Raw genomic sequence first — 178,442 nt, 5'->3', positions numbered from 1 at the left:
AGGCTGTGCGGGGTGAGTTCGGGCCGGAGTTGCCGTTGTTGCATGACGGGCATCATCGGATGACGCCGATCCAGGCCGCACGGCTGGGTAAGGACGTGGAGCCGTATGACCTGTTCTGGTTGGAGGATTGCACGCCGGCGGAGAATCAGGAGGCGCTGCGTCTGGTGCGTCAGCACACGACGACGCCGTTGGCGATCGGGGAGGTCTTCAACACGGTGTGGGACTTCAAGGACCTGATCCGTGAGCAGCTGATCGACTATGTGCGTGGCGCTGTCACTCACATGGGTGGGATCACGGCGCTGAAGAAGACGATCGATTATGCGGCGCAGTATCAGATCAAGTCGGGCTTCCACGGGCCGACGGACATCTCGCCGGTCGGCATGGCCGCGCAGATGCATCTCGGGCTCAGCATCCACAACTTCGGCATCCAGGAGTACATGCCGCACGGTGATAGGACGAACCAGGTCTTCCAGCAGTCCTTCACCTGGGAGAACGGCCTTCTTCACCCGGGCGACCAGCCGGGGCTCGGCGTCACACTCGACGTCGACGAGGCGGGCAAGTACCCGTATGAACAGGCCTACCTGCCCTACAACCGCCTCGCCGACGGCACCATCCATGACTGGTGATCCACCTGTCGTCGTGATGGGCGTCTCCGCCTCGGGCAAGTCCACTCTGGCGGAGGCGCTCGCGACGGAGAGGGGTGCCGAGTATGTGGATGCCGATGATCTGCATCCGGAAGCGAATGTGCGCAAGATGTCGGCGGGAATGCCGCTCGACGACGCCGATCGGATGCCATGGCTCGACGTCGTCGGAGCACGATTGGCGAGGCCCGGTGGCAACGTGGTCATCGCGTGCTCTGCGCTGAAGCGCAGCTACCGTGACCGGTTGCGCGCCGAGGCACCGGATGCTGTCTTCGTGCACCTGCACGGAGACAGGGAGGCGCTGCTGCTGCGTGCGGCACAGAGACCTGGCCATTTCATGCCGGCCGCTCTGCTCGATTCTCAGATCGCAACGCTCGAGGCGCTGCAGCCGGACGAGGGCGGCCTGGTCGTGGATATCGGAATGCCGGTTGCGGATGCTGTCGAGCGGATCGAGTCCTGGTTGGGTGCCCGGTACGCGCGCAGCAGCCTCCATGCTTCATCGCTGCCGGTCAACGGACGCCTGGTTCGTTCCGGTTCCGCTGACCCGTTATGATGGAAGCACGCGTTCGTGCTCTTCGAGTCGGATGCATGGAGACGTCGCATAGTCCGGCCTAGTGCACCACCCTGCTAAGGTGGAGACCTCGCAAGGGGTCCAGGGGTTCAAATCCCCTCGTCTCCGCCGAAAAACCCCCGGTAAAACGGGGGTTTCTGCGTTGATCCTATTAGGGGCATGGCTGCGGAATTGCATTCCAATTGAGCCAAGTGTCCCCCCAGGTGTCCCCCGAAATGTCAGGGTGGTGCACCTTCTTTTGTTGAGGGGTGCAACACCCTTGCTGATTTCACCCTTGTACGGTGGCGCACTCTTATCGATGCTGGAGTAGTTTCCGATGCCATCGGGCTGGTGCCTCGATATGCCCGTCCCGTAAACAGTGGCTATGTGGAGGACCCCATTGAGACCCTCGCGAACATGATGCAGGCGTCCCTCATCGGCCACCTGCGGAAGAACCCCGGCCTCACGCGGGCAGAGATCGCCGAGGCTCTCGAAGTCCCCAAGATGACCGTCGCGAACGGCATCGAGAGGCTGATGGATGCTGGGCTCAGCATCGCTGACCCCAGCGTGACGTTGCGATCCGCGGCCACCGGATTCGATACATGGTCGACGACGCGCAGGTCACCGAAATGGTGATGCGACTGCATCAGGTGCTGGGGGAGATTTAGGCCTGTGTGACCGCGCCTGTAGCCTGCGTTGGGCGCACCAACTCATTCATCTCCTGCCGTGATTTGCACAGATGTGCGACCAATGCTTCAGCTTGCAGTATCAGGTTGCGCGATCGCGGCGGGCGACCACAATTGCTTGCGCCCCGAAGATTGCCGCGGCGACGCAGGCGGCGACGATGACCGTTGGGAGGCTTGAGTGGGCCTTGAGCACCGTAAAGGGCACCAGGATGGCTATGTCGGATGCGATGGTCAACGCGGGTAGTAGCCATTTCGCGTGGATTTTTTCGCGTAGACGAGCGATAACTCCCCACTGCACGGCGATGTCCATGGTGAGGTAGAGGATCACGCCCATGGAGGCAATCTGGCTCAAGTCCAGCAGTGCGGTGACCATGATGGCGAGACCGGCCGTGATGAGCAGCGGTTGATGTGTGACTTTCTTCGGCAGTGATGGGGCCTGGCCCATGTCTTGCAGCATCCCGTACAACCGCGACACCGAAAACAGGCTCGCGAGCAATCCCGAGAGTGTTGCGACGACGACGATGACCACGGTGAGCCCCACACCCCATGCACCGAAGAGAGGTTCGGCTGCTTCGGCGAGGGCGTAGTCGCGGGCGTTGGCGGCGCCTTCAGCGCCGATGCTCGCGGCGACGGACAGGGTGATGAGCAGGTAGAGCGCTGCGCATATGGCGAGCGAGATGATGATCGAGCGGGCGATGTTCTGCTTGGCATCACGGATATCGTCACCCTGATTGGTGATGGTCGTGAACCCTTTGTATGCCAGCACACACAAGGCGATACCAGCAAGGAATCCGAACGGATCTACTGGATTGCCAGAGGACTTCGCGAAGATGCCGTCGCCCGCCACAGCGGCCGCGGCCAGGCCCGCGATGGCGAGGACTGCAATGCCGATGATCTTGACGATGGCCGTGCTCATTGCCGATTTCTCGACAAGGGAGTTTCCGACGAGGTTCACGATAGCCGCCGCGGCGATCGCAACGACGCCGAGAATCGGTACCAGCGCAACTGAGTCTTGCAATCCGAATGGTCGCAAAAGATACGTGCCGAACGTGCGAGCCAACAAACTCTCCGCGGTCACCATCGAGACGTACATAAAGAGTGTGAAGGAACCCGCGACAACACCTGAGCCGTATGCATCCTTCAATAACATCGCTATTCCGCCCGCAGACGGATTGACGCTCGAATAGCGCGCATACGCGTACGAGCTCGCCGCTGCCACGCCGGCGCCGGCCAGAAATGCCATCGGGAACCAGTCGCCTGCGAACCCCGCGACCTGCCCGACGAGGGCGAAGATCCCGGCGCCGATCATCACTCCCGTGCCGAGTGAGATTGATCCCGCCAATGAGATCTTCTCGTCGTTGTCGGCCACGCTGTGCTCCTTCACTAGTTATCAAGTAGTTTCCGCTAGGCCGCTACTAGGTACCGTAGGGGGGTATCCCATTGTGCGGGACAGGTGCCACTGCCGCAAGGCCCTCGCTAGCTATCGATTCGCGTCGCGCCTGAGTCCGCTCCGCTTGCGGAATACCTGGAAGGCGGAATGGCTCTGTGTGTTCTGGTCTTGGTTCCGGGCTGCGGTAGTATCTCGTTCATGAACTTCAACCGTTCCGCTTGGTGGTGGCTGCGATAGCAGCCGGTTGAAGTATGTCCACGGGCTGCACGGCAGCTCGTGGAACGGCCCGAGTACTCCGTGTAGCTCCCAATCATCGGGAGACACAAATGGAGTCCTTCATCGCAACTGCGCAACGCTCGGCAGAGGTCGCGGCACTCGTGGCCGAGCACCCCGAACAGTTTCGAGTCCTCACGGGTGAACGGCCGACCGGGCCGCTGCATCTGGGCCACTACTTTGGCACCATCAGGGAACGGGTGCGTCTGCAGCAGGCCGGTGTCGAGATGTTCCTCGTGCTCGCTGACTATCAGGTCATCACCGACCGAGACACGATGATTCACGTTCGCGAGAACGTCTATAGTGCTGTGCTCGACTATCTCGCCGCAGGCATCGACCCAGAACGGACGACCATTTTTACCCACTCGTCAGTGCCGGCGCTGAATCAGTTGATGCTGCCGTTCCTGAGCTTGGTCTCCGAGGCCGAACTGCATCGCAATCCGACCGTCAAAGTGGAACTCGCGGCGTCCGGGCGCGCGTTGAGCGGGTTGCTCTTGACCTATCCGGTACACCAGGCGGCCGACATTCTGTTCTGCAAAGGCAATCTCGTGCCCGTCGGCAAGGACAACCTCCCGCATGTGGAGATGACTCGCGTGATCGCCCGACGGTTCAACGAGCGGTATGGGGATGTCTTCCCCGTTCCGGATGCGTTGCTCACGTCGACGCCCGAGGTTCCAGGCTTGGACGGTCGGAAGATGTCGAAGAGCTACGGGAACGCGATCGCGTTATCGATGACACCGGACGAGACAGTTGCGGTGATTCGTCAGACTCGGACCGATCAGGACCGGCGGATCAGTTTCGATCCCGAGGGCAGGCCTGGCGTCTCCGCGCTGTTGTCGACGGCCGCGCTGTGCCTCGGTGTCGAGCCCACCGAGTTAGCCGACGAGATCGGTGATGGCGGCAGTAACGCCCTGAAAGCCATGACAGCGACAGCCGTGAACGACTTCTTGGAACCGTTGCGCGTGAGGCGCAAGCCTTCGCCGCGGACGAGGATCTCGTGCGTGCGATTCTTCGCCACGGCAATGCGGCTGCGAACACTTCGGCGGAGGCAACCCTGGCACAGGTGCGCGAAGCGATGGGGACGATCTACTAAGTTTCGGGTCAGACCGGGTCGGTGAGTCGTCGGGTGTGGGTGAGGCGATAGGTGTCCCCGACCGGCCGGAAATCTCGACCATTGCCCAAGAGCACATAGTTGCCGGCATAGACCCCGGCTGCGTTTCGCGTTTTCCGATGTGCGCCAGGGTGACGATGCGGTCACTGGGTGCGCGGCTATAAGCCCGCGCCCTGAGTTGACGCGTGGCTGCCCCACTGGCGAATTCGCTGTTCAACAGTTGGTGAATCCGCAAGGAAACGATCGACGATGGGCGGCCTGTGCCAGCGGCGATACGCGAGCCAGAGTGTCGCATCGAGATCGGCGGCAAGAGGGATGCAGCGCACTCCGGCACGAATGATTGAGCTGTTGCTCTCGGCCTGCAGTGTGACACCAATTCCGGCGGCAACGAGAGCCAACTGTGACTCAAGCGAGGTTCCGTAGCCGGTGATGCGGGGGGTAAAGCCAGCCCGCTGGCACCCCGAGATGATGAGGTCGTAATAAGAGGGGCCGTGGTAGCGCGGCCAGAGAATGAAGTCTTCCGCTGCCAATTCGTGAAGACGAACGCGCTCTCGGGCCGCGAGCGGATGGGAGTCAGGCAGGTAGACGACGAACTGTTCGTCCAACAACCTGCGAGAGGCGACGAGTTGCTCATTGCTTATTGACCGAACAACTCCGAGGTCTAGGGAGCCGGCGAGAATCTCTCGCTCAAGGGTGGCGCTGTTGGAGTGATGGTGCAGTTCCACGACGAGTCCCTGGGTTGTTGCGCGGAAACCTGAGATCATCTCGGGCAACGGGCCGTTGGCCCCTGCGCCCAGCGTGCCGATGACCAGATGAGCGTTGATTCCGAGGGGTGCGTCACGCACGATCTCTTCAGCGCGTAGAGCCTCTGAGAGTGTCCGACGACAACCTTCCAAGAACAGCTCTCCGACGGGGGAAAGGCTCACCTCGCGGCTCGTGCGCACGACAAGTTCGGCACCCATCTCGGCCTCGAGCTTCGACAGCAACTGGCTCAGAGCGGGTTGCGAAACACCTAGAGACTCGGCCGCTCTACCGAAGTGCAGATTGTCGGCGAGTGCCACGAAGGCGCGCATCTGTCGAAGGTCCATAAGTACACTTTATCGAATTAGAAGTTGAGTGGGATTGATCTATCGGTTTAGATTGGGCAACCTACTGAAGACAAAGATTGTCGCAATCAACCCGGCAGGCGCGATGCCGCTCGCTGCGAGAGGACTGATCCTGATGCCCAACGGTGCGAAGCAGCCGAGCGTGCGCAGGCCCAACGTTGTCTTGATATTCATGGATGATCAAGCGTTCCGAACGATCGGATCGCTCAATAATCCAGAAATCCACACGCCGAATCTCGATGCCCTCATCAGTCGTGGAACCACCTTCACGCACGCGTTCAATCAGGGCTCATGGGTGCCCGCGGTGTGCGTGGCATCGCGGGCAATGCTTATCACCGGGATGAGCCTCTTTCACGCGCACGACCGGCTCGAAGAGTCTTCGCTGCTCGGTCAGCATCTCAGTCAGTGCGGCTACCGGACGTTCTTCACCGGTAAATGGCACAACGGTCGGAACTCACTCGATCGAAGCTACGACCAAGTGGGACCGTGGGCCGGAGGCATTAACGCCGACGGGTTCAGCCCGGATAACCCCGTTTACAGAAGGCCTTCAGAGGGAAACCCGTGGCGACCTGACGACACTAGTCAAGGGCGCCATTGGATGCAGGCCGACGGCGTGGTCGTGCACAGCAGTGAACTATGGACGAACGCAGCTGTCGATTTCATCGAGCATGCGGCAACGGAAGACCAGCCATTCTTCTTGCACCTGGCGTATCACGCGCCGCACGACCCTCGGCAGACCTATCCCGAGTTCCTTGACCTCTATCCCATCGACGACATCGAAGTTCCGCCGAACTTTCAGCCGCAGCATCCATTTGATCAGGGCGACGCGCTGATTCGGGACGAGCAACTTGCGCCCTTCCCGCGCACTGAAGAGGCAGTCCGGTTGCACCGCTCCGAGTATTACGCGATTCTCACCCACGCCGACCAGCAGATCGGTCGCGTCCTCGAAGCGGTGGATGCGCGGGGACTCACAGAAGACACCATCATCGTGTTCTCAAGCGACCACGGCCTCGCGGTCGGCGAGCACGGACTAATGGGAAAGCAGAATCAGTACGACCATTCCGTCAGGGTGCCGCTCATTTTCGCGGGTGCGGGCGTTCCAACGGGTGAGACCCTCGATGCTCTCGTGTATCAGAGCAGCATATTTCCGACGGTCTGCGATTTGCTTGAGGTTCCCTCGCCGCAATCGGTGGAGTTTCCGTCGCTAGTCCCACTCATGTCCCGTGCGGCTGACTCGGTACATACCAGCATCTTCGGTGCGTATCGACACCTCCAGCGGATGGTGCGAACGCGCTCGCACAAGCTAATTGCCTACCCCGAGCAGTCTCGCTTTCAGCTGTTTGACCTGACAGCTGACCCGTGGGAAACCGACGACCTCAGCGGCGATGTTGCGCACAAAGAACTGATAGACGAGCTACGGCATGAGATCGAACGTTGGCAACTCAGCATCGACGACGACCTTGACATCACGCGCGCGTTTGCCGTCAACGACGCGTGCACTTCGGAGGTGAGCTGATCATGTCGAGACCGAATGTGGTTGTGATCATGGCCGATCAGCTCAAGGCGACAGCATTGCCTCAGTATGGCAACCCGTATGTGCTCGCGCCGTCTCTCGATCGTCTTGCTGATCAAGGAGTTCGGTATGACCTGGCGTTCACGCCGCACCCCCTCTGCACCCCCTCCCGAGTATCGCTATGGACGGGCGCGTATCCGCACAATCACGGTGTGCGAACGAACGAACTGACAGCTCCGCGCGACCGAGACAACTACTTGCGTGCGTTCCATCGCGCTGGCTACAACCTTGCGCTACTGGGCAAGAATCACTGTTTCGGCGCAGACGACCTTCGACTATTCGATGTCTACAAAGACTTCAGTCATACCGGCCGCACGGACGGCGGCGATGAACGCGACACGAGGTTCCGGCGGTGGATGAGTGACGCGAACTATTCCCAGCTCTGGGAAGCGCGGACAGCTCCCCTCGCAGCCGGAGACTGCCCAGCGGCGCGTGTGACCGAAGAGTCCTGCCGATTCATTGAGTCCACGACGGAGCCGTTCTTGCTTTGGATGTCGTTGCCTGAGCCGCATGAGCCGTATCATGCTCCCGAACCGTTCGCCTCGATGTATGACCCGGACGAGATTCAGATCCCCGCCTGGGAAGCGACAGAAGCAGCCGACGAGCCAGTGCGTCGACGGCTCTATCGTGAGTTGTGCGGCTTCGCTGGTATCGATGACCGCGCGTTGCGCGAGGCAGTCGCGATGTACTACGCCATGATCAGCTTCGTTGATTCTTGTGTGGGGCGTGTTCTCGACACTCTCGAGCGGTTCGGGCGGCATCGCGACACGATCGTCGTCTTCGTATCGGACCACGGTGATTTCGGTGGTGAGCGAGGACTGATGGTCAAATGCAATTCGCTTGTCGATGCGCTCACGCGGATTCCATTGTTGATCAGCGTTCCAGGCGCTGCTGGCGCCGGAACCGTAGTGGATGACCCCGTGAGCTTGATCGACGTGATGCCGACGCTTGCGCGTTTGGCAGGAATGGAGACGATCGAAGAGAGCAGAGGGCGGAATCTGCCAGGACTTGAGCTCGCAACGCAGCCGAGGAGCGCGGTCTTTGCCGAGTACGGTGCCGGGGCCACACCGATGACTTACCACACCGGCGTTGATGCGGCAGGCGCTCTGCCCGTCACGCTTCGGCCACTTTTGCGCGCGGCAGAGGCTGAAGGTCGCCCAAAGATGGTGCGCACGAGTCGGTGGAAGTACATCTACGACCCGCTCGATCCGATCGACGAGCTATACGACCTGGCAGTGGACCCGTTTGAGCTGCACAATCTGGCTGCCGATCCCGACTTCTCAGAAGTTATCGCAGACATGCGGCACCAGCTGCTGGATTGGTCGATCAACACAGAAGATGCTCGTCCGGTGCCGCTGTACTTTTCCGCGTCTGACCTGGCGCCCACCAGCGACGCACACTTTGCGCCGTTTGGAGGGTGAATCCGTGAATGCCGAAATTTTGACCAAGACTAATCGCCCCCAAAGTGAGGACACCCCTATGACCGAGATCCCAGATGTTGGACAGATCACCTTCGCGCAGGACCCGCAATCACAGGGCAATCCCGCCCTGGGGTGGTTCCGCGAGGCCCGGTTCGGGATGTTCGTGCACTGGGGCGTCTACGCGATTCCCGCCGGGCACTGGAACGGAAAACCCACACCCCACATGGGGGAGTGGATCATGCACGACATGAAGATTCCCGCCGAAGAATACAAGCAACTGGCCGCTTCTTTCGACCCGAACGACTTCGACGCAACGGAGCTCGTCGACCTGGCCGTGCGTGCGGGGCAGCGCTACTTGGTTCTCACTGCGAAGCATCACGACGGCTTTTGCTTGTGGAACACCGAACTGACAACTTTCAGTTCAACGGTTGAAGCGCCCCTCGGGCGTGACATCGTCGGGGAGATCTCACAGGCGTGTCGTGAGCGCGGCGTCAAGTTCGGTCTGTACTACTCACAAACCCAGGATTGGACGCATCCGGATGCCGCGGGCAACGACTGGGATTTCGATCCCGAAACAAAAGACTTCGAGGGTTATCTGCAGGAGTACGTGAAGCCCCAACTGACGGAGCTACTCACTGGCTACGGTGAGATCGCGCTGATCTGGTTCGATACGCCCCAAGGGATCACCGCGCAGCAGAGCCGCGATCTCGTCGAGCACGTACACAAGCTGCAGCCCTACTGTCTCGTCAACGGACGCGTCGGCAACGGACTGGGGGACTACGGTCAAACGCGAGACAACGAGATGCCCGACGAACCAGCGGGTGACTGGGAAACCCCAGTCACCGGCAACGGCACGTGGGGGTTCACCGACAATACCGAGTGGAAGAGCGCGCAAGAGATTGCCGTGACGATCGCGAAGGCCGTCTCGCGTGGCGGAAACGTGCTTCTGAACGTGGGGCCCGATAGCCACGGTGCCGTACCTTCGGCTCAGGTCGCTGAGCTCGAGGCGATCGGAGGCTGGTTGCAGCGCTGTGGTGCGTCCATCTATGAAACACGTCGCGGTCCATTCCGTGCACTCGAGTGGGGTTGGAGCACTGCTTCGAGCGATCACGTTTACCTACTCGTGGAGAATTGGCCCGTGCAGGGCGATCTGGTGCTGCCGGCGGGTGTCTCGGTCGACTCTGCCCGGCTGCTGACAGATGCGGGCGCCACCTCGCTCGGGGTGCATGATGCTCCAGGCGGCGCCGTTTTGAGCCTGACCGGGGTCGAGCCCGATGCGGTTCTGTCAGTAATCGAGCTCACGGGTGCACGAGAGGTAGCGCCGCTATGAGTCGTCCAAACATCCTGCAGATCGTGGCCGATGACCTTGGTTTTGGCGACATCGGCTGCTTCAACTTCGGAATGACAGAGACTCCCGGATTGGACAGCTTGTTCCGGGAGGGTGTCGAACTGAGCCAGCACTATTCAGCATCGCCGGTCTGCGCACCGGCTCGGGCTGCGTTGCTCACCGGACGATACTCGCATCGAACCGGTGCCATTGACACTCTTGACGGTCGCGGACTGGACAGAATCGCCCTAGATGAGGACACTCTCGCAGACTGCCTTCGAACGTCCGGTTACGCGACTGGGCTCATCGGAAAGTGGCATAGCGGTGCTCTCGATGATCAATACCACCCGACGAATCGAGGATTCAGTGAGTTCGTTGGTTTCCAAGGCGGCTGGATGGACTACTGGGACTGGACCATTCAGAAGAATGGCACAGCGGTGCGCACTGACGGCCGCTACCTCACGGATGTGTGGACAGATGAGGCAGTCGACTTTCTTCAGGCGCACAGCGACGAACCGTTTTACTTGCATTTGGCCTACAACGCACCGCACGCACCGTTTCAGGCCCCCGAAGGTACAGATAAAAAGCACCTAGAACGTGGCAACAATCCTGCCGTCGCCACGTTGTACGCGATGGTCGAGGCGATGGATGCTGGAATCGTTCGCGTTCTGGCGGAGCTTGATCGACTCGGCCTGCGCGACAACACGCTGGTCATGTTCACGAGCGACAACGGGCCGCAAATGCGGGGGCACGGGCCACAAGCAACCGACCGCTTCAACTGCGGATTTCGCGGCTCGAAAGGACATACCTACGAAGGTGGGATTCGTGTGCCCGGTATTGTTCGTTGGCCCAACGGAATCGAAGGTGGGCGCCGTGTCGATGACATGGTGCACTTCACAGACTGGTACCCGACGATCCTTGCGGCTACGGAGACGTCGACCGTGAATGCCGACCTCGCTCGTGACGGTGAGAACGTGTTGCCCATTCTGCGTGGCGACGCGGGTGCAGTTGCTGAACAACGTTTCTGGCAATGGAATCGATATCGACCAGTTGGAGTGTGCAACGCGGCGATGCGTGACGGGCACTGGAAGCTCGTGCTGCCCGAGATCACGGCGGCAATGCATGTGACACCGGACGACCTTGAGATGGATCGTGCTCTGAGGTACGAGCCCGAGCAGTTTTCCCAGATCCGCACCGGCCCGTTGCCACCGATGCCGCGGGTGCAGCCTGGTGAGGTGTGCCCCGAGCTTTACAACCTGGCGATAGATCCTTTAGAACTCAACGATCTCGCTCAGGAGGAGCCGGGTCGCGTTGAAGCGATGCGTGCGCAACTTGAAACGTGGTTTCTCGAGGTCAATAGGCCGGAGGTCGAAGCGATTTTCATGCCGACTTAAACGTTTCCACCAATCCTGACCAGACTCTCAACACCCACGACAACACATCACACCGATCCCAGCGTTGGGGTCATCCCTGCAGATATCAACGAAGAGGAACTGCCATGAAGAAACTGCAATCCAACAAGTCCTGGCGAAAGGTCGCTATCGCAACGCTGAGCGCAACTGCGATCGGCGCGCTACTGAGCGGGTGCGCAGTCGGCGGCACGACGACCGAAGCCGTTGACCAGGCTGAAGGAGACGCCACACTCGTCGTCTGGACCGATGCGATCCGCCTTCCCTTATTCGAGGCGTATCAAGAGGCACACCCCGAGGTGACTCTGGAGATTGAGACCCTCGATAGCTCTCCCGACGAATTGGCATCGAAAATCTTGCTCGCCAACACTTCTGGCCAGGGATGGCCCGATGTTCTTGCCACTGCTGCATCTGCAGCGAGTTCACTTGCAGGTGACCCGTACGACTTCGCGCTTGACCTCACGTCGCTCGTCGACCCAGAAATCGTTGGGGACTTCTCGCAAGGAACACTTGATCCGTGCACGGTGGGAGACGAACTCATCTGTCTGCGAGGTGACTTCGCGCCGGGCGTGCTCTGGTACAACCCGAACCTGATGAAAGAGTTCGGATACTCGGTCCCCACGACCTGGGAAGAGTTCCAAGCCACTGGCGAGAAGCTGGCTGAAGAGCACCCTGGTTACGTCGTCGGCAGCGCCAGCAACCCTTGGGACGACTTGACATACTACTCAGCAGCGGAGTGCCCTGGTCCGGAGTTCACCGGTGTGGACACCGTGACGGTCGATCTGAACGATCCGAACTGCACGCGAGTGACTGAAATGATCGACAGCATGCTCGAGGTCGATGCGTTTGCCCGAACGGCCGTCGTTGATCCCCAGTTCGCACAGGACTACGGCACCCCTGAAAAGGTCCTCATGATGATGGGGCCCATCTGGTACGGACAGAACGTTTACGCCAACTCATTCGACGCTGCTCCTGGCACGCTTTCGTTCGCAGCTCCTCCCAAGTGGGAGGCCGATGCCGAGGCGCACACCGGTGACATCGGCGGCCGCGCGTATGTCGTGTCGAGCCACAGCGAGTACCAGCAGGCGGCGGCTGACTTGGTGACGTGGGTCACAACAGGACCTTTCCTCGCCACAGAGGCTTCCACGACGTTGCCTTCGTACGAGCCGATGCAGGGCGCCTGGCTTGACCGCAACATCGAGGATGGCACGTTCACCGCGGTGGATACTCCGCTCGACGAGGTGCTGGCGACTGCGGTCGATGGCATCTGGACAGGCTTGACCTACAAGCAGGCCAACTCTGAGACTTACCGTTCGGTCGTTTCGGCAGCCCTCGGAACAGGAAAGTCGATGACCGAGACTGTTCCGGAATGGGAGACGCGACTGGTTCAGAACCTTGAGGCTGCTGGTTGGGAAGTCGAATGATGTCGACCTCGCAGAGCCCCGCGCTCGCCGTAGCGCCGAGCGCGGGGCCGGAGACACATGGCCCCGCGCTCGCGCGTTCCACACGTGGCGGAAGGAGGGCACCGGGCGGCGCTTCGCGAGGGATAACCCTCTCGTCCTACCTTTTTCTCGCGCCGTATCTCCTGCTGGTGATCGGTTTCGGCCTTGTGCCAGCGATCTATGCCGTCGTCATCTCGTTCAGCGGACCGGATGGGGGATTCGCGGGATTCGACGCCTACGTGCAGACATTTCAGGACTTCCGCTATGCCGATGCGTTCGTGAATATCGGCATCTACGCGTTTTTCTTCATTGCGCCTTCGATGATCATTTCGATCGGCATCGCGCTACTCCTGCAAGGGCGATCTGCGCGCGCTGGCTCCGGATTCCGGTTCGCGTATTACCTGCCACAGGCGCTCGTCGGCGCGGCCGGAGTCGTGGTGTGGATCTTCATGCTGAACCCGGCGACGAGTCCCGTTGGCGGGCTCATGAACGCCTTCGGACTTGAGAACATCTTCCAGGTGCTCACACCAGCGACCGTCCCCCCGGTGCTGGCGATGATCGCCGTATGGACCTCCGCGAATGCGATTCTGCTGATGTATGCGGCGCTCACATCCATCCCTGCGGAAATTCTGGAAGCTGCACGAATCGACGGCGCCGGCTCGTGGACCACGGCCATGCAGATCAAGCTTCCGATGCTGAGAAAGTGGATCGGCTACACACTGATCCTCAATATCGCCGCGGCGACACAGCTCTTCGTTGAGCCGCAGATCCTCGCCAGCGCGACGGGTGGAGCCATCGGTGATGACTTCTCTCCGCTGCAGTTGACCTACACGTTCGCCTATACCTACGGAAACTTTCCCGCAGCCGCGGCGCTGTCCGTCCAGCTGCTTGCCATCGCCGGAATTCTTGCCGCTGTCGTCCTGCGAAAGACCGACATGTTCCGGGTGGAGATCTGACATGACATATGCAATGAAAACGGAGTCCATCCGGACTCCTCCCCCTGAGATAAACACGGGGAAGAAGTCACCGTTCGGACCGGCGACAGCTCGCGCCGTCGCATGGTTCGTGCTGCTCGCATGGGCAGCCTTCTCGTTGATTCCGATCATCTGGTTGCTGCTGGCGGTCACCAAGTCCAACGCGCAACTGCAGAACGATTTCCCGTTCTCGTTCGGCAGTTTCGGGAATATCTCGACCGCGTGGGCAAACCTGCAAGGCTACGACGGCGGCGTCGTCGCGGATTGGATCGGAAACTCGGTCCTGCTCACGGTCGGCGGTATCTTCCTGGCGGTCATCACGACGGTACCAGCGGGCTATGCACTCGGAACGCGAGAGTTTCCCGGGCGCAAAGCAATACTGATGGTCAGCTTACTGCTTATGCTTGTGCCGGCGTCGGCGCTCGTGCTGCCGCTGTTCCTCGAGATGACGACGCTCGGACTTGTCGGGCATCCACTTTCGGTCATCTTGCCTCTGGGTGTCTTCCCCTTCGGTATCTACATGTCGTTCATCTACTTCAGCACGACGGTAGACAAAGACATCTATTCGGCCGCGCGACTTGACGGGTGCAGCGAGTTTCAGGTGTTCCTGAGAGTCGCGGTGCCACTGGCCAAGCCCATCGTCGTCCTGATCGCCTTCTTCGCCTTCATGCGCAACTGGACTGAGTATTTCCTTCCGTTCGTCATGCTGGGAGGTCCACAGCAGCCGCTGCCCGTCGGGCTTGCGACACTGGCGAGCAACGTCCCGCAGCTCAACCCGTTGTCCGCCCAGGCCGCCGATGTCGGCTTGCCCGAACTGATTCTCGCAACCATCATTTCGATGGCCCCCGTCATGATCGTCTTGATCGTGGCTCAGCGGACCGTGCTCCGCAGCGCAGATCTAATGGGGGGAGGGCTTCGTGGTTGAAGCTGCAGAAGAAAGCTCGTCAGCCGATCGCATCGCTTCGGTAGAGGTTGTGATGGTGCAGTCTCCTGGCGTTTCACCGTCATTCCTCTGGCGGGACGGGCTGCCCGGTTCGGATCCAGCGGGGGTCGGTGCCTGGCTTGTGCTTACCACTGAGTCAGGGCTACGCGGGTATGCCTTCGCCCAGCGAGGGGTGATCTTGAACGACATCGTTGATCGGCGTTTGCGTGCGGAGCTGATCGGCCATGATGCGCTGGCGCGAGAGTACCTATGGCGGCGGGTGTGGGAAATCGACCGCATCGAACACATCCCGCTGCACCTGATGGGAACGGTTGACATCGCCCTATGGGATATCGGGGCGAAAGCGGCGGGAGTACCGCTTTACAAACTTCTGGGATCGTTTCGAGAAGCGATACCGGCGTACGCGTCAACAGCAACGTTTGGCGACATTGCGGAGTACATGGACGTCGCAGACCAATGCCGCGAGCTCGGGTACTCCGCGATCAAGCTCCATGCTTGGGGGCACGCTCGAAAGGATGCTGCGCTCGCGGCGGCGCTTCGGTCGCGCATGGGAGACGAACTGGATCTCATGTATGACGGCTCCGCTGGATTCGACCTGGCTGATGCCGTCTATCTAGGACGTGCGCTAGCTGATGAAGGCTACCTCTGGTACGAGGAGCCGATGCGCGAGTTCAGCGTTTCGGCCTACGCCGCGCTTGCGCGCCGTGTCGAGATTCCTCTGCTCATCGCAGAAACCAGCCCCGGTGCACATATGAACACGGCCGACTTCATCGCGTCCGGATGTGCAACAGCTGTTCGTACGAGTTCGGCGCTCAAAGGAGGAGTGACTGGGGCGATGCGCATCGCGCACCTCGCGGATTCGTTCTTGCTTCGTGCAGAGGTTCATGGCGGCGGCTTGGTGAACACGCATTTGTGCATGGCGATCCCCAACACGACCTACTACGAGTCGCTCGTTCCGCATCGCCAGGTTGCGCGAGAAAGCGTTGTAGGCTCGGACGGATTTGTGCGCGCGAGTGGCACCATCGGTGTCGGATGGGAGTCGGCCTGGCAAGAGTTCGGCCCGCCGAAGGGAATCACTCTGTGAAGAATGAGACGGCTGTCGATGGATCAGTTGCGGTGACGCGAATTGGGCTGCTAGGCGCTTCAGGTATCGCACCGCGCGCGATCATCACCCCGTCCAAGCGACGCACCGATGCATTGATCGTGGCGGTAGCCTCTCGGAGCGAAGCTTCAGATTACGCGCAGCGCCACGGCATCGCCCGGGTGCATGCGGACTACCAGGCCTTGATCGACGACGCTGAAGTCGATCTGGTTTATATCGCGCTGCCACCCTCGGAACATGCGCGTTGGACGATCGCTGCGTTAGAAGCGGGCAAGGACGTGCTGTGCGAAAAGCCCTTCGCGATGAATGCCATTGAGGCAGGTGCGGTCGCTCAGGCGGTGGAGCGCACCGGGCGCCGCGTCGTAGAAGCGTTTCACGACTACTACCACCCGCTGTTTCAGTGGGTGCGCGAGTTCGTTGCGTCCGGCGAGCTCGGCTCCATCGATGCCGTCACCGCGGAGTTCAACGCGGAGATTCCGTTTGATCGCTCATCGATCCGTCATGTGCCAGAACTAGGCGGTGGCGCGCTGATGGATCTCGGGTGCTATCCCCTTCATTGGCTTCGTTCGCTGTTCGGCGAGCCAGCAGTGTTGGAGGCGAGCGCAGAATTGAACCCATTGGGCGCGGACCTGTCGATAGTCGCCCGGCTGGACTTCGGCGATGGGATTGAAGCAAGCCTGGGTGCAAGCATGGCCCCAGGCATCGAGTTCGGCGCGTTCCTGCATATTGTGGGCTCGAAGGCGACATTGCATGTCGACAATCTTGTGTTCCCTTCTGGAGGTCATTCCATTGTTGTCACGAGCGACGGTCTCGACTACACGTCGACTGTCGCCGGACAGGAAACGTACGATCACCAACTAGCCGCGGTGCTCGATGCGTTTCGCACGGGTGAGTCGCTCGCGACAGAAATCGAAGACTCTGTGCGGACAATGCGAGTGATCGACGACATTTATCGCGTTGCAGGGGTTCGCTGACAATGAGCCTTTCGAGCAGGTTGATGGGCCAGGTAGAGGTGGCACGCTCGGGGGTGTGGTTGTGATGGGACGAAGCGAACGACGCCAGGTACGTGCGAAGAATTTGCGAACACTTGAGTACCTCTCGACGTCGCTGAACGTAGTCGAACGGACACCCGGCCGTCGCTGAATCCGCGTGGCCCGCCTTCTTTTTCCTTTTGTCATGCTTGCAGATGATCGAACCTTCACTCTGCAGATCGGACTGAAGAACTTGCTGGAGTCGACCGGTGTGATCAATGTGTCACCGGGACAATCCACTTTGCCGATCCACGCCCCCGAGGCGGCGCTGGCGGGGCTAATCACTGTCGGACCGATTCTGCTCGTCTTTCTCTTCGCTCAGAGCTTTCTGACGTCGGGTCAGTTGGCCGACGCGGAGAAAGGATGAGCGACGGACTGAGCCGAACAACTAGCGGCTCGTCGCGGATACCTTTCCGATTGTCGCCCACGGACGCCCCGGCTAGCGCCCACAGATCGATCGAATAGGAAGTTGAATGAATCGCATGACCACGGACCGCCATGCGCGACGAAATGCGCAGCCCAATATCGTTCTGATTCTCGCCGACGATATGGGCTGGGGGGACCTCGGTTGCTATGGCGCGAGTGCGATCTCGACGCCGCGTATGGACGCGGTGGCAAGCGCGGGGGTGCGATTTACTGACGCGCACTCGTCCTCTGCGGTTTGCTCCCCTAGCCGCTATTCGATCCTGACCGGGCGCTACGCGTGGCGCAGTCCGATGAAACAGCACGTGCTGCATAGCTACGCGCCGGCGATCATCGAAACCAGTCGTCCCACCATCGCTTCTGAACTGCAGGCGAGCGGCTATTCGACCGGGGTCTTCGGGAAGTGGCACCTGGGTCTGGATTGGACGCGCACCGACGGCACGCGGGTGACCGCGTTCGGCGAGCACGCCGATCTCGATATACTCGACCGTCCTGATCAGTATCCCGTCGAGGACATCGATCATGCGCAACCCTTCGCAGGTGGTCCGTGCGACCTCGGCTTCGATCGGTTCTTCGGTATCGCGGGGTCGTTGAACATGCCACCCTCGGCCTTCTTGTCGCAGGACCGCACGGTCGGTGTGCCCACCTTGCCGCGGGACATCTACATGGCCGGCCAGAACCCTGGGTTGAAGGTGGAGGGGTGGCGTGATGACGAGGCGGACCTCCGATTCACGTCGGAGGCAGTGGATTGGATGAAAGAGTGTGCTGGCGAGGAGGAGCCGTTCTTCCTGTTCCTCTCCACAGCTGCGCCGCACCGTCCGTGCGTTCCACCGGCACGTTTTCATGGACTGTCACAGGCGGGGATGCGCGGAGACGCGGTCTGTCTCGTGGACTGGATGGTAGGGGAGATCGACGACACGCTCGCCGAGCTCGGCATCGCCGACGACACGATCGTGATCATCACCAGCGACAACGGTGCGCCGATGATCTTCCCCGAGGATGGGGACACGGAGCATCATCGACCAAATGGCCCGTACCGCGGGCAGAAGGGCGACATCTGGGACGGTGGACATCGTGAGCCGCTCATTGTGCGCTGGCCAGCCGGCTTGGAGGCGGGACTCGTGCGCGACGATCTCATTTGCCTGTCCGACCTGTATCCGACGATTCTGGCGGCGGCCGGCCTGTCGCCTTCGAGCGGCGCGGCAGAAGATGCCGTTGACATCTTCGCGCGACTAGACAGTTCCGATCCGCGGCCACGAGGTCTGCCCGTCGTACACCACAGCATGGGAGGTGCGTTCGCGCTGCGGATAGATCAGTACAAGGTGAATTTCTGCACGGAGTCCGGTCGCGGCTTCTCGGCACGGATCAGGGACGACGGCGGAGCGAACCGTGCCATCTTCTCTGCCAGTAGCCGGGAAGACGGCACTGTCTACAACGCCAAGCACCCCATTGGCCGCATCTACGACATCGACGCCGACCCGCAGGAGACCACCGACCTGTGGGACCAGCGCCCCGACCTGGCGGCTCAAGCACACCGAATGCTCTGCGAGATCACCGCAGGCGCCGACAGCGGCTTTACCTGTGGCATCGGTCCGAGTGTCGCACGGTAACGAGGAGCCTAACGGGTTGAAACCAAAGACCCTACCGTGGGTCAAGATCTGTCGGAGCGTACCGTCCAGTGGCAGGGGACTCCTGCGCAGTTCAGCATGGGTAAGTCGTTCGAGAATTTTGCCCCAATCGGACCCGTGATTGTTTCACTTGACGAGTTCGCTGATCCTAATGCGCTTGCGATTTCGACGACGATCATCGGTGCCGACGGCACCGTGAGTCGTGTGCAAGATAGCTCAACAGCACAACTGATCTTTCCGGTTGCTGAGCTCGTGAGCCGACTTTCGCAGACGGTCGAGTTGCTTCCGGGTGACGTCATTTTCACCGGGACACCGCCGGGGGTGGGCGCAGGTATGAAGCCGAACCGATTCCTCGTCTCCGGTGAGACGCTTTTCACCCAGATCGGAACGATCACGCAGCGATTCTCTAGCTGAGTAGTGACATTTTGGGGCCCGCGCGTGCATCGTGCGCGGGCTCCTTTTCATACTCTTGGCGTAATATTTGCCGTTCTTATCCTTGAAAACCTATGAATAAACCGAACTAGTTCTCCTAGCGTTGAGTCAGGTAGTGACTCAAGGAGTGGAGAACGACATCGAGACTTCAGCTCGAACGACCAGTTCAGACCTGCGCGGCAAGCGCGGGCTTCAGGCGGCCTACTTCGTCTCTGACAGCACCGGCATTACCGCAGAGACGCTCGGTAGCGCCCTGCTGGCGAACTTTCCTGGAGTCGAGTTTCGACGGCACACGATTCCGTTCGTCGACACCATCGCGGGCGCCCACAACGTGGCGCAAGATGTGCGAAAAGCCACAGTTGTTGGTGCCGAACCACTGGTCTTTGCAACAGTCAAGTCAGCTGAGATCCTCCGCGAACTCGGCGAGTCCGGCGCGGTGGTGATTGACCTACTAGGCGGTCACCTTCGTGAGCTGGAAGATGCGCTGGGTAGTCCCGCGTCAGAGCAACTTGGTCAGTACCACGGTGTGGGAAACATTGAGCGGTACTTCGCGCGGATGCGCGCCGTGGAGTACGCGATCGAGCACGATGACGGTCAGAGCATGCGTGCTCTTGACATTGCGGACGTCATTATCGTCGCGCCCTCTCGTTGCGGCAAGACGCCGACGACCATGTATCTCGCGCTTCAGTACGGGCTCTTGGTGGCGAACTACCCGCTTACCGATGACGACTATCCGGCCGACGGATTGCCCGCCGCAGTCTCTCGTTACGTCGACAAGTGCTTCGGCCTGACGACTACGCCATTGCGGCTGAGTCAGGTGCGTCACGAGCGTCGGCCGAGCTCGACGTATTCGAGTCTGGCGCAGTGCACGCTCGAGTTGCGCCGAGCTGAAGATCTTTATCGCCGCAATCGCGTGCCGTTTCTCAACTCGTCGACGAAATCTGTCGAAGAGATGTCGGCCGTCATCATGCAGTCCATGCGACTACGAAGTTGATCCATCGCTTCGTCAGCGAACCACCCATGCACACAATGCACAACACTTTAGGAGTCCTCATGACGAACATCCTCTGGTTCACCGAGATCGGTATGGGCGATGTTGCCCAGGTTGGTGGGAAGAACGCCTCACTCGGAGAGATGGTGTCAAATCTCTCGGATGCTGGGGTACGGGTGCCGGGAGGTTTTGCCACCACCGCAGGTGCGTACCGCGAGTTTCTCGCCGCAGATGGTCTGTATGACCGTATTCGCACGACTGTAGAAGCTCTAGACGTCAGTGACGTCGCAGAACTTGCTCGCGTCGGTGCAAACGTGCGCGAATGGATCGAGCAGCAGCCGCTACCGGCGCAGTTCGAAGGCGAGCTGCGTGCCGCCTATGCCGAACTCGTACAGGGCGACCCGGAGCCCGGCACAGTGTCATGGGCAGTGCGTTCAAGCGCAACGGCCGAAGACCTTCCAGACGCATCATTCGCAGGTCAGCAAGAGACCTTCCTGAACATCAATGGGATAGAGAACATCCTCACAGCGGTGCGCAGCGTGTTCGCTTCCCTCTACAACGACCGTGCCATCGCATACCGGGTGCACCACGGCTTTGACCACCATGACGTTGCGCTGTCTGCCGGCATCCAGCGCATGGTGCGTTCCGATGTCGGAGCATCCGGAGTCTTGTTCACTGTCGACACCGAGTCGGGGTTCGACCGCGCTGTCTTTGTTACTAGCTCTTACGGCCTGGGCGAAGCGGTCGTGCAGGGCGCGGTCAATCCTGACGAGTTCTACGCGTACAAGCCGGCACTCCGCGCGGGGCGTCCCGCGATTTTGAAGCGCTCGGTCGGTGAGAAGGCCATCAAGATGGTCTACGCCGACGGCACGCAGGCCGGCGCGAGCACCGTGTTCACCGATGTCGCGCTGGCCGAACGAGCACAGTTCAGCATTTCGGATGCTGAAGTTGAAGAGCTGGGACGCCAGGCGCTGGTGATCGAAAATCACTACGCCCGCCCGATGGACATCGAGTGGGGCAAAGACGGCATTGACGGACAGCTCTACATTCTGCAGGCGCGCCCCGAAACGGTGGTGTCGCGCACCGATGGCAACGTCATGCGCAGATCTGTACTCGCAGAACCGGGCACCGCAATCAGCATCGGTCGAGCGATTGGCCAGAAAATCGGTGCGGGCCCCGTGCGTGTGATGACATCGCTCGCACAGATGAGCGAGTTTCAGAAGGGGGATGTGCTCGTTGCAGACATGACCGACCCCGACTGGGAACCAATCATGAAGCAGGCTTCCGCCATCATCACCAACCGCGGTGGCCGCACGTGTCACGCGGCGATCATCGCTCGGGAACTCGGCATTCCTGCCGTCGTCGGCACCGGCGACGCCACCACGTTATTACACGATGGTCAGAGCGTGACCGTGTCATGCGCGGAGGGCGACAACGGCTTTATCTACGAGGGGATTCTTACCTTCGAAGAAGTCATCACGCGTCTTGACGAAATGCCCGAAAGCCCAACCAAGATCATGCTCAACGTGGGCACGCCTGACCAAGCCTTCGCCTTCTCGAAGCTCCCCAACAAGGGCGTCGGGCTTGCTCGACTCGAGTTCGTTATCAACCGTCAGATTGGGATTCACCCGCGGGCGCTTCTTGAGTTCGACACATTGCCGGTCGCGCTGCAGGCAGAGATCTCAGAGCGCATCGCACCGTACGAATCGCCCCGCGACTACTTCGTGAAGCGGGTCGCCGAAGGCATATCCATGATCGCTGCGGCATTCGCTCCGGAACCGGTGATCGTTCGCCTCTCGGACTTCAAATCAAACGAGTACGCAAACCTCATCGGCGGAGAGCTGTACGAACCCCACGAAGAGAACCCGATGCTCGGTTACCGCGGCGCATCTCGTTACATCTCGGCTGACTTCCGTGAATGTTTCGACATGGAATGCGAGGCAATTCGCTTCGTTCGCGATGAAATGGGTCTCACAAATGTCGAGATCATGGTGCCCTTTGTGCGCACAGTGGGAGAAGCCCATGCGGTCATCGAACTTCTCGGTCAGAACGGGCTGAGTCGTGGCGAGAACGGGCTCCGCGTCATCATGATGTGTGAACTCCCATCGAATGCAGTTCTCGCCGACGAGTTTCTCGAGTACTTCGACGGCTTCTCGATCGGATCGAACGATATGACACAGCTCACCCTCGGCCTCGACCGTGACTCCGGACTTGTCGCCGCGACGTTCGACGAACGTGATCCAGCGGTGTTGAAGATGCTGTCGATGGCGATCGAAGCATGCCGCCGTGCAGGGAAGTACGTCGGTATCTGTGGTCAAGGACCAAGTGATCATCCCGATCTAGCCGAATGGCTCGTTGCCCAGGGCATCGAATCGATGTCACTCAACCCCGACACTGTAGTAGAAACCTGGTTGCGGCTGTCCAAGCAGACTCAGGTTGCCGTGAGCTCCTAGTTCCTAAGCGGCATCACTCAGGTGCAGGCGCGGCACCTCGGAGTGTCAAAATTTGGGCAATCTGGTGAACTCGATGACACCTACCACCACCACCAGATCGACACTGACAGCATTATTCGCGCAGCTCTCGACGTCGCTCAATGACGAGCTTAGGCGGGCCGTCGCAACAGACAGAAGGCTCTTCGCCCACGGCGTACAGCGAGGACTCGCGGCGTTCAGACGCGTCCATGCCCGCGCGCTGTCAGGTGACCCCCAGGTGTCCCCGAGCATCCCGAGGGTGTTGATTCTCAGCGAGTCTGGAGTGTGTGGAGTGCCTCGCGAGCGGGAAATGGGCCCGTGTAAAAGACCTGATTAGGTGTACTAATTAGCGTGATTCTGCGGTAGAATTGGCAGCAGTTGATTGATCGGGCAAGAGTGCAATTTCACCCTGCGAAGGTGGAGACCTCGCAAGGGGTCCAGGGGTTCAAATCCCCTCGTCTCCGCCATAAATGGCTGTTCAGAGTTCCTTTCCGGAACAGGCCGAACTACGATGGCCCCGCTGTACCGACAGCCTCTGTCGCAGCACCCTGGTCGGGTTCGCGGCGTTTCTGATCCGGCCGCCGCAGTACTGCACGCCGCCTCGGGCTCGAAGCCCGACAGCGAGCCGGGTCGCAATGCTGCGCTCGGCGATCCAGAGCGGAATCCAGAACACGCTCGACCGCGGGAACACCGTCGATCCGTGATCGCGCTGGCTGCCGTACTCGGCGACAGCCATCGACAGCACCACCAGCATCACGATCGCGCCGGGCCGACGCCGCAGGCAGATCAGGATCGGGAGGACTGATGCTTCGAGCAGCAGCCTGCCGGGTTGCGCGAAGCTGTCGTAGGCCTGACGCACACGCTGCGACAGAAAGTGCTCCACGCTCGGTGGACGGCGCGCGATGAGCAGGTCGCGCGGGTGCGCACCGTGCCGCCGATCGCCTGCACCGTGCGCTCCAACTCGAGGTTCTCGAACAGGGACATCGGCGTCGTATCCTCCCGCCGCCGTTATCGTCGACCGGCGCCGCGCATAGGTGCCCGGATATTCAGACCCCAACGCGCGATTGAGCAGGCTGCGAGCTGTGTCCCACCTGGCGCGCCATGGAGCTGGGGCGAAGTAGTTCTGCGGTTTCACCAGGTCGGCTGACGTGAGATCAGCGACGATCGATGCCAGCGCATCGCCCTCATAACGGACGTCGTCGTCGGCGATCACGATCGCTTCGTGCCGAGACAGCTTGGTGTCGATCAGCACACCTCGTACCTTCCCATTCGAACCGTGTCCGACGGTCACGGGCCGGTGCCGAACCAACCCCAGCCGCGCTCGGCTTCGAGGCGCACGCCGATCAGTCCTCGGTGCGGAACCCGGCGGCCTTGTGCGTGCCGTCGCAGAACGGCTTGATCGTCGACAACCCGCATCGGCACAGCGCGACGGTGCGACGATGGCGTTCGATCGTCTCGCCGTCTGCCGCGACGAGGTCTATGTCTCCGCGTACGAGCAGCGGCCCGTCCGGATACGGAGTGATCGTCGCTCTGTCCCGGCTCATCCCCGCACCTCCGTGCGCAGGGACGACTCGCCGTTGCTCCATGCATCCAGAATGTGGGTGCCCACCCATCCGTCCACAGCAAGGCACGCTGCCGCTCCGAACATGATGTCCGGCAGCAGATCGGGGCGATCCTCGGCGAGCGTACCCGCCAGGTCGCGCCCAGCGATCTGCTCATGCACGGCATCTGCTTCGACGTGCTCGTCGAAGTAGTCAGTGACGTCTTCTCCGAAGCCGAGGCGGCGCATCCCGTCGCCGTAGAGGCGGTTCGGGATCGACGAGGTCATCTCGAACGCTGCGAGATGCCCGACGATCGCTCCGAGGAGGTTTCTGTTGATGCCGAACATCGACATCATGTTGTGCGAGGCGAGCGTGAGCGCCGGCACCGCGTCGACGTAGGCCCCGTACGTGTCGTCGAGGCCGGCGCCGCGCATGGTGGCCGCGAAGATCGCGGCATGCATGCGATCAGGGCGTCCGCCGCCGTATTCGTCGGACTGGATCTCCACGAGCGCAGCCTTGGCCCGCCCGTGCAGGCGGGGGATGGCCCAGGAATGCGGGTCGGCTTCGTGAAGGGTGTAGATCGAACGCTGCATCAGGAACTCCCGCGCCTGTTCCAGCGTCGCCTTCTTCGCGACGTAGCGCGAGAGGCTCGGGCCGGCATCAGCGCCCGTGAGTGCGAAGAGCGCTCGGCTGACGGCATCCGCAGTCGGCGTCGGCAGTTCCGGCACCGCGACGGCGCTTCGGATGCTGCTTTCGAATCGCGCTTCCAGAATGCGCCGCGTCTCGATCAGCTGCGGGTCCCATTCCAGATCCGGCGAGAATGCGTCGATCGCGCCGTAGGACGACGCGTAGAGGGTGAACAGGGCGACCTGGATGTCATCGTCGCGGGCGATGTCGGGCGTCTCGTCTGCGACCCGACGTGCGAGTGCACAGTGATCCGTATCCTCTCCGCCAGTGAGCCTGCGCAGCACGGCATCGCTGAGAGGCCCGCGTGCTGTGTATCCGGCATCAGAAATGCCGATCGCGACGGGCTCAGCGGACGAGGGGTAGGTGAGTGACACGGACGGCTCCGATCCTGAAGGGAGATCAAGCATGCTGCCGCGGGAGAAGAAAGAGTGAGGGGCTTGACGTCCGTGCGTCCCACGTCTAGCGGCCGCTTCGCCTGCATAACGCGCAGTTCGTCCGTCGGTCAACCCCCTGGCATCTCACGTGGCTCGCTCGTCATGATGGGTCGACCGATGGAAGGAGCACATGATGTCCGATCAGAGGGACCCGCTCGAGGAACAGCAGATCACCGACGTGCCACTCGAAGAGACCAGGGAAGATGACTCGGGGTTCGACCCGATCACACCCGACGGCGTCGACGAGGGTAAGCCGGCAGTGCCGGACCCCAAAGAATCTCAGAACCCACCTCCGCGCCGGGCGTGAGCGCTGCCGGATGCCGCGGAACCGCACGAGATCTCGCCCATGACTGAGGCGGAGCAGTCCCTCGACCGGATCGACCGCTGGTGGAGGGCAGCGAACTACCTGAGCGTCGGGCAGATCTACCTGCAGGATGACGCGACTCTTTCCCGCCCTCTGTCTGTGGATGACATCAAGCCTCGGCTACTGGGCCACTTCGGAACAGTGCCAGGGCTCAACCTTGTCTATGCGCATGTGAATCGGGTGATCGTCGAACGCGACGAGCCCGTGCTGTTCATCGCCGGACCAGGGCATGGCGGGCCGGCGATGAATGCGAACGCCTGGCTCGACGGCACGTACTCGGAGCTGTACACCGACGTGACACGGGATGCTGCCGGCATGCGTGAGCTGTTCCACCAGTTCTCCTACCCGGGCGGCGTCCCGAGCCATACCGCCCCGGAGACCCCAGGCTCCATCCAGGAAGGCGGAGAGCTGGGCTATTCACTCGCCCACGCCTTCGGTGCAGCCCTGGACGATCCCGACCTCACCGTGGTGTGCGTGGTCGGGGACGGCGAAGCGGAGACTGGGCCATTGGCGACGGCATGGCACGGCAGCAGATTTCTGGATCCGCGTCGCGACGGCATGGTGCTGCCGGTCCTGCACCTCAACGGCTGGAAGATCGCCAACCCCACGCTCCTCGCGCGGATACCGGAACACGAGCTGGCCGCGCTCATGACCGGATACGGTTACGACCCGATCTTCGTCACGATCTCCGCGACGGAGCCGACGGCCGATGTGCACGCACGATTCGCCGAGGCGCTGGATCGTGCATTCAGCGGTATCGAACAAGTGCGCGCTGCTGCCTTCACCGGCGATCGCCGACCATGGCCGATGATCGTGCTCCGCTCTCCCAAGGGATGGAGCGGGCCGGAAGAGGTCGACGGCACACCCATCGAAGGAACATGGCGCTCGCACCAGGTGCCGCTCAGCGACGTACGCAATGACGACGGGCACCGACGGATGCTGGAGGAATGGCTGCGCTCGTATCGACCGACGGAGCTGTTCGACGACTCCGGTGCGCCGCGCGAGGCGACGGCGGGTTGGGGGCCGAAGGGCGCCCGACGGATGAGCGCGATCCCGCAGGCGAACGGCGGGAGGATCAGCAGAAGGCTGGATCTGCCGGGTATCTCCGACCACGCGGTTCCGGTCGAATCTCCTGGCGGCGCCGAAGCCGGGGCGACCCAGATCCTCGGAGCGTGGTTGGCCGACGTCATCGGGCGCAACCCGGAGACGTTCCGCATCTTCAGCCCGGACGAACTCGAGTCCAACCGTCTGGCTGCGGTGTTCGACGTGACCGCGAAGCAGTGGAACGCCGACACGGAAGCGGTGGATGAGCACCTCGCTCCGCACGGACGCGTGATGGAGGTTCTCAGCGAGCACCTATGCCAGGGCTGGCTCGAGGGGTACACGCTCACGGGCCGCCACGGTGTGTTCACGTCATATGAGGCATTCATCCACATCGTCGACTCGATGTTCAATCAGCACGCGAAGTGGCTGGAGGCCAGCGCGGGCGTTCCATGGCGCGAGCCGCTGCCCGCGTTCACATATCTGCTGTCGAGCCATGTCTGGCAGCAGGATCACAACGGCTTCACACATCAGGATCCGGGATTCATCGACCTCGTCCTCAACAAGAGCGTCGAAGTCGTGCGCGTGTATCTGCCGTTCGACGCGAACACTCTGCTGGTGACGATGACGCAATGCCTCGAGGCCACCGACCGCATCAACGTCGTCGTCGCAGGCAAGAAGCCAGCGCCGCAATGGCTGAACCTGGACCAGGCCCGTGACCACGTTCTACGTGGGATCGGCGAGCTGGGGTGGGCCGGGACGACACGACCGGCAGCGACTCCCGACGTCGTGCTCGCCGCCGCGGGCGATGTGCCCACCCAGGAGGTCATCGCCGCCGCAGAGCTGCTGCGTGACAGCATCCCGGAGCTGAAGGTGCGCGTCGTCAACGTCGTCGACCTCGCGACGCTCCAGTCGCCGGACCAACATCCGGCAGGGCTGGAGGACGCAGCCTTCGATGCGCTGTTCACGACGCACCGGCCGGTCATCTTCGCGTACCACGGCTATCCCGCACTCATCCATCGCCTCACTTACAGGCGGAACGGTCATGAGAACCTGCACGTGCACGGCTACCGCGAGCGCGGCACCACGACGACGCCGTTCGACATGGTCATGCTCAACGACATCGACCGATATCGGCTCGCCATCGACGTGATCGACCGCGTACCCGGGCTCGCCGAAAGCGCCTCGGAGGCTCGCGCCACGTTCGCGACCGCGCGCGAGGATGCTCGTCGTCACACCCGCGAGCATGGCGTCGACATCCCCGCCGTCGCCGACTGGAACTTCACACCGTCGCCGACTGGACCTCCACAGAGGCGATCGACCGCACGACCGCGCGACGAGTGAGTCGGGTGCGGAGACCGACTGATCAGGAGATGACGGTCGGCTCCGGTTCCCGAATCCCCTCGGGCAGGGGGTTCAGTCAGGGGTTCAATACGACCTTGATGCAGCCGTCCTCTTTGCGCTGGAACGTTCCGTACAGATCCGGTGCCGAGCCGAGTGACGCGTGGTGCGTGGCGAGGTCGAGCACGCCGAGCGGATCCGCGGGGTCCTCGACAAGCGGGATGATCTCATCCACCCAGCGTTTGACGTTGCACTGACCCATGCGCAGGTTCAGCTGCTTGTCGAACATCGTCTTCATCGGCAGGATGTCGGCGTCCCCGGCATAGACGCCGCTGAGTGACACCGTCCCGCCTCTGCGCACGAGATCGATCGATGTGGTTGTAGTCGGCGAGGGGCACCCAGAGATACTCCGCCTGCCCGCCGGGAATCTGGCCGTACAGCTTCGCATAACCGAAAAGTGCCGCACCGCTACCGTATTCGCGGACCTGCGTGGTCTCGCACTGCGATTGCAGGCCGCCACGGCACATGAAGCAGTGCCCGCAGGCGATGTTGAACGCGATCACGACGCGGTCGCCGACAGCCAGCTCCGCCACCTCTGCCCCGACGTCCACCACCGTCCCCATCGGTTCGTGGCCGAGGATGTCTCCACGGTCGATGAACGGACCCAGCAACTCGTACTGATGAAGGTCGGAGCCGCAGATGGCAGAAGACGTCACCGTGATGATGGCATCCGTCGGCTGCTCGATCACCGGATCGTCCACCCGTTCGACCGTCACGTTGCGTTTGCCCTGCCAGGTGAGTGCCTTCATGTCTTCCTCCGTCTCGTGCCGCGACACTCGCAGACGGCGGGGCCGACGCCAAACGGGTTGACAAGCAGGCGAAGTTGTCGGAACCTTCATCGTCTCGGTGTCAAGGGCCTCGATGGCTCGTGTACGACGTCTTAGCGTTGCGGCAGGTCAGGACCGAGCACGACGTCATGCCGGGAGGTTTGGATTTTGTCACATCTGGATGTGGTCACCAGGGACAAGCAGGGCCAATGGGTCAACGAGGTGGAGGGAGCGAACGAGCTCTCCCTCAGCTTCAGCAGCCGGGAAGAGGCCGTCGCCGCAGGCCTTGAGTTCGCCCGGCAGCACGGTTCTCGGCACACCGTGGAGGAGGCGATTCCGAGCGGTGTGATCACAGACGGCGGCGGGCCGGGTGATGGCGTGGCCGTCGTCGGTGAACGCCCGGCGCGGTCGGACGGACTGCCCGAGACGACGGATGAGAACGGCATGCCGCTGGAGAACCCGTCAGGATGATCCGTTGTCGTGCGGGTGGGACTGGTCGGTCGGCTCGGTCATCTCGTCGACGAGGAAGATCCCGCCCGTCGAGCTCACCGAGTTCATGAGATCTTCGATCCATCGGCCGTTGATCGCGGGCGGCCGCGGATCGTCGAACACGAATCGCAACGGTATCGAGGGGTGCAACCAGATCGTGGACCGACCGCGGGGCTCGCCGTCGGGATGCTTCCAGGACAGCGTGAAGCTCTCGTGTCGGCGGAGCCGGGTGGCGATGACGACTTTTAGATGCGCGAGGGTTCGATCCTCGATATGGATCGGGCTCCCGGAACCGTCGTAGAAGAGAGTGCCCATGACTGAACGGTAGACCTGTTGAGCCCCGATGTCAGAGGCAATCGGACGAGCCCCCTCAACGGATGATCGCGCGATGTCAACCCCCGATGGTGAATCAGGGCGCCGGGAAGAGACTAGTGCCGACGAGCAACGAGCAACGAGCAAGGAGGAGACGAACATGTCCGAATCTCAGCGGAGCGACGATGAGTGACCTCGGCCTGGTGGAATTGCTCGGCCGTCCCGGTCCCTGGACCAGTGCCTACGTCGACGGTCCGGGTGCACTTCCGCAGGTCGAAGAGGAGGCTCTTCGACGCTCCGTGCGCGAAAGACTCGAAGCGGCCGGCGCACCTGCTGAGGATGCATCGGCGATCGAGTCGGCGCTCGCCACACGCAACGAGCTGCCGAGTCCCTCCGCCCGTGTCGTTCTGGCATCCGCCGGGCGCATCGAACTCGATCGGGGTTTCGTCGGCGCGAGAATGGGGCCGGAACGCCTCGGGCACGGACCTGTGCCGACGATGCTTCCGCTGCTCCGGCATCTCAGCGCTGCCACACGCTACCTCGTCGTCGAGACGAGCCGTGATGGCGCCGACATCCGCCTGGAGACATCGGGTCGAGGACGAACCGACGCGGATGCTGAGATCGAAGGCGAAACGGACGGCATGACGAAGGTCCAGGCAGGAGGGTGGTCGCACGCTGCCTACCAGCGGTACGCCGAGAACCTTTGGAAGCACAACCAAGAGGAAGTCGCGGCCGCCGTCAGCGACCTCATCAGAGAACAGCACCCGGCGTTCGTCGCTCTCTCCGGCGACGTGCGCGCACGACAGCTGCTGATCGAGGCACTGACCGCGACGGAACGCGAACTCGTCGTGGAAGTCGACGCGCACACGCGCGCTGACGGCGCGGATTCGACGGAACTCGACTCGGCGATCGCTCGATCCATCGCGGAGCATGCGCGCTCCACGATCCGGGAAGTTCGCGATCGTGCCGCGACCGACAGCGGCAGCGGCGGGGCGGAGGGCCTCGCCGAGGTCACCGCGGCACTGCAGCAGGCGCGTGTGCAGACGCTGCTGCTCGATGGGCGGATGCTCGACGACGACCGGTCGTTGCTCGCGCTCGACGCGCCGCCGTGGGTGGCGACCGACGCATCGGAGAGCCTCGGTGCCAGTGTCCTGGCCAGCGTGACCGCAGCCGAGGCCTTGGCGCGAGCGGCGGTTCTTACAGACGCGCGGATCCTGATCGAGGATGACGAACCCACTGCGGACGATGCACCGAGACAGAGCCGACCCGTTCGGGATCCGGTGGCGGTGCTGCGATGGGCGGATGACGCGGACGCGAACGATGGAAGCTGAACACGAACCGCGTCGTGCGATCGTCACAGGCTCGGACTCCGGCATCGGCCGCGCGACGGCAGTCGCACTCGCCGCCGCAGGCCTCGACGTCGCAGTGACCTGGCACACCGACCAGGAAGGAGCGGAGCAGACCGCGGCAGAGGTGCGCAGCCATGGCTCCAGAGCCGTCGTCGCTCAGCTCGATGTCACCGACATCCCGGCGTGCGGCGACGTCATCGACGAGATGATCGACGAACTCGGTGGCGTCGACGTCTTCGTCAACAACGCCGGCATCGGCTCGCACACACCGTTCCTCGACCTCTCACTCGAAGAGTGGAACCTCGTCTTCGACACTGACCTGACGGGTGCCTTCGTGTGTCTGCAGCGCGCCGCGCGTTCGATGGTCGCCGCGGGGCGAGGCGGCAGGCTCATCGCCGTGACGAGCGTGCACGCGCATCAGCCCATGGTGGGATACTGCGCGTACGACGCAGCCAAGCACGGCCTCGACGGACTCATGAAGAACCTGGCTCTCGAGCTCGGCGCCCACGGCATCAGTGCAGTGAGCGTCGCACCCGGCGCGATTGCGATATCCACGTCCGCTGAGACGGAGACCGACCCCAGGCGGATCGATCGCCCCGGGATTCCTCTGGGGCGCCCGGGCGACGCCCGCGAGGTCGCCGCGCTCATCGCGTTCCTGGCGTCGCCGGAGGCCGCGTACATCTCCGGCACATCACTGGTGATCGACGGCGGCATGCTCCAGATGGGTCCGCAGGCCGGCGCAGCCATCACAGAGCACGATTGGCGAACGGTCTGAGCCGCGTGCCCCGGTGGCTGCTCAGCTCTCCTGCACGCGTCGGGTCGCCCACAGACTGAGCTGCTGGATAAGACTCCGGTGGCCAGCGGAGTCGTATGACCGTTCGTCGTGTCCGAGCACGTCCACCGCGACGCGTGACGTGCCGACCTCGCGGACCCATACGGCAGGTTCTGCTGATCCGTCACCGGCGTGCGTGGCGACTATCAGGCTCGATCCGACGCGCTGCAGGCGGCAGTAGCGCTCGTCAGCCAGGGTGAAATCCCGGACCTGCCGACCATCGGGCATCACAGCGCCGGTGATCTCCATCTGCCCGAACGGAGGATGGTGGGAGAGCCCAGGCAACCAGATCGCGCCTACAGATGCTCCCCACTCGGGGTAATCACGCAGCGATGCGACTGCACAATGAAACGCCAGCACACCTATACCCCGCTCGAGAGCCGCCGCAAGTCCGTGAATCGAGTCTTCCGCCGGTGCGGCACTCGGCTGCTCGGCACGCCACGGGTCACCGGCGTTCACGACGAGAAGGTCTATCCCCGACAGCGAGCGCATGGCGCGATCCACGTCGTCATCGATCGCCACGTCGAAACCCGAATCTGACAGGACATCCGCGATGCGGGGGCTCGTACGGGGGAACGGATGCCAGGGATCGGCATATCTGCCCGTCCCGCTGGCGATCAGAGCACGCATCCGGTTCCTCTCGTCGACGGCTCCCGGGGTGGTCGAGTTCGACATTACCCATAGTGCTCGCCACGGATGGATTCGGCGATGTCAACCCCCGGTCCTCATCGACCGTTGACGTCGAGACTAAAGGTCGACAACGAGAAGAGGAGCCCCCTCATGTCCGATCCGCGCGCGATTCCCGATGAGGAGCGACCGTTCATCCCCGAGGAGCAGATTCCGGCGAAGGAGAGCACCGACTTCGACGCCGACACCGCCGACGATCTCGACGTCGAAAGCGGTCCCGAGCCCGCCGACTCCCATGAATGGTGATCCACGACCGAAAAGAGCGGTGGGCGGACGCCGATGTCGTCTGGCGAGACCCGGTTGGTGTCGCTGAGGAACGCGTTCCGCTCCGCACGGCTGCTGCTGGCGGCGAAGGCCGCCCTCGCAGTGGGATCGCCTGGGCGCTCGCCCCGCACATGCCCGGCGTGACGGATGAGTATCCGTACTACGCGCCGCTCGGCGCGCTGCTGAGCATGTACCCGACCTTGATGGAGTCGGCCAAGTCGGGTGTGCAGACCCTGCTCGGGCCAGGACTCCGATGACTACTCGCTGGGATATCTCACCCAGATGGCGGTCGGAGCATGAGATCGGCGACGCGGTGTCCGATTCATGGCCACCTGAACGCGATGGATGGGCGCGGGATACCGCGGCCCTGGCCGACACCTCCCGTGAGGTGCGCCAGGCATTGGACGAGGCCGACGCCAGTCGTAAGGGAAATCCCAGGGCGATGCGCGGTCGGCACGACACCTCCGAGGTGCACGACCGCCTGGAGTCGCTCGAGCGGATCGCCGTGCGCATCCGTGACATCTCGGAGACGCTCGCCGACGCCATCTGGGAACGACCAGGGGGACTGGGCCTTGACCCGAAGCTCGCCGGGCCGCTGAGCGAGGCATGCAGGCGCGTCGCCGACTGCATCGAACAGGAGGAGGACGACAGCGCGGACGCGCATCGATCGCGCGAAAGCGCAGCACGGGCGGTTCGCGTCCTGCTGGACGCGGTGGATCAGGTGAGTGTCAGCTCAGGTCAGACGGTCGGTCCTGGAGCGCTCATCTGCATGCATCTGCGGCGGATACTGCTGCTGTTGCGCGCGCGCGAATGATCACGGCGATCGCGGCATCGATGTGCACGATCGCGCATCTCGGAGCCCGCGTCAAGCCCCCTGACACAACGCGACGGCGCGCGCTGAATGGGGGAAGGACAACCGATCAGTGAGGAGAATCTCATGGCGCAGATCATCGAGACCATCGACGTGGACGTACCCGTCAGCGTGGCGTACAACCAGTGGACCCAGTTCGAGAGCTTTCCGGAGTTCCTCGACGAGGTCGTGTCGCTGACGCAGGTGACGGACACGCTCACCCGGTGGAAGGTCAACGTCGGGGGAGTAGAGCGAGAGTTCGACGCGGAGATCACCGAGCAGCACCCGGATGAGCGCGTCGCCTGGACGAGCATCGGCGCAGAGACGGCGCATGGGGGAGCAGTGACCTTCCACAGGCTCACCGACACCTCGACCCGCGTGAGCGTGCAGCTCGATTGGGAGCCGAGCGGGCTCGTGGAGAGTGTGGGGGCGGCTCTCGGGGCAGGTTCTCATGCGGTGAAGAAGGACCTCAAGAACTTCAAGGAATTCATCGAGAGCCGAGGCGCGGAGACCGGTGCATGGAGAGGCGACGTCGACACCTGAGGAGGGTGTTCGGAGCAGCTTCCGCCATGCGCTACGGTCAGCATATGGGCTCCATTCAGTACGGCGGGTCGGAGGACCCCATTCACATCGAGGATCGCGCGCTGGCGCACCTCAAAGTCGTCATCGCCACGAAGCTGCGTCGCCAGGAGTCCTTCACTCTTTCGTGGAAGCACGCCGACGGCGACCCGGCGGGCCGCTCCACGATCTGGGTTCACCCGTCGATCCCGTTGCGCTTCGTCTTCGATGAGCCGGAGGCCGGATCGCTGAACGCGCGGTGGATCGAGAAGCTGATGCACTCGGCGAACTCGACGGGTGGCATCTCCCTGGTCGATGAGGTGCTCGAGACGCAGGACTGACCCGGGGCTGCGCGCGGCCGCGGTGTCAAGGGGCATCGTGCGGCGGCAGCGGTGCGCGAGAGTGTGGGGATGGCCACGCGCTCATGGACCTTCGCCCTCAGGCGGATCTTCCGTGCTTTCGCCGCAGACGGCTGCGCCGACATCGCCGCAAGTCTCGCCTTCTACGCGATCCTCGCACTGCTGCCGGCGACGATGGTCGGATTCTCGATCCTCAGTGTGCTCGGGCGTGACGACGAGACCGCACGCATCCTGCTCGATGTCGTGCGTGCGATCGCGCCGGGCGAAGCGGCGAGCGGGGTCGGTGACTTTCTGCAGGAGCTCGCCGATCTGAGGATGTCGGGCTTTCTGCTCGTGTTCGGCGTACTGCTGTCGATCTGGTCGATGGGGCGTTACGTCGCCGTGCTCGGGCGGGGGATGAACCGCATCTACGGCGTACAGGAAGGGCGACCCCTCCTGACGCTCAAGCCGACCCAGCTCGCCATCGCCGTGGTCGCGATCCTCTGCGCAGTGATCGCCGTTCTGCTCATCGTCGGTTCAGGTCCCGTCGCACAGGCTGTCGGAGACGCTTTCGGGATCGGCGAGGTCGTGCTCTTCGTCTGGCGCATCGCGAGGTGGCCGCTGCTCGTCGTACTGGTGGTGTTCGTCGTCGCATTCCTCTACTACTTCACCCCGAACGTCCGACCGCCGCGCTTTCGCTGGATGAGCCTCGGCGCTGCTGCGGCGATCGCGGTGCTGGCGATAGCCTCCGCGGGATTCGGCGCCTACATCGCAGGATTCTCGAACTACGACCGCATCTATGGATCGTTCGCCGGAGTCATCGTGTTCGCGCTGTGGATGTGGATCGCGAACATGGCCCTGCTCGTCGGAGTGGAGTTCGATGCAGAAGTCGAGCGCATTCGCGAACTCCACGCCGGAGTGCACGCGGAGAGGCAAGTGCAGTTGCCGCTGCGTGATGCCAGCCGAATCGCCAAGGCGGTGCGCAAGGACAGGGCCGACGAGGCCAAGGCGCGCCGGATCCGTGCAGAGAGCACGGATGACGAGCACACCTCAGGAACACCGCCCACTTGTCAAGGGCTATGAACGCATCGTGAACCGACTCTAGGTTTGGGCGATGACGAAACAGACAGAGGCGCCCTCGCGACTGCGTCGTGCGATCACCGGACCGATGCTCTTCGCCTTCATTCTGGGAGATGTGTTGGGCGCCGGGATATACGCCCTCATGGGCGTGCTGTCGGCACAGGTGGGCGGGATGCTGTGGGCACCGCTTCTGCTCGCATTGCTGCTCGCGCTGCTGACGGCCGGCTCGTACGCCGAGCTCGTCACGAAGTATCCGCGCGCCGGAGGCGCGGCGGTCTTCGCCGAGCGCGCGTTCCGCAGCCGCATCGTGTCGTTCCTGGTCGGCTTCAGCATGCTCGCAGCCGGGATCGTGAGCGCAGCCGGACTCGCGATCGCATTCGCCGGGGACTATCTCCAGACCTTCCTCCCTGTTCCCTCGATTCCCGCCGCGATGGTCTTCCTCGTCATCGTCGCCGCTCTCAACGCACGCGGCATCCGCGAGTCGATGGGCGCGAATCTCGTGATGACGGCGATCGAACTCAGTGGTCTCGTGATCGTCATCGCCGTCGTCGGGTTCTTCGTGGCCGGTGGCGGGGGAGATGCGTCACGCGTGATGGAGGCGCCGGAGGGCACCGGTGTCGGGGTGGCGGTACTCGGAGGTGCGATCATCGCCTACTACTCCTTCGTCGGCTTCGAGACATCGGCGAATGTGATCGAAGAGGTCAGGGAGCCGTCGAAGACATACCCGAAGGCGCTGTTCGCCTCCCTCCTCACCGCGGGCGCCGTGTATGTGCTTGTGGGGCTGGCAAGTTCCGTGGCGCTTCCCGCCGACGAGCTTCAGCAGTCCAGTGGGCCTCTTCTCGCCGTCGTGGAGGCGACCGGCGCGGGGGTGCCGTCCTGGCTGTTCAGCCTGATCGCCCTGATCGCTGTCGCCAACGGCGCGCTGCTCACGATGATCATGGCGAGCCGGCTCACCTACGGGATGGCGCAGCAGGGTCTCTTGCCCGAAGGGCTCGGACGTGTGCTTCCACGCAGGAGGACTCCGTGGGTGGCGATCATGGCGACGACCTTGGTGGCGATGCTGTTGACATTGATCGGCGATCTCGCGACGCTGGCGGAGACAGTCGTGCTTCTGCTGCTGTTCGTCTTCCTCAGCGCCAATGTCTCGGTGCTCGTGCTGCGCCGCGACCCGGTCGAGCACGACCATTTCCGGGTGTGGACGTTCGTCCCTGTGCTCGGCATCGCATCCTGCATCCTGCTCCTGACTCAGCAGCGCGGCATCGTGTGGCTCTTCGGCGCCGGACTCCTTCTGGTGGGCCTCGGGCTCTTCGCACTCGCGCAGTGGGCGCGCCGGCGCAGTGGAGTGCGTGATGCCGAGTGACCTTGAGATCGCTCTGTCGCGGATCTCACCTGACGACGCCGGCGAGGTTCTCACCGTCCAGCGCGCTGCCTTCGCCTCGGAGGCGTTGATCTACGGCACGGCCGATATGCCGCCGCTCACGCAGACGCTCGACGAGCTGCGCGCCGAGCTGGCGGACGCGAACGGCTGGGTCGCTCGTGTGGGTCCGCGGCTGGTCGGTGCGATCCGGTACCGCGAGACCGACGACCTGCTGCTCATCGGGCGGATCGCCATCGCTCCGGATCTGCAGGGCTTCGGAATCGGCAGGGCGCTGCTCGGGGCTGCCGAGCGCGACTCGCGGGCACCGGAAGCGGAGCTGTTCACCGGCAGCCTGAGTGAGGCCAACGTGCGACTGTACGAGAGCTGCGGCTATCGGATCGCCGATCGCGTGGATCAGGGCGACGGGACGACACAGCTCTTCATGCGCAAGCAGCTCGATACCACGTCACGCTGACCCTTATACCTCCGCGGCGTGCGCCGGTCAACCCGATCGGATCGGCGCCGCTGTCGGCTCTAACGTGAGCGCATCAGACGAAAGGATGCATCATGTCGAACCCGAACATCACCCCACTGCCGCTGCCGGATGATGACCGTCAAGAGCGGGCCACGATGGAGGTCGACGGAGACGCTGTGCTCGACCCGGACGTCGATGAACGTCTCATCGACAGCGCGAGCGCCGACCGCCTCGCGAGCGAAGAAGAGACATCGCTGTCCGAGCCGGCGGTGGAGGACCAACCGGATGTGCTCGGCGCCGACGTGCCGGCTGGCGGAGCGGGAGCGGACTCAGGTTCGGTGGACGCCGTCCAGGTCGATCCCGACGATGAGGCCGCAATCGCGAACAGCTCGCCGATGAACGACGAGCCAGGCGTGGGTACTCGAGGCGCTGATCGATCGGGCGAGTGAGCGGGGTCGATTACCACCGCTGGAATTGGGCGTCAACCCCCACGACGACGCACGCGTCTGATGCCACGCTCAATAGTCATACGGAGGACGGCTCCCGCTGCCCTCCACCTCAACGGGCAGGAGTCCCAGCATGAACATCGCACTCATCATCATCATCGTCGTCGCGATCATCTTGGCCATCGTCGGAGGACTCAACACGGCACTCAACTGGTTGCTGTGGGTCGCCATCGTCGTGGCGGTGATCGCTCTGATCGCGTTCCTCTTCCGGGTGATCAGCGGCCGCAACCGTGTCTGACACCCACCAGGACGTCTTGAGCGTGCAGGTGAGAGCACTCCTCATCACCTGCACGCTCAAGCCGTCTCCGGCTGAGTCGAGTTCAGAACTCCTCAGCAGCCAGATGTCGACGTTCCTCACCCAGCACGGCGTGGAGTGCGAGAGCGTTCGAGCCGTGGATCACGTCATTCTTCCCGGCGTGCAGAAGGACATGGGAGAGGGCGACGAGTGGCCTGCGCTACGAGAGAAGGTGCTGAACTCGGACATCGTGGTGTTCATCACACCGACCTGGCTCGGACAGCACTCGAGCGTCGCACAGCGCGTGCTCGAGCGCCTCGACGCCGAGTTGAGTGAGACGGATGCCGGCGGGCGCCCGATCCTGTTCGACAAGGTCGCCGTCGCCGCCGTCCTGGGAAACGAGGATGGTGCCCACCACATCATCGCGGTGCTCTTCCAGGCACTGAACGACGTGGGCTTCACGGTTCCCGCGCAGGGATCGGTGTACTGGAACGGCGAGGCGATGCACACCACCGACTACAAAGACCTGGAGCAGACGCCCGAGAAGGTCACCTCGTCGATCACGACCTCCCTGACCAACGCGATGCACCTGGCGGGGCTGCTGCGCGGATCGGCGTATCCGAGGTCGTAGCAGGCGCAGTCTGCTCTGCGGTAACGTCTCGGACATGGCCACCGCTACGACGCAGACCCGCAAACGCGAGGCATTCGGCTCACGGAATGTCTTCATCCTCTCGGCGATCGGCTCCGCCGTCGGACTCGGCAACATCTGGCGCTTCCCCTACGTCGCCTACGAGGGCGGTGGCGGGGCGTTCCTCATCCCCTACCTGTGCGCGCTGCTGACCGCCGGCATCCCGCTGCTCTTCTTCGACTACGCGATCGGACACCGCTTCCGCGGTTCCGCTCCGCTCGCGTTCCGACGTATGCACCGGGCCGCTGAACCGCTCGGCTGGTGGCAGGTGCTCATCTGCGTCGTGATCGCCGTGTATTACGCGGTCATCGTCGCGTGGGCGGCGATGTACACGTGGTTCTCCGCGCAGCTCACCTGGGGAGCGGGAAACGAGAACGACTTCTTCTTCACCGATTTCCTGCAGTCAGCTGACGTCGCGGAGGGCGGAATCTCGACGGACTTCGTGCCCCAGGTCGGTATCCCGCTGGTCGTCGTCTGGCTTGTCGTCATCGTGATCATGGCCCTCGGCGTCAAGCGCGGCATCGGCAGGGCGAACATGATACTCATGCCGCTGCTCACCGTCATGTTCGCGATCCTCGTCGTGCAGTCGCTGTTCCTGCCCGGAGCGATGGACGGTCTCAACGCCTTCTTCACCCCGAACTGGGAGGCGCTGGCCAACCCAGGCGTGTGGGCATCGGCGTACGGGCACATCTTCTTCTCGCTGTCGGTCGCCTTCGGCATCATGGTGACCTATTCGTCCTACCTCAAGCGCAAGACCGACCTGACCGGGTCCGGTCTCGTGGTGGCGTTCGCCAACTCCGGGTTCGAGATCCTCGCGGGCATCGGCGTGTTCGCCGCGCTCGGATTCATGGCTCAGGTGCAGGCGACGGACGTCTCCGGCGTCGCATCGTCGGGAATCGGACTGGCCTTCATCGCCTTCCCGACCATCGTCTCCCAGGCGACGGGCGGCTCGATCATCGGCGTCCTGTTCTTCGGTGCACTGGTGTTCGCCGGCATCACGTCGCTCATCTCCATCCTCGAGGTGATCGTCGCAGCCCTTCAGGACAAGCTCGGCTGGCGACGTGTTCGCACAACCCTCACCGTGTCGATCCCGCTCGCGGTGATCTCGATGGCGCTCTTCTCGACGACGACGGCGCTCACGGTGCTCGACACGGCCGACGCCTTCGTCAACGCCTTCGGCATCATGGCGGTCGCCCTTGTCGCGGTCATCGTCGTCGCCTGGGTGTTCCACAAGCTGCCGGTGCTGAAGGAACACCTCAACCGACGCTCCAGCTTCCGCATCGGGCGAGTCTGGATACTGCTGGTCGGCGTGCTCGCGCCCGTCGTGCTCGGCTATCTGCTCGTCAGCGAGCTCATCACGAAGATCTCGGAACCCTACGGCGGCTACCCCACCTGGTTCCTGGGCGTATTCGGCTGGGGATTGGTCATTGCACTGGTCGTGATCGGGATCCTGCTCTCGCTCATGCCGTGGAGCGGACGTTCGCAGGCCAAGGACGATCCGGACTACGACGACTTCCTCGTCGATGAACATTACGACGCCGATCCCGAGACCGGCGCGATCCACACCACGACGTCGCAGGAGAAGGGACTGGGCGCATGACCACGACAGCCATCATCATGATGATCATCGCGATCGTCACGGTCTGGGGCGGTCTGATCGCCGCGATCGTGAACCTCGCACGCCACCCCGAGGTCGCAGAGTCCGAGCCGGAGACGCTGCGCGTCGAACTCTGAGCATCACCACGAGACGGCTGCGCTGATCACTCACGCATCCGCTGTGTCGGCATCCCGCCGGTCACCGCTGTCGGCCTCATACGGGAGCGTGCTGCACGTGATTACGACGACGTCCTGAACTTCCCAGTCCATCTGAGCGAGGTGCTCGACGACCTCGCGCGCGAGAGGATGCGCATCGCCGTAAGTGCGGGCGCGCTGATCCATGAGGTCGATGACGGCGCCCTTGGAGGAGAAGCGATCAGCGCGAGTGATGCGATCCTCTGCGTCACGCCAGCCGAGTGCAACCGGTCCTTCCCCGGCACACTCAAGAATGCGATCGACTGGGCTTCACGGCCCTGGGCGCAGAAGCCCTTCGACCGCATGCCGACCGCCGTGATCGGCGCATACACCGGCGTGTGCTGACGGTGCTGCCGAGGCAGTGACGCGCGAGGCCATTCGTCCACCGGCGGGCTTCAGCCACGGCATGATGGTCGAATGGCACTCAGCAGTCAGAACGCGATCACCAACTGGGCGGGCAACGTCATCTTCACGCCGTCGGAGGTGCTGCGCCCCACCGATGTGGCTGAGGCGCAGCAAATCGTCGCGGACGCCCCTCGGATCAGGGCGCTGGGTACCGGCCACTCGTTCAACGACATCGCTGATGCGCCGCAGCTCATCTCGCTCCGTGATGTCGTATCGCCCTTCGAGCTGGATGAGGCGGCGCGCACGGTCACCGTGCCGGGGGCGGCACCGTATGGGGCGGTGGCCGCGTTCCTGCAGGAACACGGTTGGGCACTGCATAATCTCGGTTCGCTGCCGCACATCTCTGTGGCGGGCGCCACAGCCACCGGCACCCATGGTTCCGGTGACGGCAACGGCGTGCTGTCGACCGCCGTGCGCGGCATCGAACGCATCGGCGCGGATGGCGAACTGACCTGGGTGCGTGCCGGCGAGCCGGACTTCGACGGCAGCGTCGTCGCTCTGGGAGCTCTCGGCGTGATCACCCGCATACGGTTCGCGATCGAGCCCACGTACGACGTGACCCAGCAGGTGTACACCGGCATGAGCTGGGACGTCTTCCTCGAGGAGTTCGACGAGATCATGGGTGCTGCGTACAGCGTGAGCGTGCTCGGACGCTGGAGCGTGCCGACTCTTTCGACGCTCTGGCTCAAGCAGCGCGCGCTCCGGGATCAGGTCGGTTCAGTGGATGCTGCGCAGCACCTGTTCGGCGCAGAGCGCGTCACCGAGGAAGTGCACGCCATCATCGACGGCGACGCGCCCGACGACAACATGACGCCGCTCGGAACGAGCGGAGCGTGGTCGGGAAGGCTCGCGCACTTCCGCTTCGACCGCGCACCCAGCGCGGGAGGGGACGAGATCCAGTCCGAGTTCTTCGTTCCGCGCGCGGCGGCGGTCGATGCGCTGCGGGCGATCCGGCCGCTCGGCGACCGGATCGACCCGCTGCTGCACGTGAGCGAGTTCCGCACGTTCGCGGGCGACGACCTCTGGCTCAGCGGCGGCGAAGGCGGCGGGCGCCTCGCCATCCACTTCACCTGGCGGCAGCGTCCGGCCGAAGTAGCCGCCATCCTGCCTGACATCGAGGCGGCGCTCAGGCCGTTCACGCCGCGCGCGCACTGGGGCAAGGTGTACTCGACAGCATTCGATCAGGCCGCGGGCTTCCGCCGCCTCGGTGATTTCGCAGCCCTCGCCGCGCGGGTAGACCCGACAGCAAAGTTCCGCAACGACCACCTCGACCGCGTGCTGGCGGTCAGTGGTTCCGCAGCGCAGTGATCAGTTCAGACTTGCGCTTCTTCGAGTAGCCGGTGAGGCCGAGCTCCTTCGCACGGCCGCGCAGGTCCTCGACCGTCCAGTCGTCGTAGTCGGCGGCCTTGCCGCCGCGGCGACCGACCTCCGATCGCCCGCGTTTCGTGCCACCGGTGGCGTTCGAGATGCGTGCCGCCTTCTCCTTGGATGCGCCATCGTCTCGAAGCTCCTCGTAGAGCTCCGGATCCTTCAGCCCTGAGTTCGCGCCGCGTGGCATGTTCTTCTCCTTCGGTTGACGTCGGGTGATGTTCAGGCGCGGTGGTGGGTCTGTGGCTCGAGGTGCCCGGCGTGCGGGCTGAACTCCTCCGCGCGCGCTCGCAGCATACGAACGGCAGTATCGACGGTCGCTGCCATGACGGCATCCGGGCCACCCTCGAACTGGAGGTGCTCGTGCCCATGCCGGTCATGCACCGCCCACCCCAGGTATACGGTTCCGGCAGGGTGACCGTCCTCGGAATCCGGACCGCCCACGCCGGTCGTGGCGACGCAGATGTCGGCCGCGAACAGCTCGAGACCGCCGATGGCGAGCTGCTCGGCGCACTCAGCGGAGCACGGGTCGACTCCGTCCGGGAGGTGAAGCAGATGCTGCTTCACGTCGGTCATGTACGCGACGATGCCGCCGGCGAACCAGTCGCTGGCGGCTTCGCCGGCGCCGATCGCATGGGCGAGGCCTCCGGAGGTGAGCGATTCGACGACGGCGATTCGCAGGCCGTCCGCCCGGGCGAGCGCACTGAGACGATCGATGTCCTCGGTGGTTTGAGTGTGAGGCAATTTGCGTCCTAGCGAGAGATGCCTTCGACCGTCACACCGGTGGCCTCAGGTGCCAGTGAGAGTGCGATATCGGCCTGGCTGATGATTCCTACGAGAATGTGATCGTCGATAACTGGGAGCCTGCGGATCTGATGCTCCTGCATCTTGTCCAGGGCGATGCGGATGTCATCCGCGGCATCCACCGTCACGGGCTTTCCCTGCGCGAGAGCGCGCGCGGGTGTGCTTTCGGGATCGAGGCCTTCGGCGACGGCCCTGACCACGATGTCGCGATCTGTGAGCATTCCCTTCAGCTTCCGGTCCTCGCCGCAGATCGGCAGTGCTCCTACGTCCAGTTCGGACATCAAGGCTGCCGCAATGCTGAGCGAATCGTTCTCACCGATGCACCGCGGTGCAGCGGTCATGATGTCGCGTGTCAGAGTCATGATCCTTTTCCTCTCGTGTCTCATTCGTCTCGTCGTGTTCGTTCGCTCCGCGTGACGATAGACCCGCCCGTTGCCGACCCAGAGGGGGTTGACAGCGCCGCGTCGTGTCGGCTCGTACACGGACGAGACATCGTCAGCCGTCCTTCACCTCGAGCCCGCCATCATCCGACTCGCGGGGCTCTCCCTGGGCATAATCAGGCCGTGCCGGCTGCGGCGGCTGGTCGTCGAACTCACCGCCTTCACGCCCCCCGAAGGGGCGGCCGTGGTCAGCGAATTCGTCTCTGTTGAACACCAGCGTCCAAGGACCTGCCGTGAAGCGGGCGCCGGTGCGCAGGATCTCCGACCGGTCGCCGCCGTCCGTTTCGGCGGACAAGGGATTCGCGTTCATCTCTCCCTCGCCATGGAGGGTGAGCACGTACTCGTCCCGCTCGTCATGCGTGATCGTCGCATGTACCGGGTCGGTGTCGGAAAGACGCAACTCATTGCCCTCTGCGAGGCCGATGCGCACGGCGTCTGTGGTGATGTGGTGAATAGAACGATCATCCTCACGCGAGATGAGCAGGCGCGGGTCGCCCGCGCCCCAGTCGGCGTGTGTCGTGGTCGGCTCGTATCCTGGCGCAGTCTGATCGGTCATATCCGGTCCCTTCGATCTCACTGGAACCGCCACGCTATGCCGGCGGACGCGCAGACGACGAGGGCCTTGACCTCGGGCGTCAGCGCGGCTATCCGGCTGAGTTCTGAACGTCCTCCGGCACCAGCGTTATGCCTCCGCTCGAGTTCGCCGAGTTCGCCATCGCCGTTATCCACTCGGCGCTGAGCGGCGGTGGCTCCGGGGTATCGAACACGAAACGCAAAGGGATCGACGGATGCAGCCAGATGGTGGAACGGCCGGGCCGATCGCCTTCCGGATGCCTCCACGACAGCGTGAAGCTCTCGTTGCGTCGCAACTTCGTGGCGATGACGACCTTGAGGTGCGCGAGTGCGCGATCCTCCACGGAAATCGGTTCGGCGGCGCCGCCGTAGTAGATCATTCCCATCGCATTAGGCTACTCAGAGACGGCCGGGCAGTGCACAAGTGCTGACGGGCGGAGAATCTCACGGAGGTTGAGCGCATATGGGCAAGTTCATTTATGAGGGCGGCGTCAAGGTCGAGATCGAAGACCGCGCGTTGTTGCACATGCAGCTCGTGATCAGCGCGAAGCTGCGGCGGGGCGAGCCCTTCGCGTTCAGCTGGCGCGAGGATGCCAGTGTGGGCGGCGGCCGGACGACGGTGTGGGTGCACCCGGGCAGCTCGATCGTCTACAAGTACTACGGCGGCCGGCAGCCGTCGGTGAATCGGGCATGGGTCGACGCACTCGCCTTCACCGCGAACTCCCCGGCCGGCCTCTACCTCGTCCCCGAGCCGGCAGACAGCGGCGACGCCCCCGGAACCGCGGAGATGTCGACTGTTCCGCCGATCAGCTGATCCGCATCGACCTCGATGTGCCGCTCGGTGACTGAATCGACACCGGTCATGGTCACCGAGCCCTGCGCAAGACACGCGGCATCGCTGTCCTCTGTGGGGATGTTGGGAAGCTCCTCGACGGCGAGACGCACGTAGCTCTCCTCGCTCTCCGCTATCGTCGTCTGCACGATTCCGAACGGCGCCAGCGTGCACTGGCGGACGCCGCGGGGGTCGGGTCGGTTGGGCACATTCACGTTCATGGCGGTGCCGCGCGGCTGCCCGTTCAGAATCGGCAGCAGCCCGATGGCCGATCGGGCGGCGGTGTCCCAATGGAACACGGTCGGATTCATGCCGACATCGAGCGACACGGCCATCGCCCACGCACCGTTCAGCGCGCCGGTCCACGGCGATGTGTCCGTGGGACTCTCCCGCCATGATCGATGCGTTGGAACCGCTCGACTGCGTCGCGGGTGCGGCGATCGTCACCTCGTGGCCGGCCTGTGCCGCGGCATCCGCCAGCGCCACCAGTCCCGGTGCATCGATGCCGTCATCGTTGGTGATCAACGCGCGCTGCATCATGAATCCTCCGTCTCTGCCAGCGCCGCCGAACCGTCCGGGCTGACTCTGCCCTGCGGTACCACCGCATCCGTATCGAACCGTGGAAGGTCGTGCACCTGAACGCCCTCTCGCAGCTGCGCGATCGTTTCCGCGTCGCCGGTGCCGAGGCCGTGGCGGGTGACGTTGAGAGCACCGGCGGCCGCGCCGAGGGTGACGGCATCGCGCAGGCTCTCACCGCGTGTGAGAGCGGCGACGACTCCTGCGGTGAGGGAGTCGCCGGCGCCTCGGGCCTCGTTCTCCTCAAGACGAGGAAGCGACACTTCGGTCATCCCGTGATCATCGAGAAGCGGCCCGCAGACGCTCTCCGGAGAGATCGGCGATGACCAGACGCTGCTCGGTGCGCAGATCGATCGTCAGCCGACGGTAGATGTCCGCCGGCACCGTCGCCTCGCCGGCGGGGCCGCTGAGCAGCACGACCTTGGATTCGGCGCTGCTGTGCAGCACAGCCCCGTAGAGGTCATCACGCGCATGACGATCGATCGGGTCGCCTTCCTCCTCGGCGATCACGATGCGCTGGCCCTGTCGGCGGTCGTGCAGGTACGCAGAGCCGCGTCCCTCGCGTTCGACGGCCACGACGGTGATCCCTTCGTCCTCCAGGAGGTGCTGAAGCGTGCGGCCGATCCCCCCGCTGAGGACGCAGCACATGGTCACCGAGACATCGAGTCTGCGTAGCATGCGAGCCTGCCACACGCCCTGGCCGCCGGCGTGCACATGGATCTCGGATCCCTGAGGGTGGTCTTCCACGGTCACGGTCAGGGTCGGAGAGGGGGCGAGGATCGTCACGTCACTCAGGTCGTCTCCCTTCTTTCGCCGTTGTCGCATCCTCTCAACGAGTGCGCCGCGCTGCCTACCCGTTGACGTGTGCGCGTGATCTCACTAGCCCGCCGAAGTGTCAACCCCCTTGGCCTTGCCGGGTAAGCGAACGAGGGTATGAACACACTCACATCGCGAGAGGAGATCAGAATGCCCACCGAAGATCCCCGCTATGCACACCCGAACGAGGGCTTCCCCGCGCAGCAGCAGGAGGAGCAGCCCGGTCAGACCGATCAGATGCGGCCCACACCGGACCACGGCGAAGACACGTACGAAGGTCACGGACGGCTGGCCGGAAGGCGCGCGCTGATCACCGGAGGAGACTCCGGAATCGGACGAGCGGTCGCCATCGCATTCGCTCGTGAAGGAGCAGATGTCGCCATCGTGCACCTTCCTGAAGAGCAGAAGGATGCTGACGACACCCTGCGCCTGGTGCGAGAGGCCGGTCGCACAGGACTCAGCCTCGCCGGTGACGTACGCCATGAGGAGTTCGCCACCGAGTGCGTGCTGGAGGCTCGACGAGCGCTCGGCGATCTCGACATCCTCGTGCTGAACGCCGCCTATCAGCATGATGTGCCCGGCTTCGCCCATCTGGACACCGAGGCGATGCGCCGGGTGTTCGACACGAACCTCGTCGGCATGCTGTTCTCGGCCAGGGCCGCGTTCCCGAATCTCCAGCCCGGTTCGAGCATCATCGTGACGGCATCCATCCAGTCGTTCGAACCCTCGTCTGGGCTGATCGACTACGCGATGACGAAGGCGGCTCAGGTCGCCTTCGTGAGGGCGCTCGCCGAAGAGGCAGGGCCACGCGGCGTGCGCGTGAATGCGGTGGCACCAGGACCGATCTGGACGCCGCTGATCCCCGCCACCGGATGGGACGACGACAAGGTCCGCAATTTCGGCGCCGACACCCCGCTGGGACGAGCGGGACAGCCCGCAGAGCTCGCCGGCGCCTATGTCTACCTCGCCTCTGGCGAAGCATCATACGTATCCGGCGCAATTCTGCCGGTGACTGGAGGAAAACCATTATGACCATGACAGCCCCGGAGCCCCCGAGGTCCGACGCGACGAAGTGGGAGGTCATTCCGCTCGGACACGGCGCCTGGCGGATCAGCGACGGCTCCAGAAAGCAGAACGATCCAGGACGCCTCGTGGCGTACGTCGACCGCAATGACATGGGCACGCTCGAAGTGCTCTGGTTGCGGAGCCCCTGCCCGACGCGCTCCCGATATCGGGATATTGATGAGCTTCTCGCAAATCTCGACGACGCCGTTGCAGCGGGCCTGAACACGGTGTCCAGCGCGACCCGACCGAACGAGATCCCGCACTTCCCACCGTCGTGACCGTCAGCCGGTGAGCACCACGAGCTCGCGTGTCGAACGGGTCATCGCGACGTAGCGATCGACGGCACCCTCGATGCCATCGCCGAAGGTCTCGGGTTCGGCCAGCACGACGAGGTCGAACTCGAGGCCCTTCGACAGCGCCGGGGTCAGCGATCGCACACGTTCCGTGGTCGCGAAGGTCTCATCGCCGACGATGCAGGCCGTGCCCTCCTCTTTCTCGGCGAGCCACGCCGCAATGATGGCGTCGCGCTCGCTCAACGCCGCATGACGAACGGGGACGCCACTCGAGCGGACCGACGTCGGGACGTTCGCGTCGGGGATGGCGGTGCGGATCACCGGCTCGGCTTCGACCATGATCTCCTCTGGAGTGCGGTAGTTGACCGTGAGTGATGCGATGCGGACGTCCTTCACTCCGGCGTGCGACAGGCGCTCCTCCCAGGATTCGGTGAACCCGTGCCGCGCCTGGGCGCGGTCGCCGACGATGGTGAAGCTGCGTGAGGGGCACCGGCTGAGCAGCATCCGCCATTCGGCATCCGTCAGCTCCTGCGCTTCGTCGACGATGATGTGCGCGAAGGGTCCGCCGAGCAGATCGGTGCTCGTGCGTGGGAGGGCGTCGTCATCATCGAGGCTGTTCTGGACGTCGTCTCCTCGCAGCATCGACATGAGCCCGAGATCGTCGTCGGAGGACTGCATCAGATAGTCGGCGACGTTCGCCCGATACTCCCGCTCCGCCGCCTTCATACGCTCCCGTTCGCGGCGCATGCGTCCGGCATCAGGGTCTCCCACGTGGCGTTTCGCGGCGTCGAGCAGTGGAAGATCGGATGCTGTCCACGCTCGCGCGTCGTCGCGCTGCAGCAGTCTCACCTCGGCGTCGGTCAACCATGGCGCGCATCGCTTCAGGAATCCAGGGCTGGTCCACAGCGCCGCCACCAGGCTCAGCGGCTCGAGCAGCGGCCAGGCGCGGTTGAACGTCTGGGTGAGCGCATCGTCCTGCGCGAGCACACGTCTCAGCTGCGCGCGTGGGATCTGCTCCTCGAAGCGATCGAGCACGATGTCCAGCAGCGTGTTCCACCTCTTCGCGGGCATCGTTGTGCGGGGCATCCGTGTCGATGTCGAACGCCTCCTCCCAATCGTGCGCCTGAATCCGCAGGTCTGCCCAGGGTGTCTCGGCCAGCGTCGCCCGAGCGGGCGGCTGCTCGTACAGGCGCACCGCCGCCCCGACGGCATCGATGAGACGGCCGTCGTCCTTCACGCTCGCCACGGCGGGATCGGTTTCGAGCGGAGCGCCGGCCGCCTCGGGCACCAGGTCACGCAGCGTGCACGTCTGCACCCGGTCCTCGCCCAGGCTCGGCAGCACGTCATCGACGTAGGCGAGGTACGGCTGATGCGGCCCCACCACGAGCACGCCGCCGCCGCTGCCGCGCGAGATGCGAGTGTCCGAATAGAGCAGGTACGCGGCGCGGTGCAGGGCGACGACGGTCTTTCCGGTGCCCGGACCGCCGTCCACGACGAGCGCACCGGCGGACTCTGCGCGGATGATGGCGTCCTGGTCGGCCTGGATCGTCGCCAGCACATCCCGCATCCGCGGGGACCTCGAGCTGCCGAGGCTCGCGATGAACGCGGACTGGTCATCGAGTGCCCCGCCGGCGGCCAGAGCCTCGGCGGTGAAGGCCTCATCCCAGTAGTCGCTGATGCGTCCACCGGTCCAGCGATAGCGGCGGCGGCTGATCAAGCCCATCGGTTCTGCGAGCGTGGCACCGAAGAACGGTTCCGCGGCCGGCGCGCGCCAGTCGACCAGCAGTTGATGACCGTCGGCGCCGATGAGTCCGAGACGGCCGATGTAGGTGCGAGCGCCATCGGCTGTCACTATCCGGCCTAGGCACATCTCGATGCCGTAGCGGCGGAACATCGCGAGGCGCGCGTTCAGTCGATGGATCTTCAGATCGCGTTCGACAGCAGATCCGCCGACACCGCTGGGTGCGCTCAGCGCCCGATCGAGGCGGGCGGATGCGTCAGCGACGCTGTCGCGGACGGTACGGGCGATCGCGGCGAAGTGCTCTTCGTCGGAGGAGATGAGGGCAGGGGTGGCTTTGGCAGCAAGGCGGTCGGGGAGGTGGAAAGCACTGGTCGCGGCAACATTCATGGCGGCTCCGAATCGATCGTGCGCAGCGGGATGCGCGCGCACGATCGACAAGTATGCGCCCGTGAGGGGCCCTTGCCGCAAGCCCCCGCCTCAGCGGTAAACTGGAAGTGCGGGAAGATGGAGGACATGACCTCCTCCGCCCCGCAGATGCAGCGCAACGCACTCGCACCCGGCCTGCTCGCGGCGATCGCCCTCTTCCTGTCGCCTCTGTTTCCGGATGGCACGGTCGCTACCGTGATCCTGTACCTCGTCGCGATCCTCGCTTTCATCGTCGCGTGGTTCGCGTTCCAGGCAGGGCAGTGGTGGTGGAGCATCGTCTTGATCGCGATCGCGGTGCTGTGGAACCCGATTTTTCCGTTCGGCTTCACCGGCTGGGTGTGGGTCGTCGCGCACTTCGTCGCTGCGCTCGTGTTCATCACCGCCGGCGCACTGGTGAAGAACGAGCGCACGGCGCCGTAGCGTGGTGCCGCCGTCCACACAGGCGTAGCGTGCACGTATGGATGATCACCGACCCGACCCCGCTGAAGAACGCCACCCCGACAAACCCGCCGCGCAGGATGAAGGTGCGTCCCTGGGTGGCGATGAGACCACCGAGGAGCAGCTCGATGCTGACAATCAAGTCGAGGAGGACGCGCTGCAGGCGCTGAACCCGGACGATTCACCCGCCTGACTCTGGCCTGGGCCCCAGGGGCCGCGTACGGGTGAGAAACTTGAAGGATGAGCGCTTCCCTCGATGTCACCTCGCTGGCGGATGCTGAGATCCACCGCCTGCGCGAGGATTTTCCGATCTTGCAGACGCAGGTGAACGGGCATCCGCTCGTCTATCTCGATTCCGGCGCGACCTCGCAGCGTCCGCAGGCGGTCCTGGATGCTGAACGCGGGTTCCTGACGACGCTCAACTCCGCCGTGCACCGCGGGGCGCATACTCTCGCTGCCGAGGCGACGGAGCTGTTCGAAGACGCCCGCGCCACGGTGGCACGGTTCGTCGGCGCTCACGACGACGAGATCGTCTGGACGTCGAACGCCACCGAGGCGATCAACCTCGTCGCGTATGCGTTCTCGAACGCATCCGTCGGACGCGGAGGCGCGGCTGCCGAGAAGTTCAGGCTCGGTGAGGGCGACGAGATCGTCACGACCGAGATGGAGCACCACGCGAATCTCATCCCGTGGCAGGAGCTCGCCGCTCGCACCGGCGCGTCGTTGCGGGTCATCCCCGTCGACGACGACGGTGCTCTGCGCCTCGACGAAGCGGTCCGACTCATCGGCCCTCGCACGAGGCTGGTCGCCGTCACGCACGTCTCCAACGTGCTCGGTGTCATCAACCCGGTCGAGCAGCTGATCGCCGCAGCTCACGAGGCCGGTGCGCTCGTCCTGCTCGACGCCTGCCAGTCGGTGCCGCACCTCCCGATCGACGTGAAGGCGCTCGACGTCGACTTCGCCGTGTTCTCCGGCCACAAGATGCTCGGGCCGACGGGTGTCGGTGCGCTCTACGGCCGTCGCGAACTGCTCGAGGCGATGCCTCCGTTCCTGACCGGCGGTTCGATGATCACCACGGTGACCACGACCTCCGCCGAGTATCTGCCCCCGCCGCAACGCTTCGAGGCAGGCACCCAGCGCGTGTCGCAGGCCATCGCGCTCGCCGCGGCGGTCGACTACCTGTCGGCGGTCGGCATGACACGGATCGCCGACCATGAGGCCGCTCTCGGCCACCGCCTCGTCGAGGGGCTCTCCGCAATCGACGGTGTGCGCGTGCTCGGCGCAGGCATCGACCTGCCGCGGGTGGGCCTTGCGAGCTTCGACATCCCCGGCATCCACTCGCACGACGTCGGACAGTTCCTCGACGACCAGGGGATCGCCGTGCGGGTGGGGCACCACTGCGCGCAGCCGCTGCACCGCCGTCTCGGCGTGACCTCGTCGACGCGCGCCAGCACGTACCTGTATTCGACCGAGTCCGAGGTCGATGCCTTCCTCGAGGGCGTCGCGGCGACGATCGAGTTCTTCGGGGTGCGCTCATGACCTCCAGCGATCTGCAGAATCTGTATCAGGAACTGATCCTCGATCACTCCCGCACCCCGCACGGCTTCGGTCTGCGTGGCGACGTGGAGGCGCAGTCGCATCAGCTGAACCCGACGTGCGGCGATGAGATCACGCTGCAGGTGCATGCGGCATCCGACGGCACGATCGAGGCGATCGCGTGGGAAGGTCATGGCTGTGCGATCTCGCAGGCATCCGCGTCGCTGTTCGCCGAATTGGTCGAGGGCATGACCGTGACGGAGGTCACCACACGCATCGATGCGTTCCGCGAAGCCATGCGATCGAGGGGCAAGATCGAACCGGACGAAGAGCTGCTCGGCGACGCCGCGGCCCTCGGCAGCGTCTCGCGCTATGTCGCTCGCGTGAAGTGCGCGATGCTCGCGTGGGTGGCGGCCGAGGACGCCATCCGCAAGCTCCGCTGATCAGCCGAGGCCCATTGCGTCCGCGGCGCATGTGACGCCGTGTGTCGCTTCGTGAACGAGCATGTCGCCATCGCGTGACCTGCGGGTCGCCGGTGCGGATGCTGGGGACATGAGCCACATCGTCAGCGTGGCGCAGCTGATCCATCTGCAGCGCGCCGCAGAGCACGGCACCGGCCCCGCCGTGCGACTGCTCGACGTGCGCTGGCGACTCGATCGTCCGGAGGGGCGGCTGGAATATCTGCAGGCCCATCTGCCGGGAGCGGTGTACGTCGACCTGGAGCATGAGCTTGCTCGCCGCGGTGAGCCGGCTGAGGGGCGGCATCCGCTCCCTGAGGCCGACGATCTGCAGCGCGCGGCCCGCGGATGGGGGCTCGACGACGGGGACATCGTCGTCGCATACGACGACAATCGCAGCGTGCCGGCGGCGCGACTGTGGTGGCTGCTGCGCCGGGCGGGAGTCGACGTGAGAGTGCTCGACGGCGGCATCCGCGCCTGGACGGCAGAAGGGCTGCCGATCGAACGCGGTGACGTGCTTCCCGCGCCTGGCGGGATCACGCTCAAGGGCGGCGCCGGGGGAGTGCTCGCGCTCGATCAGGTCGAGGAGTTCCGCGACAGCGGTGTGCTGCTCGACGTGCGCACGCCGGAACAGTACAGTGGCGCGCGCACGGCCACTGACCCTGTCGGCGGCCATATCCCGGGCGCGGTGAATCTCCCGGCCATGGTGGCCGTCTCCAGCGACGGCCGGCTGCAACAGCCGGATGTGCTGCGACGCATCTTCGCGACCGCGGGCGTTGATGCCGGTACCGAGGTCGCCGTGTACTGCGGGTCGGGAGTGGCGGCGATGCACACGGCGCTCGCGCTGGAGCTCTCCGGCATCCGTGCGCTCGTCTACCCTGGATCGTGGAGTCAATGGTCGAACACGCGCGGCCAGCCCGTCGCCGTCGGCATCCTCCCTGATGGCAGACTGACCCAGGTGTGATGTGCGGCGCGTCATATGCGGACCCACGGGAATAGCACTGGACCGTGCCGGTTGCCTCTGACATGACAACTCTTGGAATCATCGGTGCAGGACACATCGGCAGCCAGGTCGCACGCGCGGCGATCACAGCCGGATACGACGTCGTGATCTCGAACTCGCGCGGACCTGAGACGCTCTCGGATCTGGTCGCAGAACTCGGGCCGAAGGCGAAGGCCGCGACGGCGGAAGAGGCCGGCGCTGCAGGCGATGTCGTCGTCGTGACGGTGCCGCTTCACGCGCTCGCGCAGGTGCCGGTGGAGCCGCTCGCCGGCAAGATCGTTCTCGACACCAACAACTACTACTTCGAACGCGACGGTCGCATCGAGGCTCTGGACAAGGGCGAGACCACGACCGCTCAGCTGCTGCAAGAGCACCTGCCCACCTCGAAGGTCGCCAAGGCCTTCAACCACATCGGCTCGCGAGACATCACGGTCGACGTGGCACCCGCGGGCGCGCCGAACCGCCGCGCGCTCGCGACCTCGAGTGACTTCCCTGAGGCGGTCGACTTCGTGACGAGGCTCTATGACCAGATCGGGTTCGACACGGTGGATGTCGGACCCTTGAGTGAGTCGTGGCGTGTCGAGCGCGACCGCCCTGCCTACGTCGTGCGTCAGAGCGCCGCAGAGCTTCGGGCGAACCTCGAGAAGGCGAATCGGCTGCCCTGACGCACGGCCCGCCGAGAGAACTGATTTCGGGATACCAAAAGTGGCGCAAACCCCGCGTGAGTGCAACAATGCGCAAATGGGGGCGGAACACGGGGAACTCGAGTCAACACGCGTGACGCGGATGCTGCGCGACGACATCCTGCTCGGTCGACGGCTGCCTGGTTCTCGGTTGGTGGAACGCGATCTCGCGGCAGAGTTGCATGTGTCTCGTCTGCCCGTGCGCGAGGCCATCCGCGCTCTTGTGAGCGAGGGCATCGTCGTTGCGCGGCCGCGCAGTTGGGCGACCGTGCGCGAGTTCACGCTGCGCGACGTGCGGGACTTCGCCGAGGTTCGTGCGGCGATCGAGTCGCAGGTGTTCGTGCTCGCGGCCGAACGCCACGACATTGAGGGAATCGAGCAGTTGCGCCGACTCGTGGAGCGCGAAGAGCATGCCGCGAGTGCAGGCCGTATGGACGAGGCCAGGTTGCTGTCCGGTGCATTCCACGAGCACATGGCGGTGCTGGCGGGCAACGAGATGCTCCTCGAACTCGTCGGCATCTTCGCCACCCGCCTGAAATGGGTGTTCGGTCAGCATACTGACCTCGAGGCGATGGCGGCGGAGCATCGAGGCCTGTACGACGCGATCCTGGCGCGAGACGTGGAGGTCGTGAGACGCCTGGTCGCCCGGCATCTCGAGCAGGGCACTGCCACCGCCGTGAAGAAGTTCGGTGGATCCGCTGCGCGGTGATCGAGGTTCAGTGGCGGGTGAAGAAGTCTCCCAGCCTCAGGCGACCGGCGTCGTCGTATCGGTCGCCTGTCGCAGCGTTCCGCGCATCACGCGCCAGTAGCCGCCGGGTGCCACGCGCGTCAGCACATCGATCAGGCGCGCTTCGCGCCCCACCATCGTGCGGATGCGACGCCGCTCCGTCGCCCGGATGATGCGCGCCGCGGCATCCGCCGGCTCGGTGTGGTACATCGCCGCCTGCGCCGATGCCGCACGTGCCGCTACGGCAGGATCGATCGTGGCGGCATATCGGCCGTGCAGGATTATGCCGGTGCGCACGCCCGCCGGGTAGACCGCCCCCACCGTGACCGTGCTGCCTTCCAGCTCATGACGCAGCGCTTCGGAGAATCCCCGTACGGCGAACTTGCTCATCGAATAGGGAATGCGCCCTGCGGGAGCAGCGAGCGCGTAGACGCTGGCGAGGTGTGTGATGTGCGCCGCCGGCTGGGAGCGCAGAGCAGGCAGCAACGCCTTCGTGATCGAGACCGTGCCCCAGAGATTGACGTCGACCAGCCAGCGCATCTCCTCCATCGTGAGCTGCTCGAGGCTGCCGAGCATCGACGAGCCGGCGCAGGTGATCAGCGCGTTGATCCGAGGGTGCGCGGCGATCACGTCCGCCGCGGTGGAGGCGACGGCGTCGTCATCACGAAGGTCGACGACGTGGGTGGTCACAGCGCCTGCGTCAGTGGTGCCAGGCAGATCCGCCGCGACGGACGCCAGTGCCTGCGCATTGTGATCGAGGAGGGCGAGGCGCACGCCGGAGGCGGCGAGCCCGCGGGCGAGTTCCGCACCCATGCCGCTGGCGGCGCCTGTGATCACAGTGGTGTTCCCAGCAAGGGTCAGCCGTCTCATGCATCCTCCTCCTGGCACGCTTCGGGTGCATGCCAGTTCGCTTCATCGCAGGTGGGGAGAACCTGTCGGTTTCTATTCTGGCCCCCTCTGGCGTCGGTGGGTGACGGTACGATTTCGGGAGGAGGTTGTGGTGGGACGAACTGCGGATGCTGTGGCTGAGGGCGTCGCCATCGGTACGGCTGCCGCGCGCCTGACGGTGAAGAACCGCATCCTCGTCGGCACGATCGCTCAAGGCGGGGTGTTCGATGCGGCTCGGTACCTGTCCGATGCCCGTGAGGCGCTGCTGGCGATGGCCGCCGAGTCCGAGCAGGCGGCCGAGCGGGTGACCACGTGGCGCAAGCGCGCGCGGGGGCGGCACTCCGACCCGGCGAGCACGCACGACTACCGCGACCGCGACGTACGCAACCTCCGCCGCAGGGCCAAGCAGTCGGCGGGCGTCGCCGAGAAGCTGAGAGCGATAGCCGACGACCCCGAGCAGCTCGGCGCACTCGTCGAAGGTGCACGCAAAGCGGCGTGGGCGGATGTGCGCGGCAATCTGGATCGCCGGCTCCATGTCGAGGGCATGCGTCCAGATCAGGATCCCGACTACGAGGTCATGCGGGAGGCGCGGATGCAGGCGCTGCGCCTCGTCGATCTGCAGGCGCTCTCATCCGAGCGGCGAGCGCGGCGCAAGCGCGAGCAGGAGGCATGACGCCCGGTTTCGCGTTGGGGTGCTTCGTCATGTATTCTTGCTGAGGCCCACTTCGAGAGATGTGGGCCGAGATATGCGCCCGTAGCTCAATGGATAGAGCATCTGACTACGGATCAGAAGGTTAGGGGTTCGAGTCCCTTCGGGCGCACATTGTGTGAATCCCCCGTCGCGAAAGCGGTGGGGGATTCGTCGTTCCCGGCCGCTTCTCTGCAAAGCGGAAGACGGAAGTCCAGCAGCCCCCGCCCGCGCAGCGTCGGCCAGATCGCATCGGCGATCCCATCGGCGAGCGGCACGTCGTGCGGTACGCCGATCGCGACTGCGCCGGCGGCTCTGGCGGCAGCGAGGCCGACTGGGGAATCCTCGACCGCGATGCACTCGGCCGGATCCACGCCGAGCAGCTCCGCGGCGCGCAGGTAGGCGTCGGGAGACGGCTTGCCCCGTGCGACCTCGTCGCCGGTGACCGTGACGTCGAACGTTCCCGGCGGCAGCGCCGCGAGGATCTCGTCCGCATAGTCGCGGTATGACATCGTGACCAGCGCAAGCGGCACCCGTGCGGCGCTGAGCGTGCGCAGCAGGCTCCGTGCGCCCGGACGCCATGTGATTCCCTCCGACCGTGTGTGCGCCGTCGCCAGCTCGATCCAACGCTCGAGGAGTGCGTCAGGGGAGCCCGTTCCTCCGAGTTCGTGAATCACCCGCGCCCCGTCGGGCAGGGCGATCCCGACCAGGCTGTCGAGGCCGCCCACCGATGGCGTCGCCCCGGCCTCCGCCAGCATCCCCTGTGCCGCAGCGATCCAGTGCCCTTCCGTGTCGACGATCGTGCCGTCCATGTCCCACAGGACTGCGGCGGGCAGGCGACGTGCAGATGCGTGCGGGTCAAGCATTCGGTCTCCTCAGGCGGTACAGCTGTGCCCCGCCCTCGAGGAGGGCGGGGCACAGCGAAGGTATCAATCGATGCGGATCGGTTCGGAGTCGACGCTCGCCGGGGCGAGCCCCTCGACGCTACCCGTCACCCGCACGGTGATGTCGTGGCCCTTCCATGCGCCGGTCAGGTGGAAGCGCTCGGCACTGGCGCCCTTGATCGGCTCGCCGTCGGCCAACCACTGGTAGGAGAACTCGGTGCCCTCGGTCCACTCTCCCTCTTCGACCGTGAGCTTCGCGCCCGGCTTGATGCCGAGGTGGTGCGTCGACACGATCTGCGGAGTGCCGGCGACGATCCCCTCCACTGTCGCACTCGCGACGAGCGGGTTCGGGATCACGACCTCGCGCAGCCAGGTGTCACCGGCGAAGTCATAGGCCTTCACCACGACCCTGTCCTCGTACGCATCGAGAGTCAGACCCTGGTTGATGTCGCGCGTAGTGATCTCATTGATCCCGTCGGTGTTCTCGCCGCGCGCATCCCACTCGACGTGCATCGCGACCGTGTTCACGGCCCAGAATCCGTCCGGGTGGCCGCCTGTCGTACGGCGCTGCACGGCCCAGTCGCCGAGCTCAGCGGGGTAGTGCGTGTGACCCGAGAACACGATCGCGTTCGGGTAGTTGCCCAGGATGCTGGTCAGGCGGTCGTTCATCTGGTGGTGACCGTGGTACCAGGGGATCCAGGAGGCGGAGACCGTGTCGCCGAGGGGGAAGTGCGTCATCACGAGGACCTGCTTGTCGAGTGCGGTCCAGTGCGCGAGACGTTCTTCGAGGAACTCGACCTGCGCGTCGCTCATGGCCACATCCGTCGGCCCCGAGAACTCCTGGCCGAGCACGATCACGGGCAGATCGCCCGAAGGCCCTTCGAGCACGTACTCGTCCCACACCTTGTCGCGCTCTGCGAAGGTGAGGAATCGGTCACGGTTGGCGTCGAAGCCGCCGGAGGCGTAGCGCTCATGATTGCCCATCGACGCGATGGTCTGCCGAGGACGGATGTCGGCCGTGGCATCCATCACGTCGTAGATCTCGGCCCACTCGGTTTCGCTGCCACTGTTCACGATGTCGCCGACCATCAACATGCCATCTGCGCCGGGGTGGAGCTCCGCATAGTCGCCGAGGGCGTGCTGGAGGTCGTGCGGATGGCCCTGGATGTCGCTCATGACCCACGCGCGGGTGGGGTCGCCGGCCGGAGCGGCGAGGGCTTCGTGCACGGTGACCGAGTCGATCGCCCAATAGCGGGCGTCGGCATCACCGGAGAGATTCCAGCTGAACACGGCGTTCTCGGCCCCGGCGGGAACGTCCACCGTGACATCCTGCGCGTAGTTCATCTGCCGGGCGTCGTAGTCGTCGGAGACGGACTCCGAGTCGAGTCGCAGGATCTCCGTCGGCTCACTGCCGTCGAAGCTCACGCCGACCGTACCGGCTTGACCGGCTGCGCCGCGGTAGTGGCTGTCGAACGTCAGGCGCACTGCGCCGAGACCCTCGACGGGCACGGGGGCACCGGTGAGCGTCGAATCGAACGGCTGATCGGCGAACTGCTGGGCGTCGGCCACGACGATCGTGTCGTGCGCGCGGCCGAAGCGCTTGCGCATCTGGTCGACCTCGCCGGTCCATTCGTCGCGTGTGGTGAACTGCCAGCCGCGGTAGTCGTCTGACCCGTGGTCGGTCATCGTCTCATCGAAGCTGACGGCCCATCCCTCGGCGCCCTCGGCGTCGAACGCTTCGCGGGCGATGATCTCGTCGGTGTCGTTGCTCGTCACGATCGGGTCGATCTCGACGGCAGCATCCGGGTTCCCCGGCTGAGGCTGCTGAGGGTCTCCTGCGATCGTCACAGTGACCGGGCCGGACAGCACGTCATAGCCGTCCTGCGCGAGCAGATAGATCTCCCACACGCCGGCGTGGAGTCCGGCGAAGCTGACCGTGCCCGACGCGGCGGCGGTGTACGCCCACTGGGTCGACGAGGTCGAGCCGGGGGTGACGCCCTGCGGGTAGACGCCGACCCAGTTCGTGGCGTGCGGTGCATCGGTCGTCCATGAGAGCGCGACGGTGTCGCCTTCGAGGAGTTCAGGACTCTTTGCGGTCAGGGTGGACCCGGCGTGAGCGGTGACGGCTGACGCGCCTGTCATGCCGAAGCTGTCGGATGCGATCGCGGGGGCGGACGGGATGGCGATGAGGCCGACCGTCGCGGCGGCGACGATCGCGCGCCGCAGGCGTGGTCGAGAGCGGTGAAGGGAAGACATCGTGATCCTTTCGGTGTGCGCCGGGATGACGCTGCCTCGAGTCTCGGCACCGTTCTCGAACGCTCGATGAACACCTCGCCAACGGGATGCGAACCGGGTAGCCGAGCGCCCGGATAACGGGTACGACTGTGCACAGCTGTCCACTCCTCGCGGTCAGGAGAGGGTGCGCGTCCATCCTCCGGGACGAGCGTCCGAGGTCGACGACGCCTCGAACGACACGGAGTCGGGCAGATAGCGGTCTTCCGTGAGATCGATCGGACGACCGTCGCGGGCGAAGGCCTGTCGCCGTACCCGAAGCAGGGGACTGGAACGGCGCACGTCGAGCAGGTGCGCGTCTTCGCTCGACGCGGCGACGGCGTCGATCCGGTGCGATCCGAATGACTCGCCGTAGCCGGCCGCATCGAGCACCTCGGCATGCGAAGGAGTGTCGGCGGGCAGTCCGCGAAGCACGTGTGCCAACCAGCCCGGATAGACGGGCCGCTCTATCATCACCACGTGACCGTCGAGACTGCGCAATCGCGTGAACCGCAGCACGGGCGAATCCTGAGCGACCTGCAGCAGGCGGGCCTCGTCCGCTGTCGCTTTCGCCTCCACCTCTCGGACGACGTGACCGCCGGGGGTGAGGCCACGGTTCTTCGCCCACTGGGCGAACGATCCGAACGCCGCAAGGCCCTGCGTATGCGTCCGCGATTGCACGATCCAGCCGGCACCGGGCCGCGAGGTGACGACGCCGCGTCTGGCGAGTAGAGCCAGAGCACTGCGTACGGTTCCGCGCGCGACACGATGTTCAGAGGCCAGGGCCTGTTCGCCTGGCAGCAGGGCCCCGACGGGAAACTCCCCGTCGGCGATGCGCCGTGCAAGACGATCGGCGACGTGGCGATAGAGCGGCGCGTCGGTGGTCACGCCATCAGTCTGGCGCAAACGCGGCGCGGGTCGGCTCGCGCGGCGTAGCCTGGTCAAGTGACTGCGTACGTCTCGGCTTTCGACTTCTTCTCCATCGGAGTGGGGCCGTCGAGCTCGCACACCGTCGGTCCGATGCGTGCGGCGCTGGACTTCGCCCATCGGTTGAGCGCCGGAGGCGTGATCGGCGACGTGGCACGGGTCACCTGCACGCTCTACGGCTCGCTCGGAGCGACCGGGATCGGGCATGGCACGCCGGATGCCGTCGTCGCGGGCCTGCGTGGGCTCGCCCCCGAGACCTGTGATCCGGCCGCAGTGCGTTCGGCGTGGACCGACTTCTCTGCAGGCGAAGCCCTGTTCGTCGACGGGACGCATGGGGTCCCGTTCGAGAAGGACGACATCCAGTTCGCCCCGCGTACACGGCTGCCGGGGCATCCGAATGCCATGACGCTCACCGCCCTCGATCCCGAAGGTCAGGCGCTCGCCGAGGAGACGTACTACTCGGTCGGCGGAGGATTCATCCGCCGCGAAGGGGAGGACGCGCAGATCAGCGCCGCAGCCCTTCCGTTCGGCTACTCCGACGCCGCCTCCCTCCTCGCGCTGTGCGACGAGCACGGGCTTTCGATCGCCGATGTCGCGCGCCACAACGAGCTGGCGCTGCGCTCGGAGGACGAGGTGGCGGCCGGACTCGACGCCATCTGGGATGCGATGGCCGAATGCGTGGACGCCGGGTTGCACGCGGACGGCGTGCTGCCCGGCATGCTCAGGGTCAAGCGACGTGCCGGCGTCATCCGTGCGCAGCTGGAGAGCGTCGAAGCCGAGGGCGGACGGGAGATCCCCGGGGAATGGCTCGGTGCGTTCGCGCTCGCGGTCAACGAGGAGAACGCCGCCGGTGGACGGGTCGTCACCGCGCCGACCAACGGCGCCGCCGGCATCCTCCCCGCCGTCGCGATGTACTGGTGGCGGTTCCTCGCCGATTCCGGCCTGGGCTCAGGCAATGCCGTCACGCCCTACGGCGAGCTGGTCGGCAGTGCTCTGCTCGGGTTCGGTGGCGAGCCGACGAGCATCGCGGTTGCTGGCGACGACGTCCGCGCCGAGGCGAACCGCCGCCGCGGCATCCGCCGTTTCCTGCTCACCGCGACTGCCCTCGGATCTCTGTTCAAGGCGAACGCGTCGATCTCCGGCGCCGAGGGTGGATGCCAGGCGGAAGTCGGTTCCGCCTGTGCGATGGCGGCTGGTGGCCTCACCGCGGTGATGGGCGGCACCAATCGGCAGATCGAGAACGCCGCCGAGATCGCCATGGAGCACCACCTCGGTCTCACGTGCGATCCGATCGGCGGTCTCGTGCAGATTCCCTGTATCGAGCGGAACGCGATCGCGGCATCCACCGCGGTCACCGCCGCACGACTCGCGCTGCGCGGAGACGGACAGCACTATGTGTCGCTGGATGCCGTCGTCGAGACCATGCGGCAGACCGGCGCCGACATGTCGACGAAGTACAAGGAGACCAGCGAGGGCGGCCTCGCGGTCAACGTCATCGAGTGCTGACGGCCTATTTCCCCGCGGCGCGACGCTTCGTGTGACGCGTGGGCGCGGCGGACCAGGGGTCCTCGGGCCACGGATGCTTCGGGTACCGGCCGCGCATCTCGGCGCGCACCTGTGAGTAGGGGCCGGCCCAGAACGATGCGAGATCGTCGGTCACCGCGACGGGGCGCCCGCCCGGGGAGAGCAGGTGGAACAGCACTGGCACTCGCCCTCCGACCAGACGCGGGGTCTCCGCCCAGCCGAAGCACTCCTGCAGCTTCACGGCGACGACGGGGCGCGCTGAGGGATCATCGACAGGCGGATACGTGAGGCGGATCCGTGATCCGCTGGGTACCTCGAGTCGTTCGGGGACCAGGGCATCGAGGTCTGCTGCCGCCGGCCATGGCAGCAGTCGCCGGAGAGCCGAGGTCAGGTCGATGCGCGCGGCCGGAGTGCCGGTGGCGAGTGCTGACAGCTCCGGACCGAGCCAGGAGTCGAGGGCGACGAGGAGCGCGGCATCCGAGACATCCGGCCACGGAGACCCGATCTCGCGGTGCAGCAGGGCGAGGCGGCGCCGCAGGCCATCTGCCGTCTCCGACCAGGTGAACACCCCGAGCCCTTGGTCCTCGAGAGCGCGACGGATGGCGTCCCGTCCGCCGTCGTCGGCCTGCACGCGCACGGGGACGGACGACCGGACGATCGCGCCGATCCGCCGTTCACGGCGGGCGACGACGCGCCCGTCCGCGAACTGCGCTTCGACACGGTCGGTGACCAGGTGCGTCGCCGCCTGCTCGGCCTGACTCTCCGAGATGACGGCGGCCGAGCGGATGACCGCACCGGTTCTCGCTGCCGCTCGGCCCTGAGCGCGAGTGACATCTGCCACCGCCAGCCATTCGGCGCCTGAGAGCGGACCGGTGATCCCGGCGCGGGTGCCAGAGGCGAGGAGGAAGCTCGCACCGTTCGCCGATCGGTCGACGCGACGGGCGATCCGCTCGGGGAAGGCGAGTGCGATGAGGAGTCCGGTCTGATCGGGGCCGCCGCGGTCCGCGGCTGTCGCGGAAGTGAATCGCTCGAGACGGCGCACCTCCTGCTCCCATCGGCGGGCGTCCGGGCTTCGTCCATTTCGCAGCGTGGCGAGGGTGGTCGCGACGTCTCCGTCTGTCACACGGAGTTCTCCGCCGATCAGAGCGACGACCTCAGCAGCCGCACGCGCCCCGACCAGCGTGCCTCCGTCGCGAAGCGCGCGGGCGAGGCGAGGATCAGTAGGGATTCGGGCGAGCTGTCGCCCTTCATCGGTCGCCCGCCCACCGGCATCGATCGCCCCGAGCCCGTGCAGCACGCCGACCGCGTCGTTCAGGCTGTCGGCGGGAAGGGGATCGACCAGCCGAAGACCCGTTCCGCCTGGTGCTCCCCAGCACGCGAGCAGCAGGGCGGCGTCGGTGAGATCGGTCGTCATGATCTCAGGGGCGGGACGCGCAGGCGCTGCGGCGAAGGTGCGTTCGTCGACGCACCGGACCACCACGCCCGGTCCTTCGCGGGTGGCACGCCCTGCGCGCTGGACGGCAGAGGCGCGAGAGGTCGGACCGGTGACCAGACCGCTCATGCCCCGCGCCGCATCGCGCTGTGGTGCACGCGACAGGCAGGTGTCGATGACGAGTCGGACGCCGGGGACGGTCAGCGACGACTCGGCGAGAGAAGTCGTGACGATGATGCGCGCCCGCTGATTCGGACTGCGCCCGCCGATCACGGCATCCTGCTCTGCGGCGGGGATCTGGCCGTGCAGTTCGCGGACGTCGGCATCGTCGGTAAGGCCGCGGATGCGTCTTGCGATCTCGGAGACCTCGCGCGCACCAGGCGCGAAGACGAGAGCGTCGGCGCTCGGATCGGTGCGTGCCAGGCCGCGATGAGCCTCGACTGCTGTGCTTGCGACATGGTCGAGGAAGGCCCAGGTCACGCCTCGCTCGTCCAGCCGAGGAGAAGGACTCGGCGCCCAGCGCACATCGAGCGGGTGCGCGGGAACCGTCTGCGTCACGATCGGGGTGGGGACGGCATCCGTGCCGAGGACGGTCGCGAACCGATCGGCATCGAGCGTCGCAGACATGGCGACAACGACGAGGTCATCGCGCAGCTCGCGCACCTCACCGAGCAGGCCGATGAGCAGATCCGTCTCCAGAGCGCGTTCGTGAACCTCGTCGATTATGACCGCGCCGATCCTCTCGAGGCCGGGATCGTCGAGCAGTCGGCGCAGCAGCACTCCGGCGGTGACGAATTCGATCAGTGCGGAGCGCTCCACCTGGCGCTCGCCGCGGACGGTGAAGCCGACGCGGGAGCCGAGGGGCGATCCGTCGAGCTGTGCGAGTCGTCGGGCGGCGGCGCGGGCCGCGACTCGGCGCGGCTGCGTCACGATCACGCGGCCGGAAACACGGCAGGCGATGATCGGCGGGACGAGCGTGGTCTTGCCCGTGCCTGGTGGAGAGCTGACGACGACGGAGGTGCTGCGGTCGAGTGCCGTACGCAGATCATCGACGGCAGATGCGAACGCGAGCCCGCGACCGATCCTCGACAGGTCGAACGGCGCACTGGTCACCCCTCCAGTCTCTCGCGTTCGGCGTATGCATCGGCGCGTAGGCTGAGCGACATGGCGACGGTGAGGCGACGCGGGCGTCCGCGCGGAGAGACGGGATCCCGCGAACGGATCATCTCCGCGGCGGTCGACGAATTCGGCGAGCACGGCTACGACGGGTCGACGATCCGGGCGATCGCGACCAGGGCCGGGGTCGACGGCGCGCTCGTGCACCACTACTTCGGCACCAAGGCCGATCTGTTCGCCGCGGCCATGGGCATGCCGATCCGGCCGGACGTCGCGATTCCGGAGATTCTGGCCGGGCCCCGTGACGAGGTCGGCGAGCGTGTGGTGCGCTTCGTTCTGGAGGCGTTCGAGCAGCCCGAGGTGCGCCGCCGAGGCGTCGCGCTGATGCGCGCGGCGATCGGCAGTAAGCTCACGACTCCTGTGCTGGCGGGGTTCCTGTCGCGCGAACTGCTCGGACGCATCGCACGCGCCCTTGATACCGAGGACGCGGCGCTGCGTTCGACGCTCGCAGCGTCGCAGATCGCGGGTCTTCTGATGGCGCGTTACGTGCTGAAGCTGGCGCCGATCGCGGACGCCGAGGTCGATGAACTCGTGGCGCGGATCGGCCCCACGGTGCAGAGGTACCTGTTCGACTGATCCCTGTTGATCGGGGACGGGGCTTGACGCCACTGCATCCGAAGCACACAATTCATCACATGGTGAATAACTCGAGCGTGGAGGTGGCCGGGCTGCATGTGCGACGAGGGAAGGTGCAGGTCTTCGAAGGCGTCGACGTGTCGATCCCCCGCGGACAGATCACCGGCCTCCTCGGTCCGTCGGGCTGTGGCAAGACAACGCTGATGCGCTCGATCGTCGGAGTGCAGCGTGTCGAGTCCGGCACCGTCACGGTCCTCGGCGAACCGGCGGGCTCGCGCGTGCTGCGTCACCGTGTCGCCTATGGCACGCAGGATGCATCGGCGTACGACGACCTGACCATCCGACAGAATCTGCGCTATGTCGCCACACTTCTCGGTGCACCGCGTGATGTTGTCGACCGGGTGATCGACGATGTCGGGCTCACAGCGCAGGCCGATCAGCTGGTCTCATCGCTCAGCGGCGGAGAGGGCAGTCGCGTCTCGCTGGCGATGGCACTGGTCGGATCGCCAGAGCTCGTCGTGCTCGACGAGCCGACAGTGGGCCTCGACCCGGTGCTGCGCGCGGAGTTGTGGGGGCAGTTCCGCGGCCTGGCAGAGCGTGGTGTGACTCTGCTCGTCTCGAGTCACGTCATGGATGAGGCGCTGCGCTGCGACCGCCTGCTGCTCATGCGCGCGGGCCGCATCATCGCCGACACGACACCGGACGGACTGCTCGCCGACACCGGAGCAGCGGATCCGGATGCCGCGTTCCTCGCCCTCATCGAACGGGATCAGCAGCAGCATCCGACCTCACGCCGAGCACGCCGAGAGGAGGCGGGAGAATGAACGGTCGTCGCCTCTTCGCCACTGCGGGGCGCGTGCTCAACCAGTTGCGTCACGATCCGCGTTCGATCGCGCTCATGCTCATCGCGCCGAGCCTGCTGGTCGGGCTGTTCGCGTGGTTGTTCAGCGATCAGGAAGGCGTGTTCGATCAGTTCGGCGGACCGATTCTCGCGCTGTTCCCGTTCATCGTGATGTTCCTGATCACCTCGATCACAACCCTGCGCGAGCGCCGTTCCGGAACCCTGGAACGGTTGATGACGACGCCGCTCGCCAAGTCGGACTTCATCCTCGGATACGCCGTGGCGTTCGGGCTGATGGCGCTGCTGCAGGCCGTGATCACCGTCTCGTTCGCGGTGTGGGTCTGCGGGCTGTCGGTGGAGGGGCCGCTGTGGCAGCTGGGGCTCGTCGCCATCGTCGATGCGCTGCTCGGAACCGCGCTCGGTCTGCTGGCCAGCGCGTTCGCGCAGACCGAGTTCCAGGCGGTGCAGTTCATGCCGCTGCTCGTGTTCCCGCAGATCATCCTCGGCGGGCTCTTCATGCCACGCGAACAGATGCCCGACGTGCTGCACGCGATCTCGGACTGGCTGCCGCTCAGCTACGCGATCGACACGATCAACGCCGTCTCCGCCGGGAACGAAGGATGGGACGTGTTCGGACCGCTGCTGATCGTGGTCGCATTCATGCTCGGCGCGCTGGTGCTGGCTTCGCTGACGCTGCGCCGGCGGACACCGTAGTCGCGCCGTCGCGTTCACATCTCCTCAAGAACGTGGCGGAATCGCGCCGGGCATCGTGCTATTGGCGCTCTGCTGACGATCTGTGCGGAGTTGTGAACCGAAAGAGCGGATGCCGCGGCCGATGTGGCACGCGGCATCCGCTCTTCGTGGTCTGGCTACTCGGCCGACGCGGGCGGGGGCGGGGGAGCGGCAGCTGACTCGGCCGCCTTCGCCCGCGCGCGTGTGGCGGGGGCTTCAGCCGGTGCCTGGGCGTTCGCGATGCTCTCTCCGATACCGCGGCCGACGGCCTGGCCCTGGATGATCGCGGCGAGATCGAGGCCGGTGGCGGAACTCACGCTGTCGAACACCGACTTCAGTGCCTTCGCGCTGTCGGCGCCGACGACGCCCGAGGCGCCGTCCTCGCCGGAGCTGCCGATGATCGACACGTTTCCGATAGTGGCGTAGCCCTTCGAGAATTCCGCCATGATCGTCGGCAGCACATCGAGGAGTCGCTGCGAGAGGAACGCCTCCTGGTTGGATGCGATGGCCTTCGCCTCTGCCTCGAGTGCGGCGGCGCGGGCTTCACCCTCGGCGCGGATGGCGTCCGCCTCGGCGTTGGCACGCAGGCGGCGGGCTTCGGACTCGGCCTCGGCGAGAGCGCGGAGGGCGTTGGCCTCACCGGTGGCCTTGGCCTCGGTGGCGTTGGCCTCACCGGCCGCGCGGGCCTTGTCCGCCTCGGCCTGCTGCTCGGCGATGCGGGTGCTGGCCTCCGCCTGCTTGACCTGCTCGATCGCGCCGGCCTCTGCGGCACGTTCGCGGGTGTAGAGCTCGGCCTGGGCGCGCGTCTCAGCTTCGTAGCGCTGGGCATCGGCCACTCGCTTGACGTCGGCATCCAGCTGCGCCTGGCGGTTCTCGGCCTGCTGCTGCAGCACGGCCTGCTCGGCCTGCGCCCTGGCGAGGTGTTCTGCCTGCTCCGCCTCGGCGCGCGCGCGTCCGATGCCGGCGCTCGAGTTGGCGGTGTTCGTGTCGAGAGCGGTCTGCTCAATCAGGTTGGCTTCCTGGTTGGCGATGTTCTTCTGGTTGATCGCGCGGTCGGCATTGGTCTGCGAGATCTCGGCAGACTGACGCTTGGCGTGGATCTCGGGGGCGCCGAGCGACTGGATGTAGCCGACCTTGTCGGTGATGCCCTTGATCTGGAAGGAATCGAGGATCAGGCCCTGTTCGGCGAGCTCCTGCGAGACGTCGGCGGCGATCTGGTCGGAGAACTTCTTCCGTTCGCGCATGAGCTCGACGACCGAGAGGGTCGCGACGATTCCGCGGAGCGCGCCCTCGAGCTGCTCGGTGGTGAACTGCTCGATCGCGGCATCCTGCGAGGCGAAGCGCTCAGCGGCACGGCGCACGTAGAGCGGGTCGGAGCCGATCTTCACGATCGCGACGCCGTCGACGTTCAGCGTGACACTGTCGAGCGACTGCGCCTCGGCGTTCAGCGAGACCTGACGCGAGCGCAGCGAGATGATCTCGTGACGCTGTGTGATCGGATTGACGAGCGACTTGCCGTTCACGATCACCGTGACGGGCGAGTCGACGCTCTCTGAGCTGCTCGTGCCGTCGGCGGCCAGGATGGCGCGCTGCACCTTCTGCTTTCGGCCCGAGATGACGAGCGCCTCATCCGCGCGGGCGACCTTGATCCAGCTGCGGGCGAACAGCAGCACGATCAAGCCGACCACGATCAGGACGACGACGCCGATGCCGACGAGAATCAGAATTCCGGCGATTCCGGCGATCTCCATGAAGTACCCTCCTTGCCTCCGCGCTCGCGGAAGCTGCACGCAACCGACTATGCCAGAGATCGGCGCGTGGCCGATGGGGAGGAGTACCTGTCAGAGCCCGCGCAGCTTCTGCGTGAGCTCGCGCAGCGCATGCAGTTCTTCATCGTCGAGTCTCGACATCCGCTCTGCGATCGAACGACCGTGAACTGTCGCGACAGCGCGGAACGCGCGGGCGCCTTCCTCCGTCGCTCTGATCAGCGCACCGCGGCCGTCCTGAGGATCGGGGCACTTCTCGATCAGTCCGCGCGCGACCATGCGGTCGACGAGTCGCGAGACGCTCGGCTGGCTGATGAGCATGTTCGTCGTGACGTCGCGCAGACGTGCCGTCATCTCCGGGGCGCGGACGACGGTGAGCAGCACGTCGTATTCCGCCTGGGTGATCGCGGTGTCGTCGAAGTCAGCGGCCATTGCCGCGAAGAGCTCGTGCTGGGCGCGAAACAGGCTCTCCCAGGTTTCGAGGGCGAGCTTCCGATCCGTCATGAATACAGATTAGTAGGAACGGTGAAGGGCCGGTCGGAGAGGCTCCCGACCGGCCCTTGTCCCTTGCACCAAGAGTGTCCTGCAATCACATGCGGTGGATGCCACAGCAAACATTCACCGTGTGATCACTGTATAACGGGGCGGTAACGAATGCAACGGTTTGGTCACGGAAAGTTTGGATCGCAACCGGGGTCACGACCGATAACGATCAGTTTCGGGCGTCTGCGCGAATCTCCGAGTGCTTGCGGGGTCGTTCACTAAGCTGGCGCGATGGCTGCCGCTTCCGAAGAGATCACTTCTTCGTTGGTTCACTCCCTTGTGTCGGAGCAGTTCCCTCAGTGGTCGGAGTTGCCGATCCGCCCGGTGGAAGTTCAGGGGTGGGACAACCGCACCTTCCGGCTTGGCGACCGAATGACTGTCCGCCTCCCGAGCGCTGACGGCTACGTCGCCGGCCTAGTCCGGGAGGAGCAAACCCTCGCGATCCTTGGCTCCAGCTTTCGCGTCGCGATCCCCCGCGTAGTAGCGACCGGGGCTCCCTCGGCGGCATTCAACCGACCTTGGTCCGTTCGCGAGTGGATTGAGGGGGACACTTTAATCGCGGTTGGAACGCGCGAGCGAGAGAGCGCCATCAGTAGCTTGGGCGACGCCCTGAGGGAGCTGCAGGCCTGCGACACGGTCGGAGACCCATGGGCGGGAAGCGCATCTGCTTACCGCGGCTGTCACATCAGCGCGGTTGGCGAGGAGATACAGGACCGGCTCTCCCTCCTGGCCAGACGGCACGCTGAGGGATGTCGGGCACTCTGGAATGCGGCCGTGGCCACAGTGTGGACCGAGCCGCCAGTGTGGGTCCATGGCGATGTCGCGCCAGGCAACATGTTGTTCGACAGCAGCGGCCAATTGGCGGCGCTTATCGACTTCGGACAGACGTGCGTTGGTGATCCCGCCTGCGACCTGGCCTTCGCATGGTTGAGTTGCAGTTCTCTCGAACGTGATCGACTGCACGACCGGCTGGAGCTACCGGAGGATGCATGGTTACGAGGAGCTGCCTGGGCGCTGTGGAAGGCCCTCATCAGTTCCCCCGAAGAGATGATTACCAAATACGGGCGCTCACGTGATGCCGTGCTGAGCGACGTGGCCGACGGACAGTGGGCGTCGGTGAACAGCTGATCGTCCATACTCGCCATGCCAGCGTCCCGTTGGATCAGAAGATGGCTGCCTAGCGTGGAGATATGAGTGCCTCGACTTCCCCTGCCCCCCGTTTTGTCCGGATCGTTGAACCGACTCCCGTAGGTCTGGCCCCGCTGGACATGGGTGATTGCTCGTTTCCCGGCTCGATCAGGCTTACAACGCGATATGTCGAAAGGGATGGCAGGCCGTGGTTCCCGATCATGGCCGAGTACCACTTCAGCCGAGATCTGCCCGAGTCGTGGGAGACGGAACTACGGAAGATCAAGTCGGGAGGCGTCAACATCGTCGCCACCTACCTTCTCTGGATTCTTCACGAAGAGGTCCGGGGACAGGTGCGCTGGGACGGTGCACGCGATCTGCGTCGCTTCATCGAGACGGCGCATCGGGTCGGTCTGAAGGTGGTGATCCGTATCGGTCCGTGGGCCCACGGTGAGACACGCAACGGGGGCTTCCCTGACTGGTTGCAGGAGCTCCCGATCGCGCACCGTACGAACGATCCCGCCTACCTCGCACTCGCCGGAGAGTGGTACCGAGCCATCGCCGAACAGGTGTCGGGTCTCTTCCACGACGAGGCGAATCCCGACGGGCCGATCGTCGGCGTCCAGATCGACAACGAGCTCTACGACCAGCCGGAGCACCTCATCACTCTGCGCGAGCTCGCCGAGGAGCACGGTATCCGTGCTTCTCTCTGGACGGTGACCGGCTGGGGTGGCGCGCAGATCCCAGCCGGGCGGTTCCTTCTGGTGTACGCGGGCTACTCCGACGCCTTCTGGGAGGAGTCGAGCACGGGGTGGCCGTCGTTCGGAAAGATGCACTTCACCTTCAACACCGTCAGGGACGACCTGTCGGTCGGCGCTGATCTGCGCGACGCCCCGGCAGAAGGAGAGGCCGTGGATGCGGTCGACGATCCGTGGCCCTTCGCCACGTGCGAGCTCGGAGGAGGCATGCAGGTGGCGTATCACCGACGTCCCCACGTCGCACCGGCGGATGTTGCGGCGCTGGCGTTGGTCAAGCTGGGGAGCGGATCGGCCTGGCAGGGCTATTACCTGTATCACGGTGCGACCCAGGTGATCGGTGGCCTCTCCACGACCCAGGAGTCGCATGCGACCGGGTACCCCAACGATCTTCCGCTGCGTGATTACGACTTCTACGCGCCGATCGGTCGAAACGGCGAGGAACGGGAGCACTTCCATTCGCTGCGCCGTCAGCATCTCCTGCTCGAGACCTACGGGCACCGACTCGCGACGTATCCCACTGTCCTGCCCGAGGGATCGGATGACGTGCGCTGGGCGGTCCGTGGCGATGAGAACGGCGGATATCTGTTCATCAACAACCATCAGCCCGCGATCGCGCCTCTCGCCGGCGTCGAGGATGTGCAGTTCGAAGTCGAGTTCTCCGAGCGCACTCTGCGAGTGCCAGAGCATCCGTTCGCTCTCCGTTCGGGTGTGTTCGCTGCATGGCCGTTGCGTCAGCCGTTCGGTTCCGTGCGCGCCGTCACGGCCACGGCTCAGCCGGTCACCGAGATCACCGTCGAATCCGGCACGGTCGTCCTTCTCGCGGCGACGGCAGGGGTACCGGTGGAGATCCGCTTCGAGGAGGTGGATGCCGGCGAGGTTCGCGGGGGGCACGTGCGGGAACGCGATGGCGTCGTGATCGTGACCCCGACGCATGAGCCGGGTCTCGACTGTGAGGTCGTGGTGGGGGACACGACATTCGTGATTCTGGACAGCGAGACCGCTGATGCCGTGTGGAAGGGCGACATCGACGGCCGTTCGAGCATCGTCATCTGGCGAGGAGAAGGCTGGTTCGACGAAGGCGGCTTCCGCCTGATCGAGCGCGCCGACTCCGCGGTGATCGCTGTCCTGCCCGCGCTTCATGACACGGACATGTCGTCCCTCGAATCGGTGGGATCGCACTTCTCTCGGTACGAGGTCGTCGGTCGAGACGTCCTGCGCTCCCTGAAGGCGCCGGTGTTCGACATCCCCGCGATCGCCCCCGTGGTCGTCGGTGGGACGGCCGACCGGTTCTCCGCACCCACCGATGAGGACTTCGCCGCCCTCGCTCCGGTGCTCCTGCACCTCGAGGACGCATGGTTCGACGATGGGGATCGCCTTCTCCTCGAACTCGACTGGGTCGGGGACGCGATCCGCCTCTCCTCGGGCGATGAGCTTCTCGCTGACCAGTTCTGGTCGGGCCGTCTTCTCGTCATAGACCTCGCACCACACCGTGAGCAGATCCGTCGACACGGTCTCACCGCTCGCGCGTTCGCCTGGTCTCCTGACACCGGGGTCTACGTGGACCCCCACTTCCGGCCGGATGCCAGCGAGCCGACCCTGTTCGTCCGGTCTGCTGAGCTCCGCGCCGTGCGATCGCGCGCCATCCGTTGACCCCGGGGAAGGAGGCGGCGATCACGTGGACCATTCGTAGATGAGGACGAGGGAGACTGTGACGAAGCAAGACAAACCGGCTGGGTGCCGAACTACCTTAGTCGACGCGACGACTTTCCGAACACCGTCGAGCTCTGGTAATTCGTCGGGCGTGGGGGAGCGTTGCGCGGATCGAGAAGGCCACCACTGACACGTTCATGCGTCGTCCTGGTCTTCTGCAGGGAGAAGCGTCTTCAGTATCGTTGCGTGGCGGATGAGGAACGTTCGCTCGTGCATCTTCTTTCTGCGAAGCCACGCCGTGACCTCGCCATTGTGTTTGCTCGCGTTGCACGACGCGCAGGCCGGAACCACGTTCGCGAGGGTGTAACGGCCACCACGCGAAATCGGCATGATGCAATCGCGCTGCATCGCAACATCCGCTGCTTGGCAGTATGCGCAGCCGCCCCACGCCTCGCGGATACCGGCCCATTGCTCGGGGGTGAGGTCGTTGTCCACCCGAGCAAGCCGCAGTTTTCTGCGTGTGGCATACCTTGTGCGAGCCGCAGTCGATCTCGCAGCGGCAGGAAACTTGCGACCGGGCGGCATATGGTCACCGTACTGCGCAACCGCCCCAATCAGATCGACGCTGCAGCGTGGCGAGTCCTAGGGCGTGTCTGACAAAGGTTGAGCGGTTGGGCTGGGAGTCTGGATCCATATCGCGGTTTCAGATGCCTTCGGATGCGCAGTGGTCGTTGATCGAGGAGATGTTGCCGCGCCCGACCGGTCGGCCGGGGCGAAATTTCTCCGATGCCAGCACGATGGTCGAGGCGATCATCTTCCGGTATCGGACCGGGATCGCGTGGCGGGATCTGCCCGAGGTGTTCGGCCCCTGGCAGACGGTGTGGACCTGGCATCACCGGATGGCCACGGAGGGCACGTGGGATCGCGTGTTGGCGAAGATCACGGCCGCAGCGGACGCGGCCGGGCTGGTCGACTCGTCACTGTCGGCGGACTCGACGATCGCCCGTGCGCATCAGCACGCGACGAACACCACCCGCCTCACAGGGGGCTGGATCGAGTTACAAGAATCTGCAGGAAGAGCCCCCTGATCACGGTATCGGCCGTTCCCGGGGCGGACTCTCCACGAAGATTCATCAGCTCGTCGATGGCAACGGGCTGCCGCTGGTCACACTGATCACTCCGGGGCAGGCCGGGGACTCACCGATGTTCCTGCCACTCATGCAGCAGTGGCGGGCCGGACGAGATCATGGGCGGCCGCGCACCCGACCGGACGCGGTCCGCGCCGACAAGGCGTACTCCTCTCGCGCAATCCGCGGGCACCTCCGCTCCCGCGGAATCAAGACCGTCATCCCGGAGCCCGACGACCAGAAGGGACACCGGAAGCGACGCGGCGCGCGGGGCGGCAGGCCAGTCGGGCTCGACGCCCTCGACGACAAGAACCGGAACGTGATCGAACGCCAGTACTGCCACCTCAAGCAATGGAGAAGCATCGCTACCCGCTACGACAAGCCCGCCACTGTCTACCGCGCTGCCGTGCTCCTCAACGCCGTCCTCGCCTGGACAAAGACATTGTCAGACACACCTAGTCGTTGCCGCACAACGGCGGGCCGCCACGCGTCCCCGGCAATCAGGCCGGCGTCAGTAGCGCGAGCAGGGCAGGTGAGGCCGCGTGCGATTGCAACGCCGGGTTCGCGAGCCGTCCGCACCCGTCGAGTTCAACGGTGAAGCTGACCGCGTCCTACTCACCGAGATCCAGATGCACGACGACGAATCGTGTCGCGATATCGGCGTAAGGGACGAGGTATTCCTCGCCGAAGGCGTGATCACCGTCCGGGACGGTAGATTCAGCATTCAGCCCATTGGCCTCGTCCAGCCCGGCGAGCACGAGCATTCCCGCCTGTGTCGCGCAGCGAGCACGGGTTCCAGCTCGCCTTCCAAGCGTTCCAGGAGCACGCCGGACCAGAGCTCGGGGCACGTCGCCCTCGACACGGGCACCGCATCGACGCGTGGATCGGGACCCGAACCCGGCGAGGATCGCGCATCCGGCGAGCTCGATGACAAGGCCGAGCAATACGATCGCCCCAATTGCCATCAGAGCACGGTCATCGATCTCAGCGCAGCTTCTGCGCGAGCCCGATGAGAATTCCCTCGACACCGCGGATATAACAGAGCCGATATGCGTCCTGATACTGAACGACTTCGTCGCCGACCAACTCCGCACCTCGTTGATAGACGCGCTGGAGAGTGTCGTCGAGGTCCTCCACCTCGAACATCACCCGGAGGTAGCCCAGTGCGTTCACCGGTGCCCTGCGGTTGTCGGCGATGACGTCCGGCTTCAGGAAGCGCGAGAGCTCGAGACGGCCGTGGCCATCCGGCGTGCGCATCATCGCCACCTCGACGCTCTGATCACCGAGGCCGGTGACGCGTCCCGCCCATTCGCCGTCGGCCATGGCCCGACCCTCGAGTTCGAGACCGAGCTCGGTGAAGAACTCGATCGCGGAGGTGAGATTTTCGACGATGACGCCGATGTTGTCCATCTTGATCGTCATGAGCTCAACCCTTCAGCTCACCGGCGAGATGCCGTCCGAAGTTAGTGAGCGCCTCGTCCCAGCCGTCGTAGATGAAGCCGTCTCCTGGCTTCCCCTCGTGTCCGCGCATGTGGAAGACCAGTTCGGTCTGATCGCCTCGTTCGACGAAGGTCAACGTGATGACCGGTGCCACGTCGACGGGTGCATCGGGTTCACCCCAGGTGAAGACGAGCCGGTCGACCGGCGCTACCTCGATGTACTCGCCGCCGGTCGGGAACTCCTCGCCCGTCTCGTCGTTCGTCATCGTGTATCGGTACCGTCCGCCCACACGGACATCGAACGACACGCTGTCGGTCGTGACCCCGAACGGGTGCAGCCATTGCGCCAGTTCGGCTTCGTCGGTCCACGCCTTCCAGACGAGTTCACGAGGAGCGTCGAAGGTGCGGGTGATCGAGAACTGCGGTGTTGCGTCGGTCGTGCTCATGATTCTTCCTCCTGGCTTTTCGATGTGGTCTTCATGGTTCTGAGGTGGGCGTCGAGAACGTCCAGTCGCGCGTTCCATTCGCGGCGATGCTTCTCGACCCAGGCCGACGCCTGGTCCAGCGGCTCCGTCTGCATCGAGAGCGTGCGCCATTGCGCGTGCGCCGTCCGCGTCACGAGGCCCGCCCGCTCGAGCACCTTCAGATGCTGCGAGATCGCAGGGGCGCTCATCGCGAACGGTGCGGCGACCTCGCCGACCGTCGCCGACCCCCGGGATAGGCGGGACAGGATTTCGCGCCGGGTCGGATCCGCGAGCGCGGCGAACACGAGGCTCAGCGGGTCGGCAACGGTCATTAGGTGTTTCCTTAATTAAGAGATGCCTTATTTATACGCCGCGATTGCCGCAGAGTCAAGGACCACGCCTACTGCGAGGTGAGTCCGAAGAAGCTCTCGATCTCCTCGCCCAGGTCGACGTCGTGGTGTGAGGGGCCGACGACGGCCAGCGGGCCGGGCGAGGTCAGGCGGTTCGGGATCACATGGCCCGTGCCGAACTGAGTGATGAATCGCACGCCGTCCCAGTCGGCACGCTCCACGTCCCCGTCACGCGCAGTCGCGGGTTCGCCGGTCGGTGCGTAGCCGCGGGCGGTCTCGCGGGCAGATTGCATCATCCCGCGGGTGGGGCGGCCGAGCATCCTGGGCCTGCCTCCGCCGTATGGCACGATCGGGTCGGCCGTGCCGTGCAGAAGCAGGATCGGGATCGCGCCCGGTCGGACACCGACGAGCATGAAATCGTCATCCACGGGCAGCCCCGCTGCGATGATCGCTGCCCCGGCGAGCAATGCGGGCCTCTCCCTCAGGATGCGGTGCACGAGTTGCCCACCATTCGAGAATCCGACGGCGATCGCAGGCCGACCGAAGCGATCGATGACAGCGCTCACGAACGAGACGTCGTCGATGCCGGCCTTCTGCGCACGTGACGTCTTCTGCTTACGGGCATCGTTCCAGGCCCTCCCGTACCCGTTCAGATAGACGAGATCGGCGCCGATGCGCTCTGCCAGAGAGTCGAGAGTGCGGCCACTGAAGCGTTGCATCGTCCTGCCCCGTTGCGAAGTCCCGTGCAGGGCGATCAGCAGGGGAGCGTCGGGTTGGGGTGAAGCGGGGGCGACGTGGATATAACTGCGTCGTCGCCCGCCTGCATCGATGAACTCTTTGCTCTGGTGGCTCATGCAGGCCAGGTTACTCCTAGAACGGATAGGGTATCCGTTCGTTGTGACGAGTGATCGGACGCGAGATTCAGTGCCGGTTGTAACGCCGTCATCCATGGACACTCCGAACACAACTCGCCCTGGGGAATCGCAGACTTACGCGGCGACAGCGATTCAGAAGGTTGCGCTCGTCGTCGGGATCGTGTTCCTGCTGGTGGGCATCGCCGGGTTCATCCCCGGTCTCACCCACTCGACCGAGCATCTGGCGGGCGCGGGGGCCCACTCGGAGGCGCAGCTCCTCGGCGTGTTCCAGGTCTCCGTGCTGCACAATCTGGTGCACCTCGCATTCGGTGTCGCCGGCGTCATCGTCGCCGCCCGTGCCACAGCATCCCGCATGTATCTGATCTGGGGTGGCGCGATCTACTTCGTCGTGTGGCTGTACGGTCTTTTCGCGGTGGGCAACGATCAGATCAACATCCTTCCGGTGAACGACGCGGACAACTGGCTGCATCTCGGGCTGGCGCTCGGCATGGTCCTTCTCGGGATCTTCGTCAACCGTGCACCGCGGCTGCCGAGAACCGCTGACGGCCGCCGCTGAACCTCGGGAGAGGATCCGGGCGAAGCCCTTTGATCCCGCCAGCGAGATCGATACCGTGCGTCTTAGCTGAGATCAGACAGGTGCGTCCAGTCCGGCTGCCCGTGCGTGCAGGGCCTTCCGGTCGATCTTGCCTACGTCGTTGCGGGGAAGGTCTGTGACCAAGGTCCATCGATCAGGAACCGTGTAGGCGGCGAGGCGATCCGACGCGTAGGTGACGAGTTCGTGCTCCGACGGGAGAGACGCCGACCCCGGCGTCGGCTGGACGAACGCGTGCACGATTGCGCCGAGACGCGGATCGGACGCTTCGACCACGCCGCTCAGATCGACGGGGGGATGCGAGTTCAGCACGTCCTCGACCTCACCGTGCGAGATGTTCGAGCCGCCCTTGATGATGACTTCCTTGATACTGCCCTCGAAGAAGTAATAGCCATCGTGATCGCGACGTCCGAGGTCGCCGGTCCTGAGCCAGTCGTCGACGAACACCGCCTCGGTGTTCTCCGGATCATCCCAGTAGCCGGCCATCACGGATGCGCTCCTGATGAGGATCTCGCCGATCTCGCCGTCCGCGACATCCTGACCATCACGAACCAGGCGGATCTCCACACCCTCCCGAGGCTGCCCGATCGATCCTCGTTCGATGATCCCGAACGGCGGGCTCATGCTGCATCCTTCGCACTCCGTCATGCCGTACGCCTGATTGAGCTCGAGATCTGTGACCTTGGCGAACTGCGCGTAGAGGTCGGGTGAGATCTGATCCCCGCCGCACTGCACTTCCCGAAGGCATCCGAAATCCGCGCCCTCGGCGTGCGGTGATTCGACCGCGTCGAGAGGCTGCGCGGGAAGGAGCAGCGTGCGGGTCGGGCGATGCCGAGCGAGGGCATCGAGGAACAGCACAGGGTCGCTCTCCTCCAGGATGACCACACTGCCGCCGGCGTACAGAGTCGGGAAGGTCACGCCGATCGACCCGCCGCCATGGCAGATCGCGGTCGCTGCGAGCGATACATCGTCGGGGGTGAGCTGCTGCGTCGCGGCGCGGCCCATGGCCGTATCGAGGATCGCCGGCACGTCGCCGTAGACGTAGATCGCCTCGAGCGTGGGTATGTCCGCCTTCACGTCCTGGATGCGCGGGTACAGCCGCCCATCCGTGATCAGCAGCTTCGCTCCGCAGTGGTTGCACGCGAACGTGACCTCGTCGGTCTGAAAGCGATGGTTGAGCGGAACGGCGACCGCGCCGATGCGGAAGCATGCGAGATACAGCTCGATGAACTCTGTACGGCTGCGCATGAAGACCGCGACGCGATCGCCGGAAGTGACACCGGCCGCAAGAAGCCGGCGTGCTGACAGATCGACATCGGCGGCGAGCGTGCGATATGACGTCACCGTGTCCTTGAAGATGATCGCGGCCTTGTCGGGCGTGTCGTTGAGTGCTTTCGCGTACAGCGCGCTGAGCGACATGGTCCAGGTATATACCACTGGACGGTGTCGCGACAGAGGAACGTTCGATGAGACGGATGACATCCTGATCCCTGCGCGCCAGACTCGTGTCATGGCTGCATGGGTGCTGCACGTCGACATGGATCAGTTCATCGCCGCGGTGGAGGTGCTGCGCCGTCCCGAGCTCGCCGGCCTCCCGGTGATCGTCGGCGGACGGGGCGACCCGACCGAGCGGGCGGTGGTGTCCACGGCATCCTATGAGGCGCGCGCGTTCGGCATCGGATCGGGGATGCCGCTGAAGATCGCCGCGCGGAAAGCCCCACCGCATGCCGTGTTCCTGCCGGTTGACCACGCCGCGTATGAGCAGGCATCGGACGAGGTCATGACGGCACTGCGTGCGCTGCCGGGCGTCGTACTCGAGATCATCGGCTGGGACGAGTGCTTCCTCGGTGTGGACACCGAGGATCCGGAGGCCGTCGCGCGCGCTGCTCAGGCGGCTGTCCTGGCGGCTACCGGCCTGCACTGTTCTGTCGGCGTCGGCGACAATAAGATCCGTGCCAAGATCGCGACAGAGTTCGGCAAGCCCCGGGGAGTCTTCCGGCTCACCGAGGCGGACTGGTTCGACGTGATGGGCGAGAAATCGACGCGCGATCTGTGGGGCGTCGGGCCGAAGGTGCATAAGCGCCTCGCTGCGCACGGGATCACGACAGTGCGTGAGCTGGCGGATGCCGACGCCGAGGAGCTGATCCGCGAGTTCGGCCCGAAGATGGGCGTCTGGTATCACGGACTCGGCTCCGGGATCGGGCCGAGCGTCGTCGATGACACGCCCTGGGCGGCCCGCAGCCACAGCCGAGAGACGACGTACCAGCAGAACCTCACGACTTCGGCCGAGGTGGAAGCGGCAGTGCGGGAACTCGCCGCCCATGCGTTCGACGACTGCGCGGCCGAGGGGCGGCCGGTCATCCGCGTGCACCTCAAGGTGCGATACGCCCCGTTCGAGACGAAGACGTTCGGACGCAAGCTGCCGGAAGCGACGACGGATCGGGAGACCGTGGTCTCAGCCGCCGCAGCGCTGGCAACCACGCTGGATGCCGATCGCGAAGTGCGCCTGCTGGGTGTCAGAGCCGAGATGCCGATGTCCGAGTCAGGTGATGCGGTCGAACGGACGCCGGTCCGCGGGAGGATCTGAGGAGCTGCGACTCAGTACCAGTTCACCGACTGCGAGTGGCCCCAGGCCGCGCAAGGGCTCCCGTATGCACGCTGGATGTAGTCCAGGCCCCAGCGGATCTGCGTGGTCGCATTGGTCGCCCAGTCCGCGCCGAAACTGGCCATCTTGTCGCCGGGCAGCGACTGCGGGATGCCGGTGGCACCGCCGTCTTCGTTGTAGGCCTCGTAGTTCCAGCCCGATTCCTTCTCCCACAGGGAGTTCAGGCACTCGAACTCGCCGCTGCCCCAGCCGTACTGGTCCGCGGCGATGGCGGCGGCGGTCGCCTTCGCGCCATCAGGGGTGTTCGCATTCGCGAGGGCCGCGGCAGCAGCCTCCACAGCGGCCGCCTCAGCCTCGGCCGCCTGCTTCGCCGCAGCTGCAGCATCTTGACGCTCGCGCAGGGCTGCGGTCTGCGTGGTCACCGAGGCGATCTCGGCGGACGCCTCAACGCGCACGATGGGCAGCTCCAGTGCGGTGAGGGAATCGACATCGCTGAGTTCTTCCATCGCGTCGAGCAGTCCCGACGTGTCGACTGCGGTGCTCGCGTCGCCGAGGTCGAGTCCGCTGCTCTGAGCCGCCACGACAGCCGATGCGGCGTCCGTCAACGCAGCACGGCCGGCGGTGACCGCCTCGGCTGCCGCTGCGCTCTCGATCTTCGAGGGTGGTGCGTCGAGCCTGGACTGCTCGGCAGCCATAGCCGCGGCGGTCGGTACAGTGACGGCGATTCCCGTGGCGACGAGAACGCCGATGGCGAGCGTGATGCCGAATCTGCGCCGGCGAGCAGGGGAGTGCAACTGGTTCTTGAGCATGACGAACGTAACGATCCTTAGGGTATCTGCGCCGCTTCGGGGCGGCGCGCGCACCTCGGGTCCGGCGCGCAAAGTAACGATTCTGCATCACTCGTTCTGTGCAGAACCTTCGCGTCCCCTGGATGCGAGGTGTGAGCCCGGCCGTCGTCAGTCGGTCGAGCGACCTGCGGTTCGGCGTTGCCTGGTCGCCTCATAGAGGATCGCCGCGGTCGCGTTCGCGGCGTTCAGCGAGGACGCGTGACCGGTCATCGGGATTCGCGTCAGCACATCGCACGCGTCCTTCCACGCTGCCGACATCCCGGAGTGCTCGTTGCCAGTCACCAGCACGGTCGGCTTGGTGAGATCGACATCCCACACGTCGAGCGCGGCGTCCTCATCCGTTCCCACGATCTGGATGTCGACGCCATCGGCGCGCAGCTGCTCGATCCAGTCCAGGGCAGGACGAATGCTGGGAAGTCGAACCGTCGGCGTCATGATCGCCGATCCGGTCGATGCACGAAGAGCCCTCGGGTCATAAGGATCAGCGGCGTGCCCGGTCACGATCACGCCGTGGCCGCCGAGCGCGTCGACCGACCGCACGATCGACCCGATGTTGCCGGGCGAGGCCGGGCGATCGAGGGCGACGAAGAGCGCGTCTGCGCGAACCGGCAGGCGATCCAGATCGTCAGCGGGGATGGCGACGATGAGCAGGAGCTCTGGCGGCTCCTCCTCCTTCTCGCCGAGTTCGGCCATCAACTCGGGCGCGACCAGCCATGATGCGGCGCCTGTCGCCTGGGCGGCAGCGATCGACTCGGAAGCCCAACGCGAGCGCCCGTTCACGTGCGTGATCAGCACTGCCCGCACCTCGAGGTCGGACTCGAGCACGAGGTTGATGGGACGAACCCCCTGCACGATCATCTCGCCCGCGCGATTGCGCTTCGTACGGTTGCCGAGAAGCGTCTCCCAGTACTGGAATGTCGCGTTGCGGGTGGAGACCGCCTTGGTGTTCGAGGCCGGCCTGGGGTTCGAGACCGGCTTCGTGCGCTGCTGGCGGCGTTCGTGTGGCATGGATTCGAGCGTACCCGGCACGGGCCCGAACAATCGGTGGGATCTGTTCAGTACTCACTGTTGCTAACTACCAGTACTTAGTGTTACCGTCTACTGGTAGTCAACATCACTGAGTAGAGGAAGGAAGTGATCCGATGGGCAACCAGATGACCGAGATGCTCAAGGGCACACTCGAGGGCATCGTGCTCGCGATCCTGTCCGTCCAGCCGGCGTACGGGTACGAGATCACCGCGCGGCTGCGCGACGAGGGCTTCGCCGAGATCGCCGAGGGCACCGTGTACGCGCTGCTCGTCAGGATCGAGCAGAGAGGCCTCGTCGACGTGGAGAAGGTCCCGTCCGAGAAGGGTCCGCCCCGCAAGGTCTACTCCATCAACCCGCAGGGACGAGAACAGCTCGTCGAGTTCTGGGGGACATGGAGCTTCCTCGCAGAACGCATCGAACACCTCCGTCACACCGACGACATCACCGACAGCACGACCATCGAAGGGAACTGATCATGGCAGCCAAGTGGATCGAAGTGGTCACCGGATCGCTCGAGCAGAAGAAGCAGTACAAACAGGACAAGGCACGCATGGAGGCGCTCTCCGAGCCCTATCGCACCGTCTGCGCCGCGATGCACCGGTACTTCATGTACTACGGCGGCATCACCAATGGCGACACCATCACCCAGATGTTCACGGACCTCGTGGACCTCTGGGAGCGGGCAGCAGTCGACGGCACCCCGGTGCGGGACATCGTCGGCGATGACCCTGTGGACTTCACCGAGACGTTCGCCAAGTCCTACCAGGGCAAGGAATGGATCGACAAGGAACGCGCCCGCCTCACCAAGACGATCGACGGCGCCATCGGAAAGGAGTCCCGCTGATGAGCACCTCAGCCATCCAGGTACGCGGCATCCGCAAGTCCTTCAAAGACCTCGACGTGCTGCCGGGCGTCGACTTCGACGTCCGGGCGGGGAGCATCTTCGCGCTCCTCGGCTCCAACGGCGCAGGCAAGACCACGCTCGTGCGGATCCTGTCGACGTTGCTGAAAGCAGACGCCGGCACTGCATCCGTCCATGGGTTCGATGTTGCCGCGGCGCCGAACGACGTCCGTCAGTCGATCAGCCTCACCGGCCAGTTCGCCGCCGTGGACGAGGTGCTCACCGGGCGTGAGAACCTCATTCTGGTCGCGAAACTGCGTCACCTGAAGAACCCGGGTGCGATCGCCGACGACATGCTCGCTCGGTTCTCGCTCACGGATGCCGGTGGCCGAAGGGCCGCCACGTATTCCGGCGGCATGCGACGCCGGCTCGACATCGGGATGAGCCTGATCGGCAATCCGCCGATCATCTTCCTCGACGAGCCGACCACAGGTCTTGACCCGCAGGCACGGCTCGAGGTCTGGCAGACCGTGAAGGACCTCGCCAAGTCCGGCACAACTGTGCTCCTCACCACCCAGTACCTCGATGAGGCGGAGCAACTGGCCGACCGGATCGCGATCCTGCACAAGGGCACCATCATCCAGAACGGCACACTCGCCGAACTCAAGCAGCTCCTCCCCTCGGCGAAGGTCGAGTACATCGAGAAGCAGCCGTCCCTCGAGGACGTGTTCCTCGCGCTCGTCGGCCCGGGAAATGAGACGCCGTCGGTCGAGACCGAAACCGCAACCACAGGAAAGGATCTCTGATGACCTCCCATGTTCTCAGCGACATGCGTGTCCTCACGGGCCGGTCGTTGACCCACATCCTCCGCAGCCCAGACACGATCATCACCACCGCGATCACCCCGATCGCGCTGATGCTGCTGTTCGTGTACGTGCTCGGCGGAGCCATCAACACCGGCTCCGATGAGTCGTACATCAACTACATGCTCCCCGGCATCCTGCTGATCACCATCGCATCCGGTATCGCGTACACGGCGTACCGGCTGTTCCTCGACATGCAGGGCGGCATCTTCGAACGGTTCCAGTCGATGCCCATCGCTCGGTCGAGCGTGCTGTGGGGGCATGTGCTCACGTCGCTGGTGTCGAACCTGATCTCGGTCGCGATCGTGGTCGGCGTCGCGGCGATCATGGGATTCCGCACCGGAGCCTCCTTCGGCGCGTGGCTGGCGGTAGCCGGCATCCTGATCCTGTTCATCCTCGCCCTCACCTGGCTGGCCGTGATCGCGGGATTGTCGGCGAAGACGGTCGACGGGGCGAGTGCGTTCAGCTACCCGCTGATCTTCCTCCCGTTCATCAGCTCCGCCTTCGTGCCGACCGACTCCATGCCGGGGCCCGTCGCGTGGTTCGCAGAGCACCAGCCGGTGACGTCGATCGTGAACAGCATCCGCTCGCTGTTCGCCGAGCAACCGGTGGGTGCGGAGATCTGGATCGCTCTCGCGTGGCTCGTCGGCATCCTCGCGGTCGCCTACGGCTTCGCGGTCGGGATCTATCGCAAGAAGATCAGTTGATCGTGGACACGCGCCATCGGAGGGTCGCGTCCGTCTGGATGCGGCCCTCCGATTCTGTGTACCCGTGGACAGGTCGGGTCTGTGGTGGAAGTGTTGGCCACACGGACAGCGGCGATGACTCGCAGAGGGAGCAGAGATGTTCGAGAATTCCGATGCATTCAGTGGCATGTCGTCCGACGACATCGAGGCCTCGCGCAGCTTCTACGAGGGCGTGCTCGGCCTCGTCGTCAAGGACGAAGGCATGGGTGGTCTGATCTCCGTTCGACTGCCGAAGGGCGGCGCCGTGCTGATCTATCCGAAGGAGGATCATCAGCCCGCGACGTTCACGATTCTCAACTTCCCCGTCGACGACATCGACGCGGTCGTGGATGAGCTCGCTGCCAAGGGCGTGACGATGGATCGATATGAGGGCATGGACCAGGACGAGAAGGGGATACTGCGTGGCAAGGCCGCCGGGGAGGGCCCTGACATCGCGTGGTTCAAGGACCCTGCCGGCAACATCCTCTCCGTCCTGTCGAGCTGACGCGGCGGGCAGCTGCTCGGTCTCAATCGGACAGTGACGAGAACGAGTCCTCGATCGCGACCATCCATGTGATGCCGAAACGATCGACGAGCATGCCGAACTCGCCGCCCCAGGGAGCTTCGCCCAGCGGCATGACGGCGGTTCCGCCATCGACGAGGCCGTCCCATGCGCGGTGCAGGTAGTCGGTGTCCACTGAGCCGCCGCTCAGTGACACCGAGATCCCCTGAGGCTTCTCGTAGTTCATGCCGGTGGGCGTGTCGGATGCCATCAGCACGAGTCCGCCGGGAGCGTTCAGCTGCGCGTGCATCACGAGGGTCTCCTCGCCCTCGGAGGCCCCGCTGTCGGGCATGTCGCCGAAGGTGCTGATGGTGAGGTCTCCACCGAGGACGCCTTGGTAGAACTCCATCGCCTCACGGGCCGCGTCACGGAAGGACAGATAGGGGTTGAGGTTCGGCATGATCGCTCCTTCGTCTGGCTGCACGGATGCAACCAGTGTGCGCCGCGCGCCGGCGATCCTCAATGGTGTTCAGCGACTCGTCACTCCACGAGTTTGCCCTCGGACGACACCTCGCGCATGAGCGCCTGGATCTCGTCGGACACTGCGGGGATCTCCTCGCGCGTCACGCCCGTTACCGGCGACCAGACGAGGTTCACCCGCAGTGTCGGATCCTCATCGGGGAAGTCGCTGCGGTTGTGGCATCCGCGGGTCTCGCGGCGTTCCAGCGCGGCCTCGAGGGTCGCACGTGCGGCCAGCGCCGATGCCTTCAGATCGAAGGCGTGCGCAAGATCCTGGAAGCCGGCGATGTCGGGGTGGATGCCGATGTCCTCCATCCGACCCTCGATCAGATCGATGTCCGCGAGGCCGGCGCGCAGCCCTTCTGCCGAACGGACGACACCCGCATGCTCGGTCATGGTGTTGCGGATCGCGCGCTGCAGCGCGCGCACGTTCTCGCGGCCATCGGATGCCAGCAGGTCGTCGATCTCGGAACGGGCCTGTGAGACGGCCTCCGCCGAGCGGTGCTGCGCCTCAAGCGACGCCGCATGGGCGATCGCCGCCTGGCCGACGATCCGGCCGTAGACGAGAAGCTCGATCAGCGAGTTGCCTCCGAGGCGGTTCGCGCCGTGCAGACCGCTGGATGCCTCGCCGATCGCGTAGAGCCCGTCGACGTCGGTGCCGTGATCTTCGGGGCGCACCCACACGCCGCCCATCGAGTAGTGCGCGGTCGGCGCGATCTCGATCGGCTCGGCGGTGATGTCGAGCATCTGGAGCTCGAGCATGGTCTGGTAGACGCGGGGGAGACGCGTCATGATCGTCTCGCGCGGCAGGTGCGAGACATCGAGCCATACGCCGCCGTTCTCGGTTCCTCGCCCCTGTTTGATCTCGGTGTAGGCGGCCAGTGCGACGCGGTCACGGGTGGACAGCTCCATCCGCTCTGCGTCGTACTTCGCCATGAAGCGCTCGCCGAGGGCGTTGCGCAGGATGCCGCCCTCACCGCGCGCCGCCTCGGAGATCAGGGTGCCCGCTGCGTTCTCGGGCTCGATGATCCCTGAGGGGTGGAACTGCACGAGCTCGGGATCGCGCAGGCGTGCACCGGCGTCGACGGCCAGACGGAACGCGTCGCCGGTGTTCTCGTCGCGACGCGACGACGTGCGGCGCCAGATGCGGGTGTGTCCGCCCGCTGCAAGGATCACCGCATCCGCATGGATCAGGTACCTTGTGCCATCGTTCTGATCGAAGCCGTATGCACCGAACACGACGTTGTCCTTGACGAGGATGCGGGTGATGTAGATGCCGTCGAGGATGGGCACGTCGAGCTGCTCAGCCCGACGAACGAGCGTGCGCTGGATCTCGAGTCCGGTGTAGTCGCCGGCGAACGCTGTGCGCCGGAACGTGTGCGCTCCGAAGAAGCGCTGCGAGATGCGTCCGTCGTCCTCGCGCGCGAAGTCCATGCCCCAACGCTCGAGATCGCGGATGCCGCGCTCCGCACCTTGCGTCACCACCTCGACCGTGTGCGGGTTGGCGAGCTGGTAGCTCTCCTTGATCGTGTCGGCGGCATGCTGCTGCCAGGTGTCGTCGGCATCCATCGTGCCGAGCGCGGCATTGATGCCGCCGGCCGCGAGGGAGGTGTGCGCGTCGTTCCGCGGTCGTTTGCCGACAGCGAGCACGTCGACGCCGCGCTCTGCCACCTCGATGGCGGCGCGCAGACCGGACCCGCCGGTGCCGATGACGAGGACGGTGGTCGAGATCTGTCGTTCGCGAGTGCTCATCCTTCAACGTTAAGAAGATCGTGCCGATAACTCCAATGCATAGTTTCACTTGTCCTGATAGCGTGAAGACATGAACCTGGAGCAGTTGCGCGGCTTCGTGGAGGTCGCGGATCTCGGACATTTCACGCAGGCCGCGGCGAAGCTGCATCTCGCGCAGCCTTCGCTGAGCCGCCAGATCTCGTCACTTGAGATCGAATTGGGCGCTGAGCTGTTCCATCGTGCCCGCGGCAACATCTCGCTCACCGATGCCGGTGAGACCTTGCTGCCTCGAGCGCGGCGGATGCTGGCGGATGCTGACACCATTCGCGTCGAGATGGGCGAACTCGCCGGGCTTCAGCGCGGACGCGTGCGCCTCGGTGCCACCCCCACGCTCTGCATCAGTCTCGTCGCCGAGGCGATGGCGGCCTTTCACTCCGCGCATCCGGGTGTCGAACTGCAGCTCACGGAGGCGGGGTCGAACGTCTTGATCGAGCAGCTCGCCGCCGGCACCGTCGACATGGCGCTCATCACGCTGTCGGATGCGTTGCCCGTCGCGACATCGTCACTCGTGCGCACCCCATTGTTGACGGAGGAGCTGGTGGTGGTGTCCTCTGCCGAGCACGCACCGGTCGCGGACGACGGCATCGATCTCGAGGCGCTCGCGCGCCTCCCGCTCGTGTACTTCGCGGAGAGTTACGACCTGCGCGCGACGACGGATGCCGCGTTCCGCGCGGCCGGTCTCGCACCCACGCCCGTCGTCGAGGGCGCCGAGATGGATGCCGTGCTGCGATTCGTGGAACGAGGGCTCGGCGTCGCCGTCGTTCCCGCGATGGTGCTGCTCGACCGGCCGACGTTGCGATCGGTGAGGCTGATCGACCCGCGCCTTGTCCGCACCATCGGTCTCGCGCACCGCTCGGACGTCAATCCGACCAGAGCCGCCGAAGCGATGCGGCGCGTGATCATGCGCACGGCCCGCGAGCTCGTAGACCGTGATCCGGAGACGATGGCGCTGGCTCGATAGCTTCGGTGCGGACGCGCCGCGTTTCGGTTCCAGATCGACGGGTGTTCACCAGCGCGATGCTGCCGAGTACGAGCCCGACGCCCAGCAGCTGCAGTGCGCTGAGTGTCTCGCCGCTGATCATGACGCCGAGTGCGACACCGGTCACCGGATTGAGCAGTCCGATCACGCCGACGACGCCGGCGGGCAGGTGTCGGAAGCCGCTGAACCAGCAGAAGAAGCCGAGTGCGGTGGCGATCAGGCTCACGTAGGCGAACGCGATGAGCTCCGTCGACGAGACCGCGGGCGGTGCGCCCTCGAACATCGCGGCGACGATGGTCAGCTCGATGCCGCCGACGAGCAGCTGCCATGCCGTGACGGTGAGTACGGGGGTGCCGTCGTTCCATCGCTTCATGAGAATCGCGCCGAGGGCCGACATCGCCATCGACGCGAACGACGCCGCGACACCCCAGATGTCCAGTCTTCCCGTCGCGGTTCCGACGATGAGCAGCACGCCTGCGGCGCCGACGCCGGATCCGATCAGGACGCGCGGGGTCGGCTTCTCGTGCAGGATCAGCCACGCGAAAGCTGCGATCATCAGCGGCGCGACGGATGTGATGGATGCGGCGACGCTGGACGGCAGCAGTTGGGCGGCCACGTAGACGAGGCAGAAGAACAGCCCCATGTTCAGGGTGCCGAGAACGATGGAACGCCACCACCACGCACCGCGGGGGAGTCGCCTCACGCCAAGCAGAAGGACGATTCCTGCCGGCAACGCCCGCATGGCGGATCCCCAGAGCGGCGAGTCGGAGGGCAGGAACTCTCGTGTGACCCAATAGGTGGAGCCGAAGGCGATAGGGCCGATCGCGGCGACGAGCGGCCAGCGCGCCATGCTCCACAGTCGCAGGACGCGTGACGAACTATTTTCCATGGAAACAAGTATATGTTCCGTGGAAAGTAGAATAGATCGCATGTCTGAGATCGATCGAGTCGCAACTTTCGTGAAGCAGTGGCGCGAGCAACGACCTGATCTCGACCCGAGTCCGATGGCGATCATCGGACGGATGCGACGTGTCTCGGATGATTTCACCTCTGCGCTCATCGAGAACTATCGCCGCTTCGGGATCGGCGAGGGGGAGTTCGATGTGCTGTGTGCTCTTCGTCGCGCGGGAGACCCGTTCGCGCTGCCACAGGGGGAGATCGCCGAGCACACGATGGTGACCGCCGGAGCGACATCCAAGCGAGTGGACCGTCTGATGTCCGGCGGCCTGGTCTCCCGGCATCCGGTCGCCGACGACGGGCGCGGTCGGATCGTGAATCTGACCCCGCGCGGGCGAGCACTGATCGACGAGATGTATCCCGTGCACCTGACGACCGAAGAGGCATTGCTCGCGCCGCTCGACGCGGCCGAGCGGGCACAGCTCGAGGCGCTCCTGATCAAACTCGCCGTCGGCTGACGCGGGCTCGCTGACGATCAGCCCGGCACCGACGAACGGCAGCACCTTCGCACGTTCGACTACGGGAGAGAATCCCGCGAACAGCACGGTGAAGGGACCCGAGGCGGCGATGAAACCGAGGACGGGCGCTCCGAGCAGCGTCATGACGGCGATCGGCACGGCGAGCCCGGTGACGTCGGTCTGACGCCCGAGATCGAACGGCACGTCGAAACGGGACAGACGGCCGTCGAAGTAGGCGCGCAATTGTCGCAGTGCCTCTACGAGCACCGGGTCCTGGGTCGAATCGTTCTTCGACTGCGGCGCAGAGCGCCAGGCCACGCGCGTGATCGATGCGCCGTCACTGACGACGGTGAGGTGTCCTACGGGCGTCGAGATCGTGTCGGACGACGTCATGTCGATGACGCCAGCTGCTGCTGCAGACATCAACGTCGCCCTGAGCCGTGACGCGTCAGAGCTCGATGCCGTTGGTCTCGTCGTTGACTCCGGCGTTGTCGCCCTTACGTGATTCGACGGCGATCAGCCAGACCAGCGAGACGATCGCGGCGAGCAGCAGCCCGAGCCACACGTTCTGCAGGATGAGGCCGATCACCACGCCCAGCACGATCAAGAGGACCGTGCCGCCGAGCCAACTCCAGCGCTGCTTCTTCGATGCCGCCATGGCCCCAGCTTAGGGGCGCGTCGTTCCCGTCGCAGTTTCTGTCGGTTTCGCGCGTGGGAAGCGACGAAGAATGCGATCTGAGCGCGTCGTCTAGCGCTGGCGATGATCCTCCGGGGCCAGCCGCGGCCCGCGTCGTGCTTCGTGCGGGCCGCCAGCGAGGATGAGCCGGATCACGCGATGGCGGTGGCCCGTCCAAGGGGCGAGAAGCTCCAGCATCCCGTCGTCGTCGACTCGCGACCCGGTCAGCGCGAAGCCGACCTGGTGCGCGAGATGGTAGTCGCCGACGCTCACGGCATCCGGGTCTCCGAGTGCGCGGCTGCGCGTCTCGGACGAGGTCCACGCGCCGATCCCGGGAAGGCTCGTGAGGATGCGGTCACGTTCCGCGCCGGTCTGCGCGTCGCGCACGGCTGCGCTGATGCGGTCACCCCTTTCGGCCGCGCGCACGATCGCCCTGGACTGCGGAGGCTCGACGCCTGCGCGGTGCCAGGCCCAGGACGGGATCAGGCGCCAGCCCTCGATCGTCGGCGGCGCGAACATCGGTCGTGGTGTCGGACCGGGGGCGCGTTCTCCGAAGCGTGTGATGAGCGTGCGCCAGGCGCCGAATGCCTGAAATGAGGTGACCTTCTGCTCGATGACGGCGCTCGCGAGCGCATCGAAGACGAGGTCGGTGCGGGTCAGGCGCGTGCCGATCGTGCGACGAGCGACGTCGGCGAGGAGGGGGTATCCGGCTGCGGCGAGGCTCGACACATCGAACCCGCTCGCGTCGTCGTCAGCACCGCAGAGCGCCGGCAGCTGCACGAGGGCCCAGTCCGCTCCAGGGCCCCACGCCGTTGCCTGAATACCGTCGCTGCTCTGCCGCAGTGCCAGCGTGGCGACGCCCCTCGGCGTGCGGCTCGCCCGCCACAGCGTCATGCCGTCGATGAGCATCGTCGGATCCTTCGGCCCGCGCATGAGGACCCCGACCGTGCGGAACAGGTTCAACGGGTGCACAGGGCGATAAAGGGTGGAGCGCGGCTGATCGATCGCGGGTGCTGCGGCTGCGGCATCCGCTGTCGTGGTCATGCGAACACCCTACGTCGGGTGCCTGACACGCAGCGGAGTTCACAACTCCTCACAGATCGCCGATTCTGCCGTGGAACCGCGTCATTCGCTCCGATCCCGGCTGCTTCTTGAGGAGTTATGAACGAGCGCGAGCTGCGAAGAACTGCCGCCCTCAGAAGCGGTCAGGGGAAGGCGTACCGTGGCCGTAGCGGATCACGACGTCCGCGTGACGGTCGAAGCGGTAGCCGACACCGCGGACGGTGCGGACGATGTCCTCGTAACGCCCGAGCTTGGCGCGCAGGCGGCGAACGTGCACGTCGATCGTGCGCTCGCCGGGAGTCTCGTCATCCTGCGACTGCCACAGTGCGCCGACCAGTTCGGTGCGCTCGATCGTGCGTCCTTCGCGGAGCACGAGGTACTGCAGCAGCTCGAACTCCTTGTATGTGAACGCAGCCGAGGCGCCGTCGATCAGCACGCGCTTGCGGGAGATGTCGACGGCGACGCCGTAGTCCTCGTCCTGCTCGTCTTCCTCGGCGACCTTCGTGCGGGCGATCGCACCGGGCTCCTGCAGGGCGAGGCGGACGACGTCGAGGTCACGGCCGCCGGAGCCGTGCGGGGCGAGTGCCACGGTGGCGTGCGTCTCGGCGCCGGGAGCGAGTTCGGCGAGTGTGCGGCGGAGGGCGTCGACGAGAACCGGAAGGCTCACGCCGGCTTCGGCGGCCTTGATCTCATCGAGACCGACATAGAGAGCGAAGCCGCGCGGCGAGCGGGTCGCCGGAAGGTCGGCGGGAGCAGCGGATGCGACGGCTGATGCACGCTCGACGAGCGGCGGAACAGCACGGAGATGGGGGGCGCGGGGGGCGGGACGCTCAAGGGTGGCGATGTTCGACATGATGATGGGTTCCTTGCGAAGGGTGAGCCGATACGGCTCGGATGTGTTGCGTGAATGACCGAGAGGGCCGGGAGCGAGCACGCGGGGTGGGTGCTCGGGGCTCCGTCTTCGCAGATCGCGAATCAGCAGAGCGTGGCGGGGCGGCTGGGGTCAGCTACACATTCGGCAACACATGCCAACGCAGCCGGGCATCATCATCCCGGCAGTCCTGTTCGCCTCCTGGGCGGACGAAGGGCGTGCGTTGGTGGTCATGGGTGGATTATTACTGAGAAAGTCCGGTCGTGTCAAAACGTGACCGGTGTGCTCGGGTGGGCTTACCGTGGAACGATGACTGCTTCGCACATCGTCGACGGCTTCATCCTCACCGATGAGAAGGATGCTTCGCGCTACACCCTCACCCGCGACGGGATACTCGTGAGCGTGCTCGATTATCGCGACGACGGCAGCACGATCGCCCTCACCCGAGCCTTCACGATCCCGACTTTCCGCGGAAAAGGACATGCGGCTCGGGTCGTGGAGGGTGCCGTGGCCGACATCGAGAGTCGCGGCGATCGCAGGGTCGATCCGGTCTGCTGGTACGTGGCGGAGTGGTTTGAGCAGAACCCTGGGCGTGTGGGGCTGCTGCGCCGCCGGTGACAGTGCAAGTGTGTGACGTTCTGTTACGGCTCGTGCCGCACCTGCGAGGATGAGGGCATGAAACTCGCTGAGGCGTTGACCGCCAGAGCAGACCTGCAGCGCCGCATCGAGCAGCTGCGCGCCCGCATCACCGCGAATGCCCGTTATCAGGAGGGCGAAGAGCCGGCAGAAGACGCCGCGGCGCTGTTGGGCGAAGCCGAAGCCGACCTCGGTCAGCTGCGCGACCTCATCCGGCGGATCAACCGGGCCAACGCCCGCCTCGCGCTCGGCGCCGACGGAACCATGACCGATGCTCTCGCCGCACGAGATGTGCTGCGCCTGCAGCACTCCCTGCTGGCGGATGCCGCGGCCGCAGCGTCCGGAACCAACTCCGTCGGCTTCCGGCAGATGAGATCGGAGCTGCGGCAGATCGCCGCGTTGCCCGTCGCAGAGCTGCGCGCGGCGGCGGACGGTGTCGCGCAGGAGCTGCGCGAGCTGGACAACCGGATCCAGCAGGCCAACTGGACGCATGACATAGAGGAGTAGAGCGGAAGTCGGTAGCCACGACGAAGCGGGCACAAGCCCTGCCGGAGGGTCAAATCCGGCTCCTGCAGGGCGGAGGGCAGCCCAGATCTCGCATCGCGCAGCCCCGCACGCCGTACAGGTGAAAGTGCATCTCGCACACTGCATGACCGCGTGCCGATCGTCATGGCGAGGGTGGGTCAGGGGACCTTCCGGCTCGAAAACGACGGAATGCATCGGATGCCGCGGCACGCCTCGGCGGGAATGTCCGAGGCCGTCCGTACGGTGTGAATATGCGAATCCTGCACACCTCCGACTGGCACATCGGTCGCACATTCCATGGCAACTCGACCATGGATGCGCTGGCCGAGGTGCTGGGCGCCCTGGTGGAGCAGGTGCGGGACAACGCGGTCGACGTCGTGATCGTCGCCGGCGACGTGTTCGACTCTTCGACGCCTGCTGGTCCGGCCTACACGCTGCTCGGTGACGCGCTCGTCGGCCTTCACGACGCGGGCGCCAAGGTCATCGTCACGAGCGGTAACCACGACTCGGCCGAGAGGCTGGGGTTCCAGGCGCGTCTGCTGCGCGATGGCATCCATGTCGTCACCGATCCTCGTGCAGTCGGCACGCCGGTCACGATCGCCGACTCCGACGGTCCGGTGCATTTCTACGGCATCCCGTATCTCGAACCGGCGATCGTGCGCCATTACTGGCCCGACGTCATGCTGCGCACCCAGGCGCAGACCATGGCGCATGCCATGGGTCTCGTCCGCGCGGGAATGGACGCGCACGAAGGACGCTCGGTGGCGATCGCGCACTGCTTCGCGGCGGGCGTGGATGCCACGGCAGGACTCGAACGTGAAGTGCGTCAGGGCGGGCTCGATGTCGTGCCCCTTGAAGTCTTCGACGGCCCCGATTACATCGCACTCGGGCACATCCACGGGCGGCAGCAGCTCAGCGAACGCGTCCGCTATGCGGGGGCGCCGCTGCACTACAGCTTCGGCGAGCAGCACAAGGAGCGCGGCTCCTGGCTGATCGATCTCGATGAGTCCGGTCTCGCTTCGGCGGAATGGCTCGCACTGCCTGTGCCGCGCCGGCTCGTGACGCTCACCGGCACGCTCGATGAGATCCTCTCCGCAGAGAATGTCGAGACGCACGCCGGTGATTGGGTGTGCGCGATCTACACCGACGCACTGCCGCAGGCCGAGCCGATGCGCCGTCTGAAGGAGAGCTTCCCGCACTGCGCCATGGTGCAGCACACACCGGTCGGCGGCGCCGAGCGGGCACAGCATTCGTACTCCGAGCGACTCAAGTCCGCCGTCACCGACACAGAGCGCATCGAGGCGTTCCTCGAGCACGTGCGCGCGGGGCAGGGGCCGAGTGAGCGTGAGAGCGAACTCATCCGCGACGTCCTCGACGAGCGCGTGGCTGCCGAGGCCCTCGTCTAGTGCGCCTCCACCGACTCGAGATCGAGGGCTTCGGCCCGTTCCTCGATCGCCAGATCGTCGATTTCGACGGCTTCGCCGATGACGGCATCTTCCTGATCGCGGGTCGCACGGGTGCAGGCAAGTCGAGCATTCTGGATGCCGTCTGCTTCGGCCTGTACGGCGGCGTGCCGCGGTACGAGAGCGGCGACAAACGACTGCGCAGCGACTACTGCGCTCCGGAAGATCTCAGTGAGGTGGTCGTCGAGTTCAGTACGACGGCCGGCCGATTCCGAGTGACCCGCTCACCGGAGTATCAGCGTCCCGCGAAGCGCGGTGGAGGGCTCACGAAGCAGGCGTCTGCCGTCGCGCTCGACGAGTGGATCGATGACGCCTGGGTCGGTAGGGCAGCACGCGCGGTCGACGTCGGGAACGAGCTCGATGAGATCCTGCAGCTGAGCAGGGAGCAGTTCCTGCAGGTGATCCTGCTCGCCCAGAACCGTTTCGCGCGATTCCTGCTCGCCGACAGCAAGGAGCGTCAGGCGCTGCTGCGCCGGCTCTTCGGCACTGAGCGCTTCGATGACGTGCAGTCGCGGTTCGATGAGCGACGTCGCGCCGCCGAGAACGCGCTCGCCGGTCGACTCGCCACGGTGTCCGCGCGCGTCGAAGAGGCAGAGCGCGTCGTGACGGCCGCGGCGTTGTGGGGCGATCTCGCCGTCGAAGGGGAGCTCGCGCCGGCGGGGTCCGGTTCCGGCGGCACCGAAGCGCGGCTGGAGGCGTTGCGGCTGGCCCTGACCCGCGCCGAGTATCAGGCCGAGCGTCGTGTCGCCGAGCAGGACGATGCGGAGAAGAGGCTCGCGAAGGCGGATGCCGCGCTCGTCGCCGCGCGCGAAGAGAAGAAAGCCCAGCAGGAACGGGATCGCGCACGCGCAGCTCTAGAGGCTCTCGACGCCGAGGAGCCGCAGATCGTCGACGCCCGCCACGCACTCGAGCGTGCGCGTGCGGCCGAGGCGCTGCGCGCCACGATCACTGCCACGACGCGTGCACAAGAGGCGCTGGTGGGTGCCGCTGTCGCAGCGCAGGCGGCACGATCATCCTGGTCGGCAACGGGCGTCGATCTCGCCATCGGCCTGGTTGACCTGAATGCAGTTGATCCAGATGCAGTTGATCCAGATGAAACTGGGGCGAGCGCCGCTGAACCAGGCGCTGTCGCTGCGCTCGAGACCTGGGCCTCTGATCGCATCCGCGAGAGCGGGGCATGGGCGCGCGCTGCCGAGCAGGAAGCGACGATTCCGGCTCTGATGGCAGAACTCGCCGCCGCCGAGAGAGAGGTGACCGCGGCATCCGAACGATTCGAGACAGGTGAGGCCGAGCGCCTGACTCTGCCTTCCCTCGTCGCCGAGCTGACAACCCAGCGCGACGATGCACGCCGCCTCGCTGACCGTGTCGACGACCTCGCTCTCGCCGTCGAATCGGCCAGGGTCAGGCGCGATGCTGTGGCTGAGCAAGAGCGGCTGAGCGATGAACTCGCTGCCGCCGAGCGTCGCCTCGCCGATGCCAGTACCGCACTCGCTGCCGCCCAGAACGATCTCGCCGATCTGCGGCGCCGGCGCCTCGACGGGTTCGCCGGAGAGCTGGCGACGGCGCTCGTCGAGGGGGAACCCTGTGCGGTGTGCGGATCGACGTCGCATCCGGCGCCCGCGGCGCACACCGACCCGGTCTCGGCGGACGACATCGAATCCGCAGAGGCGGTTCGGGATGCGTCGACGCGGGCGGAACGCGTCGCCGGTGAGCAGGTCTCCGCGGTACGCGCCGAACGCGCGGCAGCCCTGGCCAGGGCAGAAGAACGCACGGTCGAGACCGCCGACGCAGAGGTCAAGGCCGCCGCAGCGGCTCATGCCGATGCGATCACGGCTGCCGAAGCGCTCGCCTCCGTTGAAGCGCGGCTCACAGCGGCGAACGAGCGCATCTCGGCGCTGGACGAGGAGCGTGCGGAGTCCACTCGCGCTCTCGCTGCCGCCCGCGAAGCGCTCGCCCTCATCGAGCAGCGCAGTCGGGAGATCCAGGCACTGGTCGCCGATGCCCGCGGGCCGTTCGACACGGTCGCGCAGCGGCTGGCTGCCACGACGGAGCAGATCACGGCCGCGCAGAAGCTGGCCGAAGCGCTCGCAGAGCACTCCCGCCGCGCGGCGACACTGAGAGAAGCCGCCGCAGAGCAGCAGAGCGCCCTAGCCGCTTCAGACTTCGACGATGCCACCGCCGTGCAGCAGGCACTGCACTCGTCGGCGGAGCAGGCAGCGCTCGACGCACGCATCACCGCGCATTCCGCGCAGCGCGCGAAGGAGAAGGCGACGCTGCTCGATCTCGAGCTGCGCACCCTCTGCGAAGAACCCATCGACCTGGCACCGGTCGAGCAGTCAGCGGCCGATGCGCGCTCGGAGTGGAAGACGACCGTCGACGCAGCCAACCGCGCGCAGAGCACCGCAGAGCAGCTGGCCAGGCTCATCGAGTCTGCGGCAGCGGAGCACGGGCGCAGCGCCGAGCAGCAGGCCGAGTACGAGGTGATCCGGAGCCTCGCCGACACCATCGCCGGTCGCGCGGGCAACACCCACAAGATGACGCTCGAGACGTTCGTGCTCGCCGCCGAGCTCGAAGAGATCGTGCAGGCGGCCAATCGTCGCCTCAGCGACATGTCGACCGGCCGGTATCAGCTGCAGCATTCCGACGCGCTCGCGGCTCGGGGCGCAGCATCCGGTCTGGGGATAGTGGTCTTCGACGCCTTCACCGGACAGGCACGCCCCGCGCAGTCGTTGTCGGGAGGAGAGACATTCCTCAGTTCGCTGGCGCTTGCGCTCGGCCTCGCCGAAGTCGTGACCGCACGGGCCGGTGGTATTCAGCTCGACACCCTGTTCATCGACGAAGGTTTCGGATCGCTCGACGCAGACACCCTCGACATCGCGATGCGTACTCTCGACGAGTTGCGCTCCGGCGGCCGGACCGTAGGCATCATCAGCCACGTCGAGTCGATGCAGGAGCAGATTCCGGCTCAGCTCGTCGTAGAGCAGACCGAGAGCGGCCCCAGCCGGATCCGCAGCTGATCGGGTCCGCACAGGTCCCGCGAGTTCCATCCATGACACAACGACGTAACAGTCACGAGGGATACTGGACGCATGACGCTTCAGCAGGAGATCGCTCAGACCCTCGGGGTGCACGCCGAGATCGACCCGGCCGCCGAGATCGAACGGCGAGTGCAGTTCCTCATCGACTACCTCAAGAAGGCCGGCGCGAAAGGGTACGTGCTCGGAATCTCGGGCGGACAGGACTCGACTCTCGCGGGGCGGCTCGCTCAGCTCGCCATGGAGCGCGTGCGATCCGAAGGCCGCGATGCGACATTCATCGCCGTGCGCCTGCCGTACAAGGTGCAACACGACGCGGATGACGCGACAGCCGCACTCGGCTTCATCGCCCCGGATCGCACCGTCGAGGTGAACATCCAGAACGGCGTCGACGGTGTCGAGAAGGATATCGAGCAGGCGGCCGGCGCCGACATCTCGGACTTCAACCGCGGCAACATCAAGGCGCGCCTGCGCATGGTGACGCAGTACGCGCTCGCGGGACACGACGGTCGCCTCGTCATCGGCACCGATCACGCCGCCGAGGCGGTCACGGGCTTCTTCACGAAGTTCGGTGATGGTGCCGCCGACATCCTCCCACTCTCCGGTCTCACCAAACGTCAGGGCAAGGCGCTGCTGCGCGCTCTCGATGCTCCGGAGAGACTCTGGATGAAGGTGCCCACTGCCGACCTTCTCGATGACCAGCCGGGCCGCGCCGATGAGGACGAACTGGGCCTCACCTACGAGCAGATCGACGACTACCTCGAAGGCAAGCCGGTGGATGCTGCGGCCGCCGCCCGTCTGGAAGGCAAGTATCTCGCCAGTCAGCACAAGCGTCACCTCCCGGTGGGGCCCGACGACGGCTGGTGGCGCTGACGCTTACCGGGCTGAGCGAGCGTCCGCGAGCCGGAGCCGGAGCCGGAGCCGGAGCGCCGCTGTCAGATCCCCCGGCTACGCTCGAAGCATGCGGATCGACACCCAGGCGCAGCGCGTCATCTTCAGCGCCAGCGACCTGAAAGCGGCCGCCGAGTGCGAATTCGCATGGTCCCGCGCGATCGACGCGAAGCTGGGCCGAGTTCCCGCCGTCGTCGAGCCCGAAGACGCCACGCTCGCCCGGGCGGCGAAGCTCGGCGACCTGCACGAGCTGAAGGTGCTCGACGCATACCGTGAACGATTCGGTGCGGATGCGGTGCACGAGGTGTCCAAGGCGTCGTCCGCCGATGCGTCCGCTCTTGCGACCGTGGTCGCAGAGACCGCGGACGCACTGCGCTCCGATGCGAAGGTGCTGTTCCAGGCCGCGTTCTGCACACACGAGTTCGTCGGCTTCGCCGACTTCCTGCTTCGAGAAGATGACGGATCGTGGCGCGTGCAGGACTCGAAGCTCGCCCGCACGGCACGCGTCACCGCTCTCATGCAGTTGGCGGCATACGTGGATCAGCTCGACGGTCTCGGCATCCCTCGGTCTGATCGGGTCGACCTCATCCTCGGCGACGGAACCATCAGCACGCATGCCGTCGATGACCTGCTGCCGTTGTTCCACGTGCGGCGCGCGCGGCTGCGTGCGCTGATCGCCGACCGCCGCGTCGAGACCGGCGCCGCAGGCGAGGCGCTCGCCTGGGGCGATGACCGCGGAGATCTCGAGATCGTCGCGTGCGGGCGGTGTGCCACCTGCGCCGAACAGGTGGATGCGCACCGTGATCTGCTGATGGTCGCGCGCATGCGCCCTGTGCAGCGCGCCAGGCTGCGCGCCGCAGGCATCGAGACGATCGAAGGGCTCGCGGCCGCGTCGGCTGCTCCCGACGGGATGAACGTCGACACCTTCGAGTCGCTCCGAGCCCAGGCCCGGCTGCAGCTGCGTGCTGATATCGACGACGCACCAACGTTCGACGTCTATCACCCGGCCGCCATCCACACGCTGCCCCGGCCGAGCCGGGGTGACATCTTCTTCGACTTCGAAGGCGACCCGCTCTACACGGAGTCCGCACCTGACGGGAACGCGCAGTGGGGCATCGACTACCTCTTCGGCTGGGTCGACAATGACGACCAGTACACGCCGCTGTGGGCCCACACTTTCGCCGACGAGAAGCGTGCGCTCGAGCAGTTCCTCGATTTCGTGAACGTCCGTCGTGCCGCCCATCCCGACATGCACATCTACCACTACGCGCCTTACGAGACCTCTCATCTGGTCGCGATGGCGGCGCGCTACGGCATCCGCGAAGGAGAAGTCGACCGGCTGCTGCGCGAGGGCGTGTTCGTCGACCTGTACCCGCTCGTGCTGCGTACCGTCAGGGTCGGCTCGCGCTCCTATTCGATCAAGAAGCTCGAACCGCTGTACATGGGCGAAGAGGTGCGCACCAGCGATGTGCAGAAGGGCGACGACTCGATCGTGCAGTATGTCGCCGCGCGTGCCCTCGCGGAGGCGGGGGAGACCGCCGAGGCGGAATCGGTGCTCGACGATCTCGCCGACTACAACCGCTACGACTGCGTCTCCACGCGGCGGCTGCGCAACTGGCTGATCGAGATCGCCAGGGAGAAGGGCGTGAGTCCGGCGCCGCCGGACGAGGCAGAGGAACTCGTATACGAGCCCTCACAATGTTCGGTGGCATTGCTGGCCGACGCCGAGCGCGATGTCGAAGCCGGCGGCGACGGCGAGGTACATCGCGTCGCGGCGGCTGCGATCGACTACTACCCACGCGAGGCCAAGAGCTTCTGGGTGGGGCACTTCCAGCGGCTGCGCGAGCCGGTGTCGATGTGGGATCAGACCCGCGACGTCGTGCGGGTAGATGCCTCCCAGAGCGTGCTCCGGCGCGACTGGGGCGTCGAAGAGGGGCGTCGCGTGTCCTCGCGTGACGTCGAGATCCGCGGTGAGATCTCGCCCGGCACCACCCTCGGGGTCGGCGCGAACCCCTTCGCGCTCTATCCGTTCCCTGCCCCGTTCGACGCCGACGCGCCATCGCGCGCGGTGCATGTGCCTCGCACGGTCACGGTCGTCGAGGTTCTCGACGACGGCTACGTGATCACCGAGACCGCGGTCGGCGGCGAGACGTGGGACGAGTTCCCGCTCGCGCTGACCCCGGCGGCACCGCCCCGCGTCGTGTCGCTGCAGGGAGCGATCGATGAGTGGGCGGACGCCGTGCATGAGGCGGCACCGGCTTTCCCCGCGGATGCTGCCACCGACATCCTGCGTCGCATCCCCCCGCGCACGGTGTCGGGATCGACGCTCCCGACTGCGGGTGACGATGTCGTGGACGCGATCGTGCGGGGCGTGCTCGACCTCGACCACAGCTACCTCGCGGTGCAGGGCCCACCAGGCACCGGCAAGACCTATACCGGCTCACGGGTCATCGCACGGCTCGTGATCGAGCACGGTTTCCGCATCGGCGTCGTGGCGCAGTCGCATGCGATCATCGAGACCCTTCTCGACCGTGTCGTCGCAGACGGCGTGGCACCAGGACAGGTCGCGAAGGCGCCGAAGGACAAGGACGCCGATCCGAAGTACACCGCGATCCCGAAGAGCGGCATGGCGGCGTTCCTCGCGGAGCGCGCGGGCCAGGGCCTCGTCGTCGGGGGAACGGCGTGGGACTTCAGTAACACGGGACGTGTGGAACGGGAGGGAATCGACCTGCTCGTAATCGACGAGGCTGGTCAGTTCTCACTCGCATCCACGATCGCCGTCGCGGCGGGAGCGAAGAGCCTGCTGTTGCTCGGTGACCCTCAGCAGCTGCCGCAGGTGAGTCAGGGTGCGCATCCTGAACCCGTGGACACCTCTGCGCTGGGCTGGGTCATGGACGGCGATGCCGTCATCAGCCCCGAGTACGGGTACTTCCTCGATCGCAGCTGGCGGATGCATCCGGCCGTTGCCGCTCCCGTCTCCCGGCTTTCGTATGCGGGCCAGCTCGCCTCGGCGCCTGGCACGGATCAGCGTGTCATCGAGGGCGTCGAGGCGGGATTGCATGTCGTCGCGTTGCGTCATCGCCGCAATGCGACCCAGTCGCCGGAGGAAGCGGCCGAAGTCGTGCGCATCGTGCGCGAGCTGCTGGGGCGGGAGTTCGCAGCGCCGGGCGCGGCTCCGCGCCCCCTGGCTGAGTTTGATTTCATCGTCGTCGCCCCCTACAACGCACAGAAGCAACTCGTGATCGATGCCCTTGCGGCAGCAGGATTCGCCGATGTGCCGGTCGGCACGGTCGACAACTTCCAGGGGAAGGAAGCAGTCGTGTCGATCACGACACTTGCTGCCTCCAGCGGACGCGATGCTCCGCGCGGACCCGAGTTCCTGCTGCTGCAGAACCGTCTGAACGTCGCGATCTCACGGGCTCAGGTGGCGGCGTATCTGATCTACTCGCCAGCACTGCTCGATGACCTGCCACGCACGCCGGAGGGTGTCGCTCGACTCAGCGCCTTCGCCCGCCTTGTCGGCGCGGATCACGACTGAGCAGGTAAGTGGATGGGAACGACATCAGTGCACACGATCGACGATATTCTGCGCGCGTCCGCCGCATGGGTCTGGTTTCCCCGCGACTGCGAGCAGGACAAGACTCACCTGCAGTTGGTGCGCTACCCGCAGCGCTTCGGCGGCGGCGTGCGCGGTTCGCGGGTGGATTCCGCGGCCGACGTCGTGACCGTGCTCGATCACGCCATCGATCGCACGAGAGCCTGGGGCGAATCGCAGCTCACGTTCTGGACGAACGCCTCGGATCGACCGGACCTCGAAGAGGAGCTGCGCCGTCGCGGCGCGGAGCACGTCGACACGGTCACCGTGTTCGCCGTGGCGATCGACGAGCTCGAGATCGATGTACCGGATGACGTGACAGCCGAGATCGTTCGAACACTCGAACAGGTGCGAGAGGTCGACAGCATCAACGTGCCGGTGTGGGAGCAATCGCCCCTTGACGATCATGGATTGCAGGTCGAGCTGGATGAAGTCACGTCTGCGCTCGCCTCGGGCGAGGGCGTGCGGGTGCTGGGACGCTTGGACGGGGAAGCGGTCAGTACCGGCGGCTGCACGATCGTCGATGGCTTCGCGCGGCTGTGGGGCGCAGCGACGTTGACGCGAGCTCGCGGTCGAGGGGCGTACCGTGCCGTGCTGGCGGAGCGGTTGCGGGTCAGCGCCGAACTCGGTGCGACGACGGCGCTCGTGAAGGGTCGCGTCGCCACTTCCGCGCCGATACTGGCGCGGGTCGGGTTCGCGATCCACGGTGACGAACGCGCATACCGATTAGCGGTCTCGTAGCTCCATCGCAAGGGAGCGAACACAGCGCGGCGCGGCGCCGGACTGATGTCAGACCGTACCGTACAACCGGTCGCCGGCGTCGCCGAGGCCGGGCACGATGTAGCCCTTCTCGTTGAGCCGTTCGTCGAGTGCGCCCAGCACGAGCGTCACGTCGCGGTCACCGACCATCTTCTTGATCGCCTCGACGCCCTCCGGCGTGCCGATGAGGCAGATCGCCGTGACATCCTGCGCTCCGCGCTTGAAGAGGAACTCGATCGCCGCGCCGAGCGACCCGCCAGTGGCGAGCATCGGGTCGATCGCGAAGCACTGGCGGTCGCTGAGGTCATCGGGCAGACGCTCTGCGTAGGTCGTCGGCTCGAAGGTCGTCTCATCACGCACCATGCCGAGGAATCCGACCTCTGCCGTGGGGAGCAGTTTGACCATGCCCTCCAGCATGCCGAGCCCGGCGCGCAGGATCGGGACGACGATCGGGCGCGGCTCGGAGATCTTCACACCCATGGTCGTGGTGACGGGGGTCGTGATCTCGACGGGGCTGACCTTGACGTTGCGAGTCGCCTCGTAGGCGAGCAGCGTCACGAGCTCCTCCGTCAACTGGCGGAAGACCGGCGACGAGGTGCGCACATCGCGCAGCACCGACAGCTTGTGAGTGATGAGGGGGTGGTCGGCGACGTGAACACGCATGAGTACAGAGTAATGCGCCAACGGCACTATCGACGATGCGGTCTGCCGGGACGCGCGTGGCGCGCAGCGCCGAGTCGGGCGGATGCCGGAATATGCTCGGATCATGCGCGAGGCGGATGACGACGGGATGCGGCGTGCCCTCGCGCTCGCCGTTGAGGCTGCCGCTGCAGGAGAGGTGCCCGTCGGGGCCGTCGTCCTCGACGCCGCCGGTCGCGTCATCGCCGAGGGACGCAACACCCGCGAGGAGACCCACGACCCGACCGGGCACGCGGAGATCATCGCGCTGCGGCAGGCCGCGGCATCCATCGGCGCTTGGAATCTCGAAGGGCACACCCTCATCGTGACCCTCGAGCCGTGCGTGATGTGCGCCGGGGCGATCCTGCAGTCGAGGATCGGGCGCGTGGTCTTCGGCGCGTGGGACGAGAAGGCCGGAGCGGCGGGGTCGATGTATGACGTGCTGCGCGACCGCCGCCTGCCCTACCGTGCCGAGGTCGTCGGCGGTGTGGCCGAGGAAGCCGCGACCTCACTGCTCCGCGACTTCTTCGAACAGCGCCGCTGAGCCCTTCGACAGGCCGCAGGGAGCGGGAAGGCTCAGGAAGCGGGGGACGTATTCAGTCCGAGGACTTCAGCACGAACGCATCCGTCGGCGGCGTCGGATCGATCGCCGGGCGGTAGACGTCGGGCTCGATGTAGATCACACGGGCGACGGGCACGGCATCCCGGATCTGCTTCTCGATCTCGTCGATGTCAGCAGCCGCCTCGCGCACGGTCTTGTCCGAAGTGAGGGCGATCTTCGCCGCGACGAGCAGCTCGTCGGGCCCGAGGTAGAGGGTCTTCAGGTGGATGAGCTTCTCCACGTCGGGACAGCCGACGATGGAATCCATGATCAGGTCGAGATCGGTCTGACTCGCTCCTTCGCCGACCAGCAGGCTCTTCGTCTCGATGCCGAGGATCACGGCGATCAGCACGAGCAGCACGCCGATCGCGAGCGTGCCGAGTGCATCGAACACACTGTCGCCGGTGATCACGGTGAGGCCGACGCCGAGCAGCGCGAACGAAAGTCCGGTGAGAGCGCCGATGTCTTCCAGCAGCACGACCGGCAGCTCGGGAGCCTTCGCGCGGCGCACGAACGACACCCACGACTGCCCCTTCTCCCGCACGAGGTTGCTCTCCTTGACCGCAGTGCGCAGCGAGAACGACTCGAGTCCGATCGCGACGACGAGAACCACGAGGGGCAGCCACCACCACACCGGGTCGAGCTCGTGCGGGTGTGTCAGCTTGTCGATGCCCTCGTAGATCGCGAACAGGCCGCCGAGCGAGAACAGGATGATCGAGACGACGAATGCGTAGACGTAGCGCTCACGGCCGTACCCGAACGGGTGCGTGCGGTCGGCCGAGCGTTTGGCCCTGCGTCCCCCGAGCATGAGCAGCAGCTGGTTGCCGGAGTCGGCGAGAGAGTGCACGGCCTCGGCGAGCATCGACGCGGAACCGGAGAGGAGCCACGCCGCCAACTTCGCGATCGCGATCCCCAGGTTCGCCAGGAACGCCGCGATGATCGCCTTGCCTCCACCGGATGCACTCATGTCGCGATTCTAGTTCGCTCATCCGCGATACGGATGAGCACCCTCGGCGCAGTCGGATGCCGCGAATAGGATGTCGACATGGCTGATTCACTCCCGTCCCTCGCGTTCCTCGGTGCCGGTTCGATGGGAGGCGCGATCCTCCAGGGCGTGGTCGCCTCGGGTATCGATGTCGATGGCGGCATCGTCGCCACCAACCGCACGAAGGAGAAGGCGTCGGCACTCGCAGGTCTCGAAGGGGTCACCTCGATCGCGCTGGAAGAGCAGCCTGCCGGGAACACGGATGCCGCGGCCTCGGCCGGGATCGTCATCGTCGGGGTGAAACCGGCGATGGTCCCCGATCTGCTCCGCGAGATCGCGCCGGCACTCCGGCCGGACGCCATCGTCGTCAGCGTCGCCGCCGGCGTCACCCTGGCGACCTTCGCCGACGGCCTCGGTTCGGATGCGCGGGTCATCCGCGCCATGCCGAACACCCCCGCCACCGTGGGAAAGGCTGTCACCGGGCTCGCAGCCGGTGGTGCAGCATCCGCAGACGACCTCGCCGTGGTGCGCCGGCTGTTCGAACTCGTCGGCGCTGTCGTCGAGGTGCCGGAAGAGCAGATCGACGCGCTGGGGACCATTTCCGGTTCTGGCCCCGCCTACGTCTTCCTGCTCATCGAGGAGCTGACGAAGGCGGCGACCGGCAAAGGTTTCAACGAGCAGGATGCCCGGCTGATGGTCGAGCAGACCTTCATCGGCGCCACCGCGCTGCTCGCCGCATCCGGTGAGGATCCCGCCGAACTGCGTCGCCGAGTGACGAGCCCTAAGGGCACGACCGAGCGCGCCATCGCCGTGCTGCAGGACGCGCATCTCGACCGGGTGTTCGCCGAAGCGACCGACGCGGCCCTCGCACGCTCGAGAGAGCTCGCCTCCGGCGCTTGAGCCTCTTCACCGGCGCCGTGCGGGCGTCGCCGGATCAGTTCATCGGTCGAGGCTGGCGAACCGTTCGATGTCGCTGTTGGTGCCCGACACGATGATGAGATCGTGGTTGGTCACGACGGTGGCCGCCTCTGCGTACCGGAAGGGCTTGCCCGGGCTCTTCACGCCGACGACAGTGACCTTGTACTTCGACCGCACGCCGGACTCGTTCAGGCCGACGCCGCGGATGAATTTCGGCGGGTACATCTTCGCCAGTACGAAGTCGTCGTCGAAGCGGATGAAGTCCAGCATCCGCCCGCTGACGAGGTGGGCGACGCGTTCGCCGGCCTCGCGTTCCGGGTAGATGACGTGGTTCGCACCGACGCGAGCGAGGATCTTGCCGTGCGACTGCGAGACGGCCTTCGCCCAGATCTGCGGCACCTTCAGGTCAACGAGGTTCGCCGTGATCAGGACGGATGCTTCGATGAGCGAACCGACCGCGACCACAGCGACCTGGAAATCCTGCGCGCCGATCTGCCTGAGCGCATCGATGTTGCGGGCGTCACCCTGCACTGTGTGCGTGACGCGATCCGACCACTTCTGCACGAGCTCGAGGTTCTCGTCCATCGCGAGCACCTCGCGATCGAGCCGGTCGAGCTCTCCGGCACACGCAGCGCCGAAGCGCCCGAGTCCGATCACGAGTACGGGCGCGTCGCCCCGGAGGACTTCAACCAACGATCGGCCTTTCCACGGGCAGCGAGTAGAGCTGCGAACGCGATGTCGCGGCGACCGCCGCGGCGAGAGTCACTGTACCAATTCGCCCCATGAAGATGGTGGCGGCCATGACGTACGACGCCGAATCCGGTAGTTCAGCGGTCAGCCCGGTGGACAGCCCGACCGTGCCGAACGCGGAGATGACGTCGAAGAGCACTTCGGCGATCGGGGCCTTCGTGAGCTGTGCGATCACGATCGTGGAGAGCGCCACGATCGTCGCACCCCAAGCGACGACGCTCAGTGCAACGCGCTGCACATCGCTGGGGATGCGGCGGCCGAACGCTTCGACGGACTGACGACCGCGCGCCTCAGACCAGACGGCGATCGCGAGTACGGCGAGCGTTGTGACCTTGATGCCCCCGGCCGTCGACGCTGAGCCGCCTCCGACGAACATGAGCATGGATCCGGCGACCAGAGAGGAACCGTTCAGATCACCGATCTCGACGACGCTGAAGCCGCCCGACCTGGTCATCGCGGACAGGAAGAATGCCTGGAACGTCGTGTCGCCGGCATCCATCGACCCGAACGTGAGGGGGTTGTTGTACTCCAGGACGAGGAACACACCAGCGCCGAGAACGAACAGGATCGATGTGGTGATGAGCGTGAGCTTGCTGTGCAGCGACCACCGCTTCACGTGCCAGTAGTGCTTGGCGAGGGTGTAGATCACCGGGAAGCCGATGCTTCCGAGGAGCACGCTGATCATGAGCACTGTCAGCACGAAGTAGTCGTCGGCGAATTCTCCGACACCACCGGCATTCGGCGTGAACCCGGTGTTGGTGAATGACATCGCTGCGTAGTACGGCGCTTCCCAGAGCGCGGCGAGGGGAGGGATGCCGGCCATCACGAGCCCTGGATAGAGAAGCAGGGCGACCACGAGCTCGATGAGCAGCAGCGACATCGCGACGGTCTTCAGCAGCTGACCGACCTCGCCGAGCCGAACGGTCTGTCCCTCGTTGACCACGCCGCCGTGGGCGCGCAGCGGGTTGCTGTCGCCTGCGGCAAGCAGCTTTGCGCGCAGCCCGAGCTTCTTCGAGATGACCATTCCGAGCACAGAGGCCAACGTCAGCACGCCCATACCGCCGATGTTGACGCCGAGGAAGATGAGCACGTGTCCGAACGGCGACCAGTGCAACGCCATGTCGACGGTCGCGAGGCCGGTCACGCAGATGGTCGAGACGGCGGTGAAGAGCGCGTCGCTGATCGGAGTGACGGTACCTGTGGCCGACGCGATCGGCAGCGACAACAGTGCGGTGAAGAGCACGATCAACGCCGAGAAGATGAGGATCGCGAAGCGCGAAGGCGATGACGTGATGAGGTGGCGGAGGAAGCGCCACACGTCCCGTGCGCGCGTACGTGGGGACAACGATGACCCGATGCTCGACATCGCCGCCCTCCTGAGTCCGATCCGTGTTCGCTCGCCGACGACATTCCGGTGAGCCTTCGTCATGGTACTCCGCACGTGGGACGACTACCCTGATCTCATGACCGACATCTTCGACGTGATTGCAGACGGCACGAGGCGGGATATCCTCCAGCTCCTCCTGCGACGCGCGGCAGACGGGGATGCCGGCACCAGCGTCTCGCAGATCGTCAGCGAACTGGGCATCAGCCAGCCCACGGTCTCGAAACATCTGAAGGTGCTGCGTGAGGCCGAACTGGTGAGCGTCCGCGAAGACGGCCAGCGCCGGCTGTACAGCATCGAGGTGGAGCCGCTCGAAGTGGTGGACGACTGGCTCGTGCCCTTCCTGGTGGATGCCTTCGGCGACAATGCTCCCGACATCGACCTGTCCTTCGCCCCATTGCCGGAGGGGGCCGCGCACGCGGCCGAGGTGTTCGGCCGCGCCGCGGCATCCGCGAAGCACGTGGTCTCCACTGCATTCAAGCGGCTGGGGTCCTGACCGCGCACGGGGTCCGAGTGGAGTCGATGCGCGATCAGCGGCTCCTTACCTGCGTCCGGCTTTCCGGCGGAACAGCCATGCACCCCACGCGGCGGCGACGGCGAGGATGACGAGGCACCAGCCGATCGCCCACCAGGGGTCGGCCTCCAGCGGTGCATCCATCAGCAGCCCGCGGATGGTCTCCACGATAGGCGTGATCGGCAGATTCGACGCCACGGGCTGAAGCCAGTCCGGCATGCTGGCGATCGGCACGAATGCGCTGGAGAGATACGGCAGGAACAGCAGGATGAAGCCGTAGCCGTTGGCTCCTTCCGGTGAGCCGGCGGCGAGCCCGATCGCGGCGAACAGATACGTGATCGCCAGGATGTACAGCGCGATCATCGCCGCCATAGCGATCCATTCGGCGAGATTCGCCGTCGGACGGAATCCGACGAGCACTCCGACGCCGATGACGATCCCGGTCGCCACGAGATTGCGCAGCAGACTGGCGACGACATGACCGGTGAGGATGGCTCCGGCGCGCAGCGGCATCGTGCGGAATCTGTCGATGATCCCGGTGCGCATGTCATTCGCGACATACACGGCGGTCGACGAAGCACCGAAACCCGCACAGGTGAGGATGATGCCGGGGACGACGTAGTCGACGTACGCGCCACCGGGGTCGATCGCCCCGCCGAACACCCACGTGAACATCAGCATGAGCATCACCGGAAGCATGATGGCCATGAGCAGCGATTCACCGTCGCGCAGCGAGTGACGAAGGCTCCGCCCGACGAACACGGCTTCGGCCGTCACGCCGCGCAGGCGTGGTCGGACGGACGGGGGAGCGGATGCCGCGGCAGCGGCGAGTGCGGTGGTCATGCGTTCTCCTTCACAGGCTGAGAGTCGGACGAGGTGAGGGCGAGGAAGACATCGTCGAGAGTCGGGCGCCGCAGCGTCACGACGCCGTCAGCGCCCTGCTCGTCGAGCAGATCGAGTGCTCGCCGCAGATCGGTGACGGTGCCGTCGGTGGCGATCTGCCTGAGCAGTCCGCCGCGTTCGTCGTGGAGCTCGACGGTGTCGCCGCCCACGCGTGCCTTCAACTCGGCGGCCGTGCCGAGAGCGGCGATCCGGCCATCGTGGAGGACGGCGATGCGATCGGCCAGCTGGTCGGCCTCCTCGAGGTACTGCGTCGTGAGGAACACGGTCGTGCCCGCATTCGCGAGCGTGCGGATCATGTCCCAGAGGTCGCGGCGGCTGCGGGTGTCGAGACCGGTGGTGGGCTCGTCGAGGAAGAGCACCTCCGGGGTGACGACGAAGCTCAGTGCCAGATCGAGGCGGCGTCGCATGCCGCCGGAGAAGGTTCGAACCACTCTCGTCGCGGCATCCGTCAGACCGAACTGCGCGATGAGCTCGGACGCGCGACGGCGGGCTTCGGTGCGACCGAGGCCCGCCAGCCGGGCGAACATCACGACGTTCTCGGTCGCATTGAGAGCATCGTCGACCGCGGCGGATTGCCCGGTGAGGCTGATTCGCCGCTGCACCTGCACCGCCTCGGTTGCCACGTCGAAGCCGCTGACGGTGACGGTGCCGCCGTCGGAGTGCACGAGCGTGGTGAGGATGTTGATGATCGTCGTCTTGCCGGCGCCGTTCGGGCCGAGCAGGGCGAACACCTCTCCTGGCGCGACCGAGATGTCGAGTGAGTCTAGAACGAGATGCTTCCCGAAACTCTTCTGCAGGCCTCGCACCTCTATGGCTGCTGTCGTCATGGGTGATCCTTTCTGTGTAGGGGGGAAACTGTGTATGTCGGAGACTGCCGCGTATGACCATAACACACTGTTTATTTAATAAACAGAAGTAGGATGGCGGCATGAGTGACGTCGAACCGCCCGAACTGCCGCGAGGGATAGCGCTCGCCTGGGGCGTGGCGGCGAATCCGCAGCGGGGCCCAAAGCGTGAGATGAGCGTCGAGAAGATCGTCGACGCAGCTGTGGAGCTGGCGGATGCCGAGGGCATCGGTGCCGTCTCGATGGCGGCCGTCGCGGCCAAGCTCGGATTCACGCCGATGTCGCTGTACCGATATGTCACGGCGAAGGACGACCTCCTGCTGCTCATGCAGGAGCAGGGGACCGGGTTGCCGCCCGACGAGTATCGCCTCCAGGAAGGCTGGCGGGCCAAGCTGCGTACCCTGTTCGAAGCCCAGGTGATCGTGTACCTCAGTCATCCGTGGATGCTGTCGCTTCCGATCACCGGATCGCCGATCACTCCGAACAGCTCGGCGTGGATCGACGCCGGTCTCGACTCGCTCGCAGACACTCCTCTGAACGACGCGGAACGGCTCGCCGTCGCGCTCTCGGTGACGGGCGAGGCCCGGTGGTACGGACTCGTATCGGCCGGTTACATCGAGCAGTCGCGTGCCAGTGGGCTGTCGGCGGCGGAAGTGTCGGCGCAGGAGGCCGCGCTGTTCGACCGGGTCATCTCGGCCGACGAGTACCCGGCACTGCGCCGCGCGATCGACGCGGGAGTGTTCACCGCTGAGGACGATCCGTTCCGGTTTGCCATGGAGCGGATCTTCGACGGTGTGGAGGCTTACATCGCCGGATTGGACCGGGGTGCGGCGCATGTCTCCGACGCGGAGTGGATCGGCGCCGAGCCTGCCGAGATCGCGGCCGACAAGAAGCTCCGGGAGGCGCGCAAGGCGATCCGCGATGCGGAGAAGGCGCTCCGCGATGCTCGGAGGCTCGAGCGCATCGCGCTGCGGGACGCGCACGATCGACTCGAACGCAGCCGAAAACGCGATTGACCAGGCCCCGACGTATCGACGATGCATCGCGATCCCATAGGTCACATTGGCCACACGGGTTTACACGTGTCGCACGTTCGCCGTAGAGTGTGCTTCAGCAGAAAGGGGTACAGGGGATGCCCGAAGTTCCAGACGTCCGGTTCCTGACGGTTGCCGAAGTCGCCGAGATCATGCGCGTGTCGAAGATGACCGTCTATCGCCTCGTGCACTCGGGCGAGCTGCCCGCGATTCGATTCGGCAGAAGCTACCGGGTACCGGAATCGGCAGTGACCGACGCGCTGCAGCGACCCATCGCCGACGTCGGTTGATCGCGTCCGCCTCGGTGATCAGCGAGTGCTCGCTGGTTTGCTAGACTGACCCGAGGCATTTTTCCGTGCCCGTACCCGGGCGTCCGCCTTCGTGCGACGTCCAGCCACTGACTTAGTGAGGTTTCCGTGGGTTCTGTCATCAAGAAGCGCCGCAAGCGCATGGCGAAGAAGAAGCACCGCAAGCTGCTTCGCAAGACTCGCCACCAGCGCCGCAACAAGAAGTAAGCGGCCTAGACACGAGCGCCTGTCTTCGGACGGGCGCTTTGTGTCTGTGCCCCCGGGGATTCCGGATCAGGCCTCGAATTTCAGGGAGACTCCATGAAGTCGATCACCATCGCCGAGCTCACGTCCCGCGAGAGCACGCCGCTCATCGACGTGCGCGAGAAGGACGAGTTCGCTGCGGGGCATGTGCCCGGCGCCGTGAACATTCCGATGTCCGAGCTGGGGAACCGACTCGAAGAACTTCCCGCTGAGGCCTTCGACGTCATCTGCCAGGCCGGCGCACGCTCCGCACGCGTAGTGCAGGCGCTCGAAGCGCAGGGGCACGACGCCACGAACGTCGAAGGCGGCACCGGCGAGTGGATCGCCGCTGGCCATCCGGTCGAGGTTCCTTCGGCGTGACGACCATCACGGTCATAGGCAGAGCAGGGTGCCATCTCTGCCCCACGGCGCTCGCGATCGTCGAGACGGTCGTCGCCGATCTGCCGGACGACATCGGAGACCGCATCGAGATCGTCGAGCGATCGATAGAAGACGACCCCGCACTGTACGAACTGTGGTGGGAGAAGATCCCCGTCGTGCTCATCGACGATGAACTGCACGCGCACTGGCGGGTCTCACCTGACCGGCTGCGCCGGAAGCTGGAGGAATCATGATTCGTCACGTGGTCACTTGGAAGCTCGCCAGTGAGGACGACGTCGAACGGGCGGAGCACGCCGCAGAGGTCGCTCGTCGTCTGAACGCCTTGGATGGTGTCGTGCCCCAGTTGCGCTCGATCTCGGCTGGCGCGAACTCGGTGTATCCGGATGCGAACTGGGACGTCACGCTGATTTCGGATTTCGACTCGGTCGAGGCGCTGGAGCAGTACCAGGTGCATCCCGCGCACGAAGAGGTCGCCGTCTTCATCCGCTCGGTCGTCGCCTCCCGTGTGGCGGTCGACTTCGAGGTCTGATCGTTCGGAGGCTGACCTCTCATCGGCGGAGTGAAACGCAAACGTAATGTCCTGACCAGGAACTTGCGGACGCCTCCGTGTCAAGATGATCTGCATACCTGTTCGTGGGCGTGTTCGCCCCCAGTCACCTGGAGCGGTCATGCCCCGTCGTCGTAATCTCACCTCCGCAATCGCGCTCGCCGCGACCGCTGCCCTCGCTCTCTCCGGTTGTGCGAGCGGCGGAGGCGATGCCGGCGGCGATGACGCACCGGCCGGCGATGACTACGGACTCATCGAAGCGGGCACGCTCACGGTCTGCTCCGACATCCCCTACGCGCCGTTCGAGTTCGAGGATCCGAGCACTGAGACCGGCTATTCCGGCTTCGATATCGACCTGCTCGGAGCCGTCGCCGAGAAGCTCGATCTCACGCTCGCAGTGCAGGACGTCGGCTTCGATGCGCTGCAGTCCGGCACGACACTCGCCGCCGGTCAGTGCGATGTCGGTGCGTCGGCGATGACGATCACGGACGAGCGCAAGGCGAACCTCGACTTCTCCGACCCCTACTACGACTCGCTGCAGTCGCTGCTGGTGCGTACGGACTCTGGCATCGAGTCCATCGATGACCTCGACGGCGTCACCGTCGGCGTTCAGCAGGGCACGACGGGCGAGGGCTACGCGAACGAGAACGCTGAGGGTGCCGAGATCATCTCGTTCCCGTCGGACGGCGAGCTCTGGCCCGCACTGCAGGCAGGCAACATCGACGCGATCCTGCAGGACCAGCCTGTGAACATCGAGCATGAGAAGGCGGACTCGACCTACAAGATCGTCGAGGAGTACGACACGGACGAGTCGTACGGCTGGGCCTTTGCGAAGGGCGAGCGCGCTGAGCTGATCGAGGCCATCAACACGGCACTGCAGGAGCTGCGTGACGATGGGACGTACGAGACGATCTACGACTCCTACTTCACGGCCGAGTGAGCCAAGGCTGCTGCAGACGATGGCGATGAGGCGCACGACCCGGACCAGGCTCTATCGGGTCACGATGTACGCGATCTTCATCGCCGTCGTCGTGTGGGTGGCGCTGGCCACCGACTGGGTGAAGATCGGGACGGTCTTCTTCAATGTCGAGGTCGCGATCAAGCAGTTCCCCAACATCATCGTCATCGCGCTGCGCAACACGGTGCTGTTCACGCTGATCGCGTTCGTGGGCGGGGCGATCCTCGGCGTACTGTTCGCCGTGATGAAACTGTCGAGCGTCGGACCGTACCGATGGTTCGCCACCGCATGGATCGAGCTGTTCCGCGGTATGCCGGCGATCCTGACGCTTTTCATCATCGCGTACGGCCTTCCGATCGGCCTGGGGTTCAAGATGCCGGGCGGCCCGATCGTCTCCGGCCTTCTCGGCCTCATCCTGGTGTCCTCCGCGTACATCGCCGAGGTCGTGCGCTCCGGCATCCAGGCCGTGCCGAAGGGGCAGACCGAGGCCTCGCGGTCGCTGGGGATGTCGCCCATGAAGACCATGTTCTGGGTGGTGCTCCCGCAGGGGTTCCGCATCATCATCCCGCCGATGACGAACGAGTTCGTGCTGCTGCTGAAGGATACTTCCCTGCTGTTCGTCGTCGGTTCGACCCTGGCGACTAAGGAGCTCACCACCTTCGCCCGTGATGCGCAGTCCATGGACGCGAACTCAACTCCGCTGATCATGGCGGCATTGCTTTATCTGGTGGTGACCATTCCGCTCACGCGGGCGGTTGCATGGCTCGAGCGAAAGATGGCGAAGCAGCGATGAGCACCGAACTGATCGACACCCACACCCCCGCGATCGAGATTCGCGGATTGGTCAAGAGCTTCGGCGACAACGAGGTGCTCAAGGGGATCGACCTCACGGTCACTCCCGGCGAAGTGGTCTGCGTGATCGGGCCATCCGGTTCGGGGAAATCGACGCTGCTGCGCTCGGTGAATCTGCTGGAGGAACCCACCGGCGGCAGTGTCTTCATCGAGGGGATCGACGTCACCGACCCCGACATCGACATCGACCGGGTGCGCACCCGCATCGGCATGGTCTTCCAGAGCTTCAACCTGTTCCCGCACCTCGACGTCGTCGAGAACCTCACGATTGCGCAGCGCCGGGTGCTGAAGCGCTCGAAGGCCGAAGCAGACAAGGTCGCGCACGAGATGCTGGCGAGGGTGGGGCTGAGCGAGAAGGCCGGCGCCTACCCCGGTCATCTCTCCGGCGGTCAGCAGCAGCGCGTCGCGATCGCCAGGGCGCTGTGCATGAACCCGGACATGATGCTGTTCGACGAGCCGACTTCTGCGCTCGACCCGGAGCTGGTCGGTGAGGTGCTGCAGGTCATGCGCACCCTCGCGGACGAGGGGATGACGATGCTCGTCGTCACGCATGAGATGGGCTTCGCACGCGAGGTCGGATCCCGGCTGATCTTCATGGACGACGGCGTGATCGTTGAAGAGGGCGACCCGCGCGAGGTGCTCGCGAACCCGCAGCATCCGCGCACGCAGGACTTCCTCTCCCGCGTTCTCTGATCCGACTCCTCTGGCTCGAGCACTCGAAACAGGCGTTGCCGCACGAAACAGGTCGTGCCAGGCCCTGTTTCGCATGGCAGGTCCTGTTTCGACGTCGTCAGGAGGATGTGAAGGTGCGGTGGCGGTGGCGGTGACGTCAGAGCCTGTACTTGAAGCCGACGTGCGAGCCGGTGTACCCCAGACGCTCGTAGAAGCGGTGCGCGTCGGTACGCGCGGCGTCTGAGGTGAGCTGCACCATTGCCGAACCCAACGCGGGTGCTGCGCCTTCCGTCACCCAGCGCATCATCGCCGATCCGATCCCGGAGGAGCGCAGGTCGCTGCGCACTCAGACGGCCTCGACCAGCAGCCGACGCGAGCCTCGGCGGGCCATTCCCGGAATCGAGGTGAGCTGCAGCGTGCCGACGACCATGTCATCGAGCTCGACGACGAGCAGATCGTTCGACCGCTCCGAGAGGATCTCGACCAGCGCAGCGGCGTATGCCGGTCGGTCTGTCTCGGATGCCACGTCACCGCGGGCTGCGCTGATCGGGTCGTCCGCGAGCAGCGCGATCAGCGCATCTGTGTCCGTCGGCGCCGCTCTGCGCAGTAGCGCCAGACCGGCACGCGAGTCGAACGAGTGGGGCAGGGGAAGTCCGGTGAGCATGCTCTGATCTTCGCAGGTCGCGGCTGTCTCACAAGTTGACAAGCTGCTGGCGCCCTCACCATAGTAAGAATCATGGATTCGAACCTTCTGTCTGAACAGATCTTCTCGACGACTTCCGTCGTTCTCAGCGTCATCTACTACGTGATCTACGCGGTCACGATGTGGAAGGTGTTCGTCAAGGCGGGTTACCCGGGCATCCTCGCACTGATCCCGATCGTCAACTGGGTCTTCCTGGTGAAGATCGCCGGAATGTCGGGGTGGTTCGTCCTGCTGTACCTGATTCCCATTGTGAACGTCATCTTCGCGATCGTCGTCGCGATCAGGGAGGGGCGCAACTTCGGCAAGGGCGGAGTGTTCTCGTTCTTCCTGCTCTGGCTCTTCCCGTTCATCGGGCACCTGATCATCGGCTTCGGCTCGGCGCAGTACAACAAAGTCACCTGATCGGCGGACTCGCTCTGCCGAAGCCCCCTGATACTGCCGACGCCCCCTGCTGTTCACGCGAATGGCAGGGGGCGTCGGCGACGCGAGGGGGCCTCGGCGAGACCCGGCAAGGGCTCAGGCCTCGTCGTCCTCCGGGACGAAGTCGACGCCGGCCTCGGCGCGCTGCGCGTCGGTGATCGGCGCGGGTGCGGCGGTCAGCGGGTCGAAGCCGTTGCCGGTCTTCGGGAACGCGATGACCTCGCGGATCGACTCGGTCTTGGTGAGGTGCTGCAGCACACGGTCCATGCCCAGAGCGATGCCGCCGTGCGGCGGCGCGCCGAACTTGAAAGCGTCGAGCAGGAAGCCGAACTGCTCATCGGCCACCTCATCCGAGATTCCCATGACCTCGAACACGCGCTTCTGCACGTCTTCGCGGTGGATGCGGATCGACCCGCCGCCGAGTTCAGAGCCGTTGCAGACGATGTCGTACGCGTAGGCGAGGGCGGACCCGGGGTCGGCGTCGAACGTGTCGGCGAACTCCGGCTTCGGGCCGGTGAAGGCGTGGTGCACCGCAGTCCACGCGCCGGCGCCGACGGCCACGTCGCCGGATGCCACGGCATCCGCCGCAGGCTCGAACATCGGCGCGTCCACCACCCACGTGAACGCGAAGACGTCGGGGTCGAGCAGGCCGAGGCGGCGACCGATCTCGACGCGGGCAGCGCCGAGCAGCGCGCGACTGTCCTTCGCTGAGCCGGCGGCGAAGAAAACGCAGTCGCCTGCAGCAGCGCCGACGAGGTCGGCCAGGCCGGCCTTCTCCGCATCTGAGAGGTTCTTGGCGACTGGGCCTCCGAGCGAGCCGTCCTCGTTGAAGAGCACATACGCGAGTCCGCGCGCGCCGCGCTGCTTCGCCCAGTCCTGCCAGGCGTCGAGCTGCTTGCGCGGCTGCGATGCGCCGCCGGGCATGAGCACGGCGCCGACGTAGTCGGACTGGAAGACGCGGAACGTGGTGTCCTTGAAGTACTCGGTCGCCTCGACCAGCTCGAGACCGAAGCGCAGGTCGGGCTTGTCGGAGCCGTACTTCGCCATCGCGTCGGCATAGGTGATGCGGGGAAGCGGGGTCTGAACCTCGACGCCGATGGTCGCCCACATCGCGGGGATGAGCTCCTCCATCAGAGCGATGACGTCTTCCTGGTCGACGAAGCTCATCTCGATGTCGAGCTGCGTGAACTCCGGCTGACGGTCGGCGCGGAAGTCCTCATCGCGGTAGCAGCGGGCCATCTGGTAGTACTTCTCCACGCCGCCGACCATGAGCAGCTGCTTGAACAGCTGCGGGCTCTGCGGAAGCGCGTACCAGCTGCCGGGGTGCAGGCGTGCGGGCACGACGAAGTCGCGGGCGCCTTCCGGCGTCGACTTCGTGAGCGTGGGGGTCTCGACCTCGAGGAAGTCGCGGGCGTGCAGCACGTCGCGGATCGCCTTGTTCACGTCGGAGCGCAGACGAAGAGCGGATGCCGAGGACGGGCGTCGCAGGTCGAGATAGCGGTGCTTGAACCGCACATCCTCGCCGATCGTGTCGGCGTCGCCGAGCCCGGTGGAGACCTGGAAAGGGAGCGGAGCGGACTCGTTGAGCACTTCGACCTCGGTCGCGATGACCTCGATCTCGCCGGTGGGCAGGTTCGGGTTCTCGTTGCCGGCGGGACGGGCGGAAACCGTGCCCGTCACCTTCAGCACGAACTCGCTGCGCAGCGGGTGCGCCGTCTCTTCGTCACGGATGACCACCTGGGCGATGCCTGACGCATCGCGGAGATCGATGAACGCGACGCCTCCGTGATCACGACGACGATCGACCCAACCCGAGAGGGTGACGGTCTGACCGATGTTCTCGGCTCGCAGGGAGCCGGTCGTGTGAGTTCGCAGCATTCCGCCATTCTACGTGGGTGCTCTCCGGGGTCCGCCGACCGGTATCCCTAGACTGGGACCATGCCCGCCGATCGCATTCATCTGGTCCGCCACGGCGAAGTGCACAACCCAGGGCGCGTGCTCTACGGTCGCCTGCCGCACTACCGACTGAGCGAGGACGGGCGGCGGATGGCGCGGGACGCCGCCGAGTACATCGCCGGGCTCGACCGCCCGGTCATCTCGTTGCGCTGCTCCCCGTTGGAGCGTGCAAGGGAATCCGCCGAGCCGTTCACGGAGACCTTCGGCCTGGACCCTGTGATCGACGAGCGCGTGATCGAGCCGACGAACGTGTTCGAAGGCACACGCATGAGTCGGTCGCTGCGCGATCCGCGTAACTGGTGGCACCTGCGCAGGCCATCCGTCCCGAGCTGGGGCGAGCCGTACACCTCCATCGCCGCACGGATGGAAGACGCCATGCACGGCGCGTGGCGTGACACCGACGGAGGCGATGCCGTGATCGTCTCGCATCAGGCGCCCATCTGGATCACTCACCTGCACATCGCAGGACTGCCCCTGAGGCACGACCCTCGAACCCGCCGGTGCGCGCTGTCGAGCGTCACATCGTTCGAGCGTGTCGGCGATGTCTGGCGTGAGGTCGGCTACGCGGAACCGGCTGCGACCGGCGGAGCGATCGATGTCGGCGCCGTCTGAACCGGACCCACCCCCTACCAGAGGGGTATTCGAGTGGATACCCAGGTGCGATGTGGGACTCGAGCATTCATCGTAACGTCGACTCAAGAAGCTGACCATTTTGAAGAGGGACGCAGACGATGACCAGCACGGCGTCACCCGAGGAACCGACTGGACCGTTGCGCGTCCTCATCGCGACTGACACCTTCCCGCCCGACATCAACGGGGCGGCGCGCTTCGCCCGTGATCATGCCGTGCGTCTCGCTCGCCGCGGGCACGACGTTCACGTGATCGCGCCTTCGCCCACCTTCTCCGGTCACTCGGGCGTCACGATGATCGACGAGCAGCTGATTCGGACGCATCGACTGCGCAGCGTGAAATGGCCCTCGCACGAATGGCTGCGGATCGCTCCGCCGTGGGAGGTGCGGCGACGGGTCGGTCGCATCCTCGACGAGGTCCGCCCCGATGTCGTGCACGTGCAGTCTTTCATCGGCATCGGCCGCGGGGTCGCGTACGAAGCACACGCCCGCAGCGTCCCGATCGTGGCGACCAATCACGTGATGCCGGACAACCTGGCCTCCGTCGGCGGACTGCCCAGCCGGGTCGTCCCGGCGGTGACGCGACGCGGCTGGAGTCTGGCTGCCGCCGTGTACTCCCGGGCCGACATCGTGACAAGCCCCACCCCGATCGCGGCCGACTACTTGGAACGCAGCATCGGCCTCGCATCCGTCACCCCTATCTCCTGCGGTGTCGACCTTCAGCGCTTCACGCCGAAACAGACGAAACCTGCACATCACAGCATCCTCTTCGTCGGGCGCCTCGATCCCGAGAAGAACCTGCCGACGCTGCTGAGGGCGATCGCTCTGATCGACCACGATGCCGATGCACACCTCGACATCGTGGGCGGCGGGTCCGAGCGCTCCGTCTTGGAGCAGCTCGCCGTGCAGATCGGGGTCGCGGATCGCGTGCGTTTCCACGGACGCGTGACGGACGGGCGCCTTGCAGAACTGCACCATGAGGCGACGGTCTTCGTGATGCCGTCAACGGCAGAGCTGCAGAGCATCGCGACGCTCGAAGCCCTGGCATCCGGGACTCCTGTCGTTCTCGCCGATGCGATGGCGCTTCCGCACCTCGTCCACAACGGTGTCGAGGGATATCTCGTCCCGACTTACAGCGCTGAGGAGTTCGCCAGGCGGATCGGGATGATCGTGAGCCTTCGCGAAGGCGAGTACATGACGATGAGCGCGCACGCCGTGCAGCGAGCTGCGCAGCACGATGCCACGACGATCGTGCGTCGATACGAGGATCTCTACCGCGGCGCAGGGACCCGCCGCACGGCGCGCACAGAGTACAGTCCCGGGCGCACAGAGTACAGGGGCCGCATAGATTCCCGTGTCTAGACTGGGAGTGTGCCACTCGCCTCGACGATTCGACCGATTCGCAGCGGCCGCTCCTCCCGTACCCGACCACGCACCGGTCGTGTGATCGGAGCCGCGCTCGCCGCGCTGTTCGCCGTCGCTCTTGCAGCCTGCGCGCCGGATCCCGTTGCGCAGCAGTATCTCTCGGGCGATGGCAAGGGCTACATCTCGGCCGATGGCGCCGTCGTGGAGATCGCTCCGGAGGATCGTGGCGACCCGATCGTATTCGGGGGCGTGACGGAAGACGGTGAAGAGTTCAGCAGCGCCGACATCGCCGGAGACGTCACCGTCGTCAACTTCTGGTACGCGGGCTGCGCCCCGTGCCGCGTCGAGGCGAAGGATCTCGAATCCGTCTGGCAGGCCAATGAGGATGAAGACGTCTCGTTCGTCGGCGTCAACATCTACGATCAGGCCGACACCGCCAAGGCATTCGCCGAGACGTACGGCGTGACCTATCCGAGCCTCATCGACGTCGACAGCGGTGAGGCGAAGCTCGCCTTCGCGAGCGACGCACCGCTGCAGGGAACGCCGTCCACACTGGTGCTCGACAAGCATGGGCGCGTGGCCGCCCGCATCGTCGGAGCGCTCGATGGGCCCTCGATTCTCTCCACGCTCGTCAAGGACGCGCTCGCGGAGAGCGCGTGAACACCCAGGAACTGATCGGCTCAGGAACGCTCTGGCTCGCGATTCCGGTCGCGATGCTCGCCGGACTCGTGTCCTTCCTCTCGCCCTGCGTGCTTCCGCTCGTGCCGGGCTATCTCGGGTTCCTCGGGGGAGCGGTCGCTCCTCGTGCCTCGAACGGGTCGGCAGCGCAGTCCGGGCGGGGACGCCTCGTGCTGGGCGTGCTGCTGTTCATCCTGGGGTTCACTGTGGTCTTCGTCGCCTGGACGGTGCTCGGCGGGATGACCGGACACTTCTTCGTGCAGTGGGGCGAGCTGATCACACGCATCCTGGGCGTCGTGATCATCCTCATGGGGCTCGTCTTCCTCGGTCTGTTCGGGTTCGCGCAACGCGAGTTCCGCTTCCAGGTCGACTCGAAGACCGGAATCATCGGCGCCCCGCTGCTCGGTCTCGCGCTCGGCATCGGCTGGGCGCCGTGCATGGGCCCGACGCTGACGACGATCGTGTCACTGTCGTGGAACGTCGGAGACCCGTGGCGCGCGTCCTTCCTCGGCCTCGCGTACAGCCTCGGCCTCGGCATCCCGTTCCTGCTCGTCGCGCTCGGTTTCGGTTGGGCGACCAGGGCGATCGGGTTCCTGCGACGCCACATCCGCGTCGTGAACATCATCGGCGGCGCGCTGCTGATCCTGCTCGGCGTACTCATGGTCACCGGGGTCTGGACGCGCATCATGTCGCAGCTGACGGCGGTGATGGGCAGTGTCATCCTCCCGCTCTGACTCCCGCTCTGACGCCCGAACCGACCAGAAGGATGCCGTGACGTCTTCCGATCCGCTTCGTCCGTCCGACCACATCGATGGCGACGACTCCGCGATCACCCAGCCGCGCCTCGGGTTCATCGGGTGGCTGCGCTGGGGGTGGCGTCAGCTCACCTCGATGCGCACGGCGATCATCCTGCTGCTCGTGCTCGCGATCGCCGCGATCCCCGGCTCGATCTTCCCGCAGCGGATGGCGGATCCGAACGGCGTGACGCAGTGGCAGAGCGACAATCCTGATCTGTTCCCGGTGCTCGACGCGATGAGCATGTTCGACGTGTACCTGTCGCCGTGGTTCTCGGCGATCTACCTGCTGCTGTTCATCTCGCTCGTCGGCTGCGTCATCCCGCGCATCAAGCATCACCTCAAGGCGCTGCGCGCGCGTCCGCCGCGTACGCCGGCGCGACTGGGCCGGCTCGAGGATCACCGCGAGGTGACGCGCGATGCGGCGGATGCTGACGCCGAAGCCGCACGATCGATCGACGTCGCCCAGAGGCAGCTCAAGTCACTCGGCTACCGGGTCGAGCGCTATGACAAGGGCCGCACGTATTCGGTGTCGGCCGAGCGCGGGTACTGGCGGGAGACGGGCAACCTCATCTTCCACCTCGCGCTCGTCGGCGTGCTGCTGGTGGTCGGGATCGGCGGCAGCTTCGCGTACACCGGGCAGCGCGTGGTCGTGGAGGGGCAGACGTTCGTCAACACCCTGCTCGACTACGAGTCGATGAACCGCGGACGCTTCGTCAGCGACGACGCCCTGAGCCCGTATTCGATGACCCTCGACTCTTTCGACGTCACCTACCAGGAGTACGGATCTGCGGCGTCCGGTCAGGCAGGCGACTTCTCGGCGAACGTCTCGGTGCGTGAGAACGGCGACACCCACGAGGCTTCGGTGCGGGTGAATCACCCGCTCGATGTCGCCGGCGACAAGATCTATCTGCTCGGTAACGGATATGCGCCCACCCTCACGGTGCGTAACGCCGACGGCGACGTCGTCTACAGCAACTCGGTGCCGTTCCTCCCGCAGGACACGAACCTGACCTCGCTCGGAGTCATCAAGGTGACCGATGGCATGCCAGAGCAGCTCGGCATCGCCGCCTTCTTCTACCCCAGTGCGGCCCAGCTCGAAACCGGTGCATTCGCATCGGCGCACGGCGACCTCCTCGCACCGCTGCTCACGCTCGACGTGTACGAGGGTGACCTCGGCATCGACGAGGGGACGCCGCGTTCCGTGTACGTGCTCGACACCGAAGAGCTCACGAAGCTCACCGGCCGCACCACGGATGTCGACTCCACCGAGCTGGCACCGGGGGAGACCGCCGATCTGCCGAACGGTCTCGGGACGATCACCTTCGAAGACGAATCACCTGTCGGCGCGACCGACTACACGCAGTCGGTGAAGCGGTTCGTGTCGCTGCAGATCCACCACGACGATTCGGCTGTGTGGGTGCTCGTGTTCGCTCTGCTCGCGCTCGCCGGACTCATGCTCGCGTTGTTCGTGCCTCGCCGGCGCATGTGGGTGAAGGCGACGCCCTCCGACGGGACGATCGCTCTCGAGTACGCGGGTCTTGCACGCGGTGAAGACCCGACTCTCGGCGCCGCCGTCGATGATCTCGTCACCGGTCACGCACGTCTGCTGGATGACCCTCGCCGCTCCGCCACCTCTGAGAAGCCCCGAAAGTAGACTGGGACCATGCCCGACCTCGATTCCCTCTCGATCCTGTTCGTCTGGACGGCGATCGCGATCTACGCCGCGGCCTTCGTCGCCTACGCGTTCGATCTCGCACGTCGGTCAGAAGTCAGCGCCGACGCGCGCCTCGCGCGCGAAACCGTGCTCGTGGGTGGGGCCGGCGGTTCGGCCGAAGCGACAGAGGCTGCGGCATCCGCTGAGCCTGCGAAGCCCCGCTATGTGATGGCGCGCATCGGCACCGCGCTCACCTGGCTCGCGTTCGTGTTCCACCTGGCAGCGACCGTGCTGCGCGGGATCGCGGCAGAGCGCGTGCCGTGGGCGAACCTCTACGAATTCGCGATGATCGGCACGCTGCTGGTCGTGTTCGTCTACCTTCTGGTGCTCACGCGCATCGATCTGCGCTTCCTGGGCACGTTCATCACCGGTCTCATCGTCGTACTGATGGGCGCTGCAGCGGTGAGCTTCTATGTCGGCGTCGTGCCTCTGATGGATCCCCTCAAGAGCGTGTGGCTCGTGATCCACGTGTTCGTCGCCTCGCTCGGCACGGCGTTCTTCGCCCTGACTGCAGCGCTGTCGGTGCTGCAGCTGATGCAGCACCGCCGCGAACGTCGCATCGCCGAGCACGCAGAGAAGACCGGGCCCGCGTTCCTCTCGACGCTGCCGGGGTCCGAGCGCCTCGAAGGACTCGCGTTCCGCTTCGCGATCGTCGGATTCATCCTCTGGACGTTCACACTCATCGCCGGCTCGATCTGGGCGCAGGATGCCTGGGGCCGCTATTGGGGCTTCGACGTCAAGGAGACCTGGACCTTCATCATCTGGGTGCTCTACGCGGGTTACATCCACGCCCGTGCGACTCGTGGCTGGCGCGGAAGCCGTTCGGCGTGGCTCTCGATCATCGGCTTCACTGCCGTGATCTTCAACTTCACGATCGTCAACGTCTTCTTCAAGGGTCTGCACGCGTACTCCGGCCTGAGCTGATCGGGCATCGAGCAGTTCGGCGCACCCGGCACCCATCAGCCCAGCGGAACCACCTCGTGGTGTTCGACACCGCACGAGTGCCAGGCGAACTCCGCCTCGCTGATGACCTCGGTGGGGCGTTCGACGTACTCGCGGGTCACGGATCGTTCGAGAGCTGACCAGGCATCCGCATCGAGCGTCTTGGCGTAGACGACGGACATGTGGAAGGTCCAGTCGTCGAGCGCTCGCTCGTCCGGCCGGTGGAAGTCGGTGCTCGCGAGAGCATCGGTGAGCGTCGCGTAAGCAGAGACGACGGATGCCGTGCGTGCGAGCCGCGCGATGACCATCTGCCACGGCGCCGGAAACGTGTCGATCGCCTCGGTCGTGATCTCGATCGGATGCTGCGCCGCCGCCCAGGTGCGGACGGCGGCGTGTACTTCATCCAGACGATCCGGTTCGTTGAATCCGCGAAGCGTGACGTGCTCGGTGTGCGGATGCGTGATGCTGGCGGGCAGGCTCCGCAGCACAGCATCCTGAACCGCTCGATAGTCGGCGGCAACCGCTCCGGTCGGGGCCGACTACGGTGGCGCCCACCTCCGCACATCCGCGTCGAAAGGAGAAAAACGCCGGTCAAACTCGATTTTGAGCAGCATTTTCCTCCTTTCAGGGGGCGTCAGCCGGCGGCGAGCACGGCCTTCGCCGACGTCGTGCGGCGCACGGCCACGATCAGCGTCGTCGCGATGAGCGACAGCACGCCCCACACCACGAGGCTCGCGAGCGCGCTGCCATTCGCAGCGATCAGCCCGCTGAACGCCGGAGCCGTCGGCAGTGCCTCGCCGATCGACGCGAGCCAGGCGGGCACCGTCGAGATGAGCCCGGTCGCCACAGCCACGACGCCGATGAGAGCGCTGACCCAGCGTCCGATTCCGCCGAACAGCGCCACCAGGGCCTGATTCACCGCAGCGAATGCGACACCCGCGACAACGGCCGTGCCGGCGAAAGCCCACCATGCCGCGGCATCGTACGACGCCACGAACTGCACGATCAGTGCCACGAGTATGCCCTGACCTGCGCCGATGGCAGCGGCAGGAGCGAACGCGCGCAGCGCCAGCCCCGCCGACGAGCGCCGTGATGTCAGCGTGCGCGCGGTGTGCGCGCGCATCACGATGAACGAGGCGAGGCTGCCGAACCACAGCACCACGGCCGCGAGCAGTGGAATGGCGGTCGGCCCGAAGATCGTGTTCATCGACGAGTCAGACGAGTTCGACGACACCGGGTCGGCGATGACGGAGGCGAGCGACGACGACTCCTGATCGTCGAACGAGGGGAGCGACTCGGATGCCGTCTTCAGGCCGCCGGCGAGGTCGCCTGTTCCGGCGGCGAGCTTGTCGATGCCCGTGGCGAGTTCGGTTGCGCCATCGGAGAGCGCGGTCGCGCCGTCGCTCAATGCCACGGCACCTGTGCTCAAGGAGTTCGCGCCGGTCGCCGACTGGCCCACGCCGGAGGCGAGCTGGTACAGGCCGTCGGCGAGCGAAAGCGCGCCGTCTCCGGCGGTACGCAACTGTCCGGCGAGTGCGCTCGGCAGCGCGCTCACGCCGTTCGAGACATTCCCGGCGTAGACATTCGCAGCGCCAGCAGAAACAGCAGCTGCGCCAGCAGCGTCGGCGTTGCCGCCAATGGCCGTTGCGGTGGCGCTCAACCGGTCGCAGAAGTCGGAGTCAAGGCTCGGCGCCTGGCATTCCTTGACCAACGCGGTGAGAATCTGCGCGTTTGCGCCAAGCGATCCAGCGAGCGCGGTGGTCCCGTCCGCTGCCGTCTTCGCATAGCCGGCGCCTGCCGACGCGGCGCCCGCCAGCTTGTTCAGATCGCTGTCCGGAGCCTCGAGCGCAGCCGCCCCGGACGTCAACCCCGCGCCCAGCTCACTCGCGCCGTTCGCAGCATCCTGCGTGCCCGACGCGATCGTGCCGAGCCCGCCCGCGAGCTCCGACGCGCCGGTCCCCAGCTGCGCTGCGCCGTCCGCAAGTTTCGTCGCACCATCCGGAAGGGCCGCGGCGCCATCCGCAGCTCTCCTGGCGCCGGTCGCGAGTTCGAGCGCGCCGGATGACGCCTCACCGATCTGATCGCCGATCGTCGTGAAGCCGACCAGCACGTTCTCCATGGTCGCCTCCGACAGCATGGTGCCCATGGTGGATGCGGCGACCGATGCGATCTGCCCGGTGATGAGGTCGTCGGCGACGAGTCCGTCATCCGGCGTCGTGACCTTGATCGTCGCTTTCTCGGCGGAGCCTCCGCCCTCGGAGATGGCCTGGCCGGCTGATGTCGCCGCGGAGGAGAACTCCGCAGGGATCGTGATGACCGCCTGGTAGCTGCCGTCGGCGAGCCCTTCCGCGGCGTCATCCTCGTTCGAGATGACCCACGTGAGATTGGAGTCCAGGTCGTCCGACCCCTCCACGAGGCCTGACGCCAGCTGCCGACCGAGTGGCGTGTACTGGTCGTCGATCGTGACGGGCTCATCGAGGTTCACGATGGCGGCGGTCATGCTGTCCAGCCGCTCGGACGGGTTCTGGAGGGCCGCGACCAGGATGCCGCCGACAGCCGCCGGCAGCAGCAGGATGCCGAGAATCGTCAGCCAGGTGATGGGCCCCCGCGAACGGGCGCGCTCGATGGAGAGGGTCATGCTTTCACCTCGGTGATGTCTGACGTGTGTCGAGGCCCCCTCGTATCGTCGACGCCTCCGCTGGGACGCGCGTCGAGGAGGGGGCGTCGATCGCCCACGGGGGCGTCGACGGAATGGTGGAGGTCTACGACGGATGCGGCGGGCCAGGCAGCCTCGGCGAGGATCGTGCGGGCGAGCGCGGCGTCGGATGCTGTCGCGAACACCGCGAGCGGACGCGAGGTCCCCGCATCGGCCCGCGCTGCGGCTGCCGAAGCAGCATCCTGCAGCATCGCGGCCGCCTGATCGCGCTGCCCTCCCGTGAACCGATCGATGCCGTCGATCACGACGAGGGTCGGTGCGCCGCGCAGTGCCTCGCGAAGGTCGATGAGCGCAGCATCCGCATCGTCGACCAGCACGCAGCCGACGTGACTGCGCACCCAAGCGGCACGGCCGGGCAGCAGGTGCCCTGCGACGCGCAGCTTTCCGGCATCCGGAGTCAGTCTGCCTGCGACGGCCAGCGCGAGCGCGCGGCGCACGCCGCGATCTCGACCGGTGGCGACGAGCGCGGTTCCGGGGGCGATGCGCAGCGAGAGATCCTCGAGGATCGGCGCATCCGCGCTGAGCACGAGGTCGTCCGCGGCGACGATGGAGCCGTCACCCGGCCACGCCTGGAGGTGCCGCTCGCGCTCGACCGCCTCTCCTTCGATGTCGACGCTGGGAAGGATCTTCTCCAGCCAGGCGGGAATCTCCCATGCGCGTTCGCCGAGGATCGCCATGAGCGCGGGGATGAGCGTCATGCGCACCAGGAACGCATCGATCGCGATGCCGGCCGCGAGGCCAAGGGCGATCGGCTTGAGGGACGAATCACCCTCGGGCACGAACGCCACGAACACCGCGAACATGATGAGTCCGGCAGCCGTGACGACCTTGGCCGAACCGCTGAAGCCGCTGCGCACGGCGCGCAGCGCCGCCGCACGTCGCACGCTTCTGTCGGGCGAGCGCCCGTCCGGGTCGTGCACGAAGTCCTCGCGCATACGGGAGACGAGGAACACCTGGTAGTCCATCGCGAGACCGAACAGCACGCCCATGAGGATGATCGGCATGAAGCTGATGATCGGACCGACCTTGGCGACGTGCAGCAGATCGGCGAACCATCCCCACTCGAACACCGCCCCGACGACGCCGAACGCCGCGACGATCGACAGCAGGTATCCGAGGGCTGCAGTGATCGGCACCCAGAGCGAGCGGAACACGATCGTCAGAAGGATGAGGGACAGTCCGATCACGAAGATGCCGAACGGCAGCAGCGCATTTCCGAGCTGGTCGGAGATGTCGATCGCGACGGCGGTGAAGCCCGTGACCTTCACATCAATCCCGAACTCATCGAGCCACTCGTCGTGGTGCGAGCGCAGTTCGCGCACGAGGTCGCTGGTCGCCGGGTCATCCGGCGCGGTCTCGGGGATCACCTGCACGATCCCGGTGTCCGCGGTCTCGTTCGGGGTGGCGAGTGCGACCTCTTTCACACCGTCGATCTCGGCGACGGCATCCCCCAGGTCTTCCATCAGCGCGAGCGGGTCGGTCGAGGTGACGATAGTGCCGGTCAGGATGAGCGGCCCGTTGAACCCGGCGCCGAACTCGTCCGCGACGAGATCGTAACTCTGCCGGGCCTCGTCGTCGGGCGCGAGCACGCCGGCGTTCGGCAGCGCGAGGTTGAGGCTGAGTGCGGGCACGGCGACGATGCCGAGACCGATGACGACGGCGAGGGACGTTAGGATCGGATGCTTCGTCACGCCGCCGACCCAGCGGTCGCTGAATCCGCGTCGGGGCTTCGTCTCCTTCCCCTTCTTCGCCGGGCGCTCCGTCTTGAGCCGGCCGACGATGCGGCCCTTCAGGAAGCCGAGCACAGCAGGCGTCAGCGTCACAGCGATCGCCACCGAGACGGCGACCGCGACCGACGCCGCGATGCCCATGGTCGTCAGGAACGGGATACCGGCGAAGCCGAGACCGATCAAAGCGATCAGCACGGTGATGCCGGCGAACACGACGGCAGAGCCCGCAGTACCCACGGCGCGCGCGGCTGATTCCTCAGGATCGACGCCGTCGCGCACCTGATCCTGATGTCGGGCCATGATGAACAGCGCATAGTCGATGCCGACCGCGAGCCCCAGCATCAGAGCGAGCAGCGGAGTCGTCGAAGACACACTGGCGAAGGCGGTGGCTGCGAAGATGCCGGCCATCGAGATGCCGACGCCCAGCATTGCCGTCAGCAGTGGGAGCCCGGCGATCACGAACGAGCGGAAGGTCATGATCAGCACCAGGAGCGCGATGATCAGGCCCACGGCCTCGGTGAGGGTGACTCCGGGGATCGAGATGGCGAACAGGTCTCCGCCGAGCTTCGTCTGCGCGCCGTCCGGCAGGTCTCCTGCGAGCGCGTCGACGGAGCCCGTCAGAGTGTCCTTCGTCTCGGCCGAGACGTCGGTGGCCTGCCCGTCGAACTGCAGTTGGACGATCGCCGCGGTGTCGTCCTCGTTGATCATCCCCTCGATCGTGTCGTCATAAGGAGAGGTGACCGCGAGCACCCCGTCGAGATCGCTCAGCTCGTCGACGGCATCCTCGATCGGCTGCCGGTACTGGTCATCCGTGATGGAATCGCCATCGGCGGCGACCACGATGAACTGCGCATTCGTACCGCTGACCTGCGGGAATGAGCGCGAGAGCTGCTCCAGGCCGTCCTGCGACTCCGTGCCGGGGATGCTGAACGAGTTGTCCGTGCCCTGGTTGAGCACCAGCGCGCCACCGCCGGCGACGCCGAGGACGATGAGCCAGGCGACGAGCACGCGCCACGGGTGGCGGAACGACCAGCGCCCGAGTGACGACAGGAGAGTGGACACAGATTCCTCCGGGACGGCGAACGGGAGAATGGATACAGAGATGTATCCGATACACATGTGTATCCTACGGTGAGTCGGCCGTGCGAAACTGTGCGCAGGATGTGAGATTGGCTGGAGGAGGGCTCGATGACGATTCCCGTGACAAGACGGCGAGAGAACACGCGCATGCGTCTGCTGGATGCTGCGGCCGAGGTGTTCGCCGAGGTCGGCCTCGAGGGTGCCAGCGTCGAGGCGATCTGCGAGCGCGCGGGCTTCACGCGCGGAGCCTTCTACTCGAACTTCGAGTCCAAGGACGAGCTCTTCCTCGAGCTTGCCTCCTCCGTGGCGGAGCAGCGCCTGGCGTCCGTGCGCGGGCGCATCGAGGAGTTCGTCGCTGCGGGCGTGCTGAACGGTGATGCCGATCCCATCGAACTCGTGCAGAAGGTGATGGATTCTCGACTGGATGATCGCCTGAGCGTGCTCATGATGAGCGAGATCCGCATCCGCGCACTGCGCGATGAAGACTTCGGGAAGGCCTATCTCGCCCAGGATCGGGCGATGACCGCCAGCATCGAGGAGATCATCCAGGGCATCGTCGATTCAGGCCTGTTCGCGCTGCGGATCGATGTGCCCACCGCCGCGCAGATGCTCACGGTCCAGTGGGAGGGATGCATGGCGCGCGCGGCGGTGTCCGGCTGGGACGGCGAGAAGCTGCATCGTGCCGGCGCCGAGGCGCTCGGACAGCTCGTCGAACTGCTCATCGCCCCGGCCGGGGCCTGAGCCGCTCGCCGCGCTCGTTCCATCACGCGCGAAACAGGACTTGCGGCACGAGACAGGCCGTGCCACGACCTGTCTCGTGCGGCAGGTCCTGTTTCGTGCCTCGGCCCGCGGCCACGCGGCCCGAGGTCCCGCGGCCCGCGGTCACTCCGCGGCGAGCAGTGTGTGACAGCGCTCGAGACGCTCGAACCACCAGTCGCGACGCTCGGCGGATGCCGCGAGCTTGTCGAGCCGCGCTGAGTCAGGGGTGACGCGGCCCACAGGGATCGCTCCATCCGTCGGTGCGAGTTCGGCGACATCCTCGACGAACAGCGCACCGGTGCCCAGGCCGCAGTCGTAGTCGAGGTGGGGGAGTGCAGCCGCGAGTGCGGCACCCTGCGACAGGCCCACCGCGGTGTCGAGCGCACTGGAGACCACGGCCGGCAGCCCCGCGGCGACGACGATCTGCAGCGCCCGGGTCAGGCCGCCGAGCGGCTGCGCTTTGATCACTATGAGATCGGCGGCACCCGCACGGGCGACGGCGAGCGGGTCTTCGGCCTTGCGGATGCTCTCGTCGGCGGCGATCGGGATGCCCATGTATTTCACGCGTGTGCGCAGCTCGGCGAGCTCGTCGACGGTGGCGCAGGGCTGCTCGGCGTACTCGAGATCGAACTCGGCGAGGGCGTGGATCGCGTGCTCCGCCTCATCGACGTTCCACGCCCCGTTGGCGTCGATGCGCACGCGCCCCTCGGGTCCCAGCGCATCGCGCACGGCGCGCACCCGCGCTATGTCATCGCTCAGCGCCTGGCCAGGGTCTGCGACCTTGATCTTGACTGTGCGGCATCCGGGAAATCGCGCGAGAACCCCAGCCACCTTCTCGGCGGAGACGGCCGGCATGGTGGCATTCACGGGAATGCTCTCCCGCAGCGGAGCCGGTTGCGCATTCCAGGCGTAGTCGATCGCCGCGGACAGCCACACGGATGCCTCGGCATTCGCGTATTCGACGAACGGCGAGAACTCCGCCCAGCCCTCCGGCCCTTCGAAGAGCAGCGCCTCGCGGGTGGTCACGCCCCGGAAGCGCGTCGTCATGGGGAGGGCGACCACGCGGGCCGTCTCGAGCAGCTCTGCGAGCGACGGGTTCATGTCCCCATCATGCCTCCCCGAGCGTTCCTGCCACCGTTCCGCCGCTGTTCCCGTCGCGATTTCTGTCGGCTCGGAGCGTCAGAGGCGACAGAAAGTGCGACGGGAGGGACGCTCACGCCACGGCCAGCGCCGTACGGACACGGCGAACGAGCTCGGATGGTCGCTTCAGCAACGCGGCGGTGACCTCGATGACGGTCCAGCCCGCGGCGCGGAGGGCGGCGATGCGCTCGACATCCTGTGCGTAGCGCTGACTGTGGATCGTTCCGTGGTATTCCACGATGACCCGCTCTGCGGGGTAGACCATGTCGACGCAGCCGAGGAACGCGCCGAAACGGTCATAGATGTCGGCGTTGAGTGCGGGCTCGGGAAGCCCAGCGGTCACGAGCACGCAGCGTACGCGCGACTCGCGGGGTGACCAGCTGTCTTCACGTATCAGCTCCACCGCCTCCCGCAGCCGCTTATTGCCTACGCGACGGCCCGCAGCGATCGCGGCGTGCAACTCGGCAACGGTGGCATGCGGCGCACGTCCGACGTTTCGGCGGTTGAATCCTGAGCGCCAGCACCGGCAGAAATAGTCACCCAGCGCAACGAGATCGGGCACAGAGAGGGCGCCCATGCTCGCCCAGGTTGTCGCGGCCGTGCTTATGGGCACGCCATCGCGGATCACGAACTGCGATGTGCGCGCGTCTGCGCGGTGCGCGGTGACCGCGGCCGATCGTGCGAGAGGGCCGCTTCCGAGTGTGCTGACATGCAGCGCGAGCCCGGCCCCGTCGAGAGCATTGCCGAACGAGTCGGTGACCAGCGGCACAGGCGCCTCCCAGAACGCGGCCGCGGTCTCAAAGCTGAAGAACTGATCACTTTTGAGCAACGGTGCATAGGCCAATGCCTGTGCACGCCTGCGGGCGGCCTGGATCGCGAAGTCATCGTCCGTATTCGGCGCCGAAGTCGGATGGTTCTCGAGTTGGCGAACTCCTCTGAAGGGCCGGGCGAGATCGCCTCTGCGCATCCGCTCTCCGCTGATTCCGGCATCGGCTGCATCGCGCACGCTGAACACCGTCCCCAACTCCGGCGGCAGCTCACGAGCTCTGGTCACGTCCCCACACTCGCACCGTCCGGCCGAGCTCGCCGGAGTTGTCCACAGCCACCGTTCCCGTCGCGATTTCTGTCGGTTCAGAGCAGTAGAGGCGACAGAAAGTGCGACGGGAATGGGCGGCGTGGGTCACGCCCGCTTCTGCAACTCGCCCATGAGCTCGGAGGGAGTGAAGCCCAGGCGCCGGTTGATCGCCAGCATGTGCTCGTTGACTCCGGCGTTGTAGGTGTAGATCGCGTGCACGTCCGAGGCATGTTCCTGCAGCATCCGCAGGTTCGCGAGCGCATGTCTGCAGTTGCTGCGCACCCCGGGCTACGGCTATGGCTTGCTCGAGGAGCTCGAGCGCCGTGGCTTCGCCACGGACGCGAACACGCTGTATCCGTTGCTTCGCCGACTGGAGAAGCAGGAGTACCTGACCAGCGAGTGGAACACCGAAGAGGCACGGCCTCGCAAGTTCTATCGCACATCGGACGCGGGCATCCGACTCGCCGACACCCTCACTCAAGACTGGCTCGCGCTCAGTGCTGCGATCGCCACCCTCACAGACCAGGAGAACTGACATGACTGCGACCAGCTCCTCGCTCACCGAGCGATACATCGCTGCGACGGTGAAGAGCATCACGCCCACCGCCCAGGACGATGTCCGGGCCGAGCTCGCGGCATCCATCGATGATGCCATCGAGGCGCGGCTCGACCAGGGCGAGCCGAGGGATTCCGCCGAGCGGGCCGTGTTGACCGAGCTCGGCGATCCGGGCATCCTCGCCGCGAGCTACGCCGATCGTCCGCTGCACCTGATCGGCCCGCGGTACTACCTCACCTGGTGGCGACTTCTGAAGCTGCTGTTGTGGATCGTCCCCGTCAGCGCCGCTGCCGCGGTCGCACTCGGCCTCACGATCTCGAATGCCCCCGTGGGAGAGATCATCGGCCAGACGGTCGCCGTCACCCTCTCCGTCATCGTCCACCTCTGCTTCTGGACCACGCTCGTCTTCTTCGTGCTGGAGCGCACCGGTGCGGACACCGGAGTGGTCTGGAACATCGATATGCTCCCTGAGCCCTCTGAGCAGGGCGCGGGGCGCCGCGACCTGATCGGCTCGATCGTGTTTCTCCTCATCATGGCCGGGGCGGTGCTGTGGGACCATTTCCACGGGTTCTTCCCCACGGGGGCCGACCCGATCCCGATCCTGAACCCCGAACTCTGGCCATGGTGGATCACTGGGCTGTTCGTCGTGATGGGTGCCGAGGGCGCGCTGGCGTTCTTCGTGTACGGTCGGGGCCGTTGGACGCGGACGCTGGCCGCGATGAACACCGTGCTCGCCGCCGTGTTCGCCGGTTTCGCAGTCGTGCTGCTGGCGACCGGGCAGCTCGTGAACCCGGAGTTCCTGGAGTTCGTCACGACGGCCGGTGGAGAAGGATTCGCCGCCGGCGCCGCCGAGTCAGCGGCACAGGGTGGCATCTACCGCATCCTGGCGGTGCTGACTGGTGCCTGCATCGTCGGCATCGCCGTCTGGGACAGCATCGACGGCTGGCTCAAGGCTCGTCGCGCGGGCTGAGCGGCTGGATGCCGAAGGAATAGGCTGATCCCATGGTCTCCGAACTCTTCGATCCCGCAGAATGGGTGCTCGCGCCCGGCGCCGAGGATTACACCGACATCACCGCGCACGTCACGCATGACGGCGGCGTCGCCCGCATCGCGTTCGACCGTCCTGAAGTGCGCAACGCCTTCCGGCCGCACACCGTGGACGAGCTGTATCGGGCGCTCGACATCGCCCGTCAGGATCCCAAGATCGGCGCAGTGCTGCTCACGGGCAACGGGCCGAGCGCGAAGGACGGCGGCTGGGCGTTCTGCTCCGGCGGCGACCAGCGCATCCGAGGGCGGGACGGCTACAAGTACTCGGATGACGAAGCCACAGTGGCCGACCCGGCGCGAGCCGGACGCCTGCACATCCTCGAGGTGCAGCGACTGATCCGGTTCATGCCCAAGGTCGTCATCGCCGTGGTTCCGGGGTGGGCCGCCGGCGGCGGGCACTCGCTGCATGTCGTGTGCGACCTGACCGTCGCGAGCGCGGAACACGGGAAGTTCAAGCAGACGGATGCCGATGTCGGCAGTTTCGACGCCGGTTACGGCTCGGCGTACATGGCGAGGCAGACCGGTCAGAAGTTCGCCCGCGAGGTGTTCTTCCTCGCCGAGGAATATTCCGCCCAGCGCGCCTACGAGATGGGCGCCGTCAACCGCGTGGTACCGCACGCCGAGCTTGAGCGCGAGGCACTGCAGATGGCGCGCACCGTGCTGACGAAATCGCCCACCGCGATCCGGATGCTGAAGTTCGCCTTCAACGCGGTCGATGACGGCATGGTGGGCCAGCAGGTGTTCGCGGGCGAGGCGACACGCCTGGCCTATGGCACGGATGAGGCAGTGGAAGGTCGCGACTCGTTCCTCGAGAAGCGCGATCCCGACTGGACCTCGTTCCCCTGGCACTTCTGACAACCGCGAGCGCCGACGGATGACGCAACTCATCGCCACACAGGCCGAGGACGCCGCGCAGCTGCAACGCGATCTCGCCCGGGCGCTCGACGGCGGCCCCGCGCTCGGGTTGGGGATGCTGGGCCTCGGGGAGTCGGGGGACCATTCCGAGACCGTGGACGACGGCACGGCGGTGGTCGTCGGAACCTCCGGATCGAGCGGCATCCCGAAGCGCGTCGTGCTGAGCGCCGAGGCGCTGCGCGCGGGGGCAGAGGCCACCGCTGCTCGTATCGGATCCGGCAGCTGGCTGCTCGCCCTGCCCGCCGGCTACGTCGCCGGCCTGCAGGTGCTCGCGCGCTCCATCCTCGCCGGAACGACCCCCGTCGTGCTGGACGGCGGGTTCTCGGCCCGAAGCTTCGCCGAGGCGACTCTGCCGATGCTGCGCGGCCACGACGAGCAACTGTTCACGTCCCTCGTGCCGGCGCAGGTCGCGACCCTGCTCGACGCGGCTGTCGAAGACACCACGGTGCTCGCAGCGCTCCAGGCGTATTCGGCGATCCTCGTCGGCGGACAGGCACTGCCGGCGCCGATGCGGGAACGCGCCGCCGAACTCGGCGCGCGCCTCGTGCGCACCTACGGCTCGACCGAGACGAGCGGCGGATGCGTGTACGACGGCGTGCCGCTGGACACGGTCGCGGTGAAGGCCGTCGACGGCGAACTGAGCATCGCCGGGCCCATGCTCGCGGACGGCTACCTCGGCGATCCCGTCCTCACCGAGACCACCTTCGTGCGCGATGAGCTCGGCATCCGCTGGTATCGCACCGGCGACCTCGGCATCGTCGAAGACGGCATCGTGCGGGTGCACGGGCGTGCCGACAACGTGATCGTCTCCGGCGGCGTCAACATCTCCCTCGACCGCGTCGAACGGATCGTCCGCAGCATCCCGGGTCTCACCGGCGCTGTCGTCGTCGGTGTCGACGATGAACGGTGGGGCGAAGCATCCGTCATCGTCGCCGAGCGTGGCGATGCGCTCCGTCGCAGCGAATCCGAGCAGCTCGAGCACGCGCGTGCGGTCGTCGCGGAAGAACTCGGCAAAGCGGCCAGGCCCGCGCGCATGATCATCGTCGACGAGATCCAGACGCTGAGCTCCGGCAAGCCCGACCGCGAGGCGATCCGTCGCCTCGCCGCCGAGCTGCACTGAGAGCTCCGGAGAGGGAGAACATGGCCACCTACACCCACGGGCACCACGAGTCGGTGCTGCGCTCGCACAGCAATCGCACGATCGCGAACTCGGCCGAGTATCTGCGCCCTCATCTGTCTCCGGACGCGCGGCTCCTCGATGTCGGCGCGGGCCCCGGCACGATCACGATGGACTTCGCGCAGCACGTCGCCCACGTCACTGCGACAGAGATCGGCGAGGCCGAGCTCGCGTTGTCGCAGCAGCTCGCGACAGCGCAGGGCGTGTCGAACATCGCCTTCTCGGTCGAAGATGCGCACGCCTTGAGCTTCTCCGACGACAGCTTCGACATCGTGCACACGCACCAGGTGCTGCAGCACGTCGCCGACCCGGTGCAGGCCCTGCGCGAGATGCGTCGGGTCACGAAACCGGGCGGGCTGGTCGCCGCGCGCGACGCCGACTACGCCGGGTTCATCTGGTTTCCGCTGACGCCCGATCTCGACGAGTGGCTGCAGCTGTACCGGGCGGCCGCGCGCGCGAACGGCGGCGAGCCGGATGCCGGGCGCCGACTGCTCTCGTGGGCACGGGCTGCGGGATTCGAAGACGTCACCGCGACAGCATCCACCTGGTGCTACGCGACCGCAGAGGAGCGCGTATGGTGGGGCGGCATGTGGGCGGACCGCATCGTCGAATCGGCGCTCGCGCGGCAGCTCGTGGACGACGGCTTCGCGACGACCGCTGATCTGCAGCGCATCAGCCGGGCCTGGCGCGCCTGGTCCGACGCCGCCGATGGCTGGTACCTCGTGCCGCACGGCGAGATCCTCGCGCGCGCCTGACAACCGCCGGATACATCGCTGGGCGGATGCCGGCGGCCGGCGCCTCGCGTAGCGTGAGATGGTGATCCGCCCGCTGTCCCGCACCTCGCTCGTCCTCGACATCGTCGGGGCGTTCGTGCTGTTCGCGATCTTCACTCCCACGTCGCTCGCGTTCTATGCGCCGGGGAACATCAGCTCCACGGTCCCCGAGGCCGTCGGCATCGGCGGCCTCGTCGTCGCCGCGGTGCTGCAGTGCGGCGCCGTCGCGATCGGGCGGCTCGTGCCGGGCATAGCGTTGGCCGTCGCCTGGGTCGGTGCGATCGTCCAGATGGCCGCAGGTCTCGGGCCGCTTCCGATCAACGTCGCGATCCTCGGCGTGCTCTACGCGACGGCCGCCTGGGGCACGACTCGTGTCTTCTGGGCGGGTCTCGTCTCGTCTTTCGTCGGCGGGATCATCGCCGCGACGTACATCGCCTTCAGCACTGGTCAGTTCTTCGCGGCCGGAATCTCCAGCACCGTCGCCACCTTCGTGCTGCTCGCTTTCATGAGCATCCTCGCGCTCGGTTCGCCCTGGCTGGGCGGTTTCGGATGGCGCATGGTGCTGCGCTGGCGCGTCAGCCGCGAAGCGCAGACGCGTGCGGAGATCGCCACGGCGGAGGAACAGGAGCGGGTGCGCATCGCCCGCGACATGCACGACGTCGTCGCGCATTCGCTTGCCGTGATCGTGGCGCAATCCGATGGGGCGCGCTACGCCGCGGCATCCGATCCGCAGGTGGCGACCGAAGCGCTGGGCACCATCTCCCAGACCGCCCGCTCCGCGCTGTCCGACGTGCGGATGCTGCTCACGCAACTGCGCCACCGCCAGGGCGACGGACCTCAGCCCACCATCGCCGACCTCGAGCAGCTGTTCAGCCAGGTGCGGCAGGCCGGCGTCGAGTCGCGCGTCACGGTCGATCCCATGCCGCCGGGGGAGCCCCCTGGAGCGATCCAGCTCGCGGTCTACCGCATCCTGCAGGAGGCGCTGACCAACGCCATCCGGCACGGCACCGGCGGGGTGGTCGACATCCATCTGGCATGGCTGCCTGATCGGGTCGAGGTCGAAGTGCGAAACGCTGTCGTCCCCGCTCCGGTGGTGGGCGTTCCCGGAGGGCACGGTCTGGTCGGCATGCGGGAGCGCGCGCAGCTCGTCGGCGGTTCGCTCACGGCCGCGCGCACGGGCGACGAGTTCGTCGTTCGTGCGAACCTGCCGATCGGGACTGCGTCCGAGATGCAGGCCGCTACAGGAGGAGATTCATGATCCGGGTGCTGTTGGTCGACGACCAGGCGCTTTTCCGCGCAGGCATTCGGATGCTGGTCTCATCCCAGCCCGACATGGAGGTCGTCGCGGAGGCCGGCAACGGGCAGGAGGCGCTCGCCGCTGTCGCACACACGGCACCGGATGTGGTGCTCATGGACATCCGGATGCCGGTGATGGACGGACTGACCGCCACGGCCGAGCTCCTGAAGTCGCCGGACGCACCGAAGGTCGTCATGCTCACGACCTTCGACCTCGACGAGGCTGCAGCGCGCGCGATCAGGCAAGGGGCGAGCGGGTTCCTGCTGAAAGATGCAGAGCCGGAGTTCCTTCTGGCGGCGATCCGCACCGTGCATTCCGGGTCGAACGTGATCGCAGCATCCGCCACACGCGAGCTGTTCGCGCACTTCACCGAGGCGGCGAAGCCGGTGCCTCCTGCCTATGCGTCGTTGACCGATCGTGAGCGCGAGATCTTCGCGCTCGCTGCCCGCGGACTTTCCAATGCCGAGATCGCCGGGCGCGAATTCCTCAGCGAGGCCACCGTGAAGACGCACATCAGTCGCATCCTCACCAAACTCGCCCTGCGCGACCGGGTGCAGCTCGTGGTCTTCGCGTTCGAGCACGGGCTGAACTGATCCACCGCCCGAGATCATCCTTCAGATGTAGACGGATGCTGCGCACGGGCGATGCGCCGCAGCATCCGCTCTTCGTAGCGTCGTAGGTATGGAGATCACGACCACAGACCTCGGGCTCGCAGCCCGCGTGCAGCACCTCACGAAGTCCTACGGCACGGGCGGGAGCGCCGTCACGGCTCTCGACGACATCAGCGTCGGCATCCGCCGCGGGCAGTTCACCGCGATCATGGGGCCCAGCGGCTCCGGCAAGTCGACCCTCATGCACATCATGGCCGGACTCGATGCCCCCACCGAGGGGCGCGCATGGATCGGCGACACCGAGATCACCGGGCTCGGAGACCTCGACCTCACGATCCTGCGCCGCCGCCGCGTCGGGTTCATCTTCCAGGCGTTCAACCTGGTGCCGACGCTCGACGCGCTCGGCAACATCCTGCTGCCGTTCGAACTCGACGGCCGCCGTCCGAGTGCCATCGAAAGCGCGAGGATCGACGGACTCGTCGAGACCCTCGGCCTCGGTGCGCGTCTGCGGCACCGCCCGCACGAGCTCTCGGGCGGACAGCAGCAGCGCGTGGCCATCGCCCGCGCGCTCGCCACGGCGCCCGACCTCGTGTTCGCGGATGAGCCCACCGGCAACCTCGACTCGGCGACCGGCCGCGAGGTGCTGCAGCTGCTGTCGGCGGCGAGCCGCGACCACGGCCAGTCCATCGCCATGGTCACGCACGACGCGATCGCCGCCAGCCACGCCGATCGGGTGCTTTACCTCGGCGATGGTCGCATCGTCGCAGACCACCCCCGCCAGAGTGCCGAGCAGATCGCCGCGTACATGCTCGCGGCCGAGGTCGCGGCATGAGCGCCGTGGCATCCGTCGTCCCCGAGACGACCGCGACCGGACCTCGCCTCACCTGGCTGCGCGACCGTGGGATGGGCGCCAGCGTTCTGGTCGCCGCGCTCTCGTCGGTTCTCGGCGTCGTGCTCATCGAGGCGACGGTGTACATCGGGGCGATGCTGAAGGCTGACCCGTACATCGGAGACAGCGGCACACTCGCCGTCGTGGTCGCGTTGCTCTCGGTGCTGCTGATCGGCGTCGCGCTCTATGTCGGCGCGATCGTCACGGCCAACACGTTCTCGACCATCATCGCCGGGCGCACGCGCCACATCGCGCTGGTGCGACTGATCGGCGGCAGCGCACGTTCGCAGCGGGTCGAGGTCGCGAATCAGGGTCTCGTCGTCGGCGCGCTCGGTGCCGTCATCGGCCTGGTCGTGGGCATCGTCATCGCCTGGGGCGGAGTGGCCGTCGCCGATCGGATGCTGGGCGCGCTGCCCTCGTTCACCCTGATGCAGCCGGCGATCCTGATTCCAGCGATCGGCGTCGCCCTGACCACGTGGGCGGCGGCGTGGGTGGGCTCCAGGCGCGTGCTCGCGGTGACGCCGCTGCAGGCCATCGGAGGCTCGGTGGAGCGCTCGCACGAGGATGCCGCGCGGCGCCCCACGCGCCACGTCGGCGCGCTGCTGCTGCTCATCGCCGGGGCGGCCCTGCTCGCATTCGGCGTGCTCACCGGGTTGGTCACGCCGCTGGGCGTGGTCGTGGCGTTCTTCGGCGGATTGCTCTCGTTCACCGGGATCTCGCTGGGAGCCGTTCTCGTGATTCCGCCGCTACTGCGACTCGTCGGAAAGCTGTTCGGACGCTCGGCGACCGCACGACTGGCAGCCGAGAACGCGCTGAGGTACCCGGAGCGCTCCAGCCGCATGGCGATCGGCGTCGTCATGGGCGTGACGCTGGTGACGATGTTCGCTGTCGCGCTGGAATCGGTCAAGGTGCTGCTGGCGAAGGCCGCAGGTGGAGAGCTCGATTCGGAGTTCGCCCTCATCATGGACAGCTTCGCCGCCGTCATGATGGTGCTCGTCGGCGTCTCGGCCGCGATCGCCGCGGTCGGATTGGTCAACCTGCTCACGATCGGAGTGGTGCAGCGGCGGCGCGAGCTCGGACTACTGCGGGCGATCGGCCTGTCGAACGGCCAGGTGCGCCGGATGATCCTGCTCGAGGCGCTGCACATCACGATCACGGCGACGGCGACCGGGCTCGTGCTCGGAGTGCTCTACGGCTGGATCGCGGCGCAGTCGCTGCTCGGCTCTGTGCGGGTGCCGCCGAACTTCGACACGGCGGGGCTTGTGGCGCCGGCCGTGCCATGGATCCCCGTGGTCGTCATCGTCGTCGCCACCGCGGTGCTGACGCTCGTGGCCGCAGCGACACCGACCCGGCTGGCGACCCGCGTCGCGCCGGTCGAGGCGCTGGCCGTCGACTGAGCCGCAGGTCTCATAGGCTAGAGGGATGCCGCAGCCGTTCGATCAGTCCGCATATCAAGTCCGCTTCGAGTGGGGAGTCGCGGGGCTGCAGCGTCTCGCACCCGCCGACGTGGTCGTCGTGGTGGACGTGCTGCGCTTCTCATCGACAGTGACGGATGCCGTGGCCTCGGGCCGCACGGTCTCACTGGCGGATGCCGAGGGCTGGACGCGCAACGGTGCGGCCGTGGTGGCGGCGGCCGGCGAATCGACCGTGCTTCTCGGCGCGTTGCGCAACGCATCGGCGGTGGCGAAGACGGTGCTCGAACTGCAGAACCGCCGACAGCAGCGCACCTCTGTCGCCGTGATCGCGGCGGGCGAGCTGACGGATGCCGGAGACCTCCGCCTCGCCGTCGAAGATCAGCTCGGCGCGGGCACCATCATCGCGGCGCTGAGCGATCTCGGCGCCGACCACACCTCGCCCGAAGCGGCGGTCGTCTGCGAATCGGCGCGCGGACTGCGCCTGGCGATGCGGCATCTGCTCACAGCATCCGGATCCGGCAAGGAGATCGCCGAAGGCGTCGCCGCGACCGCGCGGATCGAGCGAGCAGGGCTTGTGCCGACAGGAACTGCGGCTGCCGCCGAGGTGGACGCGACGCATGTCGTGCCGGTGCTCAGCGACGGACAGTTCATCGCGTTCGCCTGAGCCTGTGGCTACTGCGGGTGCGGCATCTGCGCGGCGAGCTTCACCTCGGCGGTGATCTCGCGGCGGGTCCATGCGAACTCGAACCGTGGGTCGAAGGTGCGAGAGCACTTGACGCACGAGGTCGCCCTGCTGGGCCGGCGGTGCCGGTATGTCACGTGACCGGCGGGGCAGGTGCCGATCCACGGCGCCAGCTCCTCCGCCGTCTCGCCGTGGTGCGTCGTTCCGCCGACGTAGCCGATGTCGCGGGCGATCAGCTTCCACTTCGCCCCGTGCGCGGCTCGGTGGCCGGCCAGGGCGTGGGCGACTTCGTGCAGCAGCACCTGGTGGATCTCGTCGTCGTCGAAGCGCGCCGCGAGGTAGCGCGACACGGTGATCTTCTTCGCTCGGAAATCGCACTGCCCGGCACGACGTTTCGCGTGGTCGAAGCCGAACGACCAGGAGTCATCGAGGTGCAACCGAATCAGTGCGTCACCCCAGATGCGCACACGGTCAAGTTCCGCCATGCGCCCAGATTAGAACAATCCGGCGACATTCGGCCGGTTGTCGGATGTCGGACGCTTCGACAGGGCCAGCGACCGGCGGAGCGAGGCTCAGTGACGGGCTGGGTCAGCTCCCGACGAGCTGCCCACTGCGGCGCTTCTCCGCCGCCTCGATCGCGAGCAGCGCGACCTCGAGCTCAGCATCCGCCGCGCCCGCCTCGCGGCGGAGGAAGAGCGCCTGCTTGAGGCTCGTGCGCGCCTCGTCGAAATCGCCGGCGTCGTAGGCGTTCTTGCCGTGGTGCTGGTACGCGAAGGCGGCGATCGACGCCCAACCCTGGCCTTCGGCCTCGGATGCGCACGTCGCGAGCTCCTGCTCGGCGGCAGCATGTGCGCCTCGGTACTGCAGGATCGTCGCGTGCAGCACACGTGCGCGAATGACATCCTTGCGCGTGCCGGCCATCCGTGCCACACGCACCGATTCGTCGGAGAGGTTCAGCGCATCGTCGAGCTGGCCGAGCACCTTGAGCAGCCAGACCCGCTCCAGCAGTGCAGGCAGGCTGCGCTGCGATTCGATCTCGACCAGTCGCTGTGCGCACTCGACCTGATCGACCTGCTCACGAAGAGTCTCTGGATCGTAACCCTTGATGTAACCCATGTGCTCTCCTTCCGCTGCGGCCTCGCTCCAGTCTGCCTCTCGGATCTGCAGACGAGTCGGCGGCACGCCCCGGAGGGAGATTTCAGCGCAGGAAGATCGACGCGTCCGGCTTCGGCGACGCCACAGCATCCGCATCCGTGACGATGCGCGCGCCCTTCGCGAAGGCGGTGACCTCGGCGCCCTGCGCGATCTTCGCCGGGTGGGGACCGGCCGCCAGCATCCGCGGCAGCCATTCGGTCGGCAGGGGAGACGCGGATGCCGCGATGACGAGGTTCCCGAACCGACGGCCCTTCAGCACCTGAGTGTCGGCCAGCAGCGCGACCTCGGGGAGCACATGCGCGATCGTGGCGACCTGGCGCCTCGCGAAAGCGAGTCCGGGGCCGTCGGCGACGTTGACGAGAAGCACTCCGGTCGGAGCGAGGAGCCCCGACAGCTCGCGATAGAACTCGACGCTGGTGAGGTGAGCGGGCGTCTGCGCACCGGAGTAGACGTCCGAGACGACGAGATCGCAGGCACCGCTGAGTGCGGGGGGCAGCCTCTGCGCCCCCGCGCGTGCATCTCCGATCCGGATCCTGATCGACGCCCCGCGCGGCAGCGGCAGGTGCTCGCGCACAAGGGCCGCGAGCGGCGCTTCCCACTCGATCACCTGCTGACGCGATCCCGGCCTTGTGGCCTCGATGTAGCGGGGGATGGTCAGTGCACCGGCACCGAGGTGCACGGCGGTCAGCGGCGCCCCCGCTGTGGTCAGCTGATCGATCACCGCCCCCATGCGCACGACGTACTCGAAGTGCAGATGCGTCGGGTCGTCGAGGTCGACGTGCGACTGGGGAGTGTCGTCGACGACCAGCTCGAAACCGCTCGTGAACTCCGAGGGCGAGATCACCGCTGTGCCGCCATGATCGAGCCGCGCCTGCGGATGCTCGGTGTCCTTCGCGCGCGTGCGTCCCATGCCCTGAGCCTATGCGCGAGGCACGTGTTACAGGTGTGTGACGATCATCCGCAGGAGTTGCAGGTATTTTGTTAGTGATGAATACTTTTTCCTGATCGGCATGCAACCGTTGCGCGCCGAGGCATTTTTCAATGAGGAGATTCACCAGATGAAGAAGCGCATTCTTCCCATCGTGGCGCTCGGCGTCACGGCAGCACTGGGCCTCGCCGCGTGTTCCGGCGACGCGGGCAACGGCTCGACCGACGGTGAGGATCAGACTCTCAGCGTCTGGATCATGCAGGGCACCAACCCTGACGCCACCGCTTTCCTCGACGAGGTCTCCTCGGCGTTCAAGGAGGAGACCGGCGCGACTGTCGAGTTCGAAGAGGTGCAGTGGGCAGACGCTCACGACCGCTTCGTGACCTCGATCGCCGGCGGCACCACCCCCGACATCGCCGAGACCGGCACCACCTGGACCGCTGAGTTCGCCGATGCCGGTGCGCTGCTGCCGATCGACGAGTACGTCGACGCCGAAGACGGCCTCCGCGACGACCTGGTCGAGGGCCTCGAAGTCGCCGGCACCTACGACGAAGAGCTCTACGGCATGCCGTGGTACGCCGGTGTCCGCTCGATCGTCTACCGCACCGACATCTTCGAAGAGCTCGGTCTCGAGGCGCCGAAGAGCTGGGACGACATCGTCGCCGCCGGTGAGGCCATCAAGGCCGCACACCCCGAGATGCTCGCGTTCCCGGTCGCCGGAGACTCCGAGTTCTTCGTGTACCCGTGGGTCTGGGGTGCAGGCGGAGAGATCGCCACGCTCGACGGCGACACCTGGACGAGCGAGCTCGACAGCAAGGAGTCGCAGGCCGGCATCCAGTTCTACACCGACCTGGCCACGACTCACGGCTTCTCCTCCGCAGGTGCCACCACCTGGAAGGAGACCGACGTCCGTGACGCGTTCACGCAGGGCAACGTCGCGATGATGCTGTCCGGCTCGTGGACGCCGAACGCGCTCATCGAGACCAACCCCGAGCTCGAGGGCAAGCTCGGCGCAGCGGTCATCCCCGGTGAGGACGGCGGCATCGCCCCGTCCGTGCTCGGCGGATCGCACCTGTCGATCTTCAACACCACGAAGAACGCCGACCTCGCATGGGAGTTCGTCCAGTTCATGACCACCGGCGAGTACGCCGAGCAGTGGGCTGAGCAGACCGGCTACTTCCCGGGCGTCGCCTCGGCGATGGAAGAGGCCCTCGCCTCGACCGACCCGCTGGTCGCACCGTTCGCGGAGCAGATGGTCGACGGCGGCGCATCCGTGCCGGTGACTCCGAACTTCGGCGCCGTCCAGGCGAAGAAGACCACCAACGCGATGATCCAGTCGATCCTCAGCGGGCAGAAGGACGTCGCCACCGCGACGAAGGACGCCGCAGCTGAGATGACCGAGCTGCTCAACCAGTAACAACCAGTTAGGCAATAACCCTCCATGTCGACGGTGCACGCACCGCTGCCGACACCCACGGAGGCGGGGGACACCCCCGCCTCCGTGGCCGGCGGCCGCCGATCCAATCGGTTCCTCTCCATCGCCAAGGCTCGCCCTTGGCTGCTTCTGGCCCCCGGCCTCGCCATCCTCGCAGTGCTCATGCTGTGGCCGCTGGTGCAGGTCTTCATCTACTCGCTGCAGGATTACGGGCTGCGACAGATCAACACAGGAGAGACCAACTTCATCGGCTTCGACAACTATGTCGAGGCGCTCACCAACCCGACCCTCTGGACTGTCGTCCTGCCGAACACCGTCGGCTTCGCCGCCGTCGCGGTGTTCGCCACCGTCGCCGTCGGCACCCTCGTGGCGCTGCTGCTGCAGCGACTGGGCACGACCTGGCGCGTGATCGTCTCCAGCTGCATCATGATCGCGTGGGCGATGCCCGCCGTCACCGGCACCTACGTGTGGACCTTCATCTTCGATGCCGACCGCGGCATCTTCAACGACATGCTGCGGAGCCTCGGCCTGATCGACGACTCGGTGAACTGGTTCACGAACCAGTGGTCGTTCTATGCGATCGTGCTGTTGAACGTCGTGCACCACGGCTTCCCATTCGTCGCGATCACGGTGCTCGCAGGGCTCCTGGGCGTCTCCAAGGAGATGCTCGAGGCAGCGGCCCTCGACGGCGCAGGCGCGTGGCGCCGGTTCTGGAGCATCATCTTCCCGACTCTGCGTCCGGTCTTCTCGGTCGTGATCATCCTGTCGACCATCTGGGACTTCAAGGTGTTCGCGCAGGTCTATCTGATGCCCGGCGGGGCCGGATCGAATCGCTCTGTGCTCAACCTCGGCGTCTGGTCGTATGTCGAATCGTTCGGGCAGAACCGCTACGGCTTCGGCGCCGCGCTCGCGGTGCTGCTGACGCTGGCGCTGATCGGCATCACGATCGTGTACATCCGCTCGCTCATGAAGGAGGACGAACTGTGAACCCGAACAACAAGTCCGTCCTGTCGAAGGTCGGAATCGGCGTCGCCGTCGCTGCGGTCCTGATCTTCACGCTGTTCCCGGTGTATTGGATGATCTCCAGCGCCTTCGACAAGAACGCCTCCAGCGGTGGGCGCTCGTTCTTCCCCGAAGAGCTCACGTTCGACCACTTCGCCTTCGTCTTCACCGAGGGCGGTTTCGGTGTGTTCCTGCGCAACTCCGCGATCGTCGCGCTCGTGACGGTGCTGGTGAGTGCGCTCGTCTGCCTGCTCGCCGCTGTCGCGGTGGCGCGGTTCAAGTTCAAGTTCCGCACGACCATCCTGATGATGATCCTCGTGGTGCAGATGGTGCCTCTCGAGGCGCTTGTCATCCCGCTGTTCCTGCAGGTGAAGAGCCTCGGACTGCTCAACAGCATCATCGGTCTGATGATCGTCTACGTCGCGCTCTCGCTCGCGTTCGGCATCTGGATGCTGCGCGGCTTCGTCGCCGCTGTGCCGGTCGAGCTGGAAGAGGCCGCGTACATCGACGGCGCGAGCTGGTGGCGCATGTTCCGCTCCGTGCTGCTGCCGCTGGTGATGCCGGGCCTCGTCGCCACGAGCATCTTCAGCTTCATCACCGCATGGAACGAGTTCATCTTCGCCATGACCATGCTCGGCGGTGCGAGTGACCAGTACACGGTCGCGATCGGTCTGAAGTCGTTCTTCGGCCTGTACTCGAACGACTGGGGCAGCATCATGGCTGCCTCGACGATCATCACGCTCCCCGTCATGATCTTCTTCGTCATCGTGCAGCGCCGGCTCGCCAGCGGCATGGTCGCGGGAGCAGTGAAGGGATGACGGACGAGCTCACCCGACTCGCCAACAGCGTGCTGTGGCCGGGGTTCTTCGGAACGTCGTTGAGCGGTGCCGGGGCTCCGGCATGGCTGCGCACCGCGCTCGAGGACGACCTCGCAGGCGTCGTGTACTTCGGCCAGAACATCTCGGCTGAGCTTCCCGCGCTCAGCGCCGAGATCCGTGCGGCGAACCCGCGTGCGCTGATCGGGATCGACGAAGAGGGCGGCAGCGTCACCCGGCTCGAGGTCGGCACCGGCTCGACGCTTCCCGGCGCCGCGCAGCTCGGCATCGTCGACGACATCGCCGCGAGCGAGGCCACCGGCGCCGAACTCGCCCGGCGGGCACGTGCGGCAGGCATCAACGTGGTGCTGGGCCCTGTGGCCGACGTGAACACCGATCCGCGCAACCCGGTGATCGGCGTGCGCTCGTTCGGGGCGGATGCCGCGCTGGTCTCACGTCATGTCACAGCGACCGTCGAAGGCCTTCAGGGTGGGGGAGTCGCGGCATGTGTGAAGCACTTCCCCGGCCACGGCGACACCCACCTCGACTCGCACCATGCGCTGCCGGTCATCACGCTGGACCCTGCCGAGATCGACGACGTGCATCTCGCGCCGTTCCGAGCGGCGATCGCCGCGGGCGCCGACTCGATCATGACCGCGCACATCGTCGTCCCCGCGTGGGGTGAACGCCCGGCGACGCTGAACCCCGTGGTGCTCGGGCGACTGCGTCAGATGGGGTTCGACGGTGTCATCATCACCGACGCGCTCGACATGGCCGCGGTGCGCGAGTCGGTCGGCATCGGCGGGGGTGCCGTGCAGGCGCTCGCGGCCGGCGCCGATCTGCTGTGCATCGGCAACCCGACCAACCCTGGCGCCGCCGCCCTCGCCGATCAGGATGAGATCGACTACCTCACCGCGCGCGAGGCGATCGTCGCGGCGCTCCGCGACGGCACCCTGCCGCGCGAGCGCGTCGAGGAGGCGCGCAATCGGGTACGGACTCTGGCGGCGAAGCTCGCTGATGCTCTGCCGGACGCCGCAGCTGCAGCGGCGACCTATGATGCCGCGGTCATCGTCCAGCGCGCCCTGCGGCTCACCGGCGTGACCGACGAGACGACGGATGCCGCGGCATCCGCTCTTTCCGTCATCGACGCGCGCCGACGCTCGACGCTCGCGGTCGACAGTGCTGCCTCGTATGTCGCAGACGGGCTCGCCGGCGACGGGTTCCGTGTGCGGCTCGATGTCGATCGGGCGACGGACGAGGAGCGGGATGCTGCGCTGAGTGCGGCGCTCGCGACCGAAGGACGCCTCGTGCTGCTGATCGACCGTCCCGATGTCGCAGACGCGCAGCGCGCGCTCGTGGAACTCGCAGCCGCCCGTGATCCGAAGGCCGTCGTGGTGAATGTGGGCCTGCCGGCCCGGCATCCGCTGCTTCTCCCGACCGTCGAGGTCGCCGCCGCGAGCCGCGTCGGCGCCGAAGCCGCCCGGGCCCTGCTGCTCGGGCGCTGACGGTCCGGGTCAGCGCAGGTTGCCCGCCGAGCAGGTCTCCTGCTCCACGGTCACGCCGGTGATCTCACTCGGAAGAACCGCCCGTTCTTCGTCGGGGGTGGACGTCGGATCCGGGGCCGGTTCGGCGGACGGAGTCACTTCTTCGACCCCCTCGTTCGGACTCACGCCGCCGGTCAGCTCCAGCGGCTGATTCGCTTCCAGAGCCGCGAACAGAGCCGCGGCGGCATCCTCGTCGGCGACCACGCGATCCGGATCCTCCGGGTCGGTCAGAGTCGGAAACTGCACGAACACGAAGTCGCTGAACGGCACGTCGCGGATCGCGAGGGCCAGCTGTCCGAGCCTCAACGGATTGGACAGCTCGGCACTGGGGACGATGTTCTCGGCGACCGTGTTCGCCAGCCTCAGGACGGTCGCCGGGTTGCCGAGCACGTCGGCGCTGAGGATCTTCTTCGCCAGTCGTGACATGTACTGCTGCTGGTTCGAGATGCGGGCGAGGTCGCTCTCATCTCCCACCCCGTGCCGGGTGCGCAGGAACTGCAGCGCCTCCACGCCCTGTACCGTGTGCATTCCGGCGGGTAGGTTCAAGCCGGTGTGCTCATCGCTCAGCCCGGGTTCGGCGATGCAGATGTCCACGCCGCCGATCGCGTTCGTCATCTCGATGACGCCGTCGAAGCTGAGTTTCGCGGCGAATCCGACCGGGAAACCGGTCAGTTCGCCGACCGTCTTCGCGACGCAGGAGAGCCCCGCATGCGCGAACACGGTGTTCAAAGGCTGCTTGCTCATCTCAGACGCCTCGGACCCGTCTTCGTGCGTGCACGAGGGCACCCTGAGCATCAGGTCGCGCGGAAACGAGATGACCGTCACGCGGCGCGGATTCTCCGAGACATGGACCAGCAGGTTCGCGTCATTGAGCGGGCCCTCCTCGCCTTCGCACCGCTCGCCGAGGTACTGCCTCGAGATCTCTCCGCACTCGTCCGTGCCGGTCAGGAGCAGGTCGAAGGCGCCAGGGAACTCGCCGAGCGCCGGCGGAGCGATGTCCGGCGCGCCTTCGAGGGCGACGGAATCCGCTGTCGCCCTCGTGGCGAGGTCGATCACGACGAATGCGGTCACGGCGATCGCGGCGACCAGAACTGCGCCGAGTGCGGCGCCTAGGAGCTTCAGCCCGGTGGTTGTCCGCGTCGGCGACGACAGCGTCGCGTGGCGAGCGACCGTCGAGCGCTGGAGCGCGTCAGGCAGCTTCTTCATCCGTTGTCCTCCGATCCTGCCTGACGGTAACACGCAGCCGTTACGCAGCTGATACCGGATCGCAACACAGATGCGTTTGGATTCCAGGAGCGTGCTGGGTAACGTCATCTGCATCACCGTGTAGCGGAGCGACGACGCCCCGGCACGCGCAATGAAGCGCCCCAACAGGGAAGGTACACAGCATGCACCACACATCCATGCGCCGGCGAGGGCTCATCGCCGTCACCGGCACCGCGATCGCAGCGATGCTGCTCGCGGGCTGCGTCGCCAGCGACCGCGGCGACGACACCGGAGATGCGGAAGGCGACGTCGACAGCACGTTCGTCTTCGCGGCATCCTCCGACCCGGCCAGCCTCGACCCCGCCTTCGCTCAGGACGGCGAGACCTTCCGCGTCTCACGCCAGATCTTCGAAGGCCTCGTCGGCACCGAACCCGGCACGGCAGACCCCGCACCACTGCTCGCAGAGTCGTGGGAGCCGTCTGACGACAACCTGTCGTACACCTTCGCTCTCAAGGAGGGCGTCACCTTCCATGACGGCACACCGTTCAACGCTGAGGCCGTCTGCGTCAACTTCGACCGCTGGTACAACTGGACCGGCCTCGCGGCTTCGGAGGCCTTCGGCTACTACTACAACAAGCTGTTCCACGGGTACGCGTCCAACCCTGCAGACGCGGTGTACAAGTCCTGCACACCCGATGGCGACAACAGCGTCACGATCGAACTGAACAAGCCGTTCGCCGGATTCATCCCGGCGCTCTCGCTGCCGGCATTCGCGATGCAGAGCCCCGCAGCCCTGCAGGAGTTCGCCGCCGACGAGGTCGGTGGCTCGGCCGAGGCGCCTGCTCTGTCCGAGTACGCGATGGGGCACCCGGTCGGCACCGGCCCGTTCCAGTTCGACGAGTGGGCACCCGGTGAGCAGGTCACGCTGAAGTCCTACCCCGACTACTGGGGCGAGAAGGGCCAGATCGAGCAGATCATCTTCCGCACGATCGACGACCCGACCGCACGCCGCCAGTCGCTCGAGGCCGGCGACATCGACGGCTACGACCTGGTCGGTCCCGCCGACACGGCGGCTCTCGAAGAAGACGGCTTCACGATGGTGTCGCGTCCTCCGTTCACGATCCTGTACCTGGCGTTCAACCAGCAGATCCCCGAACTCCAGGACCCGAAGGTGCGCGAGGCGCTCTCGTACGCGATCGACAAGGATGCGCTGATCAGCCAGGTGCTGCCCGAGGGCACGCAGAAGGCGACGCAGTTCATCCCCGAGGTCGTCAACGGCTACAACGAAGACGTCACGACGTACGAGTACGACGTCGACAAGGCGAAGGCGCTGCTGGCCGAGGCCGGCTACGACGAGGCCAACCCGCTGAAGCTGACCTTCAACTACCCCGTCAACGTCTCGCGTCCGTACATGCCGGACCCCGAGCAGATCTTCACGGTGCTGTCCTCGCAGCTCGCTGAAGCCGGCGTCGAGACGACCCCGGTCTCGGAGGAGTGGGTCGAGTACCTCGACCGCACCACCGGCACAGCGGATCACGGCATCCACCTGCTCGGCTGGACCGGTGACTACAACGACACCGACAACTTCGTCGGCGTCTTCTTCGGCGCGCAGAGCTCGGAGTGGGGCTTCGACAACCCGGAGCTGTTCTCGGCGCTGTCGGAGGCGCGTGGCGTCGCCGACCTCGACGAGCAGACCGGTCTATACGAGAACATCAACGAGATGGTCGCCGAGTTCATCCCCGGCGTCCCGCTCGCGCATCCCGCTCCCACCCTGGCCTTCGACTCCCGGGTCGAGAGCTACCCTGCCAGCCCGGTGAACGACGAGGTCTTCACGGACATCGTCCTCACCAAGTAAGGGTTCACGCGAGGGTCACCCCTCTGATCGGAGTGATCAGAGGGGTGACCCTCGCACCTGAAAAAGCTGGGAGTACTTCTTGCTGCGCACCATCGGCAGGCGACTGCTGTTCCTCATTCCCACCCTGTTCGGCCTGAGCATCCTGCTCTTCGCCTGGGTCAGAGCCCTCCCCGGCGGGCCGGCCGTCGCTCTTCTCGGAGAGAAGGCGACCCCCGACGCGATCGAACGGGTCAACAAGCTCTACGGGTTCGACCGGCCCCTCATCGAGCAGTACTTCGTCTGGATCGGACGGCTGCTGCAGGGCGACTTCGGCACGTCGATCCAGACGAACCGTCCGGTGCTGGAGGAGTTCTTCCGCCGGTTCCCCGCGACGATCGAACTGTCGATCGCGGCGCTGATCATCGCGATCGGCGTCGGCGTCCCGCTCGGCTACTGGGCCGCGCGTCGCCACGGCAGGCTCAGCGATCACGCCGCCGTCGTGCTGAGCCTGGTCGGCATCACTATCCCGGTGTTCTTCCTCGCGTTCATCCTGAAGTACATCTTCGCGGTGCAGCTCGACTGGCTTCCGGCCGACGGCAGGCAGAGTCCGCGCATCGATGCCACCCATCCCACCGGGTTCTACGTGTGGGACGGCATCATCACCGGGGAGTTCGACGCCTCGTGGGACGCGATCCTGCATCTGATCCTCCCCGCGCTCGCGCTCGGCACGATCCCGCTTGCGATCATCGTGCGCATCACCAGGGCCAGCGTCCTCGAAGTGCAGAACGCCGACTATGTGCGCACCGGCCGGGCGAAGGGGGTCGCGAACTCGACGTTGCGCGGACGATTCATCCTGCGCAACGCCCTGCTTCCCGTCGTCACGACGATCGGACTGCAGACCGGTCTGCTGATCTCGGGCGCGGTTCTGACCGAGACCGTGTTCGCCTATCCGGGAATCGGATCGTTCCTGGCCAGGGCGATCTTCACACGTGACTTCCCCGTGCTGCAGGGCTTCATCATCTTCATCGCGATCGCGTACGCACTGATCAACCTCGCGGTGGACGTCTCCTACAGCCTGATCGACCCGAGAGTGAGGGTCCAATGAGCATTCCCCTTCCCCCCGCGCAGGGTGGCGAGATCATCGATACTGTCGCCCTCGCCCAGACCGAGCTGAAGGACAGCGGCGGCGGCTTCTGGAGTGACGTCTTCCGGCGCCTCCGTCGCAGCCCGACCGCATGGACCGGTGCAGTGATCGTGCTGCTGTTCCTGCTCGTCGCGGCGCTGGCGCCGATTCTCGCGCCCTATCCGGAGACCGCGCTCCCCGGTGCGAAGTTCATCACGCCGACCAACATCCCCGGGCCAGGCGAGCTGCCCGAGTTCCCGTTGGGCCTTGACCGCTTCGGCGGCGACGTGCTGTCCAAACTCATCTGGGGTGCTCAGGCCTCGCTGATGGTCGGCGTCGTCTCCACCGCGATGGGACTGGTCGGCGGCATGATCCTAGGATTGCTCGCCGGCACGTTCGGGGGCTGGGTCGACACCGTCATCATGCGCATCGTCGACATCATCCTCTCGGTGCCGAACCTGCTGCTCGCCGTCTCGATCGCGGCGATCCTCGGCCAGACGCCGTACGCGGTGATGATCGCGATCGGTGCGTCTCAGGTGCCGATCTTCGCGCGACTGCTTCGCGCGTCGATGCTGCAGCAGCGCTCGAGCGACTACGTGCTCTCGGCGCAGACGCTCGGTCTCGGGCGTGGCCGCATCACGATGTCGCACGTGCTGCCGAACGCGATCGGACCGGTCATCGTGCAGGGCACGCTGACGCTCGCCACCGCCGTGATCGACGCGGCGGCGCTCTCCTTCCTCGGACTCGGCGGCGGACGCCCCGAGACAGCAGAGTGGGGGCGGATGCTGACCTACGCGCAGAGCGAGCTGGCGATCGCGCCGTGGCTGGCTTTCTTCCCCGGCATCTGCATCGCGGTAACCGCTCTCGGCTTCACGCTGTTCGGTGAATCGCTGAGGGAGTCGATGGACCCGAGGACGAGGGCGCGCTGACATGAGCAAGGAACAACAGAGCATGAGCACTCCGCTGCTGTCGGTCGAGGGACTCGCCGTCGACTTCAACACCACCGACGGCGTCGTGCACGCCGTCGAGGGCGTCGACCTCGAGATATCCGAGGGCGAGACCGTCGCGATCGTGGGGGAGTCCGGGTCGGGCAAATCCACGACCGCCATGGCGATCATCGGGCTCCTCGCCGGTGGCGGACGCATCGCCGCCGGCAGCATCCGTCTCGACGGCCGTGAGATCTCGAAGGCCCCCGAGCACGAGATGCGCGCGATCCGCGGGCGTCACATCGGCCTCGTGCCGCAGGATCCGATGTCGAACCTCAACCCGGTCGCGAAGATCGGCACGCAGGTCGCCGAGACTCTGCTCGCGCATGGCCTCGCGAACCGGCAGAACGTCTCCGCCAAGGTCGTCGAGGCTCTCGAGGCCGCCGGCCTGCCAGACGCGGCGAAGCGCGCCAAGCAGTACCCGCACGAGTTCTCCGGCGGCATGCGGCAGCGCGCGCTGATCGCGATCGGGCTCGCGTGCAAGCCGCGGCTGCTGATCGCGGACGAGCCGACCAGTGCGCTGGATGTCACCGTGCAGCAGACGATCCTCGACCAGATCGGCACGATGACCCGCGAGCTCGGCACGGCAGTGCTGCTGATCACGCACGATCTGGGTCTGGCCGCAGAGCGCGCCGAACGCGTCATCGTGATGCATCGAGGCAAGGTCGTCGAACAGGGCGCTGCGAAGCAGATTCTCGAAGACCCGCAGCATCCGTACACGCAGTCGCTGGTCAAGGCCGCGCCGTCGGTCGCGATCGCACGCCTGCGGCCGGAGGCGTTCACCTCTCCGAAGGAAGCTCCCAGTGCGGCCGACACCACACCCACCGACAACATCGTCGAGTTCGAGAACCTCACGAAGGTGTACCCGGTGCGGGGCAGGGGCGACGACTTCGTCGCGGTGAACGACGTGTCGCTCGTGATCCCGCGCGGCGAGACAGTTGCGATCGTCGGCGAGTCAGGTTCGGGCAAGACCACGACGGCGCGGATGCTGTTGAAGGTGATCGAGCCGACCAGCGGGCTGATCAGGTTCGAGGGCAAGGACATCTCCACCCTCAGCCGCGCCGAGACGCGTGACTTCCGTCAGCGGGTGCAGCCGATCTTCCAGGATCCGTATTCGAGTCTGAACCCGATGTTCACGATTGAACGGCTGATCGCTGAGCCGCTGGAGTTCTACCGGCGGGGGAGCGGTTCCGATCGGCGGAAGCGGGTGCGGCAGCTGCTCGACGACGTGGCGCTGCCGCAGTCGATGCTGCGGCGCTACCCGTCCGAGCTGTCCGGAGGCCAGCGCCAGCGCGTCGCGATCGCGAGGGCCCTGGCGCTCTCGCCCGATCTGATCGTGTGCGACGAGCCGGTCTCGGCGCTGGACGTGCTCGTGCAGGACCAGATCCTCAGACTGCTCGGCGACCTGCAGCGCGAGTACGGACTCAGCTATCTGTTCATCTCGCACGACCTCGCGGTCGTGCGACTGATCAGCGACTACGTCTGCGTGATGAAGGACGGGTCTCTCGTGGAGGCAGCGACGTCCGAGGAGATCTTCACGAACCCGCGCGATGCCTACACGCGACGCCTGCTCGCATCGATTCCCGGCAACGAACTCAACATCGCCTGACCGCTCTCCTCCCACCACGGAGGCCTCGTCCGCAGAACCTCTTGTGCCCGCATGCCCGCGGGTCTACCGTCTGTGCTGTGCGGCGACGGTGCCGCATCGTGCCGCCGGCGACGGCGGCCGATTCCTCTGGGGTTGGGAAACAGGATGAAGAAGACAGCAGCAAGTGCTGCGCTGGCGCTGATGCTCGTGCTCGGTGGCGGCAGTGCGGCGATGGCCGGAGAGTACGACGGTCAGGGCGGCGACGTGCGGGGTGGGGACAAAGCGCAGTCGGCGTGCCACTTCTCGGGACGCGATCTGCCCGACGACGTCGAAGGCAATCCGCCCGGGTTCGACGACGACATGATCACCGGCGGTCACGTGCAGACCTACGGTCAGATCGTGCGCGCCGGCGGCAAGGGCATGGCGCCCAGTCCCGGGATGGCCTGCCGTGGGAACGCGGAGGGCGAGGGGTAACTGCACGCCCCGACCGGCATCGCCTCCCTCATGAGGCGATGCCCGTCGGGGTCTTTTACCGCAGCATCCGGAATTGGTCAAGGACTCCGCTTGCCATGTCGTGAAATCGGACGTATAGTTGTTCTTTGCGCCTCGGTTCTCCCTGCCCTCATATGGTGGTCGGCAGATGTTGAGCACACGAGTGCGCACTCCACCTGACGACAAAGGAATCGAGAAGCCCTGCGGGGCTCACGGAGGTTATTCCCTTGGCTGCTGCTCGCAACGCATCCACATCCACCACCAACAAGAACGGACGCGGAGCTTCCCGTCTTTCGTTCGCCAAGATCTCCGACACGCTGACGGTCCCTGACCTTCTCGCGCTGCAGACGGAGTCCTTCGACTGGCTCGTCGGCAACGACGCCTGGAAGGCTCGTCTCGCAGAAGGTAAGAAGGCCGGTCGCAAGGATCTCAACGAGTTCAGCGGTCTGGAGGAGATCTTCGAGGAGATCTCTCCGATCGAAGACCTCAGCGAGACGATGCAGCTGAGCTTCACCAACCCGTACCTCGAGCCTGAGAAGTACTCGATCGACGAGTGCAAGGAGCGTGGCAAGACCTACGCTGCTCCGCTGTACGTCGAGGCCGAGTTCATGAACCACCAGACCGGTGAGATCAAGACTCAGACCGTCTTCATGGGTGACTTCCCGCTGCAGACCAGCCGCGGAACCTTCATCATCAACGGCACCGAGCGTGTCGTCGTGTCCCAGCTGGTGCGCTCGCCGGGTGTCTACTTCGACAAGACCCCCGACAAGACCTCCGACAAGGACATCGTGTCCGCTCGCGTCATCCCGAGCCGTGGTGCATGGCTCGAGTTCGAGATCGACAAGCGCGACCAGGTCGGCGTGCGCATCGACCGCAAGCGCAAGCAGTCCGTCACCGTCTTCCTCAAGGCGCTGGGCATGACCAGCGAGGAGATCCTCGTCGAGTTCGCCGGGTACCCCTCCATCGAGGAGACCCTGGCGAAGGACACCATCCTCACCAAGGAAGATGCGCTGCGCGACATCTACCGCAAGCTCCGTCCGGGCGAGCAGGTCGCCGCTGAGGCTGCCCGCGCACTGCTGGACAACTTCTACTTCAACGCGAAGCGCTACGACCTCGCGAAGGTCGGTCGCTACAAGATCAACCAGAAGCTGGGCCTGAACCAGCCGCTGGACTCCTCGGTTCTGACCGTCGAGGACATCGTCGGGACCATCAAGTACCTCGTGCGTCTGCACCGCGGCGACGAGACCTTCGAGGGTCTCCGCAGCGGCAAGAAGGCCGAGATCCGCATGTCGACCGACGACATCGACAACTTCGGCAACCGTCGCATCCGCGCCGTCGGCGAGCTCATCCAGAACCAGGTCCGCACGGGGCTTTCCCGTATGGAGCGCGTCGTCCGCGAGCGCATGACCACGCAGGACATCGAGGCGATCACGCCGCAGACCCTGATCAACGTGCGTCCTGTCGTCGCGGCGATCAAGGAGTTCTTCGGAACGTCGCAGCTGTCGCAGTTCATGGATCAGAACAACCCGCTCGCGGGCCTGACCCACAAGCGCCGCCTCTCGGCGCTGGGCCCGGGTGGTCTGTCCCGTGACCGCGCAGGCGTCGAGGTCCGTGACGTTCACCCGTCGCACTACGGCCGCATGTGCCCGATCGAGACTCCTGAAGGCCCGAACATCGGTCTGATCGGCTCGCTCGCGACCTTCGCGCGCATCAACTCCTTCGGTTTCATCGAGACCCCTTACCGTCGCGTCGTAGGCGGCCAGGTCACGGATGACATCGACTACCTGACCGCCTCTGAGGAGAACGACTTCATCGTCGCTCAGGCCAACGCGCCTCTCAAGGCCGACGGTCACTTCCGCGAAGAGCGCGTCCTGGCCCGCCGCCCCGGCGGCGAGGTCGACGTGTTCGCGCCGGCGGAGATCGGCTACATGGACGTCTCGCCGCGCCAGATGGTGTCGGTCGCGACCTCGCTCGTACCGTTCCTCGAGCACGATGACGCTCAGCGCGCGCTCATGGGCGCCAACATGCAGCGTCAGGCTGTGCCGCTGCTGCGCAGCGACTCGCCTCTGGTCGGAACCGGTATGGAGGGCTACGCGGCCATCGATGCCGGCGACGTCATCAGTGCCGACAAGGCCGGTGTGGTCACCGAGGTCTCCGCAGACCGCGTCGTGCTCCAGCTGGATGAGGGTGGAACCAAGGAGTACTACCTCCGCAAGTTCGACCGCTCCAACCAGGGCACGTCGTACAACCAGAAGGTTCTCGTCTCGGCTGGCGAGCGCGTCGAGGTCAACGAGGTCATCGCTGATGGCCCCGCCACCCAGAACGGTGAGCTCGCGCTCGGCAAGAACCTGCTGGTCGCGTTCATGACGTGGGAGGGCTACAACTTCGAGGATGCGATCATCCTCAGCCAGGACCTCGTGAAGGACGACACCCTCTCTTCGATTCACATCGAGGAGTACGAGGTCGACTCCCGCGACACGAAGCTCGGCAAGGAGGAGATCACCCGTGACCTCCCCAATGTCAGCCCTGAGCTGCTGAAGGACCTCGACGAGCGCGGCATCATCCGCATCGGCGCCGAGGTCCGCCCCGGCGACATCCTCGTCGGCAAGGTCACGCCGAAGGGCGAGACCGAGCTGTCGGCCGAGGAGCGCCTGCTCCGCGCGATCTTCAACGAGAAGAGCCGCGAGGTCCGTGACACCTCTCTGAAGGTGCCCCACGGTGAGCAGGGCACGATCATCGCCGTCAAGGAGTTCAACGCCGAAGACGGAGATGACGAGCTCGGTTCCGGCGTCAACCGCCGCGTCGTGGTCTACATCGCCCAGAAGCGCAAGATCACCGAGGGCGACAAGCTCGCCGGTCGTCACGGCAACAAGGGTGTCATCGCCAAGATCCTGCCGATCGAGGACATGCCGTTCCTTCCGGACGGCACCCCGGTCGACATCGTCCTGAACCCGCTCGGAATCCCGGGTCGAATGAACTTCGGCCAGGTGCTGGAGACCCACCTCGGGTGGATCGCCAAGCAGGGCTGGAAGGTCGAGGGCAACCCGGAGTGGGCGACGAACCTGCCGAAGGATGCGTTCGAGGCTGCCCCTGGCACCAAGGTCGCGACCCCGGTGTTCGACGGTGCGGAAGAGCAGGAGATCGCAGGTCTCCTCGACTCCACGCTGCCGACGCGTGACGGTGACCGCCTGATCGACTCGACCGGAAAGACGCAGCTGTTCGACGGCCGCTCCGGTGAGCCGTTCCCGGCGCCGATCTCGGTGGGCTACATGTACATCCTGAAGCTGCACCACCTGGTCGACGACAAGATCCACGCGCGTTCGACGGGACCGTACTCGATGATCACCCAGCAGCCGCTCGGTGGTAAGGCGCAGTTCGGTGGACAGCGCTTCGGTGAGATGGAGGTGTGGGCCCTCGAGGCCTACGGCGCCGCATACGCCCTCCAGGAGCTCCTCACGATCAAGTCCGACGACATCCTCGGCCGCGTCAAGGTGTACGAGGCGATCGTCAAGGGCGAGAACATCCAGGAGCCCGGCATCCCCGAGTCGTTCAAGGTGCTCATGAAGGAGATGCAGTCGCTCTGCCTGAACGTCGAGGTCCTCTCGGCAGACGGAACGACGGTCAACCTCCGCGACACCGACGACGAGGCATTCCGCGCAGCGGAGGAGCTCGGTATCAACATCTCCAGCCGATTCGAGTCCGCCTCGATCGACGAGATCTGATCCGGCCGATAACGAATTCTTATTGAGACACAGGAGAACTAGTGCTCGAGTCAAACACTTTCGATGAGCTTCGCATCGGCCTGGCCACCGCTGAGGACATCCGCGGATGGTCATACGGTGAGGTCAAGAAGCCTGAGACCATCAACTACCGCACGCTCAAGCCCGAGAAGGACGGCCTCTTCGGAGAGCAGATCTTCGGACCGTCCCGCGACTGGGAGTGCGCCTGCGGTAAGTACAAGCGTGTCCGCTTCAAGGGCATCGTGTGCGAGCGCTGCGGCGTGGAGGTCACCAAGAGCTCCGTCCGTCGTGAGCGCATGGGCCACATCGAGCTCGCCGCGCCCGTCACCCACATCTGGTACTTCAAGGGTGTTCCGTCGCGCCTCGGATACCTGCTGGACATGGCACCGAAGGACCTGGAGAAGGTCATCTACTTCGCGGCCTACATGGTCATCTCGGTCGACGAGGATGCTCGTCACCGCGACCTGGCCACGCAGGAGAACAACATCCGCCTCGAGCTGAAGACGCTCGGGGACCGCCGCGACTCGAAGATCGCGGAGCGCCTTTCGCGTCTGGAAGAGGAACTCGCAGCCCTTGAGGCTGAGGGTGCCAAGGCCGACGCGAAGAAGAAGGTCAAGGATGCCGCCGAGAAGGAGATGACTCTCCTTCGCAAGGGCCACGACGAGCAGATCGCCAAGCTCGAGCGCGTGTGGGAAGACTTCCGCACGCTTCAGGTCGGCGCTCTTCGCCCCGAGGATGACGTCTTCCACGAGCTGCAGGACCGCTTCGGTCAGTACTTCGAGGCCCACATGGGCGCGGAGTCGATCCAGCGTCGCCTGGCAGCCTTCGACCTGAAGGCGGAGGCCGAGAGCCTGCACCTTCAGATCTCCGAGGGCAAGGGCCAGCGCAAGATCCGCGCGATCAAGCGCCTGAAGGTCGTCAACTCGTTCCTGGAGACCGGCATGAGCCCGGCATCCATGGTTCTCGATGTCGTTCCGGTCATCCCGCCGGAGCTGCGCCCGATGGTGCAGCTCGACGGTGGCCGCTTCGCCACCAGCGACCTCAACGACCTCTACCGTCGTGTGATCAACCGCAACAACCGTCTTCGTCGTCTGATCGACCTCGGTGCTCCCGAGATCATCGTCAACAACGAGAAGCGCATGCTGCAGGAGGCCGTCGACGCACTATTCGACAACGGCCGCCGTGGTCGCCCTGTGACCGGTACCGGCAACCGCGCCCTCAAGTCCCTCAGCGACATGCTGAAGGGCAAGCAGGGTCGTTTCCGCCAGAACCTGCTCGGAAAGCGCGTCGACTACTCGGGCCGTTCGGTCATCGTCGTCGGCCCGCAGCTGCAGCTGCACCAGTGTGGCCTCCCCAAGCAGATGGCTCTGGAGCTCTTCAAGCCGTTCGTGATCAAGCGTCTGATCGACCTCGGTCACTCGCAGAACATCAAGGCCGCCAAGCGTGCCGTCGAGCGCACCCGTCCCGAGGTCTGGGACGTGCTCGAGGAGATCATCCGCGAGCGTCCGGTGCTGCTCAACCGTGCACCCACCCTGCACCGCCTGGGCATCCAGGCCTTCGAGCCTCAGCTCGTTGAGGGCAAGGCCATCCAGCTGCACCCGCTCGTCTGCGCGGCGTTCAACGCCGACTTCGACGGTGACCAGATGGCTGTGCACCTGCCGCTGTCGGTCGAGGCTCAGGCCGAGGCCCGCGTGCTGATGCTCGCGTCGAACAACATCCTGAAGCCGTCTGACGGCCGTCCGGTCACCCTGCCTTCGCAGGACATGATCATCGGCCTCCACCACCTCACCGTGGTGAAGGCCGGCGCGAAGGGTGAGGGCCGTGCATTCGGCTCCGTCTCCGAGGCGATCCTCGCCAAGGACGAGGGCACCCTCGACCTGCAGGCGAAGGTCCGCATCCGAATCCACGGTCTGACCTTCCTCGAGGGCCAGGCTCCAGAGGGATACGAGCGCCACGGCCTCGTCGACGCTTCGCTGGGTCAGGCGATCTTCAACGCCACGCTCCCGAAGGGCTACCCCTTCGTGCGCGAGCCTGCCGACAAGGGCAAGCTGTCGCAGATCGTCAACAAGCTGGCCGAGGAGTACCCCAAGGTCGAGACGGCGGCGACGCTGGACCGCATCAAGGATGCCGGCTTCTACTGGGCCACTCGTTCGGGTGTGACCGTCGCGCTGAGCGACGTGCTCACGCCGCCGAATAAGAAGGAGATCGTCGCCAAGCACGAGAAGCTGGCTGCGAAGGTCCAGTCCCAGTACGAGAAGGGTCTCACCACCGACGCCGAGCGTCGTCAGGAGCTCATCAAGATCTGGACCGAGGCAACCGACGAGGTTCAGGTCGCGATGCGTGAGAACTTCCCTGAGGACAACACCATCAACCGCATGGTGTCCTCCGGTGCTCGTGGTAACTGGCTGCAGATCCGCAACATCGCGGGTATGCGTGGTCTGGTGAACAACCCCAAGGGTGAGATCATCCCGCGTCCGATCATCTCCTCGTACCGCGAGGGTCTGTCGGTGGCGGAGTACTTCATCGCGACGCACGGTACCCGTAAGGGTCTGGCTGACACCGCTCTGCGTACCGCCGACTCGGGTTACCTGACCCGTCGTCTGGTGGATGTCTCGCAGGACGTCATCATCCGCGAAGAGGACTGTGGCACGTCGAAGGGCCTCGAGCTCCCGATCGCCGCTCCGAACTCGCAAGGCGCGCTCGTGCGCGACGCGAACGTCGAGAACTCGGTGTTCGCTCGTACGCTGGCCGCTGATGTGGTCGACAGCAAGGGCGAGGTTCTCGCCTCTGCCGGCGATGACGTCGGAGACGTTCTGATCGACAAGCTCGTCGAGCTCGGTGTCGACGCCATCAAGGTGCGCTCCGTGCTGACCTGCGACTCGGCTGTCGGCGTCTGCGCGCAGTGCTACGGCCGTTCGCTGGCGACGGGTAAGACCGTCGACATCGGCGAGGCCGTCGGCATCATCGCGGCGCAGTCGATCGGTGAGCCCGGTACCCAGCTGACGATGCGTACGTTCCACACCGGTGGTTCGGCATCTGCAGATGACATCACCCAGGGTCTGCCCCGTGTGCAGGAGCTCTTCGAGGCTCGTACGCCGAAGGGCGCATCGCCGATCGCCGAGGCCGATGGCCGCATCACGATCGACGAGACCGACAAGGCCAAGAAGGTCATCCTCACGCCCGACAACGGCGATGAGGAGGTCATCTACCCGGTGCTGAAGCGTGCGACGCTTCTCGTCGAGGACGGCCAGCACGTCACGGTCGGTCAGCCGATCCTGGTGGGCACGCTGGACCCCAAGGAGGTCATGCGTGTCATGGGTGCCCGCGAGGTGCAGCGTTACCTCGTCGGCGGCGTCCAGGGCGTCTACCGCTCGCAGGGTGTGCCGATCCACGACAAGCACATCGAGGTCATCGTCCGTCAGATGCTCCGCAAGGTCACCGTCGTCGATCACGCCGACACGACCCTGCTCCCGGGTGAGATGGTCGACCTCAAGCGCTACCAGGCGATCAACCGTGCGGCTGTCGCCGAGGGCAAGCGTCCGGCATCCGGTCGTTCGGAGCTGATGGGTATCACGAAGGCGTCGCTTGCGACCGAGTCGTGGCTGTCGGCTGCGTCGTTCCAGGAGACGACTCGCGTGCTCACCGAGGCTGCCATGCAGGGCAAGCGCGACCCGCTGGTCGGTCTCAAGGAGAACGTCATCATCGGTAAGCTCATCCCCGCCGGAACGGGCCTCGCGAAGTACCGCGACGTCACGGTCGAGGCGACTGAGGAAGCCAAGAGCGAGCGCTACCCGAACCGGATCTTCGCATCCGACGGTGCGTACGCCGAGGGCGACTTCGGTTACGTCGACTTCGACGCGTTCTCGACGGATGACGTGACGCCCGGTACATACAACTGATTGAGGCGAGAGCCGAGCGAGCTTGCTCGTTCGGCCGAGCCGATTGAAAGTTGTCGAGCGACGAAGTCGCGACACAACTGAGCGTTCTGATCCGCTGAAGAAGGCCCCAGGGTTCGCCCTGGGGCCTTCTTCGTGCACCGGCCAGGCGGTGGCGCGTCGCATCCCGTCGGAAGAAGAGTTTCGGGACTTCCGGCCGCTCGAGAGCCCCGAAAGTCCTCTTCCATCGGGCCGATCGCGTCGGCTGACGCCAGACCTAGGCCACAATTGCAGGATGCAGCAGAACACCCCGAGCGCCGTCGTGGTCGGCGATGCCCTCATCGATGAGATCCATGACAGCGGGGGCGTGCGCGAGCTGGTCGGCGGCGCCGCGCTGAACGTCGCTGTCGGACTCCGCAGGCTCGGCGTGCCGACGACGCTCATCGCGATGGTCGGCGATGACGAGGCGGGGGCGCACATCCGTGAGTATCTCGACGACCACGGCGTGCGACTGGTCTCCAGCGACGCTCCGCTCGGCTCGTCGAGGGCGATCGTGCAGCGCGATGCGCGTGGCGAGCCGACGTACGTCTTCAATGAGGCGGCTCAGCGGCGCAGCATCCGTTACGGAGACGAGGCGCGCACAGCGCTCGCTGCCGCCGACCTGGCAGTGATCAGTTGCTTCCCCTTCGACGTGCCCGCAGAGGTGGATGCTGTTGCTGACGCTCTCGCGGGCGTCAGAGTGGCGATCGACCCGAATCCGCGCTCCGGCATGCTCAGTGACCGCGACGAGTTCGTGCGCGGCTTCGAGCGGCTTGCCGCAGATGCTGCGGTCGTGAAGGTCGGTGCGGATGACGCGGCGCTGCTCTACGGCGGTGATCTCGACGCCCTGCGGGCGCGGCTGAGGGCGCTGGGGGCGGATGCCGTGCTCGCGACGGCGGGCCAGGACGGTGCGGTGCTCGAGGCGGATGCCGGTATTCTCACCGCCCCGATATCGGACCTGCCCGGCCCCGTCGTGGACACGGTCGGGGCGGGGGATGCCACGCTCTCCGCCGTCGCCGAGGGCCTCGTCGGAGCGCGACCCGAGACCGCGGACGACTGGCAGAAGCTGCTCGATCGAGCCATGGATGTCGCCGCGGCAACCTGCCGAGCGGAGGGCGGTCTGCTGCGCACGCCCGAGTCGCTCGATGGCGGCGAACGCGGGGTCAGGGGCAGCTGAGCTGCCGATTTCTTACACCCGCTTTCGGCGGGTATGCTTAATTCTCGCGCCCCCGGTTGGCTGTACAAGCTGGACGGGTGTGCACTTGGCGAGTTACCCAAGCGGCCAAAGGGATCTGACTGTAAATCAGACTGCATCGCATTCGGGGGTTCGAATCCCTCACTCGCCACCAACCAACGAACGAAGGACTCCCGCGTCGCGGGGGTCCTTCGTTCGTTCAACAAGCATGGCGGGACTCGGTAGGGGCGAGCGAAGCGAGCACGGTGGTCCCGCACTGAACGAACTGAGGGTTTCGGCGTAGCGGGGCACTGACTTTCGCGGCATCGGTGACACCGAGCGCCCACAACCGCCATACTGAGTCCCATGGGATCAGCGTTGACCACCATCGGACTGCCGGTTGCCCTCGGCATCATCATGCTGGGCCTCGGTCTCAGCCTCACCATCGGGGATTTCGCACGCGTCCTGAAGCAACCCAAGGCTGTGATCACGGCGCTGGCCTGCCAGCTCGTGCTGCTGCCGGCGATCTGCTTCGGGCTCGTGCTGCTGTTCCAGCTGCCTCCGGTGCTTGCGGTGGGCATGATGATGCTGGCCGCGTCGCCGGGTGGCACAACGGCGAATCTCTACAGTCACCTGTTCCGCGGTGACATCGCATTGAACATCTCCCTGACCGCGGTGAACTCGGTGATCGCCGTGATCACCCTCCCGCTGATCACGAACTTCGCGATCATGTACTTCCAGCCGTTCGACGATCAGCTGGGGCTGCAGTGGGCGAAGGCGCTCGAGGTGTTCGCGATCGTCCTGCTCCCGGTCGCCCTCGGAATGCTCATCAGGCGATTCTGGCCAAGGTTCGCCGACGGCATGGATCGTCCGGTGCGGATCGCGAGCGTCGTCATTCTCGTCGTCGTGATCGCTGGAGCCGTCGCATCCAACTGGACTCTCCTCGTCGACAACTTCGCAGGGCTCGCTCTGATCACGATCCTGTTCTGCCTGCTCAGCCTCGCGATCGGGTACGTGGTTCCGCGCCTGCTCAAGGTCGGACGCCGTCAGGCGATCGCGGCGTCGTTCGAGATCGGCATCCACAACGCCACCCTGGCGATCGTGATCGCGCAGACCGTCCTCGGTTCGGTCGAGCTGAGTCTGCCTGCCGCGGTCTATGGCGTGCTGATGTTCTTCGTCGCCTTCGGGTTCGGGTTCCTCATCCGCGGGCGGGAACCGCAGGCCGCTATGGCCTCGGAGCGCTGAGGCTTTCCTAGACTGGAGCGATGCGAGCGCTCACCGAATCCGACGTCCGCGCGTCGTTCGTCAACGCGACGGAGGAGGAATTGCGGCTGATCGAGATGCCGCACGACTTCCTGCTCGTCGACTGGGACTTCCGCGATTTCCTCGCGTGGCGCGATCCGGCATCGAGCAAGCGTGGGTGCGTTCTCGTCGAGACCGGCGGGCGCCTGGTCGGCGTCGTGCTGCGCTCCACCGATCCCGGGCGTGCGCGCACGGGCATGTGCAACATCTGCCATACGATGCAGCCTGGCAACCAGGTCGCGCTGTTCTCCGCGCGCCGAGCGGGGGATGCCGGGCGCCGAGGCGACTCCGTCGGCACCTACATCTGCGCCGACCTCTCATGCCACGAGAACGTGAGGCTCGCGCATCCGCTCGCTCCGAATGAGATCCGCGTTCCCGGTCAGGTCGACATGCGTCTGGACGGCACACGGCGCCGTATGGAGGGTTTCGCCAACAGAGTTCTGGACGACCTGGACTGACGGTTACGCTGAACGCGATTGTCCCACCCTGCGCTTCGAAGGAGATGCCATGAGCGATCCCATCCTGTTCTCTGTCGATGGGGGATTGGCGCGGCTGACGTTGAACCGCCCCGCCCGGCTCAACGCGTTCAACGCCGACCTCGCCCGGGCCTGGCGCGACGTCACCACCGAGGCCGTCTCGCGCGACGACGTCAAGGCGATCCTGCTGGATGCCGCAGGTCCCGCATTCTGCGCTGGCGGCGATGTGCTCGACATGGCGACCACGATGGGCGCCGGGGCCGACATCTCCGACCTCGCCGGTGTCATCAACGCCGGCATCCGCGCGCTCACCGAGTCGGACATCCCTGTCGTCGCCGCAGCGCACGGCACGACGGCAGGCGGAGGTCTCGGCATCCTGCTCTGCTCTGACTACGCGGTCGTCGGCGGGCGTTCGAAGCTCGGCAGCCTGTACGCGAACATCGGTCTCACGCCCGACCTCTCGGTGTCGGCGCAGCTCGCCGCGGCCGTCGGGCAGCGGCGCGCTCTTCAACTGATGCTGCAGGATCGTCTGCTGACCGCCGATGAGGCCCTGGAGTGGGGCCTGGTCGCCGAGGTGGTGAGCGGATCGGATGCCGCGGACGAGGCCGACCGTGTGCGCGAACGAGCCGAAGAGATCGCCCGCTTCTGGCTGGCCGGCGCGGCCGAAGCCTACGGGCAGGCGAAGCGGCTGGTGCGCTCGCGCCCCGAGCGCACGTTCGCCGAGCAGCTCGCTGAAGAGGCTCGTTCCATCGGCGCAGCCTTCGACACCCCGGATGCCAAGGCTCGCGTCGCTGCGTTCGCCGCGGCATCGTCGAAGCAGACGCGCTGACTTCGCGCGCGAGTTGCGCACAGACTGAGACGCGTTCTGCACACGCGGCGCGCGGCGTGGCAGGATGAGAGCAGTCGGCCGAAGAGGGGAAACGCCATGTCAGAGGTCAGCACGGAAACCAAGGGGAAGGCGAACGCCTCCCTGTTGATCAGAGGGGCGATCTGGATCGCCATCGGTGCGCTGATCGCGGCGGCACTCGTCTGCGTGGTGTGGGTGCTGATCGGCGATCAGGACGGCATCATCGGTCGCGCGTTCCTGACGATCCTCCTGCTCGCCGCGTTCGCCGGCATTGCGATCCTCGAAGCAGGGCTCGCTCCCAAGCGGCCGGACTGGCTGGCGCTGGCCAGCATGATCACCTGGATCGTCGCGCTCCTGGTCGGCGCCATCAAGATCTGGCTGCCCGAAGAGCCGGGGGAGTACGCCGGCGGCATCGCACGCTTCTTCATGCTGCTGCTCGTGATCGGCGTTCTGCAGCTCGCTCTCCTTCACGTACGGTTGTTCACCCCCGCCGCCAAGCGTTACGTCACGACGTTCACCACGGTCATCTACTACGTGACGATCGCCGTGCTCGTGCTGCTGGTCGCGATGCTCGTGATCTACCTCACGCTCCCCGACACCTGGCATTACGGCGATCTGTACTGGCGCATCGTCGTCGCGCTGGCGATCCTCGCCGCGGTGGGCACGACGCTCATCCCGCTGCTGAACGCGCTGTTCGCGCCGAAGAAGCCGCAAGCGGCAGCCGCCGGCTACTACGCGCCTCAGGCTCACGCCCCCGCCATCGACGCACAGGCACAGCAGCAGCCTGCCCAGCAGCAGTGGCCGACGTACGTCGACGGAGTGACGCCGCTTCCGGTGCTGCAGGACGGCTCGCCGGATTGGAACGCCTACTACACCGGCTACCCGACCTCGCCGCAGCAGGGCCAGCATCCAGGGCAGGATCAGTTCTCGGCGCAGCAACAGTCCCCTGAGGCGAACCAGCAGTTCCCTGAGGCGAACCAGTATTCGGCTCAGACCGAGTACCAGGCACAGGCGCAGTACCCGGCTCAGCCGGACTACACCGCGCCGTCGTCTGCGCAGCCGGGCTTCGTGTCCTCTCCTGACGCGCCGATCGGGCCGGACGGGCTGCCGGTTCCGCCGGCAGGAGCACCGGCAGCACCGGACGGCGTCGCCGGCGACACGTCTGTTCTGAACGTGCCTCCGGTGCCGGACGCGCCGCCCACATCGAACGTGCCGCCGGTGCCGGATGCGCCGCCTGTTCCCGACCTGCCGCCGGCGCCGAAGACGCCTCCGACGGCGCCCGGTGCGTTCCCGCCGCCGCCACCCGCGCCGCCGCTGTGACCGCGGCGCTGAGCCTTCGGGAGCTCGCGGCAGACATCGCTCGCGAGGCGGGCGAGCTCGCTCGGCTCCGCCGGGCCGACGGATTCCTGCTCGCGGCGACGAAGTCGACCCTCGCTGACATCGTCACAGAGGCCGATCGCGAGGTCGAAGCGCTGATCCGAGCACGGCTGAGCGTCGAGCGTCCCGGTGACGGTTTCCTCGGCGAAGAGTCGGGCAGTGGCGAGAGCACGTCAGGCGTGACCTGGGTGGTCGACCCGATCGACGGCACCGTGAACTACGCATACGGGCTCCCCGCGTACAGCGTGAGCATCGCTGCCGTCGAGGGCGGTGCCGATCCGAACAGCTGGCGACCGCTCGCCGCGGCGGTGTACGCGCCGGTCCTCGGCGAGCTCTTCACGGCCGGACGCGGAGAGGGCGCGTGGCTCGGTGGCGTGCGGCTCGGCGTGACAGACGAGACGCCGGCGGGGGCGTTGCTCGCGACCGGATTCGGCTACGACCCGTTGACGCACGACGGCGACCTGCTGACGGTGAGACAGGTCATGCCGCTCGCGCGCGACCTGCGCCGGGGCGGCTCGGCGGCGCTCGACCTCAGTTACGTGGCTGCCGGGCGACTGGACGGATATTTCGAGCGAGGGCTCAAGCCGTGGGACTTGGCGGCAGGGGCGCTGCTGGTGACCGAAGCCGGTGGCGTCGTGACCCGTCTCGACACGGCATCCGATCGTCCGATGCTGATCGCTGCGGGTGCGCGCTTACACGCTCAGATCTCCGGCATCCTCGACAAAGACATTTGAGGTTCCGTACATGGCATTCTCAGCGCCAGCACGGTAACGTTTACCCGTTCGTTACCTTCGTTCCCCGAACATCGAAGGTCCTTAGCCCCCCAGCGTGACGAATCCCGAGAGAACCGTTTTGCCCCTTGACACCCCTATGGCTGAACCTGCGCCCTCGCGCCGTTCCAGCCGTCGCCGGACTGCGGATTCCGTGACCCCGGCGGGCGTTCAGGAAACCTCCTCGGTCGAGGTCGTCATACCGGTTCTTTCACGTCGGGCTGCTCGCGAACGTCTGCGCGCAGCAACCGGCGCGACGCCGATGGTCCCGTCGCGGAACGTCGATGTCGAACGTGAGCATGTCGCAGCGGCAGAGGCAGGCGTGGTTGAGCCGGTGGCGGATGCCGAGACCGCTGACGACGCTTTCATCGCAGCATCCCGTGCCTTCCGTGCCGTGATGGGTGAGCAGCAGCCGGTCGCGAGACCCGCCACTGCGGTGTCGGATGAGCTTCCGGCCGAGGCGACCGCGGTGCACATCGCGCCGCGCGAGGGGCGCTCGCGTGGCAAGTTCGTCGCGGTCGGTGCCACGGTGAGCATCATGGGGATCGCTGGTCTGCTCGCTGTCTCGATGACGCTGCCGGCCGAGGCCGTCGCCGCGGCTCAGGGCATCCCCGTGCGGTCGGCGACTTCGCTCGTCGCGCCATCAGCGGGCGCAGCATCCGGGGTCTCCGACGATGAGATCCAGGCGTATGTCGCGTCGTCCGATGTGCGCAACGAGATGATGCAGCGCACGGATGACTACTCCACGCTCTCGCTCGTGGACCGCGCAGCCGAGGAAGGCATCGCCTACTCGGACTCGCTGTACACGAATGACCCCAGTGCGGCCATCCAATGGCCGTTCATCGTCGGGGTCGGGATGACCTACGGGTACGGGATGCGCGACGGGCGCCTGCACGAGGGGCTCGATCTGGTGCCCGGTGACGGCGCGCCCGTGCAGTCGATCGCCGACGGAACGGTGCGCATCGCCACCGAGTCCGGCGGAAACTACGGCGTGACCGTGTACATCGATCACGTCATCGACGGCGCGCTCATCACGAGTCACTATTCGCACATGCAGTACGGCTCGCTGCGGGTCGAGGCCGGCGAGACAGTCAAGGTCGGCGACATCATCGGCCTGGTCGGAAACACCGGTCGCTCGTACGGTGCGCACATGCACTTCGAGCTCATCGTCAACGACTCGACGATCGATCCGCTTCCGTGGTTGCAGACGAACGCCGGACGTAAGTCCTACTGACCGTCTCAGTTTTTGAGAACGCCGAAGAAATGGTATTCTCGTGTGGTTGCCTTCACGGGTAACGATGCCCCGATAGCTCAGTGGTAGAGCACTTCCATGGTAAGGAAGGGGTCGTCAGTTCAATCCTGACTCGGGGCTCGCAGCATTCGCTTTCATGTTCGTTCATGGGCGGGGATGCCGTGCGGCAGGGTAGCTCAGTTGGTGAGAGCGCACGACTCATAATCGTGAGGTCGCGGGTTCAAGCCCCGCTCCTGCTACAGATGAAAACCCCCGGGAAATCGGGGGTTTTGTCGTATCCGCTAACCGTCGGTCCGTGCGGGCGTCGGCCGACGAGGAACATAGTTCTTCAAGGCATGCTCATGAGTGCGTACCCGGCAAACCGTTCCGTGGTGCCGGGCGCGAGTTCGGAGCGAATCTCGGCTTGAGCCACGAGATCACGAACACTGTCCATAGTGTCCTCCTCGTCGCAGGCTACTCGCCGCTGCGCCCGGACGGCAGGCCATCTCGAAAGCAAGAGAACGAGGACCGGTGAATGCGCTGGCAGGATAGTCTCATTCTTGCCGCAACGATGTGATCTCTGGGGAGGGTGGGCGCAGGCATGAGCACCGCGATCACCTCGAGCCCGCGGGCCCGCATCACCGCCTTCGTCATGGGAGTCGCCGCCTCCCTCGCATTCGTCACGCTGAGGCTCATGGTCGCGGTATCCGATCACGAGCCGCTGGCGATCGACATCTGGTGGCATGACCTGATCGTCGCGAACCGCAGCGACGTGTGGATCGCTGTCGCGTGGGTACCGGCGATCGCCGGTGGCACGATCGGGATGATCGGGATCGGCGCTCTGCTGGTCGCGGTGTTCCTGTGGCGCGGACGGCGAGGGGATGCCGCGACCCTGGCGGCAGCGATGGTCCTGGTCGTCGCGATCGGCGCGACGATGGCCGCGATCATCGGTCGCACACGCCCCGAGGATTCCCTCGCCGAAAGCGTGGCGACCTCATTCCCCTCCGGACACACGGCCGTCGCGACGACCGTGATCCTCATCCTCGGGCTCCTGCTCCGCCGCCGGTACGTGTGGGTCCTCGGCGCCGGATGGGTTCTCACGATGATGTGGAGTCGCACCTACCTCCACGCGCACTGGTTCAGCGACGTGGTGGCCGGACTGCTCGAAGGCATCGCGGTCGCAGCGCTCGTCTGGGTCGCGTCCGAGGCCGTCCGCGACCGTCATGCCGCCAGCAGCGTGGCGACCTCCTCCAGCCAACAACCGATCGAAAGTGTTCCGGACCCATGAATGCTCACAGCTCAGCCGCGTCAGCCGCCAGGTCGGCCCAGGACTCCACGGTCTTCCGAGTTCTCGCCCGTATCGGATATGTCGTCCTCGGCATCCTTCACATCCTGATCGGAGCCGTCGCGGTCTCGATCGCCATGGGCGGAGACGGCGGCGAGGCCGATCAGGGGGGTGCGATGCAGCAGATCCAGAAATCGCCGGCAGGTGTCGTGATGCTGTGGATCATCGTTTTCGGTCTGGTCGCACTCGCGATCTGGCAGATCGCCGAAGCCGTGGTCGAGCGCGACCCCGACACGAAGAGGAAATGGGGGTACCGAGTCAAGTTCATCGGCACCGCCGTCGCGTACATCGCAATCGCCTGGACGGCTCTGACCTACGCTCTCGGCGGGCAGTCCCAGTCATCCGAGTCATCGCAGTCGTTCGGCGCTCAGCTGCTGGCCGCGCCTGCGGGCGTCGCAATGCTCGTGCTGCTCGGTCTCGTCGTGGCAGCGATCGGCATCGCCTTCATCGTGCGCGGCATCACTCGGGCATTCAAGAAGTACCTCCACCTCCCCGCCGGTGCCGCACGCTCTGGCATCATCACCCTCGGCGTCGTCGGGTACATCGCGAAGGGTATCGCGGTCGCCGTGACCGGCGTGCTCTTCGTGGTCGCCGCGCTCACGCACGACCCGGAAACCGCCGGAGGGCTCGATTCCGCGCTGCGCACTCTGGCGGGGCTGCCGTTCGGCGCCATCATCCTGTGGACCGTGGGTGCGGGACTCGTGCTCTATGGGCTGTTCTGCTTCGCGCGCGCTCGCTACGCGCGGATGTGATTCGCCCGCCGCTCAGTGCATCGACACGGGCTGCAACAGCGTCGCGATCGAGCGCAACGTGCCCTCCAACTCGACGGATGGCTCCAGCAGCCACTGGATCTGCAGACCATCCGACGCGGCGATGACGAGTGCGGCGAGGTGCTCTGCGGGGATGTCGTCGCGGATGCGGCCGTTCTGCTGCTGCGCACGGAAGCTGGTGGTCAACTCGCCACGCAGCCGTTCGAATCGGGTGGAGAAGAAATCCCGAGAGACCTCGCTCTTGCTCTCGAGTGCCGCTGCGACGAGCGTCGAGTACAGCTGCACGAGACCGGGAACCTCGACGTTCTTGACGGCAGCATCCGCCATCGAATCGACTCCGGTCGCCGGTAGCGGAGCCCCGTCGGCGCGCCGCGCCGCGCTCGCCGCCGCCCGCGTCGCCTCGGCGTGCGCATAGACCGCGACGAGCAGCTGCTCCCGCGAATCGAAGTAGTGCAGCAGCGCCGCGTGCGAGACCCCGATCGCCTCGGCGATGCGCCGCAGGGACGTGCCGTCGGCACCGCGTTCGCGGAACACCTCGATCGCGCGATCCAAGATCTCCTGCCGCCGGGCGACGCCTTTGGCATGCGCCCCGCGGCGTCCGATCACCGGCTCCGAGTCCATACGACTCAACATATCCGAGAGTCGTCGAGAAGTAACCTCCACGTGGAGGTTTTGTGATAATCTCGTCACGCATCCGCCCTCACGGCACCCTCCACAACGACGTACGAAGGAAGATTCATGGCTCTGCCTCTCGCCTCAGTGCAGCTGTATTCGCTTGCGAGCGAGTTCTCGGCCGACATGCACGGCTCACTCGAAAGACTTGCTGCGATCGGGTTCACGACCGTGGAAGCGTTCGACTTCGTGCGGCGTCCGGCCGAGATCCGCGCGGCCTTCGAGGCGACGGGCATCGCCGCGTCCACTGGCCACGCCCCTCTGCTCTCCGATGAACTCTGGACGCCCGACGGCGCCATCCCTACGCCGAAGCCCGAGATCGTGTTCGAGGCGGCCGCGGCGATCGGCATGACCACCGTCTACGACCCGTTCGTCGCACCGGAGCGTTGGGCCACTGAAGACGGCGTCGCCGACATCGCAGAACGACTCAACCGCGCCGCGGAAGTCGCCGCGACCTTCGGTCTGTCGGTCGGCTATCACAACCACGCGCAGGAGTTCGTCGCCTCGTTCGGCGGCCAGACCGCCTATGAGCGCTTCATCGAACTCACCGACGAGCGGGTGCAGATCGAACTCGACCTCTTCTGGGCGCAGACCGGCGGACAGGACGTCACCGCACTGACCGCGCGACTCGCAGACCGCCTGACCGCCGTCCACGTCAAGGACGGCATCATCCCCGCAGTGAACCCGTGGGGGCCGGAGGGCTCCACGTTCTCATCGGACAGCCTCGACCAGCGGCATCCGGGAACAGGCGACGTCTCGCTCGCCGACGCGCTGCGCGCGAACGGCAACATCAAGTACGCCGTGATCGAGTACGACCACGCACCTGGCGACGTGTTCGAAGACATCGCGGCCGGCTTCACGTTCCTGCAGGGCGGCGGGTTCGTCGCATGAGCGCGCCTCTGGGCGTCGGCATCATCGGCACCGGCGTCATCAGCCAGACGTATCTCGAGAACCTCACCTCGTTCCCCGACGTGCGCGTCGTCGCCGTCGGCGACCTGATTCCTGAGCGAGCTCGCGCGAAGGCGGAAGAGCATGGCGTGCCGTCGTGGGGAGACGCGGATGCTGTGCTGTCGAACCCCGACGTCGATCTCGTCGTGAATCTCACTATCCCCGCCACGCACGTCGAGATCTCGTCGCGCGCCGTCGCCGCGGGCAAGCACGTGTGGACCGAGAAGCCGATCGGGATGGACCGTGAGAGCACTCGCGCACTGCTTCGCGATGCGGATGCCGCCGACGTGCGCATCGGATCGGCACCCGACACGATCCTCGGGCCTGGTTTCCAGACCGCCAAGCGAGCGATCGCCGAGGGCGTCATCGGAACTCCGCAGTTCGTGCAGACCGCGTTCCAGACGCAAGGCCCCGACCTCTGGCATCCGGAGCCCGCGTTCCTGTTCGCCGCCGGCGCCGGACCGCTCCTCGACATGGGACCGTACTATTTCTCGGCGTTGGTCAGCCTGCTCGGCCCGATTGCGGGGGTCTCGGCGCGCGGATCGCGGTGGCGCACCGAACGGCAGATCCACACCGGGCCTCGTGCGGGGGAGAGCTTCGCCGTCGAGGTCCCCTCGACGGTGCAGGTGCTCTCGACCTTCGAGGGCGGCCAGCAGGGCACGCACCTGCTCAGCTTCGACTCGGCACTCGAGCGTCACGGCGTCATCGAGATCCACGGCAGCGAGGGCACGCTGGTGATGCCGGATCCGAACACGTTCTCGGGCCGGACCGCGTACGTCAAGCCCCTCGGCGTGCTGCGCGACGGCATGTCGACGCAGCAGGAGTGGATCGACATCGAGCAGCAGGGCACCGTCGTCGGGCGAGGTCTCGGCGTGCTCGACATGGCCCGCGCCATCGCCGCCGATCGTCCGCACATCGCCACGGGAGAGCTCGGCTACCACGTACTCGACGTGCTGCTGTCGGCGCAGGATTCGGCAGCAACGGGGCAGTATCTCGAGATCGAGAGTACCGTCGGCGCGGTGCCGGCGATGCCGGCAGACTTCGACCCGTTCGCGGCGACGCTCGTCCAGCCTCCCCGGTAGCCTCCGGGCGCGTCGAAAGGAGGAAAGTGTCGGTCTCGCAGCACGGTGACCGGCACTTTTCTCCTTTGGACGGGTGGATGACCCGTGGGTGGTCACGCCCTCGCGTGCATGTCAATGGGGATGTCGAAAACTCCGGATATGGCGAACCTCTCAGTAGAGGAACGACCGCTACCGAATGGAGAACGCCATGTCCAACTCGCTTCCCGATGAAGAAGGCACTCTGCCCGACGAGGACGGCGTCCTTCCCGGCCAAGACGTCGACCCCGACCTCGGCCCGAGTGCTGGTCGCGCCGATGCCAACGACGAAGACGAAGACGACGTGGACGAAGACGACGTGGACCTGGCTGATCTGCCCTGATCCGCGAAGTCTGACGTTGCGTCACCCCAGGGCATCGACGGCCTCCTGCATGGTCGCAGCTGCCTCCTCTGGCGTTGCCCGTCCCTCCGCGACAGTCGTGGATGCCACTCCGATCGCCTCCTGCATCTCTGCCGAGATGAGGCTCAGACGGGGCTCATCCGCCGTCGCGGTCGACGCGATCAGATCCTGCAGTATCGGCTGCTGAAGCTCAGCGTCGACGAGATCGAGATTATCCCATGCCGGCTCCACGCCGGTCAGAGACGGAATGTCATTGATGGCGTCGGCGACCACCTGCTGGCCGTCGGCCTGCGTGGTGAGCCAGCCGACGAATGTGCGTGCAGCTTCCTTCGCGTCAGAATTGGCGTTCACGGCGAGACCGTAGTTCGCATCGCCGAACAGTACTGACGGGTTGCCCTCGCCTGCGACATCGGGGAAGTCGATCGGAATCATGCGGAACGGTGTCGCGTCAGCGACTCCCGCCGCGGATATCGATGCTGTCGCGAGGGCGGTGGTCGCGTTGGGCATGTACCACGTGCCCATCATCACCATCGGCGACTGCTGAGAGAGGAACACGTTGTTCGCATCGGGGTACTGCTGTATCCCCAGGGCACCGTCATCAATGATCTGCTCGTCGAAGAGCGATTTCCAGGTCTCCAGCGTCTGTACGAAGACGTCGTCGGTCCATTCACGCTCGCCTCGAGATGCGGCGCTCCACCAGCCGGGTTCGACGCTGTCCGAGATCGACTGGAGAACATCCTGGTTGAACGCGACCTGCCCGGCGCCGTGGGTGAGGCAGCCGTGACCGTTCTCGCGGAAGACAGCGCATGCCTCGATCCACGCGTCGAGAGTCGTGGGGGCGGAAAGACCATACTCATCGAAGAGATCCTGATTGATCCAGAGCGTCCCGGCGAACGTCGACCCCACTGAGAGCGCGGACAGAGTGCCATCCTCTGTGGTGAACCCGGCCGGGCCATTCGCCGCGATCTTCGACTCCCAATCGTCTCCGAGCCATTCCTCCGCCACCGGCGTGAGGTCCTCAGCCGATGAGCCGAACGTGGACAGCGAGCCGATACCGCCACCGGGCGCGATGTCGAAGACATCCGGACCTTCTGGCGAGGTCAGAGCGGGCCGCAGAGCCGCGTCGTAGCCGTTGATCGGAACCTGCCGGAACACGACCTCGATGTCGGGGTACTCCTCGTTGAACGCGTCGATGTAGCCTTGCGCGACCTCTGATTGCGTGGGTGTCCATCCCCACCAGTCGACGTGACCGGAT

At 65.8% G+C, this 178,442-nt stretch carries 182 protein-coding genes, 5 tRNA genes and 6 pseudogenes (1 of these 193 only partly in view); 130 read left to right on the top strand and 63 right to left on the bottom strand.

The window, feature by feature from the left end; all coding sequences use genetic code 11:
• The 4 genes from HDC95_RS10575 to HDC95_RS10560 all read left to right on the top strand — a co-directional run.
• Positions 1-626, top strand: a 626-nt coding sequence (locus HDC95_RS10575) for an enolase C-terminal domain-like protein (protein WP_310503251.1), incomplete at its 5' end; no start/stop codon positions are given.
• On the top strand, positions 616-1,194 hold the full coding sequence (locus tag HDC95_RS10570) for a gluconokinase (RefSeq protein ID WP_259063418.1): 579 nt from the start codon (positions 616-618) through the stop codon (positions 1,192-1,194). The genes HDC95_RS10575 and HDC95_RS10570, both read left to right, overlap by 11 nt.
• 37 nt (positions 1,195-1,231) lie before the next feature.
• A tRNA-Ser gene (locus HDC95_RS10565) sits at positions 1,232-1,320 on the top strand.
• 258 nt (positions 1,321-1,578) lie between these two features.
• Positions 1,579-1,827, top strand: coding sequence for a helix-turn-helix domain-containing protein (locus tag HDC95_RS10560; RefSeq protein ID WP_259063417.1), 249 nt, complete (start codon positions 1,579-1,581; stop codon positions 1,825-1,827).
• Positions 1,828-1,959: 132 nt separating this feature from the next.
• On the opposite strand, the gene HDC95_RS10555 is transcribed toward HDC95_RS10560, so the two are convergent.
• Positions 1,960-3,246 carry an APC family permease gene (locus HDC95_RS10555; RefSeq protein ID WP_259063416.1) on the bottom strand — a complete coding sequence of 429 codons (1,287 nt, stop codon included), beginning with the start codon at positions 3,244-3,246 and terminating at the stop codon, positions 1,960-1,962.
• A gap of 347 nt (positions 3,247-3,593) precedes the next feature.
• On the opposite strand from HDC95_RS10555, the pseudogene trpS reads away from it, so the two are divergent.
• A pseudogene (gene trpS, locus HDC95_RS10550) lies at positions 3,594-4,633 on the top strand (tryptophan--tRNA ligase).
• 176 nt (positions 4,634-4,809) lie between these two features.
• Here the strand turns inward: trpS and HDC95_RS10545 are convergent.
• Positions 4,810-5,739 (bottom strand): LysR substrate-binding domain-containing protein, encoded by a 930-nt coding sequence (locus HDC95_RS10545; protein ID WP_259063415.1) that lies wholly within the window; start codon positions 5,737-5,739, stop codon positions 4,810-4,812.
• Positions 5,740-5,767: 28 nt separating this feature from the next.
• On the opposite strand from HDC95_RS10545, the gene HDC95_RS10540 reads away from it, so the two are divergent.
• The 14 genes from HDC95_RS10540 to ppsA all read left to right on the top strand — a co-directional run bounded on the left by HDC95_RS10540 (position 5,768) and on the right by ppsA (position 22,906).
• Positions 5,768-7,273, top strand: a complete 1,506-nt coding sequence (locus tag HDC95_RS10540; RefSeq protein ID WP_259063414.1) for a sulfatase-like hydrolase/transferase — start codon at positions 5,768-5,770, stop codon at positions 7,271-7,273.
• A 2-nt stretch (positions 7,274-7,275) separates the two neighbouring features.
• Positions 7,276-8,751: a sulfatase-like hydrolase/transferase gene (locus HDC95_RS10535; protein ID WP_259063413.1), complete on the top strand. Its 1,476-nt coding sequence runs from the start codon at positions 7,276-7,278 to the stop codon at positions 8,749-8,751.
• Positions 8,752-8,809: 58 nt separating this feature from the next.
• The gene (locus HDC95_RS10530; RefSeq protein ID WP_259063412.1) at positions 8,810-10,081 is read left to right on the top strand and encodes an alpha-L-fucosidase; all 1,272 of its coding nucleotides are present in this window, start codon (positions 8,810-8,812) and stop codon (positions 10,079-10,081) included.
• A complete protein-coding gene (locus tag HDC95_RS10525; protein ID WP_259063411.1) occupies positions 10,078-11,472 on the top strand; it encodes a sulfatase-like hydrolase/transferase in 1,395 nt (464 codons plus the stop codon). Before HDC95_RS10530 ends, HDC95_RS10525 begins: the two co-directional genes overlap by 4 nt.
• Positions 11,473-11,576: 104 nt before the next feature.
• A complete protein-coding gene (locus HDC95_RS10520; protein WP_259063410.1) occupies positions 11,577-12,911 on the top strand; it encodes an ABC transporter substrate-binding protein in 1,335 nt (444 codons plus the stop codon).
• Positions 12,908-13,885: a carbohydrate ABC transporter permease gene (locus tag HDC95_RS10515; protein ID WP_259063409.1), complete on the top strand. Its 978-nt coding sequence runs from the start codon at positions 12,908-12,910 to the stop codon at positions 13,883-13,885. Before HDC95_RS10520 ends, HDC95_RS10515 begins: the two co-directional genes overlap by 4 nt.
• A gap of 1 nt (position 13,886) precedes the next feature.
• The gene (locus HDC95_RS10510) at positions 13,887-14,828 is read left to right on the top strand and encodes a carbohydrate ABC transporter permease (RefSeq protein ID WP_259063408.1); all 942 of its coding nucleotides are present in this window, start codon (positions 13,887-13,889) and stop codon (positions 14,826-14,828) included.
• Positions 14,829-14,880: 52 nt separating this feature from the next.
• On the top strand, positions 14,881-15,930 hold the full coding sequence (locus HDC95_RS10505; RefSeq protein WP_259063429.1) for an enolase C-terminal domain-like protein: 1,050 nt from the start codon (positions 14,881-14,883) through the stop codon (positions 15,928-15,930).
• The gene (locus HDC95_RS10500) at positions 15,927-16,922 is read left to right on the top strand and encodes a Gfo/Idh/MocA family protein (RefSeq protein ID WP_259063407.1); all 996 of its coding nucleotides are present in this window, start codon (positions 15,927-15,929) and stop codon (positions 16,920-16,922) included. Before HDC95_RS10505 ends, HDC95_RS10500 begins: the two co-directional genes overlap by 4 nt.
• A 202-nt stretch (positions 16,923-17,124) precedes the next feature.
• The gene (locus HDC95_RS10495; protein ID WP_259063406.1) at positions 17,125-17,346 is read left to right on the top strand and encodes a hypothetical protein; all 222 of its coding nucleotides are present in this window, start codon (positions 17,125-17,127) and stop codon (positions 17,344-17,346) included.
• 115 nt (positions 17,347-17,461) lie between these two features.
• On the top strand, positions 17,462-19,012 hold the full coding sequence (locus HDC95_RS10490; protein WP_259063405.1) for an arylsulfatase: 1,551 nt from the start codon (positions 17,462-17,464) through the stop codon (positions 19,010-19,012).
• Between the two features lie 36 nt (positions 19,013-19,048).
• Positions 19,049-19,444, top strand: a complete 396-nt coding sequence (locus HDC95_RS10485) for a fumarylacetoacetate hydrolase family protein (RefSeq protein WP_259063404.1) — start codon at positions 19,049-19,051, stop codon at positions 19,442-19,444.
• A gap of 190 nt (positions 19,445-19,634) precedes the next feature.
• Positions 19,635-20,456 carry a pyruvate, water dikinase regulatory protein gene (locus tag HDC95_RS10480; protein WP_259063427.1) on the top strand — a complete coding sequence of 274 codons (822 nt, stop codon included), beginning with the start codon at positions 19,635-19,637 and terminating at the stop codon, positions 20,454-20,456.
• Positions 20,457-20,515: 59 nt separating this feature from the next.
• On the top strand, positions 20,516-22,906 hold the full coding sequence (gene ppsA / locus HDC95_RS10475; RefSeq protein ID WP_259063403.1) for a phosphoenolpyruvate synthase: 2,391 nt from the start codon (positions 20,516-20,518) through the stop codon (positions 22,904-22,906).
• Between the two features lie 496 nt (positions 22,907-23,402).
• Here the strand turns inward: ppsA and HDC95_RS10470 are convergent, their stop codons facing one another.
• The 3 genes from HDC95_RS10470 to HDC95_RS10460 form a co-directional block, all read right to left on the bottom strand.
• Positions 23,403-24,176 carry a glycosyltransferase family 2 protein gene (locus HDC95_RS10470; protein ID WP_259063401.1) on the bottom strand — a complete coding sequence of 258 codons (774 nt, stop codon included), beginning with the start codon at positions 24,174-24,176 and terminating at the stop codon, positions 23,403-23,405.
• Positions 24,177-24,267: 91 nt separating this feature from the next.
• The gene (locus HDC95_RS10465; protein ID WP_259063399.1) at positions 24,268-24,468 is read right to left on the bottom strand and encodes a CDGSH iron-sulfur domain-containing protein; all 201 of its coding nucleotides are present in this window, start codon (positions 24,466-24,468) and stop codon (positions 24,268-24,270) included.
• On the bottom strand, positions 24,465-25,487 hold the full coding sequence (locus HDC95_RS10460; RefSeq protein ID WP_396652693.1) for an iron-containing redox enzyme family protein: 1,023 nt from the start codon (positions 25,485-25,487) through the stop codon (positions 24,465-24,467). Before HDC95_RS10460 ends, HDC95_RS10465 begins: the two co-directional genes overlap by 4 nt.
• Positions 25,488-25,719: 232 nt before the next feature.
• Between HDC95_RS10460 and HDC95_RS10455 the strand changes: the two genes are divergently transcribed.
• Complete coding sequence (locus HDC95_RS10455; protein ID WP_259063395.1) at positions 25,720-25,893, top strand: hypothetical protein; 174 nt, start codon at positions 25,720-25,722, stop codon at positions 25,891-25,893.
• A 39-nt stretch (positions 25,894-25,932) separates the two neighbouring features.
• Entirely contained in the window at positions 25,933-28,335 is a 2,403-nt protein-coding gene (locus tag HDC95_RS10450) for a phosphoketolase (protein ID WP_259063394.1), read from the top strand.
• A gap of 76 nt (positions 28,336-28,411) precedes the next feature.
• Here HDC95_RS10450 and HDC95_RS10445 read toward each other — a convergent pair.
• Positions 28,412-29,141, bottom strand: a pseudogene (locus HDC95_RS10445) (alcohol dehydrogenase catalytic domain-containing protein).
• Positions 29,142-29,327: 186 nt separating this feature from the next.
• Here HDC95_RS10445 and HDC95_RS10440 point away from each other — a divergent pair.
• Complete coding sequence (locus HDC95_RS10440; RefSeq protein WP_259063393.1) at positions 29,328-29,630, top strand: DUF2188 domain-containing protein; 303 nt, start codon at positions 29,328-29,330, stop codon at positions 29,628-29,630.
• Here the strand turns inward: HDC95_RS10440 and HDC95_RS10435 are convergent.
• Positions 29,622-29,963 (bottom strand): hypothetical protein, encoded by a 342-nt coding sequence (locus tag HDC95_RS10435; RefSeq protein ID WP_259063392.1) that lies wholly within the window; start codon positions 29,961-29,963, stop codon positions 29,622-29,624. The two genes, HDC95_RS10440 and HDC95_RS10435, sit on opposite strands and share 9 nt — an antisense overlap.
• A 182-nt stretch (positions 29,964-30,145) precedes the next feature.
• Here HDC95_RS10435 and HDC95_RS10430 point away from each other — a divergent pair, with 182 nt between their 5' ends.
• Both HDC95_RS10430 and HDC95_RS10425 read left to right on the top strand, forming a co-directional pair.
• Entirely contained in the window at positions 30,146-31,291 is a 1,146-nt protein-coding gene (locus HDC95_RS10430) for a Vms1/Ankzf1 family peptidyl-tRNA hydrolase (RefSeq protein ID WP_259063391.1), read from the top strand.
• Positions 31,263-32,084, top strand: coding sequence for an SDR family oxidoreductase (locus HDC95_RS10425; protein WP_259063390.1), 822 nt, complete (start codon positions 31,263-31,265; stop codon positions 32,082-32,084). The genes HDC95_RS10430 and HDC95_RS10425 overlap by 29 nt, the downstream gene beginning before the upstream one ends.
• A 21-nt stretch (positions 32,085-32,105) precedes the next feature.
• On the opposite strand, the gene HDC95_RS10420 is transcribed toward HDC95_RS10425, so the two are convergent.
• Positions 32,106-32,771, bottom strand: coding sequence for a ThuA domain-containing protein (locus tag HDC95_RS10420; RefSeq protein WP_259063389.1), 666 nt, complete (start codon positions 32,769-32,771; stop codon positions 32,106-32,108).
• A gap of 150 nt (positions 32,772-32,921) precedes the next feature.
• Between HDC95_RS10420 and HDC95_RS10415 the strand changes: the two genes are divergently transcribed.
• The 15 genes and pseudogenes from HDC95_RS10415 (at position 32,922) to HDC95_RS10345 (ending at position 42,683) form a co-directional block, all read left to right on the top strand.
• Positions 32,922-33,074, top strand: coding sequence for a hypothetical protein (locus HDC95_RS10415; RefSeq protein WP_259063388.1), 153 nt, complete (start codon positions 32,922-32,924; stop codon positions 33,072-33,074).
• Positions 33,068-33,349, top strand: a complete 282-nt coding sequence (locus HDC95_RS10410; protein WP_259063387.1) for a hypothetical protein — start codon at positions 33,068-33,070, stop codon at positions 33,347-33,349. Before HDC95_RS10415 ends, HDC95_RS10410 begins: the two co-directional genes overlap by 7 nt.
• Entirely contained in the window at positions 33,346-33,906 is a 561-nt protein-coding gene (locus HDC95_RS10405; protein ID WP_259063385.1) for a hypothetical protein, read from the top strand. The genes HDC95_RS10410 and HDC95_RS10405 overlap by 4 nt, the downstream gene beginning before the upstream one ends.
• 123 nt (positions 33,907-34,029) lie before the next feature.
• Positions 34,030-34,485: an SRPBCC family protein gene (locus tag HDC95_RS10400; protein WP_259063384.1), complete on the top strand. Its 456-nt coding sequence runs from the start codon at positions 34,030-34,032 to the stop codon at positions 34,483-34,485.
• Positions 34,486-34,529: 44 nt separating this feature from the next.
• Positions 34,530-34,841 (top strand): hypothetical protein, encoded by a 312-nt coding sequence (locus HDC95_RS10395; RefSeq protein WP_259063383.1) that lies wholly within the window; start codon positions 34,530-34,532, stop codon positions 34,839-34,841.
• 69 nt (positions 34,842-34,910) lie between these two features.
• Positions 34,911-35,921: a YihY/virulence factor BrkB family protein gene (locus HDC95_RS10390; protein ID WP_259063382.1), complete on the top strand. Its 1,011-nt coding sequence runs from the start codon at positions 34,911-34,913 to the stop codon at positions 35,919-35,921.
• A 31-nt stretch (positions 35,922-35,952) separates the two neighbouring features.
• Positions 35,953-37,278 (top strand): APC family permease, encoded by a 1,326-nt coding sequence (locus tag HDC95_RS10385; protein WP_259063381.1) that lies wholly within the window; start codon positions 35,953-35,955, stop codon positions 37,276-37,278.
• A complete protein-coding gene (locus tag HDC95_RS10380; protein WP_259063380.1) occupies positions 37,268-37,750 on the top strand; it encodes a GNAT family N-acetyltransferase in 483 nt (160 codons plus the stop codon). The genes HDC95_RS10385 and HDC95_RS10380 overlap by 11 nt, the downstream gene beginning before the upstream one ends.
• Positions 37,751-37,842: 92 nt before the next feature.
• Entirely contained in the window at positions 37,843-38,199 is a 357-nt protein-coding gene (locus tag HDC95_RS10375) for a hypothetical protein (protein WP_259063379.1), read from the top strand.
• 130 nt (positions 38,200-38,329) lie between these two features.
• Positions 38,330-38,494, top strand: a complete 165-nt coding sequence (locus HDC95_RS10370; protein ID WP_259063378.1) for a hypothetical protein — start codon at positions 38,330-38,332, stop codon at positions 38,492-38,494.
• Positions 38,487-39,122 (top strand): flavodoxin family protein, encoded by a 636-nt coding sequence (locus HDC95_RS10365; protein ID WP_259063377.1) that lies wholly within the window; start codon positions 38,487-38,489, stop codon positions 39,120-39,122. Before HDC95_RS10370 ends, HDC95_RS10365 begins: the two co-directional genes overlap by 8 nt.
• A 34-nt stretch (positions 39,123-39,156) precedes the next feature.
• Positions 39,157-40,779, top strand: a complete 1,623-nt coding sequence (locus HDC95_RS10360) for a sodium-dependent transporter (protein ID WP_259063376.1) — start codon at positions 39,157-39,159, stop codon at positions 40,777-40,779.
• Positions 40,776-40,913: a methionine/alanine import family NSS transporter small subunit gene (locus HDC95_RS10355; protein ID WP_259063375.1), complete on the top strand. Its 138-nt coding sequence runs from the start codon at positions 40,776-40,778 to the stop codon at positions 40,911-40,913. The genes HDC95_RS10360 and HDC95_RS10355 overlap by 4 nt, the downstream gene beginning before the upstream one ends.
• A 231-nt stretch (positions 40,914-41,144) precedes the next feature.
• Positions 41,145-41,306 (top strand): annotated as a pseudogene (locus HDC95_RS10350) (NADPH-dependent FMN reductase); the annotation flags it as partial.
• 81 nt (positions 41,307-41,387) lie between these two features.
• Positions 41,388-42,683 (top strand): FAD-binding protein, encoded by a 1,296-nt coding sequence (locus HDC95_RS10345; protein ID WP_259063374.1) that lies wholly within the window; start codon positions 41,388-41,390, stop codon positions 42,681-42,683.
• Here HDC95_RS10345 and HDC95_RS10340 read toward each other — a convergent pair.
• The 5 genes from HDC95_RS10340 to HDC95_RS10320 form a co-directional block, all read right to left on the bottom strand.
• On the bottom strand, positions 42,661-42,933 hold the full coding sequence (locus HDC95_RS10340) for a Rho termination factor N-terminal domain-containing protein (RefSeq protein WP_259063373.1): 273 nt from the start codon (positions 42,931-42,933) through the stop codon (positions 42,661-42,663). The two genes, HDC95_RS10345 and HDC95_RS10340, sit on opposite strands and share 23 nt — an antisense overlap.
• Positions 42,934-42,965: 32 nt before the next feature.
• Positions 42,966-43,487 carry a CinA family protein gene (locus HDC95_RS10335; protein WP_259063371.1) on the bottom strand — a complete coding sequence of 174 codons (522 nt, stop codon included), beginning with the start codon at positions 43,485-43,487 and terminating at the stop codon, positions 42,966-42,968.
• An 8-nt stretch (positions 43,488-43,495) separates the two neighbouring features.
• The gene (locus tag HDC95_RS10330) at positions 43,496-43,909 is read right to left on the bottom strand and encodes a CBS domain-containing protein (protein ID WP_259063369.1); all 414 of its coding nucleotides are present in this window, start codon (positions 43,907-43,909) and stop codon (positions 43,496-43,498) included.
• A 133-nt stretch (positions 43,910-44,042) separates the two neighbouring features.
• Complete coding sequence (locus tag HDC95_RS10325; RefSeq protein ID WP_259063368.1) at positions 44,043-44,543, bottom strand: hypothetical protein; 501 nt, start codon at positions 44,541-44,543, stop codon at positions 44,043-44,045.
• An 88-nt stretch (positions 44,544-44,631) separates the two neighbouring features.
• The gene (locus HDC95_RS10320; protein WP_259063367.1) at positions 44,632-44,946 is read right to left on the bottom strand and encodes a hypothetical protein; all 315 of its coding nucleotides are present in this window, start codon (positions 44,944-44,946) and stop codon (positions 44,632-44,634) included.
• 77 nt (positions 44,947-45,023) lie between these two features.
• Between HDC95_RS10320 and HDC95_RS10315 the strand changes: the two genes are divergently transcribed.
• Positions 45,024-45,374 (top strand): ATP-dependent DNA ligase, encoded by a 351-nt coding sequence (locus tag HDC95_RS10315; protein WP_259063366.1) that lies wholly within the window; start codon positions 45,024-45,026, stop codon positions 45,372-45,374.
• Here the strand turns inward: HDC95_RS10315 and HDC95_RS10310 are convergent.
• The 4 genes and pseudogenes from HDC95_RS10310 to HDC95_RS10295 form a co-directional block, all read right to left on the bottom strand.
• A complete protein-coding gene (locus HDC95_RS10310) occupies positions 45,296-45,727 on the bottom strand; it encodes a hypothetical protein (RefSeq protein WP_259063365.1) in 432 nt (143 codons plus the stop codon). The genes HDC95_RS10315 and HDC95_RS10310 overlap by 79 nt on opposite strands.
• A 106-nt stretch (positions 45,728-45,833) precedes the next feature.
• A pseudogene (locus HDC95_RS10305) lies at positions 45,834-45,929 on the bottom strand (5'/3'-nucleotidase SurE); the annotation flags it as partial.
• On the bottom strand, positions 45,929-46,240 hold the full coding sequence (locus HDC95_RS10300) for a PfkB family carbohydrate kinase (RefSeq protein WP_259063364.1): 312 nt from the start codon (positions 46,238-46,240) through the stop codon (positions 45,929-45,931). The gene HDC95_RS10300 and the pseudogene HDC95_RS10305, both read right to left, overlap by 1 nt.
• 7 nt (positions 46,241-46,247) lie before the next feature.
• Positions 46,248-46,754 carry a PfkB family carbohydrate kinase gene (locus tag HDC95_RS10295; RefSeq protein ID WP_259063363.1) on the bottom strand — a complete coding sequence of 169 codons (507 nt, stop codon included), beginning with the start codon at positions 46,752-46,754 and terminating at the stop codon, positions 46,248-46,250.
• A gap of 180 nt (positions 46,755-46,934) precedes the next feature.
• On the opposite strand from HDC95_RS10295, the gene HDC95_RS10290 reads away from it, so the two are divergent.
• Both HDC95_RS10290 and HDC95_RS10285 read left to right on the top strand, forming a co-directional pair.
• Positions 46,935-47,816: an SDR family oxidoreductase gene (locus tag HDC95_RS10290; RefSeq protein ID WP_259063362.1), complete on the top strand. Its 882-nt coding sequence runs from the start codon at positions 46,935-46,937 to the stop codon at positions 47,814-47,816.
• Positions 47,813-48,127, top strand: a complete 315-nt coding sequence (locus tag HDC95_RS10285; protein ID WP_259063361.1) for a hypothetical protein — start codon at positions 47,813-47,815, stop codon at positions 48,125-48,127. Before HDC95_RS10290 ends, HDC95_RS10285 begins: the two co-directional genes overlap by 4 nt.
• 3 nt (positions 48,128-48,130) lie before the next feature.
• Here HDC95_RS10285 and HDC95_RS16820 read toward each other — a convergent pair whose 3' ends face one another.
• Both HDC95_RS16820 and HDC95_RS16815 read right to left on the bottom strand, forming a co-directional pair.
• Positions 48,131-48,913 (bottom strand): hypothetical protein, encoded by a 783-nt coding sequence (locus tag HDC95_RS16820; RefSeq protein ID WP_310503250.1) that lies wholly within the window; start codon positions 48,911-48,913, stop codon positions 48,131-48,133.
• Positions 48,900-50,270, bottom strand: a complete 1,371-nt coding sequence (locus HDC95_RS16815; protein ID WP_310503249.1) for a hypothetical protein — start codon at positions 50,268-50,270, stop codon at positions 48,900-48,902. Before HDC95_RS16815 ends, HDC95_RS16820 begins: the two co-directional genes overlap by 14 nt.
• Positions 50,271-50,396: 126 nt before the next feature.
• On the opposite strand from HDC95_RS16815, the gene HDC95_RS10275 reads away from it, so the two are divergent.
• The 7 genes from HDC95_RS10275 (at position 50,397) to HDC95_RS10245 (ending at position 55,136) form a co-directional block, all read left to right on the top strand.
• The gene (locus HDC95_RS10275) at positions 50,397-50,729 is read left to right on the top strand and encodes a DUF6804 family protein (RefSeq protein ID WP_259063360.1); all 333 of its coding nucleotides are present in this window, start codon (positions 50,397-50,399) and stop codon (positions 50,727-50,729) included.
• Between the two features lie 37 nt (positions 50,730-50,766).
• Entirely contained in the window at positions 50,767-50,940 is a 174-nt protein-coding gene (locus tag HDC95_RS10270) for a hypothetical protein (protein WP_259063359.1), read from the top strand.
• Positions 50,941-50,987: 47 nt separating this feature from the next.
• Positions 50,988-52,286, top strand: coding sequence for a cysteine desulfurase (locus tag HDC95_RS10265; protein WP_259063358.1), 1,299 nt, complete (start codon positions 50,988-50,990; stop codon positions 52,284-52,286).
• Positions 52,283-52,726: a Fe-S cluster assembly sulfur transfer protein SufU gene (gene sufU, locus HDC95_RS10260; protein WP_259063357.1), complete on the top strand. Its 444-nt coding sequence runs from the start codon at positions 52,283-52,285 to the stop codon at positions 52,724-52,726. Before HDC95_RS10265 ends, sufU begins: the two co-directional genes overlap by 4 nt.
• A 109-nt stretch (positions 52,727-52,835) precedes the next feature.
• Complete coding sequence (locus HDC95_RS10255) at positions 52,836-53,705, top strand: sulfurtransferase (protein ID WP_259063356.1); 870 nt, start codon at positions 52,836-52,838, stop codon at positions 53,703-53,705.
• 62 nt (positions 53,706-53,767) lie between these two features.
• Positions 53,768-54,409 (top strand): NADPH-dependent F420 reductase, encoded by a 642-nt coding sequence (locus HDC95_RS10250; RefSeq protein WP_259063355.1) that lies wholly within the window; start codon positions 53,768-53,770, stop codon positions 54,407-54,409.
• A gap of 76 nt (positions 54,410-54,485) precedes the next feature.
• The gene (locus HDC95_RS10245; protein WP_259063354.1) at positions 54,486-55,136 is read left to right on the top strand and encodes a GntR family transcriptional regulator; all 651 of its coding nucleotides are present in this window, start codon (positions 54,486-54,488) and stop codon (positions 55,134-55,136) included.
• 36 nt (positions 55,137-55,172) lie between these two features.
• On the opposite strand, the gene HDC95_RS10240 is transcribed toward HDC95_RS10245, so the two are convergent.
• Positions 55,173-56,024 carry an SDR family oxidoreductase gene (locus HDC95_RS10240; RefSeq protein ID WP_259063353.1) on the bottom strand — a complete coding sequence of 284 codons (852 nt, stop codon included), beginning with the start codon at positions 56,022-56,024 and terminating at the stop codon, positions 55,173-55,175.
• Positions 56,025-56,154: 130 nt separating this feature from the next.
• Between HDC95_RS10240 and HDC95_RS10235 the strand changes: the two genes are divergently transcribed.
• Together HDC95_RS10235 and HDC95_RS10230 are read left to right on the top strand one after the other, a co-directional pair.
• The gene (locus HDC95_RS10235) at positions 56,155-56,715 is read left to right on the top strand and encodes an asparagine synthase (protein WP_259063352.1); all 561 of its coding nucleotides are present in this window, start codon (positions 56,155-56,157) and stop codon (positions 56,713-56,715) included.
• A 75-nt stretch (positions 56,716-56,790) separates the two neighbouring features.
• Positions 56,791-56,863: transfer RNA gene (locus HDC95_RS10230), tRNA-Arg, on the top strand.
• On the opposite strand, the gene HDC95_RS10225 is transcribed toward HDC95_RS10230, so the two are convergent.
• The 3 genes from HDC95_RS10225 to HDC95_RS10215 form a co-directional block, all read right to left on the bottom strand.
• Positions 56,829-57,596: an HAD family phosphatase gene (locus HDC95_RS10225; protein WP_259063351.1), complete on the bottom strand. Its 768-nt coding sequence runs from the start codon at positions 57,594-57,596 to the stop codon at positions 56,829-56,831. The genes HDC95_RS10230 and HDC95_RS10225 overlap by 35 nt on opposite strands.
• A 63-nt stretch (positions 57,597-57,659) precedes the next feature.
• Positions 57,660-59,870 (bottom strand): DUF4073 domain-containing protein, encoded by a 2,211-nt coding sequence (locus HDC95_RS10220; protein WP_259063350.1) that lies wholly within the window; start codon positions 59,868-59,870, stop codon positions 57,660-57,662.
• Positions 59,871-60,023: 153 nt separating this feature from the next.
• A complete protein-coding gene (locus HDC95_RS10215; RefSeq protein WP_259063349.1) occupies positions 60,024-60,773 on the bottom strand; it encodes a GntR family transcriptional regulator in 750 nt (249 codons plus the stop codon).
• A gap of 57 nt (positions 60,774-60,830) precedes the next feature.
• Between HDC95_RS10215 and HDC95_RS10210 the strand changes: the two genes are divergently transcribed.
• Positions 60,831-62,318 (top strand): L-serine ammonia-lyase, iron-sulfur-dependent, subunit alpha, encoded by a 1,488-nt coding sequence (locus HDC95_RS10210; RefSeq protein ID WP_259063348.1) that lies wholly within the window; start codon positions 60,831-60,833, stop codon positions 62,316-62,318.
• Positions 62,319-62,322: 4 nt separating this feature from the next.
• Here HDC95_RS10210 and hrpB read toward each other — a convergent pair whose 3' ends face one another.
• Positions 62,323-64,881 carry an ATP-dependent helicase HrpB gene (hrpB, locus tag HDC95_RS10205; protein ID WP_259063347.1) on the bottom strand — a complete coding sequence of 853 codons (2,559 nt, stop codon included), beginning with the start codon at positions 64,879-64,881 and terminating at the stop codon, positions 62,323-62,325.
• Positions 64,882-64,932: 51 nt separating this feature from the next.
• Between hrpB and HDC95_RS10200 the strand changes: the two genes are divergently transcribed.
• Genes HDC95_RS10200 through HDC95_RS10190 form a run of 3 tightly spaced genes read left to right on the top strand, consistent with a single transcriptional unit; the run spans position 64,933 to position 67,075 of the window.
• Positions 64,933-65,520 (top strand): TetR family transcriptional regulator, encoded by a 588-nt coding sequence (locus HDC95_RS10200; protein WP_259063346.1) that lies wholly within the window; start codon positions 64,933-64,935, stop codon positions 65,518-65,520.
• Positions 65,521-65,579: 59 nt separating this feature from the next.
• Positions 65,580-66,344, top strand: a complete 765-nt coding sequence (locus HDC95_RS10195; protein ID WP_259063345.1) for an ABC transporter ATP-binding protein — start codon at positions 65,580-65,582, stop codon at positions 66,342-66,344.
• Positions 66,341-67,075, top strand: a complete 735-nt coding sequence (locus HDC95_RS10190; RefSeq protein ID WP_259063344.1) for an ABC transporter permease — start codon at positions 66,341-66,343, stop codon at positions 67,073-67,075. The genes HDC95_RS10195 and HDC95_RS10190 overlap by 4 nt, the downstream gene beginning before the upstream one ends.
• 155 nt (positions 67,076-67,230) lie before the next feature.
• On the opposite strand, the gene HDC95_RS10185 is transcribed toward HDC95_RS10190, so the two are convergent.
• Positions 67,231-68,844, bottom strand: a complete 1,614-nt coding sequence (locus HDC95_RS10185) for an SPFH domain-containing protein (protein WP_259063343.1) — start codon at positions 68,842-68,844, stop codon at positions 67,231-67,233.
• A gap of 90 nt (positions 68,845-68,934) precedes the next feature.
• Positions 68,935-69,363 carry a MarR family winged helix-turn-helix transcriptional regulator gene (locus HDC95_RS10180; protein ID WP_259063342.1) on the bottom strand — a complete coding sequence of 143 codons (429 nt, stop codon included), beginning with the start codon at positions 69,361-69,363 and terminating at the stop codon, positions 68,935-68,937.
• Between the two features lie 270 nt (positions 69,364-69,633).
• Between HDC95_RS10180 and HDC95_RS10175 the strand changes: the two genes are divergently transcribed.
• Both HDC95_RS10175 and HDC95_RS10170 read left to right on the top strand, forming a co-directional pair.
• Positions 69,634-70,530, top strand: coding sequence for a phosphotransferase (locus HDC95_RS10175; RefSeq protein ID WP_259063341.1), 897 nt, complete (start codon positions 69,634-69,636; stop codon positions 70,528-70,530).
• A gap of 62 nt (positions 70,531-70,592) precedes the next feature.
• A complete protein-coding gene (locus tag HDC95_RS10170) occupies positions 70,593-72,938 on the top strand; it encodes a beta-galactosidase (RefSeq protein WP_310503248.1) in 2,346 nt (781 codons plus the stop codon).
• 195 nt (positions 72,939-73,133) lie between these two features.
• Here the strand turns inward: HDC95_RS10170 and HDC95_RS10165 are convergent, their stop codons facing one another.
• Positions 73,134-73,433: an HNH endonuclease signature motif containing protein gene (locus HDC95_RS10165; protein WP_310503247.1), complete on the bottom strand. Its 300-nt coding sequence runs from the start codon at positions 73,431-73,433 to the stop codon at positions 73,134-73,136.
• A gap of 197 nt (positions 73,434-73,630) precedes the next feature.
• Between HDC95_RS10165 and HDC95_RS10160 the strand changes: the two are divergent.
• A pseudogene (locus HDC95_RS10160) lies at positions 73,631-74,522 on the top strand (IS5 family transposase); the annotation flags it as partial.
• 154 nt (positions 74,523-74,676) lie between these two features.
• On the opposite strand, the gene HDC95_RS10155 reads toward HDC95_RS10160, so the two are convergent.
• The 5 genes from HDC95_RS10155 to HDC95_RS10135 form a co-directional block, all read right to left on the bottom strand.
• Complete coding sequence (locus HDC95_RS10155) at positions 74,677-74,829, bottom strand: hypothetical protein (protein WP_259063338.1); 153 nt, start codon at positions 74,827-74,829, stop codon at positions 74,677-74,679.
• A 220-nt stretch (positions 74,830-75,049) separates the two neighbouring features.
• Complete coding sequence (locus HDC95_RS10150; RefSeq protein WP_259063336.1) at positions 75,050-75,487, bottom strand: VOC family protein; 438 nt, start codon at positions 75,485-75,487, stop codon at positions 75,050-75,052.
• Between the two features lie 4 nt (positions 75,488-75,491).
• Positions 75,492-75,950 (bottom strand): SRPBCC domain-containing protein, encoded by a 459-nt coding sequence (locus HDC95_RS10145; RefSeq protein WP_259063335.1) that lies wholly within the window; start codon positions 75,948-75,950, stop codon positions 75,492-75,494.
• Positions 75,947-76,300, bottom strand: a complete 354-nt coding sequence (locus HDC95_RS10140) for a helix-turn-helix transcriptional regulator (protein WP_259063334.1) — start codon at positions 76,298-76,300, stop codon at positions 75,947-75,949. Before HDC95_RS10140 ends, HDC95_RS10145 begins: the two co-directional genes overlap by 4 nt.
• Before the next feature lie 68 nt (positions 76,301-76,368).
• A complete protein-coding gene (locus HDC95_RS10135; RefSeq protein WP_259063332.1) occupies positions 76,369-77,172 on the bottom strand; it encodes a PHB depolymerase family esterase in 804 nt (267 codons plus the stop codon).
• Positions 77,173-77,266: 94 nt separating this feature from the next.
• Here HDC95_RS10135 and HDC95_RS10130 point away from each other — a divergent pair, with 94 nt between their 5' ends.
• On the top strand, positions 77,267-77,749 hold the full coding sequence (locus HDC95_RS10130) for a DUF4383 domain-containing protein (RefSeq protein ID WP_259063331.1): 483 nt from the start codon (positions 77,267-77,269) through the stop codon (positions 77,747-77,749).
• A 72-nt stretch (positions 77,750-77,821) separates the two neighbouring features.
• Here HDC95_RS10130 and HDC95_RS10125 read toward each other — a convergent pair whose 3' ends face one another.
• Positions 77,822-79,204 (bottom strand): class I adenylate-forming enzyme family protein, encoded by a 1,383-nt coding sequence (locus HDC95_RS10125; RefSeq protein WP_259063330.1) that lies wholly within the window; start codon positions 79,202-79,204, stop codon positions 77,822-77,824.
• A 91-nt stretch (positions 79,205-79,295) separates the two neighbouring features.
• On the opposite strand from HDC95_RS10125, the gene HDC95_RS10120 reads away from it, so the two are divergent.
• Entirely contained in the window at positions 79,296-80,372 is a 1,077-nt protein-coding gene (locus tag HDC95_RS10120) for a DNA polymerase IV (protein ID WP_259063329.1), read from the top strand.
• Between the two features lie 11 nt (positions 80,373-80,383).
• On the opposite strand, the gene HDC95_RS10115 is transcribed toward HDC95_RS10120, so the two are convergent.
• Positions 80,384-81,199 carry a phospholipase gene (locus HDC95_RS10115; RefSeq protein WP_259063328.1) on the bottom strand — a complete coding sequence of 272 codons (816 nt, stop codon included), beginning with the start codon at positions 81,197-81,199 and terminating at the stop codon, positions 80,384-80,386.
• 147 nt (positions 81,200-81,346) lie between these two features.
• Positions 81,347-82,246: a TrmH family RNA methyltransferase gene (locus HDC95_RS10110; RefSeq protein ID WP_259063327.1), complete on the bottom strand. Its 900-nt coding sequence runs from the start codon at positions 82,244-82,246 to the stop codon at positions 81,347-81,349.
• 134 nt (positions 82,247-82,380) lie between these two features.
• On the opposite strand from HDC95_RS10110, the gene HDC95_RS10105 reads away from it, so the two are divergent.
• From HDC95_RS10105 to HDC95_RS10085, 5 genes are all read left to right on the top strand, one after another.
• Positions 82,381-82,740, top strand: coding sequence for a PadR family transcriptional regulator (locus HDC95_RS10105; RefSeq protein ID WP_259063326.1), 360 nt, complete (start codon positions 82,381-82,383; stop codon positions 82,738-82,740).
• Between the two features lie 2 nt (positions 82,741-82,742).
• Positions 82,743-83,111, top strand: coding sequence for a DUF1048 domain-containing protein (locus HDC95_RS10100; RefSeq protein WP_259063325.1), 369 nt, complete (start codon positions 82,743-82,745; stop codon positions 83,109-83,111).
• Positions 83,111-83,914: an ABC transporter ATP-binding protein gene (locus HDC95_RS10095; RefSeq protein ID WP_259063324.1), complete on the top strand. Its 804-nt coding sequence runs from the start codon at positions 83,111-83,113 to the stop codon at positions 83,912-83,914. The genes HDC95_RS10100 and HDC95_RS10095 overlap by 1 nt, the downstream gene beginning before the upstream one ends.
• On the top strand, positions 83,914-84,678 hold the full coding sequence (locus tag HDC95_RS10090) for an ABC transporter permease (protein WP_259063323.1): 765 nt from the start codon (positions 83,914-83,916) through the stop codon (positions 84,676-84,678). Before HDC95_RS10095 ends, HDC95_RS10090 begins: the two co-directional genes overlap by 1 nt.
• A gap of 136 nt (positions 84,679-84,814) precedes the next feature.
• Complete coding sequence (locus HDC95_RS10085) at positions 84,815-85,201, top strand: VOC family protein (RefSeq protein WP_259063322.1); 387 nt, start codon at positions 84,815-84,817, stop codon at positions 85,199-85,201.
• 22 nt (positions 85,202-85,223) lie between these two features.
• Here HDC95_RS10085 and HDC95_RS10080 read toward each other — a convergent pair whose 3' ends face one another.
• Positions 85,224-85,658, bottom strand: coding sequence for a VOC family protein (locus HDC95_RS10080; protein WP_259063321.1), 435 nt, complete (start codon positions 85,656-85,658; stop codon positions 85,224-85,226).
• A gap of 80 nt (positions 85,659-85,738) precedes the next feature.
• Complete coding sequence (locus tag HDC95_RS10075) at positions 85,739-87,469, bottom strand: L-aspartate oxidase (RefSeq protein WP_259063320.1); 1,731 nt, start codon at positions 87,467-87,469, stop codon at positions 85,739-85,741.
• 70 nt (positions 87,470-87,539) lie between these two features.
• Here HDC95_RS10075 and HDC95_RS10070 point away from each other — a divergent pair, with 70 nt between their 5' ends.
• Positions 87,540-88,469: a LysR family transcriptional regulator gene (locus tag HDC95_RS10070; RefSeq protein WP_259063319.1), complete on the top strand. Its 930-nt coding sequence runs from the start codon at positions 87,540-87,542 to the stop codon at positions 88,467-88,469.
• Here HDC95_RS10070 and HDC95_RS10065 read toward each other — a convergent pair.
• Positions 88,408-89,376 carry a DMT family transporter gene (locus HDC95_RS10065; RefSeq protein WP_259063318.1) on the bottom strand — a complete coding sequence of 323 codons (969 nt, stop codon included), beginning with the start codon at positions 89,374-89,376 and terminating at the stop codon, positions 88,408-88,410. The two genes, HDC95_RS10070 and HDC95_RS10065, sit on opposite strands and share 62 nt — an antisense overlap.
• A 40-nt stretch (positions 89,377-89,416) precedes the next feature.
• Between HDC95_RS10065 and HDC95_RS10060 the strand changes: the two genes are divergently transcribed.
• Positions 89,417-89,902 (top strand): MarR family winged helix-turn-helix transcriptional regulator, encoded by a 486-nt coding sequence (locus HDC95_RS10060; RefSeq protein ID WP_259063317.1) that lies wholly within the window; start codon positions 89,417-89,419, stop codon positions 89,900-89,902.
• Positions 89,903-90,103: 201 nt separating this feature from the next.
• On the opposite strand, the pseudogene HDC95_RS10055 reads toward HDC95_RS10060, so the two are convergent.
• From HDC95_RS10055 to HDC95_RS10040, 4 genes and pseudogenes are all read right to left on the bottom strand, one after another.
• A pseudogene (locus HDC95_RS10055) lies at positions 90,104-90,295 on the bottom strand (methylated-DNA--[protein]-cysteine S-methyltransferase); the annotation flags it as partial.
• 55 nt (positions 90,296-90,350) lie between these two features.
• Positions 90,351-90,560 (bottom strand): hypothetical protein, encoded by a 210-nt coding sequence (locus HDC95_RS10050; protein WP_259063316.1) that lies wholly within the window; start codon positions 90,558-90,560, stop codon positions 90,351-90,353.
• Positions 90,561-90,650: 90 nt separating this feature from the next.
• On the bottom strand, positions 90,651-91,622 hold the full coding sequence (locus tag HDC95_RS10045; RefSeq protein ID WP_259063315.1) for a DNA-3-methyladenine glycosylase: 972 nt from the start codon (positions 91,620-91,622) through the stop codon (positions 90,651-90,653).
• 151 nt (positions 91,623-91,773) lie between these two features.
• Positions 91,774-92,493 (bottom strand): winged helix-turn-helix domain-containing protein, encoded by a 720-nt coding sequence (locus HDC95_RS10040; RefSeq protein WP_259063313.1) that lies wholly within the window; start codon positions 92,491-92,493, stop codon positions 91,774-91,776.
• 327 nt (positions 92,494-92,820) lie between these two features.
• On the opposite strand from HDC95_RS10040, the gene HDC95_RS10035 reads away from it, so the two are divergent.
• The 7 genes from HDC95_RS10035 (at position 92,821) to HDC95_RS10005 (ending at position 103,397) form a co-directional block, all read left to right on the top strand.
• Positions 92,821-93,129, top strand: coding sequence for a GNAT family N-acetyltransferase (locus HDC95_RS10035; protein ID WP_259063312.1), 309 nt, complete (start codon positions 92,821-92,823; stop codon positions 93,127-93,129).
• A gap of 57 nt (positions 93,130-93,186) precedes the next feature.
• Entirely contained in the window at positions 93,187-93,654 is a 468-nt protein-coding gene (locus HDC95_RS10030) for a DIP1984 family protein (protein WP_259063311.1), read from the top strand.
• Positions 93,655-93,923: 269 nt separating this feature from the next.
• Complete coding sequence (locus HDC95_RS10025) at positions 93,924-95,078, top strand: exonuclease SbcCD subunit D (RefSeq protein WP_259063310.1); 1,155 nt, start codon at positions 93,924-93,926, stop codon at positions 95,076-95,078.
• Positions 95,078-98,152, top strand: a complete 3,075-nt coding sequence (locus tag HDC95_RS10020; RefSeq protein WP_259063309.1) for an SMC family ATPase — start codon at positions 95,078-95,080, stop codon at positions 98,150-98,152. The genes HDC95_RS10025 and HDC95_RS10020 overlap by 1 nt, the downstream gene beginning before the upstream one ends.
• A 72-nt stretch (positions 98,153-98,224) precedes the next feature.
• Complete coding sequence (gene nadE / locus HDC95_RS10015; RefSeq protein WP_259063308.1) at positions 98,225-99,043, top strand: ammonia-dependent NAD(+) synthetase; 819 nt, start codon at positions 98,225-98,227, stop codon at positions 99,041-99,043.
• A gap of 88 nt (positions 99,044-99,131) precedes the next feature.
• Positions 99,132-102,599, top strand: coding sequence for a bifunctional RecB family nuclease/DEAD/DEAH box helicase (locus HDC95_RS10010; protein WP_259063307.1), 3,468 nt, complete (start codon positions 99,132-99,134; stop codon positions 102,597-102,599).
• Positions 102,600-102,611: 12 nt separating this feature from the next.
• Positions 102,612-103,397 carry a hypothetical protein gene (locus HDC95_RS10005; protein ID WP_259063306.1) on the top strand — a complete coding sequence of 262 codons (786 nt, stop codon included), beginning with the start codon at positions 102,612-102,614 and terminating at the stop codon, positions 103,395-103,397.
• Positions 103,398-103,445: 48 nt separating this feature from the next.
• Here the strand turns inward: HDC95_RS10005 and upp are convergent, their stop codons facing one another.
• On the bottom strand, positions 103,446-104,078 hold the full coding sequence (upp, locus tag HDC95_RS10000) for a uracil phosphoribosyltransferase (RefSeq protein WP_259063305.1): 633 nt from the start codon (positions 104,076-104,078) through the stop codon (positions 103,446-103,448).
• 103 nt (positions 104,079-104,181) lie between these two features.
• Between upp and tadA the strand changes: the two genes are divergently transcribed.
• Positions 104,182-104,637 carry a tRNA adenosine(34) deaminase TadA gene (gene tadA / locus HDC95_RS09995; protein ID WP_259063304.1) on the top strand — a complete coding sequence of 152 codons (456 nt, stop codon included), beginning with the start codon at positions 104,182-104,184 and terminating at the stop codon, positions 104,635-104,637.
• A 52-nt stretch (positions 104,638-104,689) separates the two neighbouring features.
• Here the strand turns inward: tadA and HDC95_RS09990 are convergent, their stop codons facing one another.
• A complete protein-coding gene (locus tag HDC95_RS09990) occupies positions 104,690-105,661 on the bottom strand; it encodes a cation diffusion facilitator family transporter (RefSeq protein WP_259063303.1) in 972 nt (323 codons plus the stop codon).
• A 78-nt stretch (positions 105,662-105,739) separates the two neighbouring features.
• Here HDC95_RS09990 and proC point away from each other — a divergent pair, with 78 nt between their 5' ends.
• Positions 105,740-106,579: a pyrroline-5-carboxylate reductase gene (gene proC, locus HDC95_RS09985; protein WP_259063302.1), complete on the top strand. Its 840-nt coding sequence runs from the start codon at positions 105,740-105,742 to the stop codon at positions 106,577-106,579.
• A 39-nt stretch (positions 106,580-106,618) separates the two neighbouring features.
• Here proC and HDC95_RS09980 read toward each other — a convergent pair whose 3' ends face one another.
• Together HDC95_RS09980 and HDC95_RS09975 are read right to left on the bottom strand one after the other, a co-directional pair.
• Positions 106,619-107,290, bottom strand: a complete 672-nt coding sequence (locus tag HDC95_RS09980) for a TrkA family potassium uptake protein (protein ID WP_259063301.1) — start codon at positions 107,288-107,290, stop codon at positions 106,619-106,621.
• Positions 107,283-108,713 (bottom strand): TrkH family potassium uptake protein, encoded by a 1,431-nt coding sequence (locus HDC95_RS09975; RefSeq protein ID WP_259063300.1) that lies wholly within the window; start codon positions 108,711-108,713, stop codon positions 107,283-107,285. The genes HDC95_RS09980 and HDC95_RS09975 overlap by 8 nt, the downstream gene beginning before the upstream one ends.
• 97 nt (positions 108,714-108,810) lie before the next feature.
• On the opposite strand from HDC95_RS09975, the gene HDC95_RS09970 reads away from it, so the two are divergent.
• The gene (locus HDC95_RS09970; protein ID WP_259063299.1) at positions 108,811-109,227 is read left to right on the top strand and encodes a helix-turn-helix transcriptional regulator; all 417 of its coding nucleotides are present in this window, start codon (positions 108,811-108,813) and stop codon (positions 109,225-109,227) included.
• 45 nt (positions 109,228-109,272) lie between these two features.
• Here the strand turns inward: HDC95_RS09970 and HDC95_RS09965 are convergent, their stop codons facing one another.
• Positions 109,273-110,088 (bottom strand): ABC transporter permease, encoded by an 816-nt coding sequence (locus HDC95_RS09965; protein ID WP_259063298.1) that lies wholly within the window; start codon positions 110,086-110,088, stop codon positions 109,273-109,275.
• Positions 110,085-110,975 (bottom strand): ATP-binding cassette domain-containing protein, encoded by an 891-nt coding sequence (locus HDC95_RS09960; protein WP_259063297.1) that lies wholly within the window; start codon positions 110,973-110,975, stop codon positions 110,085-110,087. The genes HDC95_RS09965 and HDC95_RS09960 overlap by 4 nt, the downstream gene beginning before the upstream one ends.
• A 101-nt stretch (positions 110,976-111,076) precedes the next feature.
• Between HDC95_RS09960 and HDC95_RS09955 the strand changes: the two genes are divergently transcribed.
• The 9 genes from HDC95_RS09955 to HDC95_RS09915 all read left to right on the top strand — a co-directional run bounded on the left by HDC95_RS09955 (position 111,077) and on the right by HDC95_RS09915 (position 116,009).
• The gene (locus tag HDC95_RS09955; protein ID WP_259063296.1) at positions 111,077-112,009 is read left to right on the top strand and encodes a TetR/AcrR family transcriptional regulator; all 933 of its coding nucleotides are present in this window, start codon (positions 111,077-111,079) and stop codon (positions 112,007-112,009) included.
• A 116-nt stretch (positions 112,010-112,125) separates the two neighbouring features.
• Entirely contained in the window at positions 112,126-112,317 is a 192-nt protein-coding gene (locus HDC95_RS09950; protein WP_259063295.1) for a helix-turn-helix domain-containing protein, read from the top strand.
• 126 nt (positions 112,318-112,443) lie between these two features.
• Positions 112,444-112,542, top strand: coding sequence for a 30S ribosomal protein bS22 (locus tag HDC95_RS09945; RefSeq protein WP_003792170.1), 99 nt, complete (start codon positions 112,444-112,446; stop codon positions 112,540-112,542).
• 93 nt (positions 112,543-112,635) lie between these two features.
• A complete protein-coding gene (locus tag HDC95_RS09940; protein WP_259063293.1) occupies positions 112,636-112,938 on the top strand; it encodes a rhodanese-like domain-containing protein in 303 nt (100 codons plus the stop codon).
• On the top strand, positions 112,935-113,192 hold the full coding sequence (locus HDC95_RS09935; protein ID WP_259063292.1) for a glutaredoxin family protein: 258 nt from the start codon (positions 112,935-112,937) through the stop codon (positions 113,190-113,192). The genes HDC95_RS09940 and HDC95_RS09935 overlap by 4 nt, the downstream gene beginning before the upstream one ends.
• 8 nt (positions 113,193-113,200) lie before the next feature.
• Positions 113,201-113,488 carry a Dabb family protein gene (locus HDC95_RS09930; RefSeq protein WP_259063291.1) on the top strand — a complete coding sequence of 96 codons (288 nt, stop codon included), beginning with the start codon at positions 113,201-113,203 and terminating at the stop codon, positions 113,486-113,488.
• Positions 113,489-113,627: 139 nt separating this feature from the next.
• Positions 113,628-114,446, top strand: a complete 819-nt coding sequence (locus HDC95_RS09925; RefSeq protein ID WP_259063289.1) for a transporter substrate-binding domain-containing protein — start codon at positions 113,628-113,630, stop codon at positions 114,444-114,446.
• Positions 114,447-114,471: 25 nt separating this feature from the next.
• Positions 114,472-115,257 (top strand): amino acid ABC transporter permease, encoded by a 786-nt coding sequence (locus tag HDC95_RS09920; protein ID WP_259063288.1) that lies wholly within the window; start codon positions 114,472-114,474, stop codon positions 115,255-115,257.
• Positions 115,254-116,009: an amino acid ABC transporter ATP-binding protein gene (locus tag HDC95_RS09915; protein ID WP_259063287.1), complete on the top strand. Its 756-nt coding sequence runs from the start codon at positions 115,254-115,256 to the stop codon at positions 116,007-116,009. The genes HDC95_RS09920 and HDC95_RS09915 overlap by 4 nt, the downstream gene beginning before the upstream one ends.
• A gap of 136 nt (positions 116,010-116,145) precedes the next feature.
• Here HDC95_RS09915 and HDC95_RS16810 read toward each other — a convergent pair whose 3' ends face one another.
• Together HDC95_RS16810 and HDC95_RS16805 are read right to left on the bottom strand one after the other, a co-directional pair.
• Positions 116,146-116,334, bottom strand: a complete 189-nt coding sequence (locus tag HDC95_RS16810) for a GNAT family N-acetyltransferase (protein ID WP_310503246.1) — start codon at positions 116,332-116,334, stop codon at positions 116,146-116,148.
• The gene (locus HDC95_RS16805; protein WP_310503245.1) at positions 116,335-116,652 is read right to left on the bottom strand and encodes a hypothetical protein; all 318 of its coding nucleotides are present in this window, start codon (positions 116,650-116,652) and stop codon (positions 116,335-116,337) included.
• A gap of 72 nt (positions 116,653-116,724) precedes the next feature.
• Here HDC95_RS16805 and HDC95_RS09905 point away from each other — a divergent pair, with 72 nt between their 5' ends.
• Positions 116,725-117,093, top strand: coding sequence for a DUF5684 domain-containing protein (locus tag HDC95_RS09905; protein ID WP_259063285.1), 369 nt, complete (start codon positions 116,725-116,727; stop codon positions 117,091-117,093).
• A 114-nt stretch (positions 117,094-117,207) separates the two neighbouring features.
• On the opposite strand, the gene aspS is transcribed toward HDC95_RS09905, so the two are convergent.
• Complete coding sequence (gene aspS / locus HDC95_RS09900) at positions 117,208-118,989, bottom strand: aspartate--tRNA ligase (protein ID WP_259063284.1); 1,782 nt, start codon at positions 118,987-118,989, stop codon at positions 117,208-117,210.
• A gap of 60 nt (positions 118,990-119,049) precedes the next feature.
• Here aspS and HDC95_RS09895 point away from each other — a divergent pair, with 60 nt between their 5' ends.
• The 6 genes from HDC95_RS09895 (at position 119,050) to ccsB (ending at position 125,174) form a co-directional block, all read left to right on the top strand.
• Entirely contained in the window at positions 119,050-119,679 is a 630-nt protein-coding gene (locus HDC95_RS09895; protein ID WP_259063283.1) for a histidine phosphatase family protein, read from the top strand.
• Between the two features lie 119 nt (positions 119,680-119,798).
• Positions 119,799-121,058: a glycosyltransferase gene (locus HDC95_RS09890; RefSeq protein ID WP_259063282.1), complete on the top strand. Its 1,260-nt coding sequence runs from the start codon at positions 119,799-119,801 to the stop codon at positions 121,056-121,058.
• Between the two features lie 9 nt (positions 121,059-121,067).
• Positions 121,068-121,721, top strand: coding sequence for a TlpA disulfide reductase family protein (locus HDC95_RS09885; protein ID WP_259063281.1), 654 nt, complete (start codon positions 121,068-121,070; stop codon positions 121,719-121,721).
• The gene (locus HDC95_RS09880) at positions 121,718-122,473 is read left to right on the top strand and encodes a cytochrome c biogenesis CcdA family protein (protein WP_259063280.1); all 756 of its coding nucleotides are present in this window, start codon (positions 121,718-121,720) and stop codon (positions 122,471-122,473) included. Before HDC95_RS09885 ends, HDC95_RS09880 begins: the two co-directional genes overlap by 4 nt.
• A gap of 37 nt (positions 122,474-122,510) precedes the next feature.
• Positions 122,511-124,190, top strand: a complete 1,680-nt coding sequence (locus HDC95_RS09875; protein WP_259063279.1) for a cytochrome c biogenesis protein ResB — start codon at positions 122,511-122,513, stop codon at positions 124,188-124,190.
• Positions 124,191-124,199: 9 nt separating this feature from the next.
• Entirely contained in the window at positions 124,200-125,174 is a 975-nt protein-coding gene (gene ccsB, locus HDC95_RS09870; protein ID WP_259063278.1) for a c-type cytochrome biogenesis protein CcsB, read from the top strand.
• A gap of 35 nt (positions 125,175-125,209) precedes the next feature.
• On the opposite strand, the gene HDC95_RS09865 is transcribed toward ccsB, so the two are convergent.
• The 3 genes from HDC95_RS09865 to HDC95_RS09855 form a co-directional block, all read right to left on the bottom strand.
• A complete protein-coding gene (locus tag HDC95_RS09865) occupies positions 125,210-125,680 on the bottom strand; it encodes a 2'-5' RNA ligase family protein (RefSeq protein ID WP_259063277.1) in 471 nt (156 codons plus the stop codon).
• Between the two features lie 146 nt (positions 125,681-125,826).
• On the bottom strand, positions 125,827-127,830 hold the full coding sequence (locus tag HDC95_RS09860; protein ID WP_259063276.1) for a YhgE/Pip domain-containing protein: 2,004 nt from the start codon (positions 127,828-127,830) through the stop codon (positions 125,827-125,829).
• On the bottom strand, positions 127,827-130,700 hold the full coding sequence (locus tag HDC95_RS09855; protein ID WP_259063275.1) for an efflux RND transporter permease subunit: 2,874 nt from the start codon (positions 130,698-130,700) through the stop codon (positions 127,827-127,829). The genes HDC95_RS09860 and HDC95_RS09855 overlap by 4 nt, the downstream gene beginning before the upstream one ends.
• A gap of 126 nt (positions 130,701-130,826) precedes the next feature.
• Between HDC95_RS09855 and HDC95_RS09850 the strand changes: the two genes are divergently transcribed.
• Entirely contained in the window at positions 130,827-131,459 is a 633-nt protein-coding gene (locus tag HDC95_RS09850; RefSeq protein WP_259063273.1) for a TetR/AcrR family transcriptional regulator, read from the top strand.
• Positions 131,460-131,600: 141 nt separating this feature from the next.
• On the opposite strand, the gene HDC95_RS09845 is transcribed toward HDC95_RS09850, so the two are convergent.
• The 3 genes from HDC95_RS09845 to HDC95_RS09835 form a co-directional block, all read right to left on the bottom strand.
• Positions 131,601-132,578 carry an o-succinylbenzoate synthase gene (locus tag HDC95_RS09845; RefSeq protein WP_259063271.1) on the bottom strand — a complete coding sequence of 326 codons (978 nt, stop codon included), beginning with the start codon at positions 132,576-132,578 and terminating at the stop codon, positions 131,601-131,603.
• A 112-nt stretch (positions 132,579-132,690) separates the two neighbouring features.
• The gene (locus HDC95_RS09840; RefSeq protein WP_259063269.1) at positions 132,691-133,671 is read right to left on the bottom strand and encodes a DUF559 domain-containing protein; all 981 of its coding nucleotides are present in this window, start codon (positions 133,669-133,671) and stop codon (positions 132,691-132,693) included.
• Positions 133,672-133,797: 126 nt separating this feature from the next.
• Positions 133,798-133,935, bottom strand: coding sequence for a hypothetical protein (locus HDC95_RS09835; RefSeq protein WP_259063268.1), 138 nt, complete (start codon positions 133,933-133,935; stop codon positions 133,798-133,800).
• Here HDC95_RS09835 and HDC95_RS09830 point away from each other — a divergent pair.
• From HDC95_RS09830 to HDC95_RS09785, 10 genes are all read left to right on the top strand, one after another.
• Positions 133,901-134,227 carry a PadR family transcriptional regulator gene (locus HDC95_RS09830; RefSeq protein ID WP_259063425.1) on the top strand — a complete coding sequence of 109 codons (327 nt, stop codon included), beginning with the start codon at positions 133,901-133,903 and terminating at the stop codon, positions 134,225-134,227. The two genes, HDC95_RS09835 and HDC95_RS09830, sit on opposite strands and share 35 nt — an antisense overlap.
• A gap of 1 nt (position 134,228) precedes the next feature.
• Positions 134,229-135,218, top strand: coding sequence for a permease prefix domain 1-containing protein (locus tag HDC95_RS09825; RefSeq protein ID WP_259063267.1), 990 nt, complete (start codon positions 134,229-134,231; stop codon positions 135,216-135,218).
• Positions 135,219-135,250: 32 nt separating this feature from the next.
• Entirely contained in the window at positions 135,251-136,150 is a 900-nt protein-coding gene (locus HDC95_RS09820; protein WP_259063266.1) for a 1,4-dihydroxy-2-naphthoyl-CoA synthase, read from the top strand.
• Positions 136,151-136,169: 19 nt separating this feature from the next.
• A complete protein-coding gene (locus tag HDC95_RS09815) occupies positions 136,170-137,330 on the top strand; it encodes an AMP-binding protein (protein ID WP_259063265.1) in 1,161 nt (386 codons plus the stop codon).
• A 20-nt stretch (positions 137,331-137,350) separates the two neighbouring features.
• Positions 137,351-138,142, top strand: a complete 792-nt coding sequence (locus tag HDC95_RS09810) for a class I SAM-dependent methyltransferase (RefSeq protein WP_259063264.1) — start codon at positions 137,351-137,353, stop codon at positions 138,140-138,142.
• A 61-nt stretch (positions 138,143-138,203) separates the two neighbouring features.
• Entirely contained in the window at positions 138,204-139,418 is a 1,215-nt protein-coding gene (locus HDC95_RS09805; protein WP_396652691.1) for a histidine kinase, read from the top strand.
• Positions 139,415-140,050, top strand: a complete 636-nt coding sequence (locus tag HDC95_RS09800; RefSeq protein ID WP_259063262.1) for a response regulator transcription factor — start codon at positions 139,415-139,417, stop codon at positions 140,048-140,050. Before HDC95_RS09805 ends, HDC95_RS09800 begins: the two co-directional genes overlap by 4 nt.
• Positions 140,051-140,138: 88 nt before the next feature.
• Positions 140,139-140,900, top strand: a complete 762-nt coding sequence (locus HDC95_RS09795; RefSeq protein ID WP_259063261.1) for an ABC transporter ATP-binding protein — start codon at positions 140,139-140,141, stop codon at positions 140,898-140,900.
• The gene (locus tag HDC95_RS09790) at positions 140,897-142,354 is read left to right on the top strand and encodes an FtsX family ABC transporter permease (RefSeq protein WP_259063260.1); all 1,458 of its coding nucleotides are present in this window, start codon (positions 140,897-140,899) and stop codon (positions 142,352-142,354) included. The genes HDC95_RS09795 and HDC95_RS09790 overlap by 4 nt, the downstream gene beginning before the upstream one ends.
• Before the next feature lie 25 nt (positions 142,355-142,379).
• Positions 142,380-143,036: a 2-phosphosulfolactate phosphatase gene (locus HDC95_RS09785; RefSeq protein ID WP_259063259.1), complete on the top strand. Its 657-nt coding sequence runs from the start codon at positions 142,380-142,382 to the stop codon at positions 143,034-143,036.
• Between the two features lie 8 nt (positions 143,037-143,044).
• Here the strand turns inward: HDC95_RS09785 and HDC95_RS09780 are convergent, their stop codons facing one another.
• The 3 genes from HDC95_RS09780 to HDC95_RS09770 form a co-directional block, all read right to left on the bottom strand.
• Complete coding sequence (locus HDC95_RS09780; protein WP_259063258.1) at positions 143,045-143,539, bottom strand: SprT-like domain-containing protein; 495 nt, start codon at positions 143,537-143,539, stop codon at positions 143,045-143,047.
• A 103-nt stretch (positions 143,540-143,642) separates the two neighbouring features.
• Positions 143,643-144,170, bottom strand: coding sequence for a hypothetical protein (locus tag HDC95_RS09775; RefSeq protein WP_259063257.1), 528 nt, complete (start codon positions 144,168-144,170; stop codon positions 143,643-143,645).
• Positions 144,171-144,252: 82 nt separating this feature from the next.
• Complete coding sequence (locus tag HDC95_RS09770; protein WP_259063256.1) at positions 144,253-145,119, bottom strand: spermidine synthase; 867 nt, start codon at positions 145,117-145,119, stop codon at positions 144,253-144,255.
• 148 nt (positions 145,120-145,267) lie between these two features.
• On the opposite strand from HDC95_RS09770, the gene HDC95_RS09765 reads away from it, so the two are divergent.
• The 4 genes from HDC95_RS09765 to HDC95_RS09750 are packed head-to-tail and all read left to right on the top strand — an operon-like array spanning position 145,268 to position 149,894.
• A complete protein-coding gene (locus HDC95_RS09765; RefSeq protein WP_259063255.1) occupies positions 145,268-146,554 on the top strand; it encodes a sugar ABC transporter substrate-binding protein in 1,287 nt (428 codons plus the stop codon).
• Positions 146,555-146,578: 24 nt separating this feature from the next.
• The gene (locus tag HDC95_RS09760) at positions 146,579-147,559 is read left to right on the top strand and encodes a carbohydrate ABC transporter permease (RefSeq protein WP_259063254.1); all 981 of its coding nucleotides are present in this window, start codon (positions 146,579-146,581) and stop codon (positions 147,557-147,559) included.
• The gene (locus HDC95_RS09755) at positions 147,556-148,392 is read left to right on the top strand and encodes a carbohydrate ABC transporter permease (protein ID WP_259063252.1); all 837 of its coding nucleotides are present in this window, start codon (positions 147,556-147,558) and stop codon (positions 148,390-148,392) included. Before HDC95_RS09760 ends, HDC95_RS09755 begins: the two co-directional genes overlap by 4 nt.
• A complete protein-coding gene (locus HDC95_RS09750) occupies positions 148,389-149,894 on the top strand; it encodes a glycoside hydrolase family 3 protein (RefSeq protein ID WP_259063250.1) in 1,506 nt (501 codons plus the stop codon). Before HDC95_RS09755 ends, HDC95_RS09750 begins: the two co-directional genes overlap by 4 nt.
• 9 nt (positions 149,895-149,903) lie before the next feature.
• Here the strand turns inward: HDC95_RS09750 and HDC95_RS09745 are convergent, their stop codons facing one another.
• The gene (locus HDC95_RS09745) at positions 149,904-151,139 is read right to left on the bottom strand and encodes an LCP family protein (protein WP_259063249.1); all 1,236 of its coding nucleotides are present in this window, start codon (positions 151,137-151,139) and stop codon (positions 149,904-149,906) included.
• 182 nt (positions 151,140-151,321) lie between these two features.
• On the opposite strand from HDC95_RS09745, the gene HDC95_RS09740 reads away from it, so the two are divergent.
• The 19 genes from HDC95_RS09740 (at position 151,322) to HDC95_RS09650 (ending at position 174,091) form a co-directional block, all read left to right on the top strand.
• A complete protein-coding gene (locus tag HDC95_RS09740; RefSeq protein ID WP_259063248.1) occupies positions 151,322-152,995 on the top strand; it encodes an ABC transporter substrate-binding protein in 1,674 nt (557 codons plus the stop codon).
• Positions 152,996-153,074: 79 nt separating this feature from the next.
• A complete protein-coding gene (locus HDC95_RS09735; RefSeq protein WP_259063247.1) occupies positions 153,075-154,079 on the top strand; it encodes an ABC transporter permease in 1,005 nt (334 codons plus the stop codon).
• Positions 154,076-155,026, top strand: a complete 951-nt coding sequence (locus HDC95_RS09730) for an ABC transporter permease (protein ID WP_259063246.1) — start codon at positions 154,076-154,078, stop codon at positions 155,024-155,026. The genes HDC95_RS09735 and HDC95_RS09730 overlap by 4 nt, the downstream gene beginning before the upstream one ends.
• A gap of 22 nt (positions 155,027-155,048) precedes the next feature.
• On the top strand, positions 155,049-156,692 hold the full coding sequence (locus HDC95_RS09725; protein WP_259063245.1) for an ABC transporter ATP-binding protein: 1,644 nt from the start codon (positions 155,049-155,051) through the stop codon (positions 156,690-156,692).
• A gap of 144 nt (positions 156,693-156,836) precedes the next feature.
• Positions 156,837-157,145, top strand: a complete 309-nt coding sequence (locus tag HDC95_RS09720) for a hypothetical protein (RefSeq protein WP_259063244.1) — start codon at positions 156,837-156,839, stop codon at positions 157,143-157,145.
• 245 nt (positions 157,146-157,390) lie between these two features.
• Positions 157,391-160,885: a DNA-directed RNA polymerase subunit beta gene (locus HDC95_RS09715; protein ID WP_259063243.1), complete on the top strand. Its 3,495-nt coding sequence runs from the start codon at positions 157,391-157,393 to the stop codon at positions 160,883-160,885.
• Positions 160,886-160,926: 41 nt separating this feature from the next.
• Entirely contained in the window at positions 160,927-164,802 is a 3,876-nt protein-coding gene (rpoC, locus tag HDC95_RS09710; RefSeq protein WP_259063242.1) for a DNA-directed RNA polymerase subunit beta', read from the top strand.
• Positions 164,803-165,073: 271 nt separating this feature from the next.
• Positions 165,074-165,994 (top strand): PfkB family carbohydrate kinase, encoded by a 921-nt coding sequence (locus HDC95_RS09705; protein ID WP_259063241.1) that lies wholly within the window; start codon positions 165,074-165,076, stop codon positions 165,992-165,994.
• 87 nt (positions 165,995-166,081) lie between these two features.
• Positions 166,082-166,166: transfer RNA gene (locus HDC95_RS09700), tRNA-Tyr, on the top strand.
• A gap of 203 nt (positions 166,167-166,369) precedes the next feature.
• A complete protein-coding gene (locus HDC95_RS09695) occupies positions 166,370-167,236 on the top strand; it encodes a bile acid:sodium symporter family protein (protein ID WP_259063240.1) in 867 nt (288 codons plus the stop codon).
• Positions 167,237-167,256: 20 nt separating this feature from the next.
• A complete protein-coding gene (locus tag HDC95_RS09690; RefSeq protein ID WP_259063238.1) occupies positions 167,257-167,751 on the top strand; it encodes an FBP domain-containing protein in 495 nt (164 codons plus the stop codon).
• Positions 167,752-167,800: 49 nt separating this feature from the next.
• Positions 167,801-168,598, top strand: a complete 798-nt coding sequence (locus tag HDC95_RS09685) for an enoyl-CoA hydratase/isomerase family protein (RefSeq protein WP_259063236.1) — start codon at positions 167,801-167,803, stop codon at positions 168,596-168,598.
• 96 nt (positions 168,599-168,694) lie between these two features.
• Positions 168,695-169,936 (top strand): hypothetical protein, encoded by a 1,242-nt coding sequence (locus HDC95_RS09680; protein ID WP_259063235.1) that lies wholly within the window; start codon positions 168,695-168,697, stop codon positions 169,934-169,936.
• Positions 169,933-170,727 carry an inositol monophosphatase family protein gene (locus HDC95_RS09675; RefSeq protein WP_259063234.1) on the top strand — a complete coding sequence of 265 codons (795 nt, stop codon included), beginning with the start codon at positions 169,933-169,935 and terminating at the stop codon, positions 170,725-170,727. The genes HDC95_RS09680 and HDC95_RS09675 overlap by 4 nt, the downstream gene beginning before the upstream one ends.
• A 298-nt stretch (positions 170,728-171,025) precedes the next feature.
• Positions 171,026-171,997: a peptidoglycan DD-metalloendopeptidase family protein gene (locus HDC95_RS09670; RefSeq protein ID WP_259063232.1), complete on the top strand. Its 972-nt coding sequence runs from the start codon at positions 171,026-171,028 to the stop codon at positions 171,995-171,997.
• A 66-nt stretch (positions 171,998-172,063) separates the two neighbouring features.
• A tRNA-Thr gene (locus tag HDC95_RS09665) sits at positions 172,064-172,135 on the top strand.
• 45 nt (positions 172,136-172,180) lie between these two features.
• Positions 172,181-172,254 (top strand) — tRNA-Met (locus tag HDC95_RS09660).
• A 341-nt stretch (positions 172,255-172,595) separates the two neighbouring features.
• Positions 172,596-173,282 (top strand): phosphatase PAP2 family protein, encoded by a 687-nt coding sequence (locus HDC95_RS09655; protein ID WP_259063231.1) that lies wholly within the window; start codon positions 172,596-172,598, stop codon positions 173,280-173,282.
• Positions 173,279-174,091: a DUF1206 domain-containing protein gene (locus tag HDC95_RS09650; protein WP_259063230.1), complete on the top strand. Its 813-nt coding sequence runs from the start codon at positions 173,279-173,281 to the stop codon at positions 174,089-174,091. Before HDC95_RS09655 ends, HDC95_RS09650 begins: the two co-directional genes overlap by 4 nt.
• 12 nt (positions 174,092-174,103) lie before the next feature.
• Here the strand turns inward: HDC95_RS09650 and HDC95_RS09645 are convergent, their stop codons facing one another.
• Entirely contained in the window at positions 174,104-174,730 is a 627-nt protein-coding gene (locus tag HDC95_RS09645) for a TetR/AcrR family transcriptional regulator (protein ID WP_259063229.1), read from the bottom strand.
• Between the two features lie 117 nt (positions 174,731-174,847).
• On the opposite strand from HDC95_RS09645, the gene HDC95_RS09640 reads away from it, so the two are divergent.
• The 3 genes from HDC95_RS09640 to HDC95_RS09630 all read left to right on the top strand — a co-directional run bounded on the left by HDC95_RS09640 (position 174,848) and on the right by HDC95_RS09630 (position 177,169).
• Positions 174,848-175,672, top strand: coding sequence for a sugar phosphate isomerase/epimerase (locus HDC95_RS09640; protein ID WP_259063228.1), 825 nt, complete (start codon positions 174,848-174,850; stop codon positions 175,670-175,672).
• Complete coding sequence (locus tag HDC95_RS09635; protein ID WP_259063227.1) at positions 175,669-176,811, top strand: Gfo/Idh/MocA family protein; 1,143 nt, start codon at positions 175,669-175,671, stop codon at positions 176,809-176,811. Before HDC95_RS09640 ends, HDC95_RS09635 begins: the two co-directional genes overlap by 4 nt.
• Positions 176,812-176,998: 187 nt before the next feature.
• Complete coding sequence (locus HDC95_RS09630; protein WP_259063226.1) at positions 176,999-177,169, top strand: hypothetical protein; 171 nt, start codon at positions 176,999-177,001, stop codon at positions 177,167-177,169.
• A gap of 21 nt (positions 177,170-177,190) precedes the next feature.
• Here HDC95_RS09630 and HDC95_RS09625 read toward each other — a convergent pair whose 3' ends face one another.
• A protein-coding gene (locus HDC95_RS09625; protein WP_259063225.1) for an ABC transporter substrate-binding protein crosses the window boundary here: on the bottom strand, positions 177,191-178,442 show its 3' portion. Its footprint extends 104 nt past the window's final position; only the last 1,252 of its 1,356 coding nucleotides appear in the window; its start codon lies off the right edge, out of view; the stop codon is at positions 177,191-177,193.

The sequence above is a fragment of the Microbacterium sp. AK031 genome (genome assembly GCF_024807145.1).
Lineage (GTDB): Bacteria > Actinomycetota > Actinomycetes > Actinomycetales > Microbacteriaceae > Microbacterium.
This window is presented reverse-complemented; position numbering and strand designations above follow the sequence as displayed.

Excerpts from the sequence above, each read along its gene's own strand:
- HDC95_RS09850 (WP_259063273.1), top strand. The coding sequence starts at position 130,827 with ATGACGATTCCCGTGACAAGACGGCGAGAGAACACGCGCATGCGTCTG.
- HDC95_RS10180 (WP_259063342.1), bottom strand. The coding sequence starts at position 69,363 with ATGACGGATCGGAAGCTCGCCCTCGAAACCTGGGAGAGCCTGTTTCGC.
- HDC95_RS09950 (WP_259063295.1), top strand. The coding sequence starts at position 112,126 with ATGCCCGAAGTTCCAGACGTCCGGTTCCTGACGGTTGCCGAAGTCGCC.
- HDC95_RS10490 (WP_259063405.1), top strand. The coding sequence starts at position 17,462 with ATGACCACGGACCGCCATGCGCGACGAAATGCGCAGCCCAATATCGTT.
- HDC95_RS10545 (WP_259063415.1), bottom strand. The coding sequence starts at position 5,739 with ATGGACCTTCGACAGATGCGCGCCTTCGTGGCACTCGCCGACAATCTG.
- HDC95_RS09655 (WP_259063231.1), top strand. The coding sequence starts at position 172,596 with ATGAGCACCGCGATCACCTCGAGCCCGCGGGCCCGCATCACCGCCTTC.
- HDC95_RS09800 (WP_259063262.1), top strand. The coding sequence starts at position 139,415 with ATGATCCGGGTGCTGTTGGTCGACGACCAGGCGCTTTTCCGCGCAGGC.
- HDC95_RS10285 (WP_259063361.1), top strand. The coding sequence starts at position 47,813 with ATGACCATGACAGCCCCGGAGCCCCCGAGGTCCGACGCGACGAAGTGG.
- ppsA (WP_259063403.1), top strand. The coding sequence starts at position 20,516 with ATGACGAACATCCTCTGGTTCACCGAGATCGGTATGGGCGATGTTGCC.
- HDC95_RS10515 (WP_259063409.1), top strand. The coding sequence starts at position 12,908 with ATGATGTCGACCTCGCAGAGCCCCGCGCTCGCCGTAGCGCCGAGCGCG.
- HDC95_RS10465 (WP_259063399.1), bottom strand. The coding sequence starts at position 24,468 with ATGAGCCGGGACAGAGCGACGATCACTCCGTATCCGGACGGGCCGCTG.
- HDC95_RS09820 (WP_259063266.1), top strand. The coding sequence starts at position 135,251 with ATGGTCTCCGAACTCTTCGATCCCGCAGAATGGGTGCTCGCGCCCGGC.
- HDC95_RS09785 (WP_259063259.1), top strand. The coding sequence starts at position 142,380 with ATGCCGCAGCCGTTCGATCAGTCCGCATATCAAGTCCGCTTCGAGTGG.
- HDC95_RS10405 (WP_259063385.1), top strand. The coding sequence starts at position 33,346 with ATGACTACTCGCTGGGATATCTCACCCAGATGGCGGTCGGAGCATGAG.
- HDC95_RS09960 (WP_259063297.1), bottom strand. The coding sequence starts at position 110,975 with ATGACGACAGCAGCCATAGAGGTGCGAGGCCTGCAGAAGAGTTTCGGG.
- HDC95_RS09770 (WP_259063256.1), bottom strand. The coding sequence starts at position 145,119 with ATGGGACGCACGCGCGCGAAGGACACCGAGCATCCGCAGGCGCGGCTC.
- HDC95_RS09860 (WP_259063276.1), bottom strand. The coding sequence starts at position 127,830 with ATGACCCTCTCCATCGAGCGCGCCCGTTCGCGGGGGCCCATCACCTGG.
- HDC95_RS09990 (WP_259063303.1), bottom strand. The coding sequence starts at position 105,661 with ATGAGTGCATCCGGTGGAGGCAAGGCGATCATCGCGGCGTTCCTGGCG.
- HDC95_RS09750 (WP_259063250.1), top strand. The coding sequence starts at position 148,389 with ATGACGGACGAGCTCACCCGACTCGCCAACAGCGTGCTGTGGCCGGGG.
- proC (WP_259063302.1), top strand. The coding sequence starts at position 105,740 with ATGGCTGATTCACTCCCGTCCCTCGCGTTCCTCGGTGCCGGTTCGATG.
- HDC95_RS10035 (WP_259063312.1), top strand. The coding sequence starts at position 92,821 with ATGACTGCTTCGCACATCGTCGACGGCTTCATCCTCACCGATGAGAAG.
- HDC95_RS09685 (WP_259063236.1), top strand. The coding sequence starts at position 167,801 with ATGAGCGATCCCATCCTGTTCTCTGTCGATGGGGGATTGGCGCGGCTG.
- HDC95_RS10040 (WP_259063313.1), bottom strand. The coding sequence starts at position 92,493 with ATGTCGAACATCGCCACCCTTGAGCGTCCCGCCCCCCGCGCCCCCCAT.
- HDC95_RS10065 (WP_259063318.1), bottom strand. The coding sequence starts at position 89,376 with ATGGAAAATAGTTCGTCACGCGTCCTGCGACTGTGGAGCATGGCGCGC.
- HDC95_RS10535 (WP_259063413.1), top strand. The coding sequence starts at position 7,276 with ATGTCGAGACCGAATGTGGTTGTGATCATGGCCGATCAGCTCAAGGCG.
- HDC95_RS09730 (WP_259063246.1), top strand. The coding sequence starts at position 154,076 with ATGAGCATTCCCCTTCCCCCCGCGCAGGGTGGCGAGATCATCGATACT.
- HDC95_RS10395 (WP_259063383.1), top strand. The coding sequence starts at position 34,530 with ATGGGCTCCATTCAGTACGGCGGGTCGGAGGACCCCATTCACATCGAG.
- HDC95_RS16815 (WP_310503249.1), bottom strand. The coding sequence starts at position 50,270 with ATGAATGTTGCCGCGACCAGTGCTTTCCACCTCCCCGACCGCCTTGCT.
- HDC95_RS10505 (WP_259063429.1), top strand. The coding sequence starts at position 14,881 with ATGGTGCAGTCTCCTGGCGTTTCACCGTCATTCCTCTGGCGGGACGGG.
- HDC95_RS09760 (WP_259063254.1), top strand. The coding sequence starts at position 146,579 with ATGTCGACGGTGCACGCACCGCTGCCGACACCCACGGAGGCGGGGGAC.
- HDC95_RS10135 (WP_259063332.1), bottom strand. The coding sequence starts at position 77,172 with ATGAGCCACCAGAGCAAAGAGTTCATCGATGCAGGCGGGCGACGACGC.
- HDC95_RS10420 (WP_259063389.1), bottom strand. The coding sequence starts at position 32,771 with ATGCGTGCTCTGATCGCCAGCGGGACGGGCAGATATGCCGATCCCTGG.
- HDC95_RS10095 (WP_259063324.1), top strand. The coding sequence starts at position 83,111 with ATGAGCACCTCAGCCATCCAGGTACGCGGCATCCGCAAGTCCTTCAAA.
- HDC95_RS10380 (WP_259063380.1), top strand. The coding sequence starts at position 37,268 with ATGCCGAGTGACCTTGAGATCGCTCTGTCGCGGATCTCACCTGACGAC.
- HDC95_RS10495 (WP_259063406.1), top strand. The coding sequence starts at position 17,125 with ATGCTTGCAGATGATCGAACCTTCACTCTGCAGATCGGACTGAAGAAC.
- HDC95_RS09890 (WP_259063282.1), top strand. The coding sequence starts at position 119,799 with ATGACCAGCACGGCGTCACCCGAGGAACCGACTGGACCGTTGCGCGTC.
- HDC95_RS10110 (WP_259063327.1), bottom strand. The coding sequence starts at position 82,246 with ATGCCACACGAACGCCGCCAGCAGCGCACGAAGCCGGTCTCGAACCCC.
- HDC95_RS09670 (WP_259063232.1), top strand. The coding sequence starts at position 171,026 with ATGGTCCCGTCGCGGAACGTCGATGTCGAACGTGAGCATGTCGCAGCG.
- HDC95_RS10200 (WP_259063346.1), top strand. The coding sequence starts at position 64,933 with ATGGCGACGGTGAGGCGACGCGGGCGTCCGCGCGGAGAGACGGGATCC.
- HDC95_RS10025 (WP_259063310.1), top strand. The coding sequence starts at position 93,924 with ATGCGAATCCTGCACACCTCCGACTGGCACATCGGTCGCACATTCCAT.
- HDC95_RS10250 (WP_259063355.1), top strand. The coding sequence starts at position 53,768 with ATGACAACTCTTGGAATCATCGGTGCAGGACACATCGGCAGCCAGGTC.
- HDC95_RS10570 (WP_259063418.1), top strand. The coding sequence starts at position 616 with ATGACTGGTGATCCACCTGTCGTCGTGATGGGCGTCTCCGCCTCGGGC.
- tadA (WP_259063304.1), top strand. The coding sequence starts at position 104,182 with ATGCGCGAGGCGGATGACGACGGGATGCGGCGTGCCCTCGCGCTCGCC.
- HDC95_RS10125 (WP_259063330.1), bottom strand. The coding sequence starts at position 79,204 with ATGTCGCTCAGCGCGCTGTACGCGAAAGCACTCAACGACACGCCCGAC.
- HDC95_RS10435 (WP_259063392.1), bottom strand. The coding sequence starts at position 29,963 with ATGGGCACTCTCTTCTACGACGGTTCCGGGAGCCCGATCCATATCGAG.
- HDC95_RS09740 (WP_259063248.1), top strand. The coding sequence starts at position 151,322 with ATGCACCACACATCCATGCGCCGGCGAGGGCTCATCGCCGTCACCGGC.
- HDC95_RS10520 (WP_259063410.1), top strand. The coding sequence starts at position 11,577 with ATGAAGAAACTGCAATCCAACAAGTCCTGGCGAAAGGTCGCTATCGCA.
- HDC95_RS09940 (WP_259063293.1), top strand. The coding sequence starts at position 112,636 with ATGAAGTCGATCACCATCGCCGAGCTCACGTCCCGCGAGAGCACGCCG.
- HDC95_RS10390 (WP_259063382.1), top strand. The coding sequence starts at position 34,911 with ATGGCCACGCGCTCATGGACCTTCGCCCTCAGGCGGATCTTCCGTGCT.
- HDC95_RS10340 (WP_259063373.1), bottom strand. The coding sequence starts at position 42,933 with ATGCCACGCGGCGCGAACTCAGGGCTGAAGGATCCGGAGCTCTACGAG.
- HDC95_RS10100 (WP_259063325.1), top strand. The coding sequence starts at position 82,743 with ATGGCAGCCAAGTGGATCGAAGTGGTCACCGGATCGCTCGAGCAGAAG.
- HDC95_RS09925 (WP_259063289.1), top strand. The coding sequence starts at position 113,628 with ATGCCCCGTCGTCGTAATCTCACCTCCGCAATCGCGCTCGCCGCGACC.
- HDC95_RS10330 (WP_259063369.1), bottom strand. The coding sequence starts at position 43,909 with ATGACTCTGACACGCGACATCATGACCGCTGCACCGCGGTGCATCGGT.
- HDC95_RS10080 (WP_259063321.1), bottom strand. The coding sequence starts at position 85,658 with ATGCCGAACCTCAACCCCTATCTGTCCTTCCGTGACGCGGCCCGTGAG.
- HDC95_RS09745 (WP_259063249.1), bottom strand. The coding sequence starts at position 151,139 with ATGAAGAAGCTGCCTGACGCGCTCCAGCGCTCGACGGTCGCTCGCCAC.
- HDC95_RS09780 (WP_259063258.1), bottom strand. The coding sequence starts at position 143,539 with ATGGCGGAACTTGACCGTGTGCGCATCTGGGGTGACGCACTGATTCGG.
- HDC95_RS09690 (WP_259063238.1), top strand. The coding sequence starts at position 167,257 with ATGCGAGCGCTCACCGAATCCGACGTCCGCGCGTCGTTCGTCAACGCG.
- HDC95_RS09680 (WP_259063235.1), top strand. The coding sequence starts at position 168,695 with ATGTCAGAGGTCAGCACGGAAACCAAGGGGAAGGCGAACGCCTCCCTG.
- HDC95_RS09815 (WP_259063265.1), top strand. The coding sequence starts at position 136,170 with ATGACGCAACTCATCGCCACACAGGCCGAGGACGCCGCGCAGCTGCAA.
- HDC95_RS10355 (WP_259063375.1), top strand. The coding sequence starts at position 40,776 with ATGACCACGACAGCCATCATCATGATGATCATCGCGATCGTCACGGTC.
- HDC95_RS10030 (WP_259063311.1), top strand. The coding sequence starts at position 93,187 with ATGAAACTCGCTGAGGCGTTGACCGCCAGAGCAGACCTGCAGCGCCGC.
- HDC95_RS10145 (WP_259063335.1), bottom strand. The coding sequence starts at position 75,950 with ATGAGCACGACCGACGCAACACCGCAGTTCTCGATCACCCGCACCTTC.
- HDC95_RS09635 (WP_259063227.1), top strand. The coding sequence starts at position 175,669 with ATGAGCGCGCCTCTGGGCGTCGGCATCATCGGCACCGGCGTCATCAGC.
- HDC95_RS10455 (WP_259063395.1), top strand. The coding sequence starts at position 25,720 with ATGTCCGATCAGAGGGACCCGCTCGAGGAACAGCAGATCACCGACGTG.
- HDC95_RS09725 (WP_259063245.1), top strand. The coding sequence starts at position 155,049 with ATGAGCACTCCGCTGCTGTCGGTCGAGGGACTCGCCGTCGACTTCAAC.
- HDC95_RS09915 (WP_259063287.1), top strand. The coding sequence starts at position 115,254 with ATGAGCACCGAACTGATCGACACCCACACCCCCGCGATCGAGATTCGC.
- HDC95_RS10270 (WP_259063359.1), top strand. The coding sequence starts at position 50,767 with ATGGATGATCACCGACCCGACCCCGCTGAAGAACGCCACCCCGACAAA.
- HDC95_RS10070 (WP_259063319.1), top strand. The coding sequence starts at position 87,540 with ATGAACCTGGAGCAGTTGCGCGGCTTCGTGGAGGTCGCGGATCTCGGA.
- HDC95_RS10220 (WP_259063350.1), bottom strand. The coding sequence starts at position 59,870 with ATGTCTTCCCTTCACCGCTCTCGACCACGCCTGCGGCGCGCGATCGTC.
- HDC95_RS10410 (WP_259063387.1), top strand. The coding sequence starts at position 33,068 with ATGGTGATCCACGACCGAAAAGAGCGGTGGGCGGACGCCGATGTCGTC.
- HDC95_RS10400 (WP_259063384.1), top strand. The coding sequence starts at position 34,030 with ATGGCGCAGATCATCGAGACCATCGACGTGGACGTACCCGTCAGCGTG.
- HDC95_RS09790 (WP_259063260.1), top strand. The coding sequence starts at position 140,897 with ATGAGCGCCGTGGCATCCGTCGTCCCCGAGACGACCGCGACCGGACCT.
- HDC95_RS10265 (WP_259063358.1), top strand. The coding sequence starts at position 50,988 with ATGAGCGCTTCCCTCGATGTCACCTCGCTGGCGGATGCTGAGATCCAC.
- HDC95_RS10120 (WP_259063329.1), top strand. The coding sequence starts at position 79,296 with ATGGCTGCATGGGTGCTGCACGTCGACATGGATCAGTTCATCGCCGCG.
- HDC95_RS10430 (WP_259063391.1), top strand. The coding sequence starts at position 30,146 with ATGAGTGACCTCGGCCTGGTGGAATTGCTCGGCCGTCCCGGTCCCTGG.
- HDC95_RS09810 (WP_259063264.1), top strand. The coding sequence starts at position 137,351 with ATGGCCACCTACACCCACGGGCACCACGAGTCGGTGCTGCGCTCGCAC.
- HDC95_RS10450 (WP_259063394.1), top strand. The coding sequence starts at position 25,933 with ATGACTGAGGCGGAGCAGTCCCTCGACCGGATCGACCGCTGGTGGAGG.
- HDC95_RS10245 (WP_259063354.1), top strand. The coding sequence starts at position 54,486 with ATGGGGGCGGAACACGGGGAACTCGAGTCAACACGCGTGACGCGGATG.
- HDC95_RS10320 (WP_259063367.1), bottom strand. The coding sequence starts at position 44,946 with ATGGGAATGATCTACTACGGCGGCGCCGCCGAACCGATTTCCGTGGAG.
- HDC95_RS10075 (WP_259063320.1), bottom strand. The coding sequence starts at position 87,469 with ATGAGCACTCGCGAACGACAGATCTCGACCACCGTCCTCGTCATCGGC.
- HDC95_RS10525 (WP_259063411.1), top strand. The coding sequence starts at position 10,078 with ATGAGTCGTCCAAACATCCTGCAGATCGTGGCCGATGACCTTGGTTTT.
- nadE (WP_259063308.1), top strand. The coding sequence starts at position 98,225 with ATGACGCTTCAGCAGGAGATCGCTCAGACCCTCGGGGTGCACGCCGAG.
- HDC95_RS10225 (WP_259063351.1), bottom strand. The coding sequence starts at position 57,596 with ATGCTTGACCCGCACGCATCTGCACGTCGCCTGCCCGCCGCAGTCCTG.
- sufU (WP_259063357.1), top strand. The coding sequence starts at position 52,283 with ATGACCTCCAGCGATCTGCAGAATCTGTATCAGGAACTGATCCTCGAT.
- HDC95_RS09650 (WP_259063230.1), top strand. The coding sequence starts at position 173,279 with ATGAATGCTCACAGCTCAGCCGCGTCAGCCGCCAGGTCGGCCCAGGAC.
- HDC95_RS09955 (WP_259063296.1), top strand. The coding sequence starts at position 111,077 with ATGAGTGACGTCGAACCGCCCGAACTGCCGCGAGGGATAGCGCTCGCC.
- HDC95_RS10045 (WP_259063315.1), bottom strand. The coding sequence starts at position 91,622 with ATGACCACGACAGCGGATGCCGCAGCCGCAGCACCCGCGATCGATCAG.
- HDC95_RS09795 (WP_259063261.1), top strand. The coding sequence starts at position 140,139 with ATGGAGATCACGACCACAGACCTCGGGCTCGCAGCCCGCGTGCAGCAC.
- HDC95_RS09965 (WP_259063298.1), bottom strand. The coding sequence starts at position 110,088 with ATGACCACCGCACTCGCCGCTGCCGCGGCATCCGCTCCCCCGTCCGTC.
- HDC95_RS09765 (WP_259063255.1), top strand. The coding sequence starts at position 145,268 with ATGAAGAAGCGCATTCTTCCCATCGTGGCGCTCGGCGTCACGGCAGCA.
- HDC95_RS09845 (WP_259063271.1), bottom strand. The coding sequence starts at position 132,578 with ATGAACCCGTCGCTCGCAGAGCTGCTCGAGACGGCCCGCGTGGTCGCC.
- HDC95_RS09920 (WP_259063288.1), top strand. The coding sequence starts at position 114,472 with ATGAGGCGCACGACCCGGACCAGGCTCTATCGGGTCACGATGTACGCG.
- HDC95_RS10300 (WP_259063364.1), bottom strand. The coding sequence starts at position 46,240 with ATGACCGAAGTGTCGCTTCCTCGTCTTGAGGAGAACGAGGCCCGAGGC.
- HDC95_RS10155 (WP_259063338.1), bottom strand. The coding sequence starts at position 74,829 with ATGCTCGTGCTCGCCGGGCTGGACGAGGCCAATGGGCTGAATGCTGAA.
- HDC95_RS09975 (WP_259063300.1), bottom strand. The coding sequence starts at position 108,713 with ATGTCGAGCATCGGGTCATCGTTGTCCCCACGTACGCGCGCACGGGAC.
- HDC95_RS09895 (WP_259063283.1), top strand. The coding sequence starts at position 119,050 with ATGCCCGCCGATCGCATTCATCTGGTCCGCCACGGCGAAGTGCACAAC.
- HDC95_RS10185 (WP_259063343.1), bottom strand. The coding sequence starts at position 68,844 with ATGGAGATCGCCGGAATCGCCGGAATTCTGATTCTCGTCGGCATCGGC.
- HDC95_RS10290 (WP_259063362.1), top strand. The coding sequence starts at position 46,935 with ATGCCCACCGAAGATCCCCGCTATGCACACCCGAACGAGGGCTTCCCC.
- HDC95_RS10140 (WP_259063334.1), bottom strand. The coding sequence starts at position 76,300 with ATGACCGTTGCCGACCCGCTGAGCCTCGTGTTCGCCGCGCTCGCGGAT.
- HDC95_RS10050 (WP_259063316.1), bottom strand. The coding sequence starts at position 90,560 with ATGGCGGCATCGAAGAAGCAGCGCTGGAGTTGGCTCGGCGGCACGGTC.
- HDC95_RS10085 (WP_259063322.1), top strand. The coding sequence starts at position 84,815 with ATGTTCGAGAATTCCGATGCATTCAGTGGCATGTCGTCCGACGACATC.
- HDC95_RS10255 (WP_259063356.1), top strand. The coding sequence starts at position 52,836 with ATGAGCCACATCGTCAGCGTGGCGCAGCTGATCCATCTGCAGCGCGCC.
- HDC95_RS09775 (WP_259063257.1), bottom strand. The coding sequence starts at position 144,170 with ATGGGTTACATCAAGGGTTACGATCCAGAGACTCTTCGTGAGCAGGTC.
- HDC95_RS10170 (WP_310503248.1), top strand. The coding sequence starts at position 70,593 with ATGAGTGCCTCGACTTCCCCTGCCCCCCGTTTTGTCCGGATCGTTGAA.
- HDC95_RS10130 (WP_259063331.1), top strand. The coding sequence starts at position 77,267 with ATGGACACTCCGAACACAACTCGCCCTGGGGAATCGCAGACTTACGCG.
- HDC95_RS10175 (WP_259063341.1), top strand. The coding sequence starts at position 69,634 with ATGGCTGCCGCTTCCGAAGAGATCACTTCTTCGTTGGTTCACTCCCTT.
- HDC95_RS09970 (WP_259063299.1), top strand. The coding sequence starts at position 108,811 with ATGACCGACATCTTCGACGTGATTGCAGACGGCACGAGGCGGGATATC.
- HDC95_RS10105 (WP_259063326.1), top strand. The coding sequence starts at position 82,381 with ATGGGCAACCAGATGACCGAGATGCTCAAGGGCACACTCGAGGGCATC.
- HDC95_RS09720 (WP_259063244.1), top strand. The coding sequence starts at position 156,837 with ATGAAGAAGACAGCAGCAAGTGCTGCGCTGGCGCTGATGCTCGTGCTC.
- HDC95_RS16805 (WP_310503245.1), bottom strand. The coding sequence starts at position 116,652 with ATGCTCACCGGACTTCCCCTGCCCCACTCGTTCGACTCGCGTGCCGGT.
- HDC95_RS10005 (WP_259063306.1), top strand. The coding sequence starts at position 102,612 with ATGGGAACGACATCAGTGCACACGATCGACGATATTCTGCGCGCGTCC.
- HDC95_RS10385 (WP_259063381.1), top strand. The coding sequence starts at position 35,953 with ATGACGAAACAGACAGAGGCGCCCTCGCGACTGCGTCGTGCGATCACC.
- ccsB (WP_259063278.1), top strand. The coding sequence starts at position 124,200 with ATGCCCGACCTCGATTCCCTCTCGATCCTGTTCGTCTGGACGGCGATC.
- HDC95_RS09825 (WP_259063267.1), top strand. The coding sequence starts at position 134,229 with ATGACTGCGACCAGCTCCTCGCTCACCGAGCGATACATCGCTGCGACG.
- HDC95_RS10375 (WP_259063379.1), top strand. The coding sequence starts at position 37,843 with ATGTCGAACCCGAACATCACCCCACTGCCGCTGCCGGATGATGACCGT.
- HDC95_RS10115 (WP_259063328.1), bottom strand. The coding sequence starts at position 81,199 with ATGCTCAAGAACCAGTTGCACTCCCCTGCTCGCCGGCGCAGATTCGGC.
- HDC95_RS09645 (WP_259063229.1), bottom strand. The coding sequence starts at position 174,730 with ATGGACTCGGAGCCGGTGATCGGACGCCGCGGGGCGCATGCCAAAGGC.
- HDC95_RS09905 (WP_259063285.1), top strand. The coding sequence starts at position 116,725 with ATGGATTCGAACCTTCTGTCTGAACAGATCTTCTCGACGACTTCCGTC.
- HDC95_RS10240 (WP_259063353.1), bottom strand. The coding sequence starts at position 56,024 with ATGAGACGGCTGACCCTTGCTGGGAACACCACTGTGATCACAGGCGCC.
- HDC95_RS10060 (WP_259063317.1), top strand. The coding sequence starts at position 89,417 with ATGTCTGAGATCGATCGAGTCGCAACTTTCGTGAAGCAGTGGCGCGAG.
- HDC95_RS10510 (WP_259063408.1), top strand. The coding sequence starts at position 13,887 with ATGACATATGCAATGAAAACGGAGTCCATCCGGACTCCTCCCCCTGAG.
- HDC95_RS09835 (WP_259063268.1), bottom strand. The coding sequence starts at position 133,935 with ATGCTGCAGGAACATGCCTCGGACGTGCACGCGATCTACACCTACAAC.
- HDC95_RS10530 (WP_259063412.1), top strand. The coding sequence starts at position 8,810 with ATGACCGAGATCCCAGATGTTGGACAGATCACCTTCGCGCAGGACCCG.
- HDC95_RS10345 (WP_259063374.1), top strand. The coding sequence starts at position 41,388 with ATGGCACTCAGCAGTCAGAACGCGATCACCAACTGGGCGGGCAACGTC.
- HDC95_RS10325 (WP_259063368.1), bottom strand. The coding sequence starts at position 44,543 with ATGACCGATCAGACTGCGCCAGGATACGAGCCGACCACGACACACGCC.
- HDC95_RS09705 (WP_259063241.1), top strand. The coding sequence starts at position 165,074 with ATGCAGCAGAACACCCCGAGCGCCGTCGTGGTCGGCGATGCCCTCATC.
- HDC95_RS10310 (WP_259063365.1), bottom strand. The coding sequence starts at position 45,727 with ATGGCCGTGTCGCTCGATGTCGGCATGAATCCGACCGTGTTCCATTGG.
- HDC95_RS10190 (WP_259063344.1), top strand. The coding sequence starts at position 66,341 with ATGAACGGTCGTCGCCTCTTCGCCACTGCGGGGCGCGTGCTCAACCAG.
- HDC95_RS09640 (WP_259063228.1), top strand. The coding sequence starts at position 174,848 with ATGGCTCTGCCTCTCGCCTCAGTGCAGCTGTATTCGCTTGCGAGCGAG.
- HDC95_RS10195 (WP_259063345.1), top strand. The coding sequence starts at position 65,580 with ATGGTGAATAACTCGAGCGTGGAGGTGGCCGGGCTGCATGTGCGACGA.
- HDC95_RS10425 (WP_259063390.1), top strand. The coding sequence starts at position 31,263 with ATGACGCGGACGCGAACGATGGAAGCTGAACACGAACCGCGTCGTGCG.
- HDC95_RS10370 (WP_259063378.1), top strand. The coding sequence starts at position 38,330 with ATGAACATCGCACTCATCATCATCATCGTCGTCGCGATCATCTTGGCC.
- HDC95_RS10415 (WP_259063388.1), top strand. The coding sequence starts at position 32,922 with ATGTCCGATCCGCGCGCGATTCCCGATGAGGAGCGACCGTTCATCCCC.
- HDC95_RS10010 (WP_259063307.1), top strand. The coding sequence starts at position 99,132 with ATGCGGATCGACACCCAGGCGCAGCGCGTCATCTTCAGCGCCAGCGAC.
- HDC95_RS10150 (WP_259063336.1), bottom strand. The coding sequence starts at position 75,487 with ATGACGATCAAGATGGACAACATCGGCGTCATCGTCGAAAATCTCACC.
- HDC95_RS10360 (WP_259063376.1), top strand. The coding sequence starts at position 39,157 with ATGGCCACCGCTACGACGCAGACCCGCAAACGCGAGGCATTCGGCTCA.
- upp (WP_259063305.1), bottom strand. The coding sequence starts at position 104,078 with ATGCGTGTTCACGTCGCCGACCACCCCCTCATCACTCACAAGCTGTCG.
- aspS (WP_259063284.1), bottom strand. The coding sequence starts at position 118,989 with ATGCTGCGAACTCACACGACCGGCTCCCTGCGAGCCGAGAACATCGGT.
- HDC95_RS10275 (WP_259063360.1), top strand. The coding sequence starts at position 50,397 with ATGACCTCCTCCGCCCCGCAGATGCAGCGCAACGCACTCGCACCCGGC.
- HDC95_RS10090 (WP_259063323.1), top strand. The coding sequence starts at position 83,914 with ATGACCTCCCATGTTCTCAGCGACATGCGTGTCCTCACGGGCCGGTCG.
- HDC95_RS10315 (WP_259063366.1), top strand. The coding sequence starts at position 45,024 with ATGGGCAAGTTCATTTATGAGGGCGGCGTCAAGGTCGAGATCGAAGAC.
- HDC95_RS09630 (WP_259063226.1), top strand. The coding sequence starts at position 176,999 with ATGTCCAACTCGCTTCCCGATGAAGAAGGCACTCTGCCCGACGAGGAC.